Genomic DNA, 218392 nt, shown 5'->3' on the forward strand with positions numbered 1-218392 from the left:
GCCTGCGGGTGGTGGAGGACGGCGTCTGCAGTCTGGGCGAGGAGCCCGGGATCGGCGTCACGCCGGACCTGCGGGAGCTGGCGGAGGTCGCGGCGCGCGGCTGCTGAGGCTTTCCCCGCCATTCCCCGTCCCGGGCCAGGACACCCCGAAGCGCCGAAAATGCGGGGGTGCCCCAGCTCCCCTTCCACCCCGCCGTTGCCGCCTGGCTGCAGGGCCGCTTCGGCGGCCCCACCGAGGCGCAGGCGCAGGCGTGGGCCGTCACCTCGCAGCGCCGCCACGCGCTGATCGCCGCCCCCACCGGCTCCGGCAAGACCCTCGCCGCCTTCCTCGCCGCCATCGACGACCTGGTGCGTGAAGGATTGGCGCAAGGCCTGTCCGACGAAGTGCACGTCCTCTACGTGTCGCCCCTGAAGGCGCTGTCGAACGACATCCGCAAGAACCTGCAGGAACCGCTGGAAGGCATCGCGGCGGAACTGGCGGCGCGCGGCTTGCCCGACATCGGCATGCGCTCCGCCGTGCGCACCGGCGACACGCCGCAGGCCGAGCGCGAGCGCATGCGCCGCAAGCCGCCGCACATCCTGGTGACCACGCCGGAATCGCTCTACATCCTGCTCAGTTCCGAGTCGGGCCGCGCGATGCTGAAGTCGGTGAAGAGCGTGATCGTCGACGAGCTGCATGCGGTGGCGGGCGGCAAGCGCGGCGCGCACCTGATGCTGTCGCTGGAGCGGCTGGAGGCGCTGTGCGCGCAGCCGCCGGTGCGCATCGGCCTGTCCGCCACCGTCAAGCCGCTGGAGGAGATGGCCCGCTTCCTGGTCGGCCAGCGCCAGGACGAGGTGGCGATCATCGACGCCGGCCACATCCGCGAGCGCGACCTGGCGCTGGAGATGCCGCGCTCCCCGCTGGGCGCGGTGATGCCCACCGAAGTGTGGGCCGAGATGTACGACCGGCTCGCCGAGCTGATCTGCGAGCACCGCACCACGCTGATCTTCGTCAACCAGCGCCGCATCGCCGAGCGCGTGACGCGCCACCTGGCCGAACGCCTGGGCGAAGAGCACGTCACCGCGCACCATGGCAGCCTGGCGCGTGAGCATCGCTTGCAGGCCGAGCAGCGGCTGAAGCAAGGCGAACTGAAGGCCCTGGTGGCGACCAGTTCGCTGGAGCTGGGCATCGACATCGGCGACATCGACCTGGTCTGCCAGCTCGGCTCGCCGCGCGCGATCAACGCCTTCCTGCAGCGCGTGGGCCGCGCCGGCCACGCGATCGGCGCCATTCCCAAGGGCCGCCTGTTTCCGCTGACGCTCGACGACCTGCTCGAATGCACTGCCTTGCTGGACGCGGTGCAGCGCGGCGAGCTCGATCGCATCCGCGTCCCCGCCAAGCCGATCGACGCGCTCGCGCAGCACATCGTGGCCGAGACGGCTTGCCGCGAATGGCCGCTCGATGCCCTCTTCGACACCTTGCGGCGCGCGCAGCCCTATCGCGACCTGGAGTTGCGCGAGTTCGAGCAGGTCGTGCAGATGCTGGCCGACGGCTTCGCCACCCGCCGCGGCCGGCGCGGCGCCTTCCTGCACTACGACGCCGTCAACCGCGTGATCCGCGCCCGACGCGGCGCGCGGCTCGCCGCCGTGACGAATGCCGGCGTGATCCCCGACCAGTTCGATTACGAGGTGGTGCTGCAGCCCGAAGGCCATCGCGTCGGGACGCTCAACGAGGACTTCGCCTTCGAGAGCCTGCCCGGCGACATCTTCCAGTTGGGCAACGCGTCCTACCGGATCGCCAAGGTGGAGACCGGCAAGGTGCTGGTCGAGGACGCGAAGGGCCTGCCGCCCACCATGCCGTTCTGGCTCGGCGAGAGCCTGGGCCGGACCGACGAACTGTGCGATGCGGTGTCGCGCGTCGTCGCGACCGCGGACGCGCTGCTCGCGGACGGCGTGCCGGCCTGCGAGCGCTGGCTGCGCGACGAGCTGCACCTGCCCGCCGCGGCGGCACAGCAGCTCGCGCTGTACCTGGCTGCCTCGAAGGCGGCGCTGGGCGTGCTGCCCACGCAGCAGCAGATCGTCTTCGAGCGCTTCTTCGACCAGGTCGGCGACACGCACCTGGTGATCCACTCGCCCTACGGCTCGCGCATCAACCGCGCCTGGGGGCTGGCGCTGCGCAAGCGCATGTGCCGCAAGTTCAACTTCGAGCTGCAGGCGAGCGCGCTGGAAGACAGCATCGTGCTGTCGCTGGGGCCGACGCACAGCTTCCCGCTGGAGGAAGTGCAGCATTACCTCAAGCCCGCAGGCGCGCGCGACCTGCTGGTGCAGGCGCTGCTGGACGCGCCCATGTTCGGCACGCGCTGGCGCTGGATCGCCACCGCTTCGCTGGCGGTGCGGCGCATGAACGGCGGGCGCAAGGTGCCGCCGCAGTTCCAGCGCTCCGACGCCGAAGACCTGCTGACCGTGGTGTTCCCCGACCAGGTGGCCTGCGGCGAGAACCTGGTCGGCGAGCGCGAGATCCCGGACCACCCGCTGGTCAACCAGACCCTGCACGACTGCCTGCACGAGGTGATGGACGCCGACGGCTTCATCCGTTTGCTGGAACGCATCGCCTCGGGCGAAGTGGCCGTCACGGTGCGCGAGATGAGCTCGCCCTCGCCACTGGCCTACGCCATCCTGAATGCGCGGCCCTATGCCTTCCTCGACGACGGCGCCGCCGAAGAACGCCGCACCAAGGCCGTCAGCATGCGGCCCTGGACCGAGCTGCAGACCGCGCAGGACGTGGGCCGGCTCGACCCGCAGGTGATCGCGCAGGTCTGCGAGGACGCGAAGCCGGACATCCGCGATGCGGACGAACTTCACGACGCGTTGGTGGTGCATGGCTTTCTCACTTTGGATGAAGCGCCGCAGCACGAGTTCGCGCTGGCGCTCGCGCACGATCGGCGCCTGACGCGCTTCACGCCGGGCGCCACCGCACCCATGTACGTGGCTGCCGAACGCCTGCACGAATTCCTCGCGCTCTTCCCCGACGCGCTCCTCTCACCGCCAATCGCGCCGACCTCGACCGACCACCCCGAACCGGACCTCGCCCTCCGCGAAATCCTCCGCGGCCGCCTCGACCTGCTCGGCCCCGTCACGCCCGAAGCCCTCGGCGCGCCCCTGGGCATGGGCGCGGACGAGGTCCTCCCCGTTCTCTTCGCGCTGGAAGCCGAAGGCGCGGTGATGCGCGGCGCCTTCACTTCCCCCGGCGCGGCCGAATGGTGCGACCGCCGCCTGCTCGCGCGCATCCACCGCGGCACGCGCGACAAGCGCCGGGCCGAGTTCCAACCCGTGCCGCCGGCGCAGTTCATGCGCTTCCTGTTCCGCTGGCACCAGCTCGCGAGCGACGGCGACGATGCCCGCCGGCAAGGCGAACCGGGCCTGGCCGATGCGCTGCGCCAGCTGGAAGGCCACGCCGCCCCCGCCGGCGCGTGGGAAGAAGACCTGCTCACCGCGCGGGTGGGCGACTACTCGCCGGCGATGCTGGACAAGCTCTGCGCCGTCGGCCGCATCTCGTGGTGGCGGCCCACCGAGCCGGGCGACGCGGCGGGGCGCAAGTCGGGTCCGATCCGCGGCACGCCACTGCTGCTGTGCGAGCGCGAGTCGCTGGTGCATTGGCAGGAAGCCGCCGGCGCCGCCGTCGTCGATGAATCGGTTCTCTCCGGCACGGCGCAACGCGTGCTCGAAATCCTGCGCGCGCACGGTGCCAGCTTCTTCGCCGACCTCGAGCACGACGGGCGCATGCTGGGCACGCAGGTGGAACAGGGCCTGGCCGAACTGGTGGCGCATGGCCTGGTCACCTGCGACACCTTCGCCGGCCTGCGCACGCTCGTGATGCCCGCGGACAAGCGCAACAAGCTGCGGCGCAAGGGCCGCGGCCACGATCCGATCGAGGACGCGGGCCGCTGGGCGCTCACGCGGCGCGCGCGCCCGCCGGCCGAGGCACCGGGCGCACTGGCCGCGCCACACGTCGAACACATCGCCCGCGTGCTGCTGCGCCGCTACGGCGTGCTGTTCCGCAAGCTGCTGGAACGCGAAGACGGCCTGCCGCCCTGGCGCGAGCTCTACTACGTGCTGCGCCGGCTGGAGGCACGCGGCGAGGTGCGCGGCGGCCGCTTCGTCAGCGGCTTCTCGGGCGAGCAGTTCGCGCTGCCGGAAGCCGCGGCGGCGCTGCGCAGCACGGCGCGGGACGAAGGCCGCGAGCGCGTGGCGATCTCCGCGGTCGATCCGCTGAACCTGGCCGGCATCATCACGCCGGGCGACAAGGTCCCGCGCCTGCCGGGCAACCGGCTGCTGTACGAAGCCGGCGTGCCGATCGCGGTGCAAAGCGGCGGCGACATCCGCTACCTGGCGCCGCTGGAGGCGCCGGTGCAGTGGGAAGTGAAGAACCTGCTGATCCGCCGGCAGCAGCCGGCCAGCTACGTGCTGCCGCCGCCCGGGCTGTCCTGATCGGCGTCTTCGTCGTCGAGCAGGCCGGGGAAGTTCTGGTCGACGAACGCGCGCACGAAGTCGGAAGACTTGGCTTGGTTGCCCAGGCGCTCCTCGTCCTGCTGGAAGGCGGCCCAGAGCGTTTCCATGCCCAGCGCCACCGAAGGCAGCAGGCCCATCTGCTCCTCCACGATGGAGCGCCAGCCGCCCGTGCTGCCGAAGGCCTCCTGCAGCTGGGGCTCGATCTTCTCCAGGGTCTCGCGCTGCGCCGGCGGCAGCTCGCCGATGGTGTCGAGGATGTAGCAATCCAGCAGGCGCAGCAGCGGCCGGCCTTCGTAACGGTCTTGGCTCATGGTGTGGCGAGTTTGAGGCCGACGATGCCGGCCAGGATCAGGGCGAGGCTGGCGATGCGTCCCAGCGTGGCCGGCTCGTTGAACAGGACGATGCCGAGGATCGCCGTGCCCACCGCCCCCACGCCGACCCAGACGGCGTACGAGGTGCCCACGGGCAGGGACTTCATCGCGATGCCCAGCATCACGACGCTGGCGACCATCGCCGCGAGCGTCAACGCACTGGGCCAGAAGCGCGTGAAGCCTTCGGTGTACTTGAGGCCGATGGCCCAGCCGACTTCCATCAGGCCGGCCACCAGCAGGAGCAGCCACGCCATCGTCACTCTCCGCCCGGCCGGGTGAAGTCCACCGTTTCGGCGGGGGCGGTGCCGTTGCGGCGGCCGGGATAACTGAGCCAGGTCATGGCGACGTTCAGCTCGTCGACGATGGCGGATGCCGGGATGGTCTTGCCGCCCTCGAGCTCCATGGTGCCGGTGGTGTGCGCATCGCGCACCAGCGTGAGGTCGTAGCCGCGCTCCAGCGCGCCGTAGGCGGTGGCGCGGATGCACCAGTTGCTGGCCGCACCGGCGAGCGTGATGTGGGTCGCGCCCAGCCGCGCCAGCTCGTCATCCAGCGGCGTCTGCTCGAAGGCGGAGTTGTACTTCTTGCGGATCTGCGGCTCGCCCGCGGCCGGAACCAGTTGCGGCACCCAGGCCCACTGGGGACTGCCTTCGGGCAGGTCGTCGTCGCCATGCTGCACCCACAGCACCGGAATGCCTTGCGCGCGGGCGCGCTCCACGCTACGCGCCACATTCCCCACGACGCGCTGCGCGTCCCAGGCCTGCGCCACCACCCCGACCTGCACGTCCACCACCAGCAGCACGCCCTGGCTGCCATCCCGCACGGTTGCCATGTCTGGTTCTCCTTACTTCCCGATCACGCCGGCGTTCTTCAGTTCCTCGTCCGGGTTGCAGGGCGACACCGGCTCCATCCGGTCGACGACCAGCGTCCAGTCGGCGCTCATGGCATTTTCCCTGCGGCCCGCCAGGTTGTAGCGCATGCAGGGCAGCACCTTGAAGGCGAAGGTCTTCTGCGTCGAACCCCGCGCGCCCTGGCCGGGCGCGATGGCCAGCGCGATCGAGTGCACGCCGGGCGCCACGCTCACGCTGGCCCGCGGCGCATCGAAGTACAACTCGCCGTCGATGGAGACGACGCGCACCGGGTAGAGGTTGAAGTCGGCCTGCGTGAGCGGCACGCCTTCGATGTAGGACTTGGGGGCGGCGGCGCAGCCTGCCAGGATGGCGACGAGAGCTGCGAGTGCGAGCTTGGGGATGGTCATGGCTTCCTCCATGAAAGTATGCGTCAACGAGTCTCTTCCAGCAGCTTGCGCCAGATCAGCTGCACTTCCTCCGGCAGCTCCGGGTAAGCGCCCTGCCGAGCCTGCGCCAGGCTGCATCCCTGTCGACTATAAAACGCGCACGCCGCGGGGTTGGTATCCTGCGTTTCCACTTTCAGCTCGGTGCAGCGCTGCTCGCGGGCCCATGCCTCGGCGAGGCGGAACAGCTGACTGCCGACTCCCTGGCGCCGCTCGCCCGCCCGCACACGCAGATCCCACAGCGCCGCGAGGTCGCTGCGTCCCTCGAGCATGTCGACGCCCGGGGTCGCCCGCGCAACGATGACGCCGCCGACGCGCGTGTCGCCGCGCCAAGCCGAAATCAAGGCCCAGCGCGAGGTGTCGAACAAGCGCGGCCATTGCCGCGGATCTTCCAGGCGGTCGTAGTCCTTGGCGAAGGCATGCGGGAGGTCTTCCTCGGTCAAGGACAGGACGCCTCCCTGGGCCGCCACCTTGCACACGCGCCGGGTTTCGAAGGCGTTGCGGATCGCCGCATGTTCGCGCAGGTCATCGACCGGCCCGACTTCGAAGCGCAGATCCTGCAATGGCGGCAACACCATCACGCAGCGGCTGCAGCGCGGGCCCGCCAGGCCGTGAGCAAGGCGCGTACCTCGTCGCCGGGCCGCGCGGGCAGCTTCCAGTAGGCGGAGCAGTCGGGCTTGCGCGCCAGCAGCCGGTGTTTCACCAGTTCGCGGCGCAGCGTCACGTGGTCGCCGAAGGCGTTGGCCGCCTTGAGGATCGTGTTGACTTCGCTCTCGCTGTAGACGCGCTTGGCGTCGAAGCGCGTCCACAGCACCCACATCGCCATGCCTTGCACGCTGAACTTCGTGGGCCAGCGCACCAGCCGCCCCTGCGCATCGAAGTGGGCCAGCGCGCGCCGCGCACCGTCCGACAGCGGCACGGCCACATGCGATGGGACGGTCGCGGGCCGTGCCGCCTTCAGCGCCTGCAGGTTGCGGAACCCGGCCGCGCGGGCGACGAGATTCAGCAGTTCGACGTGGCCGGGCGGCTCGGGCCGCTCGTGCTGGCGCGTGGCCAGCGCCTTGCCGAGGTTGCGCGCAAATCGGGACAGGTCCGCCAGCAACAGCGGAGTGGTTTCTCGGGTCATGCCAAAGGCTCCTGCTCTGGACAGCCGCCTGGGACGCACCGCGCGCCGCGCGATGCCGGGGGTCGCCGACTTGCCGGGCCCAGGCTGCTGCCGCGAGGACATGGCAACCGGGAAACTCGGAACTGCATGGCAGGTTCAGCTCGCGGACAAGCCGCGCGGCGACGCCTGGGTGAACTGCCGACCGAGGAGGAGTTTAGCGCGAACCGCGGTCAGGGCCTGCGGCCGGCGCGCACATCAAGGCGCCGTCAACGTGACCTGCACGGAGGTCAGCTGGTTGGAACGAACCGACACTGGCGTGACGGCAGCCTGTCCGGGCGCCAGTCCGTAACCCGGCGGCAATTTCAGCGTCAGCGCATAGTCCGACGGCATCACCCCGCCGTCGGCAAGCCCGATCTCCACGCTTCCATCCGCGCCGGTCGTCCCGCTGCGCCAGACCAGGCTCTGGTCCGCCGTGCGCAACTCCGCGAGTACGCCAGCGACGGGGCGAGCGCTCGTGTCCCGCGCCTGGACCACCACGCGGCCGGGATCCGGAAACTTGTCGGGATCGCTCTGGCCACCGCAGGCCGCCAGCGCTGCGAGCAACAAGGCAGCTGCAGCGAAAGCGAACGAACGTCGAGCGGCGATGGAGAGTTTGTTCATCCGGGGAGTTTCACAGACCCTGGCGCCCCGCGGGTACTGCGCGGATGCGAGCAGGCCAGCCATCGGCCGGCTTGCTCGAAAAAGTCCCGGGGCTGTGGCTTTCAGAGCCTGCGCACGGTGCGCACGGGAATGGGCTGCGCCAGGAACTGCTTCTCCCCCGCCCGTGCGTGCAAGGCCCGCACGACGTCCATCCCTTCCACCACCTGGCCGAAGGCCGCGAAGCCCTGGCCGTCGGGATTGCGGCGGCCACCGAAGTCCAGCTCGGGCTGGTCGCCGATGCAGATGAAGAATTCGGCCGCGGCCGAGCCCGGCGTGCTGCGCGCCATCGACACCGTGCCGTCGCGGTGCCGCAGCCCCGTCTCCTGCGTGGTCTCGTGTCGGATCGGCGGGAAGGGATAAGGCTTGTCCTCCGGCTGGTTCATGCCCCACTGCACGACCTCGATCTTGTGCGGCGTGTCCGGCGCCTGGTTGCCCAGGTTGACCAGGCGGTAGACGCTGCTGCCATCGAGATGGCCGCCGTCGACGTAAGCCAGGTAGTTCGCCACCGTGACCGGGGCAACGTCGGGCCGCACTTCGATGACGAAAGAGCCCAGCTCGGTGGTGACGCGGGTGCGCACGGGCGCGGCGCCCTGGGGCAAGGCGCCGTCGGCGCCGGCGAGCGCGGCAAGCAGGGCAAGCAGGTGGCGGCGGTGCATGGCCGCGATGTTAGCTTCCGGCGTCGCGCGTGAAAACCAGGTCGCCGGGGTCGTAGGAATACAAGTTGGGCGCCGTCTCCGGCGGCACCGGCCGGTAGCCACAGCGCAGCATCAGGGCCTGGCTGCGAGTGTTGGCGGGAACGGTCGTGCCCCACAGCGGCAGGCCGGCCAACTGGCCGTGCATCCAGAGGAGGCCTTGCGTGGCCACGCCGCGGCCCCAATGTGCGGGCCCGATCAGGAAAGCCACTTCGGCCAGGCCGTCATGCACCGTCGCTTCCAGGCGACCCAGTAACTCGCCCGAAGCGGTATCGCGGACGGCGAAGTTGAGCCAACGATCATTGCCGCGGGCGGCGGGCGGGCCGGCCAGGGCTCGCGTCATGCGCAGGCGGAACAGCTCGGAGCTCGGGACGCCGCCGATGTGCTCGTACACGGCTTCGTTGCGCAGCAAGGCCTCGAGCGCATCGAGGTCGCGCAGGGTCAGGGCGTCGAAGAGCAGGGGAACCGCGCTCATACTTGCCTCCCAATCCGGGTAGTTGCCGCCTCAGAACCAGAGGTCGCGGATGCATCGTCCGTCGCGCGGGAGATCTTCCCACTGGTCGAGTCCGTCGAAGTGATCGATGGGAAGGTGGGCGATGGCTTGCGGGTCCGTCGCGAGGCGCAGGTTGACGGCGATCCGGCGCCGGCCGTCCGCGCCAGGCTCGAGCGAACGCCAGTAGGCCACGCAGCCGCACTGCGGGCAGAAATGGAATCCGAGCGACTGGCCGCGCACGTACGCCGTTGCAGGGCCGGACACTTGAATGCCTTCGCCTTCATGGTCGTAGGCCCAGAGCGCGCCGTAGCGGCGGCAGGCCGTGCAGTTGCATGCAGTGGCTGACTCCGGTATGCCCTGGAATTGCCAGCGCACGGACCCGCAATGACAGTTACCTTCGATCATGGCTCCTCCGGATGCGCCCCAGGAACAGGCGAGACGGCAAAGGGCCGCAACGGTCGGGCCGCGGTCCAGTCATAGCAGACCGGCGCGCACGAACCACTGCCGGGCCGCCTCCCGGTCGGCCGGGACGCCCCATCCCCGTTCATGCATTTCGCCCAGGGCCGCGCAGGCGTCGACGTAGGTCGCCGCCGAGGGGCCGGTGGCGACGGACTTCATGAGGCAGCCATGGGCCTGGCCATAACGCGCCAGGGCCAGCAGTACCTTGCCGCGGCGATAGAAAGTCTCCGCAGCATCGCGGGCTGGCGGCGTGTCGCAGTCGCCGCCGCCCAGCGCTTCGAGGTCGGACTCCAGGCGCGCCGTGAGCTGCTGCTGGCGCAGGGCGGGCAGCGCTTCGACGTAGCGCACGGCCTCGGCAGGCTGCAGCGGCGAAGCCTTGCAGAGGACGTAGCCTTCAACGTACTCCGTCGCTGTCGGCAACGACAGCACCGTGCCGCGCTGAACGTACGCCACGAATGGAGCATTGGCCTGCCGGCGGCCGCCCAACTCGATCGGCACGTGCTGCCCCTTGCCGCACAGCTGGTTCGCGCGGCGCTCCCAGGTGGTGTGCGCACTGATGAACGGAAGGTTGCCCACCGCTCGGATGGCATAAAGCCCCGGCTGGATCAATTCATCCGTGAAGCCGCCCATTCGGCCGGAACCTTCGCGCAGGTCCTGTCTCGACGCACAGGCAGCCAGCACAGCGACAGCTGTTGCGACCAGCGCGTACCTGCGTGCCGACAAGAAGGTCATGCGCACGATCCCCCCTTATTCGACACGCACGACCGCCAGCGGCTTGAACCCCAGGTCCGCCACCTTCCCCTTGCGCCCGCGACTGCCCTTCGCGTTGTTCAGCGACCGGATCTCCAGCACTTCCTCGCGCTCCTTGTCCCCACGCCCCAACCCGGTGATCCTCACGGATCGCGTGTACGCAGCAGCGCCGGCGAGTTCTTCCTTCGGCTCCAGGTCCATCAGCATCAGCCCGCGGCCACCATTGACCATCGGCTTCAATTCCTTGATTTCGAAGGTCAGGATCCGCTTGCCTGTGGACGCACAGCACACATGCGTAGCGAACGCCGCGCCGCCCTCGGCAGGAGCGCCGGCGACCGGCGGCACGCCGACCAGCGAAGGCCGGCACACCGTCTCGCCCTCGCCCAGGTTCAGGAAGGACTTGCCGCCCTTCTGCCGCGACACCATGTTCTCCACCTGCGCCACGAATCCATAGCCACCGGAGTTCGACATCAGCAGGAACACGTTGCCCGCGCCCGCGAAGTAGTGCACCAGCTGCGTCCCCGAATCCAGTTCGACGAAAGTGGTGAGCGGCTGGCCGTCGCCCCGCGCGCCGGGCAGCACCGCCACCGGCACGGAATAGACGCGGCCGTTGCTGCCGAAGGCCAGCAAGGTGTCGACCGTGCGGCATTCGAAAGTGCCGTACAGGCCGTCGCCGGCCTTGAAGGCGAAGGTCGAGGCGTCGTGGCCGTGGCCCTGGCGCGCGCGCACCCAGCCCTTCTGCGACACCACCACCGTCACCGGCTCGTCGACCACCTTCACTTCGGCCACGGCCTTCTTCTCGGCCTGGATCAGCGTGCGCCGCGCATCGCCGAAGGTCTTGGTGTCGGCCTCGATCTCCTTGATCATCAGCCGCTTCAGCGCCGCGGGCGAGCCGAGGATCTCTTCCAGCTTGGCCTGTTCGCCGCGCAGTTCCTTCAGCTCCTGCTCGATCTTGATCGCTTCCAGCCGCGCCAATTGGCGCAGCCGGATTTCCAGGATGTCCTCGGCCTGCCGCTCGCTGAGCTTGAAGCGCTCCATCAGCGCCGGCTTCGGCTCGTCGGCGTTGCGGATGATCCGGATCACCTCGTCGATGTTCAGCAGCACCAGCTGCCGGCCCTCGAGGATGTGGATGCGGTCCAGCACCTTGTCCAGGCGGTGCCGCGACCTGCGTTCGATGGTGCGCTGCCGGAACTCGATCCACTCCACCAGCATCTGGCGCAGCGACTTCTGCACCGGCTTGCCGTCCAGGCCCACCATGGTCAGGTTGATCGGCGCCGAGGTTTCCAGGCTGGTGTGCGCCAGCAGCGTGGTGGTCAGTTCCGCCTGGTCGATGCGGCTCGTCTTCGGCTCGAACACCAGCCGCACCGGCGCGTCCTTGCTCGACTCGTCGCGCACCGCGTCCAGCACCGCCAGCACGGTCTGCTTCATCAGCACCTGGTCCTGCGACAGCGCCTTCTTGCCGGTCTTCACCTTGGGGTTGGTGAGTTCCTCGATCTCCTCCAGCACCTTCTGCGTGCTCACGCCCGGCGGCAGCTCGTTCACCACCAGCTGCCACTGGCCGCGCGCCAGTTCCTCGATCTTCCAGCGCGCGCGCACCTTCAGCGAGCCGCGGCCGCTGCGGTAGGCGTCGGCGATGTCGCTCGCCGTGCTGATCAACTGGCCGCCGCCCGGATAGTCGGGACCGGGCACCAGGGTGAAGAGGTCCTCGTCGGAGAGCTTGGGGTTCTTCACCAGCGCGACGCAGGCCTCGGCCACTTCGCGCAGGTTGTGCGAGGGGATCTCGGTGGCCAGGCCCACGGCGATGCCGCTCGCGCCGTTCAACAACGTGAACGGCAGGCGCGCGGGCAGCACCAGCGGCTCCTGCGTGCTGCCGTCGTAGTTGAGGATGAATTCGACCGTGCCTTCGTCGATCTCGTCCATCAGCAGGTTGGCGATCTTGGCGAGGCGCGCTTCCGTGTAGCGCATGGCCGCGGCACCGTCGCCGTCGCGGCTGCCGAAGTTGCCCTGCCCGTCGATCAGCGGATAGCGCTGCGCGAAGTCCTGCGCCATGCGCACCAGCGCGTCGTAGGCCGCCTGGTCGCCGTGCGGGTGGAAGCGGCCCAGCACGTCGCCGACCACGCGCGCGCTCTTCACCGGCTTGGCGCCCGCGTTGCCCGCGCCGAAGCCCAGGCCCATGCGGTACATCGAGTACAGGATGCGGCGCTGCACCGGCTTCTGGCCGTCCGCCACGTCGGGCAGCGCCCGGCCCTTGACCACGCTCAGCGCGTACTCGAGGTACGCGCGCTGGGCGTAGCTGGCGAGGTCGAGGGCGCCGTCGTCGCCGCCGTTGCCGGCGAGGGTGATGAGGTCTTGCTCCATGGGGTCTACAGGGAATTGAAGTCGGTTCGGATCTGCAGTTCTTCGGCCGTCACGGTGGCAATGCGGCGCTCGGAGCCGCCCTGCACTTCCTGGTCGAGCCGGGCATTCAGTCTATGCAGCAATTGCTTGGGTGAAGTGTCGTCCACCGGCACGGCGGCCAGCACGATGCGAAAGCGCAGGTACTCGGCGGGCGCGGCCGGCAGCGGCTCCTTGAGGCCCGCAACCAGGATGCGGGTGGCGACGCTGGCCGCCGCCTCGCCGGGCGCCGCGCCTTCGGCCAGCACGCCGATGCGCGCGTGCGTCAGGCGCGCGGCCACGTCGCCTTCGCGCAGCAGCGCCTCGCGCACCCGGTTCGCGGCCACCAGCACCGCGGACTCGGCAGCCTCCGGACCGAACTCGGCGCCGATGGCGCCCAGGTTCTCGATGTGCACCACCATCAGCACGCTCGGATGCCCGTAGCGCTTGGTGAGGTGGCGGGCGGCCTGCACGCGCTGCGTCAGCACCAGGGGCGTCGCCAGGCCGGTGAGGGGATCGACCGTGTTCATGGCGTTCACGCGGGCGCGCGTCACGCCCTGGATGCGGCCGCGCCAGACGGTGCCCATGTAGATGCAGGCGCTCCACGCCGTGAGCAACGCGCTGAGCCGCACGGCATCGTCGAGGCTGGGCGCGCCATTGGCCCAGATCACGCTGGCCGCGGCCAGCAGCAATGCGATCAGCGCCGGCAGCAGCCAGATGATCCAGGGCTGGCTCTGGCGCCATGCGCGCGCCAGCACCATCACCACGATCAGCGCCCACAGCACCATGCCGGCGATCGAGAACCAGGCGCTCCACAAGGCGGCGCCGGCCAGCAGCGGCATCGCCACCGCGCTGATGCCCACCAGCCAGCGCCGCGCCTTGCGCAGCCCGCCGGCATGGCTCACCAGGTCCAGGAACTGCAGGCCGGCCAGCGCCGGTACCAGCAGGACGACCGCGCGCGGCTGCACGGCGTAGTTGCCGATCATCGTCTCCACCGTCAGCACCCCCATCAGGGTGGCGGCCGCGTGCAGGATCAAGGGGCGTTCCCGGTAGGCGTTCGCCTGGATCACGCAGATCAACACCAGGAGCAGTTGCGCGCCAACGCAGGCGCCCAGCCAGAGCTGGTCGGGGTCCAGGCGGTCCGTCATTGGGCGGCGATGGGATCGGCTGCGGCCGGCATCGTCGCGGCGGGCAGGTTGCCGCGGCCGCGCGCGCCACCCAGGGGCACGCCGGGAAACTGCTCCGGCGATCCGGGATCGCGGTGCCCGGGCATTTCCATGCGCACGCGATTCGGCACGCGGCTCGAGGGGCCCATCGCCGGCGGCTTGAGCAAGGTGTACAGCTGCATCACCGTCTTCACGTAGTTCTGGGTTTCGCGGTAATTGGGAATGCGGTTGCCGGCGCGCTGCACGGCGCCCTCGCCCGCGTTGTAGGCCGCCAGCGCCAGCTCGAGCTGGCCGGGGAACATCTTCAAGAGGTCGGCCAGGTAGCGCGCACCAACGCGCACGTTGGTGCGCGGGTCGGCCAGCTTCTTTTCCACCGGCTGCTTCAGGTCGCCGGTCACGCCGTAGCGTTGCGCCGTGGCGGGCATCACCTGCATCAGGCCGACCGCGCCCTTGGGCGAGACGGCGCCGGAATCGAAGCCGCTTTCGGTGGCGATCAACGCCTGCAGCAGTTCGATGTCGATGCCCTGTTCCACCGAGGCGGCGCGCAGGTGGTGCTTCACCACCTTGTAGCCGGGCGAGATGTCGAAGAAGGCGAGCAGCTTGGCCGGCGCGGTCGGCACCGCCACGGCGCGCGGCGTCTGCGTGTGCACGCCGCCGGCGGTGTCGAAGCTCTCGCCGCCGCGGAAGAAGAGCTCGTAGCGCTCGTCGACCTTCTCGGCGGCGAAGTGCGCCACGCCCTTCTCATCGACGTAGCCCCAGACCTCGGCGCGCGCAGCAGCGGCACCGAGCGCGAGCGCGGTGGCCAGGGACAGCGCGGCGAGCCGCTTCACGCGCGCAGCTCCAGGAAGTCGCCGCGGCGCTGCGCGAATTCGGATTGCAGCATCGACATCACGACCAGCGTCTCGAAGCCCCCGGCCACGCGCACGGCCTCGCGCAGCTCGCCTTCCACGACGAAGCCTTCGCCGGCGTACAAGGCCTGCGCGCGCGCGTTGCGCTTCTTCACGTCCAGCCAGAGCCGGTGCGCGCCCAGGTCGTCGAAGGCCACCTTCTTCACCACCCGCAGCGTCGCGCGGCCCGTGCCCTGGCCCTTGGCGCCCACCACCATGCGCTTCAGTTCCAGCGACTGGTTCTGGCTGCGGCAGCCGATCAGGATGACGAAGCCGGCCGACTCCAGCTCGGGACCGGCCTCCACGATGAAGTGGCGAAAGTCCGGGAAGCGGATTGCCGCCTCGTGCTGCGTGCGCTCCCAGGGTGTGATGAAAGGCAGGTTGTCCGGGTCCTGCTCCAGCGACAGGACGAAGTCCAGGTCGCTTTGCATGGTGGGGCGCAGGCGGACGCGCGTGCTCATGGCGCTCAGATGTCGATCTCGACGGCGTCGCCGTGCAGTTCCATCAGCTCGCGCCGCGCCGCGGCTTCGCCCTTGCCCATCAGCTTGGTGATCAGGCTCTCGGTGCCGCTGAAGCCGGGCACGCCCAGGTGCACGGGCAGCAGGCGGCGGGTGTCGGGGTTGAGCGTGGTTTCCCACAGCTGCTCGGCGCTCATCTCGCCCAGGCCCTTGAAGCGGCTGATCGTCCAGGAGCCTTCGCGCACGCCTTCCTTGCGCAGCTTGTCGAGGATGGCGGTGAGCTCGCCCTCGTCCAGCGCGTACATCTTGGAGGCGGGCTTCTTGCCGCGCGCCGGCGCATCCACGCGGAACAGCGGCGGCCGCGCCACGTAGACGTTGCCCGAGTCGATCAGCTTGGGGAAGTGGCGGAAGAACAGCGTGAGCAGCAGCACCTGGATGTGCGAGCCGTCGACGTCGGCGTCCGACAGGATGCAGATCTTGCCGTAGCGCAGCCCCGTGAGGTCCGGCGTGTCGTTGGGGCCGTGCGGGTCGACGCCGATGGCCACCGAGATGTCGTGGATTTCGGTGTTGGCGAACAGGCGGTCGCGCTCCACTTCCCAGGTGTTCAGCACCTTGCCGCGCAGCGGCAGGATGGCCTGCGACTCCTTGTCGCGGCCCATCTTGGCGCTGCCGCCGGCGGAGTCGCCTTCCACCAGGAAGATCTCGTTGTGGTTCAGGTCCTTGCTCTCGCAGTCGGTCAGCTTGCCGGGCAGCACGGCCACGCCGGAGCCCTTGCGCTTCTCGACCTTCTGGCCGGCCTTCTGGCGCGACTGCGCCGCCTTGATCGCGAGCTCGGCGAGCTTCTTGCCGTAGTCGACGTGCTGGTTCAGCCACAGCTCCAGCGCGGGCCGCACGAAGGAGGACACGAGCCGCACGGCGTCGCGCGAGTTCAGCCGCTCCTTGATCTGGCCCTGGAACTGCGGGTCCAGCACCTTGGCCGAGAGCACATAGGAAGCGCGGGCGAACACGTCTTCCGGCAGCAGCTTCACGCCCTTGGGCTGCAGGTTGTGCAGCTCGATGAAGCTCTTGACCGCGTTGAACAGGCCGTCGCGCAGGCCGCTGTCGTGCGTGCCGCCGGCGGTGGTGGGGATCAGGTTGACGTAGCTCTCGCGCACCGGCTGGCCGTCTTCGGTGAAGGCCACGCACCAGGCCGCGCCCTCGCCTTCGGCGAAGTTGTCGTTGCTGTCGGCAAAGCCCTCGCCTTCGAAGAGGGGGATCACCGGGTCGCCGGTGAGCGTCTGCATCAGGTAGTCGCGGAGACCCCCCTTGTACTGCCAGGTCTGGGTGTCCTTCTTCTTCTCGTCGGTCAGCGTGACCGTCACGCCCGGCATCAGCACCGCCTTGCTGCGCAGCAGGTGGGCCAGCTCGTTCAGCGGCAGGGCGATCGCCTCGAAGTACTTGGGATCGGGCCAGACGCGCACCGTGGTGCCCTGCTTGCGGTCGTCCGGGCCGGCCTTGCGCACCTTCAGGGGTTCGACGACATCACCGCCCGCAAAGGCGATGGTCGCCACCTGGCCATCGCGGTAGCTGGCCACTTCGAGCCGCTTGGCCAGGGCGTTGGTCACCGACACACCCACCCCGTGCAGGCCGCCGGAGAAGCTGTAGGCGCCGCCCTTGCCCTTGTCGAACTTGCCGCCGGCGTGCAGCCGGGTGTAGACCAGCTCGATCACCGGCGCCTTTTCCTCGGGATGCAGGCCGTGCGGGATGCCGCGGCCGTCGTCCTCGACGCTCGTCGATCCGTCGGCGTGCAGGATCACCCGCACGCGCTTGCCGTGGCCGGCCAGGGCCTCGTCGGCCGCGTTGTCCAGCACTTCCTGGATGACGTGCAGCGGGTTGTCGGTGCGCGTGTACATGCCGGGCCGCTGCTTGACGGGCTCGAGGCCCTTCAGCACCCGGATGGAACCTTCGGAATAGTCGGATGGTTTCGTCGCCATATGCGGGGGGCATTGTAGTCGTCGGGCTGCGGAACACTGGATGAACATCCAGTTACGCGGCGATTATTGCCTGGCCGTCATCAATCCCCCTCAAACATTTCAACAGGGTTGTCAGGTGCGCGGCAAGCGAAGCCACGAAGGCGCCGCTACATTGCTGCGATGCAAACCGCCGCCCCCAAGTTGTCGATGACGCAGGTGCTCGCCTGCGGCGCCATGATCGTCACCCTCTCCATGGGCATCCGGCACGGCTTCGGCCTGTGGCTGCAGCCCATCACCCAGGCCCAGGGCTGGACGCGCGAGACCTTCGCCTTCGCCATCGCCATCCAGAACCTCGCCTGGGGCCTGACCGGCATCTTCGCCGGCATGCTGGCCGACCGCTTCGGCGCCTTCCGTGTGCTGGTGATGGGCACCGTGCTTTACGCGCTCGGATTGGCGGGCATGGCGCTTTCCAGCAACACCTTCCTCTTCACCCTGACCACCGGGGTGCTGATCGGCGCGGCCCAGGCGGGCACGACCTACGCCGTGGTCTACGGCGTGATCGGACGGCAGATCGCCCCGGAAAAGCGATCCTGGGCGATGGGCGTGGCGGCCGCCGCGGGCTCCTTCGGCCAGTTCCTGATGGTGCCGGTGGAGGGCTTCCTGATCTCCGGCATCGGCTGGCAGCAGGCGCTGCTGGTGCTGGCGGTGGTGGTAATCGCCATCGTGCCGCTGGCCTTCGGCCTGCGCGAGCCGGGCTTCGGCGGCGGCGCCACCCCGCCCAAGCGCGACCAGACCATCCTGCAGGCGCTGGGCGAGGCCTTCAAGTACCCGAGCTTCCAGCTGCTGATGGCGGGCTACTTCGTCTGCGGCTTCCAGGTGGTCTTCATCGGCGTGCACATGCCGTCCTACCTGAAGGACAAGGGCCTGTCGCCGCAGGTGGCGAGCTACGCGCTGGCGCTGATCGGCCTGTTCAACGTGTTCGGCACCTACCTCGCCGGCACCCTGGGCCAGAAGCTGGCCCGCCGGAAGATCCTGGCCTCGATCTACCTGGGCCGCTCGATCGCCATCGCCCTCTTCCTGTGGGCGCCGCTGACGCCGATGTCCGTCTACATCTTCGCCGCGGTGATGGGCGTGCTGTGGCTGTCGACGGTGCCGCCCACCAACGCCACCATCGCGCAGATCTTCGGCGTGGCGCACCTGTCGATGCTGGGCGGCTTCGTCTTCTTCAGCCACCAGATCGGCTCCTTCCTGGGCGTCTGGCTGGGCGGCGTTCTGTACGACAAGACGGGCAGCTACGACATCGTCTGGTACATCTCGATCGCGCTCGGGCTCTTCGCGGCCATCGTCAACCTGCCGGTGCGCGAAGCGCCGATCAGCCGCGGCGCCGTGCCGCAGGCGGCGTGAGCATGACGAAGCTGCTGGCCTACGGCGCCGCCCTCGCGGTGCTGCTGGCAGTCTTCGCGCTCTACACGCGGCCGCAGATGATGGTTGCCCTGGGCGACATGATCTGGGCCTGTTTCCAATAGGCCCCATCCATGTCATTGCGGGCTCGAGCCCGGGATGACAAGGGCTGCGCAAGGATTACAGTCCGCCCCATGATCGTCACCCTCATCACCGGCGCCTCCGACGGCATAGGGGCTGAAATGGCCCGCCAGCTGGCCGCCAGGCAAGGCGCGAATGCGGCGCTCGTCCTGGCCGGGCGCAGCCAGGAAAAGCTCGCCGCCGTCGAAGCCCAATGCAAGGAACGCGGTGCCCAGACGCTGACCGTCGCGATGGACGTCGCGCAGGAAGCCCAATGCCGCGCCCTGGTCGCTTCCGCCATCGAGCACTTCGGCCGCCTCGACGGCCTGGTGAACAACGCCGGCATCTCGGCGCAAGCCCTGTTCGAGGACGTGAAGGCGGAAGACCTGCACTGGTACGAGGACCTGATGAAGGTCAACCTGTGGGGCGCGGTCTGGTGCACCCACGCCGCCCTGCCCTTTCTCAAGCAAAGCAAGGGCCGCATCGTCGCGGTCGGGTCGCTCGCCGGCCTCGTGGGCGTGCCCGGACGCACCGCCTACAGCGCCACCAAGTTCGCCATGACCGGCTTCTTCGAAGCGCTGCGCGCCGAGCTCAAGGCTTCGGGCGTCAGCGTCACCACCGCCTACCCCGGCGTCGTCGCCACGCAGATCCGCTACCGCGGCTACAACGCCCAAGGGCAGCCGGCCGGCTCCAGCGGCCTGAAGGAAGACGATGCGATGAGCGTGGAGGAATGCGCACGCCTGATCCTGGACGGCATGAACCGCCGCGACCGCGAGGTCGTGATGACCACCAAGGGCAAGCTCGGGCGCTTCATGAAGCTGCTGGCGCCCGGCGTGGTGGAAAACATGGCGCTGGCGGCCCTGAAGCAGGACGTGCGTCCGCATTGACCATGCACGGCAGCGAAGACCCCTCCGCCTGGATCCGCCGCTGGACCCACCTGGTCCCGGCCGGCGGCGCCGTGCTCGACGTGGCCAGCGGCCGCGGCCGGCATGCCCGCTGGTTCGCGCAACGCGGCCACCCGGTCGTCGCCGTCGACCGCGACGCCGAGGCGCTGGCCACCCTGCACGGCGTCGCCGACACCGTCGAAGCCGACATCGAGAACGGCCCTTGGCCTTTTCCCGAGCGGCAGTTCGCCGCCGTGGTCGTCACGAATTACCTCTGGCGCGCGCTGCTGCCGCAGATCGCCGCGGCGGTGGCGCCCGGCGGCGTGCTGCTCTACGAGACCTTCGCCCAGGGCAACGAAACGGTGGGCAAGCCCAGCCGCCCCGACTTCCTCCTGGCTCCCGGGGAACTGCTTGCCGCTTGCCAGGGTCTTCGCATCGTGGCCTACGAAGACGGCTTCCTCGACAACCCGCCCCGCTTCGTCCAGCGGATCGCCGCCGTCCGAGGTGCACCAAGCCCTGCGCCGGCGCGTTACCAGCTCTAGTTAGAATCGCCTATTCCCTGGACCAAACCCGAATGACACCGATTACTGGCAGCATCGTGGCCCTCGTCACGCCAATGCACGAGGATGGCAGCGTGGATTACCCCACCCTGCGCAAACTCGTGGACTGGCACATCGCCGAAGGCACCGACTGCATCGGCGTGGTCGGCACCACCGGCGAGTCGCCGACGGTCGACGTCGAGGAGCACCAGGAGATCATCCGCGTCTCGGTGGAGCAGGCCCGCGGGCGCGTGCCCATCATGGCCGGCTGCGGCGCCAATTCCACGCAGGAAGCGATCGCCCTGGCGAAGTACGCACAGAAGGTCGGCGCCGACTGCCAGCTGCAGGTCGTGCCTTACTACAACAAGCCGACGCAGGAAGGCCTGTACCGGCACTTCAAGGCGATCGCCGAAGCCACCGGCGACCTGCCCACCATCCTTTACAACGTGCCCGGCCGCACCGTCGGCGACATGCTGCACGACACCGTGCTGCGCCTGGCCGAAGTGCCCGGCATCGTCGGCATCAAGGAGGCCACCGGCAACATCGAGCGCGCGCAGTGGCTGATCCGCGAAGCGCCCAAGGGCTTCTCGATCTATTCGGGCGACGACCCGACCGCCGTGGCGCTCATGCTGTGCGGCGGCCATGGCAACGTGAGCGTGACGGCCAACGTGGCGCCGCGCCTGATGCACGAACTCTGCGTGGCCGCCGTTGCCGGCGACACCAAGAAGGCGATGGACATCCAGTTCAAGCTGATGCCGCTGCACAAGCACCTGTTCGTCGAAGCGAACCCGATTCCGGTCAAGTGGGCCATGGCGCGCATGGGCCTCATGGGCGGCGCGCTGCGCCTGCCGATGACGCCGCTGGGCGCCGCCAACGTGCCCGTGGTGGAAGGCGCGCTGCGCGCCTGCGGCCTGCTGGCCTGAACACATAGCGTTCCTAGAGGGGATCCCAAGTGAAGTTTTCCGTGAAGTTCGGCCTGCTGGCCCTGGTGGGCGCGCTGTCCGCCTGCACCATGCTGCAAGGCGACAAGGTCGATTACAAGAGCGCCAGCAAGGGCGTCTCGCTCGAGGTGCCGCCCGACCTGTCGCAGCTCTCGCGCGACTCGCGCTACGTGGTGCCCGGCGGCGCGGTTTCGGCCAGCAGCTATGCGGTCGGCCAGTCCGTGCCCACGCTGCCCACCGCGGCCACCGCCATCGGCGACGTGCGCGTCGAGCGCGCCGGCAACCAGCGCTGGCTGGTGGTCAACCGCCCGGCCGACCAGCTCTGGGGCCCGCTGCGCGACTTCTGGCAGGAAAGCGGCTTCCTGCTGACCATGGACCAGCCCAACCTGGGCATCATGGAAACCGACTGGGCCGAGAACCGCGCCAAGATCCCGCAGGATGTGGTGCGCGCCACGCTGGGCAAGCTGCTCGACTCCGTCTACTCCACCGCCGAGCGCGACAAGTTCCGCACGCGCCTGGAGCGTTCCGCCACCGGCTCCACCGAGATCTACATCAGCCACCGCGGCATGATCGAGGTGTACAGCAACGCGCAGAAGGACCAGACCGTGTGGCAGCCCCGCCCGGCCGATCCGGAGCTCGAAGCCGAATTCCTGCGCCGCCTGATGGTCAAGCTGGGCGTGCCGGCCGCGCAGAGCGCCGCGGCTGCCGCCGTGGGTGCCGACAAGCCGGGCTCGCGCATCACCAGCGTCAACAACCAGCCCGTGCTGGTGGTGGACGACACCTTCGACCGCGCCTGGCGCCGCGTCGGCCTGGCGCTCGATCGCACCGGCTTCACCGTGGAAGACCGCGACCGCAGCCAGGGCACCTACTTCGTGCGCTACGTGCCGCCCAATGCGGACAAGGAAGAAAAGGGCTTCTTCGCCCGCCTGTTCACCCGCGAGAAGACCGAGGCGCCGCTCAAGTACCGCATCGCGCTCAAGAGCGAAGGCCAGAGCACCACGGTGTCGGTGCTGAACGCCGCCGGCGCGCCGGAGACGTCGACCAACGCGCAGCGCATCGTCCAAGTGATCGCGGATGATTTGAAGTGAGGCCCGGCGAAGCCGCCCAAGTCCAAGGCAGGCGGCGCAGCCGACTGCCTTGTTTTAGTCCGTGACCATTCGGTTCAAGAGCCTCGGCAGCGGTAGCTCCGGAAACGCTACCGTCGTCCAGGCTCGTTGCGGCACCCAGCTGGTCCACCTGCTGGTCGACTGCGGGCTGGGCATCAAGGAGCTGGACAAGCGCCTGGGCGCGGCCGGCATGCTGGCCGAGCAGATCGATGCCATCTTCGTGACGCACGAGCACGGCGACCACATCGGCTGCGCCCACCGGCTGGCGGTGCGCGAACGCATTCCCGTCTACATGAGCGCCGGAACGTACGACGGCGTGGGCCAGCCCGATTTCGACGGGCTGCTGCGGCTCGCCAGCGACGGCGAAGACATCACCATCGGCAGCCTGCGGGTGCGCCCCTTCACGGTGCCGCACGACGCGCGCGAGCCGCTGCAGCTCACCTGCACCGACGGCGACACGCGCCTGGGCATCCTCACCGACCTGGGCCACGCCACGGCCCACGTGCAGCAGCACCTGGCCGGTTGCGCCACCGTGCTGCTGGAGTGCAACCACGACGAAGAGATGCTGGCCGCCGGCTCGTATCCGGCCTTCCTGAAGCGTCGCGTCGGCGGCGCCTATGGCCACCTGGCCAACAGCGCCGCGGCGGCCATCGCGCAGGCGCTGCTGGCCAGCGGCCTGAAGCAGGTGGTGGCGGCGCACCTGAGCGAACAAAACAACAAGCCGGAGCTGGTGCGCCAGGCGCTGGCCGATGCGCTCGCCTGCGCGGCGAACGACATCTACGTGGCCGACGGCGCCAAGGGCAGCGACTGGCTGACCGCCTGAGCGGGCACGCTCACTCCGTCCGGCAGTCGACGGCCGTGACGATCACCTTGCGCTTCTGGCGCGCTTCCTCGCTGGCCGAATCGGGCGCAGGCAATTTGGCCAGCGCCTGCAATGCGCTGCTCGTTTCGTCCGCGACCTGCTTCACGCCTTCCTTCGGAGTTTCGGCGGCAGGTGCCGGGGCGGAAGGGATGACCGAGCTGACGGGAGCGGGAGCGGGAGCGGGAGCGGGTGCAGGGGCCGGAGCCGGCGCAGGCGCAGGCGCGGGTGCCGGAGCTGGCGCGGGTGCAGGTGCCGGGGCGGGAGCCGGAGCCGGAGCCGGAGCCGGGGCCGGGGCCGGGGCCGGGGCCGGGGCCGGCGCAGGCGCAGGCGCCGGTGCAGGTGCGGGCGCAGGGGCCGGTGCCGGAGCGGGCGCAGGACTCGGTGCGGGCGCGGGCGCAGGGGCCGGTGCCGGCGCCGGTGCCGGTGCCGGTGCCGGTGCCGGTGCCGGTGCCGGTGCCGGTGCCGGTGCCGGTGCCGGTGCCGGAGCAGGCGCCGGCGTGGGCGCAGGCGCAGGCGCCGACGCCAGCGCAAACAGCACCTGCGTGCCCGAATACAGCGGCGCATAGCCCGCGAAGCCAGGTGCGTCCACGTTCTTGAAGCGCGCATTGACGTTCGCGGCCTGCAGCACGGCATAGCTGTCGCCGGCCTGCGGCGCACGCGCCAGCGGCGACACGGCCAGCCAGCCATCGAGCTTCGCATCGCCGCTCACGAGCAGGCGGTCGTGGCTGCGCGCCGATGCCGCATCGATCTCGAGCCGCGACTCGCCGCCCTTCTGCTCGTAGCCGCCCGTGACCTGCAGGTCGCCGACGATGCCGGCGCCGCCAGGCTGCACGGTGCCCTCGTTCACCAGCGTGCCGCCCGCCAGGTCCAGGTGGCCGCTGCCGCCGAGGACCGCATCCTTCTTGTTCGAGAAATCCGCGCCGCCCGACGCCAGCGTCCCGCCGGCCTCCAGCAGCAGGTTGCCCTTCTGCTCGATCTTGTCGGCATCGACACGAATGGTCGTGCCCTTGGCGACGACCTGCGTGCCGTCGAACTCGACCTTCTTGCCGCTCAGCGAAATCGCGCCGCCCGATGCGTCCAGCGCCGCATCGAGCTTCACGTCGGCATTGGCTGCCGCGAGCGTGATGCTGCCGCCGTTGGTGGTGATGCGATCGGTCTGGATGTGCTGGCCGTTGTCCGCGGTGCGCATTTCCACCGAGCCGCTGCCGCGGGTGCGGATCGGCATTCCGCGCACGTCGATGCCGCCGCCGCCCTCGCCCGTGACCTCCAGCTTCAGGTTGCGGTTGGCCCGCAGCAGCAATTCGTTGCCGCTGAAAGTGCCCTTGGCTTCGATGCTCTTGGCGGCCTGGATGGTCACGTCGGCATTCAAGGCCTCCAGGACGCTCTCGAAGACCGTCTCGTCGATGCCGTCGTCGACGTCCACGCCGACGCCGCCCTGGATGACGACCTTGTCCGGGTCGAGCAGCAGCTGGCCGGTCTTGCCGTTGGCGCCGCCACTCAGGTCCACCTTGCCGCGGAAGATCAATTGCCGCTTGCCCGAGACTTCGGCGCGTCCGCCCGCGCTGCCGGGGCCAGCGCCCATCGCGCTGAGCGTGCCGCCGAAACGCGTGCTGTCGTCGCTCCACACCACCACGGTTCCGCCCTTGCCGGAGAGGGTCGCATCGGCCTTCAGCACGACGCCCTGCTCCACCTCCACCGACAGCGCATTGACGATGCGCGCATCCTTGCCCTGCCAGCCGCCGCCCACCAGGATCTCGCCGCCGCCATTGGCGTGGCTCACGTCGATGGAGGTCGCGGCCTTGAGCACCAGGCGCTCCGCGCTCAGCTGCACGCTGCCGCCCTGCGTGGGCGCGCTCGCCTGGATGCTGCCGGCCACTTCGGCCTGCTGCGCGGCCTGCAGCACCACCTTGCCGCCACCGGCCTTGCTGCCTTCTGCGCGAATGCTGCCACTGTGCTGCAGCAGGCTCGCGAAGATGCCGACCGAGTCGCCCTGCAGGCGCCCGAGGTTCAAGGCGCGATCGTCCGGCGCGCGCACTTCGAAGCGGATGCCTTCGAGGCCGCGGCCGGTGAGATAGACCTTGCGGCCCGCGGCCAGGATCACGTCGCCGCCCTGCGAGCGCACCACCGCAGGCTGGCCGACTTCGACCTTGGGGCCGACCAGCACCACATCGCCATTCTTCGCCAGCACCTGGCCGTCGACCGTGAGCTTCGCCATGTTGGCCGCGGTGTCGCCGGTGCCGAACTGCATGTTGCCGGCGATCGCATCGGCACGGCTCATGGGCAACGTCGACGCGGTAAAGCCCGCGGTGTCGACCACCGCCCCGGCACCGACGGCGATGCCGGCCGGATTCACCAGCACCAGCGCGCCGTTGGAGCCGAGCCGGCCGAAGATGCTGCTCGGGTCGCCGCCCAGCACGCGGTTGATCGAGGTGCTGCCCGCATCGGGCTGCGAGAAGTAGACGCTGCGGTCCGCGGGCACGGAGAAGCTGCGCCAGTCGATCGCCGAGTGGCGCGTGCCCGCGCCGTTGGTGGTCGTGATGGTGGTGTTGGGGCCGGCCTGCTGCATGGTGGCCGTGCCGTGGATCGCCGTCATGCCGACGGTCTGCGCGGTGGCCACGCTACCGAAGCACGCGGCAATGGCGGCTGCAAGCACGCGCTGGGTGACGGGATGGGAGAGCCGGCTGCGATACATCTGTTTGCCCAACGACACGTTTTGCAAGATGACGCAGTGTTTGCCTCGGCCACGCGCGAGTGGCGGCAGGAAAGGCGCGTCCCCATGTCGGACGTGGGCTACACCCGGCGCGGCGCAGGAACTTTTGCGCGCGCCCAAAGAAAAAGCCGCCCGGAGGCGGCTTCTTCCCAAGCTTGGAAGCTTACTTGGTGGCGCTGGCGGCAGCCGAGGCGGAGCCCGCGGCAGCGGAAGCCGACATGGCAGCGGCGGAAGCCGAGCCGGCAGCCGCGGTGGCGGCAGCGTCGGCGGCCGGGGCGGGAGCCGGGGCCGGAGCCGGGGTCACGACGACGGGGGCCGGGGCGGGAGCGGGAGCCGGCTCTTCCTTCTTGCCGCAAGCGGCGAGGGCAGCGGCGGCGATCAGCGTGGCCAGAACGAGCGAATTCTTCATTTCAGGTTTCCTTCAGGGGATGGGAGACAAGTTTCCGGAAAGTGTCCCGGCGGCTTTTGTACCGCTAGTGACCGAGTGGAAAAAGCTCGTGCGCTTTCCAGCTCAGCCAACAATTATAGCCATTTACCGAGCGCTGCTCGGGGATTACCCGGTGCGATGGGAACTCTACAGGCCGAGCGTGGTCGCGGGGAACGCCGGCGTGGCCTTGCGCAGCCATTCGTCGAGCCCTTCGCGCAGCGCCACGCGGCGGTCCGGCTCGCTGCCGCAATAGCCATTGCTGCGCTCGAGGTCGCGCCGCTCGAGCACCCAGGAAGGGCTCCAGATCGCGCTGGGCAGCTCGAGTGCGTCGGCCGAGGGACAGGCCACCGCGGTGATGATGTGCGACCAGGTGCCGCGCCAGGTGACGAAGCGGGGATGCTTGCGCACCACCGCGTCGTAGCGCTTGGCCAGCAGCACGCAGTGCCGGCCGCTCTTCGCCCAGGACTGCAGCGAGTCGACCACGGCGCGCTCGCCGAGCGGCCAGTCGTCGAAGGTGGCATCGGCAAGCACCAGCTCGCGCCAGCCTTCGCGCGCCGCGGTGGCGAAGGCATCGCGCACCAGCTGCCTGAAGTCCTCTCGGCCCTCGAAGCGCCGTGACGGCAGCGCTGCCGGTTCGGCTTCGTTCACCTTGTCGCTGTCGCTCATCCTCGCCCTCCTTCGGCGTGGGCCCAGCCGGCCTCGCACCATGATTGCAGCAGTTCGCGCGCGCCCTCGCTGGCGCCTTCGAGGTCGGCCCGGACCAGGCGGCGCGTGTCGGCCAGCCGGCGCATCAGTGCCGCGTCGCGGCCGCCGGCGCGCCAGGACTCGCCGTTGACGAACACGTGCTTCGCATCGTGCAGCATGCGCGTGCGCGGATCGAGCACCACGCCCTGCAGGCGGCGTGGCACCGCCTGCGCCTCGAACCACACGTTGCCCTTGGGCTCGGTGAGGTATTCGCCGAGCGCCCGGTCCAGGGCCGTGGGGTCCTTCATCGCGGCGGCCAGCGCCTCCTGCGCGAAGCCGCGCAAGGCCTCGGGGATCGCGCCCGGCGTCGCCGTGGCGGGCTGCGACGGGTCGCGGTACAGGCGCTCGTCGAGGTCGCCGGCTTCGTCGGCGATGCGCTGCAGCAGTTCGCGCGCGAGCTCGGCGCGGGCCGGTGCGCGAAAGCCGATCGAGTAGGTCTGGCACTCGCCGACCGCCACGCCGTCGTGGGCGTAGAGCGGCGGCAGGTAGAGCATGTCGCCCGGCTCCAGGTCGTATTCGGCCTCCGGCTGGAAGTCGGCCAGGATCTTCAGCGGCACGCCTTCCTGCAGGTCCAGGTTCTTCTGGCGGCCGATGCGCCAGCGGCGCGTGCCTTGCGCCTGCAGCAGGAACACGTCGTAGCTGTCGAAGTGCGGGCCGACCCCGCCGCCGTCGCTGGCCCAGCTGATCATCAGGTCGTCCAGGCGCGCGGCCGGCACGAAGGCGAACTGCTGCAGCAGCGCGTGGATGCCGGCGTCGTGCAGGTCGACGCCTTGCACCAGCAGGGTCCAGTCCGGCTGCGACAAGGCCGGCAGCGCGCGGCGGCCGAAGGGCCCGCGCTGCAGGCGCCAGCCGTCGCGGCCCTGGCGCGCGACCAGGCGGGACTCGACATCGTCGCGCTGCGCCAGCGCGAACAGGTCCTTGCGCGCCACCAGCGGCCGGAAGCCGGGGATGGCGCCGCGCACCAGCAGCGGCTTCTTTTGCCAGTGGCGCTTCATGAACTGCTCCGGCGTGAGGCCGCCGAGCAGCGTGAGGGGTTCGTGGATATCCATCGGTTCCGTATTGGGTGTCCGGCTTTCAATTCGAGGATCGCGCGGAGCATCGCGCAGCGCGGTCCCCCTTGAGGAGAGGATCCGGCTTTGCCGGTCTTCTCCTCACTGATCAGCCACTGCGAAAAGTCGCATCGCGACTTTTCGCAGTGAAATGAGACAATTCTGCTATGGAAATTACACAGCAATGCGTGGTCGCGCTCACGTGGACCTTGAAGGACACGCTGGGCGAGGAGCTCGACCAGCTGGAGGAGCCGGTGGAGTTCCTCGTGGGCGGCAGCGACCTGCTGGCCAAGATCGAGGAGGCCCTGCAAGGCCACGAGCCCGGCGACCGGGTCGACCTGCACCTGGAGCCCGAAGATGCCTTCGGCGACTACGACGAGCAACTGGTCTTCCTGGAGCCGCGCGAGCTGTTCCCCGCGGAAGTCGAGGAAGGCATGACCTACGAAGGCCTGCCGGCGGGCGCCACCAGCCAGGATGCGCCGGCGGACGTGCTGTACACGGTGACCGAGGTGTACCCGGAACACGTGGTGCTCGATGGCAACCATCCGCTGGCCGGGATTGCGCTGCGGCTGCACCTGAAGGTGGAAGGCGTGCGCGAGGCGACCGATGATGAAATTGGCGCGGGAACGCTGGGCGCGGGATTCTTCAAGGTCGCCTAGATCCGTCATTCCCGCGGAGGCGGGAATCCAGAGCTCCCAAATGAAAAGCGGCCCGAGGGCCGCTTTTGCCTGGGTCCCCGCCTGCGCGGGGATGACGCTTAGGCGCGATAGATCGTGCCGTTGTCGACGCGCACGCGGTCGCCCACGTGCAGGTCGCCGGTGGCCGGCACTTCATAGGTGCGCATGCCGCCGTTGTCGGTGGTCATCGTGATGCGATAGCCGGGAGCGGTCGTCGCGCCGGCCTGGTTGCGGGCGATGTGGCTGCCGATCACGGCGCCACCCACGCCACCCAGCACCGTCGCCGCGGCACGGCCCGTGCCGCCGCCGATCAGGCTGCCGACACCCGCGCCCACCAGGCCGCCGACCACGGCGCCCACGACGCCGTTGGTGGGGCTGGTCGCGCCGACCGGCATGTATTCGATGTTGGTGATGCGGCCGTACTCGACGCCGGCGGTCTGGGTCGTGTAGACCGTGGGGCCGCTCGCCGGATAGCTGGAATAGCCAGGCATCGTGGGGTTGGCGCAGGCGGCCAGCATGGCCACGCTGACAGCACCGATGACCAGGGCGGGAACGCGGGTGAAATTACGCATGATCTTTTCCTTCGTTGGGTTCCGGCCGCTCGCCATGAGCTCGCCGTGTGAATCCCATTGAAGCTGGACCGCCCTACGCTCGTACCAAGGCATTGGCGCGGATTTTCGTAGGCCGACAGCCCGTTCGGCTTGTAGGCGCAGGCAGACTCAGCCCTTGCCCGTCGAGCCGTAGCCGCCGGCTCCCCGCTCGGTGGCGGGAAATTCCTGCACGACGTTGAAGCTGGCTTGCACGACCGGCACCACCACCAGCTGCGCGAGCCTTTCCATCGGCTGCAGCGTGAAGGCGACGTCGCTGCGGTTCCACGCGCTCACCATCAGCTGCCCCTGGTAGTCGCTGTCGATCAGCCCGACCAGGTTGCCCAGCACGATCCCGTGCTTGTGGCCCAGCCCCGAGCGCGGCAGGATGAGCGCGGCGTAGCCCGGGTCCTTCAGCCAGATGGCGATGCCGGTGGGCACCAGCTGCCAGGCGTTGGGTTCCAGCGTGAGCGGCGCTTCGATGCAGGCGCGCAGGTCGAGGCCGGCACTGCCGGGGGTGGCATACGCCGGCAGCTGGCCGGCCATGCGGGGGTCGAGGATCTTGACGTCGATCTGCATTTCTTCGTTCAGCGTTCAGCGCTTGGCGTTGGACCTGGGGAGCCGGCGCGCGATCTCGGCGGTGAGGCGGCGCGCCAGCTCCAGCTTGGGAGCGCGCGGCAGTTCCTGCTCGCCCTGGGCATCCACCAGCAGCAGCTGGTTGTCGTCCTGGCCGAAGGTGAGCGGGCCGATGTTGCCCACCAGCAGCGGAATGCCCTTGCGTTCGCGCTTGGCCTTGGCGTGGTTGGCGAGGTCGTGGCTCTCGGCCGCGAAGCCCACGCAGAACAGCTTGCCGCTCCGGGCGCGCTCGTCCTTCGCCACGGTCGCGAGGATGTCGGGGTTCTCCATGAAGGCGACGGTGGGCGCGGCGCCGGTGCCGTCCTTCTTGATCTTCTGGTCCGCCGAGGTTGCGGGTCGCCAGTCGGCGACAGCGGCGGTGGCGATGAAGACGTCGGCGGCCGGCACTTCGGCCAGCGTCGCGGCCAGCATGTCGCGGGCCGACTTCACGTCCACCCGCAGCACGCCGCGCGGCGTGGCCAGGGACACCGGCCCGGCGATCAGCGTGACTTCGGCGCCCGCTTCGTGGGCCGCGCGCGCGATCGCGAAGCCCATCTTGCCGGAGGAATGGTTGGTGATGCCGCGGATCGGATCCAGCGCCTCGAAGGTCGGCCCGGCCGTGACCACAACGCGCTTGCCGGCCAGCGACTTCGGCTGGAAGAAGCTGATCACGTCCTCGAGGATCTGCGCCGGCTCCAGCATGCGGCCGTCACCGGTCTCGCCGCAGGCCTGGAAGCCGCTGCCGACGCCGAGGATGGTCGCGCCGTCGGCCGCCAGCTGCACCATGTTGCGCTGCGTCGCCGGATGGGCCCACATCTCGCGGTTCATGGCCGGCGCGATCAGCAGCGGCACGCGGTCGATGGGCCGCGCCAGGCACAGCAGGCTCAGGAGTTCGTCGGAGCGCCCTTGCACCAGCCGCGCCATGAAGTCCGCGCTGCACGGCGCGATGAGAATGGCGTCGGCTTCCCGCGACAGGTTGATGTGCGGCATGTTGTTCGCCTCGCGGGCATCCCACTGCGAGGTGTAGACGCTGCGGTTCGACAACGCCTGCATGGTCACGGGCGTGATGAATTGCTCGGCGGCCTCGGTCATCACCACCTGCACGGTGGCGCCCTCCTTCACGAGCAGGCGCGTCAGTTCCGCCGACTTGTAGCAGGCGATGCCGCCGGTGAGCCCCAGGACGATGTGCTTGCCAGCCAGGTCGTTCATGGGCTGGGAGTGTAAGGGGGCTCACCCTCCCCCGTATAATCTCGCTTTACCACCTCCTCGGGAGCCACCCTCCCGACCTGACATGACCAAATTCGTCTTCGTCACCGGCGGTGTGGTGTCCTCCCTGGGCAAGGGAATCGCCTCAGCCTCCCTCGCAGCGATCCTCGAGTCGCGGGGCCTCAAAGTCACCCTCATCAAGCTCGATCCGTACCTGAACGTCGATCCGGGCACGATGTCGCCGTTCCAGCACGGCGAGGTGTACGTCACCGACGACGGCGCCGAGACCGACCTCGACCTGGGCCACTACGAGCGCTTCGTGACGACGCGCATGCGCAAGTCCAACAACTTCACCACCGGCCAGATCTACAAGTCGGTGCTGGAGAAGGAACGCCGCGGCGACTACCTGGGCAAGACCGTGCAGGTCATTCCCCACGTCACCAACGAGATCCAGGAATACATCCGGCGCGGCGCCGGCCTCGGCACGCCCAACGAGGTGGACGTGGCGATCGTCGAGATCGGCGGCACCGTGGGCGACATCGAGTCCCTGCCCTTCCTGGAAGCCGTGCGGCAGATGGCGCTGAAGCAGGGCCAGAACAATTCGGCCTTCGTGCACCTCACCTACGTGCCCTGGATCGCCGCCGCCGGCGAGCTGAAGACCAAGCCCACGCAGCACACCGTGCAGAAGATGCGCGAGATCGGCATCCAGCCCGACGCCCTGCTGTGCCGCGCCGACCGCAACATCCCCGAGGACGAGGCAGAGAAGATCAGCCTGTTCACCAACGTGCCGCGCTGGGGCGTGATCTCCATGCCGGACGTGGACACCATCTACAAGGTGCCGCGCGTGCTGCACGAGCAGGGCCTGGACGGCCTGATCTGCGACAAGCTGCGCCTGAACACGCCGCCGGCCAACCTGAAGCGCTGGGACGACCTGGTGCACGAGGTGGAGCATCCGCGCGGGGAAGTCACCATCGCCATGGTCGGCAAGTACGTCGACCTGTCGGACAGCTACAAGTCGCTCAACGAGGCGCTGCGCCACGCCGGCCTGAAGAACCACGTGCGGGTGAAGATCGACTACGTCGACTCCGAGACCATCACGCCGGCCACGGTCAATCAGCTGTCCAAGTACGACGCGATCCTGGTGCCCGGCGGCTTCGGCAAGCGCGGCATCGAAGGCAAGATCGCTGCGGCCCGTTTCGCCCGCGAGAACAAGCTGCCTTACCTGGGCATCTGCCTGGGCATGCAGGTCGCGACCATCGAGTACGCACGCGACGTCGCCGGCCTGAAGGACGCGAACAGCACCGAGTTCGAACCGCAGACGCCGCATCCCGTGATCGCGCTGATCACCGAGTGGAAGGACGCCGACGGCACCATCAAGACGCGCACCGAGCAGTCCGACCTGGGCGGCACCATGCGCCTGGGCGCGCAGAGCTCCGACGTCGCGCCCAACACGCTGGCCCACGAGATCTACGGCGACGTCGTCACCGAGCGGCACCGCCACCGCTACGAAGCCAACGTGCAGTACCTCGACCAGCTGCGCGCGGCCGGCCTGGTGATCTCGGCGCTGACGCAGCGCGAGCACCTCACCGAGATCGTCGAGCTGCCGCGCACCGTGCACCCCTGGTACATGGGCGTGCAGTTCCACCCCGAGTTCAAGTCGACGCCCTGGGACGGGCACCCCCTCTTCAACTCGTTCATCCACGCCGCCGTCACGCACCAGGCGGGCGGCTCGCAGAAGTCCGGCAAGTCCCTGAAAGCGGTGGCCTGACATGAAACTCTGTGGCTTCGACGTCGGTCTCGACCGGCCCTTCTTCCTGATCTCCGGCCCCTGCGTGGTCGAGTCCGAGCAGCTGCAGATGGACGTGGCCGGCCAGCTGAAGGAGATCACCTCGGCGCTGGGCATCCCCTTCATCTTCAAGAGCAGCTACGACAAGGCCAACCGCTCCTCCGGCAGCAGCTTCCGCGGTCCCGGCATGGAGAAGGGCCTGGAGATCCTGGCCAAGGTGAAGCGCGAACTGAAGGTGCCCATCCTCACCGACGTGCACACCGAAGCCGAGATCCCCCGCGTCGCCGAAGTGGTCGACGTGCTGCAGACGCCCGCCTTCCTGTGCCGCCAGACCGACTTCATCCGCGCCGTCGCCCAGAGCGGCAAGCCGGTGAACATCAAGAAGGGCCAGTTCCTCGCCCCCGGCGACATGAAGAACGTGATCCAGAAGGCCCGCGACGCCGCGCGCGAGAAGGGCCTGCCGGAAGACAGCTTCATGGCCTGCGAACGCGGCGCCAGCTTCGGCTACAACAACCTGGTGAGCGACATGCGCTCGCTGGCCATCATGCGCGAGACCGGCGCCCCGGTCGTCTTCGACGCCACTCATTCGGTGCAGCTGCCGGGCGGCCAGGGCACCAGCTCGGGCGGCCAGCGCGAACACGTGCCGGTGCTGTCGCGCGCGGCCATCGCGGTCGGCGTGGCCGGCGTCTTCATGGAAACGCACCCGGACCCGGCCAAGGCGCTGTCCGACGGGCCGAACGCGGTGCCGCTGAAGCACATGCGCGCGCTGCTGGAAACGCTGGTGGAGATCGACCGCATCACCAAGAAGAACGGCTTCCTGGAGAACGACTTTGCCTAGCGCCTACATCCTCGCCAACGTCGACGTGAAGGACCCGGCCGCGTATGAGGAGTACAAGCGGCTGTCCACCATCGCCATGAAGGCGCACGGCGCCGAGGTGTGCGTGCGCGGCGGCAAGACCGAGGTGCTGGAAGGCGACTGGACGCCGGATCGCGTCGTGCTGCTGAAATTCCCGTCGGTGGAGAAGGCGCGCGCCTTCTACGACTCCACCGAGTACAAGGCCGCCATCCGGGCCCGCCAGGACATCGCTGTGATGCGCATGGTCCTGATCGAAGGTGTCTGAAGAATTCCAAACTCTCCGAAAAGAAAGCAATGAGCGCTATCGTTGACATCGTCGGCCGCGAGATCCTGGACTCGCGCGGCAATCCCACCGTGGAGTGCGACGTCCTGCTGGAGTCCGGCACCATGGGCCGCGCCGCCGTGCCCTCGGGCGCGTCCACCGGTTCGCGCGAGGCCATCGAGCTGCGCGACGGCGATCCGAAGCGCTACCTGGGCAAGGGCGTGCTCAAGGCCGTGGAGCACATCAACACCGAGATCTCCGAGTCGGTGCTGGGCCTGGATGCCTCCGAGCAGAACTTCCTGGACAAGACGCTGATCGACCTGGACGGCACCGACAACAAGAGCCGCCTGGGCGCCAACGCCACGCTGGCCGTGTCGATGGCCGTGGCCCGCGCCGCGGCCGAAGAGTCCGGCCTGCCGCTGTACCGCTACTTCGGCGGCATGAACGGCTGCCAGCTGCCGGTGCCGATGATGAACGTCGTCAACGGCGGCGCGCACGCGAACAACAACCTGGACCTCCAGGAACTGATGATCATCCCGGTGGGCGCGCCCAGCTTCCGCGAAGCGCTGCGCTACGGCGCCGAGGTGTTCCACGCGCTCAAGAAGATCATCCACGACAAGGGCATGTCCATCGCCGTCGGCGACGAAGGCGGCTTCGCCCCGAACGTGGAGAACCACGAAGCGGCGATCCAGATGATCCTGCAGGCCATCGAGAAAGCCGGCTACATCCCCGGCGAGCAGATCGCCCTGGGCCTGGACTGCGCCTCCAGCGAGTTCTACAAGGACGGCATCTACGACCTGAGCGCCGAAGGCCAGCGCCTCTCCGCCGCCGACTGGACGTCGACGCTGGAAAGCTGGGTCTCCAAGTACCCGATCATCAGCATCGAGGACGGCATGGCCGAAGGCGACTGGGACGGCTGGCAGCACCTGACCGAACGCCTGGGCCGCAAGGTGCAGCTGGTGGGCGACGACCTGTTCGTCACCAACACGAAGATCCTGAAGGAAGGCATCGAGAAGGGCATCGCCAACTCGATCCTGATCAAGATCAACCAGATCGGCACGCTGACCGAGACCTTCGCCGCCATCGAGATGGCCAAGCGCGCCAACTACACCGCGGTGATCTCGCACCGCTCGGGCGAGACGGAAGACAGCACCATCTCCGACATCGCCGTCGGCACCAACGCCGGCCAGATCAAGACCGGCTCGCTGAGCCGCAGCGACCGGATGGCCAAGTACAACCAGCTGCTGCGCATCGAGGAAGACCTCGGCGACGTGGCGCAGTACCCGGGCCGCGCAGCCTTCTACAACCTGCGCAAGATCTAGGAGCGTGAGCAGCCGCACCGTCGCCGTCCTGCTTGTCGCGCTGCTGCTGGCCGTGCAAGGCCAGCTGTGGTTCGGCCGCGGCAGCGTCGTCGAGGTGCGGCACATGCAGCAGAAGCTGGACGAGCAGAAGGCGCGCAACACCGCCGCCCAGCAGGCCAACGAGCGCCTCGGCGCCGAAGTGCGCGACCTGCAGGAAGGCCTCGACATGGTCGAAGAAAAAGCCCGGTCCGAGTTGGGCATGGTCAAGCCCAACGAGATCTACGTCCAGATCGCCAAGTGAAGCCCCGCACCGTGTCGCTGGTCGGCGCGGAGAGCACCGGCAAGACGCAACTCGCTCGGGAACTCGCGGATCATTTCGGCGGCGCCTGCGTGGCCGAAGTGCTGCGCGAGTGGTGCGCGCGCGAAGGACGCACGCCCCGGCCCGAGGAGCTGCTGACTATCGCCCTGGAGCACGAGCGGCGGGTGGAAGCGGCGGCTGCCAGTAGCGCCTTCGTCGTTTCCGATGCCGGCCCCTTGATGGTGGCGATCTACGGCGGCCTGCTGTTCGCAGACCATCCCCTCTTCCGCTTCGCGCTCGAACGCCAGGCGGCCTACGGCGCGACGCTGGTCACCGGCCTCGACCTGCCCTGGGTGGCGGACGGCCTGCAGCGCGATGCAGCGCATCCGCGCGAAGAGGTCGACGCGCTGGTGCGCGACATCCTGCGGCAGGCAGCGATTCCGTTCCAGGTGGTGTACGGCCAGGGTGCCGACCGGCTGCAGGCTGCGCTGGCGGCGCTCGGTGCCGGCAAGCCGCTCTCGGCGCGCGAGAGCAGCCGGACGTGGTCGTGCGAGAAGTGCAGCGACCCGGAGTGCGAGCACCGATTGTTCAGGCGGCTGGGCTTGGGTTAGTCGCCCGCCAGGCCGCGACCGCTGCCGGCACCGCGCCGATCTCGCGGATCGCCTGCACCCCGGCGATCTTCCTGCGCCCGATCGCGGGACAGCTCCCTCCGGCCCAGAGCGCCACCCGCGTCGGCAGCTCCCCGCGCAATTGCTCCAAACCCCGCATCGCCAGTGACGGGCTGTGGCTCGCGCTGAAGCTCAGGCCCACGATGTCGGCGTCGAAGGCTGCAGCCGCGGCGAGCAGCTCCGCCACCGGCACTCGCACGCCCAGCGAGATGCAGCGGCAGCCCTGCAAGGCCAGCATCGCCTGCGCCATCAGCAGGCCCAGGCCGTGCGACTCCGTGGGAAGGGTCGCCAGCACCACGTTCGGCGGCGCCTGCATGCCGGCCCCCGGCAGCTGCAGCAGCGCGTGGTGCAGCAGCTGCTCCATCACCTCGGTGTAGAGGTGTTCCTCGTAGACCTGCAAGGCGCCGCGGGCCCAGGCTTCCCCCACCAGCTCGTTCAGGGCGGGCATCCGGCCGGTAATGAATCCAGCCAGGCCCAGGCTGCGTACTGACTCATCAAGATGCTTCGCCAACCCTTGCGCGTCATGCGCCCGCAGCAGATCCAGCACCGGATCGTCCCCGTCGACCGCCGGCCCGGGCGCATGCGTGCCGGCCGTCGCGTCCGCCAGGGCGACGAGCTGCTCGGTGGGCAGGGGCACCAGGCGGCCGGGCCGCAGGCCGCGCGCCACCAGGGCGGCGATCAGGCGCAGCTTCTCGACCTGTTCGGGGCCGTAGCTGCGCTCGTCGCGCAGGTCGCGCTCCGGGCGCGGAAAGCCGTAGCGCCGCTCCCAGATGCGCAAGGTCGCGCGCGCGATGCCGGTGGCCTGCTCCACCGAGGCGATCGGCATTCCGTTGACTTCCCCGCTTGTTTGCACCATGCCGCCATTTTGTTCCCGTTCCACTCCACCGAGGTTCCCATGCAGCGTTTTCCCTTCCCCTGGCTGGCAGCTTGCGCTGCGGCTGCCGCGCTCTCCTGCACCGCCCTGCCCGCGGCCGCCGTGGAACCCGAGGTCATCGGCCATCCGTGGGTGGTGCCGCCGCCCCAGCGCGCCCCCGAGGCCTACTTCACCAACGTGAAGGACGGCGACGTGCTGGACGCGCCCTTCGTGCTGCGCTTCGGCCTGGGCATGCGGGGCCTGGTCCCGGCGGGCCAGACGGCGGGCCGGGCCGGCCACCACCACCTGCTGGTCAACCAGCCGCTGCCGCTGGACTTCAAGCAGCCGCTGCCGTTCACGGAGAAGTACATCCACTTCGGCAAGGGGCAGATGGAGCACGTGGTCGACCTGCCGCCCGGCAGCTACACCTTCAACCTGCTGCTGGCCGACCAGGGCCACATCCCTTATTTCGTCTACGGCAAGCCGGTGCGGCTGACCATCCGGGCCCGGCGGCCGGTGCCGGCGGCGCAGGTCGCCGGCGCGCCGCGCGTGCAGATCCTGGCGCCGGCCGCCGACGCCGTCGTGAGCGGTCCCGTGCGGGTGCAGTTCCATGCGAGCGGCTACAACGTGGCGCATGCCGACGCCGCCGTGGCCGGCACGGGGCACTTCCGCCTGAGCCTGGCGCGCGCGGGCAAGCCGCCCGAGGTGATGGAATTCCGCGGCGGCCAGACCGAAGCCTGGCTGCTGCCGCCGAAGGGCGAGTACCAGATGACGCTCGAACTGGTGAGCAACACCGCGGCCGGCAAGGTGACGGCCGCGGCGCCGGCGCAGCGCCTGGTCGTGGGGGCGGCGGCTTCGCTCTGAAGCCTATTGCACCGTGGTCGGCCCGGGCGGCTTGTCGCCCGGCGGCATGAAGATCTGGGCCGAATCCACCGCGTCGAAGCGGTAGTGCTGCCCGCAGAAGTCGCAGGACACGTCGATCTCGCCGCGCTCTTCCAGGATGCTCTCGGCCTCGTCGCGCCCCAGGCCGCGGATCATGCCGGCCACGCGTTCGCGGCTGCAGGTGCAGGCGAAGCGCGGGGTCTGCACGTCGAGGCGCAGCATCTTCTCCTGCCAGAAGAGGCGGCGCAGGATGGTCTCCACGTCCAGCTGCAGCAGCTCCGCGGACGTGAGGCTCGCGGCCAGCGTGGAGATGCGGTTGAAGTGCTCGAGCTGCTCCTCCATCTCCATCTTCTGGCCGCCCAGGTTGCCCTCGCCCTCGGCGGGCAGGCGCTGGATCAGGAGGCCCGCGGCGACGTTCTCGTCGGCGGCCAGCACCAGCCTGGTATCGAGCTGCTCCGACTGCCGCATGTAGTGCTCGATCACGTCGGCCAGCCGCGGCTGCGCCGGGCCATGCGAGGCGTTGAGCGGCACCACGCCCTGGTAGGCCTGCTGGCCCGGCATCTTGTCCTTGGGATCCAGCGTGATCGCACAGCGGCCGCGGCCGTTGACGTTGACCAGCTGCTGCAGGTGCGCATCGGGCGCGACCTCGCCCACCACCTTGGCCGTGACGCGCAGGCTCAGGTCCTGCTGCACCTCGGCCACCGCCACCTTGACGGGCCCCTCGCCGAAGATCTGCAGGATCAGGGCGCCGTTGAACTTGATGTTGGCCTGCATCAGCGCGCCGGCCGCGGCCATCTCGCCGAGCATCTCGGCCACCGGCCAGGGCCACACCTCGCCGGCGTCGGCCGCGCGGCGCCGCTTGAGGATCTCGACCCAGGCGTCCGTCAGGCGCACGATCACCCCGCGCACCGGGAGGCCGTCGAACAGGAATTTGTGCAGTTCGGACATCGATCAGCCGATCTTCTTCAGCCGCGTGCCGTGCACCCTGGCGTTGTCCACGTAATGGGGCGCGAGCTGGGCGAAGCCGGCGATGGCCTGCTCGTCGAGCGTGCGGATGGCCCTGGCCGGCGCGCCGACGATCAGCGAGTTGTCCGGGAACTCCTTGCCTTCGGTGACCACCGCGCCGGCGCCGACCACGCAGTTGCGGCCGATCTTCGCGTTGTTCAGCACCACCGCCTGGATGCCGATCAGCGCGCCGTCGCCGATGGTGCAGCCGTGCAGCATCACCTGGTGGCCGATGGTGACGTTGTCGCCGATCACCAGCGGCACGCCGAAGTCGGCATGCAGCACCGAGAGGTCCTGCACGTTGCTGTTGCGGCCGATGCGGATCTTCTCGACGTCGCCGCGGATCACGGTGCCGTACCAGACGCTGGCGTTCTCGCCCAGCTCCACCTGCCCGATCACCTGGGCACTGTCGGCCACCCAGGCGCCTGCCGCCAGCTGGGGCGCGTTGCCGTCGAGTTCGTAGATCGCCATGGATAATTCGTCGTCAAAACTGGAATTGTAGGGATGGAGCTTCGCCAACGGGCGCTCGATGCCTTGTGTTGCGCCGACCCGGACGAGAAGGTGGCCCTGGCCACCGCGCTCGGGACCTCGGCCGCCCGGTCCACGCTGTCGCCGCACGCACCGCAGCCGAGCCAGCCGGTGCCGGGGCGGCCGCAGCGCCCCGAACTCATCCACCCGGCACGCGTGCCGCGCCGTTCACCGGCCAAGCCCGAGGGCCTGGCGGCGCTGCTGCATGCCATTGCGCACATCGAGTTCAACGCGATCAACCTCGCGCTCGATGCGGCCTGGCGCTTCGAAGGCATGCCGCGCGAATTCCACGACGACTGGATCCGCGTCGCGGCCGAGGAGGCGTATCACTTCACCCTGCTGCGCGACCACCTCGCCTCATTGGGGCATGCCTACGGCGACTTCCCCGCGCACGACGGCCTGTGGATGATGTGCGAGAAGACGGCGGGCGACGTCGTCGCGCGCATGGCTCTGGTGCCGCGCACGCTGGAGGCGCGCGGCCTCGACGCCACGCCGCAGATCCAGGCCAAGCTGCGCCAGGTGAAGACGCCTGCGGCACTGCGCGCGGTGGAGATCCTGGACATCATCCTGCGCGACGAAGTGGGCCACGTCGCCGTGGGCAATCACTGGTATCGCTGGCTGTGCGAGCGCGAGGCGCTCGATCCCGTGGCGCACTACGGCGTGCTGGTGGATCGATATGCCGCGCCGCGGCTGTATCCGCCCTTCAACGAAGAAGCCCGGCTGCGCGCCGGCTTCAGCGAAGAAGAACTGGCATGGCTCACGGCCCCGCGGCCGTGACCTGTCGCGACGCAGGCACCCCTGCCGCCGCGGCGTTCAGGCAGCGACCGGGCGCGCCAAGGCCGCCAGCACCTGTTCCGGCGTGAAAGGCACGGCCCGCAGGCGTGCACCAGTCGCGTCGAACACGGCGTTGCCGATCGCCCCGGGGATCGCGCAAGCGGTGGGCTCGCCGGCGCCCGTGCTCGGCTCGCCGGGGCGGTCGATCAGGTCGACCAACACCTTGGGCACCTGGTCGTGCCGCAGGATGGGGTAGCTGACCCAGTCGCGCGACAGCACCTTGCTGCGGTCCCAGCGCACCTGCTCCATGAGCGTGCGGCTGACGGTCTGGATCACGCCGCCTTCCACCTGGTTGACCGTGCCGTCCGGGTTGACCACCTGGCCGCAGTCGTGCGCCACGCTGACCCGTTCGACGCGGATCTCGCCGCTGCGGCGGTTCACCGCCACCTCGGCCACCGCCGCCACGTAAGTGCTGGAGTTGTTGTAGCGCAGGTAGGCCACGCCGCGTCCGCGGGCAATGTCGCCGGCGCCGGCGCCCGGGTTGAGCCCGACGCGCGACTGCCATCCGGCGCGTTCCAGCGCCTTGCGCAGCACCGCGACGCCGCGCGCATCCTTCAGGTGGCGCAGGCGGAACTCGGCGGGGTCGGCCTGGGCGGCGAACGCCAGTTCGTCGATGAAGCTCTCGTTGGCGAAGGAGTTTTCGATGCGGCCCGGGCTGCGCAGGTGCGCGCTGCGGAAGAAGGCCTGCTCCACGTGGCGCGTGTTGACCCGCACGTTGGGCAGGGCGTAGCCGATGCCGGAGTTCTGGAACAGGAAGCCGACCCAGTTGCCCGGCTTGGGCAAACCGGTTTCGGTGGCCGACAGCAGCGGGAAGTCCAGCGGCTTGAAGGCGACGATGTGGTTCAGCGCGATCCAGAAGTCGCCGTTCCAGGCCGTGATGTTGCCGGCGCCGTCCAGGGCCGCCTCGAAATCCATCGAGCGCGGCGGGCTCTTGGGCGCGCGCGCCGTCTCGTCGTCGCGCATCCATTGCACGCGCACCGGCTGGCCGGTCAGCGTGGCGATCAGCGCGGCGTCGGCGGCGGCGTCCTCGTGGCCGTTGCGGCCGTAGCAGCCCGAGCCTTCCAGGTACACGCAGCGGATCTTCTCGGGCGGCAGGCCGACGATGGGGGCGAGTTCGCTCACCAGCGAGTGGGTGGCCTGCGAGGCCGTCCACACCGTCAGTTCGCCGCCCTCCACCCGCGCCACCGCGCATGACGGGCCCGAGGAAGCATGCGTCTGCACCGCGAAGTCGTAGCGCGCCTTGAGCTTGCGCGGCGCGGCGGCCAGGGCCGCATCGACGTCGCCCACCTTCTGCGTGACGTCCTGCTTGGCCAGCGGCCGGCTGCGCCAGTGGTCGAAGACGGTGGCCGGGTCGGGCAGGCCCGTGCCAGGGCCCCATTGCGTCTTCATGGCGCGCATGGCCTTGATGGCGGCCCATTCGTCGCGCGCCACGACGGCCAGGAAGTCGCCCTTGCGCACCGTGCGCACGAAGCCCCGCACCTTGCGGGCGGCGCCATCGTCGAAGGCCAGCAGCGGCGCACCCAGGTCCTCCGGGCGCAGCACGCGGGCATGCAGCATGCCGGGCAGCCGGAAGTCGTGCACGTAGGTGAACTCCCCGGTGACCTTGCCGGGGATGTCGACCCGGCGGATCGACTGGCCGATCACCTTGCATTCGGCGGCTTTCTTGAGCACCGCCTTCTCGTCGACCTGCAGCGCGAGCGGCTGGCCGGCGACCAGCTGGGCGTAGGTCAGGCGGGCGTCGCCACTGCGGGCGCGGACGGCGCCGTCGGCGGTGAGCAGTTCCGTCGCCGGCACGCCCAGGCGCGCAGCGGCGCGCTCCAGCAGCATGGCGCGCGCCGTGGCGCAGGCGCGGCGCAACTCGGTGCCACCCTGCGCAATGGTGAGGTTGGCGCCGGTGATCCACTGGTCCGGCGTCGTGCCGGTGTCGCCCATCACGAGGGTGATGCGCTCGAACGGCAGGTCGAGTTCCTCGGCGGCGAGCTGCGCCAGGGCGGTGCGGGTGCCGGTTCCCAGGTCCACCTTGCCGACATGGATGGTCGCGTCGCCGTCGGGGCCGAGCGCGACGAAGCTTTCCACCAAATTCTTGGCGACGGCCTTGCGCGGTGCCAGCGCCGCGCTGCCGGCGGCTTGCGCGGGCGCGAACCGGAAGCCGACGACCAGGGCGCCGCTGAGGGCGGCGGTGCGGGCGAGGAACTGGCGGCGGGAAGCAGGAGCAACGATGTTCATGGCGTGCTCCTCAGGCGCTGACCGGCTGGCCCGAGGCGCGCTGCACGGCGCGCACGATCCGCTGGTGGGTTCCGCACCGGCACAGGTTCATCGCGAGGCCCTCGCGGATCTGCTGCTCGGTCGGCCGCGGCGTGCGCTTCAGCAGGTCCGCCGCCTGCATGATCATGCCGTTGATGCAGTAGCCGCACTGGGCCGCCTGCTCGTCGATGAAGGCCTGCTGCAGGGCTGAGGGACGAGCGCTCGAACCCAGGCCCTCCAGGGTCGTCACCCGGCGCGCGCCGACCGCGGAGACCGGCATCACGCAGGAGCGGAACGCCTGGCCGTCGAGGTGGACGGTGCAGGCGCCGCACTGCCCCAGGCCGCAGCCGAACTTGGGGCCGTGCAGTTCGAGCTGGTCGCGCAGCACGTACAGCAGCGGTGTATCGGGCTCGGCCTCCACCTTCTGGGTGCGGCCATTGAGCTGGAGCTGGTAGCGGGGCATGGGTCGTCTCCTCGGGGTTGGGGTTGCTTGCGCTGCCGGGCGGCCTCAGGCGCCGGCGGGATCGCGCGCCAGCGCGCGCTCGCGGATCGCTTCGAAGTCGGCCGGCCGCGGATGCAGGTCCAGCCTTGGGCCGGCCTTGACGATCTGGCTCGGGATGTCGTGGCCGATCAGCGCCGGCAGGCGCGCGGCGGCGGCCAGCAGGCGCGGCAGGTCGATGCCGGTGTCGTAGCCCATGAGGGCCAGCGCATGCGCGATTTCCTCGGTGCACACGTTGCCCGACGCGCCGGGCGCGTAAGGGCAGCCACCGATGCCGCCGAAGCTGGCGTCGAAGCGATCGGCGCCGGCATCGAGGGCCGCCAGCACGTTGGCCAGGCCCATGCCGCGCGTGTTGTGGAAATGCAGGGTCAGCTCGGTGCCGGGCCAGCGGGCGCGGAAGGCCTCGGTCAGCTGCGCCACCTGGGTCGGATAGGCCATGCCGGTGGTGTCGCAAAGCGTCACGCCGTGCGCGCCCAGCTGCTCGACGCAGCGGCCGCACCAGTCCAGCACGCCGGCGCTATCCACATCGCCCTCCATCGGGCAGCCGAAGGCGCAGGAGAGCGAGACGTTGACGGCGACGCCGGCGCCGCGCGCCACCGCGGCCACTTCCGCCAGTCCGGCGAAGGACTGCTCGCGCGTCATCCGCAGGTTGGACAGGTTGTGGCTTTCGGTGGCCGACATCACCAGGTTCAGTTCGTCGGCGCGCGACTCGATGGCGCGCTCGGCGCCGCGCACGTTGGGCACCAGCGCGCTGTAGACCACCTCGGGCGCGCGCCGGATCTCGCGCAGCACCTGCTCGGCGTCGCGCAGCGCGGGGATCGCCTTGGGCGAAACGAAGGCCGTGACCTCGATCTTCGCCAGGCCGGCTGCGGACAGCGCGTCGACCAGCGCCACCTTGTCGGGCGTCGGCACGAAGGCGGACTCGGCCTGCAGGCCGTCGCGCGTGCCCACCTCCTGCAGATAGACGCGGCGGCCGGCGCCGCGCCAGACGCTGGATGCGCTCATGCCACCACCTTCCTTTCGCGCAGGGCCGCGATGTCGCCGGCCGCAAAACCGAGCTCCTGCAGCACCGCATCGGTGTCATCGCCCAGCCTGGGCGCCGAGGAGCGCACGCTGCCCGGCGTGCCGAGCAGCTTGGGCACGATGCCGGGCACTTCCAGCTCGTGGCCGTCGCGCGTCTTCTGCTTCCGGATCATGTCGCGGGCCCGGTAGTGCGGGTCCTCCACGATGTCGCGGGCGGTGTAGACGCGGCCGGCCGGCACCTTGGCCGCGCCCAGCACCTGCAGCACCTCCGTGACGCCGCGCGACTGCGTCCAGGCCTCGATCGCGCGGTCCAGTTCTTCCACGCGTGCCACCCGGCCCGCGTTGTCGGCGAGCGCCGGATCGGCGCCGAGGTCTTCGCGTCCGATCGCCTGCATGAGCCGCTTGAAAATGCTGTCGCCGTTGCCGGCGATCAGCACCACGCCGTCGCTGCAGCGGTAGGCGTTCGAGGGCGCGATGCCCGGCAGCGCCGAGCCGGCCGGCTCGCGCACCGCGCCGAAGGCGCTGTACTCGGGCACCAGGCTCTCCATCACGTTGAACACGGCCTCGGTCAGGGCGACGTCGATCACCTGGCCGCGCCCGCCGTTGACCTTGCGGTGGTACAGCGCCGTCAGCACGCCGATGGTGCCGTGCAGCGCGGCCAGCGTGTCGCCGATCGAGATGCCGCAGCGCACCGGCACCCGGCCCGGCTCGCCGGTCAGGTGGCGCAGGCCGCCCATGGCCTCTCCGATCGCGCCGAAGCCCGGGAGGTCGCGGTAAGGGCCGGTCTGGCCGTAGCCCGAGATGCGCAGCATCACCAGGCCGGGGTTGTCGCGCGCGAGCTCCTCGTACGACATGCCCCAGCCCTCGAGCGTGCCGGGGCGGAAGTTCTCGATCAGCACGTCGGCGCCGGCGATCAGCTGGCGCGCGATCGCCTGGCCTTCCGGGCTGCGCAGGTCGAGCGCGAGCGAGCGCTTGTTGCGCGACTGGACCTGCCACCACACCGAGGTGCCGTCCTGGATCAGGCGCCAGTTGCGCAGCGGGTCGCCCGCGCCGGGCGGCTCGATCTTCACCACGTCGGCGCCGAAGTCGCCCAGGGTCTTGCCGGCGAAGGGACCGGCGATCAGCTGGCCCATCTCCACCACCTTCAGTCCGGCCAGTGCGCCGGGTGCGAGTTGCGGAAGGTCCATGGCGGCCTCAGTCGACGGTCGCGCCGGATTCCTTGACGATCCTGGCCCAGCGCGGCAGGTCGTCGTGCACCACGGTCGCCAGCTGCGCGGCACTTTCCTTCCAGGGTTCGGTGCCGACGCCGGCCAGCTTCTCCTGCACGTCCTTGCTGTCCAGCGCCTTGTTCACCGCCACCTGCAGCTGCTCGATGACGGCCTTGGGCGTGCCGGCCGGCGCGAACAGCGCGTACCAGGGCGTGGAGCCGAAGCCCTTGACCGTTTCGCCGATGGTGGGCGAATCCGGCAGAGCGCCGACCCGCTTCTCGTTCACCACGCCCAGCACCTTGAGCTTGCCGCTGCGGATGAACTGCAGCGAAGACGGCAGGCTCTGCACCGAGAGCTGCACCTGGCCGGCCACCACGTCGGTGACGGCGGCCGAGGCGCCCTTGTAGGGCACGTGGACCAGCTCGATGCCGGTGGCCTTGCCCAGCATCTCGCCGATCAGGTGGTTCAGCGTGCCGTTGCCGGCGGAGGCGATCATGTACTTGCCGGGGCTCTTCTTCGCCAGCGCCACCAGCTCGCTGACGTTCTTCGCCGGGAAGGACGGATTGGCCACCAGCACGTAGCCCGCGGTCGCGACGCCGGCCACCGGCTCGAAGTCCTTCACCGGGTCGAAGCCCACGTTCTTGTACAGCGAGGGATTGATCACCTGGGTGCTGTTGGTGGTGAGCATCAGCGTGTAGCCATCGGGCTTGGCCTTGGCGACGTAGGCGGTGCCCACGTTGCCGCCGGCGCCGGGCCGGTTGTCGACGATGAACTGCTGGCCCAGCTGCTCCGAGATCTTCTGGGCGACGACGCGCGCGATGGCGTCGTTGGCGCCGCCGGCGGCCTGCGGCACGACGACGGTGACGGGGCGGCTCGGATACTTGTCCTGGGCCTGGGCGAGGCCGCAGGCGGCGGCGCAGGCAGCCAGCACGAGGGCAGCACGGCGGGTGGCGAGCATGGTTTGTCTCCTTGGGAAGGTCAGGTGAACAGCCGGGGCCGCGGGTGTCTCGCGGCTTGCACGCAAGTCTAGGAAGCCCCGCCTCCCGGCGGAATGACGCAGCGTGGAAGCCAGCTTTCGCGGACCACGAAAGCTGGGGCGGGTTTACCCTCTTCGCGCCGCCTGGCGCCGGTCCTCGAAATGATCGAGCAGGCTGCGTACCGGGCGCGCCAGCGCGGCCAGGTCGCGCACCCCCAGCAGCAGTTCGCGGTCCACCCAGGGGTCGGTCAGCTCCAGCTTGTGCAGGCCGAGCGCCTGCACCAGCGGCTGCACCGCCGCATCCGGCAGCACGGCGATGCCGAGGCCGGCGGCCACCATCTGGCACATGGCGTCGAAGCTGCGCACCTGGATGCGGATGCGCAGCGGCTTGCCCAGGTGGCCGCCCTCCAGCGCCAGCCGCTGCGCCAAGGAAGTCCGCCCGGACAGGCTGACGAACTCGTAGTCCATCGCTTCCGCGAAGGCGACCCGCGGCCGCGAAGCGAGGGCGTGCCCGGGCGGCACCACCAGCACCAGGCGGTCGCTGCGAAAAGGAACGGTCTGTAGGCCCAGCGTCGGCGTGCGTTCCGCGAAGATGCCCAGGTCGGCTCGCCCTTCGAGCACCGCCAGCACTACTTCGTGGCTGTCGGCCTCGTTCAGCGCGATGCGGATGCCCGGCTGCACGGCGGCGAAAGCGGCCAGGTCCGCCGGAAGGAACTGGGTGATGGCCGACGTGTTCGCCCACAGGCGCACCACGCCCAGGACGCCCCGGGCATGGTCGGACAAGTCGGCCGCCAGCTGGTCGATGTCGCCCAGGATGCGCACGGCATGGCGGTGCAGGGCCTCGCCCGCGGCGGTCAGCTTGACCCCGCGCGAATGGCGCTCCAGCAAAGGGGCGCCGACCGCGGCCTCGAGGTCGGACATGCGCTTGCTGGCTGCACCCAAGGCCATGTGGGTGAGCTCGGCGCCCTTGCTGATGCTGCCCGTGCGCACGACCCGCGTGAACAGGGACAGCGAGACGAGGTCGAGGCGATGGAGGTTCATGGCGCGACCGGCCCATTGTGCCGGAGCGCCGGCGGCGGCCGGCACGGCGATGGCTATCGCCGCCATCGCCAATACCAAGTGGCGCGCCGGCGGACCTGCCCACAGAATTTCCCTTCCCCCCGCTCACGAACCCACCCCCAGGATCTGCCCATGGACGAAAAGACAAGCCCATCGAAATGCCCTTTCAGCGCCGCCGCCGGCGTGGGCACCACCAACCGTGACTGGTGGCCGCGCCAGCTGCGCCTGGACCTGCTGCACCAGCACTCCCCCAGGTCCGATCCGCTGGGCGGCGCGTTCGATTACGCCGAGGCCTTCGAGAGCCTCGACCTGGCGGCCCTCAAGAAGGACCTCGCCGCGCTGATGACGGATTCGCAGGACTGGTGGCCGGCCGACTTCGGCCACTACGGGCCGTTCTTCGTCCGCATGGCCTGGCACAGCGCCGGCACCTACCGCATCGGAGACGGACGCGGCGGCGCCGGCCGCGGCCAGCAGCGCTTCGCGCCCCTCAACAGCTGGCCCGACAACGTGAGCCTCGACAAGGCCCGCCGCCTGCTGTGGCCCATCAAGCAGAAGTACGGCCAGAAGATCTCCTGGGCCGACCTGATGGTTCTCACCGGCAACGTGGCCCTGGAGACCATGGGCTTCAAGACCTTCGGCTTCGCCGGTGGCCGTCCCGACGTGTGGGAGCCCGACCAGGACGTGTACTGGGGCCGCGAGACCAAGTGGCTCGGCGGCGACGAGCGCTACTCGCGCGGCTCGCCGGGCGCCGCCGAAGACCATGGCGTGCTGGTCAAGGACGACGACAGCGAGGTGCCGCACACCCGCGATCTCGAGAACCCGCTCGCGGCGGTGCAGATGGGCCTCATCTACGTCAACCCGGAAGGCCCGGACGGCAAGCCCGACCCGCTCGCAGCGGCCGCCGACATCCGCGACACCTTCGCCCGCATGGCCATGGACGACGAAGAGACCGTCGCCCTGATCGCCGGCGGCCACACCTTCGGCAAGACCCATGGCGCGGGCCCCGCCGACAACGTGGCGGAAGAGCCGGAGGCGGCCGGCCTCGCGGCCCAGGGCTTCGGCTGGCACAACCGCTTCGGCAGCGGCAAGGGCGCCGACACCATCACCAGCGGCCTGGAAGTGACCTGGACCACCACGCCCACGCGCTGGAGCAACAACTTCTTCGAGAACCTGTTCGGCTTCGAGTGGGAACTGACGAAGAGCCCAGCGGGCGCGCACCAGTGGGTGGCGAAGAACGGGGCCGGCGCCGGCACGATTCCGCACGCCCACGACCCGGCCCGGCGCCTGGCGCCGACCATGCTGACCACCGACCTCGCGCTGCGCGTGGATCCGGCCTACGAGCGCATCTCGCGCCGCTTCCTGGCCAACCCCAACGAGTTCGCCGGTGCCTTCGCGCGCGCCTGGTTCAAGCTCACGCACCGCGACATGGGCCCGCGCGCGCGCTACCTCGGCCCCGAGGTGCCGGCCGAAGAACTGGTCTGGCAGGACCCGGTGCCGGCAGTCGACCACCCGCTGGTCGATGCGCAGGATGTCGCGGAGCTGAAGCAGAAGGTCCTGGGCTCCGGCCTCACGGTGGGCCAGCTGGTGTCCGTTGCTTGGGCGTCGGCCTCCACCTTCCGGGGCTCCGACAAGCGCGGCGGCGCGAACGGCGCGCGCATCCGGCTCGCGCCGCAGAAGGATTGGGCCGTCAACCAGCCGCAGCAACTGCAAAAGGTGCTGCAGGTGCTGGAGGGCGTGCGCGAGGACTTCAATGGGCGACAGGCCGATGGCAGGAAGATCTCGCTGGCCGACCTGATCGTGCTGGCGGGCGGCGCCGCGGTGGAGCAGGCCGCCAAAGCCGCGGGACACGAGATCGCCGTGCCCTTCACCCCGGGCCGCACCGACGCCTCGCAGGCGCAGACCGACGTGCAGTCCTTCGCGCCGCTCGAACCGGTCGCCGACGGCTTCCGCAATTTCCAGAAGACCCGCTATGCCGTGCCGGCCGAAGCGCTGCTGGTCGACCGCGCCCAGCTGCTGACGCTGAGCGCGCCGGAGATGACGGTGCTGGTCGGCGGGTTGCGGGTGCTGGGTGCGAATGCGGACGGGAGCCGCAGCGGTGTCTTCACCGGCAAGCCCGGCACGCTCGGCAACGATTTCTTCGTCAACCTGCTGGACATGCGCACGGAATGGAAAGCGACCTCCGACGCGCAGGACCGCTTCGAGGGCCGCGACCGCCAGACCGGGGAGCTGCGCTGGACCGCCACGCGGGTGGACCTGGTGTTCGGCTCGAACGCGCAGCTGCGCGCCATCGCCGAGGTCTATGCGAGCGCCGATGGCCGGAAGAAGTTCGTCGAGGACTTCGTGGCCGCGTGGACCAAGGTGATGAACCTGGACCGCTTCGACCTGAAGCGGAGCTGAAACGAAAAAGCCCGCCGGGAGGCGGGCTTTCGGCAGCGCGCAATAGCGCTAGTGCGCCGTGGGCGAGGTCCTCACCCCGATCCACTGCAGGCCTTCCTGCAGTGCGTATTCGGCGGCCTGCAGCTGGGACTGGAACAGTTTCGTCAGGCGCACCACGCGGTCGGTGGTGGCGGAGCCGGAGCCCGAGCGGATGGAGACGGAGCTGGCGTACCAGCCGTTCTCCAGGGCCTTGACGAGGGGAGAGATGAGGTACTTGCCCACGGTGGTGGGCAGGGGATGCTTGTTCTGGATGACTTTCTTTCTGGGAGCGAGGCGTCAGCGGCGAGCCGGGCGATAAGCCGGGCGCGGCGCACCGCCGGTGCGGGGAGGCAGGTGCCGGAACATGATCCGGCCCTTGTTCAGGTCGTAGGGCGACAGTTCGAGGCTGACGTCGTCGCCGGCAATGATGCGGATGCGGTGCTTCTTCATCTTGCCGCCGGTATAGGCGATCAGCTCGTGGCCGTTTTCCAGGATCACGCGGCAGCGCGAGTCGGGCAGCACTTCCGCCACCTTGCCGCGCATTTCGATGAGTTCTTCCTTGGACATGGAATCCTTGCAATGGAAACCCGGCCAGGAAGCACGAAGGCTTGCCACGCGGAGTGCGCGACGCGGTCGGGTTTTGGGGGTTTGGCCGGCGTACGGGCCGGGGCGTGCAGTGCTGGCGTCAGGGACCTCGCGCGGAGGGCCAGGACTGCTTGGTGCGTGCAGCTGATGCAGCGGCACCCGTGTATTGTACCGCTTTACGCACGAGCGTGCAGGGCGCGCCCACGGCGCGCGCGAAGCGGCTAGAGTGGCGCGGCATGGAAGCCCACGACCTGCACCAGATTGCCGTAGCCGCCATGCGCGCGCGCGGCCTGCTGCCCACCTTCGCACCGCAAGCCCTGCAGGAAGCCGCCGCTGCTTCGCGCACCGGTCCCGCCACCGACGCGGCGATCCGCGACCTGCGGCACCTGCCCTGGTTCTCGATCGACAACGACGACACGCAGGACCTCGACCAGCTGAGCGTGGCCGAGGACCTGCCGGCCGGCGCCGCGCGCTTGATGGTCGCCGTGGCGGACGTCGATGCGATGGTGCGGCCGGGCGGCCCGGTCGATGACCATGCCGCGACCAACACGACCTCGGTCTACACGGCCGCGGGCGTGTTCCCGATGCTGCCGGAGATCCTGTCGACCGACCTCACCTCGCTGCACGAAGGGCGCGAGCGCCTCGCCGTCGTCGTCGACATGCAGGTCCAGGCGGACGGCACGGTCAGCGCCTCGGAGATCTACCGCGCGGCGGTGCTCAATCGGGCCAAGCTCACCTACGACGGCGTCTCGGCCTGGCTCGATGGCGCGGCGCCGCTGCCGCCGCAAGCCGCGTCGGTGCCGCAGCTGGAACAGCAGCTGCGGCTGCACGATGCGTTGGCGGGGCGGCTGCGGCAATGGCGCTTCCAGCGCGGCGCGCTGGACCTGAAGACGGTGTCGCCGCGGCCGGTGTTCGACGCGGCCGGCTTGCTCGTCGACCTGCGCGCCGACGAGAAGAACCGCGCCAAGGACCTGATCGCCGACCTGATGATCGCCACCAATGCGGCGGCCGCGCGCTTCCTCGCGCACCATGGCTTCCCCTCGCTGCGCCGCTTCCTGCAGGCGCCGCGGCGCTGGGAGCGCATCGTGGCGCTGGCGGCCACGCACGGCGCGCAATTGCCGGCGACGCCCGACGCGGTGGCGCTCGACGCCTTCCTGCGTGCGCGCCGCGCGGCCGATCCCGACGGCTATGCCGACCTGTCGCTGGCGGTGGTGAAGCTGCTGGGCGCGGGCGAATACGGCGCGGCGCCGCCGGAGGCGACCGCCCTGCCCGGTCACTTCGGCCTGGCGGTGAACGACTATGCGCATTCGACCGCGCCGAACCGGCGCTTTCCGGACCTGGTCACGCAGCGCCTGCTGAAGGCGGCGCTGGCCGGCGCTGCGCCGCCCTACGACGCCGCGGCGCTCGCCGAAATCGCGCGCCACTGCACGCTGCAGGAAGACAACGCCAACAAGGTGGAGCGGCAGGTGCTGAAGGCGGCCGCGGCCTTCCTGCTGCACGGGCGCATCGGCGAGCGCTGGCAGGCGATCGTCACCGGCGCGGCGGCGAAAGGGACCTTCGTGCGCATCCACGCGCCGCTGGTGGAAGGGCGGGTGGTGCGCGGGTTCGAAGGGCTCGACGTGGGCGATGCGGTGGGCGTGCGCCTCGTGGCGGTCGATCCGGAGCAGGGCTACATCGATTTCGAGCGGGCGTGACGAGGTAGCGGGCCAGTCAGGCTTGCAACCGCTGCCGCAGCACGCGGTGCAGGATCTTGCCCGTGGCCGTGCGCGGCATGTCGGCGTCGGCGAGGAACAGCACCGACTGCGGGCACTTGAAGCCGGCCAGGCGCTCGCGGCACCAGGCGCGCAGTTCGTCGGCGCCGGCCTGTTCGCCCTGGTGCAGCACCACCACCGCCTGCACCGCCTCGCCCCATTTCGCGTGCGGCACGCCGATCACGGCCACGTCCTTCACCTTGGGATGGGCGCCCAGCACGCCTTCGACCTCCGACGGATAGATGTTCTCGCCGCCGCTGATGATCATGTTGCTCTTGCGGTCCACCAGCCAGATGTAGCCGTCGGCGTCGCGCCGCGCCATGTCGCCCACCGAGCACCAGTCGCCGCGGAAGGCCTCGGCGGTCTTGTCGGTGTTCTTCCAGTAGCCGTCGAAGGCATAGGGGCTGCGCGAGAACAGTTCGCCCACCTCGCCGTCGGCCACCTCGCGGCCGTCCTCGTCCAGCAGCCGGATCGCGCCGCTGCCGGCCCATTCGCGCCCGACCGAGCCGAGCCGGTCGATCTGCTCGTGGGGACGCAGCAGCGTCACCCAGCCCGCTTCGGTGGAGCCGTACAGCTCGTACAGCTTGCCGTTGCGGAAGAACTCCAGGATGCCCAGCTTGGTGTCGCGGCGCGCGGGCGCCGAGGAGATCATCAGCTTGCCGACGCTGGCCACGTCGTACTTGCGCTTCACCTCCTCGGGCAGCGCCAGCAGCATGATGTAGTGCGTGGGCACCAGCGACGTGAAGGTCACCTTCTCGTGCGCCAGCGTGGCCAGCAGCGCCTCGGGGTCGAAGCTGCGCCTGTCGTCGACCACGATGGTGGCGCCGAGGTGGATGAAGGTCGTGCCGAAGTACAGCGAATTCGCATGGCACAGCGGCATCACGAGCAGGCCGGTGTCGTCGCGGCTGAAGCCCATCTCCAGCGCGGTGGCCAGCGCGATCAGGCTGCTGCCTTCGTGGCTGCGGACCACGCCCTTGGGCCGCCCGGTGGTGCCGGAGGTGTACATGAGTGCACAGGTGTCGGCGGGCGCGACCGGCGGAAACACGCGTCCGGCGTCAGCGCCGGCCAGCAGCTGCTCGTAGCCGGTCCAGCCGCCGGTGGGCGGCTCGCCCAGCACGATGTGGCAGGCCGTGGGCATGGCCAGCTCGCCGCGGATGGCGTCGACGGTGCCGCAGAACTCGCGGCCCGCGATCAGCGCGCCGACTTCCGCGTGGCCGGCGATGTAGGCGATCTCGGGCGCGGTCAGGCGGAAGTTGATCGGCACTGCCACCAGCCCGGCACGCGCCAGGCCGACGTAGATCTCCATCCATTCCAGGCAGTTGTAGGCGAGCACGGCCACCCGGTCGCCGGGGGCCAGGCCCAGGCCGAGCAGGCCCGCGGCCAGGCGCGTGGCCCGCGCGTCCCACTCCGCATAGGTGAGGGACCGCCGGGAATCGCGCGCGCCCAGCTTGCGCGGCGTGAGGCGGGCGTGGGCGGCGACGGCGTCGGCCAGGGTCAGCAGTCGGTTCATGGTCGGGCTTCCGGGTTGAAATAAATTCAGAACTCTGAATTCAGAATGCGCTATTATGCAAACCAGCCCGGCGCCGGCAAGCGCCGTTCATCGCCAGCCACCCCCGCCCCATGGAGCGCCCATGCCCCTGATGCCCCTTTCCGACCAGTCCGCGGCCGCCGTCATCGCCCGGTTCCTCAAGCAGCGCGGCGTGCAGCGCGTCTACGGCCTGTGCGGCGGCCATGTGATGCCGATCTGGATGCGGCTGGACGCCGAGGGCATCCGCATCGTCGACGTGCGCGACGAGCGCGCGGCGGTCTACATGGCACATGCCGAGGCCCAGCTCACCGGCGGCCTGGGCGTGGCGCTGGTCACCGCGGGACCGGGGGTCACCAACGCCATGACCGGGATCGCCAATGCGCACGTGGCGCGCGCGCCGGTGCTGGTGCTGTCGGGCGTGCCGCCGCGGCCGCAGGAGAACCGGGGCGCGCTGCAGGACATCGTGCATACCGACCTGGTCCGCTCCATCACGCGTTACGCGCGCACGGTGCGCGAGCCGGCGCTGGTGCTGCAGGAACTGGACGAAGCCGTGGCGCGCGCGCAGGGCCAGGGCGGCGAGCCTGGCCCGGTGTACCTCGACTTCCCGGTGGACACGCTGCGCGCCGAAGTGCCCGCCGCGGTGCAGCTGCCGGAACACTTCGCCGCCAAGCCAGCACGCCGCAGCGCGCCCGATCCGGTCGACGTGCAGGCGGCGGTCGATCTGCTCTTCTCCGCGCGCCGGCCGCTGGTGATCTCGGGCCGCGGGGCCGAGGGCGCGGGCGACGCGCTGGCGCGCCTGCTCACGCGCCTGCAGGCGCCTTACCTCGACACCGGCGAGAGCCGCGGCCTGGTGCCCGAAGACCATCCTTCGGTGGTCGCCGCGATGCGGGGCACGGTGATGGGCCAGGCGGACCTGGTCGTGACGGTGGGGCGCCGGCTCGACTTCCAGCTGGCCTACGGCTCGCCGGCGGTGTTCGGCGAGGCGAAGTTCCTGCGCATCGCCGACTGCGCCGCCGAACTGCGCGACAACCGCCGCGGCGCCGTCGAACTGCTGGCCACGCCCGCGCTGGCGCTCGAAGCGATCCTGGCCGCCGCGGGCAAGCGCGAGCCCGCCACCGACCTCGCCTGGGCGCGCGGCCTGCGCGACAAGCACTGCGAGCGTTCCGACAAGCTGGCATCGACCATGCGCAACGCGCCGGCGGGCAGCGACGGCCGCATGCATCCCAACCGCGTGCTGGCCGCGCTGCGCGACGCCTTGCCCGCTGACGCCGTGGTGGTCGCCGACGGCGGCGATTTCCTCAGCTTCGCCCGCGTCGGCCTGCCCGCCAGCACCTATCTCGACCCCGGCTCGCTGGGCTGCATCGGCGTGGGCACGCCCTTCGGCGTGGCAGCCAGCCTGGCCTGTCCCGGCAAGACGGTGGTGGTGGCCACCGGCGACGGCGCCTTCGGCTTCAACGCGATGGAGTTGGACACCGCGGTGCGGCACCAGGCGCCCGTGCTGGTCGTGGTGGCCAACAACGGCTCCTGGGCCATCGAGGTGCGCGACCAGCAGGAAACCCACGGCAAGGTGGTGGGCACGCGGCTGCAATATGCCGACCATGCGGCGATGGCGCGCGCCTTCGGCATGCACGGGGAGCGCGTCGAGAAGGCGGAAGACCTGCCCGGCGCGATCCGGCGCGCCCTGGCCAATCGCCCTGCCCTCCTCGACGTGGTGGTCACGCCCGAAGCGGCATCGTCCGATGCCAAGTCCGGCCTCGCCTGGGTGCCGGACCTGCAGCCGCTCGCGGCCTGGGACGAGGCCGAGCGCGCCTGGCGTTACGATCGACGTCCATGATGAAGACCCTGGAGACCGCGCCCAGCCTGGTGGAACAGGTGCGCGACGCGATCCTCGCCGAGATCGCGTCGGGCAAGCTGCTGCCCGGGGCGCGCATCATCCAGGAGCAGATCGCGCAGGAGCTGGGCGTGTCGCGCCAGCCGGTGCAGCAGGCGCTGGTGGTGCTGCGCAACCTGGGCGTGCTGCGCGATGCGCCCGGGCGCGGGCTGCAGGTGGCGCCGCTGGACCTGCAGCACGTGCGCGACATGTACGACGTGCGCGCGGTGCTGGAGGGCCTGGCCTTCCGCAAGGCCGCCGAGCGCAACGCGAAGGAAGCGGCTGCGCGCGGCCCGGCGCTGATCCGCGCCGGCCGCAAGGCGGTGGCCAAGGGCTCGGTGGCCGACATGATCGCGGCCGACATGGCCTTCCACGATTTCGTCTACGAACTGTCCGAGAACCCGCTGGTCGGCCCGGCGATGGACACGCACTGGACCAACACGCAGCGCGTGATGGGCGAAGTGCTGATGCGCGACGAGAAGCCGCGCGACATCTGGGACCAGCACGAGGAACTGCTGCAGGCGCTGGCCGCCGGCGACGGCGAGCGCGCGGAAGCGCTTGCGCGCCGTCACATCCAGCAGGCCGCCGATTTCATGATCGAGCGGCTGCGGAAAGAGACTACGGGCCCTTGATCCCCGGGGGAAGCCGCGGTTCGGCTGCGCGCTCACCAACGGCCTACGGGGGCCACGCCTGTTCGTAGGCCGTGGTGAGCGCGCAGCCGAACCGCGGCAGGCCCGATCAACGCGCCCCGGCCTTTTCGACGTCCAACGCGATCAACACCGGCATCTCCGCTCCCAGCTTGAACCGCGCCACCTGCGCGAGCAACGCCGCGGCCTGGTCGCGCATCGCTTCGGTGGCTGCCGACGCCTGTTCCACCAGCGTGGCGTTCTGCTGCACCACCTGGTCCATCTGCGTGATGGCGGTGTTCACCTGCAGGATGCCGGCGCTCTGCTCCTGGCCGGCGGCGGCGATGTCGGCGATCAAGGTGCTCACCTCGCGCACCGAAGCGACGATGTCGCGCATCGTCGCGCCGGCGGCATCGACCAGCCCCGTGCCGGCCTGCACGCGGCCGACCGAGTCGCCCACCAGCTGCTTGATCTCCTTGGCCGCCTGCGCGCTGCGCTGCGCCAGCGAACGCACTTCGGCCGCCACCACGGCGAAGCCGCGGCCCTGCTCGCCGGCGCGCGCGGCTTCCACCGCGGCGTTCAAGGCGAGGATGTTGGTCTGGAAAGCGATGCCGTCGATCACGCCGATGATGTCGCCGATGCGCCGGGAAGCATCGGCGATGCCTTCCATGGTGCGCACCACCTCACCCACCGCAGCGCCGCCGCGCAGCGCGACGTCGGACGCACCTTGCGCGAGCTCGCTGGCGCGGCGCGCATGCTCGGCGTTCTGCGCCACCATCGAGGTCAGTTCTTCCAGCGACACCGCGGTCTCTTCCAGCGTGCTGGCCTGTTCCTCGGTGCGCTGCGAGAGATCGAGGTTGCCCTGCGCGATCTGGCTGCTGGTGTCGGCCACCAGGCGCGCGCCCCCGGCCACCTCACCCACCAGCGTGCGCAACTCGCGCGTCATGCCGGCCAGCGCCTGCAGCAGGCGCGCGGTCTCGTCGCGGCCGGCCGTCTCCATCTCCTCGCTCAGGTCACCGCCGGCGATGCGCCCGGCCGCGGCGCTGGCGCGCGACAGCGGCCGCACGATGACGCGGCTCATGAACAGTGCCGCCGCGATCGACGCGACCACGGCCGCGGCCAGCAGCGCCAGCAGCACCAGCAAGGCGTGGCGGAACTCCGCCGCGGCGGCTTCGAGGCTGTCGTCGGTGAGCTTCTTTTCCAGCAGCACCAGGTCCTGCAAGGTCTTGAGGGACGCTTCGAAGCTGCCCTCCGCAGCCTGCATCAGTGCGGCGCCGGCGGCCGCGTCGGAACCGCCCATGATCGCTTCCTCGACGTGCTTGCGGTATTCCGCCAGCTGCGGCAGCACGGCGTCGATGCGCGCGCGCTCCTCGTCCACCAGGTAGGGCTGCGCGCGGAAGCCGGTCAGGTAGCCCGACACGCCGTCGATGCGATCGAGGATGGAGCCGGACACCTTCTGCAGGCGCTCCTCGTTGATGCCGGCCCGGCCGGCGAACAGGCGGTAGGCGGCCGCGTGCGCGATGCTCACGTTCTGCGACGCATCGGTGGCGGCTTCGACGGCGGAGCGGCGCTGCGTGGCGAGCTCCTCGATGGCCGTGTTCTGCCGGGTGACGACGTTGTAGCCGAGGGCGCCGAACGCGACCAGGAACAGGATGGCCACGAAAGGCGCCACCAGGATCTTCTGCCAGACCTTCATCGAATCGGACCCGTGCTTGGAGGGCCCCGATTTTCGCCCGGGGCCAAGGCTGCTTTCCCCCTCGTGGGCGGGGGGCGGCGTGACAAACTGCGCGCCGCCCCGAGGGGGAATCCCCTAAAGGCAGCGCGCGTCGTAGGACAGCGTCAATCGCCCTTGATGCCTGCGGATTTGATGAGACGCGAGTTTTCCGCGGACTCCGCGGCGATCTCGCGCGCGAACTCCTTGACGCTGCCGCCGGTGGGAACGTTGTCGCTGGCGATCATGCGGTTGCGCACGTCGGGGTGCTGCATGGCCGTGACGATCTCGCCGTGGATGCGATCGAGCAGGCGCTCGGGCAGCTTGGCCGGCGCGAACACGCCGAACTGCGAGGACAGGTTGGCCTTGGGGTAGCCGAGTTCGGCCAGCGTGGGCACCGTGGGCAGCGAGTCGAGCCGCTTGGGCGCGCCCACCGCCAGCGGACGCAGGCGGCCGCTCTTGATGTGTTCGGTGAGCGTGGGGCCGGCGTTGATCGACAGGACCTCGAACTGGCCGCTGAGCGCATCGGTCAGTTGCTGGCCGCCGCCCTTGTACGGCACGTGCACCATCTGCACCTTCGATTGCAGGGCGAGCTGCTCGAACATCAGGTGGCCCAGCGAGCCGTTGCCGGAGGTGGCCCAACGCACCGACTTGGGCCGGTCGCGGGCGCCGCCCATCAGGTCGCGGAAGTCGCGCGCACCGCTGGCGGGCGTGGCCAGCAGCAGCACCGGCGAGTACATCACGCTCACCACCGGGGTGAGGTCGTTGTCCGGGTCGTAAGGCACCTTGCCCAGGTAAGGGCTCAGCACCAGCGGGCTGATCGCGGAGAAGGCGAGCGTGTAGCCATCGGGCGCGGCCTTGGCAACGGCATCCATGCCGATGGTGCCGCTGGCGCCGGCCTTGTTGTCCACGATCACGGGCTGGCCGACCTGCTCCTTCAGGCGATCGGCCAGCGCGCGGGCGATGGCATCGGCGGTGCCGCCCGGCGGGTAAGGCACCACCAGCTTGATGGGACGGGTGGCATAGAGCGGCTGCGCCAGGGCAGGCAGCGCGGCGGCGGCGCCGGCCAGCAGCAGGGCGCGGCGGGAGAGTTCAGTGGTCATGGACGGTATTTTCGCTGGTCCCGGTCAGCCGCGCGGATGGTGCTGCGCATGCAGCTGCTTCAGCCTTTCGCGGGCGACGTGGGTGTAGATCGTTGTCGTGGAGATGTCCGCATGTCCTAGCAACATCTGGACCGCCCGCAAATCGGCGCCGTGGTTCAGGAGGTGCGTGGCGAAGGCGTGGCGCAAGGTGTGAGGCGACAGCGGCGCGGTGATGCCGGCCGTGGCCGCGTGCTTCTTGACGATCACCCAGAACATGGCGCGGGTCATGCCGGCGCCGCGCGCGGTGACGAACAGGTCCTCGGTCTGCTGGCCGGCGAGGATGGCCGGGCGCGACTCGGCCAGATAGCGCAGCAGCCAGTCGCGCGCCACCTGGCCGAATGGCACGAGGCGCTCCTTGCTGCCCTTGCCGGTGACGCGCAGCACGCCTTCGTTCATGCCGACCTCGAAGGTGCGCAGCGTGACGAGCTCGCTCACCCGCAGGCCGCTCGCGTACATCAGCTCCAGCATGGTGCGGTCGCGCAGGCCCAGCGGGGTGTCGACGTCGGGTGCGTCGAGCAGGCGCTCGACCTGGGCTTCCGAGAGAGTCTTGGGAACGCGCAGCGGCTGCTTGGCCGATTCGAGCCGCAGCGTGGGGTCGGCGGTGATCAGGCGTTCGCGCAGGGCCCAGCGGAAATAGCGCTTGAAGACGGTGAGCCGGCGGTTCGCGGAGGTGGCCTTGCTGCCGGCGTGGCGTGCCGCGAAGTAGCCGTGCAGGTCGGCCTCGCCGGTGGCCGGCAGCTGCAGCCCGCGCTCCTGCTGCAGCCACTTCGCGTAAAGCTCCAGGTCGCGCCGGTAGGCCGCCAGCGTGTTGCGCGCGAGGCCTTCCTCGAGCCAGAGGGCGTCGATGAAGGCGTCGATGGGGTCGGTCACGGTGGGCCGTCATCCCCGCGCAGGCGGGGATCCAGGGCGTTGAAGGGCGCGCGGCGCGCTCCCCCGGAAGCCCTGGGTTCCCGCCTGCGCGGGAATGACATCCTTAGTCCAGCTTCAGCTTCGCCTTGTCCACCACGCCCTTGTACACGTCGAACTCCGCCTTGATCTGCTGGGCGAACTGCTCGGGCGTGTTGCCGATGACGATGGAGCCGGTGTCCTCGATGCGCTTGCGCACGGCCGGGTCCTGCAGCGCCTTGACGACGGCCGCATGCACCTTCTCCACCACTTCCTTCGGCAGGCCCTTGGGGCCGACGATGCCGTAGTAGGCCAGGCGGTTCACCGGCTCGAGGCCGACTTCCTTGAAGGTCGGCACGTTCGGCAGTTCCTTCAGGCGCTGCGGCGCGGCCACCACGATGGGCACCAGCCGGTTTTCCTTGATGAAGGGCAGCGCGGACGGCAGGTTGTCGAAGATCATCGGCACTTGGCCGGCCACCGTGTCGTTCAGCGCCGGGCCCGCGCCGCGGTACGGGATGTGCGTGACGAAGGTGCCCGACATCGCCTTGAACAGCTCCATCTGCAGGTGGCCGATGCCGCCGGTGCCGGACGACGAGTACGAGTAGCGGCCCGGGTTCTTCTTCAGCACGTCGACGAAGGCCTTGTAGTCCTTGGCCGGGAACGCCGGGTTCACCGCGATCACGTTGGGCGTGGCGGCGATGTTGCTGATGGGCGTGAAGTCGGTGATCGGGTTGTACGGGATCTTCGGGTTGATCGCGGGGTTGGCGGCGGTGGTCGAGACCGTCGCGATGCCCAGCGTGTAGCCGTCCGGCGCTGCGCGGGCGGTGTCGGTGGCGCCCACCGAGCCGCCGCCGCCGGCCTTGTTCTCGACGATGACGCTGGTGCCCAGGGCCTTGCCCAGCGGGTCGGCCATGACGCGGGCGATGATGTCGGTGGTGCCGCCCGGGGCGAAGGGCACGGTCAGCTTCACGACTTTGTTGTTCGGATAGCCCTGCGCGAAGGCGGGGGCGGCCAGCACGGCCAGCACGCCCGACGTGGCGGCGATCCAGGAACGGCGGTTCATTCGTTGTCTCCTTGAAGGATGGAAGGCAAAAGACCGAGCATCCTAGTCCACCCAGGCTGACGCGCGGCTGTGGGTTTCCCATAAGGGTTGCCCCGGGGCCCGGGTATCCTCGCCAACGTGAATTTTGCCCAGCTGCTGCTCCCCGACTTCTCGCTGATCCTGTGCGGCTACCTGGTGTGCCGCTTCACGGCCCTCAATCGCGCCACCTGGGAGCAGGTCGAGGGGCTGGTGTACTTCTTCCTGTTCCCGGTGCTGCTGTTCCAGTCGATCGCGCGCACGCCGCTCGACGTGGGCGCGGTCTCGGGCCTGGCGGCCGCGGGACTGCTGCTGGGCGTGGTGGGCATCGGCCTGGCGTACAGCGTGCCCTGGTGGCCGGGCCTGCGCTCGCACATCGACGGCCGCGAGCATGCCGCCGCGGCGCAGGTGGCGTTCCGCTTCAACTCCTTCATCGCGCTGTCGGTGGCCGAGCGCATGCTGGGCGCGCAGGGGCTGCAGTTGATCGCGGTACTGATCGGCGTGTGCGTGCCGCTCTTCAACGTGGGCGCGGTGTGGCCGATGGCGCGCCATGCGAAGACCGGCTTCCTGGCGGCGCTGGTGCGCAATCCGCTGATCATCGCCACCTTCTGCGGGCTCGCCTTCAACCTGCTGGGCCTGAGGGTGCCGGGCTGGCTGGACCCGACGCTGAACCGCATCGGCGCTGCCTCCCTGGCGCTGGGCCTGATGGCGGCCGGCGCGGGGATGCAGTTCGGGCACCTGCTGCAGGCGAAGGCGCTGGGCGTGAGCGTGCTGGCGATCCGCCACCTGCTGCTGCCGCTGGCGGCGGCGGCCATCGCCTGGGCGCTGAAGCTCGATCCGGCGCAGCGCACGGTGCTGCTGGCTTTTTCAGCGTTGCCGACGGCGTCGAGCTGCTATGTGCTGGCGTCCCGCATGGGCTACAACGGCGCGCTGGTGGCGGGGTTGGTGACGCTCTCGACGGTGTTGGGGATCGCGAGTTTGCCGTTTGCGTTGGGGGTGCTTCGCTAGCGCTTCGCACATCGCCGCGGTTCGTGCCTCACCACGGCCTACGAATTCGGCGCGTCCCCCGTAGGCCGTGGTGACGAAGGAACCGCGGCTCCCCCGGACTGCCGCAAGGCCCACTCCACATGCTCGCGCACGACGGCACTCGGATGCCCCGCCCGCGCCTGCAACGCCGCCCGAATCCCCGCATCCTCTCCCTTGCGCAACGCATTCCCCATCGCCACCGCGATGTTCCGCAGCCACCGCTCGTGTCCGATGCGCCGGATCGGGCTGCCCTCCGTGTAGCGCAGGAACTCCTCCTCGCTCCACCCGAACAGCGCCACCAGCGACTGCCCGACCAGCCCCTCGCGCGCATCGAAATCCGGCAAGGCCGAACGCCCCGCGAACTTGTTCCACGGGCACACGAGCTGGCAGTCGTCGCAGCCGTAGATGCGGTTCCCCATCAGCGGCCGCAGCTCCTCGGGAATGCTGCCCGCATGCTCGATGGTGAGATACGAGATGCAACGCCGCGCATCCAGCCGGTACGGCGCCACGATCGCATTCGTGGGACACACGTCGATGCAGGCGGTGCAACGCCCGCAGTGGTCGCCCACCGGCTCGGTGGCCGGCAATGCAAAGTCCACGTAAATCTCGCCCAGGAAGAACATCGAGCCGCCCGCGCGATCCAGCACCAGCGTATGCCGCCCGCGCCAGCCCTGCCCGCTGCGCGCGCCCAGTTCCACTTCCAGCACCGGCGCCGAATCGGTGAAGACGCGGTGCCCGAAGGGCCCGATGGCCTCGGCGATGCGTTCACTGAGCTTCTGCAGCCGGTTGCGCAGCACCTTGTGGTAGTCCCGCCCCCGTGCGTAAAGCGAGACGATGGCCTCCTGCGGCCGCTCCAGCCGCTCGAACTCGATGGCCTGCCAGCCTTCCGGCGTGTTGCCCGGAAGGTAGTCCATTCGTGCGGTAATCACGCTTGTCGTGCCCGGCACCAGTTCCGCGGGGCGGGCGCGGCGAACGCCATGGGCCGCCATGTACTCCATCTCGCCGTGGAAACCGTTAGCCAACCATGCGAGCAATCCGGGTTCGGCCGTCGAAAGATCGACGCCGGCCACGCCGATTTGGGAAAATCCCAGCTCGCGGGCCCAGTCCCGCACCCGGGCCAGAAGCAAAGGACCGTCACCCTGACCGCTGTTGAACGTCGTCACCCGCCGATTGTAGGAACTGCTCCCCGCCAGCTGCTGTGGGCGAGCGAGGACGACACGCGCGCCTTCGCCGAACACCTGGCCACCCGCCCCGCGCTGGCCGATGCCTTCATCGCGCTGCACGGCGACCTGGGCGCGGGCAAGACCACGCTGGTGCGCCACCTGCTGCGCGCGCTGGGCGCGCAAGGCCGCATCAAGTCGCCGACCTATGCGGTGGTGGAACCCTACGAGCTGCCGGCCTATCCGGCCTGGCACTTCGACTTCTACCGCTTCGACGACCCGCGCGAATGGGAAGACGCGGGCTTTCGCGACATCTTCGCCGGCCCGGGCCTGAAGCTGGCCGAATGGCCGGACAAGGCCGCGGCGGTGCTGCCGCCGGCCGACCTGGATCTCTACATCACGCTGCGCGACGACGGCACGCGCGCAGTCACGCTCACGCCGCACGGCGCGCGCGGCGCGGAGCTGCTGGCATGAAGCGGCGCGAACTCCTCAACGCCGGCAGCCTGGTGCTACTGCTCGGCGCGCACCAGCTCGCGCGCGGCGCCGGCATCGTGGCGGTGCGCCTCTGGCCCGCACCCGACTACACGCGCCTCACCATCGAGTCCGACGGCCTGCTGGTGAGCAAGCAGATCGTCTCGACCAACCCGCCGCGGCTGGCGTTGGACCTGGAAGGCATCGCCCTCAACCCCACCCTGCGCGAGCTGGTCGCCAAGGTGAAGGCCAACGATCCCTACGTGAGCGACATCCGCGTCACGCAGGCGGGGCCGGACACGGTGCGGCTGAACATCGAGCTGAAGCAGGTCGCGATCCCGCAGGTGTTCCAGCTGCCGCCGGTGGCGGCCTACCAGCACCGGCTGGTGGTGGACTTCTATCCGCCCAAGGCCGCCGACCCGCTGGAGGCGCTGATCGCCGAGCGCATGAAGGAAAAGTCCGGCCCCGCCCTGCCCCCAGCGCCCGCCGCCATCGCGCCGGCCCCAGCTGCAGCGGTGGATCCGCTCGGCGAGCTGATCGCCGAACGCATCCAGCGGCCGCCGCGCACGACGTCCGTGCCTTCGCCGATCGGCGGCGACACGCTGCGCGTCACGCCCTCGCTGCCGGCGAGCAAGACCGACCGCCTGATCATCGTGGCGCTGGACCCCGGCCACGGCGGCGAAGACCCCGGCGCCGTCGGCCCGGCCGGCACGCGCGAGAAGGACGTGGTGCTGCAGATCGCCCACCTGCTGAAGGAGCGCATCAACGGCCTGACCATCAACGGCAACCCGATGCGCGCCTTCCTCACGCGCGACGCCGACTTCTTCGTGCCGCTGCACGTGCGCGTGGACAAGGCGCGGCGCGTGCAGGCCGACCTGTTCGTGAGCATCCATGCCGACGCCTTCATGACGCCCACCGCGCGTGGCGCCAGCGTGTTCGCGCTGTCGCAGTCCGGCGCCTCCAGCACCGCGGCGCGCTGGATCGCCGACAAGGAAAACAAGGCCGACCTGATCGGCGGCATCAACATCAAGACGCAGGACCAGCACGTGGCCCGCGCCCTGCTGGACATGAGCACCACCGCGCAGATCAACGACAGCATCAAGCTCGCGAGCGCGGTGCTGGGCGAGATCGGCAGCGTGGGCAAGCTGCACAAGGGCCAGGTCGAACAGGCCGGCTTCGCGGTGCTGAAGGCCCCGGACATTCCGAGCGTGCTGGTGGAGACCGCCTTCATCAGCAACCCCGACGAGGAGGCCAAGCTGCGCAGTGGCGAGTACCAGGAGCAGCTGGCCGACGCAGTGGTGCGGGGCATCCAGCGTTACTTCGCGCGCAACCCGCCCTTGGCCCGCAGCAGGCCCCTTTAAGGACTGCAGAGCCTGCATCGCCCTGCACCCATCACTGCACGATGCCGACAAGGCGCGTCTGGCAGGTCCTACAGTCCGGCAACGCCACCTTCCCTACAGTCATTTGCACAGGTTGGCCGCACCTCCAGCGGCTGCGAATGATTCGAATTGGAAGGTAAATCATGAAGACCAAGTTCATCTCCGCGGCCGTTCTGGCTGTTTCCCTCCTGGGCCTGGGTGGCTGCGCCACCATGGACCGCCAGACCGTCGGCACCGTCGGTGGCGCCGTGGCCGGTGGCCTCGTCGGCTCCGCCATCGGTGGCACGGGCGCGACCATCGCCGGCGCTGCCGTCGGTGGCGTGATCGGCAACCAGGTGTCGAAGCGCTAAGCGGCTGACGCTCGAAACAATGGTGGGGTCGCTTGCGCGAACCCACCCTACGGGTTCATTCCTTGTAGGGTGGGTTCGCGACAGCGACCCCACCATGCATTTCAGATCGGATAGATCAAGGAGTTGAGCACCATCTCGCTGTCGTACACGCAGCGGCGACTGGCGAACCTCAACCCCTCCGTCGTGCGCACGATCTCGTCGATGTAGCGCCCGACGTTGTAGACCTCGCTCGCATCCCCCGGCTTCGTGCGGAACACGGCGTAATGCGCCTGGGCCCGGACCCGCCCGCCCTCTTCCCCCAGCACCTGCGCCGGACTCAGCACATGCCGCGTGTAATACGGCGCATGGAAGATCGTCTGCGTGATGCCGTACACGCGGTCCTTCATCATCCCCTGGCTTTCCAGGTCGATCAGCGCCAGCGGCAGGCCGCGGTCGAAGTTCTCGCGGGCCTGCACCGTGTAGCGCGCATCCGGCAGGAAGAACGCGGGCCAGGCGTCGAAGCGCTTCTCGTCCAGCGCCGCCGCATAGGCGGCATTCAGCTGGTCCACTTCCAGCTGCAGCAATAAGCGCTCGTTCATTGCCCCACCACCTTGCGCCAGTAGGCGTACATGCTGCGGATCAGCGTCTCGGTCACCATGTGCTCGGTGCCGCCAGTGCCCGTGCCGCCCAGCTCGCACAGCGTGCTGCCGTCCTCGCCCCACTGGCGGAAGCCGTCCTGGCTGAACTCGATGACCTCGCCGTCGTCGGCGCTGACGAGCCGGCCGGGCCGAACAGGTTGGCCTGGCGCAGGCGGCGGCGCTGCATCTCCTCGCTGTCGTCGGCAAAGCCGAAGTGCGTCCAGACGAAGTCGAACTCGCCCTCGCCGCGCGGAACGATGTGCCGCGTGGAGAGCGAATTCACCTGCTGCTGGATGATGAGGCTGGGGAACAGCGTGATCATGGTGACGCTGGGCGTGATCTCCGTGCCCGGGTTCGCCGGATCCGCCACCTTCCACCACGCCTCGGGCACGACATCCAGCAGGCGATCGTCGTTCAGCACCATGTCGGACTTGAAGCTGGTGACGCCGCTGGTCACTGCCTTGTTCTCCCCGCCCTCGTTGCGGCGCGAGATCATCACGGCATGCCGGCCGTGTTCGTCCATCACCATGCGGCTCTTCTGGTCGGCGCGCCACAGGCCGAAGGTGACGAACCAGGTGTGCAGCAGGCCCGGGTGGTACGGGTCCTTGATGTTCTCCATCATCAGCTTCCAGTTGCCCGGAATGCGCTGGCGGTTGTAGCCCAGCAGCTTCAACGGGCGGCCGGCGAAGATGCGGTCCAGCCACGGCATGACATTCGGGCCGATGTAATCGGCAAAGGGCTCGGCCTCTTCGCTGAAAGTGGCGAACACCAGGCCGTGCAGCACCGCGACGCGCAGCTTGGTCAGGCCGTGCTGCTTGAGGTCGAAGTCCGCCGGCATGCCGCCGTTGACGCACTCGCCTTCCTTCACGCCGTCCTTGAACGGCAGGCCCGCGAGATCGCCATTGAGCTTGTACGTCCACTGGTGGTAGGGGCAGACGAAGCTGCGCGCGTTGCCTTGCGGCTGCTGGCAGAAGCGCACGCCGCGGTGCGCGCAGCGGTTCTCGACGACGCGGATGCCGGTGTCGGTGCCGCGGTCCTTGGGCGCCACGCGGTCACGCACCAGGATCACCTGCCGCTCGCCCACGAAGGTCAGCTTGAAGTCGCCGACGTTGGGCACTTCCACCTCGAGCCCCACGTAGCACCAGTGCGGGCCGTAGAAGATCTTGTCCAGCTCGCGGGCGTAGAGCTGGGCGTCGGTGTAGGCCCAGAAGGGCACGCGGCTGGAGCCGGGCGTCGTCCAGCGTGACAGGGTTTCTGGCGCGTTCATGCCGCCAGTATCGCGCGGCGCCGCGCCGATGGCACACTGGCCTTCCCTATCCCGACGCGCACCCATGACCTCTCTCTGGATCGACACCGACATGGGCTTCGACGACCTGGCCGCGGTGCTGGCCGTGGCCGGCACGCCCGGCTGGTCCGTGGCCGGCCTGTCGCTGGTGGCCGGCAACGCGCCGCTGCCCGTCGTCATCGACAACGCCCTGCGGTCCGCCGCGTACTTCGGCTGGCGCTTTCCCATCCATTCCGGCGCGGCCGGGCCGCTGGTGGGCGAACTGGCCACCGCGCAGTCCGTGCTGGGCGACGACGCGATGTGTTCGGCGGGGCGCAGCTTGCCGCGCGAGCGTTCGACGCTCACATCGGAGGACGCGGTTTCTGCCCTCGCCGACTGGCTGCGGGCCGCTGCCGCACCTGCGACGGTGCTCGCGCTGGGGCCGCTGACCAACATCGCCTTGCTGCTGCGGCGCTATCCCGAACTGGCGCCACGCATCGGCGAGCTGATGTGGATGGGCGGCAGCGCCGGTCCCGGCAACCACACGGCGGCGGCGGAGTTCAATGCCTTCGTCGATCCGGAGAGCATCAACGAAGTGCTGGCCGCGGGCCTGCCGCTCGCGATGGTGGGGCTGGATACCTGCCGGCAGGTGCGCGTGGACAAGGCGGATGCGGATGCGCTGCGCGCGATCGGCACCGAGCGCGGACTGCTGCTGGGCGACCTGCTGGAAGGCTATGTGCGCATTGCCGGAGCGGACGCCCGCAGTTCGATGGCGCTGTACGACCCGACCGCCGCGGCTGCGCTGCTGGCGCCGGAAAGCGTGCGCTTCACGCCGGCGCATGTGGTGGCCGAGTGCCGCGGCGAGCACACGCGCGGGATGACGGTGGTGGAGTGGCGGGTGCCGCGCAAGGCCGCTGCGAATGCGCGGGTTGCGACGGTTGCGGATGCGAACGCGGTGCGGTCGGCGGTTTTGGGCGCACTGTCCGTCACGGCGCGCAGCTGACGCCGCTCCATAATCCGCCTCCGAACCCCCAGGAGGCGCGATGCTGAAGCTCTACGGATTCTCGAAGGTCAACCAGGGCGCGCACGGCAAGACGCGCGACCTGCGCGTGCTGTGGGCACTGGAAGAGATGCAGCTGCCCTTCGAGATCGTGGGGCTCGACCATCCGGCGAAGGATCTGAACTCGGACGCCTACCGCCGCCTCAGCCCGTTCGAACAGATCCCCGCGATCGACGACGACGGCGTGGTGCTGACGGAGTCGGGGGCCATCCTGGTCTACCTCGCACGGAAGACTGGCAAGCTGATGCCGAAGGACCTGACCGGCGAAGCCCAGGTGACGCGCTGGTGCTTCGCCGCCTTGAACTCGCTCGAACTGCCGCTCATGAGCCTGAACATGATCGACTGGGTAGAGCAGGACGGTGGCTGCGCCAAGTACCGTGCTTTCGTGCGGCATTGGGCCGAGATGCGGCTGCCGCAGCTCGATCGCTGGCTGCAAGGGCGCGAATGGGTGGCCACGGAGAGCTTCACCGTCGCCGACATCCTGATGGCGCACGTGCTCTCGGGGATCCAGGACGACGCCCTGCTCGCGCCGCATGCGCAGGTCAAGGCGTATCGGGACAAGTGCTTTGCGCGGCCGGCGTGGAAGCGCGTGATGGCCGATTACCAGGCGCGGGTCGAGGCGGCTTGAGCATGGCGTAGCGCTGGCTACTGCATCCGGCGCGATAACTCGCTCCCGCGCTCGCGCAGGAACACCCGCAGGCGCACGTCGTAGTCCGCCACTGCCGCCGCGCGCACCGACGGGCGCTGCGCGAGCGCTGCCCGCCAGGCCCGCACGCGCGGCGTGCGCGTGAACACGCTCGCCTCGCCCAGCGCCTCGAAGGTGTCGAAGTAGCGGAACACCGGCGCGAACACCGCGTCGACGATGCAGACGCCCGCGCCGGCGAAGAACGGGCCCTCCGGGTGGAGCGCCTGTTCCAGCTGCGCGAACCGCGCCTCCAGAAGCTCGCGTTGCGCCTGCAGGGCCGGGGCATCCGGCGCCGTGTAGTAGGCCCAGATGGTGTTGAGCACCGAGGAGCCGAACTCCATCCATCCGCGGTGGCGGGCGCGCAGCAGCGCATCGTCCGGATGCAGCCGCGGCGCGAGAGTTTCGTCGAGGTACTCGCAGATGACCGCCGATTCGAACACCGGTTCGCCACCGGCCAGCAGCACCGGCGTCTTGCCCAGGGGCGAGATGGCGTTGAACCAGTCGGGCTTCGCGGCCAGGTCGACCCAGCGGCGCTCGAAGGGGACGCCCTTTTCGTGCAGCACGATGGCGGCGCGCTGCACGTAGGGGCAGAGCGCGTGGCTGACCAGGGTGAGGTCCATGGCCACGTCAAGCCTTCAGCAGGCCTTCGGCACGCAGCGCCGCCTGCACTTGGGGCCGGGCACGCACGCGCTCCATCCACCCCGTGAGGTTCGGGAACGCCGCCAGGCTCATGCCCACCATGGGCGCCCAGCTCAGGATGGTGAAGGCATAGGCGTCCGCCACGGTGAAGCCGTCGCCGGCCAGCCACTCGCGGCCGGCCAGCTGCGCCTCCACGTCCGCGAACCGCGCGGCCAGCTTCTCCTTGACGGCCTTGCGGGTGGAGTCGGCCGTCTCCTTGTGGAACAGCCACGGGCTGAACGACTTGTGCAGTTCGCTCGAGACGAAGGTGAGCCACTGCTGCACCAGGAAGCGGTCGCGGCTGCCCGCGGGCGGGAGCAGGCCGGACGCGGGCGCCAGGTCGGCGACGTACTGCAGCAGCGCGGCAACTTCGGTATGGCGGCTGTCGTCGTCCAACTCCAGCACCGGCACGTAGCCGCGCGGGTTGATGGCGCGAAAGTCCGCGCCGTGTTCGGTGCGCGCGGCGACGGTGTCGACCTTCACGTAGTCGGCGGCGATGCCGGCTTCGCGCAGCGCGATGTGCACGGCCAACGAGCAGTAGGCGGGGGAGTAATAGAGCTTCATGGGACCTCTCGTGAAATGGGGATGAACAGAAGGGAAGCGAACTGTAGGATTGCGAGGACGCAACGAAAATAGGCGCCAATGAAAACGTCCATTGCACGGCCGCAATACGACCTGACCGCCGCCGACCTGGCCGTGGTGCTGGCCCTGGTGCGGGGCCGCACCTTGTCCGAGGCGGCGCAGCGCAGCGGCAGCGACCCGTCGACGGTGTTCCGCGCGCTCCAGCGTCTGGAGAAGTCGCTCGGCCAGCGCCTCTTCGAGCGCACCCGCCAGGGCTACCTGCCGACCGAAGCCGCCGGCGAGGTGGCGCGTCATGCCGAACGCATCGAGGCCGAACTGGAGGCGGCGCGCGCCGCCGCCACGGGAACCACCGCGCAGGCGAGCGGCCGCGTGCGGCTGACTACGACCGACTCGGTGCTGCGCGGGCTGGTGCTGCCGGCCCTGCCTGCGCTGGCGCGCGCGCATCCGCTGTTGCAGCTGGAGCTGCACGCGGGCAACCAGCTGATGAGCCTTTCGCGCCGCGACGCCGACCTGGCGCTGCGTGCCACGCCGCGCCCGCCGAACCACCTGGTGGGGCGCGAGCTGGGCCGGATTCGTTTCGCGGTGATGGGACTGCGGGGCCAGCGCGCCAAGCCTCTCGATGCGCTGGACTGGATCGCGCCCGACGAAGCCATGCCCGATCACCCGTCGGTACGCTGGCGCCGCAAGCACTTGCCGAAGCTCGCGCCGCGCCATTTGGTGGACGGCATCGGCGGCGTGGTCGACGCGATCCACGCCGGACTCGGCGTGGGCGTGCTGCCGCTGTTCATGCTGCAGGCGGAACCGCGGCTGAAAGCGTTGTCAGCGCCGCTAGAAGATTGCGAATCGACGCTGTGGCTGCTGGCGCATCCGGAGTCGCGGCATTTGCGGCGCATCGCCACGGTCTACCAGCACTTGGCGGATGGGATTCGGCTGCCTGCGGGATGAGGCCTGGCATGCGCGTCGGGTCCGCGCGGGCCGACTGACCTTTGCCTCGGATCAGGCCACCCCGCCGCCTTTTCGCACCCCAACCCTCCAGGCCTTGCAGCGTCGGTAAATGACCGCTTCAGACCGATCTCGGTCACTCATCATCGAGCTTGAGCGGCAGTTCCCGGGCACAAGCGGCCCTGGCGGCTGTCCCGATTGAGGATGCGCCTCCACAAGGCCTTCACCTAAGATCCTTCGCAAGAAGATGGAGGAGGTTCATGACAGGATCGAATCAGGCATTCTTTGCGCGATTGAGGGTGGAAGATCCTCGCCGCATTCGAGAGTTTCGGCAAAGACTTGTTTCACTGAAGTGGGACCCGGCGAACGCGCTCGCCTCACTGAAGGAATTGTTTGACGCTGTTGATCAGTTGGCAGACGCCGAGGTTCACTACTACTACCGGAGGCGGGGTACGCGTGCATGGATCTCAGGATTTGCGCGTGTCGCTGCATGGCTGCTGGGGTCCATTGGCCTCTTGCTTCCGCTCCTGGCAGGAACGGCGGCGCCTCAGTTCAAGGAGCTCGGTCAATACGGGTACGTGTTTCTGGCAGGGGCGGCTAGCTGTTTAGCCGCGAATGCGCTCTTCGGAGGTACGTCTGGACATGTGCGATTTGTCTCTACGCAACTGGAATTGGAGCGACTGGTCACAAAGGCGCGGATAGACTGGTGCGCGTTTCTGGCCGAGGCGGAGATAGGGGCAGTCGACACCAAGACCGGATTCGCGCAAGTTCAGTTGTATGCCACTGCGCTCCACACCGCGACGATTGCTGAAACTGGTCGCTGGAGCGAGAGCTCCCTGGCAGAACTTGCGAAGTACGAAAGTTCGGTGCAGGCCGGACGCAGTTCCAAGTCCGCCTGAGTTGTTTGTCTCATCACCACTGCCATTTCTCGAATTGCTTACGCGGGCTCCGATTCCGGTTTGTCGCGCTCGGGCAACGTACCTCTGATTGGCCGATGAAACGATCGAACGCTCGTGCTACACATCGATATCGGACACGAGCCGCAGTGGCTGGTCTTGGAACTACGACATGCCACGTTCTTTTCTATCTTTTCTTTTTTGCGTGTGTGCGTTGGCTTGGAGTCACGCCAGGGCGGATTCGATTGCTTCCGCAATCTACAAGGTGGTACCGCAATCGCGCGACACCTTCATCCTTGGCAACGGTGAACAATTCACCCCCTTCCTGGCTTTCGACTTGACGCACGAACCCGTCACTTTGCAGTGCGAGAGCACGCGTCAGTACAACATTTACGCCTACAGCACCGAACAAGGGGCGATCGGAGTCGCCATTTGCACCAAGGGCGCTCCACGTCTGCGCCGCTTGATCGAGGAAGCACGCTCGCACAACAAGGCCCATCCGCAACCAAGTGGAAGACAGGCAACCAGCTTCGAGGACGTGCGGTTCGAGATCGAAACCGAGCGCACCGACGCGAATTCCACCTATTACTACATTCCGGCGTTCCTGGCAGGGCACGGCTTGGTGCCGGTGCCCACGGGCATTCTCGTTCGCCCAACGGGAGCCGTGATCGTGCAGCTATCCTCCCACCCACTTTGCACCGGTTCAGCCCGCCCACCTCACGTGCTGTGCGCGGACAAGAAGCGCAGGCTACAGGAAATCGCGATGAATGTGGTTGAGAGCGGCCTTCGGTGAAATCAAGCCGAGAGAAGATCGCCCGGGCAGCGCGCGGCACACTGGCCGTCGTTCTCGTGACAATTTGGCTCGAAGGCTGCGAGCGGCTGCAATCTACCGAGGCGCGAAAATTTGAGCGTACCTCCAGCGCGCCGGCGCTAAAGCGGCCAGTGAAGCGGATCGCTCTCGAAAAGTTGGTATTGGGCAAGAACCAGCAGGAGGTGGTTCAACTGATTGGGCGTCCCGATCGGACTTCAGAAAACCAATGGTTCTACTACGAGATGTCTATCGATGATGTGACTCGGAAGCCTTACGTGGTGACCCTGGTGGTTTTCAACAACGGCAAGGTAAGTCGGATCCTCTTTTCCTAGCCGCCATAAGCACACGAAAATGCCCTCGAACAATGAGAAGGCAAGTGAGGTACAGCATGGCCGTTGAAGATGCGGGTGAAGATTTCGAGCAATCCAAACTCCACAGCGACAAGGCTCGATTTGTGCGGCCTGCCAAACCGCTCGAAGGGCCCCGATGTTGATGCACGGCTTGATGTACGTTTCCATCGAAGCATCCGATCGCCTGAGGTGGAAAGACATGCTGCGCGTGATGCGCTACTACTGGGTAGGAGTGGCTGTCCTCGTCCTGGCCGTCCCCGACGGCGGCTCGTCGCTGCGCGGCGCGGTCACATGTGTGGTGCGCCATCTGCCAACAGTAAATCGCGCCGCAGCAGCCTCATTCGACCCCGGGTTCATCGAAGTGTTTGTGGTTGCTTGCCTCATCTGGAGCTGTGTGCTCATGGCTTCAAGTATCGTCGCAGTTCGAGGCGGCAGCCATATGCGGTTTGATTCGATCGGCGCCAAGGCAGTCATGGTCGCACTCACAATGCTGATGTGGGTTGTGACATGGCTAACTTTGCGCTTCGGGCCTACGGAAATCTCATTGTCGGGAGGGCGGGCTGGAGCGTTCTTATATTTCGGCACGACTTCACGATTTGGCGCAGCTTCAATCCTCGCCGGCTTGTGGGGCTTCGCACAACTCTTCTTCTTCTTTGCGATGCGTCTGGTCATCGCTTCACCTTCGTCACTGCAGTCCAGCCCAGGACCGCGGACTTCGTGTCAGGAAGATTAATGCCGCTGTTCAGTCTCTGGCGATTACTTCCTCGTTTCGATCTCAGAGCTTAGGGAGCCAATCCATGCTGAATGATGCAAGGGGGCCGGAGCGCACCTGCAAGTTGGATCTCCTGCAGGTACCCGCGTTCCTTAAATGCGCAAGGCGGGCGCTCATAGGCGTCAGCGCAGCCGCCTTTGCACTGGTTTCGCCAGCTGTTTCCGATGTCGTCGCTTGCGACTTGTTTGACGAAGCCACGCTTTCGGCGCTGGCCGGTGGGGAGCTAAAAGCCAACGGCAGCCGCGCGAGACAGCCGTATAACGGGGCGACAATCAGCAGTTGCCAATTTTCGGCGCCAAGGAAGTTGGTGCGAGTCACGCTGATGGAATACCCGTCGGCGGCAGAAGCACGCAAGGAGTACGAAGTCAGCCGCCGGGACGCCGCACTGGTAAAGCGCGTGGACAACGTGGCGTTTCGTTTTTTAGTCCAGGACGAGCCGGGGATGGGGGACAGGGCCTACGCGTACCGCTTGGAGAGCGAGCAGTCGGGCGTTTTCGTACTGAAGGGAAACCGGCTCTTCGACCTCAATTTCCACTTCTCCGACGCCGCCGCTGGCCAGCAAGCCTTTCCGCTTCTGCTGGAACGCGCACGGCCCGCAGTTCGGGCTGCGGTCCGCCGAATCTGAGCGAGGGCGGATGGCCTAGAACCACACAGCCGCAAGAAAGAGAATGAGCCTTGGCGATTCGTCGAGGTGAATACCAAGAACGTCATAGTCAGCTACAACGAAGCATGGGCCACCGGGGGCTGGCTGACACGGACCGTTGGGTTCTCAGAATCAAGCGTCCCGCTCCTGTTCCGCGGTTATTGTGCCCCCATAAGCGGCCTGCGACAGCGCAAGCCTTCGCACGGATCGGCATCGACTACTTAGAGCGTCCAAGTACCCCGAAATAGACCGGCAGTGATCGAGATCATTTTGAGCCGCACCCCTATGCTGAAGTGCTTGCGTCATGTGGCTGCAATGACGCTGTTCGTGCTGGCGGGCTGCTCGGACAAACCGTCCAATCTGCCGGTAAGTCATTGGAGACAGGACCCGGATGCATGCATCAGCAGGACGGCTGCGGCGATTGAAGCCTCCGGCCGACCTTGGCCCAACGAGGTAGTCGATTCTTCGCACCGCGTGCGCCAGTTTGACTTTTGGATCGGCGAACAACTTTACGTTTTGCCCGGTGAAACGCCGTTACGCGCGGATCACTTCGCGCCGTTGCACCATCCTTTGCGCTATTGGGTGGTTACCGGAAGTGCTTCCGCACTCTTGGGCGTAGCGCCACCTGCAGGGCCAGTGGGGCCGACCTTGTTTGGGCAGGTGAACTGCGACCTGAGCAAGCCAACCGCGGAATGGAAGGAACGGCGCGAGCCAGCCTTCGCGTCGCGCGATGAGGCGGTCGATTACTACCGGGAGCAGATGCTGGCCCGCCCCGACGCCCTATCTGACGTAGAGGTAAGGCGACGCGAGGACCTGAAAATGATTGAGCTGCGGGCTCGGGACGTGCGAAATCCGGGCGAATCCGTGGGCCTGTACTTCCCCTTCGATCGGGAGCTAAAGCAAACCATCGGCGCGAAGACGTTCTACAAGCCGATCCGCTGCCGGGCGGCTCACGAAGCGCAAGCACCAATGAAGCTTTATGCCACTTGTGTTCTGTGGATTTCCCTCGCCCCGGGCTTCTGGATTGAGTTTGAGATGTATCAACAGATGCTGCCATACATGGCTCCAGTTCACGACAAGCTACTAGCGACCTTGGTTCGCGCAAGGACCAACTGAGCATGCCCACATTCCAGGGCGCCATGTTCGCGTGCGGCCAGAACCAGTCGCCCCCTTCAAGTTCGCAGCACCCATCCGTCGTCGCCCAACTGCAACAGCGGGCTATCAAACACCCCCACCACCCTCCCCTTCCTCTCCTCCCCCAACGCATCCTCCCACCTCCGCCCCTGCTTCATCGCCACCCCCGCCCCGACCACATCCGTCCCCAGCTCCTCCAGCAGATCCCACGCAGCCCTTAACGTCGTCCCGGTACTCACCGCATCATCCACCAGCACCACCCGCCGCCCCTTCAACAGCGGCAGCAGGTTCGGATCGAGGTAGATCCGCTTGCCCGCCACCGGCGACGTGATGGACTGCACCGGCGCCGAAAGCGCCTCGTCGTACCAGAACTTGCGCGAGTACCCCATGGGCAGGTAGCGCGCATGCCCCAGCGCCTTCGCCACCGGCGCGGCCAGCGACAGGCCCAGCGTCGGCAAGCCCACCAGCACGTCCGGCTTCAGCCTGTCGGCGAGCGCGCGCGCCAACATGCCGGCCAGCGCGTCGGCCACGTCCAGCGCAGCCTGGTTCAGGATCAGCGATGCCACCGCATGCGTGGGCTCGCTCGCCAGCGCGCGAATCGGCAGCACCAGCACGCGCCCATCGGGCAGCTGCGCCGGGTAGCCGTATTGCCACGGCGGCTCCGGGGATGGCGCGCGGTCGGCGGGCAGCAGTTCCTGCCAGTACGCCGTGGTGGCTTCGGTGAAAGGGGCATTGGGCATCGAAAGATCTCTCAGGCAACTTGCCGGCGCGGATCGGGAATGGGCGTCGCCGCCAGCAGCTGACGCGTGTACGCGTGCTGCGGATCGTCGAACAGCGCATCCGCCGTCGCCGACTCCACCACGCGTCCGCCGGTCATCACGATCACGCGGTCGGCCAGCGCGCGCACCACGCCCAGGTCGTGCGTGATGAACACCAGCGCCAGCCCGCGCTCGCGCTGCAGGCCGGCCAGCAGGCGCAGGATCTGCGCGCGGATCGAGACATCCAGGGCCGACACCGGTTCGTCCGCCACGATCACGCGCGGCTGCGAGGCCAGCGCCCGCGCGATGCCCACGCGCTGCCGCTGCCCGCCCGAGAGTTCGTGCGGCAGGCGATGGCGGAACTGCGCCGCGGGCAGGCCCACCTGCTCCAGCAGCGCGTCTGCCTCCGGTGCGGCCGCAGGGCCCGAGAGGTCGCGGTTGTAGCGCAGCGGGACGGCCACGCTGTCGGCGATCGTGTAGCGCGGGTTCAGCGAGCCGCCGGTGTCCTGGAACACCACCTGCACTTCGCGCCGGTAACGCCGCCAGTCCTCGCCCTGCAGCGAGCGGAGGTCGCGGCCTTCGTAACAAACCTCGCCGGTGGTGGGCGGCGTGAGGCCGAGGAGCATGCGGCCCAGCGTTGTCTTGCCGCTGCCGCTTTCGCCGACCACGGCGAGCACCTCGCCGGGGTTCAGCTGCACGCTCACGCCGTCGACTGCGGCTTGCAGGGTGCGGCGGCGCAGGAGGCCGCCGCTGCCGCGGACGGGGAAGAGGCGGGAGACGTTCACGGCTTCGAGCAGCGGGGCGGTGCTCATGGCGACGGCTCCGAGGGGGCGGCGGGGGATGGATCCCGGGTCGAGCCCGGGATGACAAGGCTGGGAGGCTCGGCCGACTCCCAGGCCCGCAAGGCAAACGGCTCGCCGCCGAAGTGGCAGCGATCCTCCCCACCCAGGCGGTGCACCAGCGGCGGCTCCACCGTGTCGCACAGACCGGGCCGCGCGATCGGGCAGCGCGGATGGAAGCGGCAGCCGGTGGGCCAGCGGCCAGCGGCCGGCACGCCGCCGGGGATCGAGAACAGCGCATGGGCGCGCGACGCCGGGCTCAGCATGCTGCCCAGGAGGCCTTGCGTGTAAGGATGCACCGGCTGCTCGAACAAGGGCAGCACCGGCCGGTGTTCGACGATCTCGCCGCCGTACATCACGTTCACCTGCTGGCAGGTTTCGGCCACCACGCCCAGGTCGTGCGTGATCAGCAGGATGCCCAGCTGCAACTCGCGCCGCAGCCGCACCAACAGCTTGAGGATGCCGGACTGCACCGTGACGTCGAGCGCGGTCGTCGGCTCGTCGGCGATCAGCAGTGCCGGCTGCAGCGCCAATGCCGCGGCGATCAGCACGCGCTGGCGCATGCCGCCGCTCAACTCGTGCGGATACTGCTTCGCCACCTGCGCGGCGCGCGGCAGCTCCATGAGGTCCAGCAGTTCGAGCACGCGCGCCTGCAGGCCCTCGGTGCGGCCGTGGGCGCGCAGCGGCTCGGCGATCTGCCGGCCGATGGGCACCAGCGGGTCGAGGTAGCTGGTCGGGTCCTGGAACACCATGCCGACGCGCGCACCGCGCACCCGGCGCAGCGCCTCGCCGTCCAGCGCCGTCAGGTCCTCGCCTTCCAGCAGCACCTGGCCGCCGGCCACGCGCGCCTGCGGCGTGGGGAAGAGGCGCATCACGGCAAAGGCCGTCATCGACTTGCCCGAGCCGGACTCGCCCACCAGCGCCACGGCCTCGCCGCGCTGCACGGTGAGCGAAACGTCACGCACCACGCGCACGGCGGACGCGCCCTCGCCGATGTCGACCGACAGCTTGCGCAGTTCCAGCAGCGTTTGTACGGATGCGTTCATCGCTCGCGCCTCTTCGGGTTCAAGGCATCGTTCAGCGCGTCGCCCAGCAGGTTGAACGACAGCACCGTGAGCGCGATCGCCAGCCCCGGAAAGGCCGACATCCACCAGGCATCGCGCAGGTACTGCTGCGCGTCGTTGAGCATCGCGCCCCAGGACACGCGGTTGGGGTCGCCGAGGCCGAAGAACGAGAGGCTCGCTTCCATCAGGATCGCCATGGCGACGTCGAGCGAAGCCAGCACGATGATGGGCGCCGCCGCGTTGGGCAGGATCTGCCGCGCCAGCAGCGCCGCGTGGCCCATGCCGCCGACCCGCGCCGCGTCGACGAACTGCGCCGAGCGCAGCGTCGCCACGCTGGCCCGCACCACGCGCGCGAGCTGCGGCCAGGCCAGCAGCGCGATCACCAGGATCATCTTCGGCAGGCTCGCGCCGAACAGCGCCACCACGATCAGCGCCACCACGAAGCGCGGCAGGGTCTGGAAGAACTCGGCCACGCGCATCAGCAGCGTGTCGACCCAGCCGCCGCAGTAGCCGGCCAGCGCGCCGATGGCGACGCCCACGCACACGGCGACGAAGGCACTCGCGAGGCCCACCAGCAGCGAGACGCGGCTGCCATCGAGCGTGCGCGAGAGGATGTCGCGCCCCAGTTCGTCGGTGCCCAGCAGGTAGCCGGTGGTGAGCGGCGGCCGCAGCGCGTCCTGTCCACCCGACAAGGGATCGTGCGGGCTGATCCACGGCGCCAGCAATGCGCACAGCACCAGCAGCACGAGATAGGCGAGCGCGAGCCGCGCGCTCCAATGGCGCAAGAGCCGGCTCATGCGCGCTCCACCCGCGGGTCCAGCCAGCGATGCAGCACGTCGGTGAGCAGGTTGGCCACCACCACCGTGGCCGACACCATCAGCAGGATCGCCAGCATCACCGGGTAGTCGCGCTTGGAGATCGACTCGAACAGCAGCCGGCCGATGCCCGGCCAGGCGAACACCGTCTCGATGAGCGCCGAGCCGGCCAGAACGAAGCCCACGTTGTAGCCGATCACCGTGAGCACCGGCGCCGCCGCATTGCGCAGCGCGTGGCCGACGATCACCGTCCACTCGCCGGCGCCGCGGGCGCGCGAGGCCAGCACGTAGTCGGCGTGCAGCACTTCCAGCATCGATGCGCGGGTGATGCGCGTGATCAGCGTCAGGTAGCGCAGCGACAGCGCGAAGGCCGGCAGCACCAGGTAGCGCAGGTGGGTGACGAAACCGTCCCAGCCGGGGGCCGCGCCGCGGATCGGGTTGTTGCCCTGCGATGGCAGCCAGCCCAGGCCGATGGCGAAGCCGAGGATCAGCAGCTGCCCCAGCCAGAAGTCGGGCACCGAGTAGCCGATGGAGCTCGCGGCCTGGATGCCGCCATCCAGCGGCTTGCCGGCGCGCATCGCGGCGAGCACGCCGAGCGCGATGCCCACCACGCTCGCGAACAGCAGCGCGGTGAGCGTGAGCTCCAGCGTCGCGCCCAGGCGCGACACGATCAGTTCGGCCACCGGCTGCTGCGCGGCAAACGAGTAGCCGAAGTCGCCGTGCAGCACCTTCAGCAGGTAGTGCCCTAGCTGTACCCACACCGGTTGGTCCAGGCCGTACTCGCGCCGCATCTGCGCCAGGTATTCCGGCGGCGCCGGGAAGTCGCCCACCAGCAAGGTGATGGGGTCGCCGGGCGTGAAGGCGATCAGCAGGAAGTTGAGCACCACCACCGCCAGCAGCAGCGGCAGCGCGTGCAGCACGCGGCGCAGGACGAAGGCGAGCATGAAGGCCCGCTCAGCCCATCTTCACGCCGGCCCACTGGTCGCGCGCGTCCAGGGCCGGGAACACGTTCTGCAGTTTCAGGCTGGCGGTGTCCACCGTCTCCTCGTCGAACAGCACCAGGCTGGGCAGGTCCTCGTTCAGGATCGCCTGCAGCTCGCGGTAGGCCTTGGCGCGCGCGCCGCGGTCGGCCAGCGTGGCGGCCTGCGCCAGCAGCTCGTCGACCTTGGCGTTGGAGTAGCCGCTGGCGTTGGTGTTCGGCGCGGTGCCGGTGTAGGTGTTGTACAGGCGCGTGTAGCCGATGGCGGGGTCGCCGGCGGAGAAGTAAGAGCCCAGCGTGATGTCGAACTCGCGCTTGGCGAACACGCGGTCGTAATAAACCGAGCGCTCCAGCGGCTGCAGGCTCACCTCCAGCCCGATGGCGCGCAGGTTCTCCTGGATGATCTGCGCCTGGCCGCGCATCTGCGCCCGCGCCACGTCGAAGGGCATGCGCAGCGTCACCGTGTTGGGCTTGATGCCGGCCTTGGCCAGCAGCGCCTTGGCCTTCGCGGGGTCGAAGGGATACTTCTTCGCGTAGCTGGCTTCCTCGTTCAGCAGCCACTTGAAGCCGTCGCCGAAGGCGCCGTAGCCCGGGCGGGCGATGCCGTTCATCACCTGCTTCACCAGGCGCGGCCGGTCGATGGCGAGCGCCAGCGCATGCCGCACGTCCTTGTTCGCGAACAGCGGCGCGCGCGTGTTGAACATCATGAAGTAGATGGCCGGGATGTTCACGCCGCGGCGCGCGTACAGCTTCTTGTCGGCCAGGATGCGCGGCACCTCGGGCTTGGGGGTGTAGAAGTCCAGCAGCTCGTCGACTTCGCCGGCCTGCAGCGCCGGCACGCGGTTGGCCGCCTGCGGGATCACCTGGAAGATGATCGATTCGAGATAAGGCTTGCCCGCGTCCCAGTACTGTTCGTTGCGCACCAGCGTGATGCTGGTGCCGCGCTTCCATTCGCCGAAGCGGAAGGGGCCGGTGCCCACCGGGCGCTGGTTGGCGGGGTTGCTCACCACGGCCGTGCCTTCGTAGATGTGGCGCGGCAGGATGGGCGCGTCGAACACCGTCATCTGCGAGAGGAAAGGCGCATACGGCTTCTGCAGCCGCACCACCACCGTGCCGGCGTCGGGCGTGTCGACTTCCACGCCCTGGCTCTTGAAGACCGGCGCCGCACGCGGGTGCAGCTTGCCGACGATCTCCATCAGGCTGTAGCGCACGTCGGCACTGGTGAACTCCTTGCCGTCGTGCCACTTGACGCCGCGGCGCAGGGTGAAGCGATAGGTCTTGCCGTCGGGCGACACCGTCCAGGCGGTGGCCAGCGCGGGTTGCGGGTTGTAGTCCTTGTCGAGCCAGACCAGGCCTTCGAGGATCTTGGCGGAGACGTCGCCGGCCGCGAAGTCGCTGGTGGTGCCGAGGTTGAGCGTGGGCGGGTCGGCGTCGATCGCCAGCACCGCCGTGCCTTTGCCGCCCGCCGCCCACAGGGAAGGAGCGCCCAGGCCGCCCGCCACGGCAAGTGCCAGGCTGGCGGCCTGGCGGCGATTGAGGGTGGGGATGGCGGCTGGGGTCGGGGTGCGGATCGGCATAGTGGAAAATGTAAAGCACATGCCGTACCTACCCATCCACCCGGGCATCGCCGCCACGCGCGACGAGATGGTCGCCCTGCGCCGCCAGATCCACGCCGAGCCCGAACTGGGCTACGAGGAACACGCCACCTCCGAGCGGGTGGCCGAGCGCCTGGCGCGCTGGGGCTACACGGTGCACCGCGGCCTCGGGGGCACCGGCGTGGTCGGGCAACTGCGGGTGGGCGACGGCGGCAAGCGCCTGGGCCTGCGCGCCGACATGGACGCGCTGCCCATGACCGAGACCACCGGCCTGCCGTGGGCGAGCCGCACGCCGGGCCGCATGCATGCCTGCGGCCACGACGGCCACACGGCCACGCTGCTGGCCGCGGCGCAGCTGCTGGCCGTGACGCGCGGCTTCAGCGGCACGCTGAACCTGATCTTCCAGCCGGCCGAGGAAGGCCTGCTGGGCGCCAAGAAGATGGTGGACGAGGGCTTGTTCGAGCGCTTCCCCTGCGACAACGTCTACGCCTTCCACAACGAACCCGGCTTCGCGGCGCAGCGCTTCGGCTTCCTGGCCGGGCCGATCTACAGCTCCTCCGACACCGCGGTGATCACCATCGAGGGCAAAGGCGGCCACGGCGCCATGCCGCACACCACGGTGGACCCGATCGTGGTGTCCGCGCACCTGATCCTGGCGCTGCAGACGCTGGTGTCGCGCGAGGTCGATCCGAACGAGATGGCGGTCGTGACCGTGGGCGCAATGACCGCGGGCCGCGCGCCCAACGTGATTCCCTCCAGCGCCGAACTGAAGCTCACGGTGCGCGCGCGCCGGCCCGAAGTGCGCGCCTTCCTGCGCGACCGCATCACCGCGATGGCGCAGGCCCAGGCCGCCGTGCATGGCGCGACGGCCAAGGTGGATTACCAGTGGAAGTCGCCGCCCTGCATCAACGATGCCGCAGCCACGGAGTTCGCACGCAAGGTGGCGGTGGAGACGATGGGCGAGGATGCGCTGATCCCCGACATGGCGCCGCTGCAGGCCAGCGACGACTTCGCCTTCATGCTGAATGCGGTGCCGGGCTGCTACCTCGTGGTCGGCAACGGCAACGGCAAGCCGGGCGAAGGGCCGGGCTGCATGGTGCACAACACCGGCTACGACTTCAACGACGACCTGCTGCCCACCACGGCGAGCTACTGGGTGTCGCTGGTGCAGGCTTACTTGCGCTGAGCGCGCTTGAACATCGCCCGCAGCTGGTCGTAGAAGCGCTGGGCGACGGGCGTCAGCCGCCGGCCTTCGAGCGTCAGCAGCCCTACCTCGCGCGTCGCATCGACGTCCGAGAGCTTGACCGCCACCAACGTCGGATGGTCCTTCGCCACTGCCAGCGCAGGCACGATCCCTACGCCCAGCCCCGCCTCGACCATCGCCAGCAGCGTGGCCACGTGCGCAACCTCCAGCCACGGCTGCGGCGGATGGCCGCGCACCGAGAAGTACTCGTCGAGAACCTGCCGGTTGCGGCTGGTGCGCGCGACGGCCAGCCATGATTCGTCGCTCACGTCGGCCACCTTGACCGCACGCCTGCGCGCCAGCGGATGGTCGCGCCGCAGCACCAGCACGTAAGGGTCGCGCCAGAGCGGCTCGAAGGCCAGCGGTGCGTCCGCCGTGCCGTGGAAGCCGAAGGCGAAATCGGCTTCGCCCGTCACGACTGCGGCCGCGACATCGGCCATGCCCTCGTCGATGACCCGGATGCGCACGTTGGGCATCTTTTCGCAGAAGGCCTGGATGGCGCGCGGCATGAAGGAAGTCGCGACGCTGGGCACGCAGGCGACGCTGACCCGCCCCGCATGGCGCGCCGAGATCTCGTTGATGCCCAGCACGGCCGACTCCAGGTCGTCCAGCGCCGCGCGGGCCCGTTCGAGGAACGCTTCGCCGACGCGGGTCAGGCGCACGTCGCGCGTGCTGCGCGTGAAGAGGCGCACGGCGAGGATCTCTTCCAGCTTGGCAACCCGCCGTCCCAGCGCGGGCGACGAAAGATGCAGGTCCTTGGCCGCGGCACGGAAGCTTCCCTTGTCGGCCACGGCGACAAAGGCCTGCAGCTGCTGCAGATCGAAATTGATGCGTTTCACGCAACCAGTGTATTGAAATTTGCGCTTGATGCAGCAGTGCGCCGGGCCGAAGATCCGCTTCCCGATCCCGCCCATCCCTCCCGCCATGTCCCGTTCCAAGCTCAAGCATTTCGTCGCTGCCGCCGCCCTCCTGGCTTCCGGCCTCGCGCTCGCCGACCCGCTGGTCGTCGCCTCTTCCGGCGGCTTCGCTGCCGCCTACAAGGAACTCGTGAAGCAGTGGCAGCGCGAGCCCGGCCGCGAGGTGAACTCGGTGTGGGGCCCGTCGATGGGCCAGACGGCCAACGCCATTCCGCAACGGCTCGCGCGCAGCGAGCCGCTCGACGTGGTGATCATGGTGGGCGACGCGCTGGACAAGCTGATGGCGTCCGGCCAGCTCGTGCCGGGCAGCAAGGTCGTGCTCGCCGACTCGACCATCGCCTGCGCGGTTCCGCAAGGCAACCCGCGCCCCGCCATCGACACCGTGGCCGGGCTGAAGGCCGCGCTGCTGGCCGCGCGTTCGGTCGCCTGGTCCGACAGCGCCAGCGGTGAATACATCGAGCGCGAGATGCTCGACAAGCTCGGCGTCGCCGAGCAGGTGCGCCCCAAGGGCCGCAAGATTCCGGCCACGCCGGTGGGCGAGATCATCGCCCAGCGCGAGGCCGACTTCGGCTGCCAGCAGCGCAGCGAGTTGCTGCCGGTCAAGGGCATCGACATCGTCGGCGACCTGCCGCCTGAGGTGCAGTACGTCACCCAGTTCTCCGCCGCCGTCGTTGCCAAGAGCGCCCACAAGGAGGAAGCGCAGCGCTTCCTGCAGTTCCTCTCCGCGCCGCAGAACGCCGGCGTGATCCGCGACACCGGCCTGGTGCCGAAGTCGTCCTCCCGCTAATGCGCTTTCCCGAAAGAATCCCGATGAAATTCCTGCTTCGCGCCACGCTGGCCGCGTCGATGCTTGCCCTGGCCGCGACCGGCCACGCCGACACCTGGCCCTCCAAGCCGATCCACTTCGTCGTGCCCTTCGGCCCGGGCGGCGCCAACGACCTGGTGGCGCGCTACGTGGCCGAGGCCGCCTCGCGCGAACTGGGCCAGCCGATCATCGTCGACAACAAGCCAGGCGCGGGCTCCGTGCTCGGCGCGGAGATCGTCGCGCGCTCGGCGCCCGACGGCTACACCTTCCTCGCGCCCGCCGCCGGGGTGATCACCAACGCGATGATCAAGAAGTCCATGCCGTACAAGGAGGACGACCTGGTGCCCGTGGTCTTCATGGCCGTGAGCCCTTCGGTGATCGTGGTGCCGCCCGACTCGCCCATCAAGGACCTGAAGGACCTGGTGGCGCAGTCGAAGAAGGGCAAGGGCCTGACCTTCTCGACCGCCGGCACCGGCAGCACGCCGCACTTCGTCGCCGCGATGCTGCAGCACAAGGGCGGCGCCAAGCTGGACGTCATTCCCTACAAGAGCGGCTCCGAAGGCGTGATGGCGGTGATCGGCAAGCAGGTGGAAGCGACCTCCGAAGGCAGCCCGGTCGTGCTGCCGCAGGTCAAGGGCGGCAAGCTGCGCGCGATCGCCAGCACCTGGAACCGCCGCGTGGCCGCGCTGCAGGACGTGCCCACGGCGCAGGAGCAGGGCTTCCCTGACCTGGTCATCGGTCACTGGTCGGGCTTGTTCGCCCCCAAGGGAACGCCCGACGAGATCCTGGAGAAGATGAACGCCGCCGTGAACAAGGCGCTCAAGTCGGCGGAACTGCGCGCGAAGCTGATTCCGCAAGGCATCGATCCGCAGGGCGGCAGCCGCGAGGACTTCCGCAAGTTCCTGGCGAGCGAGAAGGCCAGGCTGGGCCCCGTGGCCAAGGCCGCGCAGATGCAGGCGGACTGATCGACAGGCCTAGCCGGCCTGAGGCGGCCGGCGCGCGAGCCAGTCGGGGGCCGGCGTCTCGTTGCTGTCCCGGAAAGCGCTCGCCTGCTCCGCCTCGATCGGGCGGATCTCGAAGGCCAGGCCGCATGCCAGACAAGGGTTGTCCGCGGCGATGCGGGCCGCCTCGTCGAGGCTGCCGGCCCGCACGAACCAATAGCCGCCGATCACTTCCTTGGCTTCGGTGAAAGGCCCGTCGGTGATGCCGGAGCGCGTGACGAGCTTCGCTGCCTTCGCCAGCCGCTGCCCCGACCTGAACTTGCCTTCCGTGACGAGCCGCGCGTGCCACGCATAGAACGCGTCGATGACCGCCTGGATTTCCGCAGGAGACCGGGCGGCGTCCCACTGTCCGCGCGAGAGCAGCAGGTATTCGTTCATGGAGGCAGTCGCCTTCAGCCCTTGCGGGCCGCCTCGATCTTCGCGATGTCGATCTTTCCCATCTCCATCATGGCTTCGAAGGCGCGCTTCGCCGCGGCCGGGTCCGGATCGGTGATGGCCGCCGTGAGCGCCCGCGGCGTGATCTGCCACGACAGGCCCCACTTGTCCTTGCACCAGCCGCACGCGCTCTCCTGCCCGCCGTTGCCCACGATCGCTTTCCAGAGGCGATCGGTTTCCGCCTGGTCGTCCGTCGCCACCTGGAACGAGAAGGCCTCGTGTGCTGGAAGGCCGGCCCGCCGTTCAGCCCGAGGCAGGGAATGCCCATGACGGTGAACTCGACGGTGAGCACGTCGCCTTGCTTGCCGGAGGGAAAGTCACCGGGCGCGCGATGCACGGCGCCCACGGAGCTGTCGGGAAAGGTCTTCGCGTAGAACTGCGCGGCTTCGAGTGCGTCGCGGTTGTACCAGAGGCAGATCGTGTTCTTGCTCGTCATTGGCTTGCTCCAGGGTTGTGGGCGGCCGCCCGCCCCTCATGACGACGAAGCAGGTCCGGCCGAATCGACACGGACCGCCAGGTATTTTCTTGCCCGTCAGGGCATCACGCCGCCGGGGCCGCCTTGCGCCTGGCCTTCCACGCACCGAACAGCACCAGCACCCCGGGCACCAGGATCATCGCCCAGATGATCTTCTCCAGGTTCGCCTTCACCCAGGGGATGCTGCCGAAGAAGTAACCCGCGGTGACGATGCCGCCGACCCAGAGGATGCCGCCCGTCACGTCGTACAGCGTGAACTTGCTGCGCGTCATGCGCGCCACGCCGGCCACGAAGGGCGCGAAGGTGCGCAGGAAGGGCATGAAGCGCGCCAGCACGATGGTGATGCCGCCGTACTTCTCGTAGAAGGCATGGGCCTGCTCGAAGGCGCGCTTGTTGAAGAAGCGCGAGTTCTCCCACTGGAACACCCGCGGCCCGAAGTAGTGGCCGATGGTGTAGTTGCTCTGGTTGCCCAGGATGGCCGCGGCGATCAGGAGGCCCACGGCCACGGGATAGCTCATGAGGCCGACGCCGCACATCGCGCCCACCACGAACAGCAGCGAGTCGCCCGGCAGGAAGGGCATCACCACGACGCCCGTCTCGACGAAGATGATCAGGAACAGCAGCGCGTAGACCCAGTTGCCGTAGTTGGCGACGAAAGTCTCGAGGTAGCGGTCGACATGCAGGATGAAGTCGCCGAGCAGCATCAGGTGTTCCATGGGCGGCGATTATCCCTGCCCGCCGGCGTACAGACGTTGCGCGTGCACGCCCAGGCCTGCCGCCACGCTGGCATGGCGGTCGCCGTGGATCGCCTTGGCGCCGGGGGCTGCCGCGGCAATGCGCTCCACCAGCGGCTCGAAGCCGGTGGAGCCGCCGGTGAAATAGAGCACGTCCACCTGCTGCGGCCGCACGCCGGCCGCGCGCAGCGTCTCGCCGGCCGCATCGACGATGCGCTGCAGCTCGGTGTCCAGCGCCTGCACCGCCTGCGCTTCGTCGAGGCTCGAGGCAAGGCCGGACTCGAGCCGGCCCAGGTCGATGCGGGTCGCGCCGCCGGAAGCCACCGCGATCTTGGCCGCCTCGGCCTGCCCCAGCAGCGCATGCCCGAGGTGATCCTCCACCACCGTCATCAGCCGCTGGTGCTGCCACGGGTCGCCGTAGAAGGACTTCATCTGCCGCAGTTCGTGCACGCGCGGCGCGCTGTACACCGTGTTGATCAGGTGCCAGGTGGCGAGGTCGAAGTAGACCTTGCTCGGCACCTCGCGCGGCGGCGCGCCGCCCGGGCGCTGCGGGCCCAGGCCCTTGTAGCCGCAGGCCGGCAGGATGGCGGCCAGTTCGACCTGGCGGTCGAAGTCGGTGCCGGCCACGTGCACGCCGTGGTTGGCCAGGATGTCGGCCTTGCGGTCCAGGCGCTTGCGCCGCTCGGGGCCCACGCGCACCAGCGAGAAGTCGGAGGTGCCGCCGCCGATGTCGGCCACCAGCACCAGCTCCTCTTTCGTCGCCGTGTTCTCGTAGTCGAGGGCGGCCGCGATCGGCTCGTACTGGAAGCTGATCTCGCTGAAGCCCACGCGCCGCGCCGCTTCCTCCAGCGCCTGCTGCGCCTGCGCGTCGCGCTCGGGCTCGTCATCGACGAAGAACACCGGGCGGCCCAGCACCGCGCGCTGCAGGGGCGCGCCCGCCGACGCCTCGGCCAGCTTCTTCAGGTGACCGAGGTAGCCGGCCACCACGTCGAGGTAGGCCACCATGTGGCCGCTGCCGACTTCGGTCTGCTGCCCTGCCAAGGTCGAGCCGAGCACGCTCTTCATCGAGCGCATCAGCCGGCCTTCGTGGCCTTCGACGTAGGCGGCCAGCGCCTCGCGCCCGTACAGGCGCAAGGGCTCCTGGTGCGCAGCGCGCCCTTCCACCTGGTAGAAGACCGCGGTGGGCATGGTGCGCTGGCCCATTTCGACGTCGACGAGCTCCATGTGGGCGCCGCCGGGCGAGACGGCAATGGCGGAGTTGGAGGTGCCGAAATCGATGGCGCAGAAGGGGGTGGCGGGCTTGCGTGGGGTCATGGGCGGGGGCGGGATTGTAACGGCCCCGGATCTCTAGAATGGGCGCCAGATGAACGCCGTGCTCTCCTCGCCCCAACGCCGCCCGATCCGCGAACTGCCCGACGAGCTGGTGAGCCAGATCGCCGCCGGCGAAGTGGTCGAGCGCCCGGCCTCGGTGGTGCGCGAGCTGGTCGACAACGCGCTGGACGCCGGCGCCTCCCAGGTCACGGTGCGGCTGCTGGCCGGCGGCGTGCGCCTGATCTGCGTGGAAGACGACGGCGGCGGCATCGCCCGCGAGGAACTGCCGCTGGCGCTGAAGCGCCACGCCACCAGCAAGATCGGCTCGCTGGCCGACCTGGAGTCGGTGGCGACCATGGGTTTCCGCGGTGAGGCGCTGGCTGCGATCGCGTCCGTGTCGGAGCTCAGCCTGCTGTCGCGCCGGCCGGAACAGGCCACCGCCTTCCTGCTCGATGCCGGCAGCGGCGAGCTGCGACCGGCCGCGCGCAACACCGGCACCACGGTGGAAGTGAAGGAGCTGTTCTTCAGCACGCCGGCGCGCCGCAAGTTCCTGAAGACGGACGCCACCGAACTCGCGCATTGCCTGGAGGCCGTGCGCCGCCATGCGCTGGCGCGGCCGGACGTCGGCTTCACCGTCTGGCACGAAGGCAAGTTGGTGGAGCAGTGGCGCGCGGGTTCGCGCGAGCAGCGCCTGGCCGACGTGCTGGGCGACGAGTTCATCGAACAGAGCGTCGCGGTCGACGTGGTGGCCGGGCCGCTGCGCATCACCGGCCGCGCCGGCATTCCCGATGCGGCGCGGTCACGCGCCGACTGGCAGTTCGCCTATGTCAACGGGCGCTACGTGCGCGACAAGGTCATCACGCACGGCGCCCGCAGCGCCTACGAAGATCTTCTGCACGGCAACCGGCAGCCGGTCTATGCGCTGTACGTCGAGATCGCGCCGGAGCGGGTCGACGTGAACGTGCATCCGACCAAGATCGAAGTGCGCTTCCGGGATAGCCGCGAGGTGCACCAGGCGGTGCGGCGGGCGGTGGAGTCGGCGCTGTCGGCGCCGCGCGCGGCGCTGGTGCCGACGGCGCCCGTGCAGCAGGAGATTGCGCCTGCGGCGCCGGCGTTCCAGGGCTGGCGGCAGTCGGGGATGGGCTTGGGGAACGTGGTGTCCGATGTGGGGCTGCTCTGGGATGGTGGGGTCGCTGCGCGAACCCACCCTACGGAACCCGCGTTCGTAGGCCGTGGTGAGCGCGAAGCCGCACCGCGGCTCCCCGAAGGCGACTGGCCCCTGGGCCGCGCCATCGCCCAACTGCAGGGCATCTACATCCTCGCCGAAAACGCCCAGGGCCTGGTCGTGGTCGACATGCACGCGGCACACGAACGCATCGTCTACGAGCGCCTGAAGACGCAGATGGACGCGCAGGCCATCCGCAGCCAGCCGCTGCTGATCCCCGCCACCTTCGCCGCCACGCCGGCCGAAGTGGCAACGGCCGAAGCCTGCGAAGCCACGCTGGAAGCGCTGGGCCTCTCGATCACGCCCTTCTCGCCCAAGACCCTGGCCGTGCGCGCCGTGCCCGCGGCCCTGGCCAATGGCGACGCGGTGGAACTCGCCCGCAGCGTGCTGGCGGAACTGGCCCAGCACGACGCCAGCAGCGTCGTCGAGCGCGCCCGCAACGAACTGCTCGGCACCATGGCTTGCCACGGCGCCGTGCGCGCCAACCGCAAGCTCACGCTGGAGGAGATGAACGCCCTGCTGCGCCAGATGGAGGAGACCGAGCGCTCCGACCAGTGCAACCACGGCCGCCCCACCTGGCGCCAGCTCACGGTGCGCGAGCTGGACGCCCTCTTCCTGCGCGGCCGTTGAACTTGTAGCCGGCCCGCCGACTCAACCTCAGCCATGAAGCGCCGTTACCTGCTTGCCGCCGCCGCCGTGCTGGCTGCCGCCCTTAGCGTGGGCTGTTCCACCCTCGACGAACGCCAGCGTGCCTGGATCTTCCAGCCCAGCGACCGCGCCTGGGGCGGCAGCGCCGACCTGGCGCGCGACATGCTGGACGTCTGGATTCCCTTCCAGTCGAAGGTGACGAACGAGCCGGCCAAGCTGCACGGCCTGTGGCTGCCGGCCGAACGCGGGGTGGCGAAGGCGCCGGTCTTGCTGTACCTGCACGGCGCGCGCTGGAACGTCGAAGGCTCGGCGCCGCGCATCAAGCGCATGCAGCAGCTCGGCTTCTCGGTGCTGGCCATCGACTACCGCGGCTTCGGCAAGAGCAGCCCCGGCCTGCCTTCGGAAGACATGGCCTACGAAGATGCCCGCGTCGCCTGGGACTGGCTGGCCGCGCAGCATCGGGACCGCCCGCGCTACGTCTTCGGGCACTCCCTGGGCGGGGCGATCGCGATCGACCTCGCCTCGAAGGTCGAGGACGAGCAAGGCGTGATCGTCGAAGGCACGTTCACCTCGATCGCCGACGTGGCCAGTTCGATGAAATGGGGTTGGTTGCCGGTCGGCCCGCTGATCACGCAGCGTTTCGAATCGGTGCGCAAGGTCGGGCAGCTGCATTCGCCGCTGCTGGTGGTGCATGGTGCGGAGGACAGCCTGATCCGCAGCGACCTCGGCCGGCGGCTGTACGAAGCCGCAAGCGGCCGCAAGCAGTTCCTGCTGGTCGAAGGCGGCTCGCACCACAGCACGATGGCGGTCGGGCAGGCGCAGTACCGCGCCGCGCTGGCGCAGTTCTTCCGCCTGGCCGAGTCGAATTAGCGCGCAGGGTCGGGCCCTGCACGACCCTTCACCCGCCGTGCTGGTTGGGGTCGTCCGCCTGGGGGTGGGAGGATTGGCCCTCCTGCTGCCCGCTGTCCGAGGAGGACATGGGCCTTCCGGTCGCCGCCTTGCGGAAACCAAGCTTGTTCAATTCGCGTTCCAGCAACTGCTTTCGGACCTCCATCGGAAGCGTTTCCGATGACCAGGTTCCCGATAGTCCGTCGTCTGGTTCGCTGCCAGATCTGATTGCACTCATATGCACATAGTGGGCGCTGGCCCGGCTTTTTACTGTCAGGGCTGGCTTGAGACGCCTGTAAGAACGGTCCGACAGCCCCCTCACGGGCCGGAGTTCTCGCGCGCGGAGAGGTCGCCGCACCAGGCGATGAAACGTTCGGTTTCGCTCTTGTCGAAGACTTCGTCGGCGCCCAGGTCGATGCAGTGCTGGCGCACGCCGGGCGTGGCATAGCTGCTGAACACAGCAATGGCGCCGCCGTTGGGGTCTCCCTTGCAGCGACGGATGACGTTCATGCCCGCGCCCTGGTCGAGGACCAGGTCGACGATGGCCAGGTCCCAGCCACCCTTGTGTTCTTCCAGCCAGAGGTTGGCCTCGGCCTCCGTGCTGGCCGCGGCCACCACGCGAAAGCCGCCCATCGATGCGAAGAGGTCCGTCAACAGCCCGCGCATCCGCTGGATGTCTTCCACGAGGAACACCCGCATTTCCACAACTGTCTCCAAAATAATGCACTCCTGACAAGCGATTCTCGTTCTTGCGCGGATCCACCGGGGGTCGCTGAAACCAAATGCGTACTGCCTGTGCGGCAGCCAGCGCGGCAGTGGCTCTGCTAACCTCGACCGATGCCTGCCGCCCTGCCCGCGACCATCGCGCTTGCCGGCCCGACCGCCTCGGGCAAGACGGCGGCCGCGCTGCGCCTGGCGCAGGCGCTAGCCGCGGAAATCATCAGCGTCGATTCGGCGCTGGTCTACCGCGGCATGGACATCGGCACCGCCAAGCCGAGCGCACAGGAGCAGGCCCTGGTGCCGCACCACCTGCTGGACATCCGCGATCCGGCGCAAGCCTATAGCGCCGCGGAGTTTGCCACCGATGCGCAGCGGCTGGTCGCGCAGATCCGCGCGCGCGGCCGGCGCGTGCTGCTGGTGGGCGGCACCATGCTGTACTTCAAGGCCTTGTTCGAAGGGCTCTCCGCGCTGCCCGCGGCCGATGCCGAAGTGCGCGAAGCGATTTCGAACGAGGCCACCACCGCGGGTTGGCCGGCCATGCACGCGCAACTGGCGCAGGTCGACGCAGCCACGGCGGCGCGGCTCGCGCCCAACGACGCCCAGCGCATCCAGCGCGCGCTGGAAGTGTTCCGGGTGAGCGGCATGCCAATGTCGCAATGGCATGCGCAGGCCGAAGCCGCCACGCCGGAGTTCAAGCCCGACCTGTTCCTGTCGCTCGAGCCGGCCGACCGCGGCTGGCTGCACGAACGCATCGCGCAGCGCTTCGATGCGATGCTGGCGGCCGGCTTTCTCGACGAGGTGCGGGCCTTGCGCGCACGCGGCGACCTGCATCCGGGCCTGCCCAGCATCCGCTGCGTGGGTTACCGGCAGGCGTGGGAGGCGCTGGACAGCGGCGAGCCGCTGGCCTCTTTGCGCGAGCGCGGCATCGCCGCCACGCGCCAGCTGGCCAAGCGCCAGCTCACCTGGCTGCGCGGCATGGAGCAGCGCCGCGTGATCGCCTGCGACGCGCCGGACGCCCTGCAGCAGGTGCTGGCCGCCGCCGGAGTCCCCGCATGATGCTGGTGGTCAACGGCCTGGCCAAGCGCTATGGCGAAAGCACCGTGTTCCGCAACGTCTCGCTGGCCGTGGCGGCCGGCGAGTTCGTCGCCATCGTCGGCGAGTCGGGCGTGGGCAAGTCGACCCTGCTCAATTGCATGGCGGGCCTGGACACCTGGCAGGAAGGCACGATCCGCGTGGGCGGCACCGACCTGGGCACGCTGGACGACGAGCGCCGCGCGCTGCTGCGGCGCGCGCAGTTGGGCTTCGTGTTCCAGGCCTTCCACGTGCTGCCGCACCTGGACGTCGCGCAGAACGTCGGCCTGCCGCTGCTGTTGCTGCAGCGGCCCGATGCGGCGCGGGTCGAGGCGATGCTGGACGCGGTCGGGCTGGCCGGGCTGGGTGCGCGGCTGCCGCAGGAGTTGAGCGGTGGGCAGTTGCAGCGCGTAGCGATCGCGCGCGCCCTGGTGCATCAACCCCAGCTGCTGCTGGCCGACGAACCGACCGGCAACCTGGATCCGACGACCGCTGCGCGGGTGATGCAGGTGCTGCGCGACCAGGCGCGCGCGACCGGGGCGGCGCTGGTGCTGGTCACGCATTCGGAAGCCGCTGCGGGGCTGGCGGACCGGGTGCTGCATCTGCGCAGCGACGGGATCGGTTGATCCCCGTCCGGGATCAGCCCGGCGCCTGCAGCCCCAGCTTCGCCGCCAGCGCCGCCGTCGGCAGCGACCCTTCGATGCTCACCAGCTCGCCCGTCTGCGCGTTCTTGCCGACGATGGTCGGGATGCTGCCGAAGCCGAACTTGGTCATCAGCTGCGTGTTGCGCGCGATGGCCTGCTTCTGGGCGTCGCCCCCGGCGGGCGGGATGCCGCCCTTCTTGTCGCGCATAGCCGCTTCGTGCGCCTCCATCGCCGCCACCGGATCGGCGGCCGCCAGGATGGCCGCGCCTTGCAGCGTGCTGTTGGCGTTGAGGATGCCGACCGGGATCCAGACGAAGCGCGCCTGCGACTTCAGCGGCTTGGCCGATTCCCACAGCGCCGCGCAATGCGGGCACTGGGCGTCGAAGAACACGTAGACGGTGCGCGCGCTCATCGTCGAGCCGACGTTGAAGCCCTGCGCTTCGGCCGTGATGGCCTCGATGGACACCGGCGTCGATGCAGCGGCGGCGGGAGCGGCACTGCCGGCGGCGGATTGCGAGGCGTCCTTGCAGCCGGCAAGCACCAGCGCACCGGCTACGGACGAGAGGAGGAAGAGGCGTTTGGTGTTCACGCCTCGATTCTAGGGTCAGCCACGACGCAGCGAAGCTAGCGCGGTTTTCCTACAGGGTGTGGGCGGCCGGCTCGCCACCATGGCCACCCACACAGGAGAAAACGATGGCAACTTCCCGCGGCGAAAAAGACGCCTGCGACCTGCTCGACGCAGACCACCGCAACGTCAAGAAGATGTTCAAGCAGTACGAGGAACTGATGGGATCGCGCAGCCGCACGGCCTCCCAGAAGAAGCTGGACCTGGCGCAGCAGATCTGCCAGGAGCTGACCGTCCACGCCCAGGTCGAGGAAGAGATCTTCTACCCGGCGCTGCGCGCCGCGCTGAAGGACACCGACATGCTGGCCGAGGCCGAAGTTGAGCACCAGACTGCCAAGGACCTGATCGCGCAGATCGAAGGCATGGGCGAAGCCGACGAGATGTTCGACGCCAAGGTGACGGTGCTGGGCGAGTACATCGACCACCACGTCAAGGAAGAACGCAACGAGATCTTCCCGAAGGCCCGCGCCTCGCGCAAGCTGGACCTGGTCGCCATGCGCGACGAGATCGCGGCGCGCAAGGAAGAACTGATGGGCGAGATGGCCTGATGGCCCCGTAGGCCGGGATGGCAACCCCGGCTTACGCCTGCTTCCAATAGCGATACGCCCAGGCGGTGGCGAAGCCGAGCCGCGCATAGAGCGACCGCGCCACCGCATTGCCTTCCTCCACCTGCAGGAAGGCCTGCTGCAGCCCCCGTGCGCGCGCTTCCTGCGCGAACGCCGCGAGGATGCGCCCTGCACTCCCCTGCTTGCGCTGCACCGGCAGCGTGCGCATGCCGTGGATGCCGCACCAGCCCTGGCTGAAACACGCCGATCCCACCGCCACCGTCGCCCCGTCACGCTCGATGCTGGCGAAGGCCGAATCGCGCGCCCGGCCCAGGATCGCAAGCCGGCTGGCGCCATCGACCGGGTCGAAGCCTTCGCCGAGGAACACATTGCCGAAACTGGCCGCCGGCGTGGCCGAGAGCCGCACGACCGCATCGGTGGGCAGCGGCATGTCCTGCACCCGCGCCACCTGCACCAGCGTCGTCTTGCTGGGGCGATAGCCGCGCGCTTCGAGGTCGGCACGCAAGGCGTCGAAGGCCGCCACTTCCGGTAAGCGGAACACCGCCGGCGTGCCGAAGCGCGCATAGCGCTGCTCCACCAGGGCGACGGCGCGCGCCTCGGGCGCCGCGTGCGCCAGCGGCGCGGCGCTGTGCGCGCGGCCCACGGTGCCGTGGTCCAGGGCCACCAGCCAGCCGGCCAGCTCCTCCGAATCCTCCGGCGGCATGGCCGCCAGCGTGGCGCGTTCGATTCCCGCGATGTCGTGCATGCCGCCATTCTGCACAATGGCGCATGCCGGCTTTGCTTGCGACCTACTCCTGGCCCGAACTGCGGCACCACGCCTGGCGCACCGCCACCGCGGTGTTGGCGGTGACGCTGGGCGTGGCGCTGGCGTTCTCGGTGCAGTTGATCAATGCCTCGGCGCTGGCCGAATTCGCGAGCGCCGCACGCTCCGTCGGCGGCCGCCCGGACCTGGAACTGCGCGCGGCCCGCGGCGCGCTCGACGAAGCCCTGTATGGGCGCATCGCCACGCAGCCGCAGGTGGCCGCGGCAAGTCCCATCCTGGAATTGCAGACCCTGGCGCAGGCGAGTGACGGCACGCGGCGCACGGTGCGCATCCTCGGCGTCGACGCCCTGCTGGTCGCGCAGGTCGCGCCCGGCCTGCAGCCCGTGCCGACCGAAGGCGCGGACCGGCTGGCCGTGCTGGCGCCGGACACCGTCTTCCTGAACGCCGCCGCCCGCGCCGCGCTGCCGGCGCAAACCGTGCGCGTGCAGGCCGGACTGCAGTGGCGCGAGTTGCGCGTGGCTGGTACGGCCGCGGCCGGCGGCGGCCCGCTGCTGGTGATGGACATCGCGGCGGCGCAGGACCTCTTCGGCCGCGGCGGCGAACTCACGCGCATCGACGTGCGCCTGCGCCCCGGCGTGACCGCCGCCGCTTGGCTGCGCGAGCTCCAGCTGCCGCCGGAAGTACAGGCCGCGGAACCGGCCGATGCGGGCCAGCGGGTCGATGCCCTGTCGCGCGCCTACCGCGTCAACCTCACGGTGCTGGCACTGGTGGCCTTGTTCACGGGCGCCTTCCTCGTCTTCTCGGTGCTGGCATTGAGCGTCGCGCGCCGCGCGCAACAGTTCGCGCTGCTGGGCGTGCTGGGCCTCACGGCGCGCCAGCGGCTGCGGCTGGTGCTGGCCGAATCGGCCTTGCTCGGCGTGGTCGGCAGCGCCATCGGCATCGCACTGGGCACGGCGCTGGCGGCCGCGGCCTTGTCGCTGCTGGGCGGCGACCTGGGCGGCGGCTACTTCCCCGGCGTGCGGCCGCAACTGCAATGGAGCACGCCGGCGGCCATCGCCTACGGCGCACTGGGTGTGGTGGCCGCGATGGCCGGCGGCTGGCTGCCGGCGCGCCAGGCCGCGCGCCTGCCGCTCGCGCAGACGCTCAAGGGCCTGGGCTCGTCGCGCATCGGGGCGCGGCGCCATTGGCCCGGCTGGGCGGCGCTGCTGGCCGCGCTCGTGCTGGCCTTGCTGCCGCCGGTCGCCGGCGTGCCGCTCGCGGCCTACTTCTCGGTGGGGCTGCTCTTGATCGGCGGCATCAGCGTGCTGCCGGCGGCGGTCGGCGCGCTCTACGACCGCCTTGCGCCGCTGGTGGCGCAGCGCCTGCTCCCGCTGCTGGCGGTGGAACGCGCGCGGCGCGTGCGCGAAAGCGCCGCCGTCGCGGTGAGTGGCGTGGTCGCGGCGCTGAGCCTGTCGATCGCGCTCACGGTGATGGTCGCGAGCTTCCGCCACTCGGTCACGGCCTGGCTCGACGTGCTGCTGCCCGCCGATCTCTACCTGCGCACCGCCATCACCACCGCCGCCGGCGACACGGCCTATCTCACGCCCGCCGTGGTCGAAGGACTCGCGCGCGTGCCCGGCGTGGCGCGCGTGGCGACGCAGCGCACGCGCAACCTCCCGCTGGCGCCGGACCTGCCGCCGGTGGCGCTGCTGGCGCGTCCGGTGGAGGCGCTCGGCAAGAACCTGCCGCTCGTAGGCACGGCGCTGCCCGCGCCGCCGGGGCACATCGCCGTCTATGTGAGCGAGGCGATGGTCGATCTCTACGGCGCCCGGCGCGGCGGCACGCTGCCCGTCCTGCAAACCGCGCTCGGCGGCGGACCCTACTTCGTGGCCGGCGTGTGGCGCGACTACGTGCGGCAGACCGGCTCGGTCGTCATGGACCTGGCCGACTACCAGCGCCTCAGCGGCGACACCCGCATCAACGAAGTGCAGCTGTGGCTGGAGCCGGGCGCTTCGCCGCAGGACGTGCAGGCGCGCCTGCGCACCCTCGCCGGCGACCTGGTGGAGATGGCGTCGGCCGGCGAGCTGCGCGCGGTCTCGCTGCGCATCTTCGACCGCAGCTTTGCCGTCACCTACTGGCTGCAGGCGGTGGCCATCGCGATCGGCCTGTTCGGCGTGGCGGCGAGCTTCAGCGCGCAGGTGCTGGCGCGGCGCAAGGAATTCGGGCTGCTCGCGCACCTGGGGCTGACGCGCCGGCAGATCCTGGCCGTGGTCGCCGGCGAAGGCGCGGCCTGGACGCTGGTCGGTGCACTCGCCGGTTTGGCGCTGGGCCTGGCCGTGGCCGTCGTGCTGGTGCACGTCGTGAATCCGCAGAGCTTCCACTGGACGATGGACCTGCTGCTGCCCTGGGGTCGCCTGGGCCTGCTGTGCCTCGCGGTCATCGCCGCCGGCACGATCACGGCCTGGCTGGCGGGACGCGCCGCTGCCGGGCGCGACGCCGTGCTGGCGGTGAAGGAGGACTGGTGATGCGCCGCCGCCCGCTCCTGCTGGCCCTGCCCTGGCTTGCCGCGGCCGCTCGGGCCGATGACGCCCTGCCGCCGCGCAAGCTGGTGTTCCCGCGCGACCACGGCGCACATCCCGAGCTGCGCACCGAGTGGTGGTACATCACCGGCCAGGTGGCGGCGGGCGGCCGCGTGTTCGGCTTCCAGGTCACCTTCTTCCGCTCGCGTGTCGACGCGACGCAGCAGATGCGGTCGCGCTTTGCCGCCAAGCAGCTGCTGTTCGCGCATGCCGCCGTCACCGACGTGCAGGGCCGCAAGCTCTGGCACGACCAGCGCATCGCGCGCGCCGGCTTCGGCGTGGCCGAGGCATCGGAGCAAGACGCTGCGCTCGTCCTGCAGGACTGGTCGCTGCGGCGCGAAGGCGAGGTCTGGGTGGCGCGGCTGCCGGCTACGGACTTCGCGCTGGAGCTGCGCTGCACGCCGACGCAGCCTGTGCTGCTGCAAGGCGCGCAAGGCCTGTCACGCAAGGGGCCGGAGGCAGCGCAGGCGAGCTACTACTACAGCCTGCCGCAGCTGGCCACGGCGGGCCGGCTCACGCTGCGTGGCGCGAACTTCGACGTCGCGGGCAAAGCCTGGCTGGACCACGAATGGAGCGAGGCGCTGCTGCATCCCGAGGCCGTGGGCTGGGACTGGATCGGCATGAACCTCGACGACGGCAGCGCGCTCACCGCCTTTCGCCTGCGGCGCAAGGACGGCAGCACGCTGTGGGACGGCGGGTCTTATCGCAGCGCCAAGGGCGACCTCTACATCGCCAGCCCGGGCGAGACGCAGTTCAGTCCGCAGCGCAAGTGGACGAGTCCGGCGTCTAATGCGACTTACCCGGTGGAGTGGATTCTCAGGACGCCGGCGGATTTCTACCGGGTGCGCGCGGTGGTCGACAACCAGGAGCTCGATAGCCGTGGCTCGACCGGCGCGATCTATTGGGAGGGGCTGGCGGAGCTGATCGACAGCAATGCGCGGGTGGTGGGGCGGGGGTACCTGGAGATGACGGGGTATGCGAGCCGCCTCCGGCTGTAGCCGCGGTTCGTTTCCTCACCACGGCCTACACTCTGTGCGCATGAAAACGGGCACTCTCCACTTCCTGTGCGGCAAGGCCGGCGCCGGCAAGAGCACGCTCGCGCGCCGGCTGGCCGAAGAAGAAGCCGCCCTGCTGATCGTCGAGGACGTATGGCTGGCGCGCCTGTACGGCGACGAGATGCAGACCTTCGACGACTACCGGGTGCGGGCGCTGCGCCTGCGCAGCGTCGTCGGGCCGCTGGTGATCGAGCTGCTGCGCGCGGGCCGGCCGGTGGTGCTGGACCTCCCCGCCAACACACGCGCAGCGCGGGCCTGGTTCCGCTCGCTCTTCGAAGCGGCCGGCGCGCCGCACCTGCTGCACTTTGCCGACGTCCCCGACCGCACCTGCCTGGCGCGCATCGCCGTGCGCAACCGCGAGCGGCCCGAGGGTTCGCACGAACTCAGCGAAGCGGACTTCGCGCACATCACTTCCTTCTTCGAGCCGCCGCAGGCGGACGAAGGCTTTCGCATCCGCGTCCTGGAGCCTTGACGATGAGACTGTCCCTCCTTTGCCTCGCCCTGCTGGCCGCCGTGCCCGCCTTGCGCGCCAACGAACTCACCGATGCGCAGCGCGCCGCGTTGCAGCCGCTTGCCATCTTCGACGGCACCTGGCGCGGCCCGGCCCAGGTGCTGCGGCCCGAAGGCTGGACCACGATCACCCAGACCGAGCGCGTCGGACCCATGCTCGATGGCGCGCTGCGCGTGATCGAGGGCCGCGGCTACGGCCCGGACGGCAAGATGCATTTCAACGCCTTTGCCGTGCTCTCCTACGACCCGACGGCCAAGCGGTATCACTTCAAGTCCAACGCCGAAGGGCGCGAGGGTGACTTCCCGCTGGAAGTCTCGCCCGACGGCTTCGCCTGGTCCATCCAGGCCGGCCCGGCGCGCATCCGCTACGTGGCCACGGTCAAGGACGGCATGTGGCACGAGGTCGGCGAGCGCCTCGTGGAAGGCCAGCCGCCCCTGCGCATCTTCGAGATGCACCTGAAGCGGCTGGGCAGCACCGGCTGGCCGGCCGACGGCGCGGTGCCGCGGGAGTGATGACGTGGTGATCATCCACCCAGCGAGCCGCCGGCTCCCGCTGCTGGCCGTGCTGCTCCTGGCGGCATGCACCAGCGTGCCGTCCGCGCCTTCCACGCCCATCCCCACGACCGACGAAGCGCTGATCGCGCGCTTCCGGTCCTGCGTCACGCCGACAGGTCCGGCCACCACACTTCCGCAATTGCCCGCCGCCGAGGAACCCCGGTTCACCGGCAGCGTGTTGCCGCTTTCCAAGACCGGTACCGTCATGGACGGCTACAACCACGAACTGCGGCTCGATGCGGAGCGCCGCCGCGGCATCATCGTGCAGACCGGCGGCATCGCCGGACACAAGACGGTGTTCGGCCCGTTCGCCCTGGAGCGGGGATGCGGCGCGTGATCCGCCGGTTGCGGTCGACGTTGCACGCGATTCATGCGCTCGCGCTGGCCGCGGCGCTTGCGGGCTGCGGCGAACGGCCCGCCGAACCGCCCCGGACACCGGTCGCCTCGCCGAGCCCTCCCCCCGCCTCCGCATCCACGGGCTCCTGGCTGGGCCGATGGACAGGGCCCGAAGGCACCTTCCTCGAACTGGCCGGAGGCCAGGGCAGTTACGAAGTCACCATCCGCAACCTGGACGGACCGCGCAAGTTCGCCGGCAAGGCCGATGGCGCCGCCGTCACCTTCGAACGCGATGGCACGCGCGAGACGCTGCGCGCCACCGACGGCGCCGGCACCGGCATGAAATGGCTGGCCGGCAAGAAGGATTGCCTGGCGTTGCGCAGCGGCGAAGGCTGGTGCCGTGACTGAGGCCGAGGCGCTCGCCTTCGTCGAGCAGCACGGCGTCGTGCTGGTGTCGGCGCAGGGCGCGGCGCCCAAGCTGGTCGACGCGATTGCCGGCGAGCCCGTGCGCGGCAGCTGGTGGGGCCATCCGCGCGGCAAGGAGATCTTTCGCGTGCTGTCGGCCGTGCAGGCGTCGCCGGACATCCTGGTGTGCCGCCTGCTCGCGGGCAAGTTGACGCTGGTGCATCGCCGCCTTTGGCCGGCGCTGGTGCGCCTGGCCGACCGCTTCGCGCCGGAGCGGATAGAACGGGTGCGCGAGGAGCACACGGCAAGCGGCAAGCACGTGAGCCACGAGGAGCCTTTTCCCGCGTGGGTGCCGGCGCAGGTGCTCGCGGAAGCGGAGCGCATGGCGCACGACGAGGCGGAGCGCCTGCTGGGCGCGTGGGCGCCACGCTGAAACCCCCATGGCCCCTGCCGCCGCCCATTGGCAGAATGCGCGCATAGCCGACCACGAGCTGCCCTGAATGATCGACCCGCTGCTGATCGACCTGCCCGACACCATCGAGACCGAGCGCCTCACCCTGCGCACGCCGCGCACCGGCGACGGCGCGCAACTGCTGCCGGCGCTGGAGGAAGCCCTGCCGCAGCTGCGGCGCTTCCTGGCCTCCCTGCCCTGGGTCGCGGGCGAGCAGACGCCCGACTCGGCCGAGCGCTGGTGCCGCAACGCGCAGGCCAACTTCCACGGCCGCAAGGACCTGCCCTTCCTGATCTTCGAGCGCGCCTCCGGCCAGTTGCTGGGCGCCTGCGGCCTGCACCGCACCGTGTGGGAAACGCCGCGCACCGAAGTCGGCTACTGGATCCGCAGCAGCCGCGCCGGCCAGGGATTCGTCACCGAGGCCGTCAAGGGACTGTGCAACTACGCCTTTATGCAGATCGGCGCGGTGCGCGTGGAGCTGATCGTCGACGAGGACAACCTCGCCTCGCGTCGCGTCGCCGACCTGGCCGGCTTCCGGCTCGAAGGCACGCTGCGCAACGAGCGGCGCGCGCCCGACGGCACGCTGCGCAACACCTGCGCCTACGCCCGCTTTCCCACGCCGCAGTACTGACCGGAGCCGACCATGGCCGACACCCCGCCCGCCGACGACATCGCCACCTGGCAGCGCAAGACCGCCATGCGCTGCAACAACCGCGCGTGGGAACTCTCGGTGAAACCGCGCACGCACGCCGAGGACCGCGAGATGCTCGACGCGGCCCATGCCGCGGCCTTCCACTGGGGCGAGATCGGCACCGAGCTGAACCGCATGCGCGCCAGCATGCTGCTGGCCGAAGTGCACGCCTTGCTGGGCAACGGCGCGCTGGCGCTGCGAATCGCCGAGCCGATGCGCCTCTACTTCCTGGCCAAGAACGACACGCCCGACTGGGAGAAAGCTTTCACGCATGCGGTGCACGCGCATGCGGCCCATGCGGCGGGCGATGCCTCCGCGCACCGCGCCTCGTACGGGCGGGCACAGGAGGCGATGGCGGCCATTGCCGACGCCGAGGACCGCAAGGTGGTGGCCGAAACCTTCGCCAACGTCCCGGCGCCATGACGACGCCGCAGCTGCGCATCGCGCGGCCCGTGCGTGACCTGGCGCGGGCCGAGACCATGTACGTCGCCGGCCTGGGCCTGCAAAGGCTGGGCGGTTTCACGGACCACCAGGGCTTCGACGGCGTGATGCTGGGCCTGCCCGGCGCGGGCTACCACTTCGAGTTCACGCTGTGCCGCGCTCATCCCGTCGCGCCGGCGCCGACCGCGGAGGACCTCGCCGTGTTCTACCTGCCGGACGCCGCGCAATGGGAAGCGCGCTGCGCGGCGATGCTGGCCGCCGGCTTTCGCGTGCTGCCCTCCTTCAATCCGTACTGGGACCGGCAGGGCCGCACCTTCGAGGACGCCGACGGCTACCGCGTCGTGCTGCAGAACGCGGAGTGGCCGGCATGACGATCGTGCCGGTGGAGCCCGGTGAGGCCCTGGCCGTGGCGCGTTTCATGGAGCGCGTGATCCGCATTTCCGTCGACGCCAGCGACGGCGAGAAGGAAGGCTTCGTCGCCCACACCCGGCGCAACGTCGAGCAGTGGGCCGAAGGCGCCATCGAGGCGCTGCACCTCAAGTGCGTCGACGATGCCGGCGAACTGCAGGGCGTGGTGATGGCCAAGCAGCACTGGAACCTGTGCCACCTGTTCGTCGCCCCGGCGGCGCAAGGCCAGGGCCTGGGGCGCGCGCTGATGGAGCGGGCCGTCGCCGAGTGCCGCGCACGCCGCACGCGGCCGTACATCAGACTCAATTCGGCGCGCAACGCCGTCGGCTTCTACGAGCGCATGGGCTTCGTCCGCGTGCCGGATGCGCCGGCGCTCGTGGCCGAGCTGCAGTTCGAGCTGCCCCTGTAAGCGCGACAACGCCGGCCGTCCTACACCGGCCAGGGGCTGCGCGCGCGAAGATGGCGGAAACACAACGAGGTGATCCATGGCCCTGCCCCACGCCCGACTGCTGGACGTCATCAGCGTAGCGCCCCTCGGCGACCAGCTGACCGACAACGTCAGCACCAGCCTGATCAAGACCGGCCGCGTGCAGCTGCTGCACCTGGTGCTGCCCGCGCACCGCGACATGCCCGAGCATCACGTCGACGACGAATGCATCGTCCATTGCCTGGAAGGCCAGGTCGAGATCACCATGGCCGGCGGCGTGCGCCGCCTGGACGCCGGCGAGCTGGTGGTGCTGCCCGGCCGGCAGCGGCACGGCGTGCGGGCGCGCAAGGACAGTGCCGTGCTGCTGACGCTGTTGCTGCGCGACGGCGATGCGGGAGACCAGGGTGGAGCAGGCAACACGCGGCTCTGATCCTTTCGGGCTCGAGCGCTTCGTGCGCGCGCAGGAGCCGGTGTACGCGGCCGTGCGGGCGGAACTGGCCGCGGGCCGCAAGCGCAGCCACTGGATGTGGTTCGTGTTTCCGCAACTGCGCGGGCTGGGCGTCAGCAGCACGGCGCAGCACTACGGGATCACGTCGCTCGAGGAGGCGCGGGCGTACCTGGCGCATCCGGTGCTGGGCCCTCGGCTGCGCGAGTGCGTCGCGCTGATGCTGGCCGTGGAGAAACGCAGTGCGCACGACATCCTGGGCTCGCCGGACGACCTGAAGTTCCGCTCCTGCCTCACGCTGTTCGCGCAGGCCGCGCCGGAGGAACACGCCTTCGCAGAGGCGCTGGAGAAGTACTACGAGGGCGTGCCCGACGAGCGCACCCTCGCAGCCCTCACATAGGCTCCGGGAAGGGCTTCGGGCCGCTCGGCGGTTCCGGCTGCGGCGTGAGGGGCGGGAGGGGTTCGGGCGGGGGATTGCCTTGCATGGTGGGTTCCTTTCTCTCGCCACTCTCGCAAACGCAGCGCTTGCGTCGTGTAGGCGCCCGACGCTTCATTCGTGCTTGTCCTACGCAGCACGGGCCCGGCCTCGTCGCACCATCAGGCATCGCTTTTTTCACAGGAGAGCACCATGCCTCGTGGAGACAAGTCGTCCTATACGGACAAGCAGAAACGCCAGGCCGAACACATCGAGGAAGGCTACGAAAAGCGCGGCGTCGGCAAGCAGGAAGCCGAGAGCCGCGCCTGGGCCACCGTGAACAAGGAAACCGGCGGCGGCAAGAAGAGCGGCTCGGGCCGCGGCAAGGCCATGGACACCAGCCCATCGAAGAAGGGCGGCAAGCTCGGCGGCCGTGCATCGGCTGCGCGTTCGGCCGAAGAGCGCTCCGCCTCGGCCAGGAAGGCCGCGGCCACCCGCAAGCGCAACGCGGCGAAGAAGTCGAGCTAGTGGTGCGCGCCCGGCTTCCCGGCCTGTGAAGCCGGGATGGGCACCAGCGGCCGGCCGACCACGAGTTCTTCCAGGCGCTGCAGGTCGGTGACCAGCAGCGCGCCGCCGCGCTTTTGCAGCAGGCCGTCGCGCGTGAGCGCCGAGAGCTCGCGCGTCACCTGCTCGCGCGTCGTACCCAGCTGCGCGGCGAGGTCCGCGTGCCGCGGTGCCGGCAGCAGGCGCGCGGAGGCCGCGTCTTCGTCCGCCGCGGCGCGCGCCAGACGCAGCATCTCCGCGCGGATGCGGTTCTGCACGCCCAGCGTGCTCAGCTCGATCACGCGGTCGGTCAGCGAGCGCACCAGCCCGAGCAGGTGGCGCACGTAGCGCTCCTCCACCCGCGGCTCGTCACGCAGCAGCTGCCGGAAATCGGTGGCGGTGAGCGAAGCGCTCAGCACGCGCCCGCTCGCATGCGCATCGGTCGTGCGCCGCCCGCCGTCCACCGCGGCGACGTCGCCGACGATGCCGCCTTCCTGGATGTGCGTGAACAGCACCTCGCGGCCGTCGGCCGAATAGACGTGGATGCGCACCTTGCCGTCGACGATCAGGTGCACGTCGCCGCTGGCGGCGTGGCGCGAGACGATCGCCTGGCCCGGCTCGAAGCGGCGCCACGTGCAGCGGTCCGCGAGGGCATGCAGGCGTTCCTGGGACAGGTCCGCCAGCAGCGGAGCCCGGGCCAGGCCGAGGGTGGACATCTGGGGAACAGCAACCATGGAACGAATCCTCCAGGGGCAGGATAGGAACGCGGTGCGACTTTCGCCACGCACCGATAGGGCAAACGCTGGCGGCCGGTGCGATAGCGCACATCGCACTGGGGCCGCTGCTCCCAACATCACTGCACCCGGCTCCATTCGCGCCGGGATCCCGCCAAGGAGTGCGCCATGCTTCGCTCGACCCTGCCTTCCACGCTGTTCGCCATCGCCGCCGCCATGCTCGTGGCCGGCTGCAACCTGGACCGCCCCGAGATGGACGACGCCATCGTGCCCACCGCCATGACCACGGCGTCTGCGACGCCGCAAGGCCAGGAGCTGTTCCGGATGTTCGACGCGGAAAAACAGAACGCGGCGACGGCCGAGCTGCCGGCGCTGTTCTAGGGCCGATGTTAGGCCTCTCCCCTAAGGATCGCAATGATCCGAAGGGGGATGTTTCCGATCAGACGTTGGCGATCGCCACGGCGCGCGCGTTCAGGTACGCGTCGACCGCTTCCGGCCCGCCTTCGGAGCCGTAGCCCGAATCCTTGATGCCGCCGAAAGGCATCTCGGCGCTCGGCAGCGCGGGCATGTTCATCCACAGCATGCCCACCTCGACGCGGCGCGCCAGCAGGTCGGCGTTCTTCAGCGACTTGGTGAATGCGTAGCCGGCCAGGCCGAAGCTCAGCCGGTTGGCTTCCTTGATGGCCTCGTTCAGGTCGGTGAAGCCGCGGATGCCGGCCACCGGCCCGAAGGGCTCGTCGTTGAACAGCTTGGATTCCATCGGCACGTCCAGCAGCACGGTGGGCTGCCAGAAGTTGCCCGTCTCGCCGATGCGCTTGCCGCCGGTGAGCACCTGCGCACCGTGCTTCTCGGCGTCGGCCTGGAACTCGGCCATCGCCGTGACGCGGCGCGGATTGGCCAGCGGGCCCATCTGCGTGCCGTCGGCCAGGCCGTCGCCGACCTTCAGGCCTTCGGCGTACTTGGCCATGGCCTGCGCGAATTCGGCCTTGACGCTCTCATGCACCAGGAAGCGCGTGGGCGAGATGCAGACTTGGCCGGCGTTGCGGAACTTGGCGGCGCCGGCGGACTTGACGGCCAACGCGATGTCGGCGTCCTCGCAGACGATGACCGGGGCGTGGCCGCCCAGCTCCATCGTCACGCGCTTCATGTGCTGGCCGGCCATCGCGGCCAGCTGCTTGCCCACCGGCGTGGAGCCGGTGAAGGTGATCTTGCGGATCACCGGGTGCGGGATCAGGTAGCTGGAGATCTCGGCGGGGTTGCCGTACACCAGGCCCAGCACGCCGGGCGGAATGCCGGCATCGGCAAAGGCCTTGATCAGCGCGGCAGGGCCGGCCGGGGTTTCCTCGGGCGCCTTCACCAGCATCGAGCAGCCGGCGGCCAGCGCGGCGCCGACCTTGCGCACCACCTGGTTGATCGGGAAGTTCCAGGGCGTGAAGGCGGCGACCGGGCCGACCGGGTCCTTCAGCACCATCTGGCGCACGTTCAGGTTGAAGCGCGAGGGCACGATGCGGCCGTAGACGCGGAAGCCTTCCTCCGCGAACCACTCGATGATGTCGGCGGCGGCCATCGCCTCGCCCTTGGCTTCCACCAGCGGCTTGCCTTGCTCCTGCGTCAGCAGCGGCGCGATCTCGCCGGCGCGCTCGCGCATCAGCGCAGCGGCCTTGCGCATGATCTTGCTGCGGTCGGCCGCCGTCATGTCGCGCCAAGTCTCGAAGCCCTTCTGGGCGGCTTCCAGGGCCTTGTCCAGGTCGGCCTTGCCGGCGTGGGCGACGCGGCCGATTTCCTTGCCGGTGGCCGGATTGAACACGGCGAGCGAACGGCCGTCGGCGGCGTCCTGCCACTGGCCATTGATGAAGAGCTGGGTGTTGGGGTAGGTCATGGCGGTCTCTTGCAGTGATGCGGGGGGGCGATCGGGGATTATGCGTTGCCGCCATGACCCTCGCTCAGGGCGGGCTGCAGCGGAAACTGGCGGCGCTCTCGCTGTCGCCGCTGCCGCCGTAGCGCGCCACCGACGGCCACGGGCACAGCAGGCGGGTGCGGCGCGGCGACCAGTCGGCCGGCACCTCGTTGTTCGGCACATTGGAGCCGGCGCCGCGGGCGGTGGCCACGATGGAAGCCGGCGCCACGCCCTGCTCCACCCACGCCACCAGCGCATCGACCATGTCGAACTGGTCGGCCGCGGGACCGCCGGACGAGTGATTCATGCCCGGCACGATGAACAGGCGGGCGCTATCGGCAGTCGCGTTGCCGTGCACGGCGCGGAAGCCTTCGTACCAGCGGATGGAGTCCAGCGCAGAGAACACGGGGTCGGCGCTGCCGTGCGCCACCAACAGCTTGCCGCCGCGCGCGACGAACTTGTTCATGGCCGTGGCGGCGGGCGGCGTCATGAAGTCCACCGCGCTCTCGGTGTAGGTCGCGTCCTTGGCGTAGACCTTCGCGCCATCCTTCTCGACGCTGAAGTTCAACGCATAGTCCGGCACCGTCGTGCCGCGGCCGCTGACGACCTCGGGCGACATCGGCGGCGTGGTCATCACGAAAGCCAGCGCGATCGAGTCGCGCGGACCGATGCTGTTGACGAACTTCCACTCGCGCCAGTTGCGTCCGCGCACGCCGGCGTCCCAGGGCATGCCGGTGTAGATCGGCAGGCCGGCGAAAGCCTTGGCCAGCACGATCTTGCGCGCCTCGGACAGGCAGCCGCCGCCCGCATCGCCCTGGCAGGTGGTGATGTCGCGCTGCGGATCGAAGCTGCGCTGGCAGGCGGCCAGGTCGCCGACCAGGCCGTCGCGCAGGCCGTCGAGCGCATCGCAGCGCGCCAGGATGGCGCTGGAGACGATGTCCATCTCGGCCGGCGTGAAGCTGGTCTCCAGGTCCGGCACGCCATCGGGCTTGCGGGCGCGCGCCACGGTGGCGAACTGCTGCGCGTGCCAGACCTGCGTGATCGCCGCGAACGGCAGGTTGTAGCCCGGCGTGACGGCGAGGATGCCGTCGTAGCGGCCGGTGTCGCGCGCGGCGGCGACGAAGCCGTGCCGGCCACCGTTCGACGTCCCGACCAGGTAGGCCTTGTCGGCGGGGCGGCCGTAGTAGCCGGCGATCAGCGCGCGCGCCATCGGCGTGAGCTGCGCCACCGCGTTGTAGCCGTAGTCCAGCCGCGCCTGCGGGTCGCGGCCGAAGGTGGCGGCGCCGATCACCGGGTTGTCGCGCTCGAAAGCATGGCCCGCATCGGAGCTGAGGACGGCAAAGCCCTTGAGCAAGCCGTTGGTGGTGGGCCCGCCGCCGAGGATGTTGCCGTAGGCCGGCGTGACGAAGCCATCGAGCCCGCCGTTGGCCTGGTAGAAGAAGCGGCCGTTCCACTGCGTGGGCAGCCGCATCTCGAAGCCCATCGCGTAGTCCTTGCCGTCGACGGGACTCTTGCGCTCGTTCAGCTTGCCGGTGACGACGCAGTGCTCCGGCATGGCCGCATCGATGCCGGGCAGCTTGAGTGTGCCCGCCGCGACGCGCTGGGTGGCGGTGATGCGCAGGCCGAGGTGGGTGAACTGGCTGGCGAGGGTTTCGCAGCTGGCAACGGCGACGCCTGGCTTGGCCGGCGTGGGCGTGCTGGGGGCGGAGGCACAGGCAGTCAACAAGGCTGCGGCGGCCAAGGTTGCCAGGCGGGGAATCGGGGTCAAGGGGAGCTCCTCATGCGTCGATATGGTTACGATACATAACCAAATCGGGCCGTTGGGGAGGGGTTTCCCTGATCGCGGCTTAGCGCTCCTGCGGCGCGATCTGCCCCACGCGGGCCGCCAACTCCTTCTGGGCCGCGGCATCCACCGGCTTGTGCTTCACCTTGTCGCTCGCCGGGTAGCCTTCCAGGGAATTCCCCCGCACCCAGTTCCGCGCCGGCCGCACGGGCCGCGGCACGAATCCGCCACCGCAGTTCGGGCAGACGTTGTGCAGCACCGTGTCGACGCAAGTTGCGCAGAAGGTGCATTCGAAGCTGCAGATGCGGGCGTCGGGGGATGCGGGCGGGAGGGGGACGTTGCAGTGTTCGCCGGTGGGGCGGAGTTCGAGCATGGGGGACTCTTTGGACGCAAGGAGATTGTGTGTGGGTGGCTGAGGCCTTTCATGCGGCCTTATCCTGCAAGCGGGGCCGTCTCATGAAGGAATGGTCAATCATGAGGGGCAGCCAACTTGTCCGTACGGGTTGGAAGCCACGGGTTGATCCAGCAGTGATATCCCGCAAGTGTTGCAGCGTCACCAGATTGCGGTGTTTGGACCACAGTCGGACTGCTCGATATTCTGGATGATTGCGCGGAATGTAGCTCGGATGAGAGGATCGGCGGATCAGGACATTGATAGATCCGGCGAGCGCGGTTTGTTGCGAGCGCAAGTGCGGTCTACATTACTTTAGCCTTCGTCATGACGTCCAGACGCTCACTCAGCCTTCTCTTTTTCGTGGCCGTTATGTATGGCGCCATCATTGGGTATTACAGCGCGTATGACCGAGACCCTCCGAAGCTCGTTGACCTCGCGGCCACTCTCGTACCTCTCGTGCTTACATACATCTGGTACTACCTGGACGCTTCGGAGATTCGGTACCAACGCACAGGCGCCCTCGGCGCGGCAATCATTCTCATATCCGTCTTGGCTGTTCCCTACTATCTCTGGCGTAGTCGTGATCCGGGCCAGAAAATCGGCGCGTTGTTCCGGTTTGCCGGCTTCTGTATCGTGACCTTCTTGGCTGGTGCCTGCGCAGCCGTACTCGGAACGATGCTCGCATGAAGCCTCACAGGTCGGTTGACTCGGACACGCTTCGGCAAGGCGCCGCGAGCCGCGCAGGTGAGCATACGTCTCGCGGCGCCTTGCTCCAGCGTGCCGTTCACCTCCAACGTTAGCCATCACTGGGCGTCGGTGCTAGCATCAAGCCCATGATCGACTGGTCGACCTGTCCTGCCGTGGAGTCGGACCCAAGCCGGGTGAGCGGCGCCTGGGTATTCCGCAGCACGCGTGTACCTGTCGCGGCCCTCTTCGAGAACCTGGAGGACGGCGCATCCATCCAGGACTTTGTGCAGTGGTTCCCCGGCGTCTCATTGGAGCAGGTTCGCACTGTTCTCGAGCACGCAGCGCGGAGCTCTGCGGCCGTCGTCTAGTGCGCGTCCTGTTCGACCAGGGTACACGGGCGCCTTTGCGCCATGTCCTGGGTCTTCACTCCGTGGAAACTGCGTTCGAGCTCGGCTGGGGCACCCGTTAAAGCGGGTGAAGTTGACACTCCGCCCTAACATCTCGCCATCAAGTTGTCCCATCGTCCTCCCGATGCTCCGCTCCCCACTCGCCCTCCTCCTCGCCTCCCTCCTCACGGCCACCCTCGCCCAAGCCGCCCCCGACCCCGCCCTTCTCGGCTGCTGGCGCTCCACCAGCATCGTCCTGCACCTGCAGGACGGCTCGAAGACCGAAGACCGCTCCGGCCGCTGCACCCTGAACTTCAAGGACGACCAGTTCGAGTCGCAGTGCGGCGCCGCGAAGTCGCTGGCGTCGACGTACAAGTACGAGATCGTGCGGCCCAACGTCTACAAGGCGACCATGACGGGCAGCACCTTCAGCACCCAGCTGCTCGGCTCGACGCGCGAATATGAATACCAGGTCGACGGCGAGCGGCTGCTGCTCGTCACGCGGCCGCCCACGGCAACGCCTCCACCGCCCGGCGCCACGGTGAAAGTGGAATCCGAATCGACGCGCATCCCCTGCCCATGACTCACGACGGACTCGCCGCCCTCGACGCGCGCCTGGCCGGCCAGGAGAGCAAGCGCTGGGACGATTTCTATGCCAACCGCGCGCGGCCGGTCCCGTTCTTCCCGGGCCTTCCCGACGAGAACCTGGCCGAGTGGCTGGCGAACGGCACGATCGGCGCCGGCGGGCGCGCCCTCGACCTCGGTTGCGGCAACGGGCGCAACGCCATCTGCCTCGCCCGCCATGGCTTCCGCGTCGACGGGGTCGACTACTCGGAGACCGCCCTGGCCTGGGCCCGGGAACGCGCGCGCGAGGCCGGTGCCGAGGTCGACTTCCGCTGCGCCTCGGTGTTCGACGCCGCGCTCGAACCCGGCGCCTACGGCTTCGTCTACGACTCCGGCTGCTTCCACCACATCGCGCCGCACCGCCGCCAGCAATACATCGCACTGGCCGCACGGACGCTCAAGCCGGGCGGCTGGTTCGGCATGACCTGCTTCCGGCCCGAAGGCGGCAGCGGCTACACCGACGACGAGGTCTACGAACGCAACTCGCTGGGCGGCGGGCTCGGCTACACGGAGCAGCATTTGCGCGACCATTGGGCATCCGCATGCGACGTTCGGCTCGTGCGGCAGATGAAGGAGCAGCCGGCGGACAGCGCCTTCTTCGGCAAGGATTTCCTCTGGGTGCTGCTGGCACGCAAGCCGGCCGAAGGCGCATCCGCGTGAGCTTCGCCGGCTGGGCCCTCGCCGCCCTGGCCGCCTTCGTGGCCAACACGGCCTGGTTCGCCCTCGCGCGGGCGCGGCCGGTCGGCCGCTTCAAGGTGACGCGCGACGATGGCGTGCTGTTCGACTTCGCCACCAGCACCGGCACTTTCAGCATCAACCCGCGCGCCCAGGTGCTCACGTACACGCGGGGCGGGCAACGCGGCTCGCTCAAGTTCTCCGACATCAAGGGCCTGGCCTATCGCTTCGATGCCGACTACGCCCTGCTGGAGGAGATGTTCTTCGGCTTCAACCTCGCCGACATGCTGCCCCGCTACCACGACACGATCGATTGGTTCGCCATCGCCGCCGTCACGCACGACGGCCGGCGCATCCCGCTGTTCCTGAGCGGACGCTACCAGCAGCGGGAGTTCTTGCTGGGGTGGTACATCGAACTGCAGGAGTGGCTGCTCGAGCGGCTCGGCCTCCTCAAGGACGTCGAGGCGCAGAGCCGGACCGCGCTCGACGCGATCGGCGCGCACACCGGCAGTCCCCCATTGTTGTGATCCCAGCCTTCCCACCACGATGAACAAGCTTTCCGTCCTCCTCGTCCTCCTGGCAGCGAACACCCAGGCATCCTGGGCAGCCGACGAGATTCCGCTCGGGTTCGCCTGGCCCGACGGCTTGCGGGCCACCGTCCACCAGGTGAAGTCCAAGACGAAGGACCCCGGCACGCCAGGAGCACAGACCACGCAGGTGGCCATGACCTATCCGATGACCGCGGCGCGCAACGACAAGGGCTTCGTCGTCACCTTCGGCAAGCTGGCCTTCGAAGACAGCTTGCTCGCCTCGATGGCGCCTGCGGAACGCGTGCAGTTCGAGACGATGACGCAGGCCGGCCTGCCTGCGATGCAGGTTTCCCCCGCCGGCGAATTCCTGGCCATCCACGACCTGCCGCTGTTCCGGGCCACGCTGCGCGCCGCCATGCTGCCCCTGGCGCCCAAGGGCGACGCCACGCTCGACCGGTTCATGGAGCAGTTCGTGTCCGAGCCGCTCCTCACCGGGCTGGCGGCCAACGACTGGGGGCTGATCGTCGGCAACTGGGCCGGCAACCAGCTCGAACCCGGCGCGACCTACCGCGCCAGCTACAGCGCCGCGCTGCCGCTCGTCTCCGGTCCCGCCATCAAGATGGTGGCCCGGTTCACCCTCGTGCGCAGCCTGCCTTGCACGCGGGGCGGGGTCGCGCGCGACTGCGTGGAGCTGGAAATGAACACGGTGCCAGATGCCGCGGACATGGCGCGCGCCATCCAGGACTGGATGAAAGCTCTCGCGTCCGACGCCACCGCCCAGGTCCGGCAACCGGAGGTGAAGGACCTGGACCTGCGCACGTCGCTGCGCCTGGTGACCGAGCGAGCCACGCTCATTCCCCACAACTACACCTACTCCAAGTTCACCCGCATGACCGTGAACGCGGACGGCAAGGAACAGGTCTCCGCGCAGGAGGAGAAGGCCACCGTCCGCTACAGCTACGATGGGACCTAGGTCCAACGCGGGCGGGGCTGCCTGCCGGCCACCTCTGCGTCTATGATGCCCCGGGCGCTGAACGCCCAGGAGTGACCGCCATGGACTTCACCTCGCTGCAAGCCTTCGTCTCCGCCACGCTGCTCACGCTGGCCATCAAGGTCCTTGCGGCCATCGCGTTCTGGGTGGTGGGGCGCTGGATCATCCGCCGCGTGGTCGCGCTGACGCGCGCGGGCATGGAGCGCGGCAAGCTCGATGCGACCCTGGTGCGCTACCTGGGCGCGATCCTCGGCGTGCTGCTGAACATCGCCCTGGTGCTGGGCATCCTCGGCTACTTCGGGGTGCAGACGACCTCCTTCGCGGCGCTGCTGGCCGGCGCGGGCGTGGCGATCGGCGCGGCCTGGAGCGGGCTGCTGGGCAACTTCGCGGCCGGCGCCTTCATGCTGGTGCTGCGGCCCTTCCAGGTGGGCGACGTGGTCACCGCCGGCGGGGTCACGGGCACCGTGCACGAGCTCGGCCTGTTCGGCACGACGCTGATCACGCTCGACAACGTGATGACCATCGTCGGCAACGGCAAGATCTTCGGCGACACCATCCAGAACTATTCGGCGCTGCCGGTGCGGCGCGTCGACCGCACGGCGCAGCTGGCCGGCGGGGTCGACATCGCGGAGGCTTCGCAACGTCTGCGGGCGGCGCTGGCGGCGATCCCCAACGTCGTGTCCAGCCCCGCGCCGGAGGTGGCCGTGCTGGACATGAACGGACTGGGCCCGGTGCTGGCGGTGCGGCCGTACACGGCCCAGCAGCACTATCCCCAGGTCTGGTCGGACACGAACGAGGCGATCCTGCGCGTCGCGCGCGAAGCCGGCTGGCCGGCGCCCACGCCGACCACCATCACGCGTGTGGTGAACGGCTGACGCCGGCCGCGCGAAATGCGCAGGAAAGCACCAGAATGGGGGCATGGAACTGGTCTGGCCCTCGCTTGCCCACCTGCCCGCGTACGTGGCGGCGCTGGAGCGCGGCTGGACGCCCGACAACGAGCGCGGGCGCGCGGCGGCCGAAGACGAACTGGTCCGCATCGAGGCCAGCCCGAGCAACTTCATCGCCAGCCTGGTCGACCTCCAGGGCAGCGGCGGCCCGGTGCAGCTGCCCGACGGCACGCTGGTACCGCGTCTGCCCGGCTACCGCAAGTGGATCTGGGACGGCACCTTCTGCGGCAGCATCAACCTGCGCTGGTCTCCCGAGGGCAGCACCCTCCCCTGGTACTGCCTGGGCCACGTCGGCTACTCGGTGGTGCCGTGGAAGCAGCGCCGGGGCTATGCGACCGAAGCCCTGAGCCTGCTGCTCGACGAAGCGCGCGAGCGCGGGCTGCCGCACGTGGAGCTCACCACCGATGACGGCAACCTGGCGTCGCAGCGCGTGATCCATGCCAATGGCGGCGCGCTGCTCGGCGCGGAGGAGAAGCCGCAGGCGTTTCGCGGCGGCAAGTTGCTGCGGTTCCGGATCACGCTGGCCTGAGGGCCGTCAATCCGCGGTGATGCCGGCCGCCTTGATCGTCTTGGCCCAGAACTCCGTCTCGCGCTTCACCACGGCCTCCAGCGCCGCCGGCGGCAGGTAGCGCAGTTCGATCCCGGCTGCGTCGGCGCGGGTCTTCGTCTCGGGCTGCTCCAGCGCGGTCTTGATCGCGGCACTGAGCTTGTTGACCACGTCCGGCGGCGTGCCGGCCGGCGCGAAGATCGCGACCCAGGCTTCCAGCTCGAAACCCTTCAGGCCGGCCTCCGTGGTAGTCGGCACGTTGGGCAAGCCCGGATGCCGCGTCTTGCCCGTCACCGCGAACCCTTTCAGCTTGCCCGCCTGCACGTGCTGCATCACCGAGGGCGGCGTCGTCATGAAGACCTGCACCTGCCCCGACAGCACGTCCTGGATCGCCGGACCGGAGCCGCGATAAGGGATGTGGACCATGCTGGTGCCGGTCTGCGACTTGAACATCTCGGTGCCGATGTGCGACAGCGATCCGTTGCCCTGCGAGGCATAGCTCACCTTGCCCGGGTTCTTCTTCAGGTAGGCGATGAATTCCGCCAGCGTGTTCGCGGGCACCGAAGGATGCGCTGCGATCACGTTGGTGGCCACCGTCACCATCGCCACCGGCGCCAGGTCCTTCTGCGCCCAGGGCAGCTTGGGCGTGAGCGACGGGTTGCCCACGTGGTACGCCGAATAGGACGTGAGCAGCGTGTAGCCGTCGGCCGGCGCGCGCGCGACCATGCCGTAGGCCACGTTGCCGCTGCCGCCGCCGCGGTTGTCGACCACCACGGTCTGGTTCAGCACCTTCTGCAGCGGGTCGGCCACGAGGCGGGCCGAGGTGTCGACCAGGCCGCCCGGCGGGTTCGGCACCACCAGCGTGATCGGCTTGCTCGGGTAGGCGCCTTGCGCCAAGGCGAGGCCGGCCGAGAGGAGCGCCGCGGTGCAGGCGGCGCGGCGAAGGCTGCGAATATTCATGTCCGTTCCCCCTTGATCACGCCGCGGCTCCTGAGCCCGGCAATCTGTTCCTCGCTCAGGCCCAACTCGCGCATCACGGCGTCGGTGTCCTGGCCGAGGTCGGGCGCGTTGCGGCGGTGGCCGCCCGGCGTGCGCGAGAGCTTGGGCACGATGCCGGGCACCGTCAACACGTCGCCGCTGGCCAGCTTCAATTGCTGCAGCATGCCGCGCGCGGCGTAGTGCGGATCGGCCGCGATGTCGGCGATGGTGTAGATGCGGCCGGCCGGCACGCTGGCCGCGTCCAGCGCCTTCAGCACTTCGTCGACGCTGCGGCTCGCGGTCCAGGCGCCGATGGCGGCGTCGATCTCGTCGACGCGCTGCACGCGGCCGGCGTTGTCGGCCAGCGCGGGATCATTGCCCAGGTCGTCGCGGCCTATGGTGGCCATCAGGCGCTTGTAGATGCTGTCGCCGTTACCCGCCACCAGCGCATAGCCGTCGCGGCACAGGTAGGCGTTGCTGGGCGCGATGCCGGGCAGCGCGCTGCCGCCCGGGCCGCGCACCGCACCGAAGGCGCTGTATTCGGGCAGCAGGCTTTCCATGCAGTTGAAGACGGCCTCGTACAGCGCCACGTCCACCACCTGGCCGCGGCCGGAGCGCTCGCGCTCGTGCAGGGCCAGCAGGATGCCGATCACGCCGTGCAGCGCCGCCAGCGTGTCGCCGATGCTCACGCCCACGCGCACCGGCACGCGCCCCGGCTCCGCCGTCAGGTGCCGGAGGCCGCCCATGGCCTCGCCGACCACGCCGAAGCCGGGGCGGTCGCGGTAGGGACCGGTCTGGCCGTAGCCGCTGATGCGCAGGACGATGAGGCGCGGGTTCGCTTCCAGCAGCTGCGCGGGGTCGAGGTTCCAGCCTTCGAGCGCGCCGGGGCGGAAGTTCTCGACGATCACGTCGGCCTCGGCGGCGAGCTTGCGGAGGAAGTCCTGCGCTTCGGCGTTGCGCAGGTCCAGCGCCACCGAGCGCTTGTTGCGCGACTGGACCTGCCACCAGACCGAGGTGCCGTTCTTCAGCAGCCGCCAGTTGCGCAGCGGGTCGCCCACGCCGGGCGGCTCGATCTTGATGACTTCGGCGCCGAAGTCGCCGAGCGTCTTGGCGGCAAACGGCCCGGCAATGAGCTGGCCCATTTCCAGGACCTTGAGGCCGGCCAGGGGGCCGGCGGGGGTTGGCGTCTCCATGGTGCGAGAGTTTGCGCCAGGGGATGGGTTTGTGTCATCCCCGCGCCTCCCATGTCATCCTCGCGCCCCCACGTCATCCCCGCGCAGGCGGGGACCCAGGGCATCCGGGCCGCGCGCCGCAGCGCGCAGTCCATGCGGGCGCTCTGGGTTCCCGCCTTCGCGGGAATGACGGGGCCGCTTCAGTTCTGCGCCACCAGCGCCGCCAACACCACGAGATGCTCCGCCACCGGTGCCAGCTTGCCCGCGCGCGACGCCCCCGGCTGCGCCAGCAGCACATCGAGCTGGTCCTCGATGCCGCGCGCGGTGTCGCCGATCTCGCGCAGCCCGAAGGTGCCGCAGGAGCCGGCGAGCTTGTGCACCACGCGGTGCAGCTCGCACAGCGGGATCTCGTCGTCGGGGTTGGCCAGCGCGGCCTGCAGGTGGGCCTGCGCCTCGCGCACGCGCTCGGGCAACTGGCGCGCGAAGTCCGCGCGGAACTGCTCCATCGCCAGCTGGAAGTCGGCGCCGCCGCTCATTGGCAGGGCCCGCAGGACCTCAGTCCTCGCCCATGTGCAGCCAGTCCGTCTCCGGCATGGTCTGCATGAAGGCCATCACGTTCTCCAGCACGCCCTGGGCCTCGGCCCATTCGATGTGCTCGCGGAACAGCAGGCGCTTGGTCAGCGGCGCGGTCTTGCTCCAGGCCGCGCCCAGCGGCGGCACCGGCGGCTTCTGCTCGCCGCGCGGCGTCTTGCGCGCAGGCAGCAGGCCGTGCAGTTCCTGCCAGCGCTCGGCGCGCGGGCAGACGCGGTTGTTGCGGCGCGCGACCAGCATGGCGCCGTCGAGGGTGAACAGCTGCGGCTCGGCGACGCGCTTGCGCGGCGGCGCCTTCAGCGCCGAGGCCGGCTGCGTCTTGGCCCAGGCCTGGTCTTCCGACGGCGGGCGCTGGTCACGGGTGGCGGGCGCCGTGTCGGCAAAGCGGTTCTCGTGCTGCTGGTTCACCTCGGACCACAGCGCCCAGACCGACTCGCCGCTGCGCTCGATGGCCTCCGCAGCGGGAATCTTGTCGCCCAGCGCATAGGGCAGGTCGAACTCGGAGTCCGGTTTGCGCGTTGGCGGCGGCGTCTTGGAATTCTTGGGATCGGGGTTCGCCATTTGTTCTGACTGTAATAGCTCCGCGCGGCCGGACACCGCAAGGCGTCAGCAACCGTAAGCCGCACTGGGAAACTCCCTAAGCCTAGGGCCTGCGCGGGCTGTGCTTACACACAGGCCGCACGCTTTCGTGAAATAAGTCGGGATTCGGGGCCTGACTACACTCGCCCGATGGTTACACCCGCCAGCGCCCCCCTCCCCGCGAAGTCGCCGCAATCGCTTTCCGGGCTGCTGCCTTTCCTGCGGCCCTACTGGGGGCGCATCGCGCTGGCCGTGTTGTTCCTGCTGCTGGCGGCCGTGGCGATGCTGGTGTTTCCGATCGCGCTGCGCGGAATGATCGACGGCGGCCTGTCCGCCAACCCCGGCGAGCGGCTGGTGGCCCTGCGCACCCACTTCCTGGAACTGTTCGGCGTCGCGGTGCTGCTGGGCCTGGCGTCGGCTGCGCGCTTCTACCAAGTGAGCTGGCTGGGCGAGCGCGTCACCGCCGACCTGCGCAACGCCGTCTATGCCCACGTGCTGCAGCAAAGCCCGGAGTTCTTCGAAAGCACGCAGACCGGCGAAGTGCTCTCCCGCCTGACCACCGACACCACCTTGGTGCAGACGGTGATCGGCTCCTCCTTCTCGCTGGGCCTGCGCAACCTGGTGATGGGCGTCGGCGCGCTGGGCATGCTGGTGGTGACGCACCCTTATGTGATGACGCAGGTGCTGCTGGTCGTGCTGCTGGTGGTGCTGCCGGCGATGTGGTTCGGCCGGCGCGTGCGCAAGCTCTCGCGCGCCAGCCAGGACCGGGTGGCGGATTCCAGCGCCATCGCCGCCGAGGTGCTGAACGCCATCCCGGTGGTGCAAAGCTACGCGGCGGAAACGCGCGAGGCGCAACGCTTCGACGACGCCACCGAGAACGCCTTCCGCACCGGCATCCGCCGCACCAAGGCGCGCGCGGCGCTGGTGGCCTTCGTCATCATCGCCAACGCGGCGCTGATGCTGTGGGGCCTGTTCCAGGGCACGCAGGCGGTGCTGCGCGGCGACCTGAGCGCCGGGCAGCTCGGGCAGGCCGCGCTCTACGTCGGCATCTTCGCGGGCGCGATCGCGATCCTGGGCGAGGTCTACGGCGACCTGCTGCGCGCGGCCGGCGCCACCGAACGCCTGATGGAGTTGCTGGCGAGCCGTTCGCCCGTGGCCTCGCCCGCGGCGCCGGTGCCGGCGCCGCCGTCCTGTGTCGGCAGCACGGTGGACTTCCGCGGCGTGCGCTTCCACTACCCGTCGCGCCCGGCCACGCCGGCGCTCGCGGACTTCGACCTGCAGGTGCGGCCCGGCGAGACCGTGGCGCTGGTCGGCCCGAGCGGCGCCGGCAAGACCACCGTGTTCCAGCTGCTGCTGCGTTTCTACGATCCGCAGCAGGGCGACGTGATGGTCGACGGCGTCGCGATCCGCGACCTGAAGCTGCAGGACCTGCGCGCGCGCATCGGCCTGGTGCCGCAGGAGCCGGTGATCTTCTCGGCCTCGGCGCTGGAGAACATCCGCTACGGGCGGCCGGAGGCGAGCGACGAGGAGGTGATGGCGGCGGCGCGCGGCGCGTTCGCGCACGACTTCCTCACCGCGCTGCCCGAGGGCTACGGCACCTTCCTGGGTGAGCGCGGCGTGCGCCTGTCGGGGGGGCAGCGGCAGCGCGTGGCGATCGCGCGGGCGATGCTGAAGAATCCGCCGCTGCTGCTGCTGGACGAAGCGACGAGCGCGCTGGATGCCGAGAGCGAGCGGATGGTGCAGGCGGCGCTGGAGTCGGCGATGCAAGGGCGCACGACGCTGGTGATCGCGCACCGGCTGGCGACGGTGCAGAAGGCCGACCGCATCGTGGTGCTGGTCCACGGGCGCATCGTCGAATCGGGGAAGCACGAGGAACTGGTGGAGGCCGGCGGGGTTTATGCGCGGCTGGCGGCGCTGCAGTTCATGGACTAGGGGCTAGAGGCTGGAGGCTAGGGTCTAGGGGAACAACCAAATTTGCATTCCCTAGCCTCTAGCCTCCAGCCTCTAGCCCCTCTTTACTGCAACGGCCCCTTCAACCCCTTCGGCACCGGCAAGGGCATCACCGCAATGCCCTCCTCCAGCAGCGACTCCGTCTCCTCCCGCGAAGCCTGCCCGCGGATGTTCCGGTCTTCCGTTTCGCCGTAGTGGATCTTGCGCGATTCTTCCGCGAACTTCTCGCCGACGTCCTCGGTGTTGGCCATCACGTGCTGCACGAGTTGCAGCCACGCGGCCTGCATCTTCGCGTCGGGCGCGTTCATCACTTGCTGCTTGGCAGGCGCGGGTTCGGCGGCGCCGAGGTTCAGCCGCGGCGCGCTGGGCATCTTCGCCACCTGCACGTCGCCGCAGAGCGGGCACTCCACGAGGCCGCGGCCCAGCTGGTCCTGGAACTCGTCTTCCGAGCCGAACCAGCCCTCGAAGCCGTGCCCATGGGCGCACTGGAGATTCAGGACCTTCATGGCTGGGAAGGTGGGGCCTTCCAGTCGAGTTTCCAAGCCCCGGACAGGACGTTCTGCAGCCACAGGGCGGCCGCCAGCGTCTTCGAATCCTCCACCTTGCCTTCGCCGCACCAGCGCAGGAATTCTTCCGGCGTGGCGGTGAAGACTTCCAGGAACTCGCCCTGGTCCAGGTTGGCCTTGCGTTGCTCCAGCCCGCGGGCGAACCAGATCTCGATCTTCTCGTCCGAGTACGCCACGGTCGGCGCCATCGTGAAGGCATAGGCCCACTCGCGCGCGATGTAGCCGGTCTCCTCGAGCAGCTCGCGCTGCCCGCAGGCCAGGCCACCCTCGCCCGCATCCAGCTTGCCGGCCGGGATCTCGATCATCACGCCGCCCGCGGCATGGCGGAACTGGCGCTCCAGCACGATGCGGCCGTCGTCCAGCAGCGGCACCACGGCCACGGCGCCGGGATGCAGCACGAATTCACGGGTGGTGAGCGACGCGTCGGGCAGGCGCACGGTGTCGCGCACGATGTGCAGGAAGCCGCCCTGGAGGATCTCCTCGCGCGAAACCCGTTCTTCGATGAGATGCTTGTCCTGGGCCATCAGTGCCTCCCGTGCCGGAACAGGTAACGCCACACGAAGCCCGGAAAGGCGAACGTGAGGAACAGCGCGCCGGTGACGGCGTAGAACTCCCAGCCCTGCGGCGCGATCTGGCCGGCGTGCTTTTCCAGCGCGAGGCCGATGCCGCCGACGATGAAGTACAGCGCCACCAGTTCGGCCAGCCGCACGGCCAGGTTCTTGCCGTCCGCCAGCGCCACCACGCCCAGCACGCGCTGGCTCAGGAAAGGCAGGTTGGCGGCGGCAAAGGCCAGCACGAGCACCAGCCAGACGGAAGCGGCCTGCGACACCGTGAAATTACGTGCCGAGCGTCTTGATGATCGCCTGTGCGCACAGCGTCATCAAGCCGCCGGGCAGGATGCCCAGGATCAGCACCAGGGCGCCGTTGATGGTCAGCACCACGCGCACGTCGGCGGGCGCGGCCACGGTGGTGGCCGTGATCGGCGCGTCGAAGTACATGACCTTGACGACGCGGATGTAATAGAAGGCGGCCACCAGCGACATCATCACGGCGAACACCGCCAGCGCGATGAACAGCGCGCTGCCGGACACCAGCAGCGCCTGCAGCACGGCCAGCTTGGCGTAGAAGCCCACCAGCGGCGGCACGCCGGCCAGCGAGAACAGGCAGATCGCCATCACGCCGGCATACAGCGGGCTGCGCTGGTTGAGGCCGGCCAGGTCGGCGATCTCGTCGCTTTCGAAGCCCTCGCGCGCCAGCAGCAGGATCACGCCGAAGCTGGCCAGCGTGGTCAGCACGTAGGTGATGATGTAGAACATCGCCGAGCTGTAGGCGTTGGCGGCGGCGGCGGAGTTGCCGTTGACCACGCCCGACAGCAGGCCCAGGAGCACGAAGCCCATCTGGCCGATCGTGGAATAAGCCAGCATGCGCTTGAGGTTGGTCTGCGCGATGGCCGCCAGGTTGCCGATGAAGAGCGAGGCCACGGCCAGCACCACCAGCATCTGCTGCCAGTCGATGGCGAGCGGCAGCAGGCCTTCCACCAGCAGGCGGATGCAGATCGCGAAGGCGGCCAGTTCCGGGGCGGAGCCGATCATCAGCGTGATTGCGGTCGGCGCGCCCTGGTAGACGTCCGGGATCCACATGTGGAAGGGCGCGGCACCCAGCTTGAAGGCCAGGCCGGCGACGATGAACACCAGGCCGAAAACCAGCACGGTGTGCTTGACCTGGCCGGTGCCGATCACCTTGAACACGGTGCCGATGTCCAGCGAACCGGTGGCGCCGTACATCATCGACAGGCCGTACAGCAGGAAGCCCGAAGCCAGCGCGCCGAGAATGAAGTACTTCATGGCCGCTTCCGTCGCGACGGTGTGGTCGCGGCGCAGGGCCACCAGCGCGTAGCTGGAGAGCGTGAGCAGTTCCAGGCCCAGGTAGATCACCAGGAAGTTGCTGCCCGAGATCATCACGAAGATGCCCAGCAGCGAGAACATCGCCAGCGTGAACATCTCGCCGCCGCGCAGCATGTCGCGGTCGGCCGCGTACGGCCGGCCGTAGACCAGGCAGACCATCATGGCGATGGCGGCGAAGCACTTCAGCCAGTTGGCCATGGGGTCGACGACCACCATCTTGTTGAAGGCGTACACGGTGGCGCCTTCGATGCCCCACTGCGCGGTGATGAAGGCGGTGGCGGCCAGCGCCAGCATCGTCAGCGCATAGGTCACGGTGCGCAGGCGCGTCTTCACGCCCAGGTCCACCAGCGCGATCACGCAGGCCGCCAGCAGCAGCAGGATTTCGGGCAGGACCGCGAACAGGCTCGTCTTGTCGATCATTTCGTTCTCTTCCCGCTTACTGCAGCTTCGAAGCCGCGACGTGCTTCAGGAAGTCGGCCACCGACACGTTCATGACGTCGGTGAAGGGTTTGGGGTACACGCCCATGTACAGGACGGCCGCGGCCAGCAGGCCCAGCATCAGGAACTCGCGGGCGTTGATGTCCGTGAGCGTCTTCACGTGCTCGTTGGCGATGGGGCCGAAGTACACGCGCTTGACCATCCACAGCGTGTAGGCGGCGCCGAAGATCAGCGCGGTGGCTGCCAGCAGGCCGAGCGTGAAGTGGTACTTCACCGCGCCCAGGATCACCATCCACTCGCCGACGAAGCCGGCGGTGGCGGGCAGGCCGCAGTTGGCCATGGCGAACAGCACGGCGAAGGCGGTGAATGTAGGCATGGTGTTGGCCACGCCGCCGTAGTCGGCGATCTCGCGCGAATGCACGCGGTCGTAGAGCACGCCGATGCACAGGAACATGGCGCCCGAGACGAAGCCGTGGGCGATCATCTGCACGATGCCGCCGGCAACGCCGAGGTCGTTGAAGATGAAGAAGCCGAGCGTGACGAAGCCCATGTGGGCCACCGACGAATAGGCCACCAGCTTCTTCATGTCCTGCTGCACCATCGCGACCAGGCCGACGTAGATCACGGCGATGAGCGACAGCGCGATGATCAGCCAGGCCCACTCGCGCGCGGCGTCGGGGGCGATCGGCATGGAGAAGCGCAGGAAGCCGTAGGCGCCCAGCTTCAGCATGATGGCGGCCAGCACGGCGGAGCCGCCGGTGGGCGCTTCCACGTGCACGTCGGGCAGCCAGGTGTGCACCGGCCACATCGGCACCTTCACCGCGAAGGCCGCGAAGAAGCCGAAGAACAGCAGCGTCTGCGCCAGCGAGGACAGCGGCAGCTTGTGCCAGGTGAGGATGTCGAAGCTGCCGCCGGACTTGGTGTACAGGAACACCAGTGCGACCAGCATCAGCAGCGAGCCGAGCAGCGTGTAGAGGAAGAACTTGAAGGCCGCGTAGATCTTGTTCGGGCCGCCCCAGATGCCGATGATCAGGTACATCGGGATCAGCGTGGCTTCGAAGAAGGTGTAGAACAGCACGGCGTCGAGCGCGCAGAACACGCCGATCATCAGGCCCGACAGGATCAGGAAGGCGCCGTAGTACTGGTTGACGCGCTCGGTGATCACTTCCCAGCCAGCGATCACCACCACCAACGTGATGAAGGCGGTGAGCAGCACGAACCAGAAGGAGATGCCGTCCACGCCCAGGTGGTAGTGGATGTTGAAGCGCGAGATCCAGTCGGTCTTCTCGACGAACTGCATCGCGGAGGTGGCGGTGTCGAACTGGCCGTAGAGCGGCAGCGTCACCAGCAGGCTGGCGATGGCGCCGATCAGCGCGATCCAGCGCACGGTGCGCGCCTGGTCGTCGCGCCCCAGGGCCAGCAGGATGGCGCCGAAGACGATCGGCGTCCAGATGGCCAGGCTCAAGAGTCCCATCTTCATTGTTCTTGTTCCCTTACTTCCTGAGCCATTCCTGGACCATCGGCCAGCTGACGAAGTACGTCATCAGCACGATCACGCCCAGCAGCATCGCGAAAGCGTAGTGGTAGATGTAACCCGATTGCACCCAGCGCACGACGCCGGCGAAGCGGGCCACCAGGTGCGCGCTGCCGTTGACGAAGATGCGCTCGATCACGCCCTGGTCGCCGCCCTTCCACAGGCCGCGGCCGAGGCCGCGCGCCGCCGGCGCGAAGACGTTCTCGTTGATCCAGTCCATGTAGTACTTGTTCTCGAGCAACGTGTAGATCGGCTGGACGCGCTTCTGGATGGCGCCCGGGATGTCCGTCCGCTTCAGGTACATGAACCAGGCCAGCACCACGCCGGCCAGCGCCAGCCAGAACACCGGCGAAGTCAGGCCGTGCAGCGCCATGGCGAGCGGGCCGTGGTATTCCTTGGCCATCTCCTCCAGCGCCGGATGCTTCTCCAGGTTGACGAAGATCGCGTCCTTGAAGAAGTCACCGTACAGCATCGGGCCGATGGTCAGGAAGCCGATCACCACCGAGGGGATCGCCAGCAGGATCAGCGGCGCGGTCACCACCCAGGGCGACTCGTGCGGCACGTGGTGCTCGTCGGCGTGGTGGTGCGGGTCCGGCTCGTCGTGCGCATCGTGCTCGTGCGCCGGCGCCTCGTCGAAGCGCTCCTTGCCGTGGAACACCAGGAAGTACATGCGGAACGAGTAGAAGGCGGTGACGAACACGCCGGCCATCACCGCGAAGTAGGCGAAGCCCGCGCCCGGCAGCTTCGACAGGTGCACCGCCTCGATGATCGAGTCCTTGGAATAGAAGCCCGCGAACAGCGGCGTTCCGATCAGCGCCAGCGAGCCGAGCAGCGAGGTGATCCAGGTGATCGGCATGTACTTGCGCAGGCCGCCCATCCAGCGGATGTCCTGGTTGTGGTGGCAGCCGATGATCACGGAGCCGGCCGCGAGGAACAGCAGCGCCTTGAAGAAGGCGTGCGTCATCAGGTGGAACACGGCCACCGAGTAGGCGGAGGCGCCCAGCGCCACGGTCATGTACCCCAGCTGCGACAGCGTGGAGTACGCCACCACGCGCTTGATGTCGTTCTGGATGATGCCCAGGAAGCCCATGAACAGGGCCGTGATGGCGCCGATCACCAGGATGAAGGACAGCGCGGTGTCGGACAGCTCGAACAAAGGCGACATGCGCGCCACCATGAAGATGCCGGCCGTCACCATGGTGGCGGCGTGGATCAGCGCGGAGATGGGCGTCGGGCCTTCCATCGAATCGGGCAGCCAGACGTGCAGCGGGAACTGGGCGCTCTTGCCCATGGCGCCGATGAACAGGCAGATGCAGATCACGGTGATCAGCATCCAGTCGGTGCCGTAGCTGAAGGCGATCTTGGCCAGCTCGGGCGCCTTGGCGAAGGTCTCGCCGTAGTTCAGCGTGTTGGCATACGAGGCGATCAGGCCGATGCCCAGGATGAAGCCGAAGTCGCCGACGCGGTTGACCAGGAAGGCCTTGAGGTTGGCGAAGATGGCGGTCGGCTTGGTGAACCAGAAGCCGATCAGCAGGTAGGACACCAGGCCCACCGCTTCCCAGCCGAAGAACAGCTGCAGGAAGTTGTTGCTCATGACCAGCATGAGCATCGAGAACGTGAACAGCGAGATGTAGCCGAAGAAGCGGTTGTAGCCCTCGTCTTCCTCCATGTAGCCGATGGTGTAGATGTGCACCATCAGCGAGACGAAGGTCACCACGCACATCATCATGGCGGTGAGCCCGTCGACCAGGAAGCCGACCTCCATCTTCAGCCCGCCGATCACCATCCATTCGTAGATGGTCTGGTTGAAGCGCGCGCCGTCGGCGGCCACGCTCTTGAGCGTGAGCGCGGACAGCACGAAGGCGATGAACACGCCCAGGATGGTGAAGGTGTGCGACAGGCGCCGGCCCAGGACGTTGCCGCCCAGGGTGGTGCCGAACACGCCGGCCAGCACGGCCCCGGCCAGCGGGGCCAAGGGAACGGCAAGCAGCGTCGCTGCGTTGAGGGTTGTAGCCATGTTTCTTGCGCGCCTCTAAGGGGTCAGCCTTTGAGCGCGTTCAATTCTTCGACGTTGATGTTCGACTTGTTCCGGAACAGGAGCACCAGGATCGCCAGCCCGATGGCCGACTCGGCGGCCGCCACCGTGAGGATGAAGAACACGAACACCTGGCCGTGCATGTCGCCCAGGTAGTAGGAGAACGCCACGAAGTTCGTGTTGACCGCCAGCAGCATCAGCTCGATGCACATCAGCAGCACGATGAGGTTGCGGCGGTTCAGGAAGATGCCGATCACCGACAGCGCGAACAGGATCGCGCCCAGCGTCAGGAAGTGGCCGAGCGAGATGATCATGCCTTGGTCTCCGTGACAACGCCTGCGGGCGCGGTGGGCGCCGGCGGAACCGGCAGCGTGGGCGGCAGCTTGACGACCTGCAGCCGGTCGCTGGCCTTCACGCGCACCTGCAGCGACGGATCGATGTGCTTGCTGTCCTTGCGCTGGCGCAGCGTCAGCGCGATGGCGGCGACGATGGCCACCAGCAGCAGCACCGCGGCGATTTCCAGCGGGAACAGGTACTCGGTGTACAGCAGGCGGCCCAGCTCCTTGGTGTTGGAGTACTGCACGCCGGCCTGCGCGGCCTGCGCCACGCCGGGCAGCGCGCGCGGCTCCTCGGCCGGGCGGAAGCCGCCCATCAGCACGGCGGCCATCTCCAGCGCGATCAGCGCGCCGATGGTGGCGGCCAGCGGGAAGTGCTTCCAGAAGCCCTGGCGCAGTTTCTCGACGTCGATGTCGAGCATCATCACCACGAACAGGAACAGGACCATCACCGCGCCGACGTAGACCAGCACGAGCGAGATGGCCAGGAACTCCGCCTTCAGCAGCATCCAGATGCCGGCGGCCTGGAAGAAGGTGAGCACCAGGTAGAGCGCCGCATACACGGGGTTGCGGGCGGTGATGACGCGGAAGGCCGCAAACAGCAGCACCACCGAGAAAAGATAGAAGAGACCGGTTCGAACGTCCATGTCGTTGTTCTTTCGCGCCCGTCTTAGCGGTACTTGGCGTCGGCGGCGCGGTTGGCCGCGATCTCCGCCTCGTAGCGGTCGCCCACGGCCAGCAGCATGTCCTTGGTGAAGTACAGGTCGCCGCGCTTCTCGCCGTGGTATTCCAGGACGTGCGTCTCGACGATCGAGTCCACCGGGCAGCTCTCCTCGCAGAAGCCGCAGAAGATGCACTTGGTGAGGTCGATGTCGTAGCGCGTGGTGCGGCGGGTGCCGTCGTCGCGCTGTTCGCTCTCGATGGTGATGGCCAGCGCAGGGCACACGGCCTCGCACAGCTTGCAGGCGATGCAGCGCTCTTCGCCGTTCTCGTAGCGGCGCAGCGCATGCAGGCCGCGGAAGCGCGGCGACAGCGGCGTCTTCTCCTCGGGGAACTGCACGGTGATCTTGCGGGCGAAGAAGTACTTGCCCGTGATGCGCAGGCCCTTGAACAGCTCCAGCAGCATGAAGCTGGAGAGGAAGTCCTTGAGCGAGAAGGCGGTGGACCGCGTCGCCAGAGTGTTGGAATTCAACATGACTTTGGCTTTACTTGAAGATGTTGAACGGGGTCTGCATCCACGCGCCGATCACCACCAGCCACACCAGGGTGACCGGGATGAAGATCTTCCAGCCCAGGCGCATGATCTGGTCATAGCGGTAGCGCGGGAAGGTGGAGCGGATCCACAGGAACATGGTGACCATGAAGAAGGTCTTGAGGCCCAGCCAGATCCACCCCGGGATGAACGCGAGGAAGTCGAACGGGGGCAGCCAGCCGCCGAGGAACATGATGACGGCCAGGATGGAGACCAGCCACATGTTGGCGTACTCCGCCAGGAAGAACATGGCGAAGGACATGCCCGAGTACTCGATCATGTGGCCGGCGACGATCTCCGACTCGCCCTCCACCACGTCGAAGGGGTGGCGGTTGGTTTCGGCCAGGCCCGAGACGAAGTAGACGACGAAGATCGGCAGCAGCGGCAGCCAGTTCCACGACAGCAGGCTCACGCCGCGGTCGGCGAAGATGCCGCGGCCCTGCTGCAGCACGATGTCGGTCATGTTCAGCGAGCCGGCCACCATCAGCACCACCACCAGGCAGAAACCCATGGCGATTTCGTAGCTGACCATCTGGGCCGAAGCGCGCAGCGCGCCGAGGAAGGCGTACTTCGAGTTGGAGGCCCAGCCGGCGATGATCACGCCGTAGACCTCCAGCGAGGTGATCGCCATCAGGAACAGCAGGCCGGCGTTGACGTTGGCCAGCGCGGTCTCGGGACCGAAGGGAATCACGGCCCAGGCGGCCAGCGCCGGCATGATCGTCATGATCGGGCCGAGCAGGAACAGGCCCTTGTTGGCCACCGTCGGAATGATGATTTCCTTGGTGAGCAGCTTGAGCGCGTCGGCAATCGGCGTCAGCAGGCCGAAGGGGCCCACGCGGTTGGGACCGGGACGGATCTGCGTGAAGCCGATCGCCTTGCGCTCCCACAGCGTCAGGTAGGCCACCGCGCCCATCAGGGGCAGCACCACGCAGATGATCTTGATCAGCGTCCAGACCACCGGCCAGCCGGCCTGCGTCCACCAAGGCGCGGCGATCAGGCCGTTGCCGAAGCCGTAAATCGTGTCGATCATGCCGTGGCTCCCGTCGCCGCCAGCGCCGCGCGGGCGTCGGCCGTGAGTTGCAGCGAAGGCGCGCGGCGCACGATGCCATCGAGCTGGTAGATCGACGCGGTCACCGGGCTGGCGGAGGTGTCGCCTATCCAGGCGGCGGCCGTGCTCTTGTTGCCCAGCAGGTTGCCCTGCACCATCTCGTTCTTCGCGTCGTCGGCGCCGCGGGCGGCCACCAGGACTTCCTGCGCGGACTCGAATTCGAAGCCCGGCAGGCCCAGCAGGTTGCCCAGCACGCGCAGGACCTTCCAGCCCGGGCGGGTTTCGGCCAGCGGCTTGACCACGGCGTGGAAGCCCTGCACGCGGCCTTCGGCGTTGACGAAGGTGCCCGGCGTCTCGGTCCAGGGCGCGATGGGCAGCAGCACGTCGCTGATGTCCATGTTGGCCTTGAAGGGGCTCAGCGTGATGACCATGTCGGCCTGGCCCAGGGCCGCGGCGGCCCGGGCGCCGCCGGCGCAATCGAATTCGGGCTCGACGTTCAGCAGCAGCGCGGCCTTCAGGCCGCCGGCCGCCAGCATCTGGCCGGCGTTCAGGCCGCCCTGCCCCGGCAGCGCCTTCACCAGCTGCGCGCCGACGGTGTTGGCCGCTTCGGTCAGGTAGCCGACGGAGGCGCCGGTCTGTTCGGCGATCCAGTTGGCCAGCGACAGCAGCGACGATGCGTTCGGGTGGTGCGCGGCGGCGTTGCCCAGCAGGATCGCCTTGCGCTCGCCCGATTGCAGCGAGGCGGCGATCGCCTTGGCGCTCTCGGTGGCGTTGCCGTTCAGCGGCGCCTTGGTACCCTTGTCGTTGCCGATGGCGGTGGCCACGTCGGCCAGCGCCTGCATCCAGTGGCCGGCCGGCACGGTGACGCGCGAGGCGATGTTCATCGCCCAGTCGTCGTCGCGGTCGTGGATGACGGAGACCTTGGCGCCGGATCGGACAGCGCCCCGCAGGCGCAGGGCGAACAGCGGATGGTCCTTGCGGATGTTGGAGCCGACCACCAGCGCGCGCTGCAGCGTCGACAGCGAAGCGATGGAGGTGCCCAGCCAGCGGACGCCCTCACCGGTGGCGAACTCGGCGTTGCGCAGGCGGTAGTCGATGTTTTCGCTGCCCAGGCCGCGCACCAGCTGGCCGGCCAGGAACAGTTCTTCCACCGTGCTGTGCGGCGACACCAGCGCGCCGATGGCCTTGGCGCCGTGCTGGTCCTTCACCTGCTTCAGACCGTTGGCCACGTATTCGAGCGCGGTCTGCCAGTCGACCGTCTTCCACTCGCCGCCCTGCTTGAGCATGGGCGCGGTCAGGCGTTCCGACGTGTTGAGCGCTTCGTAGGAGAAGCGGTCGCGGTCGGCCAGCCAGCATTCATTGGTGGCGTCGTTCTCCAGCGGGAGCACGCGCATCACCTTGTTGTTCTTGACCTGGACGATCAGGTTGGCGCCGGTGGAGTCGTGCGGCGACACCGACTTGCGGCGCGACAGCTCCCAGGGCCGCGCGCTGTAGCGGAACGGCTTGCTGGTGAGCGCGCCGACCGGGCACAGGTCGATCATGTTGCCGGAGACTTCGGAGTCGACCGTGTCGCCCAGCACCGTGGTGATCTCGCTGTGCTCGCCGCGGTGGATCATGCCCAGCTCCATCACGCCGGCCACTTCCTGGCCGAAGCGCACGCAGCGGGTGCAGTGGATGCAGCGGCTCATCTCCTCCATGGAGATCAGCGGGCCGACGTCCTTGTGCAGGACGACGCGCTTTTCTTCCGCGTAGCGCGAGTTGGAGGCGCCGTAGCCGACGGCCAGGTCCTGCAGCTGGCATTCGCCGCCCTGGTCGCAGATCGGGCAGTCCAGCGGGTGGTTGATCAGCAGGAACTCCATCACCGACTGCTGCGCCTTGATGGCCTTCTCGCTGCGGGTGCGCACGATCATGCCGTTTGTGACGGGCGTGGCGCAGGCCGGCATCGGCTTGGGCGCCTTCTCCACGTCCACCAGGCACATGCGGCAGTTGGCCGCGATGGAAAGCTTCTTGTGGTAGCAGAAGTGCGGGATGTACGAGCCCGCCTTGTCGGCCGCATGCATGATCATGCTGCCTTCGGTCACCGAGACCTTCTGTCCGTCGAGATCGATCTCAATCATTGTGTGACGCGCTCCGCGCTCTGGATCTTCGCCTCGAATTCGTGGCGGAAATGCTTGATCATGGCCCGCACGGGCATCGCGGCGGCATCGCCCAGCGCGCAGATGGTGCGGCCCTGGATGTTGTCGGCCACCGAGTTCAGCAGGTCGATGTCGGCCGGGCGGCCGTGGCCGTTCTGGATGCGGTCGACCACGCGCCACAGCCAGCCCGTGCCTTCGCGGCAGGGCGTGCACTGGCCGCAGGACTCGTGCATGTAGAAGTACGAGAGGCGCAGCAGCGACTCCACCATGTCGCGCGTCTCGTCCATCACGATCACGGCGCCCGAGCCCAGCATGGAGCCGGCCTTGGCGATGGAGTCGTAGTCCATCGTGCAGTTCATCATGATGTCGGCCGGCAGCACCGGGGCCGAGGAGCCGCCGGGGATCACGGCCTTGAGCTTCTTGCCGCCACGCACGCCGCCGCACAGTTCCAGCAGCTTGCTGAAGGGCGTGCCCATCGGCACTTCGTAGTTGCCGGGCCGCTCGACGTCGCCGGACACCGAGAAGATCTTGGTGCCGCCGTTGTTCGGCTTGCCGCACTCGAGGTAGGCCTGGCCGCCGTTGCGGATGATCCAGGGCACCGCCGCGAAGGTCTCGGTGTTGTTGATGGTGGTCGGCTTGCCGTACACGCCGAAGCTGGCAGGGAACGGCGGCTTGAAGCGCGGCTGGCCCTTCTTGCCTTCGAGCGACTCCAGCAGCGCCGTCTCTTCGCCGCAGATATAGGCGCCGAAGCCGTGGAAGGCGTGCAGCTGGAAGTTGAAGCTCGAACCCAGGATCTTGTCGCCCAGGTAGCCCGCGGCGCGCGCCTCTTCCAGCGCTTCCTCGAAGCGTTCGTAGGTCTGGAAGATCTCGCCGTGGATGTAGTTGTAGCCGACGGTGATGCCCATCGCGTAGGCCGCGATGATCATGCCCTCGATGACGATGTGCGGGTTGAACTGCAGGATGTCGCGGTCCTTGCAGGTGCCCGGCTCGCCCTCGTCCGAATTGCACACCAGGTACTTCTGGCCCGGGAACTGGCGGGGCATGAAGCTCCACTTCAGGCCGGTCGGGAAGCCGGCGCCGCCGCGACCGCGCAGGGCGCTTTCCTTGACGGTGGCGATCACCTGGTCCTGGGTCAGGCCTTCGGACAGGATCTTGCGCAGCGCCTTGTAGCCGTCGCGCGCCTCGTAATCCTTCAGGCGCCAGTTGGTGCCGTCGAGGTCCTTGTAGATCTGCGGCTCGATGTGGCGGTCGTGGAAGCAGGTCTGGACGCCCGTGGCCTGGAACTGCGCCAGCACTTGTTGGGCGTTCATTGCGCGCCTTTCAGGCCGTCGACCAGCTGGTCCAGCTTGTCGTTGCTCATGAAGCTGCACATGGTGCGGTCGTTCACCAGCATCACCGGCGAATCGGCGCAGGCGCCCAGGCATTCGCTTTGCTGCAGCGTGAACAGGCCGTCCGGCGTGGTCTCGCCCATCGCGATGCCCAGCTTCTTCTCCAGGTGCTGCAGCGCCTTCTGGCCGTCGCGCAGCTGGCACGGCAGGTTGGTGCAGACGTTCAGCTTGTACTTGCCAACGGGACGCTGGTTGTACATGTTGTAGAAGGTCGTGACTTCGTGGACGGCGATGGGCGCCATGCCGAGGTAGTCGGCGATCTCCTGCTCGCTTTCGCGGCTCACGTAGCCCTGCTCCTGCTGGACGATCGCCAGGCAGGCCATCACGGCCGACTGCCGCATCTCGTAGGGGTACTTGGCGACTTCCTTGGCGAAGCGCGCCCGGGTCGAATCAGTGATCATCGATCGATCTCTCCAAACACGATGTCCATCGTGCCGATGATGGCGACGGCGTCCGCGATCATGTGGCCGCGGCCCATCTCGTCGAGGGCGGCCAGGTGCGGGAAGCCGGGGGCGCGGATCTTCAGGCGGTACGGCTTGTTGGCGCCGTCGCTCACGATGTAGATGCCGAACTCGCCCTTGGGGTGTTCCACCGCGGCGTAGCTCTCGCCTTCGGGAACGCGCATGCCTTCGGAGAAGAGCTTGAAGTGGTGGATCAGCTCCTCCATGTTGCTCTTCATGCTCTCGCGGCTGGGCGGGGCGACCTTATGGTTGTCGGTGATCACCGGGCCCGGGTTCACGCGCAGCCAGTCGACGCACTGCTTGATGATGCGGTTGGACTGGCGCAGTTCTTCCACGCGCACGAGGTAGCGGTCGTAGCAGTCGCCGGTCTTGCCGATCGGGATGTCGAAGTCCATCTTGTCGTAGACCTCGTAGGGCTGCGTCTTGCGCAGGTCCCACAGCACGCCGGAGCCGCGCAGCATGGCGCCGGTGAAGCCCATGTTGAGGGCGCGTTCGGGGGTGACCACGCCGATGCCGACGGTGCGCTGCTTCCAGATCCGGTTGTCGGTGAGCAGCGTCTCGTACTCGTCGACGTAGTGCGGGAAGCGCTTGGTGAAGTCGTCGATGAAGTCCAGCAGCGAGCCCTGGCGGTTCTCGTTCAGCTGGTCGATCGAGCGCTGGTTGCGCACCTTGCTGGCCTTGTACTGCGGCATCGCGTCCGGCAGGTCGCGGTAGACGCCGCCCGGGCGGAAGTAGGCCGCGTGCATGCGCGCGCCCGACACCGCTTCGTACATGTCGAACAGGTCTTCCCGCTCGCGGAAGCAGTAGATCAGCATGTTCATCGCGCCGCAGTCGAGGCCGTGCGCGCCCAGCCACAGCAGGTGGTTCAGCAGGCGGGTGATCTCGGAGAACATCACGCGGATGTACTGCGCGCGGATCGGCACCTCGATGCCCAGCAGCTTCTCGATGGCCAGGCAGTAGGCGTGCTCGTTGGACATCATCGACACGTAGTCGAGGCGGTCCATGTAGGGCAGCGACTGGATGTAGGTGCGCGTCTCGGCCAGCTTCTCGGTGGCGCGGTGCAGCAGGCCGATGTGCGGGTCGGCGCGCTGGATCACTTCGCCGTCGAGCTCCAGCACCAGCCGCAGCACACCGTGCGCGGCCGGGTGCTGCGGGCCGAAGTTGAGGGTGTAGTTCTTGATCTCTGCCATTTATTGCAGCCCGCCGTACTTGTCTTCGCGGATGATCCGCGGCGTGATCTCGCGCGGCTCGATCGAGACCGGCTGGTAGATCACGCGGCCGCGCTCGGGGTCGTAGCGCATCTCGACGTGGCCGGACACCGGGAAGTCCTTGCGGAAAGGGTGGCCGATGAAGCCGTAGTCGGTGAGGATGCGGCGCAGGTCGGCGTGGCCTTCGAAGACGATGCCGTACAGGTCGAAGGCTTCGCGCTCGAACCAGTTGGCCGAGCCCCACAGGCCCGTGAGCGAGTCCACCACCGGCAGGTCGTCGTCGGGCGCGAACACGCGCAGGCGCACCCGCTGGTTCAGCGAGACCGACAGCAGGTGCGAGGTGACGGCGTAGCGCAGGCCGTCGTAGTCGCCCATCTTGTATTCGGAATAGTCGACGCCGCAGACGTCCATCAGCTGCTCGAACTGGCAGCCCGGCGCGTCCTTCAGGATGCGCGCGGCTTCCAGGTAGTTGGCGGCGGTGACGATGACGGTGACTTCGCCCAGGGCCAGCGAGATGTTCTTCGCCTTGTCGCCCAGCGCCGCGGCGACGGCGGCCAGCGTGGTTTCGGGCGCGGTGGAAACGACGGTGTTGGTCATGCGCGGGCGATGGTCTGGGTGCGGCGGATCTTCTGCTGCAGCTGGATGATTCCGTACAGCAGCGCCTCGGCCGTCGGCGGGCAGCCCGGCACGTACACGTCGACCGGCACGATGCGGTCGCAGCCGCGCACCACCGAGTAGCTGTAGTGGTAGTAGCCGCCGCCGTTGGCGCAGGTGCCCATGGAGAGCACCCAGCGCGGCTCGGCCATCTGGTCGTACACCTTGCGCAGCGCCGGCGCCATCTTGTTGCACAGCGTGCCGGCCACGATCATCAGGTCGGACTGGCGCGGGCTCGGGCGGAACAGCATGCCGAAGCGGTCGATGTCGTAGCGGGCCGCGCCCGCATGCATCATCTCCACCGCGCAGCAGGCCAGGCCGAAGGTCATGGGCCACAGCGAGCCGGTCTTGGCCCAGTTGATGACCGAGTCCACGGTCGTCGTGACGACACCTTTTTCAAGCATGCCTTGGTTTGCCATCAGGTACTTTCCAGAGAAGCGAAGGTGCAGGCGCCGCGGGTCACTCCCAGTCCAGCGCGCCCTTCTTCCATTCGTAGACGAAGCCCACCACCAGGATGGCCAGGAAGATCATCATGGCCCAGAAGCCGATCGCGCCGATTTCCTTGAGCGCGACGGCCCACGGGAAGAGGAAGGCGATCTCGAGGTCGAACAGGATGAAGAGGATGGCCACGAGGTAGTAGCGCACGTCGAACTTCATCCGCGCGTCCTCGAAGGCCTCGAAGCCGCATTCGTAGGGGGAGTTCTTGGCGGCATCGGGCTTGTGCACGCCGATGCCCATGGAGATCAGGCGGCCCAGGACCTGGGGGGCGACGCCGACGCCGACGCCGACGAGGATGAACAGGAGGACAGGGAGGTACTGGTCGAGGTTCATCAGGGCGCCGTTGGACTTTGTGTGCCTGCCGGTGCAGTGCCCCGCAGGCTATTTGTGTCTGGTGCCGTCGGCGAGACTCGAACTCGCACAGCTTTCGCCACTACCCCCTCAAGATAGCGTGTCTACCAATTTCACCACGACGGCAATCGTGCACGCGCCCGGAAACGCTTGAGGACCTGCACTCCCGCAAGAGGGGAATGCGCGCCTTTCCGGACAACCGTGGATTCTACTCCGAAGCCGAGCCCTTACTGCCGCGCAGCAAAGGCCGTCAGGTTTTTAACTCTAAAAATTGCCTACGGCAATTTTTAGAGTTGCCCGATCAGTGTGAAGAGGACCGGCAAAGCCGGATCCTCTTCACAAGTGGGACCGCGCTGCATGATATTCCGCGCGGTCCTCGAAACGTCCCAGGTGTTCATTCTGCGCAGCGGCACGCAGACCGGACGGAGCATCGCGCAGGCCGGTCTCCCTTGTGGAGGAGATCCGGCTTTGCCGGTCTCCTCCACACTGATCAGGACACTGAAAAATCCGCCTTGGCGGATTTTTCAGTGAATGACTTATTTGGTCGGAATCTGCGCTGCGCCGGAAGCGGCGGGCGCGGCCGGCACCGCCGCGGCGGGCGCCGCGGGAGCCGACGTGGACGGCACGCCGGTGGGGCCGGCCGGGATCTGGCCGGCGCCGCTGGCGGCAGCCGATGCGGGCACGGCCGGCGCGGGCGCGGTGCGCTCGAGCACGGAGCCGCCGGTGGCGGCGGCCGGGGCCACGCTGTGGCTGAAGTAGGCGAGCAGCAGTGTGCAGGCGAAGAACACCGCGGCCAGGATGGCGGTGGTGCGCGACAGGAAGTTGGCGCTGCCGGTGGCGCCGAACAGGCTGCCGGACGCGCCGCTGCCGAAGGCCGCGCCCATGTCCGCGCCCTTGCCGTGCTGCAGCAGGATGAGGCCGATCATGCCGATGGCCGTCAGCATCTGGACGGCGAGCACGATGGTCGTGATGGCTTGCATTGAGAGAACTCCTAGTTTTGTTCTGGCCGCTCAGGCGCGCTGGGCGCAGGCGGCGGTGATGATCTGCAGGAAATCGGCGATCTTGAGCGAAGCGCCGCCCACGAGCCCGCCGTCGATGTCGGGTTGCGCCAGCAGGCTGGCCGCGTTGGCGGCGCTCATGCTGCCGCCGTAGAGGATGTGCACGCGCTCGGCGTGGCCGGTGGCCGCGGACAGCTGCTTGCGCAGCAGCGCATGCACGGCCTGCGCCTGCTCCGGCGTCGCGGTCTTGCCGGTGCCTATCGCCCAGACGGGCTCGTAGGCAACGACGATCTCGCTGATGCAGTGGCCGTTGACGTGGATCACGGCGGCCATCTGGCGCTTGACCACTTCCTCGGTCTGCCCGGCTTCGCGCTCGGCCAGCGTCTCGCCGACGCAGACGATCGGCGTGATGCCGTGCGCCAGCGCCGCCTTGGCCTTCTCGGCCACCAGCGCATCGGTTTCCCCGTGGTACTGGCGGCGCTCCGAGTGGCCGACGATGGCGTAGCGCACGCCGAACTCGCGCAGCATGTCGGCCGAGACTTCGCCGGTGTAGGCGCCGCTGGCGTGGCAGGACACGTCCTGCGCGCCGAGCTCGAGCTTCGAACCGGATTTGAGCATCTGGACCTGGGCCAGGTAAGGCGAAGGCACGCAGACCGCCACCTCGCAGTCCACGTCCTTCACGCCGGCGACCAGCGAACGCACCAGGGCGTCGTTGGACTCCAGGCTGCCGTTCATCTTCCAGTTGCCGGCAATCAGCTTCTTCTTGGGAGAGGTCATGTTCACCAGGTCAGCACGATCTTGCCGACGTGCTGGTTCGATTCCATCAACGTGTGCGCCTTGCTCGCTTCAGCGGCGGCAAAGGTGCTGTGGATGACGGGATTGATCTTCTTCGCTTCGATCAGCGGCCAGACGTTCTTCTTCAGCGCGGCGGCGATGGCGGCCTTGAAGGCCACCGGCCGCGGCCGCAGCGTCGAGCCGGTCACGGTGATGCGACGGCGCAGCACCAGGCCCGCGTTGAACTCGCTCTTGGTGCCGCCCTGCACCGCGATGATCACGATGCGGCCGTCCTCGGCGACGCACTTGACCTCGCGGTCGACGTAGCTGCCGGCGACCATGTCGAGGATCACGTCCACGCCCTTGCCGCCGGTGTGCTGCTTGACCTCTTCGGCGAAGTCCTGCGTCTTGTAGTTGAACGCCTGGTCGGCGCCCAGCTCGATGCAGGCCATGCACTTGGCATCGCTGCCGGCCGTGGCCATCACCATCCCGGCACCCATGGCCTTGGCCAGCTGGATGGCAGTGACGCCGATGCCGCTGGTGCCGCCCTGGACCAGGAAGCTCTCGCCCGGCTGCAGGCGGCCGCGGTCGAAGACGTTGCTCCAGACCGTGAAGAAGGTTTCCGGCAGCGAAGCCGCCTCGGTGTCGCTCAGGCCTTGCGGCACCGGCAGGCACTGGCCCACGGGCGCCACGCACAGCTCGGCATAACCGCCGCCGGCCACCAGCGCGCAGACCCGGTCGCCCGCCTTGAAGCCGGCGGCCGCCATCGCCTGGGCGTCGCCGCCCACGATGGTGCCCGCCACTTCCAGGCCGGGGATGTCGGACGCGCCCGGCGGCACCGGGTAGTTGCCGGTGCGCTGCAGCACGTCGGGCCGGTTCACGCCGCTGGCCGCGACGCGGATCAGCACCTCGCCGGCGCCCGCGACGGGGTCGGGGCGTTCGGCCAGGCGCAGGACTTCCGGCGCGCCGTATTGGGCGATCTCGATGGCTTTCATGCCGGCGGCCCCAGGCTTACTGTTGCGGCTCGTTGTTGTTGCCGCCGTTGCCGCCGTCCTGCACGGGAGCGGACTCACGCGGCTCGCGCTGCTCGCGCGAATCGCGGTACTCGCGCTGCTCGCGCGGGGGACGGTCGCCACGGTCACCACGGTCGCCGCGATCGCCACGGTCGCCGCGGTATTCGCCGCGCGGGGGACGGTCGCCGCGGGGTTCGCGCGGCTCGCGCTCGGGCATGCCTTCCGGACGCTCGGTCAGCGCCTTCATGGACAGCTTGACGCGGCCCTTCTCGTCGGTCTCCAGCACCTTGACCTTGACGACCTGGCCTTCGGACAGGTAGTCGGTGACCTTCTCCACGCGCTCGTGGGCGATCTGGCTGATGTGCAGCAGGCCGTCCTTGCCGGGCAGCAGGTTGACCAGCGCGCCGAAGTCCAGGATCTTGGTGATCGGGCCTTCGTAGACCTTGCCGATTTCGACCTCGGCGGTGATCTGCTCGATGCGCTTCTTGGCCTCGTCGGCCTTGGCGGCGTCGGTGGCGGCGATGGTGATGGTGCCGTCTTCCTCGATGTTGATCTGGCAGCCGGTCTCCTCGGTCAGCGCGCGGATGACGGCGCCGCCCTTGCCGATCACGTCCCGGATCTTTTCCGGGTTGATCTTCATCGTGTACAGCTTGGGCGCGAAGGTGGAGATCTCCGTGTTCGCCTCGCTCATGTTCTCCTGCATCTTGCCCAGGATGTGCATGCGCGCTTCCTTGGCCTGCGCCAGGGCGACCTGCATGATCTCCTTGGTGATGCCCTGGATCTTGATGTCCATCTGCAGCGCGGTGATGCCGTTGGTGGTGCCGGCCACCTTGAAGTCCATGTCGCCGAGGTGGTCCTCGTCGCCCAGGATGTCGGTCAGCACCGCGAAGCGGTTGCCTTCCTTGATCAGGCCCATGGCGATGCCGGCCACGTGGGCCTTCAGCGGCACGCCGGCGTCCATCATCGACAGGCAGCCGCCGCAGACGGAGGCCATCGAGGAGGAGCCGTTGGACTCGGTGATTTCCGAGACCACGCGGATTGCGTAAGGGAAGTCTTCCTTGGTCGGCAGCACGGCGATGAGCGCGCGCTTGGCCAGGCGGCCGTGGCCCACTTCGCGGCGCTTGGTGGAGCCCATGCGGCCCACTTCGCCGGTGGCGAAGGGGGGCATGTTGTAGTGGAACATGAAGCGGTCTTCGTACTCGCCCATCAGCGCGTCGATGCGCTGCGCGTCCCGGTCGGTGCCCAGCGTGGTGATCACCAGCGCCTGGGTCTCGCCACGCGTGAACAGCGCGGAGCCGTGGGTGCGCGGCAGCACACCGTGGCGGATCTCGATGGGGCGCACGGTGCGGGTGTCGCGGCCGTCGATGCGGGGCTCGCCCTGCAGGATCTGGTCGCGCACGATCTTCGCTTCGATGGCGAACAGCAGGTCGCCCAGCTTGCCGGCGTCGAACTCGGTGCCTTCGGCCTTCAACGCCTCGACGATGGAAGCGTTGGCTTCGCGCAGGGCCTGCGTGCGGGCCTGCTTGCTGCGAATCTGGTAGGCGGCGCGCAGCTTGGCTTCGGCGACGGCGTTGACGCGGGCGATGAACGCCTCGTCCTTGGCCGGCGGCTGCCAGTCCCACACCGGCTTGCCGGCTTCGCGCACCAGTTCGTGGATGACGTTGATGGCGATCTTGGCCTGGTCATGGCCGAACACCACGGCGCCCAGCATCACTTCTTCCGACAGCTGCTTGGCTTCGGATTCCACCATCAGCACGGCGGCTTCGGTGCCGGCGACCACCAGGTCCAGCTGCGAGTCCTTGCGCTGGGTCTGGCCCGGGTTCAGGACGTATTCGCCGTTGATGTAGCCCACGCGCGCGGCGCCGATCGGGCCGGCGAAGGGAATGCCGGAGATCGCCAGGGCGGCGCTGCAGCCGATCATGGCGGCGATGTCGGGATCGACTTCGGGGTTGAGAGACACGGTGTGCACGACGACGTGCACTTCGTTCAGGAAGCCTTCGGGGAACAGCGGGCGGATCGGGCGGTCGATCAGGCGGCTGGTGAGGGTCTCCAGCTCGGAGGGCTTGGCTTCACGCTTGAAGAACGAGCCGGGGATCTTGCCGGCGGCGTAGGTCTTCTCGATGTAGTCGACGGTCAGCGGGAAGAAGTCCTGGCCCGGCTTGGCGCTCTTGGAGGCGGCGACGGTGCAGAGCACCACGGTGCCCTCGATGTCGACGACCACGGCGCCGGAGGCCTGGCGGGCGATCTCGCCGGTTTCCAGCGTGACGGAGTGCTGGCCCCACTGGAACGTCTTGGTGACCTTGTTGAAAATGCTCATGGCGTGTCCTTTTCTTCTCTGTGTTGTCGGGGCTTCTGGGGCCGAACACGATGCCATTCCTGAGGGGCTAGCCCTAACCCCTGAGGAATGACACAGCGTCTGTCCGGTCTCGGTCGCTCCGAAGTAAAAAACGCCTGAGGCAGTGCGAGACCGTCTCAGGCGTTCATGCGGCGTGGGCTGCTTACTTGCGCAGGCCCAGCTTGCCGATCAGGGCCGTGTAGCGCTCGGCGTCCTTGTTCTTCAGGTACGCGAGCAGGCTCTTGCGGCGGTTCACCATGCGCAGCAGGCCGCGGCGGCCGTGGTGGTCCTTGGCGTGCGTCTTGAAGTGCGGGGTGAGCTCGTTGATTCGGGCGGTCAGCAGTGCGACTTGCACTTCGGGGCTGCCGGTGTCGTTGGCGCCGCGCGCGTTAGCGGCGACGACCTCTGCCTTGTTGATGGCGGTCATGGTGTGTCCTTGAAGATTTTTGACTTGCGGTGGGCTGCCGGATCTGCGGCCCACCGTGCGCTCTGCGGAATGCAGAACCCGAGGATTATAGCCGAGAGCGGGAAACCGCCCGTAGTCCCCGCGAAGGCGGGGATCCAGGGGGTTATTTCGCCGCGAGCCAGGTCCCCAGCCGATCAACGCCTTGGCGCAACCGGGCAAGGTCTTTGGAGGCAAAGCACCACCGCAGCCATCCCTGCGCCTCCGGCGCAAAAGCATTCCCCGGCGCCAGCCCGATCCCCGCTTCAGCCACCAGCCGCTTGGCCAGCGCCAGCGAATCGCCGTAGCCGTCCAGCTTGAAGAAGGCGTACATCCCGCCGTCGGCCGGCGCGACCTGCACGCCCGGCAGCTTCTGCAGCAGAGGCACCAGCGTGTCACGGCACAGCTTGAGGTGCTGCACCACCCGCGGCGTCACTTCGTCGGTGCGGGTGATCGCCGCGATGGCGGCGCGCTGGGTGAAGACGCTGGCGCAGGAGGTGTTGAACTCGATCAGCTTGCCCATGGCGTGCGTCAGCGAGGGCGGCATCACCAGCCAACCCAGGCGCCAGCCGGTCATCAGGAAGCTCTTGGAGAAGCTGTGCACGACGATGAGGCGGTCTTCCGGCTGCGCCACGTCGAGGAAGCTGGGCGCGCAGCCGTTGGAACTGGGGGCGTAGTAGAGGCGCTCGTAGACCTCGTCGGCAAGGATCCAGGTGCCGGTGGCACGGCAATGCGCCACGATCGCCTGCTGCTCGGCGCGGGAGAGTGTCCAACCGGTGGGATTGTTGGGTGCGTTGACGATCAGCAGGCGCGTGGCCGGCGTGATGGCCGCCAGCAGCGCCTGCAGGTCGAGCTTCCAGGCACCGTCCCGCGGCTGCAGTGACACCCGCTTGAGCTTCGCGCCCATGATCTGCGCCTGCGCGGTCAGGTTGGGCCAGACCGGCGTGACGGCCACGACTTCGTCGCCGGCGTCCACCACGGCCTGCACCGCCAGCATCAGCGCGTTGACGCCGCCCGAGGTGACCGCGATCCGTTCGGCGCCGACCGGGCCGTGCAGCTTCGTTGTGTAGGCCGCGATGGCTTCGCGCAGTTCCGGCAGCCCGAGGTTGTGCGCGTAGAAGGTCTCGCCGGCCTGCAGCGATTCGATCGCCGCCTGGCGGATGAAGTCGGGCGTGACCTCGTCGCTCTCGCCGAACCAGAAGGCCAGCACGTCGCTGCGCCCCATGCCGGCGTTGGCCACTTCACGGATCTTGGATTCTTCGAGGTCGAGGACGGTCTGGCGCATAGGACGGTGAGTATCAGGCGGGACGGATCATCTTGCAGGCGTGGGGCATTTCCGCCTGCGGCGGCGTGATCTGCCGCACCACGCGGAAGCCGTAGCCCGAGCCTTCGACGTCGAACTTCACGCCGGGCGTGCCCTGGCGGTCCATCACGCCCACCACCAGCGGCTGCTGGAACTGGTGGTCGGCCGCGCGCATGCGGCCCGCCCAGCCGGAGAAGCTCACCGCGGCCTGCTCCAGCGCATTCGCCAGCGGCACCGCCTCGACGCCGCCCGCCTTCTCGATAGCCTGGGCCAGCGCCTCCACCATCAACTGCAGCCGCATGTGCACGTAGTCGTCGGCGGGATTGGGATAGCGCTTGCGGAACGACTGGTAGAAGGCCTCGCTCGGGCCCGCCGGCACGTTGGGCAGCCAGTCGGCCACCGCCACCACCTTGCCGACACCGGCCTCGCCGATCGCCGCCGGCGCGCCGAGCGCGTTGCCGTAGAAGGTGTAGAAGCGCCCGTCGAAGCCCGCCTCGCGCGCCGCCTTCACCAGCAAGGTCAGGTCGTTGCTGAAATTGCCGGTGATGACGGCGTCGGCCCCGCTCGCCTTGATCTTGGCCGCGTAAGGCGCGAAGTCCTTAACGCGCAGCAGCGGATGCAGTTCGTCGCCGACGATCTGCACGTCGGGCCGCTGCAGCCCGAGCTGGCGCCGCGCCTCGCGCAGCACGCCCTGGCCGAAGCTGTAGTCCTGCCCGATCAGGTAGGCCGACTTCACGGCCTTGTCCTCGCGCAGCACCGACATCAGCGCGCCCATGCGCATGTCGGCATGGGCGTCGAAGCGGAAATGCCAGAAGCTGCACTTCTCGTTGGTGAGCGAAGGGTCGACCGCGGAGTAGTTCAGGAACACCACGCGGCGCTGCGGCTCGCGTTCGTTGTGCTTGGCCACCGCTTCCGAGAGCGCCGCCGCCACCGCGGACGAGTTGCCCTGCAGCACGATGCGCGCGCCGTCGTCGATGGCGGAGCGCAGCGAAGCGATGGCTTCCTCGATCTGGCCCTTGCTGTCGTAGCGATCGAGCTGCAGCAGCCGCTGGCCGTCGCGCGTCTTCACGCCGCCGCGCTGGTTGACGCGTTCCACCGCCCACACCAGGTTGCGGAACACCGCCTCGCCGCCGTTGGCATTGCCGCCGGACAGGCCTTCGATCATGGCCAGCTTGATGGGCGCGGCAGCCGGCTGCGTGAACGCGGAGGCGGGAAGAAATGCAGCCGCGGCCAGCGATTTCAAGATGCGGCGGCGAAGAATTTTCATGCGTGGGTCAGCCCTTGAAAACCACCGCCGGGTTCGCAGATTGTGTGCATGCGGCGATCGCGTTTGAGAGCCGCGCAGTTTAAGGGACGCGAAGGCACCGATCGCGCCGCGTCCACCGTTTTCAACGCCAGGAGTTTTGCCATGTATTTCGCCCCCGCCCTGCGCACCCGCAGCTACGCCCCGGCCCGCGGCTTCGACCGCAGCTTCGAGCGCTTTCTCTCCGAAGCCTTCTTCGCCCCGGCCCAGGGCGCGCTGAAGGTGGAACAGTCCGATGACGCCTGGACCCTGTCGCTCGACGTCCCCGGCGTCGCCCGCGAGCAGCTGACCATCGAGGTCGACGGCGCCGTGGTCCGCCTGGCCACCGTAGCCGATGCGCCGCGCCCCTTCAAGGCCGCCTACGAGCTGCCCGCCGAGATCGACGCGGATGCGACTTCCGCCAAGCTGGAAAACGGCGTGCTGACGCTGACGCTGGGCAAGAAGAAGCCGGTCGTCACGTCCCGGACCATCGCGGTGCAGTAAGCCTTCGGGTGGAAGAACAAAAGCGGCCTGCGGGCCGCTTTTTTCGTGCCAACCCATGTCATTGCGGGCTTGACCCGCAGTCCATCTCCCGTCGTCCGGTCAGGCATGCGGTGATGGATCCCGGGTCAAGCCCGGGATGACAAGTGTCAAACGCCCAGGAGGTCCACTTCGTCGATCTGCTCCGGCGTCAGGAACTGCCGCGCGTAGTCCAGGTACACGCCCGAGTCGATGAACAGCCGGAACAGGTCGCCGTCGATGTGCCTGTCCTTGACCATCATGCGCATGATGCGGATCGATTCGGACAGGGTCTTGGGCCGCTTGTAGGGCCGGTCGGCGGCGGTCAGCGCCTCGAAGATGTCGGCGATCGCCATCACCCGCGCCGGCACCGACATCTGCTCGCCCTTCAGCCCGCGCGGATAGCCGGTGCCGTCCATCTTCTCGTGGTGGCCGCCCGCGTACTCCGGCACGCGGCGCAGGTGGCGCGGCCAGGGCAGCGACTCCAGCATCACGATGGTCTGCGCCATGTGCTCGTTGATCTTGTAGCGGTCTTCCTCGGTCAGCGTGCCGCGCCCGATCGACAGGTTGTAGACCTCCCCCAGGTTGAACTCGCGCTCGGGCGCTTTCATCGTGAAGCCCCAGGGATTGCCGGGCGCCGACAGCCGCAGGCCTTCGCGCGAACTGACGTGGTCGTAGCGGTCCTCCAGCAGCTTCTCCTCCACCGGCAGCGGCCGCTCCGGAATCGCCTCGCGGCGCTTGCTCTCGGCGTACGAGATGCCGATGCGATTGGACAATGTGCGCGTCCAGGTGCGCTCCGCGATCTTGTGCAGGCGGGCGACCTTGTCCGGCGCCATGAATTCGCCGCCCACGTTGCAGGCGCCGACGAAGGCGAATTCCTCATCGAGTTCGGCAACCTGCGTTTCGTAGGCCTGCTTCAAGGCCTGCGCATCGCCGCCGGCCAGCAGGCCCTTGAGCATCGCGATCTCCGCGTCGCGCTTGAGCACCTCGAACCGCATCCTGACTTCGTGGATGCGGTCGTAGATCGCCTCCAGCTTGGTCGCCTTGTCGACGATGTGTTCCGGCGTCACCACCTTGCCGCAGTCGTGCAGCCAGCTGGCGACGCGCAGCTCGTACCACTCGGCCTCGGTCAGGTCGAAGCCGGCAAACGGCCCCTCTTCCGCCTGGCAGGCGGCGCGCACCAGCATCTCGGTGAGCACCGGCACGCGCTGGCAGTGGCCGCCGGTGTAGGGCGACTTGGTGTCGATGGCCTGCGCGATCAGCGCGACGAAGGCATCGAGCAGCACCTGCAACTCCTCGATCAGGTTGCGGTTGTCGATGGACACCGCGGCCTGCGAAGCCAGCGCGCTCACCACCGGCAGCAAGGCGTCGTCGAAAGCCACCACGCGGCCGGCGTCGTCGCGGGCGTTGATCAACTGCAGCACGCCGATGACGAAACCCGCGTGGTTCTTCAGCGGCACGTTCAGGAAGGATTGCGAGCGGTAGCCCAGGCGCCGGTCGAAGGCCTCGGTGCCGGAGAAATCGAGGTCGTCGGTGTGCGTGTAGGCGTCGGGGATGTTGACGATCTCGCCGGTGTTCGCGCAGTAGGAGGCGACGTTGTTCAGGTTGGGGCGGCCGTCGGGATGGCTCAATGGCACCGGCGGCAAGTCGATCGCCGCGCCGCTGGTCCCGCCCAGCGCCAGGCCCAGCGTGTCGTTGCGCACGATCTGGAAGGTGAGTTCGCGGCCCTTGTTCTTCAGGTACAGCGTGCCGGCGTCGGCGCGCGTGATCTTCTTGGCCTCCAGCAGGATGCGCTCGCGCAACCGCGCCGGGTCGCGCTCGGCGGACAAGGCGATGCCGATCTCGATCAGCTCGCGGTAGGTTTCGCTGGCGGCCTGCGCCGCCGCGCCCTCGCTGGAATCCATGGGATGCCTCCCTGTGTACGGGAGGTTACATCTACCGGGACTTTTGCGTAGCTCTGCGGTGGGTTCGCCGGCGCGAACCCACCCTACAAGGGGGAAGTCGCGTGGCGTCGCGCGGCCTGGGTCTTGCCGCCGTAGCCCCAGTCCCCCGCCGGCAACTCGCGCACGACCACGTAGCTGGCCTCCTCCAGGCCGCCAAGGTGCTGGCGCAGGAGGCGATGCGCCTCCCCGATGAACTCCTGCTTCGCTTCGGCCGTGTTGGTCCCCGCGGTGATGCTGACCTCGAGGCGCGCGGTCGGCCCGGCCGGCGTCTTGCCGCCGATGAACCAGCGCGAGCCCACGACCTCCTCCACCAGCACCGCCGTCACTTCCTCGCGCTTGCCCAGGACGCGGTTGGTCAGGGCCGTCAGCTCGCGCGCCAGGCCGGCCAGGCGGGGCGCGGGAACGGGCGGCGTCAATTGCAGTTGCAGCGTGGGCATGGCTCAGGCCTCCAGGTGCGCCAGGTGGCGGAAGCGGCGCAGCACCGCATCCCAGAAGGCATGCAGCGCCTGCTGCCGCAGCACGTGGGCGCGCCGGGTCGCGGCGTCACGCAGGCGGGTGTATTCGTTGGTGCTCATGGCGCTTCCTTTCGTCGGTGCAGTGACTCTAGGAAAGACCCGCCGCGCCGGAAACGGCACCGGCGGCAAATCGGTTTTGCGCGCCCTGCAAGGCTAGGATGCGGGCCATGCACAAGCTCCAGTTCGACGAGTTGGCCCTGTTCGCGCGGGTGGCGGACCTGGGCTCGTTGTCCGCGGTGGCGCGCGAGCGCGACGTGCCGGTCAGCCAGGTGTCACGCGCCCTCGATCGGCTGGAGCAAGCCTGCGGCGCCAAGCTGCTGCGCCGCTCCACGCACGGCCTGTCGCTCACCGAGGAGGGCCGGACCTTCCTGGCCTACAGCCGGCGCGCGGTCGACGCGCTGGAGGAACTGCAAGGCCAGTTCGCCGAACACGCCGGCGAGCCGAGCGGCGTGGTGCGCGTGGCCGCCAGCACCATCGTCGCGCAGTACCAGCTGGTGCCCAGCCTGCCGGGCCTGGCGCAACGCCATCCGCGCATCGCGATCGACCTCGAAGTGGGCGACCGCCTGCTGGACCTGGCGCGCGACGGCATCGACATCGCCATCCGCACGTCGAACAGCCTGCCGGACACGGTGGTTGCGCGGCAGATCGGCACGCTGGGGCGCGCCCTGTACGCGGCGCCGGCGTATGCCAAGGCGCATGGTTTGCCCGCGGCGATCGGCGAGTTATCGGAGCATCGGCTGGTGAGCAACAACACGGTGCCTTCGCTGAACGACTGGCCCTTCGTGGTCGACGGCAGCCCGCAGCGCTTTGCAGCGCAAGGGCATTGGCGCGCCAACGACACGGGGATGGCGGCAGCCATGGTGCTCGAAGGCCTGGGCATCGGCCGGCTGGCGACGCTGGTGGGCGATGGGCTGGTGAAGCAGGGGCTGCTGGTGACTGTGCTGGCGGATTGCGTGGACCTGCAGCCCGTGCCGGTTTATGCGGTGACGGCCGGGACGCGTCAGCGGCTGCCCAAGATCAAGGCTTGCCTGGATTACTGGACCGAGTGGTTCGCGAAGTGAGTGGCGTCAGCGCTTGCGCGCCACGAGCCCGATCAAAGCCGAATGTCCCTTGTGGCCGGTCCCCTCGGCCAGCTCACCCTCGTACTCCCGCAGCTCGACGATCTCCAGCCCCTTGAACGCCTTGCGCAACAGCTGCGGCGTGTACAGGTGCGACGCGACCGGCGGCCCGCCGGTGCGGTACTCCAGCTGCCTGGGCGTGTACCCCTGCAGCACCAGCGTGCCGCCCGGCTTCAGGCAGCGCACCATGCCCTCGAAGATCCGCGCGCGCAGCGGCGGCGGCGCGAACTGGAGAAGATCGCCGCGACGCCGTCGTACAGCGCCTCCGGCCAGGCCAGTTCCGCGACATCGGCCACCGCGAAGTCCACCTCGGCGCCCTGCTCCGCCGCCAGTTTGCGCGCCTTGGCGACGCCGACCTCCGAAATGTCGAAGGCATCGACCCGCAGGCCTTGCCGGGCCAGCCAGACGCTGTTGCGGCCCTCGCCGTCCGCCACGGCCAGCACGCGGTCGCCACGCTGCCAGAAATGCGCGTGTTCCTGCAGCCACTTGTTCGGCGCCAGGCCGAACAGGTAGCCGTCCGCCGAGAAGCGCTTGTTCCAGGTGCCGCGTGGATCGTCGAAGTTCTTCACGCGACGATCTCCTGCAGCGGCCAGCGCGGCTTGACGTCGAAGGCATAGGTCGGCGTCGCCTCCTGCACGCCGGCCTGCAGGCGCATGGCCGCGGCCAGCGCGATCATGGCGCCGTTGTCGGTGCACAGCGCCAGCTCCGGGTAGTGCACCCGCACGCCGCGCTTGGCGCAGGCCGCATCCAGCTGTTCGCGCAGGCGCCGGTTGGCGCCGACCCCGCCCGCCACCACGATGCGCTGCAGCCCGCTGCGCTCCAGCGCCATCAGCGATTTCTTCACCAGCACGTCGACGATCGCCGCCTCGGTGGACGCCGCCAGGTCGGCCTTGCGCGCCTCCAGTTCGGCGCCGAGCTTGTGGGTCTGCGTCAGCACCGCCGTCTTCAATCCGGCAAAGGAGAAATCGAGGTCGCCGCTGTGCAGCAGCGGCCGCGGCAGCTTGAAGGCCGCGGGGTCGCCCTGCTGCGCCATCCTGGAAAGCGCCGGGCCGCCCGGATAGCCGAGCCCCAGCAGCTTGGCCGACTTGTCGAAGGCCTCGCCCGCCGCGTCGTCGATGGTCTCGCCCAGCAGCTGGTAGGAGCCGACGCGGTCGACCTGCATCAACTGCGTGTGCCCGCCCGACACCAGCAGTGCGATGAAGGGAAACTCCGGCGGATCGGCGCTCAGGAAAGGCGACAGCAGGTGGCCCTCGAGGTGGTGCACGCCCAGCACCGGCTTGCCCAGCGCCGCGCCCAGCGCACAGGCCACGCCCGCGCCGACCAGCAGCGCGCCGGCCAGGCCGGGGCCGCGGGTGTAGGCCACGACGTCGACGTCCGCGAGCGCATGGCCCGCTTCGGCCAGCACCTGGCGCGCCAGCGGCAGCACGCGGCGGATGTGGTCGCGGCTGGCGAGCTCGGGCACCACGCCCCCATAGGCCTGGTGCATTTCGATCTGGCTATGCAGCGCGTGCGCCAGCAGCGCCGGCACGCGCGCCTGGCTGGTTTCGACGAGCGCCACGCCGGTTTCGTCGCATGACGATTCGATGCCCAACACGATCATGAGAGGAGTTTAGTCCTCGGCATGGTTGTTGCTGTGTGGAGGGGACATGAAGTCCGGATCCAGCTTCCTCCTTGCCGCCCGCCAGTGCGAGATCGCCGAGCTCGAGCAGCTCGCCCGCACCTGCGAGCTGGTGGGCGTGATCGGCCGGCTGGTGCACGCGCTGCAGCGCGAGCGCGGCCTGGCCAGCGTCTTCCTCAGCTCGCAGGGCGCCATCTACGCCGCCCAGCGCGAGCAGCAGGCCGCGGCCTGCCGCGTGGTGGAGCAGGAGGTGCGGGTGCACTTCGAGCAGCTGGACACCGATGCCAGCCGCGTGCGCAACGGCTCGCGCCTCTTCAGCCGGGTGGCGGTGGCGCTGCACGGCTTGGAGGGCCTGCCCGTCCTGCGGGAGCGCATTGCCGCCCAGGCCTGCGAGGCGCCCGAAGCCACGGCGGCCTACATCAAGCTCGTGGCCGCCCTGCTGGCCGTGGTGTTCGAGGCGGCCGACGCCGCCACCGACCCCGAAGTCTCGCGCGCGCTGGTGGCGATGTTCAACTTCATGCAGGGCAAGGAGTTCGCCGGCCAGGAACGCGCATTCGGCGCCCGCGCGTTTGCCGCCGGCGCGATCGCGCCCGAAGGCGTCCAGCAGTGGCGCCACCTGATCGACGCGCAGCAGGGCTGCTTCCAGGCCTTCGCCGACTTTTCCGATCCGGAAGTGCTGCGCGCCGACCAGGCCAGCCGCGACCCCGCGGTGCTGGCTGAACTGGAGCGCCTGCGCCGCATCGGCTGCACCTCCCGCGGCCCGCTGGAGCAGGAGGCCAGCCACGCCTGGTACGCCTGCTGCACGCGCCGCATCGACGCGATGAAGGAGGTCGAGGACCTGCTGGCCCTCAACCTGCGGCGCCTGTGCGAGACCCGCATCGCGCAGACGCGCGCCGAGCTGCGCGACCAGCGCGCCCTGCTGGAGGAGATCGCCAGCCGGCCGGTGGGGACGGCGCCGTATGGCCCGCAGCTGGAACGCTCGATCCTCGACATGGTGCAGGAGCAGTCGCGCCGCCTGCAGGCCATGAGCGACGAGCTCGATGCGGTGCGCTCCACCTTGAACGAGCGCAAGGTGGTCGAGCGCGCCAAGGGCCTGCTGATGGCGCACCGCGCGATGAGCGAGGACGAGGCGTACAAGGCGCTGCGCCAGATGGCGATGAACCAGAACCGCAGGCTGGTGGACGTGGCCGGGGCGGTGCTGTCGCTGGCGGATGTGCTGCCGGGGGGAAGGTGATGCACTGTTGCGGTGCACAAATGCGGTGCGCGCGAGCGCGCCAAGCCGCGGTTCGCGCGGCTCACCACGGCCTACGGGGCCAACGGCTTCACCCGTAGGCCGTGGTGAGCGCGAGGCCGAACCGCGGCTTTCACGCCCGCTGGCACGGTCCCTGCTAACTCTCCCGCAACCGGGCGCCAATGGCGGCGCGCGATCGAGTTTCCCGAATCCGGACAACGGCGTCCATCCCCGTGCGCGAAAGCGCGCGGTGCGATGGACGCCGTTTTCTTTTTTTTCCTCGCAACCTGGAGCACACGATGCACGACTCGCACAACACGGTTTCCCGCCGCACCATCCTCAAGGGCGCCGCCCTCGCCGCTGGCTTCCCCGGCATCGTGATGGCGCAAGGCACCGCACTCGAAACCAAGGCCGCGAAGCTGGGCTTCATCGCACTGACCGACGCCGCGCCGCTGTTCGTGGCCGACGAGAAGGGCTTCTTCAAGAAGCACGGCATGACCGAGGTCGAGGTCGCCAAGCAATCGTCCTGGGGCGCCACGCGCGACAACCTGGTGCTGGGCTCGAAGAACGCCGGCATCGACGGCGCGCACATCCTCACGCCCATGCCTTACCTGATCACGACCGGCGCCACCACCGCCAACAACGTGCAGGTGCCGATGGTGATCCTGGCCCGCCTCAACCTGGGCGGCCAGTGCATCTCGGTGGCCAACGAGTACAAGGACCTGAAGGTCGGCCTCGACAACAGCAACTTCGGCAAGGCGCTGCTGGCCAAGCGCCTGAAGACCGGCAAGCCCGTCAACGCCGCCATGACCTTCCCCGGCGGCACCCACGACATGTGGATGCGCTACTGGATGGCCGCCGGCGGCGTGGACCCCAACCGCGACATCAACACCATCACCGTGCCGCCCCCGCAGATGGTGGCCAACATGAAGGTGGGCAGCATGGACACCTTCTGCGTCTGCGAGCCCTGGAACCTGCAGCTGATCCACCAGAAGATCGGCTACACCGCGCTCACCACCAGCGAACTCTGGATGAACCATCCGGAGAAGGCCTTCGCCATGCGCGCCGACTACGTGCAGGCCAATCCCAATGCCACCAAGGCGCTGCTGAAGGCCGTGATGGAAGCGCAGATGTACTGCGAGGACCCGAAGAACCGCGCCGAGGTGGCCGAGATCTGCGCCCGCCGCCGCTGGATCAACGCCCCGGTGGAGGACATCGTCGACCGCATGAAGGGCGACTTCGACTACGGCACCGGCCGCGTCGAGGGCAACAGCAAGTTCCAGATGCGCTACTGGAAGGACCAGGCGTCCTATCCCTTCCAGAGCCACGACCTGTGGTTCCTCACCGAGAACCAGCGCTGGGGCTACCTGCCGGCCAACCTGGACACCAAGTCGCTGATCGCCAAGGTGAACCGCGAGGACATCTGGCGCGCCGCCGCCAAGGAACTCGGCGTGGCCGCCAAGGACATCCCGACGTCCACCTCGCGCGGCGTCGAGAAGTTCTTCGACGGCAAGGTGTTCGACCCCGCCAACCCGAAGAAGTACCTCGACAGCCTGACGATCAAGGCCATGAAGGGCGCCTCGGCATGAGCACGCTCGAAACCCTACCCATCCCGGCCGCCGCGCCGGGCCGGCTGCGCGCGCTTGCCGACGGCGCGGCCCGCGGCTTCATGACCTACGTGCTGCCGCCACTGGTGATCATCGGCCTGCTGGTGCTGGTGTGGCAGGTGCTGGGCTCGCGCCCCGGCGCTTCCTTGCCCGCGCCGAGCAAGGTGGTGCAGGACACCTGGCAGCTGATCGCGCATCCCTGGTACGACCATGGCGGCAACGACGTCGGCATCGCCTGGCAGCTGCTGGCCAGCCTGAAGCGCGTGGCCTACGGCTATTCGCTCGCGGTGCTGGTGGGCGTGAGCCTGGGCGTGCTGGTCGGCCAGTCGACCTGGGCGCTGCGCGGCCTGGACCCGCTGTTCCAGGTGCTGCGCACGGTGCCGCCGCTTGCCTGGCTGCCGATCTCGCTGGCCGGCTTCCGCGACGGCAGCCCCTCGGCGATCTTCGTCATCTTCATCACCTCGATCTGGCCGATCATCATCAACACCTCGATCGGCATCCGCAACATCCCCGAGGACTACCGCAACGTCGCCAAGGTGGTGCGCCTGAACGGCATCGAGTACTTCGCCAAGATCATGCTGCCGGCGGCGGCGCCATTCATCTTCTCGGGGCTGCGCATCGGCGTGGGCCTGTCCTGGCTGGCGATCATCGCCGCCGAGATGCTGATCGGCGGCGTGGGCATCGGCTTCTTCATCTGGGACGCCTGGAACAGCTCGCGCATCAGCGACATCATCCTGGCCCTCTTCTACGTGGGCATGGTCGGCTTCGCGCTCGACCGCATCGTCGCCTTCATCGGCCACAAGGTCACCCGGGGAACCGCAGCATCATGAGCAACGCCTACCTGACCGTCTCCCGCGTCGACATGGCCTTCGGCGCCAACCAGGTGCTCAAGGGCATCGACCTCTCGGTGCAGCGCGGCGAGTACATCTCGCTGATCGGGCACTCCGGCTGCGGCAAGTCCACCGTGCTGAACATCGTGGCCGGCCTGCTGAAGGCCACGTCCGGCGGCGTGATCGTCGACGGGCGCGAAGTCAACGCCCCGGGACCGGACCGCGCCGTGGTGTTCCAGAACCACTCGCTGCTGCCCTGGCTCACGGTCTACCAGAACGTGGAACTGGCGGTCGACAAGATCTTCCGCGAGACGCGCACCAAGGCCGAACGGCGCGAGTGGATCCTGCACAACCTGGCGATGGTCAACATGTCGCATGCAATGCATTTGCTGCCCGCGCAGATCTCCGGCGGCATGAAGCAGCGCGTGGGGATCGCCCGCGCGCTGGCGATGGAGCCCAAGGTGCTGCTGCTGGACGAGCCCTTCGGCGCGCTCGACGCCCTCACCCGCGCCCACCTGCAGGACGAGGTGATCCGCATCCAGGGCGAGCTGGGCAACACGGTGATGATGATCACGCACGACGTCGACGAGGCGGTGCTGATGTCCGACCGCGTGGTGATGATGACCAACGGCCCGGCTGCCACCATCGGCCAGGTCATGGACGTGCCGCTGGCGCGTCCGCGCAATCGCATCGCGCTGGCGGAGGACAAGGTCTACAACCACTGCCGGCAGGAGATCCTGAGCTTCCTGTACGAGAAGCAGCGCAAGGTGGAGCCCATCGCGCTTTCGGCCGCCTTCGGCCGCCAGGAAAAGGCGGTTGCCTGATGGCTGCAGTGCTGCCCCTGGAAGCCGCCGCCGGCGCGCCTGCGCGGACGCGCACGCGCCGCGGCTTCGCCTTCGGCAAGTACCGCGAGATCATCATCGCGGTCGCCTTCTTCCTGCTGTTCGACCTGGGCGTCCTGGTCCTGAACTTCTACACCTCGTTCAAGATCGACCAGGACACCGTCGCCATCAACCTCGCCGGGCGCCAGCGCTACGTCTCGCAGCGCATCGCCCGCACTTTGCTGGAGCTCGATGCGGCGCGCGCCGCCGGCCGCTCCTACCGCAACGAGACCCTGGCCGAACTGCGGGCCGGCGCGAAGATCTTCGACATCTCGCAGTCCGCCTTCAAGTCGGGCGCCACCATTCCCGGCGGCGACGGCAAGCCCGTGTTCCTGGACGCAGTCACTTCCGATGCGGGCCGGGCGCTGGAAGCGAAGGTCGATGCGCTCTGGCAGCCCTACTACGAGAAGCTGCAGCCGCTGCTGCGCGACGGCTTCTCGCCGGAGGACCTGGCGGCGGCGCTGGCCTACAGCCAGGCGAACAACAGCGCGCTGCTCACCATCGCCAACGACTTCGTGACGGAGACGCAGGCGATCGGCGCCTCGCGGGCGAGCACGCTGCGCCAGGTGCAGACCGGCGGCATCGTGCTGGCGCTCCTGAACTTCGCCTTCATCCTGTTCAAGTTCCTGCGCCGGCTGCAGACCTCGGACGCGGCGATCGAAGCGGCGACCGAGGAGAACCGCGAAATCCTGCTGTCGGTGCGCGAAGGCCTGTTCCTGATCACGCCCGACTTCAAGCTCGGCTCGCAGCTGTCGAAGTCGGCGCACGCCCTCTTCGGCCGCACGCTGGCGCCGGGCCAGGACTTCCTGACGCTGCTGCAGCCGCTGCTGAGCGAGAAGTCGCTGTCGGACGCCCGCGACTACGTGCAGCTGCTGTTCGCGCCGCACGTGAAGGAAGCGCTGGTGCAAGGCATCAACCCGCTGTCGGAGGTGGAAGCGCTGGTGAAGAACCGGCTGGGCCAGGAAGTGACGCGCCACCTGTCCTTCCACTTCAACCGGGTGCAGGACGGCAGCGGGGTGCGCCACCTGCTGGTGACGGTGCAGGACATCTCGGCCCGCATCGAGCTGCAGCAGAAGCTGGCCGCCGAGCGGCAGCGCTCGCAGAAGGAATTCGAGATGCTGCTGAAGGCGATCGACGCCGACCCGCGGCTGCTGCGCCAGTTCGTCAGCCGCTCCGAGCAGCACCTGCTGGAAGTGAACGACCTGCTGCGCGCCACCTCCGGCGCGCAAGGCGAGGCCGCCGTCCTGCAACGCATCGACGAAGCGCGCCGCCGCATCCACGCGATCAAGGGCGATGCCGCCACGCTGGGGCTCGAGACCCTGGCCGCGCAGGCGCACGCCTTCGAGGACGCGCTGGACCGCATCCGCCAGGGCGGAAGCGGCGACCTGGGCAACGCCCTGCTCGCACTGCCCATGCCGCTGGAAGACCTGCTGAACAAGGTCGGTTCGCTCAAGAGCCTGACCGGGCTGCGGCGTCCCGAGGCGGCCGCGGCCGCGGGCTCCCTCGACATCCAGCTCGCGGAACTGGCCCAGGCCGTGGCGCGCGACGGCGGCAAGAAGGTGCAGGCCAGCGTGGCGCTGGCGGCGCTGGACGAATTGCCGGACGCCCAGTCCGACCTGGCGCGCGAGATCGCGGTGCAGCTGCTGCGCAATGCGGTGGCGCACGGCATCGAGGCGCCGCTCACGCGCACCGATGCGGGCAAGCCCGAGGCCGGCCAGGTCTCCGCGCGGCTGGAGCGCGCCGGCGCCGAGTGGACGCTCTCGGTGCGCGACGACGGCGCCGGCCTGTCCGCCCCGCGCATCCGCCGCAAGCTGCTGGAGCTGGGCTGGTACACGCAGGAGCAGGTCGCCGCCTTCGACGACCGGCAGGTGGTGTCGCACATCTTCAAGCCCGGCTTCTCCACCGCCGCGGCCGTGGGACAGCACGCCGGCCGCGGCGTCGGCATGGACGTGGTGCAGGAGAACGTGCGCAAGCTCGGCGCGCGCCTGCTGCTCGGTTCGACGCCCGGTGAATACACCGAATTCCAGATCAAGTTCCCCGCCTAGGAGACCAGCATGCGATTGATGATCGTCGACGACTCCAACATGATCCGCTCCCGGATCTCCCGCGTGGTGCAGGCCGGGGGGCTCGCCAACGTCTCCCTGGTGGGCCTGGCGCGCAACGGTGCGGAGGCGCTGCGCATCGCGCGCGCCACCCAGCCCGACGTGGTGACCATGGACCTGACGATGCCCGAGATGGACGGCATCGAGTGCATCACGCGGCTGCTGCAGATGCTGCCCAAGACCAGCATCCTGGTGGTGAGCGCCCTCTCCGACAAATCGACGGCCATCCAGGCGCTGCGGCTGGGCGCGCGCGGCTTCGTGGCCAAGCCCTTCAGCGACGACGAGCTCAAGCTCGCGTTGCTGGACGTCATGGAAGGGAAATAGGAATGGCGATGGATACGCTCAATGCCGAGGAACTCAAGCTGTTCGTCGAATCGGTGCGCGGCTACTTCAAGGTGCTCACGCGCCAGGAGCCGCAGATCACCTCGGCCTACCTCTCCACCGGCGACCTGCAGGGCCACGAGTACAACGGCATCGTCACCTTCTCGGGCGCCTACAACGGCCACGTGATCGTCTCGATGCCGGGGCAGCTGCTCAAGGAATTGCTGCTGCTGCAGGGCGAAACCGACGTGTCGCAGGGCAACCTGCTGGACGCGGTGGGCGAGATCGCCAACACGCTGGGCGGCAATGCCCGCAAGTCGCTGGGCTCGGCGCTGCAGATCTCGGTGCCGGTGCGGCTGCATGGGAATTCGGGCATCCAGGCGCGGGTGCGCAAGCATCCGTATGCGATCACCTTGCGCTGGAACCACCAGCCGGCGGTGGTCTACATCGACATGGAGCGGCGGGGGTGAAACCGATGTCATTGCGGGCTTGACCCGCAATCCAGCCCCGGTGCTTGTCCTGGCGCCAGGGCTGGATCCCGGCTCGAGGCCGGGATGACAACTAGGCCCCCATCAACACCTGCATGCTGTTCTCGTAAGCCTCGGTCAGCTTGTCGAACAGCTCCAGCAGCTCCTCGCTCGCTGCCGCCAGCTTGATGCGCCCGGGGGCCGTCGAGGCTTTGGGGATGGCGGCGCGCAGCGTCTGCCAGGCGGCATCTCCGCGCTCCAGCAGCACCCGGATCTCCGGGGTCGACAGCGGCGCGGCGCCCAGTCGGGCCATGCCTTCCTCGAACGCCGCCGCGGTCTCGACCAGCCCGCGGTCGGCCGCTTCCTTGTCCGTCGCCGTCGCCTGCAGCAGCGCCAGCTTCGCCATGCGCTGCGACAGCATGCGCTGGCGCCCGGCGGTGTTCACCACGCCGGCCTGCGTGGCCAGGCCCGACGACTCCAGCGCCAGCACCAGCGCGTTTGCCTGCGCCAGCATGGCCTCGGCCAGCGTGTCCAGTCGGGGCAGTTCGCCGGCCTTGGCTTCCGCCTCCAGCACGCGGCGCACCGACTGCCAGCCGGCCTGGGCCGCGTTGATGAGGTCGCCATAGGTCGCGGACGACAGGCCGTTCTCCAGCACCTTGAGGTTGTCCTCGACCCGCGCCACCGATTCGCGCATCAGCACCGAGACGGCCGCGGTCTCCGTGCGGCTGCAGCCCAGCGCGTAGAGCTTCACCAGGCGCTGCGACAGCATGCGCTGCTGGCCGGCGCGGTTCATGGCCTCGGCCACGCGCGCGGCGTCCACCACCTGGCGCGACACCTGTCCCACGCGCTGGTTGCCCTGCATCGAAGCGGTGCGCAGGATCTGGAAGGCTTCGTCCTCGCTGACCTGGCGCGCGCGCATCAGGATGCCCTTGGCCTTGTCCACCCACTTGCGCTCTTCCAGCCGCTCGCCCAGTTCGGCCAGCTTGGCACGCAGCTGGTGCTCGTGCGCCGCGCGGCCCTGCGCCAGGTGCACCAGCGGCCGCAGCCGTTCACGCCCGTAGCCCTGCACCACCCAGGCGTGCACGCCCGCATCCAGTGCACGCTGCAGCGGCTCCACGCCCGCGTCCTGGGTGAAGAACAGCACCGGCACCGGCTGCTGGGCCTGCAGGGTCGCGATCGCTTGCAGCAGCTCCGCGCCGGGACGCGCCGCCCAGCACACCAGCACGTCGGGCGCGGCGCGCAGCGTCTCGCGCACCAGGTGGGCGCAGTCGCCCTGGCCGCACACGGTGAAGCCGGCGGCCTGGAAATCGGCACCGAGGTCGGGCACGCCGGGCTCGCTGGTCTGGAGGAGGAGGACGGTGGTCACGGCAGGAGCGGGAAGTGGCCGCAAGCATAGTGCAAGCGAGGGCCGCGCCGGCTGGCACGGATCGTGCGTCCAGGCCTGCAACGGGTGTGACGCTGCACCCGGGCCGTGCACCGTACCGCCGGCCGTCGCACGACGTGGTGTGTTTCCTGTACTCACTTTCGGGGTGGGCCGTCCCGGCCGCGCCCCGGCTCCAGACAACACCATGCGCGCATTCCAAAACTTCCTGAAGTCCGGCCACTCGCCCACGCTGTTCGCGGCCTTCCTCTACTTCGCGTGCTCGTGCGCGATCTGGGTGCTCAACGGCGCGATGGCCCCCTTCATCCGCGAGGCCTACCAGCTCACGGCCGCGCAGCAGGGCCTGATGCTCTCCATCCCCATCGTCGCCGGCGCGCTGATGCGCTTCCCGCTCGGCGTGCTGGCCCAGTACATCGGCCGCAAGAACGCCACACTGGTCGAGATGGGCCTGATCGCGGTCGCGATGGTGTTCGGCCTCTTCTTCGTGCACAGCTTCCACGACCTGCTGGCCATGGGCGTGCTGCTGGGCATCGCCGGCGCCAGCTTCGGCGTCGCGCTGTCCCTGGGTTCGGGCTCCTTCCCCGCGCGGCACAAGGGCCTCGCCATGGGCATCGTCGGCGCCGGCAACGTCGGCACCGCCGTCGCCGTGCTGGTGGCGCCACCGATCGCCCAGTGGCTGGGCTGGCAGGCCGTGTACGGCGCCGCCGCCATCTTCATCGCCCTGCCCGCGCTGGTGATGATCTTCTTCGCGCGTGAACCGCAGGACGTCAATCCGCACGCCACGCTGCGCGACCACGTTGCCTGCCTGTTCGAGAAGGACGGCTGGGTGTTCAGCGTGATCTACGCCATCACCTTCGGCGGCTTCATCGGTCTCACCAGCTTCCTGCCTTCCTACTACTTCGAGCAGTTCGGCGTGAGCAAGGTGCAGGCGGGCCAGCTGACCATGCTGGCGGCTTTCATGGGCGCGGCGCTGCGCGTGGTCGGCGGCTGGATCGCCGACCGCTGGGGCGGCATCAACACGCTGACCGTGGTGCTCGGCGTGGTCTGCGGCTCGCTGGTCCTGGTGGGCTTCAGCACCGGATCGCTGCTGGCCACCACCCTGCTGATGATGCTGTGCTTCGCCGCGCTCGGCGCCGGCAACGGCGCCCTGTTCCAGCTGGTGCCCCTGCGCTGGCCCGCGGCCACCGCGGTGGCGGGTTCGATGATCGGCGAGATCGGCGCCCTGGGCGGCGGCCTGGTGCCCAGCTCCATGGGCCTGGCGCGCCAATACCTGGGCAGCTACGCCTTCGGTTTCCTGTTCTTCGCGGCGCTCGCCCTGCTGGTGCTGGCGCTGCTGCGGGTGATGCAAGCCAGCTGGACGCGCAGCTGGGTCGGCCGCGGCGGCCGCGCCCACGCCCATGCGCATGCAGCGCCCTCGTCGTCCGTTCCTCATTTCCCGGGAGTCAAGGCATGAAGAAGATGAAACTCGTGATGATCGGCAACGGCATGGCCGGTGTCCGCACGCTCGAAGAGCTGCTGAAGATCGCCCCCGAGCTGTACGACGTGGCCGTGTTCGGCGCCGAGCCGCACCCCAACTACAACCGCATCCTGCTGTCGCCGGTGCTGGCCGGCGAACAGACGCTGGACGAGATCGTGCTGAACTCCTGGGAGTGGTACGAACAGAACGGCATCCGCCTGCACGCGGGCAAGAAGGTCGTGGAGATCGACCGCATCAAGCGCGTGGTGCGCGCCGAGGACGGCACCGAAGAGGAATACGACCGCCTGCTGCTGTGCACCGGCTCGAACCCCTTCATCCTGCCGGTGCCGGGCAAGGACCTGCAGGGCGTGATCGCCTACCGCGACATCGCCGACACCAACACCATGATCGAGGCGGCGAAGAAGTACAAGAAGGCGGTCGTCATCGGCGGCGGCCTGCTGGGCCTCGAGGCCGCCAACGGCCTGATGAAGCGCGGCATGGACGTCAGCGTGGTGCACGTGATGCCCTGGCTGATGGAGCGCCAGCTCGACGACGTGGCGGGCAAGCTGCTGCAGAAGTCGCTGGAAGAGCGCGGCCTGAAGTTCCTGATCGGCGCGCAGACGCAGGAGCTGGTCGGCGGCGACGACGGTCGCGTGAAAGCCATCAAGTTCAAGGACGGCACCGAAGTGGACGCCGACCTTGTCGTGATGGCCGTCGGCATCCGCCCCAACACCGAGCTGGCCGAGAAGGCCCGCCTGCACTGCAATCGCGGCATCGTGGTCAACGACACCATGCAGACCGTGACCGATGCGCGCATCTACTCGGTGGGTGAATGCGCGGCGCACCGCGGCATCGCCTACGGCCTGGTGGCACCCTTGTTCGAGCAGGCCAAGGTGGCGGCCAACCACCTGGCGCAGTTCGGCATCGGCCGCTACACCGGCTCGCTCACCTCCACCAAGCTGAAGGTGACCGGCATCGACCTGTTCTCCTGTGGCGACTTCATGGGCGAGTCATCGGACCGCCCAGGGGGCGGGGGCACGGAGGTGATCGTTCTGAGCGATCCCTTCGGCGGCGTCTACAAGAAGCTGGTGATCAAGGACGACAAGCTGGTCGGCGCCTGCCTGTACGGCGACACGGTCGACGGCAGCTACTACTTCAAGCTGCTGCGCGAGGGCCGCAAGATCGGCGACATCCGCGACAAGCTGATGTTCGGCGAGTCCAACCTGGGCGACGCCGGCCACCAGGGCCAGAACAAGGCCGCGGCCCTGGCCGACGGCGACGAGGTCTGCGGCTGCAACGGCGTGAACAAGGGCACCATCTGCAAGGCCATCAAGGAAAAGGGCCTGTTCACGCTGGACGACGTGCGCAAGCACACCAAGGCCAGCGCCTCCTGCGGCTCCTGCACCGGCCTGGTGGAACAGATCATCATGTTCACCGCCGGCGGCGACTACTCCTCGGCGCCGAAGAAGAAGGCGATGTGCGGCTGCACCGACCACAGCCATCAGGAAGTGCGCGACGCGATCAAGGCCAACAAGCTGGTCACCATCGCCGACACGATGAAGTTCATGGAATGGCGCACGCCCAACGGCTGCTCCTCCTGCCGCCCCGCGCTGAACTACTACCTGATCTCCACCTGGCCCAAGCAGGCCAGGGACGATCCGCAATCGCGCTACATCAACGAGCGCAGCCACGCCAACATCCAGAAGGACGGCACGTATTCCGTCATTCCGCGGATGTGGGGCGGCGAGACGACGGCGGCCGAACTGCGCCGCATCGCCGACGTGGTGGACAAGTACAAGATCCCGACGGTGAAGGTCACCGGCGGCCAGCGCATCGACCTGCTGGGCGTGAAGAAGGAAGACCTGCAGGACGTCTGGAAGGACATCGGCATGCCCTCGGGCCACGCCTATGCCAAGGCGCTGCGCACGGTGAAGACCTGCGTGGGCAGCGAGTGGTGCCGCTTCGGTACCCAGGACTCCACCCAGATGGGCAAGGACCTGGAGCGGGCGCTCTGGCGCATGTACGCGCCGCACAAAGTGAAGCTGGCGGTGAGCGGCTGCCCGCGCAACTGCGCCGAGTCCGGCATCAAGGACGTGGGCGTGATCGGCGTCGACTCCGGCTGGGAGCTCTACGTGGGCGGCAACGGCGGCATCAAGACCGAAGCCGGCCAGTTCTTCTGCAAGGTGAAGACCTCGGACGAGGTGCTGGAGTACAGCGGCGCCTTCCTGCAGCTCTATCGCGAGGAAGGCTGGTACCTGGAGCGCACCGTGCATTACATCAACCGCGTGGGCCTGGACTACGTGAAGAAGAAGGTGCTGGACGACCACGAAGGCCGCAAGGCGCTGTGGGAGCGGCTGCAGTTCGCCCTGGACGGCGAGCCCGATCCCTGGTTCGAGCAGCGCGAGGCGCTGGTCGACACGCGCCAGTTCACCAAGCTCGAAACCGCGGGGCAGGCAGCATGAAGATGAACGACTGGACGGTGATCTGCCGGGTGGAAGACATTCCCGTGCTCGGCGCGCGCCGGGTGGCGCGGCCGCGCGGCGTGGACGTGGCGGTGTTCCGCAACGGCGAGGACCAGGTCTTCGCCCTGCTCGATCGCTGCCCGCACAAGGGCGGGCCGCTGTCGCAAGGCATCGTGTTCGACACCAGCGTGGCCTGCCCGCTGCACAACCAGACCATCGGCCTGGACGACGGCTGCGCCAAGGCGCCCGACGAAGGCTGCACGCCCACCTTCGCCTGCCGCGTCGAAGCCGGCAACGTGCTGCTGGACCCGGTGGAACTGGCCACCAAGGCGCTGGAGCTGGAGGCGCCGAAAGCGGGGCCCTGCCGGTGAAGGAAACCCGCTCCACCTGTCCCTACTGCGGCGTCGGCTGCGGCGTGATCGTGCAATCGCAGGGCGAGCAGATCGTCGGCGTGCGCGGCGACCCGGAGCATCCGGCCAACTTCGGCCGGCTGTGCACCAAGGGCTCGACGCTGCACCTGACCGCGAGCGCGGACGTGACGCGCCAGGCCCGGCTGCTGCATCCGATGCGGCGCGTGCACCGCGGCCAGGCGCCAGGCCGCGTCTCCTGGGACGACGCCCTGGAGTTCGCCGCCGACGGCTTCGCCCAGATCATCGGCGAGCACGGGCCGGACGCGGTCGGCTTTTACATCTCCGGCCAGCTGCTCACCGAGGACTACTACGTCTTCAACAAGCTGGCCAAGGGGCTGGTGGGCACCAACAACGTCGACACCAACTCACGGCTTTGCATGAGCAGCGCGGTGGCCGGCTACAAGAAGACGCTGGGGGCCGACGCGCCGCCGGCCTGCTACGACGACGTGAACCATGCCGACTGCATCTTCATCGTCGGCAGCAACACGGCCTTCGCGCACCCCATCCTGTTCCGCCGCATCGAGGACGCCAAGGCGAAGCGCCCGGGCATGAAGGTGATCTTCTGCGACCCGCGCCGCACCGACACGGCCGAACTGGCGGACCTGGTCCTGCCGATCCAGCCCGGCACCGACGTGATGCTGTTCCACGGCCTGCTGCACATCATGCTGTGGGAAGGCTGGACCGACGCCGCCTACATCGCCGCGCACACAAGCGGCTTCGACGCGCTGAAGGCCGTGGTGCGCGAATACACGCCGGAGCTGGTGGCGCAGACCTGCGGAATCGCGAAGGAAGACCTGTTCACCGCGGCGAAGTGGTTCGCCACCTCGCCGGCGACGCTGAGCCTGTACTGCCAGGGCCTCAACCAGTCCTCGAGCGGTACCGCGAAGAACGCGGCGCTGATCAACCTGCACCTGGCCACGGGGCAGATCGGCAAGCCCGGCGCGGGGCCCTTCTCGCTGACGGGGCAGCCCAATGCCATGGGCGGACGCGAAGTGGGCGGCCTGGCCAACCTGCTGTCGGCGCATCGTGACCTGGCCAACCCGGAGCATCGCGCGGAAGTGGCGGCGTTCTGGGGCGTGCCTTCCGTCCCGGAGAAGCCGGGCCTGACCGCGGTGGAACTGTTCCAGGCCGCCGCAGATGGCCAGGTGAAGGCGCTGTGGATCGCCTGCACCAATCCCGCGCAGTCGATGCCGGACCAGAAGACGGTGCGGCGTGCCCTGGAGCGGGCCGAGCTGGTGGTCGTGCAGGAAGCCTTCGCCGGCACCGCCACCTGCGACTACGCCGACATCCTGCTGCCCGCAACGACCTGGGGCGAAAAGGAAGGCACGGTCACCAACAGCGAACGCCGCATCAGCCGCGTGCGCGCGGCGGTGGCGGCGCCAGGGAGCACGAAGCACGATTGGGAGATCGCGGTCGACTTCGCGCGGCGCCTGGAGTCCCGTCTCTCCCGCGGTTCCAGCCTGTTCCCCTACACGACCCCAGAGCAGATCTGGCTGGAGCACCGCGCCACCACCCGCGGCCGCGACCTCGACATCACCGGCCTGAGCTACGCGCTGGTCGAACAGGCGCCGCAGCAGTGGCCCTTCCCCGAAGGCGCCGCCGCCGGCAAGACACGCCTCTACGAAGACGGCGTCTTCCCCACCGCCGACGGCAAGGCGCGCTTTGCCGACGTGCGCTATGTGCCGCTGGCGGAGCCGCGCGAGTCGCGCTACCCCTTCTCGTTGACCACCGGCCGCCTGCGCGACCAGTGGCACGGCATGTCGCGCACCGGCACGCTGGGCCGCCTGTTCGGCCACGTGCCGGAGCCCGCGGTGCAGATGCACGCGCAGGACCTGGAGCGGCGCGGCCTGCAGGAGGGCGACCTGGTCCACGTCACATCGAAGCGCGGCTCCATCGTGCTGCCGGTGCAGGCGAGCGCCGAAGTCGGCCTGAGCCAGGCCTTCATCGCGATGCACTGGGGCTCCGAGTACCTGAGCGGCCTGTCCAGCACCGGCGAGCCGCTGGCCGGCGTGAATGCGCTGACGACCTCGGCTTACTGCCCCGGCTCCAAGCAGCCGGAGCTGAAGCACGCGGCGGTGAAGATCCTCAAGGCGGAGATGCCGTGGACCCTGCTGGGCGTCGCCTGGCTGCCGGGCCACGATGCGCTGGACGTCCGGCGCCAGCTGCAGGCCTTGATGACGCGCTTTCCTTTCGCCTCGTGCGTCCCCTTCTCGAACAACGCGCCGCTCGACCAGGCCGCGACGCGCGAACGCAGCGGCGTCCTGTTCCGCGCTGCCGCCTACGAGGCGCCGCCGGAGGAACTGGTGCAGCAGCTCGAGCGCCTGCTGGGCCTGGAAGGCGCCGAGACGCTGCGCTACGCCGACAAGCGCAAGGGCCAGCGGCGCAGCATCCGCGTGAGCCGCAGCGGCGCCGACATCCGGCTGGAGTCGCTGCTGCTCGCGGGCGACACCAGCGCCGAGGCCTGGATCAAGGCGCTGCTGCTGCAGGAACTGCCGGCCCAGGCCTACGGACGGCTCCTGCTCGCGCCGGGGGCCAAGGCGCCGGTGGCCGTGCAGAAGAAGGGCAAGCAGGTGTGCAGCTGCTTCGGCGTGGAAACGCCCGCCATCGAGGCGCAGCTGGCCGGCTCGGGCGGGTCGGCGGACTCGCGGCTGGCGTCGCTGCAGAAGGCCTTGCGTTGCGGCACCAACTGCGGGTCCTGCGTGCCGGAGTTGAAGCGGATGGTGCGCGCGGTGATGCCGGTGGTGCAGGTGGCGTGATCGGTCGCGGTGGCGTCGCGCCGGCGCCCCCCGTCATTCGCCATATAGCCATCCGTCATCAAGCCTCTGGGACAATCCCCTCATGGCCATCAGCCAGTACCTCAAGGAAATCGGCCGCGGCAAGCAGGGCGCGCGGGCGCTCGACCGCGCGCGCGCCGCCGATCTCTTCGGCCAGGTGCTCGATGGCGCGGTCACCGACCTCGAGATCGGCGCCTTCTGCCTGGCCATGCGCATCAAGGGCGAGACGCCCGAGGAGATGGCGGGCTTCCTCGACGCCACCTACCAGCGCCTGCAGCGCATCCCTACGGCGAGCGGCAAGCCGCTCGTCGTCCTGCCCAGCTACAACGGCGCGCGCCGCCTGCCGGTGCTGACGCCCTTGCTGGCGGCGCTGGTTGCACGCCGCGGCCTGCCGGTGGTGATCCACGGCGCCGCCACCGAATCCAGCCGCATCTTCGTGCGCGACGTGCTGCATGCCCTCGACGTGCAGGCGCACGACAGCGTGCCGGCCGTGCGCGACGGCCAAGTGGTGTTCCTGCCCACCGAGGTGCTGTCGCCCGGCCTCAAGCGCCTGCTCGACGTGCGCAAGGTCGTCGGCCTGCGCAACAGCGCGCACAGCCTGGTGAAGCTGATGAATCCTGCCGTGGGCAAGGCAGTGATCGTGAGCAGCTACACCCATCCCGAATACGCCGTCGCGATGGCACAGGTCTTCGAACTGGTCGGCGCCACCGCGCTGCTGCTGCGCGGCACCGAGGGCGAGGTGGTTGCCGACGCGCGCCGCCTGCCGCAGATGGACGGCTTCATCCGCGGCGTGCGCGTGCCGCTGGAAGAAGGCCGCAAAGGCACGCTCACCGACCTGCCCGACCTGCCCCGCGAAGTGGACGTGGACACCACGGCCGCGTACATCCGCGACGTGCTCGCGGGCAGGAAGCCCATTCCCGATTCGCTGGCGCTGCAGGTGGAACACATCTTGCATCTGGCTGACGCATCATGAACACCGCACACATTGGCAAGGTCACCCTGGTCGGCGCCGGCCCCGGCGATCCGGACCTGCTGACGCTGAAGGCGCTGAAGGCGATCCAGGCAGCCACCGTGCTGCTGGTGGACGACCTGGTGAATCCGGAGGTGGTGAAGCACGCGCCGGCGACGGCACGCGTGGTCTACGTGGGCAAGCGCGGCGGCTGCAAGAGCACGCCGCAGGCCTTCATCGAGAAGCTGATGCTGATGGCCGCCCGCGAGGGCGAGAACGTGGTGCGCCTGAAGGGCGGCGACCCCTTCATCTTCGGCCGCGGCGGCGAGGAGGTGGAGCACCTGCGCGCCGCCGGCGTCGAGGTGGAAGTGATCAACGGCATCACCGCCGGCCTGGCCGCTGCGACCTCGCTGGGCGTGCCGCTCACGCACCGGGACCATGCGCAAGGCGTGATCTTCCTCACGGGCCACGCCCAGAAGGGTGCGGACGCGCCCGACTGGCGCGCGCTCGCGGCCACGGCGCGCCAGGCGCGGCTGACGCTGGTGATCTACATGGGCGTGAGCAGCGCTGTACGCATCGAGGAAGACCTCCTCACCGGCCTGCCCGGCGACACGCCGGTCGCGATCATCCAGCGTGCCTCGCTGCCGGAGCAGCGCCATGCCGTCACGCGGCTGGACCAGCTTGCCGCGACGATCGCCCGGGAAGAACTCGGGAGCCCCTCGGTCATCGTGGTGGGCGACGTGGTGCAAGGCGTAGCCGCCGCCAGCGAGACCCCGGCGCGTTTCCGCGCCGCCTGATTCACCAGGGCCCGAAGGCCCACAGGTCCACCGCGAAGTGCGCCAGCACCGGCGGCCACAGGCTGCGCAGCCGCAGGTAGTACGCCGCCGCCACGAACCCGAACCAGCCCGAGCTGATCATGCCGGCCGGCCCTTGCTCCGCATGGATCAATGCGAACAGGAAGGTGCTGCCCACCAGGTAGACCGGCGCGCGCCAGCGCTCGGCCAGCACCTCGCGCACGTACAGCCAGGGCAGCGCGCGGAAGGCCACTTCCTCGACCAGCGCCGCCGTCACGGCCATGTAGACGGCCACCAGCAGCCGCGCGCCCCAGGCCGTGGGCAGGATGTCCGGCAGGACGTCCGCGTACTCCCAACCGAACCGCCGGGCCATGAACACGATCGGCCAGGTGATGGCGAAGATGACCACCGCCACGAACAGCAGCGAGGCCCAGTCTTCCTGCCGGCCATGGCGGCCGCGCCGCAGCCCCAGGCCCAGCCCCAGCGCCTGCGCATCGACCCCCGCCGGCCGCAACAGCCACCAGACGCAGATCACGGGCACCAGCACGAATTGCAGCGCGTCGGCCGCCCAGTACCACGCCGGGCCCACGCGGTGCAGCGGCAGCTTGTAGAAGCCGTTCAGCAAGGCCAGCGCGGCGAACGGGAAGATCGCCGCCAGCAGCGCCTGCCGGCGCGCGAGGGTCGGTGCCATGGCTGGGCAGTCTACTGGCGGTCCGCATAATCCGCATCCATGCCTGCACCCGAGTCCTCCCTCTTCGACGCCATCGTGGTGGGCGCCGGCGCCGCCGGCCTGTTCTGCGCGGGGCAGGCCGGCCAGCGCGGACTGAAGGTGCTGCTGGTCGACCACGCGGAGAAGGTGGCCGAAAAGGTGCGCATCTCGGGCGGCGGCCGCTGCAACTTCACCAACCGCGACCTGGACCCGCGCGCGCCGCAGAAGCACTTCCTGGGCGACAACCCCAATTTCTGCCGCTCCGCCCTGGCGCGCTACACGCCCACCGACTTCATCGCGCTGGTCGCCAGGCACGGCATCGCGCACCACGAAAAGCACAAGGGCCAGCTGTTCGGCGACCATTCCTCGGACGACTTCATCCGGATGCTGCTGGCGGAATGCGCGGCAGGCGGCGTGACGCATTGGCAGCCGTGCCAGGTCGCTCGTGTGGACCACCGCGACGGCCAGTACGTGCTGCAGACCAGCCGCGGCGAGGCCCGGGCCGCCTCGCTGGTGATCGCCACCGGCGGCCTGTCGATTCCCAAGATCGGCGCGACCGACTTCGGCTACCGCATCGCGCGCCAGTTCGACCTGCCCGTCGTCGCCACCCGGCCTGCGCTCGTGCCCCTGACCTTCGACGGCGACGCCTGGGCGCCCTTTGCCGGCCTGGCCGGACTGGCGCTGCCCGTGCGCATCGAGACCGGCGAGAAGAAGGCGCGCATGGCCTTCGACGAGGACCTGCTCTTCACCCATCGCGGCCTGAGCGGGCCGGCGGTGCTCCAGATTTCCAGCTACTGGAAGGAAGGCACGCCCATCCGGGTCGACCTGGCGCCTGGCGTCGACATCGCGCAGCAGCTGCTGCAGGCGAAATCCCGCTCCCGCAAGCTGATCGCCAACGAGCTCGCGGCCTGGGTGCCGTCCCGGCTGGCGGATGCCTGGGTGCAGCAGGACCCGGCCTGGCAGCGGCCGGTGAACGAGGCCGCCGACAAGGCGCTGCTGCAGCTCGCGCAGAAGCTGTCGAAGTGGGAACTCGTGCCGACCGGCAGCGAGGGCTACCGCAAGGCCGAAGTGACCGCAGGCGGGGTCGATACCAAGGCGCTGTCGTCGCAGACCCTGGAAGCGAAGACGCAACCGGGGCTCTACTTCATCGGCGAAGTGGTCGACGTGACCGGCTGGCTGGGGGGCTACAACTTCCAGTGGGCCTGGGCGAGCGCGCATGCCTGCGCGCAGGCGCTCAGCCGATCATCTTCTGGACCAGGTTGAGCAGGTCGTCCGCGCCCACCGGCTTGATCAGGTGGTCGTCGAACTGGGCGCCGGTGGCTTGGGAGCGCTCCCGGTCGCGGCCATAGCCGCTCAGGGCGACCAGCTTGGTGCCGGCGGCCCGGGGATCGGCGCGCATGCGGCCGGCCAGGGCATAGCCATCCTCGCCCGGCAGGCCGATGTCCAGCAGGGCCAGCTGGGGCTGGTATTCGGCCAGCAGCGCCATGGCGGCGGCGCCGTCGCCCGCCTCGCGGACTTCGTAGTCCATCATGCGCAGCAGGTCGGCCAGCGTCTCGCGGGCGTCGGAATTGTCGTCAACGATCAGGATGCGTCCGGGCAATGGGGTACCTCTGGCGCGAATTTTCACGCATTTCCGGCCCCCGCCCCAAGCCGGGTTGTAAAGGCCTTGGTTGCCGCTTCCCGCCAAGAGGCTATAATCTCGGGCTTTGCTGGCAAACCCCCACCGGCCTGATCGAACATTAGGTGGGGAAACTCCGCCGGGCGTCCTCGATCTACGCCTGGCACCGAAATCGGAAACTGTAATTCAGTCATGACGACCATCCGTGTCAAGGAAAACGAGCCGTTCGACGTGGCCCTGCGCCGCTTCAAGCGCACCATTGAAAAACTCGGCCTGCTGACCGAACTGCGCGCGCGCGAGTTCTACGAGAAGCCCACCGCCGAGCGCAAGCGCAAGAAGGCTGCCGCCGTGAAGCGCCACTTCAAGCGCGTGCGCAGCATGCAGCTGCCGAAGAAGCTCTACTGAGCTCGGGCGCAAGCCTTTCGAAAAGCCCGCCCGGGGACGCTCGGCCGGGCTTTTTTCATTCCCGAACCCCGCACAGAAAGAAGCCCATGAGCCTGAAGGAACGCATCACCGACGACATGAAGGCCGCCATGCGCGCCAAGGACAGCGAGCGCCTGGGCGCGATCCGCCTGCTGACGGCCGCCATCAAGCAGAAGGAAGTGGACGAGCGCGTGGAGCTGGACGACGCCGGCGTGGTCGCCATCGTCGACAAGATGCTCAAGCAGCGCAAGGACAGCATCGAGGCCTTCCAGAAGGCTGGCCGGCAGGACCTGGTGGACAAGGAACAGGCCGAGACGGCGGTGCTGCAGGTCTACCTGCCGGCGCGCCTGTCGGCCGACGAAGTCGCCGCCGAAGTGAAGTCCATCGTCGCGGAGCTGGGCGCCAAGGGCCCGGGCGACATGGGCAAGGTGATGGGCGCCGTGAAGGCCAGGCTGGCCGGCAAGGCGGACATGGGGCAGGTCAGTGCGGCGGTGAAGGCGGCTTTGGCGGGTTGAGCGTCTGGATCCCCGCCTGCGCGGGGATGGCCGGTTCCGCCACGCTTCGCGTGACTACGAACCGGCCACTTTCATCCGGTTCACCAGGATCGACCCCACCGTCTTCGCCCCGTAGTTGTAGGTATCGGCGCCCACGGCCTCGATGCCCATCAACATGTCCTTGAGGTTGCCGGCAATGGTGATCTCCTGCACCGGGAAGGCGATCTCGCCGTTCTCCACCCAGAAGCCGCTGGCGCCGCGCGAATAGTCGCCGGTCACGTAGTTGACGCCCTGCCCCATCAGCTCGATGACGAACAGGCCGGTGCCCAGCTTGCGCAGCATCTCGGCCAGGTCGTCACCCTCGTGCGTCAGGCGCGAGTGCAGCGTCAGGTTGTGCGAGCCGCCGGCGTTGCCGGTGGTCTTCATGCCCAGCTTGCGGGCCGAGTAGCTGCTCAAGAAGTAGCCTTCCACGCGGCCCGAATCCACCACCTTGCGCGCGCGCGTCTGCACGCCCTCTTCGTCGAAGCTGGCGCTGCCCTTGCCGCGCTTGACGAAGGGATCCTCGGTGATGTCGATGTGCTCGGGAAAGACCTGCTTGCCCAGCGAATCCAGCAGGAAGGTGCTCTTGCGGTACAGCGCGCCGCCGCTGGTGGCCTGCACGTAGCCGCCCAGCAGGCCGGCGGCCAGCGGCGACTCGAACAGCACCGGGCATTGCGTGGTGGCGATCTTGCGCGCCTTCAGCCGCGACAGCGCGCGCTCGGCGGCATAGCGGCCCACCGCCTCCGGCGAAGCCAGTTCCTTGGCGGAGCGCATCGAGCTGTACCAGGCGTCGCGCTGCATGTCGTCGCCCTTGCCGGCGATCGGCGCGACCGAGATCGAATGGCGCGAGCTGGCATAGCCGCCGCGGAAGCCATGGGTGTGGGCGCTGAAGAAATGGCTTTGCTGGGCCGAGACGCCCGCGCCTTCGCTGTTGGTGATGCGCTTGTCGGTGGTCACGGCGGCGCGTTCGCAGCGAATGGCGAGTTCCGCCGCCTGCTCCGCGGTCACGTCCCAGGGGTGGAACAGGTCCAGGTCGGGCTGGGCGTCGGGCCGCGCCACGTCGTCGGCGTCGGGCAGGCCGGCCACCGGGTCCTGCGCCGTGAAGCGCGCGATGTCGTAAGCCGCCTGCACCGTGCGCTCGATCGCCGCCTGCGAGAAGTCGGAGGTACTGGCATTGCCGCGCTGCTGGCCGACGTAGACCGTGATGCCCAGCGACTTGTCGCGGTTGCGCTCCACCGTCTCGAGCTCGCCCTTGCGCACGGAAACGCTCAGGCCGCAGCCTTCCGAGGCCTCGGCCCCGGCGTTGCTCGCGCCCAGCTTGCGGGCGTGGGCCAGCGCGGAATCGACCAGTTCCTCGAACTCGGAGCGGCTGTAACTGAAGCCGCGGTCGGCTTGCGCAGGGGACTTGTTCATGGCGGGCTATGATACTTGCGCGCCGTGGCTCCCACGGCCGCGCTGGCTCGCTCTCCCCACCCTCCATGTCCCGCAAACCCAAAAAAGGCTACTACGTCAAAGGCCAGTTCGTTGCCGAAGGCAGCGAGCTCGACCTCGAACTGAAGGCCGAAATGACCGGCGGCGAGCCCAGCCGCACCGAACTGAAGAAGGCCAGCGACGAGCTGCAGAAACTCGGCGAGGCCCTGCTGACGCTGCGCACCGACCTGCGCGAGCGCCTGGACCTGCCCGAGAAACTCGTGATCGCGCTGGCCGACCTGAAGAAGATCACCAACTTCGAGGGCCGCCGCCGGCAGATGCAATTCGTCGGCAAGCTGATGCGCAACCTCGAACCGGAGACGCAGCAGGCCATCCGCGACGCGCTCGAAGAACAGCGGGGCGGCTCGGCGCAGCAGACGCTGGCGCTGCACATGGCGGAGAAGTGGCGCGACGACCTGATCGCCTCCGACGACAAGGTGCAGGAATGGATCACCGCGCATCCCGGCACCGATTCGCAGCAGCTGCGCGCGCTGGTGCGCCAGGCCCGCAAGGACGGCACGCTGACGCAGGACCAGATCTCGAAGGGCGAGGCGCCGCGCAAGGGCCGCGCCTACCGCGAGATCTTCCAGCTGGTGCGCGAACAGATGGAAGCTTCCGAAGATGAGTGATCCGGCCCGCATCGGCATCGTCTCCATCAGCGACCGCGCCTCCAGCGGCGTCTACGAGGACAAGGGGCTGCCCGCGCTGAAGGAGTGGCTCACCAAGGCGCTGAAGAACGGCATCACCTTCGAGGAGCGGCTGATTCCCGACGAGAAGGAGCGGATCAGTGCGACGCTGATCGAGCTGGCCTCGGCGGGCTGCGCGCTGGTGCTGACCACCGGCGGCACCGGGCCGGCGGTGCGCGACGTCACGCCCGAGGCGACGCTGGCGGTGGCCGACCGCGAGATGCCCGGCTTCGGCGAGCAGATGCGCCAGATCTCGCTGCGCTTCGTGCCCACCGCGATCCTCTCGCGCCAGGTGGCGGTGATCCGCGGCCAGACGCTGATCGTCAACCTGCCGGGGCAGCCGAAGGCGATCCAGGAGACGCTGGAGGGGCTGAAGGAAGACGGCAAGCAGGTGGTGGCCGGCATCTTCGCCGCCGTGCCGTATTGCATCGATTTGATCGGCGGGCCGTACCTCGAGACGAACGACGAGGTGTGCAAGGCGTTCCGGCCGAAGACGGCGATCCGCCAATGAACGTCATCCCCGCGTAGGCGGGGACCCAGGGCGTTGAAAACTCGTCGCGCAGCGACGAGCCCCATGCGAAAGCCCTGGATTCCCGCCTCCGCGGGAATGACGGGGCTATTTATTTCCCGACCAGCTGCGTCAGCTTGTCGGAATCGAACGACTCCTTCACCGCCGCATCCTTGGGCACGCATTCCTCGCCGCGCCGCATCGTCTGCAGCTTCTCGATCGCCTGCCACAACAGCGCGATCTGGTGCTCCTGCGAGGACGCGTTGTCGATCAGCCCGCGCATCGCTTGCGACAGCGGGTCGTCGTTGGCCGTGACGCCGTAGGCCGAGAAGCCCATCTTGGCCGCGGCTTCCTCGCGCCGCGCGTGGTCCTCGGCCTGGATGATGCGCGCCGGGATGCCGATGGCCGTGGCGCCTGCGGGCACCGGCTTGGTGACCACCGCGTTGGAGCCGACGGCGGCGTTGTCGCCCACCGTGAAGCCGCCCAGCACCTTGGCACCCGCCCCCACCACCACGTTCTTGCCCAGCGTCGGGTGCCGCTTGGCGCCCTTGGTGAGGGAGGTGCCGCCCAGGGTGACGCCCTGGTAGATCGTGCAGCCGTCACCGATCTCCGCCGTCTCGCCGATCACGATGCCCATGCCGTGGTCGATGAAGACGCCGTCGCCGATGGTCGCGCCCGGATGGATCTCGATGCCGGTGAGCCAGCGCGAGAACTGCGAGATGAAGCGGCCCAGCCAGCGGAATCCGCGCTTCCACACCGCATGCGCCACGCGATGGAACAGCAACGCATGCAGGCCCGGATAACACGTGAGCACCTCCCACTTGCTGCGCGCGGCAGGGTCGCGGTCGAGGATGCATTGGATGTCGGATCGCAGGCGGCTGAACATGGGCGTATTTGCTTATGCCGCGCCAGTCTATCGTCTTGGCCTTTTTGCTGCATCGGCCATGGCCTTGGCGACACCACGCAGGATGTGGACTTCTTCCGGCGTCGGTTGCGCGCGGTTGAAAAGCTGGTTCAGCCGCGGCATCAGCTTCTTGGGGGCGGCCGGGTCCAGGAAGCCGATCTCCACCAGCGACTGCTCCCAGTGCTGCAGCAGTCCGGCCACGGCCTGGGCATCGGCGGCAGGCGCCGGCTCGACCCGCGGGGCGCCGAAGCCGCCCAGCGCCTGGCGCCACTCGTAGGCAATCACCTGGATGGCCGCGGCCAGGTTCAGGGAGCCGTAGTCGGGGTCGGTCGGGATCTGCAGCGCCGCGTGGCAGCGGTACACGTCCTCGTTGCGCATGCCGTAACGCTCGGAGCCGAACAGGAAGCCGACGCTCTCACCCGTCCTGCCCAGGGGCTCCAAATGCTCGCGCGGCGTGCGCGTCGGCGGGCCGAAGTCGCGCGCCGTCATCACGGTGGCGCACAGGTGCGTCACGCCGTCCAGCGCTTCGTCCAGGGTATCGACGGCGCGGGCCTTGCGCAGCACGTCGACGGCGCCGCTCGCGCGCTCGATGGTTTCGTCGCGTTCCAGCACGTCGTCCCAGCGCGGTTGCACGAGGACCAGGTCGTCGAAGCCCATCACCTTCATGGCGCGGGCGGCCGCGCCGACGTTGCCGGCGTGGCTGGGCTGGATCAGGATGAAGCGGGTAGACACGGGGTGATTCTCCCCGAACCCACTGCTACACTTTTTGCATGGCTCGCACCCCGGCGCTGGCGGACGCGGCAACGCAGGTGTCCTCCGGACTGATCCTGGGGCTCAGTGCGGTCATCTACGCCATCTCCTATGCGGCGCTGATGTTCCCCGGCGACCTGGCGCCGCTGGTGCCGCATGCCATCACTGTCACGCTGATCACGGCCGCCCTCGGCGCGCTGTACGGCCTGTTCTCGGAAGACGCGACGCTGGTCAGCGGCCCGGAAGCCAACACCTCGTCGGTGCTGGCCGGCATGCTGGCCGCCGCCACCGCCACGGCGCTTCCCGGCGACGACATGTTGAACCGGGCGCTGGTGCTGCTGTTGGCCGCGTCGATAGCCGCCGCCCTCGCCTATTTGCTGATCGAGCGCTTCGGCCTGGCACGCCTGGTGCGCTTCATCCCCTTCCAGGTGATGGCGGGCTTCCTCGCTTCCACCGGCTGGCTGATGTCCAGCGGCGCGCTCAACATCATGGCGGGCGTCTCGCTCACGCGCGCGGGGCTCGAAGCCTGGATCGCGCGGCCCTTGCGGCCCGAGCTGCTGGTGGGGCTGGCGCTGGCTGCCCTGCTCGATGGACTGAACCGGCGCTACCGGCCCGCCGTGGTGGTGCCGGTGTTCGTCGTGGTGGTGACGCTGGTGGTGAACGGCGTCACGCGCGGCCTCTGTCCCGCCACACCGGAGTGCGCGTCGACGATCTGGTTCTTCCAGCCCTTTGCCCACCTGCCTTGGACCGCGCCGTGGGAACTGCACGTGGACGCGCCGCTGGCCTGGGAGTTCGCCGCGCTGCTGCCGTCCTTCCTGGCCGTGGCCTTCGTGGGGACGCTCACGCTGCTGCTGTCCCTCAGCAGCCTGGAGCACACCTACCACCGCGACTTCCACCTCGAGCCGGCGCTGCGCACGCACGGCCTGCTGACGCTGGCGGCGGCATCGGTGGGCGGCTACATGAGCATCATCTCGGTGGGCCGCAGCATGATGGCGAAGCAGACCGGCGGCGGCCGCGTCAGCGGCGTGGTGAGCGCCGCGATCTGCCTCGGCGTGCTGCTCGGCCTGGCCTGGGTGGTGGCCTGGATCCCCAAGGTGGCGCTGGCCGCGATCGTGCTGTGGCTGGGCGTGGGCATGCTGCGCCAGTGGTTCTGGGACCTGCGCCGCAGCGTGTCGCGCGCGGATTGGCTGCAGATCGCCGCCATCCTGGTCTGCGTGGTGCTGTTCGGCTACGTGGTCGGCTTCTTCGTGGGCCTGCTGGCCGCCTGCATCTTCTTCGTGGTGACCTACAGCCGCATGCCTTCCATCCGGCTGGCGACCACGCTCGCCACGGTGCGCAGTTCCGTGATCCGCGAAGTGGGCGACCAGCAGTACCTGGGTACCGCCGGCCCGGCCTGCCGCGTCGGCCGCTTCGAGGGCTACGTGTTCTTCGGCGTGGCGAACTCGATCTACGAGTGGTACCGCGCGGCCGACCCGGCACAGTTCAAGGTGCTGGTGCTGGACTTCACGCACGCACGCGGCATGGACCATTCGGCGGCCACGGTGATCGGCAAGATCATCCGCGCCGAGGCCGCGCGCGGCGAGCGGCTGATCCTGGCGCTGGGCGACGAGACGCGGCAGGCGCTGCTGGCCAACCTGCCCAAGCTGGGCGTGCCGCTGCCGGATTTCACCGGCAGCTTCGACACCGCGCTGGAACTGGCCGAGGAACACCTGCTGGCCCTGCGGCCGCCGGAGCCCGGCGATGCAGGCGGTGCGCGTAGCAGCCCGGCTCTGCGCTGGATCGAGAAGCCCGAGGATCGCGAAGACTTCATGCGCTTCGTCAGCCGCGTCGAGCTGGCCGAGGGCGCCACGCTGTGCGAAGAAGGCCAGGCGAGCGACGAGATGTACTTCATCGAGCAGGGCCGGCTGGAGGTGGTGAAGGCGTCGAACAACCACCACGCCTTCCGGCTCGCCAAGGTGGTGGCTGGCTCGATGATCGGCGAGATGGCGCTCTATTCCGGCCAGCCGCGCACGGCCAGCGTGGTGGCCGTGGACGCGGCGGTGCTGCTGATGCTGACGCTGGCGGACTGGAAGCGCATGCAGCAGGAGCGGCCGGACCTGGCGCGGCAGCTGGATCATTACGTGATCCGCGGCCTGGCCAGCCGCGTCAGCCGGGCCAGCGCGGCCTTGAGCCAGCAGGAGACCTGAGCGGTACGCAGTTCAACGTAAGGCAGCGGCCAAGTCCCTATGGGCACGCTCCGACAGCCCCCACGGTAAAATCGACCTATCTTGTGCCTTCCGCATCGCCGGAATGCTTCCCGCCTTCAGTCACGGGCGAAGCTCTTACTACAACTCATGTCGTCCAACCAGCACCCCATGCTCAACGTGGCCGTCAAGGCCGCCCGCGCCGCCGGCGCCATCATCAACCGGGCCGCGCTCGACGTCGAGTCGGTGCGCATCTCGCAGAAGCAGGTGAACGATTTCGTCACCGAGATCGACCACGCCAGCGAGCAGGCCATCATCGAGACGCTGCTCACCGCCTACCCCGACCACGGCATCTGGGCCGAGGAATCGGGCCGCGAGCATGGCAAGGCGAGCGCCGATCACGTGTGGGTGATCGACCCCCTGGACGGCACCACCAACTTCATCCACGGCTTCCCGGTCTACTGCGTCAGCATCGCCCTGCTGGTGCGCGGCCGCGTCGAACAGGCCGTGGTGTACGACCCCACCCGCAACGACCTCTTCACCGCCACCCGCGGCCGCGGCGCCTACCTGAACGACCGCCGCCTGCGCGTGAGCAAGCGCACGCAGCTGAAGGACTCGCTGGTCTCCACCGGCTTCCCCTTCCGCCCGGGCGACAACTTCAACGTGTACCTGCGCATGATGGCCGACGTCATGCAGCGCACCGCCGGCCTGCGCCGCCCGGGCGCCGCGGCGCTCGACCTCGCCTATGTGGCGGCGGGCTTCACCGAAGGCTTCTTCGAAACCGGCCTGTCGCCCTGGGACGTGGCCGCGGGCTCGCTGCTTGTCACCGAGGCCGGCGGCCTGGTGGGCAACTTCACCGGCGAATCGGAATTCCTGGAACAGAAGGAATGCGTTGCCGGCACGCCCAAGATCTACGGGCAGCTGGTGAACATCCTCAAGAAGTACAGCAAGTTCGCGAGCGCCGGCGAGAAGGCCGAACTGCGCCAGAACACGCCCACCTTGGTCGACCCTGCGCTGCGTCCGGGCACCAAGGTGGAAGACGACGCCCCTGCGGCGCCGGAAGCCTGACAGCGCTGGGTTGCACCCCAGCCTGGGTGGAGGCCAAATGCATCACGGGCCCTCGTAGGCCGTGGTGACCGCAGGGAACCGCGGCTCCCCCGCCGGGGATAATCGCCCCAGCATGACGACGAACCCCGCCGCCGACCTCAGCAAGCACACGCCCATGATGGCCCAATATCTGGGTCTGAAAGCGGAGTACCCCACGACTCTGCTTTTCTACCGCATGGGCGACTTCTACGAGCTGTTCTACGACGACGCCGAGAAGGCCGCGCGGCTGCTGGACATCACGCTCACCCGCCGCGGCATGTCCGCGGGCGAACCGGTCGTCATGGCGGGCGTGCCCTTCCACTCGATGGAGGGCTACCTCGCGCGCCTGATCCGCGGCGGCGAATCGGTCGCGATCTGCGAACAGGTGGGCGAAGTCGGCGCGACCAAGGGCCCCGTCGAACGCAAGGTGGTGCGCGTGGTCACGCCCGGCACGCTGACCGATACCGAACTCCTGGCCGACAAGTCCGAGGCCGTGCTGCTGGCCGTGCACCAGGCGCCGCGCAACCAGGTGGGCCTCGCCTGGCTGTCGGTGACGCAAGGCGCGCTGCAGCTGGCCGAATGCGCGGCCGACGACCTGGGCGACTGGGTCGCCCGCATCGCTCCCAGCGAGATGCTGCACAGCGCCGACGTCACGCCGGCCTTCACGCAACGCCTGCAGGCCTTCAAGCTGGCCGGCCTGCCGCTGGCGCAACGCCCCGAGTGGCAATTCGAATCCGGCCTGGGCCAGCGCAAGCTGCTGGAGCAGCTCAAGGCCGCGAGCCTCTCCTCCTGGGGCGCCGAAGAACTTGCGCACGCCCACGCGGCCGCCGCCGCCCTGCTTGCTTACGCCGAACACACGCAGGGCCGCGCGCTCTCGCACGTGCAGCAGCTGCTGGTGGTGCGTGACGGCGAGCGCATCGAGCTGCCGCCGGCCACGCGCCGCAACCTGGAACTGGTGCAGACGCTGCGCGGCGAAGACGCGCCCACCCTCTTCTCGCTGCTGGACACCTGCATGACCGGCATGGGCAGCCGCGCGCTCAAGTCCTGGCTGCTGGAGCCGCTGCGCGACCGCGGCCTGGCCACGCAGCGGCTGGATGCGATCCACGGGCTGCGCGAAGGCTTGTGGAAGACCCTGCGCAACGAACTCAAGGGCGTGAGCGACGTCGAGCGCATCACCGCACGCATCGCGCTGCGCCAGGTGCGCCCGCGCGAACTCGTCGGCCTGCGCTGGGCGCTCTCGAAAGCGGAGCAGCTCGGCCGCAACCTGCAAGGCTTGCCGGGGCTGTTGTCGAACGCTTCAGCCGACCTGCAACCGCCCGCCGGCTGCGCCGAGCGGCTCGCGGGCACGATCAAGGACGAACCCGCGGCGCTGGTGCGCGACGGCGGCGTCATCGCCACCGGCCACGACGGCGAGCTCGACGAGCTGCGCGCCATCCAGGACAACTGCGACGGCTTCCTGCTGGAGCTGGAAGGCCGCGAGCGCGCGCGCAGCGGCATCGCCAACCTGCGCGTGCAGTTCAACAAGGTCCACGGTTTCTACATCGAGGTCACGCAGGGCCAGCTCGAGAAGGTGCCGGCCGACTACCGCCGCCGCCAGACGCTGAAGAACGCCGAGCGCTTCATCACGCCGGAGCTGAAAGCCTTCGAGGACAAGGCGCTGTCGGCGCAGGACCGCGCGTTGGCACGTGAGAAGTGGCTCTACGAACAGTTGCTCGACGACTTGCAGCAGCACGTGCCGGCGCTCACGCGCCTGGCCCGCGCGATCGCGAGCGTGGATGCGCTGTGCGCGCTGGCCGAGCGCTCGCTCACGCTCGACTGGTGCCGCCCGCAGTTCATGCGCGAGCCCGGCATCGAGATCACGCAGGGCCGGCACCCGGTGGTGGAAGCGCGGCTCGCGGAAACGACCGGCGGCCAGTTCATCCCGAACGACACGCGCCTGGGTCCCAAGCAGCGCATGCAGGTGATCACCGGCCCCAACATGGGCGGCAAGTCGACCTACATGCGCCAGGTGGCGCTGATCTGCCTGCTGGCCGCCATGGGTTCCTATGTGCCCGCGCAGGCCTGCCGGGTCGGCCCGATGGACGCGATCCACACCCGCATCGGCGCGGCCGACGACCTGGCCAATGCGCAATCGACCTTCATGGTGGAGATGACCGAGGCCGCGCAGATCCTGCACGGCGCGACGGCGCAGAGCCTGGTGCTGATGGACGAGATCGGCCGCGGCACCTCGACCTTCGACGGCCTGGCGCTCGCGTCGGGCATCGCGGCGCACCTGCACGACAAGACGCAGGCCTTCACGCTCTTCGCCACCCACTACTTCGAGCTGACCGAGTTCCCGGCCAGGCACCACTGCGCGATCAACGTGCACGTGGGCGCCACCGAGAGCGGCTCCGACATCGTATTCCTGCACGAGATCCAGCCCGGCCCGGCCAGCCGCAGCTACGGCATCCAGGTGGCTCGGCTGGCAGGCATGCCCCCGGGCGTGGTCAACCATGCGCGTCACGCATTGGCCGCGCTGGAGAAGCACCAGGAAGAGAGCCGGGAGCAGGTAGACTTGTTCGCACCCCCTCCGGCCGCGCAGGCAACGGCGCCCAGCCCGCTGGAGGCGGCGCTGGCCGCGCTGGACCCCGACGCGCTGAGCCCGCGCGAAGCCCTGGACGCCATCTACTCCCTCAAGAAAAAGCTCCAACCATGACCTACTGCGTCGGCATCAAACTCAACGCGGGCCTGGTGTTCCTGTCGGACTCGCGCACCAACGCGGGCGTGGACAACATCAGCACCTTCCGCAAGATGATCATCTACGAGCGTCCCGGCGACCGCTTCATGGTGCTGCTGTCGGCGGGCAACCTCAGCATCTCGCAATCGGTGCGCGAGATCCTGCAGGTGGAGCAGCTGCGCGAGACGCCCGAGAGCGAACCGCTGACCATCTGGAACTGCACCAGCATGTTCGACGCCTGCCGCATCCTGGGCCAGGCGGTGCGCCACGTGTACGACCGCGATGCCGATTCGCTCAAGCGGGCCGGCGTGGAGTTCAACGTCAACCTGGTCTTCGGCGGGCAGATCCGCGGCGAAGGCATGCGCCTGTTCCAGGTCTATTCGGCCGGCAACTTCATCGAGGCCACATCCGAGACCCCGTACTTCCAGATCGGCGAGTACAAGTACGGCAAGCCGGTGCTGGACCGCGTGCTGACGCCCGACACCGAGCTGGACGAAGCGGCCAAGTGCGCGCTGGTCTCCATGGACTCCACGATGAAGTCCAACCTGTCGGTCGGCCCGCCGCTGGACCTGGTGGTGTACGAAGCCAACCGCTTCGAGACCGACAAGGTGGTGTGCGTGGAAGCGCAGAACCCTTACTACCGCATGCTGCATTCGAGCTGGGGCCAGAAGCTGCGCGAGGTGTTCGACAGCCTGGACGACCCGGTCTGGGACGACGCGCACACCGACACGCCGCTGCGCGCCGAGGCGACCGGGCGCAGCAAGCCGCTGAAGAAGATTTCGCGGCCGGAAGAGAAGCTGATCTGAACGTCATCCCCGCGCAGGCGGGGACCCAGGGCGCCCGCATTCACTCGCCGTGCACGGCGAGCCCTGGGTTCCCGCCTGCGCGGGAATGACGAAGTCCTTATGTCCCTCATCATCTTCTCCCACGGCAACAGCTTCCCCGGCGCCACCTACAGCGTCCTCTTCAAGAGCCTGCGTTCGCGCGGCTTCCTGGTGAAGGCCATCGACAAGTTCGGCCACGACCCGCAGTACGCGCCCAGCAACAACTGGCCCGGCCTCGTGCAGCAGTTGCACGACTTCGCGGCGCGCGAGGTCGACAAGGCCGGCGAGCCGGCCTTCCTGGTGGGCCATTCGCTGGGCGGCTTCCTCAGCCTGATGTGCGCCGCGCGCCATCCGCAGCTTGCGAAAGGCGTGCTGCTGCTCGACTCCCCCATCCTCGGCGGCTGGAAGTCGCATGCGGTGCGCGCCGCCAAGCGCACGCAGCTGGTGGGCTCGATCTCGCCGGGCGCGGTGAGCCGCAAGCGCAAGAGCCGCTGGCCCACGCGCGAGGCGGCGCTGGAGCACTTCCGCCACAAGAAGGCCTTCGCCCGCTGGGACCCGCAGGTGCTGGCCGACTACATCACGCACGGCACCCACGACGAGGACGGCGAACGCGTGCTGGCCTTCGACCGCGACATCGAGACGGCGATCTACAACACCTTGCCGGACAACCTCGACCGGCTGCTGAAGCAGCATCCGCTGCGCTGCCCGGCCGCGTTCATCGGCGGGCTGCAGTCGGAGGAGATGAAGCAGGTGGGCATGGGCATGACGCAGAAGATCACCGAAGGCCGCGTGATGCTGATCGAAGGCAGCCACCTGTTTCCGATGGAGAAGCCGGTGGCGACGGCCGCAGCGATCGAGGCGGCGCTGCTGGCTTTGTGATGCGTCAGGCGGCAGGCGTGCCCTGCCCCAGCCCCAGCGTCGAATCCATCCCCCAGTTCCCCACCTTCGCCGTCGTCGCCATCAGCCGCTGCACCAGCAGCCGGATGAACACCTTGTCGAAGCGCTTCTGCAGGTCGTCCGACGCCTGCCGCAGCGCCGCGTTCGCCACTTCCAGCACCACGACATCCGTCTCCGCCACCGCGGTGGCCGTGCGCATGGGGTTGTCCGGCTGCAGGTAGGCCATCTCGCCCAGCGTCACGCCCGGCTCCAGCGTCACCAGCTTCCAGCCGTTGCGGCTCACGGTGATCCGGCCTTCCAGGATCACCAGGAAGGTGTCGCCCGGCGTGTTCTCGCGCATCAGGGTCGTGCCGCGCGGGTGCGGGTGCACGTGGCCCAGGCGCAGGATCTCCCACAGCGCGGCGTCGTGGAAGCCCTCGAAGAAGGGCAGCTTGCGCATCTGCACGAAGCGCTCGGCGTCGTTGTCCTGCGGCCGGCGCAGCGGCAGCGTGCGGTGCACCTGCACCAGCGCCTCGGCGAAGTCTGCCCACTCGGCATAGCGGTGCCGCGGCTTCTTGGCCATGGCGCGCAGCACCACCTGGTCCAGTTCGCGCGGCAGTTCGGGCCTCAGCACGCTGGGCGGCGTCGGGTCCTCGGTGCCGATCTTGTAGAGGATGGCGTATTCCCCCTCCGCCTCGAAAGGCCGGTGCCCCGTGAGCAGCTCGTACATCACCACGCCCAGCGAGAACATGTCGCTCTGGTGGGTGAGCGACTCTTCGCGCACCTGCTCGGGCGACATGTAGTAGGGCGAGCCGATGAGCCCCAGCATCTGCGTGGTCTCGCCCCGCACCGACAGCGCCGTGCCGAAGTCGGTGACCTTCACGTTGCCGTCGGCCTGCAGCATGATGTTGGCCGGCTTCAGGTCGCGGTGCACCAGGCCGTAGCTTTGCGCCTGGTGCAGCGCGCTGCAGCACTTGTAGGCGATGTCCAGCACCTGCGGCGGCGGCAGCAGCTTGTCGCGCGCGGTGAAGGCGGCAAGCGTCTTGCCCTCGACGTACTCCAGCACCAGGTAAGGCGGACTGGCGTCGTCGTCGGCGTCGAGCAGGCGCACGATGTGCGGGTGGCGCAGGTGGCCGGCCAGCAGCGCCTCGTTGCGCAGCGTGCGGCGGTAGTGCGCGGCCTGCTTCTCGTCGGCCAGCAGGTAACCATGGATCTGCTTCACCGCCACGTTGCGGCCATGGAAAGGGTCGTACGCGAGGTAGACCACGCTGCTGGCCCCGCGCCCGATCTCGCCTTCGATGCGGTACTTGCCGATCAGCTTGGGGACGGGCGCTGCTTGCATGACGCGCGCATGTTCGCGCATGGGCGAGCGGGCGGCAACGCCTTTCGTTGCAGTTGTTGCACTGTTGCGGTGCAGCATAGATCGTTCCGTCCTACGGCCGTGTCGCCGCGCGGACGACAGAGACCGCGCAAGGTCGGCCGCAGATTGTTGGCATGCCTTCCACGACCACCGCCTTCCCGGCCCCTTCGCTCGCGCTGCTTGCCGCCGAGCCGATCCGCGCCCTGTTCGACTACTGTTCCGCCCGCATGGGCCACCCGGCGCCGGTTACAGGCGACGGCCACCCGGTGATCGTGTATCCCGGCCTCGGCGCAAGTGCCTTCACCACCGCGCAGCTGCGCAGCCACCTCGTCGAATGCAAGCTGAGCGCGCTCGACTGGGAGCTCGGCGTCAACACCGGCCCTGAAGGCGACTTCGACGCCTGGCTGGACCCGCTGGCGGCACGGGTCGAGACCCTGCACAAGCAGCACGGCCGGCGCGTGAGCCTGGTCGGCTGGAGCCTGGGCGGCATCTACGCCCGGGAAATCGCCAAGCGGGCGCCGCGCGCGGTGCGTCAGGTCGTGACGCTCGCCACGCCCTTCGCCGCCATGGCCGGCGGCAACCACGCCGGCGCGATCTTCAAGATGCTGGGCGGCGACACGTCCGGCCTCACGCCGAAACTGCTGGATCGCCTGCGCCAGCGCCCGCCGGTGCCCACCACCTCGATCTACAGCGAAAGCGATGGGCTGGTGAGCTGGCGCGGCTGCCTCGAAACGCCGGCGGCCGACGTGGAGAACATCGCCGTGGGCGCGAGCCACCTGGGCATGACCTCGCACCCGGAAGTGCTGCGCCTCGTCGCGGATCGCCTCGCGCAGCGCGAGGGCCGCTGGCGCCCCTACGCGGCCAGGCGAATCAAGCCTGCCACTGCACCCAGCCGGTAAGGCCGGTCAGCAGCACGACGATCCCGAAGGCGATGCGGTACCAGGCGAACGGCGTGAAGCTGTGGCTGGAGATGTAGCGCAGCAGCCAGCGCACGCACAGCCAGGCCGCCACGAACGAGAAGAACAGGCCCACCAGGAACATCGGCGCATCGGCGGCCGACAGCAGGTGGCGTTCCTTGTACAGGCTGTACGCCCCGGCGCCGATCAGCGTCGGGATCGCCAGGTAGAACGAGAACTCGGTGGCCGCCTTGCGCGAGAGGCCCAGCAGCATGCCGCCGATGATGGTGGCGCCGCTGCGGCTGGTGCCCGGCACCAGCGCCAGGCATTGCACCAGGCCGAGCTTCAAGGCGTCGAGCCAGGTCATGTCTTCGACCTCCTGCACCCGCACCACGGCCTGCTGGCGGCGCTCAGCCCACAGGATGATGAAGCCGCCGACGATGAAGGTCGTGGCCACCACCACCGGCGTGAACAGGTGTTCCTTGATCGCCTTGCCCAGCAGCAGGCCCAGGACCACGGCCGGAATGAAGGCCACGATCACGTTGAGCGTGAAGCGCTGGGCCTGCTTCTCGCTTGGCAGCGCGACGATGGTGCTGCGGATCTTCTGCCAGTAGACCAGGATCACCGCCAGGATGGCGCCCGTCTGGATGGCGATGTCGAACACCTTGGCCTTCTCGTCGTCGAAGTGCAGCAAGGCGCCGGCCAAGATGAGGTGGCCGGTGCTGGAGATCGGCAGGAACTCGGTGAGGCCCTCGACGATGCCCATGATCGCGGCCTTGGCCAGCATGACGAGATCCACGTGCGCTCCTGCAAAAGAGGCGGATTATCGCTGGCGCGCCTGACCGGGGCCTGCCTCAGCAGCAGAATTTGTCCGACAGGCCGTGTCGGCATCCCCCGAGCCCTGGCGCGCGGGGTGCCTACAGGCCGCGGGCCCGCCGGCCACCACCATGCACCCATGAAAATCATTCACCTCCTCCATGTGGTCGTAGCCCAAGCTTTCTACCGCTGGGCGATGTCTGAAATCAGCCCGATGCACCCGGACGTTCCGAAGATCGTCCGCCGGCAGCAGGAGCTGCAGGAGAAATACCGCCGCATCTGGGGCCGCCAGATGACGCCGTCGCTCTAAGACCAGGCTTTCCGCCGCAGCCACGGGCTGCATTTCGCGCCGCCAGGCCGCCGTTTCACGGCTCCGGGCGGCCGCTTCGTCTCAGCAGGCTCGCTCCTTCGCTTGCGTCCCGCCACAGTGCGGGCACGCCAAGCCAACCAAGGAGCCCTGCCATGCTGATCCAGCTGATCACCAGCCACCCCGAAGCCCTCGCCACCATCGTCGCCCGGACGCCTGCCTATGTCTGGGGCCTGCTCGCCGCCCTGATGGCGCTGGGCATCAGCCAGCTGCGTGACCGCCAGGCCAGCATGCTGCGGGTGTCGCTGATGCCGCTCGGCATGACGGTGTTCTCCGTCTGGGGCACCCTCGCTGCGTTCGGCAATTCGCCGGTCCTGGGCCAGGCCCTGGCCGTGTGGTCCGCCGTCGCAGCCGCGCTCTTCGCGCTGATGTTCCGCCGGCCGGTGCAGGCCCGCTACGACGCCGCCACCCGCACCTACTCGCTTCCGGGCAGCGTGATCCCGCTCGCGCTGATCGCCGGCATCTTCCTCGTGAAGTACTTCGTCGGCGTCGAACTCGCCATGGCACCGCAGCTGATTCGCGACCCGCAATACGCGCTGACGGTCGCCGGCCTCTACGGCGCCTTCACCGGCATCTTCATCGGCCGCGCCGCCCGCCTGTGGCGCCTGGCCTTCCGCACCCCGGCCGCGCTGGCCGCCGCCTGAACGCCAACCCCTACGGAGCACCCACCATGAAGCACCGCGACATCGCCGACCCCGTCGAACGCCTCGCCCGCCGCCGCGCCGGCGCCAAGCTGGGCTGGTACATCCACGCCAGCGTCTACATCGCCGTCAACGCCCTGCTGGCCCTGCTGTCCGCCATGGGCGACCGCTCCTGGGCCGTGTTCCCCGCGCTGGGCTGGGGCCTCGGCCTCGCCATCCACGGCGTGGTGGTGTTCCTGGTGACCGGCGGCGGCGGCCTGCACGAGCGGCTGGTCGAACGCGAGCGCCAGGTCCTCGCCGCCCGCAAGGACGCGTGGTGAAGCCCGCCCGCTTGTTGGCCGGCGCCCTGCTGGCCGTATGCCTCGGCGCCGCGCAAGCCGCGGTCGGCCTGCTGGAACTGGCGCCGCGGGGCGACGATGGCCCGGTCACCCTCTTCTATCCGACCGCGGCCGCAGCCGCGCCGGTGCAGCGGGGCCCCTTCCGCCTGCAGCTGGCCTGGCAAGGCGCACCCGCCCGCGGCAACGGCCGGCTCGTGGTGCTTTCGCACGGTTCCGGCGGCGCGCCCTGGACCTATGGCGAGCTCGCCAGCCGGCTGGTGGAAGCCGGCTTCGTGGTCGCCGTGCCCGAGCATCGCGGCGACAACTGGCACGACCACGCCGACGTCGGGCCCGCCAGCTGGAAACGCCGTCCCGCCGAAGTCTCGCGGGCCATCGACGCGGTCGCGGCCGATGCGCGGTTCGCGCCGCTGCTCCAGCTCGATCGCGTCGGCATGTACGGCATGTCGGCCGGCGGGCACACGGCGCTCACGCTCGCCGGCGGCCGCTGGTCGCCCGCGGTCCTGCGTGAGCATTGCGAAGCGCACCTGGCCGACGACTTCCACTCCTGCGTCGGCCTGTCATCGGAGCTCCAGGGCAACTGGCTCGATGCCGCCCGGATGGCGATTGCGCGGCCCATCATTCGCCACCGCATGGACGACGCCGGCTGGTACACCCACACCGACCCGCGGCTCGCCGCCGTCATCGCCGACGTGCCTTTCGCGGCGGACTTCGACCCGGCCTCGCTGGCGCAGCCGAAAGTGGCGCTCGGATTCGTCCGCTCCGGCCGCGACATCTGGCTCACGCCGCGCTTCCACATCGACCGCATCGTGCAGGCCTGCCAGCGCTGCGAGATGGTGGTGGACCTGCCCGAAGCCAGCCACGGCTCGCTGATGGCCCCGCCGCCGCCGGACCCCGGCGGCACGCTGGGCCGCCTGCTGCGCGACCCGCCCACGTTCGACCGCACGCTCGTTGCGCCGGCGCACGCGCGCATCGTCGCCTTCTTCGCCCGCCAACTGCTCCCCTAGAATCCCCGCGATGCCCCAAGCAATGAGCCCCGAGGAGATCGAGACCCTCGCCCGCAAGCGCGCCGGCGCCAAGATGGGGTGGTACGTGCACGCGTGCCTGTACGTCCTGGTCAACGTCTTCATGTTTGCCCTGTCGTATTTCGGCATGCGCGGCCGCCCGTGGTCGATCTATCCGGTGCTGGGATGGGGCCTGGGCCTCGCCCTGCACGGCATCGCGGTGTTCGTGCTGGGCAGCGGCAGCGGCTTGCGCGAGCGGCTGGTGGAACGCGAACGCGAGCGCCTGCAGCGCGAGCAGGATCGGATGAAGTGACCATCGACCCGGTCGCCAAGCTGCGGCACATGCTGCAGGCCATGGCCTTCTGCCTGGCCATCGCGACCCTGCAGACCGCGTTCCAGCCGGACCGGCCCTACGGGCCCGCGGTGACCTATTCGCTGGTGATCGGCCTGATCATCTGGGCCATCATCGACCTGGCCCGCCACCTCGTTCCCTCCTCCGCCGAGACGGGCTGGCCGCGCGGCTGGCAAGGCCTCGCCCTGGTCGCCGCCGCCATCGCCATCGGCTACTACGCGGGCAACCTGATCGGCGACCTGCTGTGCCGGACGCTGCATCTCTACGAAGGCATGCCGGTGGTGAACCTGGAACAGGAGCGCCGCAACGGCATGCTGACCACGCTGCTCGCCGGCATCGTCGCCAGCTACTACTTCTACAGCGTCGGCCGCAGCAGCTACCTCGAACGCAAGATGGGCGAGGCGCAGCGCCACGCCAACGAGGCGCGCCTGAAGCTGCTGGAGACGCAGCTGGAGCCGCACATGCTGTTCAACACGCTGGCCAACCTGCGCGTGCTGATCGCCGTGGACCCCGGGCGCGCGCAGCAGATGCTGGACCACATGATCGCGTACCTGCGCGCGACCCTGGATGCCTCGCGCGCCACCACGCATCCGCTGCAATCGGAGTTCGAGCGGCTGCGCGACTACCTGGAGCTGATGTCCATCCGCATGGGCAAGCGGCTGGCGTACGAACTCGACCTGCCGGCCGACGCCGTCGGCGTGCCGGTGCCGACCCTGCTGCTGCAGCCGCTGGTGGAGAACAGCATCCAGCACGGGCTGGAACCCAAGGTGGAAGGCGGCCGCATCGCGGTGGCGGCGCGCATCGTCGACGGGCGCCTGCTGCTGGAGGTGCACGACACCGGCGTGGGCCAGGCCCAGGCGTCCACCGGCAAGGGCTTCGGCCTGGCGCAGGTGCGCGAACGGCTGGCCGCGCTGTACGGCGACCGCGCCCGGCTCGATTTCGAGAGCGCGCCCGGCGAAGGCGCGCACACCCGCATCCAGATTCCCCTGGCCGCATGAACGCCACCGCCCTCATTGCCGAAGACGAGCCGTTGCTGGCGCAGGCGCTGCAGCTGGAACTGGCGCGCGCCTGGCCCGAACTGCAGGTGCTGGAAGCCGTCGGCGACGGCGCGGCGGCCGTGAAGGCGGCGCTGCAGCACCGGCCCGACGTGCTGTTCTTCGACATCCGCATGCCGGGCCAGGGCGGCCTGGAAGCGGCGGCGGAACTGGCGGAGGAATGGCCGGCCGACCAGCCCTTCCCGGCGCTGGTCTTCGTCACCGCCTACGACCAGTACGCGCTGCAGGCCTTCGAGACGCAGGCCGTCGATTACGTGCTGAAGCCTGTGCAGCCGGCGCGCCTGCGCAAGACGGTGGACAAGCTGCGCGAGCTGCTGGCACGGCGCCAGGGCGGCGACGGCTCGCTGGACGCGACCCTGGCGCAGCTGCGCGGCCTGCTCGGTGGCACGGCAGCGCCCCGGCAGCCGCCGCTCAAGGTGATCCAGGCGAGCGTGGGGACCAGCATCCGCATGGTGCCGGTGGACGATGTGCTGTACTTCGAGGCGGCCGACAAGTACGTGCGCGTGGTCGATGCGCAGCACGAATCGCTGATCCGCACGCCTTTGCGCGAGCTGCTGCCACAGCTGGATGCGCAGGTGTTCTGGCAGGTGCACCGCGGCACCGTGGTGCGGGCCACCGCCATCGAGAGCGTGCTGCGGGACGAAGCCGGCAAGCTGCACCTGCAGTTGCGCGGCCGGAAAGAGAAAGTGCCCGTGAGCCGGCTCTACGCGCACCTGTTCAAGGCGATGTGAGCGGGCCTCAGAGCCCCGCCACCGCCGCGATCGCGAACCCCGCCTCCACGTGCGGCGTGACCCGCCAGGCCATGTTCACGTGGGTGCCGTCGGCCGCGCGCAGGGGGAAATCGCCGCGCCAGGGCTTGCGCCAGGCCGCCACGGTCTGCTCCACCTGCAGCGTCCAGCGCGCCGGCGCCAGGGTGCTGACGCGGCGGCCCTCGACCTGCTCGCGCGGCTGGCCCAGCAAGGCGCAGAACGCCGCGTTGACTTCGCGGAAAGCGCCGTCGTTGTCGACCAGGGCGATTGCGCAGTCGACGTTTTCGAAGATGCCGCGGAAGCGCTTCTCGCTGTGGCGCACGTCGCCTTCGAACAGGCGCGAGCGGATCAGGGCATCCAGCGTCGCCACCAGCACTTGCGGCTCCACGGGGCTCAGCAGGTAGGCGTCGGCCCCGGTGCGCAGGCCCATGGCCTGGTCGTCGGGCTTGACGTGCACCGCGGAGACATGGATCACCGGCAGCGTCGCCGTGAGCGGCTGGCTGCGCAGCAGGCGGCACACCTCGAAGCCATGCAGGTCGGGCAGGTGGACGTCGAGCACCACCGCGGCGACGCCCTCGGCGGCCATCTCCAGCGCCTCGGCGCCGCCCGCGGTTTCCAGCGTGGCGAACCCGGCGGCGCGCAGCACGCGGGCCGTGGAGTAGCGCGCGGTGGGGTTGTCGTCCACCACCAGCACGGTGTGGGGACGAGCCGGGCTTTCCGTCATCGAGTGGGGTCCATGGAAGCTCAGCATAGCGGAAGGCAGGCCGTTGCGCGCGCTGGCGCGTCCGCCGGGGAGGTGGGGCAAATGTCTGGCAGAGCCTGTGGGCGGCGTCCTACAGGGCGCAGCGCGCGCGACGCGGTTTACTACCGCCATCGAATTGCACGAAAGGTGCTTGCTCTCCCACAAACCGATCAAGCACCTTCGTCTCCCGGTCACCCCGACTCCTCTGAGTCCCCTCCTCCTCCGGGGTGAGCTGGTCCGGCCCTCCGTCCCGCGACTGGCATTGTTACCCCCAGGTCTGACCTGGGGGTTCTTTTTTTGGGCACTGCTAGGTCGCTCGCGTCCGACGCGTATGGTCGGGCACAACCGGCATGTAAAGCGTTTCGCCGTAGTTACTCTGTAAACATCAGAGGAACAACAGCACATGCAAGACGGACGACCCAACAACGAGCGCGACACGCCCCGGCGGCGCGCTTCCGACCGCAAGGGCGGCGGGCCGCGCAAGCAGCGCGACTTCGTGTCGCGGGCCACCGCCACGGGCCACAGCGGCCGCGGCAGCGAAAGCGTGCTGCCCCACCTGCGGGACCAGCTGCGGCTGAAGGCCCTGCTGCCCACGCCCTTCCCCGTGCCGGAGCAGGACATCCACCCGGCCAAGGAATAGCAAAAAGAAGGCCCCAGCCTTCCGGCCTGGGGCCAATTCGCTTGGAGATCCGGGTTTCCTTCAGGTGACAGCGGTCACTCGGGCAGCTTGCGCCTGCCCTGCGCCCATTAGACGTCGCCTCGCTTCCCCGCTGCAAGGATGGGGGCGTGAAAGCCATTGCGAGACGTAACCCGGCACCATTCCGGAGCGTCGTGACGAGCCATGACAAAATCCCCGGGATATGGCTTCCCCGATTGACAGCAAAGAAACCCCCGCCAAGCCCAGCAACTTCCTGCGGCAGGTGATCGAACGCGACCTGGAGCACGGCACCTATGCACAGCGGCACTGGGCCGGCGCACCCGGCGACGCCGCCAGCCAGCAGGCGGGAGCGCTGGACCCGGCGCGCATCCGCACGCGCTTTCCGCCCGAGCCCAACGGCTACCTGCACGTGGGCCATGCCAAGAGCATCTGCCTGAACTTCGGCCTGGCGCGCGACTACGGCGGCGTCTGCCACATGCGCTTCGACGACACCAATCCCGAGAAGGAGGAGCAGGAGTACGTCGACGGCATCCTGGATGCGGTGCGCTGGTTGGGCTTCAGCTGGGACGCCAACGGCACCAGCCACCTGTACGAGGCCAGCAGCTACTTCGACTTCATGTACCGCGCCGCCGAGTACCTGATCGAGGCCGGCCACGCCTACGTCGACGAACAGACGCCCGAGGAAATGCGCGCCAACCGCGGCGACTTCAGCAAGCCCGGCGTGGACAGCCCCTTCCGCAGCCGCAGCATCGACGAGAACCTGCAGCGCTTTCGCGACATGCGCGACGGCAAGATGGCCGACGGTTCCGCCGTGCTGCGCGCCAAGATCGACATGGCGAGCCCCAACATCAACATGCGGGACCCGACCATCTACCGCATCAAGCATGCGGAGCACCATGCGACCGGCGACAAGTGGTGCATCTACCCGATGTACACCTTCGCGCACCCGATCGAGGACGCGCTGGAGAACATCACCCACAGCCTGTGCACGCTGGAGTTCGAGGACCAGCGGCCTTTCTACGACTGGCTGCTGGACCGCCTGGCCGAAGGCGGTCTCATCAACACGCCGCATCCGCGCCAGTACGAATTCGCGCGGCTGAACCTCACCTACGTGATCACCAGCAAGCGCAAGCTGAAGCAGCTGGTGGACCAGGGCCACGTGTCCGGCTGGGACGACCCGCGCATGCCCACCATCGTCGGCCTGCGCCGGCGCGGCTACACGCCCGAAGCCATCCAGCTCTTCGCCGAACGCATCGGCGTGAGCAAGGCCGATTCCTGGATCGACTATTCGACGCTCGAGATCGCGCTGCGCGACGACCTCGACCCGAAGGCGGCGCGCGCGATGGCGGTGCTGGATCCGGTGAAGCTGGTGATCACGAACTGGGGCGAGGTGATGGGTGGCGACGACAAGCTCGACCCCTGCTCCGCGCCAGTGCATCCGCATGCGCCCGAGCGCGGCCTGCGCAAGTTCATGTGCGGCCGCGAGCTGTGGATCGAGAAGACCGACTACGAGGACACGCCGCCCAAGGGCTTCTTCCGCCTGTTCCCGGGCAACAAGGTGCGCCTGAAGTACGGGCACGTCATCGAGTGCACCGGCGCCACCCGCGATGCGTCCGGCGCGCTGGTGGAAGTGCAGGCCAAGGTCGTCCCCGACACCAAGAGCGGCACGCCGGGCGCCGATGCGATCAAGGTGAAGGGCAACATCACTTGGGTGGGCGTGGCCGACGGCGTGAAGGCCGAAGTGCGGCTGTACGACCGCCTGTTCTCGGTGCCGCAGCCGGATACCAGCGAGAAGGACTACCTCGAGGAACTGAACCCGGACAACCTGAAGATGGTCACGGCGTATGTCGAGCCTTCACTCGGCGCGGCGAAGGGCGACGAGAAGTTCCAGTTCGAAAGGCATGGGTACTTCGTGGCGGATCGGAAGGATCATCGCGAGGGGCATCCGGTGTTCAATCGCGTGACGGGGTTGAAGGACAGTTGGGCGAAGTGACGATTTGCCCCTATCCGCGGCGCTGAGCGCCCGAGTCCCTGCCCTATGGCCTTCACCGTCACGTCTTCCCGCCGCCGCCTGGCCATGGCGGCCCTGCTCCTGCTCGCCGCCTCCGGCGGCGTCATCCGCAAATTCGCGCCCGACCCTTCCGTGCTGCGCGACATCGGCACGTTGCTGCTCGTGCTGTGGCTGCCTGCGATCGGCAACCTCATCGCCTTCTTCGTCGCCAGGATCCCGCGCAAGCCGCCCCCGCGCACGGAGTTCGAAGCGGGCGCCGCGTTCGCGCCGCAGCTGGAAGCCGAAGTCGAAGCAGCGAGCGTCGCGGCGGATGTCTGGGCCGCGCTTGCGCCCGACCTGCGCCAATGCACGATCCTGGTCGGCCGCCACGGCTTCACCGCGCGCCTGGCCGAGCCACTGCGGCAGGCGTTCAGCAGACCCGGCCAACAGACGCTGGCCTTCGAGTTATTGCACCCGGCCGTCGCGTTGCCCAAGCTGCCGGTGGGCACGGCGTTCCACCTGCTGGCCGGGACCTCGGGCATCGCCACCGGGCGCGTGGTCCGACAGGATCATCGCTAGCTTCCTACGCCCCGCAGGCCGCGCAGTCCGTAGATTGCAGCCATGCCCCATCGCAGAAACCTCTACAAGCTCACCGGTGACACCCACCTGCCGGACGTGGGCGACGATTTCTACTGGAACGACATCGATGTCGACGCCGCCGAAGACGAAGCACCGGCCTCGCCGACGCAGGCCATCGCGCAGCAGGCGAAGCGCGAAGTCGGCATGCATCCGCTGCTGGCCGCGGGCCTGGCCCTGGCGGCCGGCTACCTGCTGATGAAGATGGTGCGGCGCTAGGTCAGTCGAGCACGCGGCACTTGACGGGCGCCGAGCGCCCCGTCGTCCACGTCGCCTCGTCGCCCTTGCCGCGCAGCTGGTGCTGCGCCGTGGCGTAGGCGGTGCCCGATCCGGTGGGCTGCAAGGGCAGCACCAGTTCTTCCTTGCTGGGCAGGGTGACCTTGGCCGTGCGTTCGCTGTAGTGCACGCGCAGGACCAGCCCGTCCTCGCAACGGTAGACGACCTTCGCCTCGCCGGGCTTGAGGGTCGTCTCGCAGCCGGCGAGCAGCAGGGCCGGCAGCAGCAGGGAAATGAAGCGCATCGCAAATCCTCCTGGCCGAACCATAGCGCAAGCCGGCCGCGATTCAGGCCTTGTACGCCGCGCAGCCGATGACCACGTCGCCTTCGCGCCGCACGTAGGCCGTCTTCAGGAACACCTGCTTGCTCACCGGATGTTCCCACTTGTAGTCGACCCAGCCCTCGCCACGGTCGCGGGCCACCCTGGCCATCTCGACCGGGAACGCCTTGCCGTCGACGTCGCGCACGTCCGGTCCCTTGCCCAGCCGGCCGGGGTTGTTGCCGTGGCCGGTGAACACCGCGTCGTGCACGCCCAGCACCAGCAGGTAGAGGTCGCGGTGGATGAAGCGGCCCTGTTCGAGCTTGTTGACGTCCGCGTTCAGCGCCTGCAGGCCGTGGCTGCGCAGGAACTGGCAGGCATCGTGCACCAGGGCCACCGCTTCCTCCTTGCTGCCGTGTTCGTCGCTTCCCAGCTGGAAGCCGGCCACGGCGTTCATCAGCGAGGCCGCGCGTTCCTGCAGCGCCGCTGCCGTGCGGGCCGCGCCTTTCACCAAGCCGGCGTTGTCCTGCGTGGTGGTGTCGATGCGGTTGACCGCGGCGTTGATCGTCTCCAGGCCGCTGCTCTGCTCGCGGCTGGCGGTGTCGATCTGCGCGATCAGCTCCGCGACCTCCTTCACGGCGGCGACGATCTCCGCCATGGCGCGTCCGGCCTCGTCCACGCGCGTTCCGCCCGTGTCGACCTCCTGCACGGAGGCGCTGATCAGTTCCTTGACGTCCCGCGCCGCGCCCGCGCTGCGCTGCGCCAGCGAGCGCACTTCCGCCGCCACCACCGCGAAGCCACGGCCCTGTTCGCCCGCGCGTGCCGCTTCGACCGCCGCGTTGAGCGCCAGGATGTTGGTCTGGAAGGCAATGCCGTCGATCACGCCGATGATCTCGCGGATGTCCTGCGAGCTGGCCCGGATGGAGTCCATGGTCTCCACCACCTGCCGCATCACTTCGCCGCCCTGCTGCGCGCGGTCGCTGGCGGACTGGACGAGGATGCGCGCCCGCTGCGCGGTGCCGGCGGTATGGCGCACCGCCGCGGTCAGCTGCTCCATGGAGGAGGCGGTCTCCTGCAGCGAATCGGCCTGGGTGTCGGTGCGCACGGACAGGGCATCGTTCTCGCGGCTGATCTGGGCGGCGTTCAGCGCCACGTTGGCGGTGCCAGTGCGCACATCACCGACCACGGCGGCGAGGCGTTCGCGCACCAGTTGCAGCGCCAGCATCAGCTTGCGCAGTTCGCCGCTGCCCTCCGCGTCGATGGCCGAACCCAGGTCGCCGGCGCTCAGGCGCATCGCCGCGCCCGTTGCGGGGCCCAGCGGTTTCACCAGCCGGCGGATCAACCAGACTTCCGTGGCCGCGGTGAGCACCAGGCTGGCGAGTCCCAATGCGATGGCCACCGTACCGGCCACGCCGGCGATGCGGCTCGCGGCGAGCCAGGTGGCGGCCGCCTGCAGCAGCAGCAGCGCGCCGAACGCAAGCCGCACGCGCACGCTCAGGTAGGTGCGCTCGCGTGGCGCCGAGGCCGGCTGCGCTGCCGGCAAGGCGAGGCTGCGCGCCGTCATGGCGACCCCTGGAACATCGAGCACCCCTGGGAACAATCTCTCAGGAGATTGTCGAGGCGGGAAGATGGCAAGTCCACCGGCCGCTTGGAGGGTCCCCACCCGCCCGTGCAAAGGGTTCGGGAGGCGCGTCGCCAATTCACGACAGCGTCCCCTGGGTGCCGGGCGCGCGCTTTGCTACATTTCCGTCCAACAACGGAAGGAGCGCACCATGCCCAAAGGCGAACAGAAAAGCAACAAGTTGGCGAAGAAGCCCAAGAAGGACACTTCGCTGCCCAAGGAAGGCAGCGGCACATCCGACCGGCCGATGCCGCCGGTCACGACCGTCATGCCCAAGGGCAAGATGAAGAAGCTCGGGTAACGAGCAAGCCGGGGTTGCCACCCCGGCCTACGGGGTCAGGCGGGCTGGGGCTGGGGCGCGGTGACGCCCACCCGGTCCAGCGCCGCCGCCAGCTGGCCCACGGTGCGGTCGACGTGGTGCCACTTCTCCAGGCCGAACAGGCCGACGCGGAAGGTCTTGAAGTCGCTGCCCTCGTCGCATTGCAGCGGCACGCCGGCCGCCGTCTGCAGGCCCTCGGCCAGGAATTTCTTGCCCGACTGGATGTCCGGGTCGCTGGTGTAGCTCACCACGACGCCCGGCGCCTTGAAGCCCTCGGCCGCCACGCTGGCGAGGCCGCGGCCCTCGAACAGCGCGCGCACCTTGCGTCCCAGCTCCTCCTGCTCCGCCTTCACCTTGGCGAAGCCGTAGGCCCGCGTTTCCTTCATGGTGTCGCGCAGGCGCGTGAGCGCGTCGGTGGGCATGGTGGCGTGGTACATGTGGGCGCCGCCTTCGTAGGCTTCCATGATCTGCAGCCACTTCTTCAGGTCCATCGCGAAGCTGGAACTGGTGGTGCCGTCGATGGCCTTGCGGGCGCGCTCGGACAGCATCACCATCGCGCAGCAGGGCGAGCTGCTCCAGCCCTTCTGCGGCGCGGAGATCAGCACGTCGACGCCGGTGGCCTTCATGTCGACCCACATCGCGCCGGAGGCGATGCAATCCAGCACGAACAGGCCGCCTTCGGCATGCACGGCGTCGGCCACGGCCTTCAGGTAGTCGTCCGGCAGGATCATGCCGCTGGCGGTTTCCACGTGCGGCGCGAACACCGCGGCAGGCTTGTTCTCGCGGATGGCCTTCGTCACTTCGGGCAGCGGCGCCGGGATCCAGGGCGCGGTCGCGCCGGTGGTGGTCTTGCGCGCCTTCAGCACCGTGGACCTGGCGGGGATGTTCCCCATCTCGAAGATCTGGGTCCAGCGGTAGCTGAACCAGCCGTTGCGCAGCACCAGCACGTCGCGGCCGCTCGCGAACTGGCGTGCCACCGACTCCATGCCGAAGGTGCCGCTGCCGGGAACGAGCGCCACCGAGTGCGCGCCGTACACCTCCTTCAGGATCGCGGAGATGTCCTTCATCACGCCCTGGAAGCTGCGCGACATGTGGTTGAGCGCGCGGTCCGTGTAGACCACGGAGAATTCGAGCAGGCCTTCGGGGTCGACGTTGGGCAGCAGTCCGGGCACGGTGTCTCCTGGGATGTCAGCTTGGGGAAGTGGGGCCAGCTTAACACCGGCCCCAAAGCCCCTCCACCCGGTACATTTCCTCCCCCATGAACATCCCCTTGCTGCTGCTGCCGCTGGCCCTGGCCGCCGGTGCGGCCTGGTACTTCGGTCGCGCCAAAGGCCTGCTTGCCTTCCTGGCGCTGCTGCTGGCGGGCACCGGGGCGGCCTACGTGGCCTCGACGAACGCCGCGCTGGCGATCGGCTTCGCGCTGGCCTTCGCCCTGCCCTACGTGATCGGCGCCATCGCCCTGGGCGTGCTGGCCGGCTGGCTGGCGCGGCGCCGCCCGCGCTGGCTGGCGGTGCTGCCCTTCCTGCCGTTCCTCTATTTCGCGTGGTCGGTGCAGAACGCGGTGCGCGTCGCGCCGAACGAAGGCGAACTGGCGCTGGACTACGTCATGCAGCTGCCCCAGCTGCGCGTGCTTGCGGGGCGGCCGATCGACGTGACCTCGGTGGACCGGCAGAACGACTGGTACGTGTTCTCGCTGGCCGGTACGCGTCCCCTCTTCGTGCTGCTGGACGTGCGCCGCACCTCCGGCCGGCCGCTGTTCAAGCTGGCTTGCGTGACCAGCGTGGCGCCGGCGTCACGCGCGGACTGCGAAGGGCCTGGCGTCGTGCCGCTGCCGCAGTAGCATTCCGGAAACGAGGAGGTTTCCATGGTGCTGCTCGAATTCGCGATGTCCCCGGTCGGCCACGGCGAGAGCATGAGCCGGCACGTGGCCCGCATCATCGACCTGATCGACCGCAGCGGCGTGCCCTACCAGCTCACGCCCATGGGGACCATCCTCGAAGGTGACTGGGAACAGGTGATGGGCGTGGTCACGGACTGCTTCCGCGCGTTGCAGGCCGACTGCCCGCGCATCTCGATGAACCTGAAGCTGGACTACCGCGAAGGCAGCGACTCGCGCCTGCGCAGCAAGATCGACGCCGTCGAAGGCCACGTGGGCCGCAAACTCAGGACTTGAGCCGCAAGCCGTAGCTCGCCGCCACGGTGGCGATGCGCGCCGTCACGGCGCGGCGCAAGGCCGCGGGTCTCAGCACTTCCACCTCGGGCGCCAGGCGAAGCAGCATTCCGGCGGCCTGGGCCTCGGATTCGATCGGGATGTTCACGCGGACCCGGTCGCCTTCGGCCGGCGCGGCCACGTCGCGCAGCGCGCGCGCCACCGCAGCTCCGACGCGACGCAGGTCGGCCAGGCCGCGCGCGCTGGCCGCCACCTCGGCTTCGCCCGCGTACAGCTCCCGCTCGAAGCGCTGGACCGACTCCGCCCAGTACCTGGCCAGGTCGAAGCCGCGGGGCCGGACGCAACGGCCTTCCAGCACGCGCGCCGCGCCGATGTTGGAGACGCGGAAGGTGCGCAGCTTCTGCTCGCGTGCCGCCACCAGGTACCAGGCGCCGGCCTTCAGCACCAGCCCGAGCGGATGCACCACCTGCTTCGCAGCGCGGGTCCAGCTCTCGTAGGCGATCTCCAGCTGCCGCTCGTCCCAGACGGCGGCGGCGACCGTGGCCAGGTGCGCCGTCGTGTCGGGCTCGCGGTACCACTCGATGGGGTCGAGGTGCAGGCGCGTGCTCACGCGCCCCGCGGCGCCGCGCATCGCGGCCGGCAAGGCGGCCTGCAGCTTCAGCTGCGCGCTTTGCACCTGCGCGCCGAGCCCCAGGTCGGCCGCGGGCCCCGGCAGCCCCGAGAGGAACACCGCCTCGGCTTCGGCCGGCGTGAAGCCGGTGAGCGTCGTCTTCCATCCCGGCAGCAGCTGGAAGCCGCCGGCGCGTCCGCGCTCGGCGTAGACCGGCACGCCGGCGGCGGTAAGTTCGTCGATGTCGCGGTACAGCGTGCGCACCGAGACCTCCAGCGCGGCGGCCAGCTGCGGCGCCGCCATGCGGCCGCGCGTCTCCAGCAGCATCTGGATGGTCAGGAGTCGGCTGGCACGCATGGCCGGCAGTCTACGGCCAAATCCTGCCGCGCCTTGTCAGGTATTCCGCCGCACACTGCCGCCATGGATGCACTCTGGCTCTTCGCCCTCCTCGTTTTCGGAATCGTCGCCCTGCCCGGCATGGACATGGCATTCGTGCTTTCGAGCACGCTGGCCGACGGCCGCCGAGGCGGCTTCGCGGCGCTGGCAGGCATCGTCGCGGGCGGCATCGTCCACGTCGCCATGGGAACGCTCGGCATCGGCCTGCTGCTGCAGGCGTGGCCGGCGGCTTTCAACGCGCTGCTGGTCACGGGTGCCCTGTACGTAGGGTGGATCGGCTGGAACCTGTGGCGGCAGCCCGGGGCGCTGGGCGAGGTCGATGCGGGCGCGTCGCGCCCGGCGAGCCGGACCTTCCTGCGCGCGCTGGCGACCTGCCTGCTCAATCCCAAGGCCTACGTGTTCACGGTGGCGGTGTTCCCGCAGTTCATGCGGCCGGAAAACGGTCCGCTGCTCGCGCAGGCGATCGCCATGAGCGCGATCTGCGCCTTTGCGCAAGTCACGGTCTACGGCGGGGTGGCGCTCGGCGCGGCGGGATTGCGGCAGCGGCTCGTGCACTCCGCCAGTGGGCAGCTGGCGATGGGCCGTGGAGTGGCGTTGCTGCTGGTGGCCACCGCGGCATGGGCGCTGTGGCACAGCTGGCAGCGCGTGTGAGCTGCCGCCTCAGGTCTTCAGCCGGTACCCCGTCTTGAAGATCCAGGTCACGCCCGCCAGGCAGGCCGCCATGAAGAGCAGCGTCATTGCCAGGCTCACGCCCACGCCGACATCCGACAGGCCGTAGAAGCTCCAGCGGAACCCGCTCACCAGGTACACCACCGGGTTGAACAAGGTCACCTTCTGCCAGAACGGCGGCAGCATGTCGATCGAATAGAAGCTGCCGCCCAGGAAGGTGAGCGGCGTGATGATCAGCGTCGGGATGAACTGCAGCTTCTCGAACCCGTCGGCCCAGATGCCGATGATGAACCCGAGCAGGCTGAAGGTCACCGCGGTGAGCACGAGGAACAGCAGCATGAAGGCCGGATGCTCGATGCGCATCGGCACGAACAGCGCCGCGGTGCCCATGATGATCGCGCCCAGCAGGATCGACTTGGTCGCGGCCGCGCCGACGTAGCTGATGACGGCCTCCAGCGGCGACACCGGCGCCGACAGCAGCTCGTAGATGGTGCCGGTGAACTTCGGGAAGTAGATGCCGAAGGACGCGTTGGAGATGCTCTGCGTCAGCAGCGACAGCATCACCAGCCCCGGCACGATGAAGGCGCCGTAGCTCACCCCGCCCACTTCGGGAATGCGCGAGCCGATCGCCGAGCCGAACACGATGAAGTACAGCGCGGTGGACACCACCGGCGAGACGATGCTTTGCAGCAGCGTGCGGAAGGTGCGCGCCATCTCGAAGCGGTAGATGGCGCGGATCGCTTGCAGGTTCATGCGGCGGGCTCCCGGTGGACCAGGCTGATGAAGATGTCCTCCAGCGAGCTCTGCGCCGTCTGCAGGTCCTTGAAGGCGATGCCCTGCGCTTCCAGCGCCTGCATCAGCTCGGAGATGCCGGAGTGTTCGCTCTTGGCGTCGTAGGTGTAGGTGAGCGCGTTGCCGCCCTGGGCGAGCTCCAGCCCTTCGGTGGCCAGCGCAGACGGAATCGCCGCCAGCGGCTGCGCGAGTTGCAGCGTGAGCTGTTTCTTGCCCAGCTTGCGCATCAGTTCGGCCTTGTCCTCCACCAGGATGATCTCGCCCTGGCGGATCACGCCGATGCGGTCGGCCATCTCCTCGGCCTCGTCGATGTAGTGCGTGGTGAGCACGATGGTCACGCCCAGGTCGCGCAGCTGGCGCACCAGCTTCCACATCTCGCGCCGCAGTTCCACGTCGACGCCCGCGGTGGGCTCGTCCAGGAACAGCAGCTGCGGCTCGTGCGACAGCGCCTTGGCGATCAGCAGGCGCCGCTTCATGCCGCCCGACAGCGTGCGGATCATGTTGTCCTTCTTGTCCCAGAGCGAGAGCGACTTCAGGACCTTCTCGATGTGCGCCGGGTCGGCCTTGCGCCCGAACAGGCCGCGGCTGAACGAGGTGGCGTTCCACACCGTCTCGAACGCGTCGGTGGTCAGCTCCTGCGGCACCAGCCCGATGAGCGAGCGGGCGGCGCGGTAGTCGGCCACGATGTCGTGGCCGTCCACGGTGACCTTGCCGCTGCTGGCATTGACGATGCCGCAGATGATGCTGATCAGGGTGGTCTTGCCGGCCCCGTTGGGGCCCAGCAGGGCGAAGATCTCGCCGCGGCGGATCTCCAGGTCGACGTTCTTCAGCGCACTGAAGCCGGAGGCGTACCGCTTGGACAGCCCCGAGATGGAAAGGATCGCGTCGCGCATGGGGCGCGACGATACCGCATCGTCAGCAATGCAGCTTGCCGTAGCGGATCTTGGCGTTCAGGAAGTTCTTTTCCTGGGCCGCGGTCGGCGGCTGCGGCAGCTTGTCCAGCGCGGCCTTCTCGTCCGCCAGGGTCTGGTCCAGCGCATTGCACTCCTCGCGCTTCTCCGGCGGCAGCGACTGGCGCTGCACGCGCCGCGCCCGGTCCTGCGAGGGCACGGCGTTGCGGTCGCTGGTCTTCGCGTGCGGGGCGCCCACTTCGCGCGCGCCCGGGCAAGGCACCTGGCTGTAGGTGACGCCGTTGCGCGTGGTGCACTTGTAGGCGGTCTGGGCACCGGCCTGGCTCGCGCCCAGCGCGAGCACGCAGGCGGCGGCGACGCCCCAAAGTCCCTGGTTCATGACGACTGCTCCCAACATTGGAGGCATCGTACCGGCCGCCGCCTTGCCTTCCCCGGCACAGGCGATGCATGGCGCCCGCCGGCGGACAACCGGGCCGCGCCGTTGCCTGCGGTTACGCCTGGACGCCCGCGACGTCGTCGGCGGGCGACACCGGCGCCGGCGGACGCGCTTCGGCGGGCAGGCCCCCGCTCGGCGCGGACGGCCGCTTGCGCCGCGCGTACAGCTCCAGCACGCCCGCGCCCAGGCCGGCCAGCGCCACCAGGACCATCAGCACCGGCCCCGCGAAAGGAATGCGGGCCACCACCATCAAGAGCAGCAGCGCCGCGGTGAACCACCCCAGGGTGGGCCCGAAAGCTTGCGGCGCCGGCAGGCGGAAGGCCGGCGGCAGCATGCGCGCGACGAAGAGCACGCTCACCACGAAGCCCAGGAGCAGCGCCACCGGATACAGCGCCAGGATCGCGAAGGCGACCGGGATGCCCAGCACGGTGACGAACAGCAGCACCGCCAGCATCGGCAGCGCCAGCAGCGTGGCCAGGCCCAGGCCGAACGCCGTCCACGGCGTGGAGCGCACGCGCTGGGCCGCGGCTGCGCCGAATGCGGGCGCGGCCAGCAGGAACAGCGCGGCGACCGCCAGCACGCCGAGGAAAGCAAGGATGCCGCCGACCCAGCCACCGCTGCCGCTGCGATGGCTGATGCGCACCGTGTGGCGCTCCCGCGCGGGCGGCGCGGCGCGCTCGTCGCGCGTCACGTTGCCGTTCACCTGCGCCCCGTCGGCCCGCACCGGCTCGTGGCCGGACACGTAGCGCAGGTTGCCGTCGATGCGCGCCTGCGGTCCGAGCTCGATGGTGTCCGCCGTCAGGACTGCATCGCCCTTGACCTCGCCGTTGATCACGATCCGCTCGGCCTTCACGTCGAGTTCGTCCTCGATGCGCCCGGCAATCGTCACCTTGCTGCCGAACAGCCGGGCCCCACGGCCGACCACCGTGCCCGGCTCCAGGCTGATGTTGCCGCCCATCACCAGCAGCTCGCCGCCGACCGTCGCATCGATGCGGACCTTGCCGCCCGCGATGCGCAGGTCGTCGCCGATGGGTGCGCGCACCTCCACCGCGCCGCCGGCCAGGTTGGCGTCGCCGGAAATCGGATGGGTGATGAAGACGTCGCCGCCCGCCGCCGTGTAGTCGCCTTGCACCGGCGCGCTGGTGCGCACCTCGCCGGCGGCGGTGTAGACGTTGCGTTCGGCCAGCGCCGGCCCGGCGCAGGCAAGCGTTGCAGCCACCAGCAGCAGGCGAAGGCGTGACGAGGCAGGCATGGCGGACTCCCGGACGGACACGTCCGGCCACGGTGCCCGCAGCCCCATGCGCTGTCAAGAAGGCGCGGCCGTGGCGGCAAGCGGCCTGCCTCCCCACGCGCGCCTCGAGTCACATGCCGGACCGTTACAACTTGCCTGCGGAGAACTATCGTTCGCCTCGAGGCTTCTTCTCGCCGTACTGCCGAGGCAAGGCCGGCGAATAGGGTGTCGTTTTGAGAACAAATTGGCGGGAAACCGCAAGAGGAGCCCTTGCGGTTTGCAACGGATTGATACACATTGGGAACAAATCCCTATGTCCCTGTCCCGCGTTACCTGCATCGACCTCCACACCATGCTCCCCGATGAGCGGGAGGCGCTCGCGCGCCAGCTCTATGGCGTGCATGCCCAGATCTTTTCGGGACTCGATTTCGAGGGCTTCCGGAAATACGTGGTGGAGCGGCCCAGCTGGCATACCTGGATCTACATCCGCCACAACCAGCAGAACCAGCTGGTGGGCTACACGGCGCTGCACGAGTTCCGCCTGAAGATGAAGGGCAAGCCGGCCACGGTGATCCGCCTCGAAGCCGGCACCCTGCCCAGCGCCCGCGGCCGCGACCTGACCATGGTCTACGGCCTTTTCCGCCTGCTGCGCATCTGGATGGCGCACCCCTTGCAGCGCCTGTGCATCTTCGCGGCGCTCACGCATCCGAGCAGCTACACCTTCCTGGCCCGCTACGCGCCGGTGATCTTCCCGCACACCAGCGTGGAAGAAGTGCCGCCGTCGGTGATGGGCGCCATGGAGGAACTGGCCGAGGGCTTCGGCCTGGAGAAGGTCGACGACGCGAATCCCCTGCTGCGCCGCGTGGACTGGGTGACGCTGGAAACCGAAAGCGACCGCCAGCGCTGGCAGACCAGCGCCCGCGAGGACACCCGCTTCTACATCGCCAACAACCCGGGCTATCCGCAAGGCACCGGCCTCGTGACGCTGATCCCGGTGACCGGCCCGATCCTGATCCGCTCGATGCTGCGCTTCATCCGCGCCCGCGCCGGCCGCATCACCAAGGTGGCGATGGGCCGCTGAGGCCCTCACGCGGGCGGCAAGGTAAACCAGAAAGTCGCGCCGGCGCCCGGCGCTCCCTCCGCCCACACCCGTCCGCCCATGCGCGTGACCGCGCGCGCCACGGTCGCGAGACCGATGCCCTTGCCGGGGAATTCGTCGTGGTCGTGCAGCCGCTGGAAGGTCCCGAACAGCCGGTCGGCATAGGCCATGTCGAAGCCGGCGCCGTTGTCGCGCACGAAGAACTCGCCGCGCTGCGACACGCCGCCGACCTCGATCTGCGCGCCTGACGTGCCCGCCGTGAACTTCCACGCATTGCCCACCAGGTTCTCCAGCACCGAACGCAGCAGGCGCAGGTCGCCCGAGGCCGCCATGTGCGGCTGCACCCGCCAGGCCACGCGCCGCTGCGGGTGATCGGCCTGCAGCCGCTGCAGGATGTGCGTGGCCATTTCGCTCAGGTTCACGGCCGAGCGGATCATCTCGACCTCGGACACCTGCGCCAGGTCCAGCAGGCCCTCGATCAGGTCGGTCATGGTGTCGGCATTGGCGCGGATGCGCGCGAGGTAGTGGCGCCCCCGCTCGTTGCCGGCACCGACGGCCTCCTCCAGCAGCCTGGCGAACGACTGGATGCGCTGCAGCGGGGACTGCAGGTCGTGCGAGACGGAATAGGCAAAGGCCTGCAGCTGCTCGTTGGCCAGCCGCAGCGCCGCGGCGTTGGCGGTCATCTCGGTGATGTCGGCGTCGATGCCCACCCAGAACAGGATCTCGCCGCGCTCGTCGCGCACCGGCACCGCGCGGTAACTGGTGGTGTGCCAGGCGCCGTCGCGCCCGCGCAGCCTGCGGGTGCCGGCATAGACGCCGCCGGTGGCGCGCGCCTGCGCCCAGTTGCCGCGCACTTCGGCCACGTCGTCCGGGTGCACCAGCTGCAGCCAGTCGTAGCCGTGCCACTGCGGCGGGGCGCCGCCGGCCAGCTCGTACCAGGCGCGGCTGAAGAACGTGACGCCGCCCTGGGGGTCGACCGTCCAGAACGGCAGGGGCGCCTGTTCGGCCAGCGTGCGGAACAAGGCCTCCTGCCGCTCCAGTTCGCCGGTGCGCAGCGCGATCTTGCCTTCCAGGCCGGCATTGAGCTCGCGGATCTCCTCCAGCATGCGCACGCGCTGGGTGATGTCCTGCTGCGCGCCCTGGATCGCCACCACCTGGCCGTCTGCGCCCCGCAGCGGCTGGCCGATGGAGCGCAGCCACACGTGGCGGCCTGTGGCCGTGACCATCTCCACTTCGACGTCGAAGGGCTTGCCTTCGTCCATGCAGGCCTGCAGCGCCTGCAGGCTGGACTCCAGCGAGCGCGGCGCGAACATGGCGATCACTTCCTGCATGGTGGGCTCGGCATCGGCCGGCAGGTCGAGGATGGCGGCCGCTTCCTCGGACCAGCGCACGCGGCCGCTCGCGAGTTCGACCGACCAGCCGCCCATGCGCGCGAGCCGGCTGGCGATCTTCAGCAGGCTCGCCTGCGCCTGCATGCTGGCCTGCGCGCGCTTGAGGTCGTCGATGTCGGTCGCGGTGCCGTACCAGGCATAGCGGCGGTCGTCGTCGCTGTCGGGGACCGGCACCGCGCGCAACAGGTGCCAGCGCCAGGCCCCGTCGCGGGAGCGCAGGCGCATCTCGAGCTCCATCTGCTCGCGCATGTCCAGGGCCGCGCCCAGGCGTTCGACGACTTCCTCCGCGTCGTCCGGGTGCAGCACCTGGCGCCAGCGGACGCCCATCGCTTCTTCCGGCGGCAGGCCGGTCACTTCCTGCCAGCGGCGGCTGATGAAGGTGACGCCCCCCTGCGCGGCGGCGGTGAAGACGATCTGCGGCATCGCCTGCGCGAGTTCGGCAAAGCGCTTTTCGGTCTGCTCGCGCCGGCGCGCCTGCCGCAGCAGCTGGCGCGTGAGCGTCGCCGCCAGCAGCGCCCCCGCGGCCCAGCCGATGCCGGCCAGCAGCGCGAAGCGCCGCCACGGCGCCAGCAGTTCGTCGTAGCCCGAACCCACCGCCACCAGCAACTGCGGATACGGCCCCAGCACGCGGTAGGCCACCACGCGCTTCACGCCATCGACCGGGCTGGCGCGCACGAAGACGCCGCGCGGCGCGGCCGGCAGGTACTGCCGGAACAAGGGCGTCTGCGCGAAGTTGCGGCCCATCGCGGCTTCGTCCGGCGGGCTGCGCACCATCATCTGGCCGTTGCGGTGGTACAGCACCACCGCGCCGCTGGCGCCGAGGTCGATGCCGCGCCAGGGCTGCTCGAAGTAGCCCGGCTCCACGGCGGCCGTGATGACGCCGCGGACGCTGCCGTCGGCACGGCGCAGCGGGCGCGAGGCGCTCAGGAGCCAGGAGCCGGTGGTGCGGCTGCGCACCAGCGGGCCGATGAAGTACTCGGTGGCGGGGCTGCGCTGGTAGACCTGGAAGTACTCGCGATCGGAGAGGTCGAGGCCGAGGGTGGCCTCGTCCGAATCGAACATGACGCGGCCGCCCGGCCCCAGCACCCAGATCGCCCGCACGTACGGAAGGTCCTGGAGTTGCGCGCGCAGCATGGCACGGGCCGAATCGGCGTCGAGCGTGCCGGCCTGGTCCAGCAAGTCGAGCCGGGTGGACGCGAGCTGCAGCCGCGCGTCCACCGACTGCAGCGTGCGCGTGGTCTGCTCGGCGATCACCTGCGACAGCGATGCGGTCTGGTCCTCGCCCATGCGCACCGCTTCGTTGTGCTGGAACACCAGCACCGACGCCAGCAAGGCGCCCGTCATCAGGGCGAAGCCCAGCACCAGCCGGGCGGCCCGCGGCACGCGCGCGGCAGACATCATCGTGACATTTTCCCTGCAAACGGCTGGCAGGCAGTCGAGCCGTAGTCCGACAGCCGGGTTGCGCACGCCGCTGCTGAAATGGGCACCCCTCATCCATGCAGGAGCCACAGCCATGTCGCAGCAAGCCATCATCCGGGGAGAAGTCTGCTTCCGTGCCGGCGACGGCGTGATGATGCCCATTCCTGACGGCCCGGTCTCCATCGAGGTCGCCGACGACAGCGTCACGCTGGGCTGGGAAGAAGGCGCCGGCAACGCCGTGTCGGCCGCGATCACGCGCGACGAATACGAGCGCTATCTCGAAGAAGGCAAGATCAAGGTCAGCCAGGACTGATGGCACCCATGCCGCAAGCCGCTGCCGTCGTCATCCTGCTGCTGGCCGTGGCCGCATCGCTCGCGGTGCGTCCGTGGCGGCTGCTGCGCGGCGGCGCACTGGCCACGCCCTTGCTGGCCGCGCTGGCCCTGCTGCCTTGGCTGTGGGCCTGGCCCGCGCTGGCCGGCATGCCGATGGCCTTGCAATGGTCGGCAGCGCCGCTGCTGGTGCTGCTGCTTGGCTGGCCGCTCGCGGTGCTGGCCCTGGTGGCGGCCGGCCTGGGCACGATGCTGGTGGCCGGCGCGAGCTTCGCGCAGGCCGTGGCGATGACGCTCTGGTCCGGCGTGTTGCCGGCGACCGCGATGCTCATTCTCGGCTACGCCATCCGCGCCATTTTCGGCACCAACCCGGCCAGCTACCTGGCCGGGCGTGCATTCGCAGCCCCGCTCGTGGCCCTGCTGTTCTGCGACGGGCTCGCGGCGGCTTTCGGCCATGGGCCGCTGGCCCAGGGCGGCGGCCTGCAATATGTCGCCGCCTTGCTGCTTTCGATGGGCGAGGCGGGATGGACGTGCGCCGTGGCGAGCGCGCTGGTGGCCTGCCGCCCCGAGTGGCTCGCGACCTGGTCCGACCGCCTGTACCTCAGCAGCGGCGCGACTCCCTCTCCCCTCAAAACAACCCGACCGCGGCGGCGGAATGGGACTGCATGGTAAGGTTCAGCGGATGTTTGCAGCCTTCTCCAGACTGATCGCCTTTTCGACGCTTTCCTGCCTGCTGCTGGCCCCCGTGCTGGCGCGGGCCGACACGGCCGCCGGCGCGAAGATGGTCCCCACCCGCGGCACGCCGGCGCAGGTCGAGGGCACCTGGTGCGGCATCGGCCTGCTGCACGAGTTCACCCTGCAGATCAACCAGCAGTACCAGGCCTTCGAGGCGCGCCTGTCGCGCAAGAACAAGGTGCGCGAGATCACCGGGCAGATCAAGGGCGACACGCTCATCACCGACCCGCAGCGCAACGTGGTCCTGGTGCTCAAGGCCATGAACGACGAGCTGCGCATCACGCAAGGCACCGGCCAGTTCGCCCTGGCGCAGGGCCAGGGTTTCGCGCGCGCGCGCAGCGGCGGTTGTAGCGGTACCTGAGCCGGCATGAGCTGGCTCTGGGTGCCCATCGTCCTGTTCGGGGCGCTGGCCCAGACGGCACGCAACGCGGCGCAACGCTCGCTGGTCGCCCAGGCCGGCACCCTCGGCGCCACGCTGGTCCGCTTCCTCTACGGCATTCCCTTCGCCGCACTCGCGGTCGCGGTGCTGCACGCGCTGCCCGCCACGGCGGCCCCGGTGCCGCACTTCCACGCGGGCTATTTCTTCTGGTTGGCCCTGGGCGCGCTGGGACAGATCGCCGCCACCGCCTTCATGCTGGTGGCGATGAAGGAGCGCAACTTCGTCATCGGCGTCGCCTATTCCAAGACCGACGCATTGCAGGTCGCGCTGTTCGGCACGCTGTTCCTGCGCGAGCTGCCCGGCTGGGTGACCCTGCTGGCGATGGCCCTGGCGACCGCGGGCGTGATCCTGCTTTCGCTGCCGCCCGGACGCGGCGGCGAGACGCGCGCCTGGACCGGCCGGGCGGCCTGGTTCGGGCTGGCCTCGGGCGCGGGCTTCGCGATTTCAGCGGTCGGCTATCGCGGGGCCGCGCTGCAGTTGCCCGGCGTGTCGGCGTGGTTGATCGGCGCCTGGGGCGTGCTGTTCGCGCAGGCCTTCCAGAGCGCGCTGCTGGGCGGCTGGCTGCTGCTGAAGGCGCCGCAGGCGCTGCGCGCGCTGGTGACCGCGTGGAAGGTGTCGATCGTGGCCGGCGGCGCGGGGGCGCTGGCATCGCTCTGCTGGTTCACCGCGTTCGCGCTGACCACGGCAGCCAACGTGCGCACGCTCGGCATGGTCGAAGTGGTGTTCAGCTATCTCGTCTCGCGCCGCCTGATGCAGGAGAAGCTCTCGCGCGCCGAACAAGGCGGGCTGGCGCTGGTGGGCGTGGGCCTCCTTTGCCTCGGCTTGGCGGTGTGACGGGCACCAATGAGAAAATGCGGGATGACCGATCCCGCCGCGGCTGACCGCGCCTTCTCCTCCCTTCCCCTCGCCGCGCCCGTGCTCGCCAACCTCGAGCGCCTGGGCTACGCCACCATGACGCCCATCCAGGCCGCGGCCCTGCCGCTGGCGCTGGCCGGGCGCGACCTCATTGCGCAGGCGCGCACCGGCAGCGGCAAGACCGCCGCCTTCGCGCTCGCCTTGCTGCAGCGCCTGGACACGCGCCGCTTCGACGTGCAGGCGCTGGTGCTGTGCCCGACCCGCGAACTCGCCGACCAGGTGACCACCGAGATGCGGCGCCTGGCCCGCGCCGAGGACAACATCAAGGTGGTGACGCTCGCCGGCGGCGTGCCGCTGCGCAACCAGGTCAACTCGCTGGCCCACGGCGCGCACGTCGTCGTCGGCACGCCGGGCCGCGTGCTCGATCACCTGGGCCGCGAAACCCTCCAGCTCGATGCGCTGAACACGCTGGTGCTCGACGAAGCCGACCGCATGCTCGACATGGGCTTCCACGACGACATGGTGGAGGTCACCAAGCGCTGCCCGAAGGACCGCCAGACGCTGCTGTTCTCCGCGACCTATCCCGAGGGCATCGCGGAACTGGCGGCGCGCTTCCTGCGCCAGCCCGCCACCGTGAAGGTGGAATCGCAGCACAGCGCCGCGCAGATCGAGCAGCGCTGGTACGAGGTGCGCGAGGACGAGCGCCTGCCGGCCGTCTCGCGCCTGCTGGACCACTTCCGCCCCGCCAGCAGCCTGGCCTTCTGCAACACCAAGGCGCAATGCAAGCAACTGGTGGAGCTGCTGCAGGCGCAGGGCTACAGCGCCCTCGCCCTCTACGGCGACCTGGAGCAGCGCGAGCGCGACCAGGTGCTGGTGCAGTTCGCCAACCGCAGCGCATCGGTGCTGGTGGCGACCGACGTTGCCGCGCGTGGCCTGGACATCGCGAGCCTGGCCGCTGTGATCAACGTCGACGTGACTCCCGACGCCGAAGTGCACGTGCACCGCATCGGCCGCACCGGCCGCGCGGGCGAAAGCGGGCTGGCGCTGAATCTCGCGAGCCTGGACGAAATGGGCGCGGTGGGCCGCATCGAACAGCTGCAGGGCGCGCCGTCGCAGTGGTATCCGCTGGCGGAACTGAAACCCGCGAGTTCCGAGCGGCTGCTGCCGGCGATGGCCACGATCCACATCCAGGGCGGTCGCAAGGAGAAGATCCGGCCGGGCGACGTGCTGGGCGCGCTCACGGCCGACCTCGGCTACAGCCGCGAGCAGGTCGGCAAGATCGACGTCAACCAGTTCTCGACCTATGTCGCGGTCGAGCGCGGCATTGCCCGCGAAGCGGCCAAGCGGCTGGACGGCGGCCGGATCAAGGGAAAAGGTGTGAAGGCCCGGCTACTTTGAGTAAAGCTTGCACGGCTCATAGGTTCCTACACGGAATGAGCATGGACACGCACGGGCGTTGAAGGTACAAGGAAGCAGCATTGCAGGCATTCGCGAGCACGCACATGACCTTCGGCACCCTGCTGTACCGCTACTTCTTCTTCGGCTGGCTGTTCAAGGACGTCAACCGGGGAAACGTGTTCGAGCGTTCGGCGGCCTGGCGCCACAACCGCCAGCAGGCCCGCTGGCTGCCCACCTACATGCGGCGCTGGCTGTGGTGCGGCATCGTGCTCTACGGCCTCGGCGGCATCGTCGAATGGCTGTTGCATGCCCCGGGCTTCTCCGTCCTCTTCTACGTGCCCAGCGCATTGAGCGTGCCGGTCAACGCCGTCATCGGCGCGGCGTGGGTGGGCCTGCGGGTGCTGCCGGCGCAGGTCTGAGCCCGCCTTCCTTCCCCTCTTCTTCCACGCCCAGTCCCGCCACGTTGCGGCGCGCGTGCTCCGCCAGGTAATCGACGAAGGCGCGCGTGCGCGCCGGCAGGAACTTGCGGCTCGGCAGCGCGGCCATCAGGCTGATGCGGTTGGTGATCCAGGGCGCCAGCACGCGCCGCAACTGGCCGCTGCGCAGCATCGGCGCCACCAGGTCGACGGCCTGGCTGCTGATGCCGGCGCCGTCGACCGTGGCGCGCAGCAGCGTGTCGGTGTGGTTGGCCATCAGCACCGACGGAACGTCGACTTCGATCCGGCGGTCGCCATCGGTGGGGTCGATCATCGCCATGGGGCGCAGCCGCATGCCGGGCATGCGCAGGCGCAGGCAGCGGTGCCGCATCAGGTCCTCGGGCTGCAGCGGTTCGCCGTGCGCGAGCAGGTAGCCCGGCGCCGCGCAGAAGATCGTCTCGGCATGGTGGATGGTCCGCACGACGGCCGTCGAATGCATCGGGAGCAGGTCGTTGACGACGGCCACGTCGTAGTCCTCCACGTTCGGGTCCGCCAGGTCCTCCACGTGCACGTCCAGCACGATCTCCGGATAGCGCCGCTGGAATTCCGCCACGGCCGGGCCCACCAGGTGCGTGGCCAGCACCGGTGATGCCAGCACGCGGACCGTGCCCGTCATCTCGCGCGAATGCGCGTGCACCATGGCGTCGGCCTCGTCGATCTCGCCCAGGATCGCGCGCAGCCGCCCCAGGTACACCTCGCCCGCGGGCGTCAGCGCCAGCCGCCGCGTCGTGCGCTGCAGCAGCCGCACGCCCAGGTGCTTTTCGAGGTCGCCCACCAGCCGCGTGACCACGGCAGGCGCCAGGTCGAGCTTGCGGGCCGCCGCCGCGAAGCCGCCCTCGTCCACCACCTGCTGGAACACCCGCATCGATTGAAGCCTGTCCATACACCTCTTCCTTACGCCTGATTATTGCGTAATCAGCAATACAAGCTTGAGTCTGACACTGTTTTTTGATCGGACTGCAAGGAATACAGTTCATCCATCGCCACCGACGCAGTCAACCAGAAAGCGCCCGGCGAGCGGACCCGACATGTCGCCGAGCCCGGACTCCTCAAGGAAAGCATCATGAAGACCTCTCGTATCGCCCTCGCCACCGCCGTCCTCGCCACCGCCGCTTTCGGCGCCATGGCCGATGAAGCCGACGGTTCCCAGTACGCCGTGCAGTTCAACGGCGCCAAGACCCGCGCCGAAGTGCAAGCCGAACTCGCGCAGTTCAAGCAAGGCGGCGTGAACCCCTGGTCCATCCAGTACAACCCGCTGAACAGCTTCCGTGGCGCCAAGACCCGGGCGCAAGTCCAGGGCGAGTACATCGCCAGCCGCGACGCCGTCGCCGCCTTCACCTCGGAAGACAGCGGCTCCGCTTACCTGGCGGCCCGCAAGCCGGTGGCGACGACGCAGTTCGCCGGCCAGCCCGCCGGCAACGCCGCCGAGTAATTCACGTCCAGGCCCCTCGCAACGCGGGGCCGCCTGCCTCGGCAGGCCGGGAAGCTGTATGCTTGTACAGTGATTCTCAAAGACAAGCTCGCGATCCTCGCCGACGCCGCCAAGTACGACGCCTCCTGTGCGTCGAGTGGCGGCGTCAAGCGCAATTCCCTCGACGGCCGAGGCCTGGGCTCCAACGAGGGCATGGGCATCTGCCACAGCTATGCACCCGACGGCCGCTGCATCTCGCTGCTGAAGATCCTGCTGACCAACTTCTGCCAGTACGACTGCCTGTACTGCGTCAACCGAGCCAGCAGCAACGTGCCGCGCGCCCGTTTCACCATCGACGAAGTGGTGCAGCTCACGCTCGACTTCTACCGCCGCAACTGCATCGAGGGCCTGTTCCTTTCCAGCGGCATCATCCGCAGCCCCGACTACACGATGGAACAGGTGGTGGAGGTGGCGCGGCGCCTGCGCGAAGAGCATGACTTCCGCGGCTACATCCACCTGAAGACCATTCCCGACGCCGCGCCGGAACTGCTGCAGCGCGCCGGCCGCTACGCCGACCGGCTGTCGATCAACATCGAGCTGCCCACCGAGCAAGGCCTGGGCGCGCTGGCGCCGGAGAAGGACGGCGCGGCGATCCGGCGCTCGATGGCGCGTCTCCGCGTGCACATCGACGACGCGAAGGGCGAAGCGCGCGATGCAGCGCGCATTCCCATCGCGTCCGTGCCCGGCGCGAAGCCGGCGCGCGCGAAGGCGCAGGCTTTCGCCGCCGCCGGCCAGAGCACGCAGATGATCGTGGGCGCGGACGGCGCCGACGACGCGACCATCCTCTCCACCAGCGCGCAGCTCTATGGCGCCTATCGCCTCAAGCGCGTCTACTACTCCGCCTTCAGCCCCATTCCCGACGCCGCATCCGCGCTGCCTCTGCAGGCGCCGCCGCTGGTGCGCGAACACCGCCTCTACCAGGCCGACTGGCTGATGCGCTTCTACGGCTTCGAGGCGGGCGAGATCGCGTCGGAGCGCTCGGGTGGCATGCTGCGGCTGGAGGTCGATCCGAAGCTGGCCTGGGCGCTGGCGCATCCCGAGAAGTTTCCGGTGGACGTCAATCGCGCGCCGCGCGAACTGCTGCTGCGCGTGCCCGGGCTCGGCGTGAAGGCGGTCGATCGCCTGCTGCTGGCCCGCCGCGTGCGGCGCGTGCGCTCCGAGGACCTCAAGCGCCTGCACGTGCCGGTGGCCAAGGTGCTGCCCTTCGTGCTGTTGCCGGACCACCGGCCCGCCCCGCAGGCCGCCGTGACCGCCGCAGCGGCGCGCCCCGCGCCCGCGTTGCAGGGCGCGCTGTTCTGAAGCCATGCTGGTCCGCCTCGCCAGCGAAACCGACCTGGCCGGCTTCCGGCAGGAAGCGCGCGCCTTGCTGGCCCGCGGCGTGCCGCCGTCGGAGGTGGTCTGGGCGGCGGAATCCGGGCAGGACGACCTCTTTGCCGAGGACGTGCCCGCACCCGCCGGCGAGCCGCGCGCCGCTGCCGTCACCGTGTCGGTGCCGGCCGCTTTCCTCGAGTTGTGCAACACCGTGGTGCTGCACATCGACCCGCAGCGCTTCGCCCTGCTCTATCGCCTGCTCTGGCGGCTGGCGCGCGAGCCCGGTTTGCGCCACGATCCGCTCGACGCCGACATGCTGCAGGCGCGGCAGCTCGCGCAATCGGTGCGGCGCGACATCCACAAGATGCACGCCTTCGTCCGCTTCCGCACGGTGGCCGACGACGACCCGTCGGGCGAGCCGCTGCACGTGGCGTGGTTCGAGCCCGAGCACCACATCGTCGAAGCGAATGCTCCGTGGTTCAAGCGCCGCTTCGCCAACATGCGCTGGGCGATCCTCACGCCCCGGCGCTGCGTCGCGTGGGACCGGCGCGAGCTGCACTTCCTTCCCGGCGCCGGCCGCGATGCGGCGCCGCCGCCCGATGCCGGCGAGCAGCTCTGGCTCACGTACTACCAGAGCATCTTCAATCCGGCGCGCCTGAAGCTGCGGATGATGCAGCAGGAGATGCCGCGCAAGTACTGGCGCAACCTGCCGGAGGCGCAGCTGATCGCGCCGCTGGCGGCGCAGGCGCAGGAGCGCAGCGGCCGCATGCTGGAAGCGCCGGCCACCATTCCCTTGAAGCGGATTCCCCTGTTCGCGGCCGTTCCGCAAGCGCCGGCCGGGCCTGGCCTGCCCGCGCTGAACGAGGCGATGCAAGCCTGCCGCGCCTGCCCGCTCGGCGCGACCGCCACGCAAGCGGTGCCCGGCGAAGGTCCGCTGCAGCCCGGGCTGATGTTCGTCGGCGAGCAGCCCGGCGACCAGGAGGACCTGCGCGGGCGCCCCTTCGTCGGCCCGGCCGGCCAGTTGCTCGATCGTGCATTCACGCAGGCCGGCATCGCGCGGCAGGAAATCTTCGTCACCAACGCCGTGCGGCACTTCAGCTTCGAACTGCGCGGCAAGCGGCGCATCCACAAGACGCCGCAGCAGCAGGAGGCCGATGCCTGCCGCCACTGGCTGGAGCACGAGATCGCGCAGGTCCAGCCGCGGGCGCTGGTCGCACTGGGAGCGACCGCGGCGCGCGCGCTGCTCGGGCGTGCCGTGCCGGTGCTGAAGGAACGCGGGACCTGGCACGCCCGCGGCGACGGCCTGCAGGTTCTGGTGACGCTGCACCCTTCCGCCCTGCTACGAATGCCTTCGGAGCAATTGCCGGCCGCTTTTGATGCTTTCGTTGGCGATTTGCGGCGCGCGGCAGCCGGTCCCGCGCCGGTAGCTGGCTGAGCCGCGTGCATCTGGTGACGCAGCTTTGCACAAGCGAACGCTGCGCGACGCAGGCTGGACATTTCCGGGGCGCACCATGCATGCATCGGAATAGGAGCAGTACCCCATGAAGAAATCAGCCCTCGTTTGCGCCGTGCTCGCAGGCACCCTCGGATTCGGCACCCTGGCCTCGGCCCAGGACTGGCGCGGCCGCCGTGACGGCGACCAGCGCACGGAACAGCGCCATGACCGCCAGGACCGCCAGGATCGCCAGGAGCGCCACACGCGGCGTGACGGCGACCGCAACTGGAACGGCGGCACGGCGTACCGCCAGCCGGCCCAGGTGTACAACCAGCCGCGCGCTGTCTACAACCAGCCGCGCTACGAGTACAACCAGCCGCGCTACGTCTACAACCAGCCCAGCTACGGCTACTCCCAGCCGCAGTACTACGGCCATACGCAGCGCTACTACCGCGGCGGTTACCTGCCGCGCCAGTACCTGGCCAGCAACTACTACGTGAACAACTGGCAGGCCTATCCGGGGCTGTACGCCCCGCCCTACGGCTACCAGTGGGTGGACACGGGCGGCGACTTCGTGCTGGCGGCCATCGCTACCGGCCTGATAGCCAACCTGCTGGCGCACTGACCGTCAGGAACCGCCCCGCGCCAGCCGCATCTCGTTGGCGCCCTGGGCGGCGCCGCTGCCGGGGACCTGCTCCCCGGCGCGGTCGCGCACGGCGTCCAGGCGCTCCAGCAGCCGCTCGGGGGCATCCGCTCCCAGGCCGATGTAGGCGCCCTGCGTCAGCGTGATGTTCGCGGCTTCGAAGCCGCCGGCGCCCGCGCACAAGGTCGTGCGCGTCGGCGCGCCTTCGCCGGCCAGCACCAGCATCGCCGGCACCACCGCCTCGGGCCCGAAGGCATCCAGCATGTCGGGCGGAAACAGCTCCTCGGTCATGCGCGTGACGGCCGTCGGCGCCAGGCAGTTCACGCGGATGCCGTGCTTCTCGCCCTCGATGGCCAAGGTCTGCATCAGCCCCACCAGCGCCAGCTTGGCCGCCCCGTAGTTCGCCTGGCCGAAGTTGCCGTACAGGCCCGACGAGGACGTCGTCAGCACGATCCGCCCGTACTTCTGCTGCTGCATCAGCGGCCACAGCGCCTTGCAGCAATGCACCGCACCCATCAGGTGCACGTCGAGCACCAGGCGGAAGTCCGCCAGGTCCATCTTGGCGAAGCTCTTGTCCCGCAGGATGCCGGCGTTGCTCACGAGCACGTCGACCCGGCCCCAGGCGTCGATCGCCTGCTTCACCATGGCCTGCACCGCCGCGAAGTCGGTCACCGACGCGCCATTGGCGAGCGCCTCGCCGCCGGCCGCCCGGATCTCGTCCACCACCGCCTGCGCCGCCTTCACCGAACCGCCTGAGCCATCCACCGTCCCGCCCAGGTCGTTGACCAGGACCCGCGCACCGCGCCGGGCCAGCGCCAGCGCGTGCTGGCGGCCCAGCCCGCCGCCGGCACCGGTCACAATCGCCACCCGGCCTTGGAAATCCAAATGCATCGTCGTTCCACAGAAATTGA

At 69.1% G+C, this 218392-nt stretch carries 231 protein-coding genes, 1 tRNA gene and 2 pseudogenes (1 of these 234 running past the window's edge); 117 read left to right on the forward strand and 117 right to left on the reverse strand.

From position 1 onward, the window contains the following. Together LZ009_RS13805 and LZ009_RS13810 are read left to right on the forward strand one after the other, a co-directional pair. A protein-coding gene (locus LZ009_RS13805; RefSeq protein ID WP_275698528.1) for a mandelate racemase/muconate lactonizing enzyme family protein crosses the window boundary here: on the forward strand, positions 1-107 show its end. 1045 nt of this gene lie to the left of the window's left edge; only the last 107 of its 1152 coding nucleotides appear in the window; its start codon lies off the left edge, out of view; its stop codon occupies positions 105-107. Positions 108-167: 60 nt separating this feature from the next. Continuing rightward, positions 168-4466 carry an Lhr family helicase gene (locus tag LZ009_RS13810; protein WP_275698529.1) on the forward strand — a complete coding sequence of 1433 codons (4299 nt, stop codon included), beginning with the start codon at positions 168-170 and terminating at the stop codon, positions 4464-4466. On the opposite strand, the gene LZ009_RS13815 is transcribed toward LZ009_RS13810, so the two are convergent. The 16 genes from LZ009_RS13815 to LZ009_RS13890 form a co-directional block, all read right to left on the reverse strand. Beyond that, positions 4436-4798: a hypothetical protein gene (locus LZ009_RS13815; RefSeq protein WP_275698530.1), complete on the reverse strand. Its 363-nt coding sequence runs from the start codon at positions 4796-4798 to the stop codon at positions 4436-4438. The genes LZ009_RS13810 and LZ009_RS13815 overlap by 31 nt on opposite strands. Beyond that, positions 4795-5112, reverse strand: a complete 318-nt coding sequence (gene sugE, locus LZ009_RS13820; RefSeq protein ID WP_275698531.1) for a quaternary ammonium compound efflux SMR transporter SugE — start codon at positions 5110-5112, stop codon at positions 4795-4797. The genes LZ009_RS13815 and sugE overlap by 4 nt, the downstream gene beginning before the upstream one ends. Before the next feature lie 2 nt (positions 5113-5114). Further along, the gene (locus LZ009_RS13825; protein ID WP_275698532.1) at positions 5115-5687 is read right to left on the reverse strand and encodes a cysteine hydrolase family protein; all 573 of its coding nucleotides are present in this window, start codon (positions 5685-5687) and stop codon (positions 5115-5117) included. 12 nt (positions 5688-5699) lie between these two features. Further along, a complete protein-coding gene (locus LZ009_RS13830) occupies positions 5700-6113 on the reverse strand; it encodes a hypothetical protein (protein ID WP_275698533.1) in 414 nt (137 codons plus the stop codon). 23 nt (positions 6114-6136) lie between these two features. Continuing rightward, on the reverse strand, positions 6137-6727 hold the full coding sequence (locus LZ009_RS13835; protein WP_275699139.1) for a GNAT family N-acetyltransferase: 591 nt from the start codon (positions 6725-6727) through the stop codon (positions 6137-6139). Then, positions 6727-7275, reverse strand: a complete 549-nt coding sequence (locus LZ009_RS13840) for a DUF2087 domain-containing protein (RefSeq protein WP_275698534.1) — start codon at positions 7273-7275, stop codon at positions 6727-6729. Before LZ009_RS13840 ends, LZ009_RS13835 begins: the two co-directional genes overlap by 1 nt. A gap of 234 nt (positions 7276-7509) precedes the next feature. Continuing rightward, a complete protein-coding gene (locus LZ009_RS13845; RefSeq protein ID WP_275698535.1) occupies positions 7510-7914 on the reverse strand; it encodes a hypothetical protein in 405 nt (134 codons plus the stop codon). 101 nt (positions 7915-8015) lie between these two features. Beyond that, positions 8016-8609, reverse strand: a complete 594-nt coding sequence (locus LZ009_RS13850) for a peptidylprolyl isomerase (protein ID WP_275698536.1) — start codon at positions 8607-8609, stop codon at positions 8016-8018. Between the two features lie 10 nt (positions 8610-8619). Further along, on the reverse strand, positions 8620-9120 hold the full coding sequence (locus LZ009_RS13855; RefSeq protein WP_275698537.1) for a GNAT family N-acetyltransferase: 501 nt from the start codon (positions 9118-9120) through the stop codon (positions 8620-8622). 30 nt (positions 9121-9150) lie between these two features. Next, positions 9151-9543: a GFA family protein gene (locus LZ009_RS13860; protein ID WP_275698538.1), complete on the reverse strand. Its 393-nt coding sequence runs from the start codon at positions 9541-9543 to the stop codon at positions 9151-9153. A 69-nt stretch (positions 9544-9612) separates the two neighbouring features. Then, on the reverse strand, positions 9613-10335 hold the full coding sequence (locus LZ009_RS13865; RefSeq protein WP_275698539.1) for an SEL1-like repeat protein: 723 nt from the start codon (positions 10333-10335) through the stop codon (positions 9613-9615). Positions 10336-10344: 9 nt separating this feature from the next. Next, complete coding sequence (gene parC / locus LZ009_RS13870) at positions 10345-12705, reverse strand: DNA topoisomerase IV subunit A (RefSeq protein ID WP_275698540.1); 2361 nt, start codon at positions 12703-12705, stop codon at positions 10345-10347. A 5-nt stretch (positions 12706-12710) separates the two neighbouring features. Continuing rightward, positions 12711-13868 (reverse strand): GGDEF domain-containing protein, encoded by a 1158-nt coding sequence (locus LZ009_RS13875; RefSeq protein WP_275698541.1) that lies wholly within the window; start codon positions 13866-13868, stop codon positions 12711-12713. Further along, positions 13865-14716: a lytic transglycosylase domain-containing protein gene (locus LZ009_RS13880; RefSeq protein WP_275698542.1), complete on the reverse strand. Its 852-nt coding sequence runs from the start codon at positions 14714-14716 to the stop codon at positions 13865-13867. The genes LZ009_RS13875 and LZ009_RS13880 overlap by 4 nt, the downstream gene beginning before the upstream one ends. After that, on the reverse strand, positions 14713-15234 hold the full coding sequence (locus tag LZ009_RS13885) for a GNAT family N-acetyltransferase (protein ID WP_275698543.1): 522 nt from the start codon (positions 15232-15234) through the stop codon (positions 14713-14715). Before LZ009_RS13885 ends, LZ009_RS13880 begins: the two co-directional genes overlap by 4 nt. A gap of 5 nt (positions 15235-15239) precedes the next feature. Then, on the reverse strand, positions 15240-17204 hold the full coding sequence (locus LZ009_RS13890; RefSeq protein ID WP_275698544.1) for a DNA topoisomerase IV subunit B: 1965 nt from the start codon (positions 17202-17204) through the stop codon (positions 15240-15242). 159 nt (positions 17205-17363) lie between these two features. On the opposite strand from LZ009_RS13890, the gene LZ009_RS13895 reads away from it, so the two are divergent. From LZ009_RS13895 to LZ009_RS13920, 6 genes are all read left to right on the forward strand, one after another. Next, positions 17364-18587: an MFS transporter gene (locus tag LZ009_RS13895; protein ID WP_275698545.1), complete on the forward strand. Its 1224-nt coding sequence runs from the start codon at positions 17364-17366 to the stop codon at positions 18585-18587. Positions 18588-18778: 191 nt separating this feature from the next. Continuing rightward, positions 18779-19591 (forward strand): SDR family oxidoreductase, encoded by an 813-nt coding sequence (locus tag LZ009_RS13900; RefSeq protein ID WP_275698546.1) that lies wholly within the window; start codon positions 18779-18781, stop codon positions 19589-19591. Between the two features lie 2 nt (positions 19592-19593). Continuing rightward, a complete protein-coding gene (locus LZ009_RS13905) occupies positions 19594-20130 on the forward strand; it encodes a class I SAM-dependent methyltransferase (RefSeq protein WP_275698547.1) in 537 nt (178 codons plus the stop codon). A gap of 32 nt (positions 20131-20162) precedes the next feature. Next, the gene (dapA, locus tag LZ009_RS13910) at positions 20163-21050 is read left to right on the forward strand and encodes a 4-hydroxy-tetrahydrodipicolinate synthase (RefSeq protein WP_275698548.1); all 888 of its coding nucleotides are present in this window, start codon (positions 20163-20165) and stop codon (positions 21048-21050) included. A 29-nt stretch (positions 21051-21079) separates the two neighbouring features. Further along, entirely contained in the window at positions 21080-22156 is a 1077-nt protein-coding gene (gene bamC, locus LZ009_RS13915; RefSeq protein ID WP_430300352.1) for an NlpB/DapX family lipoprotein, read from the forward strand. Between the two features lie 61 nt (positions 22157-22217). Continuing rightward, positions 22218-22997, forward strand: a complete 780-nt coding sequence (locus tag LZ009_RS13920; protein WP_275698549.1) for an MBL fold metallo-hydrolase — start codon at positions 22218-22220, stop codon at positions 22995-22997. A 10-nt stretch (positions 22998-23007) separates the two neighbouring features. On the opposite strand, the gene LZ009_RS13925 is transcribed toward LZ009_RS13920, so the two are convergent. From LZ009_RS13925 to LZ009_RS13940, 4 genes are all read right to left on the reverse strand, one after another. Further along, positions 23008-25746 carry a filamentous hemagglutinin N-terminal domain-containing protein gene (locus LZ009_RS13925; RefSeq protein ID WP_275698550.1) on the reverse strand — a complete coding sequence of 913 codons (2739 nt, stop codon included), beginning with the start codon at positions 25744-25746 and terminating at the stop codon, positions 23008-23010. A 163-nt stretch (positions 25747-25909) separates the two neighbouring features. After that, entirely contained in the window at positions 25910-26155 is a 246-nt protein-coding gene (locus LZ009_RS13930) for a hypothetical protein (protein ID WP_275698551.1), read from the reverse strand. A gap of 165 nt (positions 26156-26320) precedes the next feature. Beyond that, complete coding sequence (locus tag LZ009_RS13935; RefSeq protein ID WP_275698552.1) at positions 26321-26839, reverse strand: hypothetical protein; 519 nt, start codon at positions 26837-26839, stop codon at positions 26321-26323. After that, positions 26836-27966: a JmjC domain-containing protein gene (locus LZ009_RS13940; protein ID WP_275698553.1), complete on the reverse strand. Its 1131-nt coding sequence runs from the start codon at positions 27964-27966 to the stop codon at positions 26836-26838. Before LZ009_RS13940 ends, LZ009_RS13935 begins: the two co-directional genes overlap by 4 nt. Before the next feature lie 167 nt (positions 27967-28133). Here LZ009_RS13940 and LZ009_RS13945 point away from each other — a divergent pair, with 167 nt between their 5' ends. Continuing rightward, positions 28134-28625: an FKBP-type peptidyl-prolyl cis-trans isomerase gene (locus LZ009_RS13945; RefSeq protein ID WP_275698554.1), complete on the forward strand. Its 492-nt coding sequence runs from the start codon at positions 28134-28136 to the stop codon at positions 28623-28625. A gap of 98 nt (positions 28626-28723) precedes the next feature. Here the strand turns inward: LZ009_RS13945 and LZ009_RS13950 are convergent, their stop codons facing one another. From LZ009_RS13950 to coaBC, 3 genes are all read right to left on the reverse strand, one after another. Further along, a complete protein-coding gene (locus tag LZ009_RS13950; RefSeq protein WP_275698555.1) occupies positions 28724-29215 on the reverse strand; it encodes an outer membrane lipoprotein in 492 nt (163 codons plus the stop codon). A gap of 147 nt (positions 29216-29362) precedes the next feature. Then, the gene (gene dut, locus LZ009_RS13955; protein WP_275698556.1) at positions 29363-29809 is read right to left on the reverse strand and encodes a dUTP diphosphatase; all 447 of its coding nucleotides are present in this window, start codon (positions 29807-29809) and stop codon (positions 29363-29365) included. Positions 29810-29824: 15 nt separating this feature from the next. Then, entirely contained in the window at positions 29825-31054 is a 1230-nt protein-coding gene (gene coaBC, locus LZ009_RS13960) for a bifunctional phosphopantothenoylcysteine decarboxylase/phosphopantothenate--cysteine ligase CoaBC (protein WP_275698557.1), read from the reverse strand. Positions 31055-31136: 82 nt separating this feature from the next. On the opposite strand from coaBC, the gene pyrG reads away from it, so the two are divergent. The 6 genes from pyrG to LZ009_RS13990 are packed head-to-tail and all read left to right on the forward strand — an operon-like array spanning position 31137 to position 36165. Then, entirely contained in the window at positions 31137-32819 is a 1683-nt protein-coding gene (pyrG, locus tag LZ009_RS13965; protein ID WP_275698558.1) for a CTP synthase, read from the forward strand. A 1-nt stretch (position 32820) separates the two neighbouring features. Beyond that, positions 32821-33675, forward strand: coding sequence for a 3-deoxy-8-phosphooctulonate synthase (gene kdsA, locus LZ009_RS13970; protein WP_275698559.1), 855 nt, complete (start codon positions 32821-32823; stop codon positions 33673-33675). Continuing rightward, complete coding sequence (locus LZ009_RS13975) at positions 33668-33958, forward strand: DUF1330 domain-containing protein (RefSeq protein ID WP_275698560.1); 291 nt, start codon at positions 33668-33670, stop codon at positions 33956-33958. Before kdsA ends, LZ009_RS13975 begins: the two co-directional genes overlap by 8 nt. Positions 33959-33987: 29 nt before the next feature. After that, positions 33988-35277 (forward strand): phosphopyruvate hydratase, encoded by a 1290-nt coding sequence (eno, locus tag LZ009_RS13980; protein WP_275698561.1) that lies wholly within the window; start codon positions 33988-33990, stop codon positions 35275-35277. Positions 35278-35281: 4 nt separating this feature from the next. After that, the gene (locus tag LZ009_RS13985) at positions 35282-35557 is read left to right on the forward strand and encodes a septum formation initiator family protein (protein ID WP_275698562.1); all 276 of its coding nucleotides are present in this window, start codon (positions 35282-35284) and stop codon (positions 35555-35557) included. Then, the gene (locus LZ009_RS13990) at positions 35554-36165 is read left to right on the forward strand and encodes an ATP-binding protein (RefSeq protein ID WP_275698563.1); all 612 of its coding nucleotides are present in this window, start codon (positions 35554-35556) and stop codon (positions 36163-36165) included. The genes LZ009_RS13985 and LZ009_RS13990 overlap by 4 nt, the downstream gene beginning before the upstream one ends. Here LZ009_RS13990 and LZ009_RS13995 read toward each other — a convergent pair. Further along, complete coding sequence (locus LZ009_RS13995; protein WP_275698564.1) at positions 36143-37078, reverse strand: cobalamin-dependent protein; 936 nt, start codon at positions 37076-37078, stop codon at positions 36143-36145. The genes LZ009_RS13990 and LZ009_RS13995 overlap by 23 nt on opposite strands. Positions 37079-37117: 39 nt before the next feature. Here LZ009_RS13995 and LZ009_RS14000 point away from each other — a divergent pair, with 39 nt between their 5' ends. Further along, positions 37118-37939 carry a DUF4399 domain-containing protein gene (locus tag LZ009_RS14000; protein WP_275698565.1) on the forward strand — a complete coding sequence of 274 codons (822 nt, stop codon included), beginning with the start codon at positions 37118-37120 and terminating at the stop codon, positions 37937-37939. Between the two features lie 3 nt (positions 37940-37942). Here the strand turns inward: LZ009_RS14000 and hslO are convergent, their stop codons facing one another. Both hslO and LZ009_RS14010 read right to left on the reverse strand, forming a co-directional pair. Continuing rightward, positions 37943-38905, reverse strand: a complete 963-nt coding sequence (gene hslO, locus LZ009_RS14005; protein ID WP_275698566.1) for an Hsp33 family molecular chaperone HslO — start codon at positions 38903-38905, stop codon at positions 37943-37945. Positions 38906-38908: 3 nt separating this feature from the next. After that, positions 38909-39433, reverse strand: a complete 525-nt coding sequence (locus LZ009_RS14010; RefSeq protein ID WP_275698567.1) for a gamma carbonic anhydrase family protein — start codon at positions 39431-39433, stop codon at positions 38909-38911. 33 nt (positions 39434-39466) lie between these two features. On the opposite strand from LZ009_RS14010, the gene LZ009_RS14015 reads away from it, so the two are divergent. Further along, positions 39467-40267, forward strand: coding sequence for a ferritin-like domain-containing protein (locus tag LZ009_RS14015; RefSeq protein ID WP_275698568.1), 801 nt, complete (start codon positions 39467-39469; stop codon positions 40265-40267). A 36-nt stretch (positions 40268-40303) separates the two neighbouring features. Here the strand turns inward: LZ009_RS14015 and LZ009_RS14020 are convergent, their stop codons facing one another. From LZ009_RS14020 to LZ009_RS14045, 6 genes are all read right to left on the reverse strand, one after another. Next, a complete protein-coding gene (locus LZ009_RS14020) occupies positions 40304-42550 on the reverse strand; it encodes a xanthine dehydrogenase family protein molybdopterin-binding subunit (protein WP_275698569.1) in 2247 nt (748 codons plus the stop codon). 10 nt (positions 42551-42560) lie between these two features. After that, the gene (locus LZ009_RS14025; protein WP_275698570.1) at positions 42561-43031 is read right to left on the reverse strand and encodes a (2Fe-2S)-binding protein; all 471 of its coding nucleotides are present in this window, start codon (positions 43029-43031) and stop codon (positions 42561-42563) included. Between the two features lie 45 nt (positions 43032-43076). Next, positions 43077-44072: a hydroxymethylglutaryl-CoA lyase gene (locus LZ009_RS14030; RefSeq protein ID WP_275698571.1), complete on the reverse strand. Its 996-nt coding sequence runs from the start codon at positions 44070-44072 to the stop codon at positions 43077-43079. Then, positions 44069-45277, reverse strand: a complete 1209-nt coding sequence (locus tag LZ009_RS14035; protein ID WP_275698572.1) for a CaiB/BaiF CoA transferase family protein — start codon at positions 45275-45277, stop codon at positions 44069-44071. The genes LZ009_RS14030 and LZ009_RS14035 overlap by 4 nt, the downstream gene beginning before the upstream one ends. 7 nt (positions 45278-45284) lie before the next feature. Continuing rightward, positions 45285-46256 carry a Bug family tripartite tricarboxylate transporter substrate binding protein gene (locus tag LZ009_RS14040; protein ID WP_275698573.1) on the reverse strand — a complete coding sequence of 324 codons (972 nt, stop codon included), beginning with the start codon at positions 46254-46256 and terminating at the stop codon, positions 45285-45287. A gap of 144 nt (positions 46257-46400) precedes the next feature. After that, positions 46401-47315, reverse strand: coding sequence for a LysR family transcriptional regulator (locus LZ009_RS14045; protein WP_275698574.1), 915 nt, complete (start codon positions 47313-47315; stop codon positions 46401-46403). A 150-nt stretch (positions 47316-47465) separates the two neighbouring features. Between LZ009_RS14045 and katG the strand changes: the two genes are divergently transcribed. Next, a complete protein-coding gene (gene katG / locus LZ009_RS14050) occupies positions 47466-49730 on the forward strand; it encodes a catalase/peroxidase HPI (protein ID WP_275698575.1) in 2265 nt (754 codons plus the stop codon). Positions 49731-49778: 48 nt separating this feature from the next. Here katG and LZ009_RS14055 read toward each other — a convergent pair whose 3' ends face one another. Beyond that, on the reverse strand, positions 49779-49991 hold the full coding sequence (locus LZ009_RS14055; RefSeq protein WP_275698576.1) for a hypothetical protein: 213 nt from the start codon (positions 49989-49991) through the stop codon (positions 49779-49781). 54 nt (positions 49992-50045) lie between these two features. Next, positions 50046-50315 (reverse strand): translation initiation factor IF-1, encoded by a 270-nt coding sequence (infA, locus tag LZ009_RS14060; protein ID WP_275698577.1) that lies wholly within the window; start codon positions 50313-50315, stop codon positions 50046-50048. Positions 50316-50569: 254 nt separating this feature from the next. Between infA and LZ009_RS14065 the strand changes: the two genes are divergently transcribed. Then, positions 50570-52027: an RNB domain-containing ribonuclease gene (locus LZ009_RS14065; RefSeq protein ID WP_275698578.1), complete on the forward strand. Its 1458-nt coding sequence runs from the start codon at positions 50570-50572 to the stop codon at positions 52025-52027. A 16-nt stretch (positions 52028-52043) separates the two neighbouring features. On the opposite strand, the gene LZ009_RS14070 is transcribed toward LZ009_RS14065, so the two are convergent. Further along, a complete protein-coding gene (locus LZ009_RS14070) occupies positions 52044-53594 on the reverse strand; it encodes a class I adenylate-forming enzyme family protein (protein ID WP_275698579.1) in 1551 nt (516 codons plus the stop codon). Positions 53595-53715: 121 nt separating this feature from the next. On the opposite strand from LZ009_RS14070, the gene LZ009_RS14075 reads away from it, so the two are divergent. Beyond that, positions 53716-55446, forward strand: coding sequence for a thiamine pyrophosphate-binding protein (locus LZ009_RS14075; protein ID WP_275698580.1), 1731 nt, complete (start codon positions 53716-53718; stop codon positions 55444-55446). Beyond that, entirely contained in the window at positions 55443-56114 is a 672-nt protein-coding gene (locus LZ009_RS14080; RefSeq protein WP_275698581.1) for a GntR family transcriptional regulator, read from the forward strand. The genes LZ009_RS14075 and LZ009_RS14080 overlap by 4 nt, the downstream gene beginning before the upstream one ends. Before the next feature lie 106 nt (positions 56115-56220). Here the strand turns inward: LZ009_RS14080 and LZ009_RS14085 are convergent, their stop codons facing one another. The 4 genes from LZ009_RS14085 to LZ009_RS14100 all read right to left on the reverse strand — a co-directional run bounded on the left by LZ009_RS14085 (position 56221) and on the right by LZ009_RS14100 (position 60909). Beyond that, complete coding sequence (locus LZ009_RS14085; protein ID WP_275698582.1) at positions 56221-57804, reverse strand: methyl-accepting chemotaxis protein; 1584 nt, start codon at positions 57802-57804, stop codon at positions 56221-56223. A gap of 143 nt (positions 57805-57947) precedes the next feature. Next, positions 57948-58922 carry a Bug family tripartite tricarboxylate transporter substrate binding protein gene (locus LZ009_RS14090; RefSeq protein ID WP_275698583.1) on the reverse strand — a complete coding sequence of 325 codons (975 nt, stop codon included), beginning with the start codon at positions 58920-58922 and terminating at the stop codon, positions 57948-57950. A 24-nt stretch (positions 58923-58946) separates the two neighbouring features. Then, a complete protein-coding gene (xerD, locus tag LZ009_RS14095) occupies positions 58947-59831 on the reverse strand; it encodes a site-specific tyrosine recombinase XerD (RefSeq protein ID WP_275698584.1) in 885 nt (294 codons plus the stop codon). 103 nt (positions 59832-59934) lie between these two features. Next, positions 59935-60909: a tripartite tricarboxylate transporter substrate binding protein BugE gene (locus LZ009_RS14100; RefSeq protein ID WP_275698585.1), complete on the reverse strand. Its 975-nt coding sequence runs from the start codon at positions 60907-60909 to the stop codon at positions 59935-59937. A gap of 117 nt (positions 60910-61026) precedes the next feature. Between LZ009_RS14100 and LZ009_RS14105 the strand changes: the two genes are divergently transcribed. Next, complete coding sequence (locus tag LZ009_RS14105; RefSeq protein ID WP_275698586.1) at positions 61027-61932, forward strand: AEC family transporter; 906 nt, start codon at positions 61027-61029, stop codon at positions 61930-61932. Between the two features lie 38 nt (positions 61933-61970). On the opposite strand, the gene queG is transcribed toward LZ009_RS14105, so the two are convergent. Beyond that, positions 61971-63062 carry a tRNA epoxyqueuosine(34) reductase QueG gene (gene queG, locus LZ009_RS14110; RefSeq protein WP_275698587.1) on the reverse strand — a complete coding sequence of 364 codons (1092 nt, stop codon included), beginning with the start codon at positions 63060-63062 and terminating at the stop codon, positions 61971-61973. Between the two features lie 27 nt (positions 63063-63089). Between queG and tsaE the strand changes: the two genes are divergently transcribed. The 3 genes from tsaE to LZ009_RS14125 all read left to right on the forward strand — a co-directional run bounded on the left by tsaE (position 63090) and on the right by LZ009_RS14125 (position 65310). Next, positions 63090-63584 (forward strand): tRNA (adenosine(37)-N6)-threonylcarbamoyltransferase complex ATPase subunit type 1 TsaE, encoded by a 495-nt coding sequence (gene tsaE, locus LZ009_RS14115; protein ID WP_275699141.1) that lies wholly within the window; start codon positions 63090-63092, stop codon positions 63582-63584. Beyond that, complete coding sequence (locus tag LZ009_RS14120; protein WP_275698588.1) at positions 63581-64942, forward strand: N-acetylmuramoyl-L-alanine amidase; 1362 nt, start codon at positions 63581-63583, stop codon at positions 64940-64942. Before tsaE ends, LZ009_RS14120 begins: the two co-directional genes overlap by 4 nt. A gap of 161 nt (positions 64943-65103) precedes the next feature. Then, positions 65104-65310, forward strand: coding sequence for a YMGG-like glycine zipper-containing protein (locus LZ009_RS14125; RefSeq protein ID WP_275698589.1), 207 nt, complete (start codon positions 65104-65106; stop codon positions 65308-65310). A 101-nt stretch (positions 65311-65411) separates the two neighbouring features. Here LZ009_RS14125 and LZ009_RS14130 read toward each other — a convergent pair whose 3' ends face one another. Together LZ009_RS14130 and LZ009_RS14135 are read right to left on the reverse strand one after the other, a co-directional pair. Next, a complete protein-coding gene (locus LZ009_RS14130) occupies positions 65412-65888 on the reverse strand; it encodes an aromatic-ring-hydroxylating dioxygenase subunit beta (RefSeq protein WP_275698590.1) in 477 nt (158 codons plus the stop codon). Next, positions 65885-67194: pseudogene (locus tag LZ009_RS14135) on the reverse strand (SRPBCC family protein). Before LZ009_RS14135 ends, LZ009_RS14130 begins: the two are co-directional and overlap by 4 nt. Before the next feature lie 64 nt (positions 67195-67258). On the opposite strand from LZ009_RS14135, the gene LZ009_RS14140 reads away from it, so the two are divergent. Beyond that, a complete protein-coding gene (locus tag LZ009_RS14140; RefSeq protein WP_275698591.1) occupies positions 67259-68194 on the forward strand; it encodes a nucleoside hydrolase in 936 nt (311 codons plus the stop codon). A 40-nt stretch (positions 68195-68234) separates the two neighbouring features. After that, entirely contained in the window at positions 68235-68879 is a 645-nt protein-coding gene (locus LZ009_RS14145) for a glutathione S-transferase family protein (protein ID WP_275698592.1), read from the forward strand. Positions 68880-68896: 17 nt separating this feature from the next. Here the strand turns inward: LZ009_RS14145 and LZ009_RS14150 are convergent, their stop codons facing one another. Both LZ009_RS14150 and gstA read right to left on the reverse strand, forming a co-directional pair. Further along, positions 68897-69556 carry a glutathione S-transferase family protein gene (locus LZ009_RS14150; protein ID WP_275698593.1) on the reverse strand — a complete coding sequence of 220 codons (660 nt, stop codon included), beginning with the start codon at positions 69554-69556 and terminating at the stop codon, positions 68897-68899. Positions 69557-69563: 7 nt separating this feature from the next. Further along, entirely contained in the window at positions 69564-70178 is a 615-nt protein-coding gene (gene gstA, locus LZ009_RS14155; RefSeq protein ID WP_275698594.1) for a glutathione transferase GstA, read from the reverse strand. Between the two features lie 78 nt (positions 70179-70256). Between gstA and LZ009_RS14160 the strand changes: the two genes are divergently transcribed. The 7 genes from LZ009_RS14160 to LZ009_RS14190 all read left to right on the forward strand — a co-directional run bounded on the left by LZ009_RS14160 (position 70257) and on the right by LZ009_RS14190 (position 75726). Continuing rightward, complete coding sequence (locus tag LZ009_RS14160; protein WP_275698595.1) at positions 70257-71141, forward strand: LysR family transcriptional regulator; 885 nt, start codon at positions 70257-70259, stop codon at positions 71139-71141. 257 nt (positions 71142-71398) lie between these two features. Further along, a complete protein-coding gene (locus LZ009_RS14165; RefSeq protein ID WP_275698596.1) occupies positions 71399-72037 on the forward strand; it encodes an SLATT domain-containing protein in 639 nt (212 codons plus the stop codon). 88 nt (positions 72038-72125) lie between these two features. Further along, positions 72126-72827, forward strand: a complete 702-nt coding sequence (locus LZ009_RS14170; RefSeq protein WP_275698597.1) for a hypothetical protein — start codon at positions 72126-72128, stop codon at positions 72825-72827. Next, a complete protein-coding gene (locus tag LZ009_RS14175; protein WP_275698598.1) occupies positions 72824-73177 on the forward strand; it encodes a hypothetical protein in 354 nt (117 codons plus the stop codon). Before LZ009_RS14170 ends, LZ009_RS14175 begins: the two co-directional genes overlap by 4 nt. A 154-nt stretch (positions 73178-73331) precedes the next feature. Beyond that, positions 73332-73928, forward strand: coding sequence for a hypothetical protein (locus LZ009_RS14180; protein WP_275698599.1), 597 nt, complete (start codon positions 73332-73334; stop codon positions 73926-73928). Between the two features lie 64 nt (positions 73929-73992). After that, positions 73993-74592, forward strand: coding sequence for a hypothetical protein (locus tag LZ009_RS14185; protein ID WP_275698600.1), 600 nt, complete (start codon positions 73993-73995; stop codon positions 74590-74592). Between the two features lie 273 nt (positions 74593-74865). Continuing rightward, complete coding sequence (locus tag LZ009_RS14190; protein ID WP_275698601.1) at positions 74866-75726, forward strand: hypothetical protein; 861 nt, start codon at positions 74866-74868, stop codon at positions 75724-75726. 56 nt (positions 75727-75782) lie between these two features. On the opposite strand, the gene LZ009_RS14195 is transcribed toward LZ009_RS14190, so the two are convergent. From LZ009_RS14195 to LZ009_RS14220, 6 genes are read right to left on the reverse strand one after another with little or no spacing between them, the layout of a single operon-like run. Beyond that, the gene (locus tag LZ009_RS14195) at positions 75783-76484 is read right to left on the reverse strand and encodes a phosphoribosyltransferase (RefSeq protein WP_275698602.1); all 702 of its coding nucleotides are present in this window, start codon (positions 76482-76484) and stop codon (positions 75783-75785) included. 11 nt (positions 76485-76495) lie between these two features. Further along, the gene (locus LZ009_RS14200; RefSeq protein ID WP_275698603.1) at positions 76496-77314 is read right to left on the reverse strand and encodes an ATP-binding cassette domain-containing protein; all 819 of its coding nucleotides are present in this window, start codon (positions 77312-77314) and stop codon (positions 76496-76498) included. After that, positions 77311-78387: an ABC transporter ATP-binding protein gene (locus LZ009_RS14205; protein ID WP_275698604.1), complete on the reverse strand. Its 1077-nt coding sequence runs from the start codon at positions 78385-78387 to the stop codon at positions 77311-77313. The genes LZ009_RS14200 and LZ009_RS14205 overlap by 4 nt, the downstream gene beginning before the upstream one ends. Further along, on the reverse strand, positions 78384-79202 hold the full coding sequence (locus LZ009_RS14210) for an ABC transporter permease (RefSeq protein ID WP_275698605.1): 819 nt from the start codon (positions 79200-79202) through the stop codon (positions 78384-78386). Before LZ009_RS14210 ends, LZ009_RS14205 begins: the two co-directional genes overlap by 4 nt. Continuing rightward, complete coding sequence (locus LZ009_RS14215; RefSeq protein ID WP_275698606.1) at positions 79199-80164, reverse strand: ABC transporter permease; 966 nt, start codon at positions 80162-80164, stop codon at positions 79199-79201. Before LZ009_RS14215 ends, LZ009_RS14210 begins: the two co-directional genes overlap by 4 nt. A 10-nt stretch (positions 80165-80174) precedes the next feature. Next, positions 80175-81776 (reverse strand): ABC transporter substrate-binding protein, encoded by a 1602-nt coding sequence (locus LZ009_RS14220; protein ID WP_275698607.1) that lies wholly within the window; start codon positions 81774-81776, stop codon positions 80175-80177. Between the two features lie 19 nt (positions 81777-81795). Here LZ009_RS14220 and LZ009_RS14225 point away from each other — a divergent pair, with 19 nt between their 5' ends. Next, positions 81796-82980 carry a M20 aminoacylase family protein gene (locus tag LZ009_RS14225; protein ID WP_275698608.1) on the forward strand — a complete coding sequence of 395 codons (1185 nt, stop codon included), beginning with the start codon at positions 81796-81798 and terminating at the stop codon, positions 82978-82980. Here LZ009_RS14225 and LZ009_RS14230 read toward each other — a convergent pair. Continuing rightward, positions 82968-83876 carry a LysR family transcriptional regulator gene (locus LZ009_RS14230; RefSeq protein WP_275698609.1) on the reverse strand — a complete coding sequence of 303 codons (909 nt, stop codon included), beginning with the start codon at positions 83874-83876 and terminating at the stop codon, positions 82968-82970. The two genes, LZ009_RS14225 and LZ009_RS14230, sit on opposite strands and share 13 nt — an antisense overlap. Before the next feature lie 85 nt (positions 83877-83961). Here LZ009_RS14230 and LZ009_RS14235 point away from each other — a divergent pair, with 85 nt between their 5' ends. Both LZ009_RS14235 and LZ009_RS14240 read left to right on the forward strand, forming a co-directional pair. Further along, positions 83962-84741 (forward strand): substrate-binding domain-containing protein, encoded by a 780-nt coding sequence (locus LZ009_RS14235; protein ID WP_275698610.1) that lies wholly within the window; start codon positions 83962-83964, stop codon positions 84739-84741. A 23-nt stretch (positions 84742-84764) separates the two neighbouring features. Next, positions 84765-85724, forward strand: coding sequence for a tripartite tricarboxylate transporter substrate binding protein (locus LZ009_RS14240; RefSeq protein WP_430300364.1), 960 nt, complete (start codon positions 84765-84767; stop codon positions 85722-85724). Positions 85725-85733: 9 nt separating this feature from the next. Here the strand turns inward: LZ009_RS14240 and LZ009_RS14245 are convergent, their stop codons facing one another. The 4 genes and pseudogenes from LZ009_RS14245 to LZ009_RS14260 form a co-directional block, all read right to left on the reverse strand. Then, positions 85734-86138, reverse strand: a complete 405-nt coding sequence (locus LZ009_RS14245; protein WP_275698611.1) for a YciI family protein — start codon at positions 86136-86138, stop codon at positions 85734-85736. A 14-nt stretch (positions 86139-86152) separates the two neighbouring features. After that, a pseudogene (locus LZ009_RS14250) lies at positions 86153-86631 on the reverse strand (VOC family protein). A 104-nt stretch (positions 86632-86735) separates the two neighbouring features. Then, entirely contained in the window at positions 86736-87386 is a 651-nt protein-coding gene (locus tag LZ009_RS14255) for a VTT domain-containing protein (protein WP_275698612.1), read from the reverse strand. Positions 87387-87395: 9 nt separating this feature from the next. Continuing rightward, on the reverse strand, positions 87396-88718 hold the full coding sequence (locus LZ009_RS14260; RefSeq protein ID WP_275698613.1) for an Hsp70 family protein: 1323 nt from the start codon (positions 88716-88718) through the stop codon (positions 87396-87398). 49 nt (positions 88719-88767) lie between these two features. On the opposite strand from LZ009_RS14260, the gene mutL reads away from it, so the two are divergent. Continuing rightward, positions 88768-90570: a DNA mismatch repair endonuclease MutL gene (gene mutL, locus LZ009_RS14265; RefSeq protein ID WP_275698614.1), complete on the forward strand. Its 1803-nt coding sequence runs from the start codon at positions 88768-88770 to the stop codon at positions 90568-90570. A gap of 33 nt (positions 90571-90603) precedes the next feature. Next, positions 90604-91458 carry an alpha/beta hydrolase gene (locus LZ009_RS14270; RefSeq protein WP_275698615.1) on the forward strand — a complete coding sequence of 285 codons (855 nt, stop codon included), beginning with the start codon at positions 90604-90606 and terminating at the stop codon, positions 91456-91458. A gap of 336 nt (positions 91459-91794) precedes the next feature. Here LZ009_RS14270 and LZ009_RS14275 read toward each other — a convergent pair whose 3' ends face one another. After that, positions 91795-92175, reverse strand: a complete 381-nt coding sequence (locus tag LZ009_RS14275; protein WP_275698616.1) for a response regulator — start codon at positions 92173-92175, stop codon at positions 91795-91797. Between the two features lie 138 nt (positions 92176-92313). Here LZ009_RS14275 and miaA point away from each other — a divergent pair, with 138 nt between their 5' ends. Beyond that, on the forward strand, positions 92314-93252 hold the full coding sequence (miaA, locus tag LZ009_RS14280) for a tRNA (adenosine(37)-N6)-dimethylallyltransferase MiaA (RefSeq protein ID WP_275698617.1): 939 nt from the start codon (positions 92314-92316) through the stop codon (positions 93250-93252). After that, positions 93252-93893 (forward strand): ABC transporter ATP-binding protein, encoded by a 642-nt coding sequence (locus LZ009_RS14285; protein ID WP_430300386.1) that lies wholly within the window; start codon positions 93252-93254, stop codon positions 93891-93893. The genes miaA and LZ009_RS14285 overlap by 1 nt, the downstream gene beginning before the upstream one ends. A 13-nt stretch (positions 93894-93906) precedes the next feature. Here LZ009_RS14285 and LZ009_RS14290 read toward each other — a convergent pair whose 3' ends face one another. Then, positions 93907-94500 carry a thioredoxin fold domain-containing protein gene (locus LZ009_RS14290; RefSeq protein ID WP_275698619.1) on the reverse strand — a complete coding sequence of 198 codons (594 nt, stop codon included), beginning with the start codon at positions 94498-94500 and terminating at the stop codon, positions 93907-93909. 104 nt (positions 94501-94604) lie between these two features. Here LZ009_RS14290 and LZ009_RS14295 point away from each other — a divergent pair, with 104 nt between their 5' ends. After that, entirely contained in the window at positions 94605-95084 is a 480-nt protein-coding gene (locus LZ009_RS14295) for a hemerythrin domain-containing protein (RefSeq protein WP_275698620.1), read from the forward strand. A gap of 31 nt (positions 95085-95115) precedes the next feature. Here LZ009_RS14295 and LZ009_RS14300 read toward each other — a convergent pair whose 3' ends face one another. Continuing rightward, positions 95116-95847, reverse strand: a complete 732-nt coding sequence (locus LZ009_RS14300; protein ID WP_275698621.1) for a GNAT family N-acetyltransferase — start codon at positions 95845-95847, stop codon at positions 95116-95118. Between the two features lie 23 nt (positions 95848-95870). Here LZ009_RS14300 and LZ009_RS14305 point away from each other — a divergent pair, with 23 nt between their 5' ends. From LZ009_RS14305 to LZ009_RS14370, 14 genes are all read left to right on the forward strand, one after another. Beyond that, positions 95871-98369: an ABC transporter permease gene (locus LZ009_RS14305; RefSeq protein WP_275698622.1), complete on the forward strand. Its 2499-nt coding sequence runs from the start codon at positions 95871-95873 to the stop codon at positions 98367-98369. After that, complete coding sequence (locus tag LZ009_RS14310; RefSeq protein WP_275698623.1) at positions 98369-99421, forward strand: lipocalin-like domain-containing protein; 1053 nt, start codon at positions 98369-98371, stop codon at positions 99419-99421. The genes LZ009_RS14305 and LZ009_RS14310 overlap by 1 nt, the downstream gene beginning before the upstream one ends. Before the next feature lie 40 nt (positions 99422-99461). Next, the gene (locus LZ009_RS14315; protein ID WP_275698624.1) at positions 99462-99950 is read left to right on the forward strand and encodes a P-loop nucleotide/nucleoside kinase family protein; all 489 of its coding nucleotides are present in this window, start codon (positions 99462-99464) and stop codon (positions 99948-99950) included. A 2-nt stretch (positions 99951-99952) separates the two neighbouring features. After that, on the forward strand, positions 99953-100501 hold the full coding sequence (locus tag LZ009_RS14320; protein WP_275698625.1) for a DUF1579 domain-containing protein: 549 nt from the start codon (positions 99953-99955) through the stop codon (positions 100499-100501). Between the two features lie 4 nt (positions 100502-100505). Next, a complete protein-coding gene (locus LZ009_RS14325) occupies positions 100506-100880 on the forward strand; it encodes a hypothetical protein (RefSeq protein ID WP_275698626.1) in 375 nt (124 codons plus the stop codon). Continuing rightward, the gene (locus tag LZ009_RS14330; RefSeq protein ID WP_275698627.1) at positions 100868-101287 is read left to right on the forward strand and encodes a hypothetical protein; all 420 of its coding nucleotides are present in this window, start codon (positions 100868-100870) and stop codon (positions 101285-101287) included. Before LZ009_RS14325 ends, LZ009_RS14330 begins: the two co-directional genes overlap by 13 nt. Continuing rightward, positions 101280-101717: a hypothetical protein gene (locus LZ009_RS14335; protein WP_275698628.1), complete on the forward strand. Its 438-nt coding sequence runs from the start codon at positions 101280-101282 to the stop codon at positions 101715-101717. The genes LZ009_RS14330 and LZ009_RS14335 overlap by 8 nt, the downstream gene beginning before the upstream one ends. Before the next feature lie 67 nt (positions 101718-101784). After that, positions 101785-102366 (forward strand): GNAT family N-acetyltransferase, encoded by a 582-nt coding sequence (locus LZ009_RS14340; RefSeq protein WP_275698629.1) that lies wholly within the window; start codon positions 101785-101787, stop codon positions 102364-102366. A 12-nt stretch (positions 102367-102378) separates the two neighbouring features. Next, on the forward strand, positions 102379-102849 hold the full coding sequence (locus tag LZ009_RS14345; protein WP_275698630.1) for a hypothetical protein: 471 nt from the start codon (positions 102379-102381) through the stop codon (positions 102847-102849). Beyond that, positions 102846-103238 (forward strand): VOC family protein, encoded by a 393-nt coding sequence (locus LZ009_RS14350; RefSeq protein ID WP_275698631.1) that lies wholly within the window; start codon positions 102846-102848, stop codon positions 103236-103238. Before LZ009_RS14345 ends, LZ009_RS14350 begins: the two co-directional genes overlap by 4 nt. Beyond that, on the forward strand, positions 103235-103684 hold the full coding sequence (locus tag LZ009_RS14355) for a GNAT family N-acetyltransferase (RefSeq protein ID WP_275698632.1): 450 nt from the start codon (positions 103235-103237) through the stop codon (positions 103682-103684). The genes LZ009_RS14350 and LZ009_RS14355 overlap by 4 nt, the downstream gene beginning before the upstream one ends. A gap of 76 nt (positions 103685-103760) precedes the next feature. Then, entirely contained in the window at positions 103761-104132 is a 372-nt protein-coding gene (locus LZ009_RS14360) for a cupin domain-containing protein (protein ID WP_275698633.1), read from the forward strand. Next, a complete protein-coding gene (locus tag LZ009_RS14365) occupies positions 104092-104547 on the forward strand; it encodes a DUF1810 domain-containing protein (protein WP_430300369.1) in 456 nt (151 codons plus the stop codon). The genes LZ009_RS14360 and LZ009_RS14365 overlap by 41 nt, the downstream gene beginning before the upstream one ends. Before the next feature lie 228 nt (positions 104548-104775). Next, positions 104776-105090: a plasmid stabilization protein gene (locus LZ009_RS14370; protein WP_275698635.1), complete on the forward strand. Its 315-nt coding sequence runs from the start codon at positions 104776-104778 to the stop codon at positions 105088-105090. Here LZ009_RS14370 and LZ009_RS14375 read toward each other — a convergent pair. Further along, a complete protein-coding gene (locus LZ009_RS14375) occupies positions 105087-105839 on the reverse strand; it encodes a Crp/Fnr family transcriptional regulator (protein ID WP_275698636.1) in 753 nt (250 codons plus the stop codon). The genes LZ009_RS14370 and LZ009_RS14375 overlap by 4 nt on opposite strands. A gap of 168 nt (positions 105840-106007) precedes the next feature. On the opposite strand from LZ009_RS14375, the gene LZ009_RS14380 reads away from it, so the two are divergent. Then, positions 106008-106220 carry a hypothetical protein gene (locus tag LZ009_RS14380; RefSeq protein WP_275698637.1) on the forward strand — a complete coding sequence of 71 codons (213 nt, stop codon included), beginning with the start codon at positions 106008-106010 and terminating at the stop codon, positions 106218-106220. Positions 106221-106278: 58 nt separating this feature from the next. On the opposite strand, the gene LZ009_RS14385 is transcribed toward LZ009_RS14380, so the two are convergent. From LZ009_RS14385 to LZ009_RS14395, 3 genes are all read right to left on the reverse strand, one after another. Then, a complete protein-coding gene (locus LZ009_RS14385) occupies positions 106279-107718 on the reverse strand; it encodes an NAD-dependent succinate-semialdehyde dehydrogenase (protein ID WP_275698638.1) in 1440 nt (479 codons plus the stop codon). Between the two features lie 64 nt (positions 107719-107782). Further along, a complete protein-coding gene (locus LZ009_RS14390) occupies positions 107783-109504 on the reverse strand; it encodes a tannase/feruloyl esterase family alpha/beta hydrolase (RefSeq protein WP_275698639.1) in 1722 nt (573 codons plus the stop codon). A gap of 79 nt (positions 109505-109583) precedes the next feature. Further along, positions 109584-109892: a DUF1272 domain-containing protein gene (locus LZ009_RS14395; protein WP_275698640.1), complete on the reverse strand. Its 309-nt coding sequence runs from the start codon at positions 109890-109892 to the stop codon at positions 109584-109586. A gap of 854 nt (positions 109893-110746) precedes the next feature. Here LZ009_RS14395 and LZ009_RS14400 point away from each other — a divergent pair. The 7 genes from LZ009_RS14400 to LZ009_RS14430 all read left to right on the forward strand — a co-directional run bounded on the left by LZ009_RS14400 (position 110747) and on the right by LZ009_RS14430 (position 115282). Beyond that, positions 110747-110968: a DUF433 domain-containing protein gene (locus LZ009_RS14400; RefSeq protein ID WP_275698641.1), complete on the forward strand. Its 222-nt coding sequence runs from the start codon at positions 110747-110749 to the stop codon at positions 110966-110968. A gap of 163 nt (positions 110969-111131) precedes the next feature. Continuing rightward, positions 111132-111569: a hypothetical protein gene (locus LZ009_RS14405; RefSeq protein WP_275698642.1), complete on the forward strand. Its 438-nt coding sequence runs from the start codon at positions 111132-111134 to the stop codon at positions 111567-111569. Beyond that, positions 111566-112270 (forward strand): class I SAM-dependent methyltransferase, encoded by a 705-nt coding sequence (locus LZ009_RS14410; protein ID WP_275698643.1) that lies wholly within the window; start codon positions 111566-111568, stop codon positions 112268-112270. The genes LZ009_RS14405 and LZ009_RS14410 overlap by 4 nt, the downstream gene beginning before the upstream one ends. Next, a complete protein-coding gene (locus tag LZ009_RS14415; RefSeq protein ID WP_275698644.1) occupies positions 112267-112812 on the forward strand; it encodes a hypothetical protein in 546 nt (181 codons plus the stop codon). The genes LZ009_RS14410 and LZ009_RS14415 overlap by 4 nt, the downstream gene beginning before the upstream one ends. Positions 112813-112831: 19 nt before the next feature. Continuing rightward, entirely contained in the window at positions 112832-113788 is a 957-nt protein-coding gene (locus LZ009_RS14420) for a hypothetical protein (protein WP_275698645.1), read from the forward strand. Positions 113789-113868: 80 nt separating this feature from the next. Beyond that, entirely contained in the window at positions 113869-114681 is an 813-nt protein-coding gene (locus LZ009_RS14425; RefSeq protein WP_275698646.1) for a mechanosensitive ion channel family protein, read from the forward strand. A 43-nt stretch (positions 114682-114724) separates the two neighbouring features. Continuing rightward, a complete protein-coding gene (locus LZ009_RS14430) occupies positions 114725-115282 on the forward strand; it encodes a GNAT family N-acetyltransferase (protein ID WP_275698647.1) in 558 nt (185 codons plus the stop codon). A gap of 6 nt (positions 115283-115288) precedes the next feature. On the opposite strand, the gene LZ009_RS14435 is transcribed toward LZ009_RS14430, so the two are convergent. The 4 genes from LZ009_RS14435 to LZ009_RS14450 all read right to left on the reverse strand — a co-directional run bounded on the left by LZ009_RS14435 (position 115289) and on the right by LZ009_RS14450 (position 118602). Next, the gene (locus LZ009_RS14435) at positions 115289-116260 is read right to left on the reverse strand and encodes a Bug family tripartite tricarboxylate transporter substrate binding protein (RefSeq protein ID WP_275698648.1); all 972 of its coding nucleotides are present in this window, start codon (positions 116258-116260) and stop codon (positions 115289-115291) included. After that, positions 116257-117471 (reverse strand): CaiB/BaiF CoA transferase family protein, encoded by a 1215-nt coding sequence (locus tag LZ009_RS14440; RefSeq protein WP_275698649.1) that lies wholly within the window; start codon positions 117469-117471, stop codon positions 116257-116259. Before LZ009_RS14440 ends, LZ009_RS14435 begins: the two co-directional genes overlap by 4 nt. 179 nt (positions 117472-117650) lie before the next feature. Next, positions 117651-117986 carry an Hpt domain-containing protein gene (locus LZ009_RS14445; protein WP_275698650.1) on the reverse strand — a complete coding sequence of 112 codons (336 nt, stop codon included), beginning with the start codon at positions 117984-117986 and terminating at the stop codon, positions 117651-117653. Positions 117987-118005: 19 nt separating this feature from the next. Beyond that, a complete protein-coding gene (locus LZ009_RS14450; RefSeq protein WP_275698651.1) occupies positions 118006-118602 on the reverse strand; it encodes a hypothetical protein in 597 nt (198 codons plus the stop codon). A gap of 168 nt (positions 118603-118770) precedes the next feature. Between LZ009_RS14450 and LZ009_RS14455 the strand changes: the two genes are divergently transcribed. Beyond that, positions 118771-120552, forward strand: a complete 1782-nt coding sequence (locus tag LZ009_RS14455) for an ABC transporter transmembrane domain-containing protein (protein ID WP_275698652.1) — start codon at positions 118771-118773, stop codon at positions 120550-120552. A gap of 83 nt (positions 120553-120635) precedes the next feature. On the opposite strand, the gene LZ009_RS14460 is transcribed toward LZ009_RS14455, so the two are convergent. The 25 genes from LZ009_RS14460 to LZ009_RS14580 form a co-directional block, all read right to left on the reverse strand. Then, the gene (locus LZ009_RS14460) at positions 120636-121076 is read right to left on the reverse strand and encodes a DUF1178 family protein (RefSeq protein ID WP_275698653.1); all 441 of its coding nucleotides are present in this window, start codon (positions 121074-121076) and stop codon (positions 120636-120638) included. After that, positions 121073-121660, reverse strand: coding sequence for an NUDIX domain-containing protein (locus LZ009_RS14465; protein WP_275698654.1), 588 nt, complete (start codon positions 121658-121660; stop codon positions 121073-121075). Before LZ009_RS14465 ends, LZ009_RS14460 begins: the two co-directional genes overlap by 4 nt. After that, positions 121660-121965, reverse strand: coding sequence for a DUF2818 family protein (locus tag LZ009_RS14470; protein ID WP_275698655.1), 306 nt, complete (start codon positions 121963-121965; stop codon positions 121660-121662). The genes LZ009_RS14465 and LZ009_RS14470 overlap by 1 nt, the downstream gene beginning before the upstream one ends. Positions 121966-121972: 7 nt before the next feature. Then, on the reverse strand, positions 121973-123460 hold the full coding sequence (gene nuoN, locus LZ009_RS14475; RefSeq protein ID WP_275698656.1) for an NADH-quinone oxidoreductase subunit NuoN: 1488 nt from the start codon (positions 123458-123460) through the stop codon (positions 121973-121975). 16 nt (positions 123461-123476) lie between these two features. After that, positions 123477-124952 carry an NADH-quinone oxidoreductase subunit M gene (locus LZ009_RS14480; protein ID WP_275699143.1) on the reverse strand — a complete coding sequence of 492 codons (1476 nt, stop codon included), beginning with the start codon at positions 124950-124952 and terminating at the stop codon, positions 123477-123479. A 19-nt stretch (positions 124953-124971) separates the two neighbouring features. Continuing rightward, positions 124972-127029, reverse strand: a complete 2058-nt coding sequence (gene nuoL / locus LZ009_RS14485) for an NADH-quinone oxidoreductase subunit L (protein WP_275698657.1) — start codon at positions 127027-127029, stop codon at positions 124972-124974. Positions 127030-127052: 23 nt separating this feature from the next. Beyond that, positions 127053-127361, reverse strand: a complete 309-nt coding sequence (gene nuoK / locus LZ009_RS14490) for an NADH-quinone oxidoreductase subunit NuoK (RefSeq protein ID WP_275698658.1) — start codon at positions 127359-127361, stop codon at positions 127053-127055. Continuing rightward, complete coding sequence (locus tag LZ009_RS14495) at positions 127358-128029, reverse strand: NADH-quinone oxidoreductase subunit J (RefSeq protein WP_275698659.1); 672 nt, start codon at positions 128027-128029, stop codon at positions 127358-127360. The genes nuoK and LZ009_RS14495 overlap by 4 nt, the downstream gene beginning before the upstream one ends. A 23-nt stretch (positions 128030-128052) precedes the next feature. Next, entirely contained in the window at positions 128053-128577 is a 525-nt protein-coding gene (gene nuoI / locus LZ009_RS14500; RefSeq protein ID WP_275698660.1) for an NADH-quinone oxidoreductase subunit NuoI, read from the reverse strand. 10 nt (positions 128578-128587) lie between these two features. After that, a complete protein-coding gene (gene nuoH, locus LZ009_RS14505; protein WP_275698661.1) occupies positions 128588-129664 on the reverse strand; it encodes an NADH-quinone oxidoreductase subunit NuoH in 1077 nt (358 codons plus the stop codon). Next, on the reverse strand, positions 129661-131799 hold the full coding sequence (gene nuoG / locus LZ009_RS14510; protein ID WP_275698662.1) for an NADH-quinone oxidoreductase subunit NuoG: 2139 nt from the start codon (positions 131797-131799) through the stop codon (positions 129661-129663). Before nuoG ends, nuoH begins: the two co-directional genes overlap by 4 nt. Continuing rightward, positions 131796-133127: an NADH-quinone oxidoreductase subunit NuoF gene (nuoF, locus tag LZ009_RS14515; protein ID WP_275698663.1), complete on the reverse strand. Its 1332-nt coding sequence runs from the start codon at positions 133125-133127 to the stop codon at positions 131796-131798. Before nuoF ends, nuoG begins: the two co-directional genes overlap by 4 nt. Beyond that, positions 133124-133606: an NADH-quinone oxidoreductase subunit NuoE gene (nuoE, locus tag LZ009_RS14520; RefSeq protein ID WP_275698664.1), complete on the reverse strand. Its 483-nt coding sequence runs from the start codon at positions 133604-133606 to the stop codon at positions 133124-133126. The genes nuoF and nuoE overlap by 4 nt, the downstream gene beginning before the upstream one ends. After that, complete coding sequence (locus LZ009_RS14525; protein ID WP_275698665.1) at positions 133603-134856, reverse strand: NADH-quinone oxidoreductase subunit D; 1254 nt, start codon at positions 134854-134856, stop codon at positions 133603-133605. The genes nuoE and LZ009_RS14525 overlap by 4 nt, the downstream gene beginning before the upstream one ends. Beyond that, positions 134857-135471, reverse strand: coding sequence for an NADH-quinone oxidoreductase subunit C (locus tag LZ009_RS14530; RefSeq protein WP_275698666.1), 615 nt, complete (start codon positions 135469-135471; stop codon positions 134857-134859). After that, a complete protein-coding gene (locus LZ009_RS14535) occupies positions 135468-135947 on the reverse strand; it encodes a NuoB/complex I 20 kDa subunit family protein (RefSeq protein WP_275698667.1) in 480 nt (159 codons plus the stop codon). Before LZ009_RS14535 ends, LZ009_RS14530 begins: the two co-directional genes overlap by 4 nt. A 40-nt stretch (positions 135948-135987) precedes the next feature. After that, positions 135988-136359 carry an NADH-quinone oxidoreductase subunit A gene (locus tag LZ009_RS14540; protein WP_275698668.1) on the reverse strand — a complete coding sequence of 124 codons (372 nt, stop codon included), beginning with the start codon at positions 136357-136359 and terminating at the stop codon, positions 135988-135990. A gap of 59 nt (positions 136360-136418) precedes the next feature. Continuing rightward, a tRNA-Leu gene (locus LZ009_RS14545) sits at positions 136419-136503 on the reverse strand. A 410-nt stretch (positions 136504-136913) separates the two neighbouring features. After that, the gene (secG, locus tag LZ009_RS14550; protein WP_275698669.1) at positions 136914-137357 is read right to left on the reverse strand and encodes a preprotein translocase subunit SecG; all 444 of its coding nucleotides are present in this window, start codon (positions 137355-137357) and stop codon (positions 136914-136916) included. A 30-nt stretch (positions 137358-137387) separates the two neighbouring features. Continuing rightward, positions 137388-138152: a triose-phosphate isomerase gene (tpiA, locus tag LZ009_RS14555; protein WP_275698670.1), complete on the reverse strand. Its 765-nt coding sequence runs from the start codon at positions 138150-138152 to the stop codon at positions 137388-137390. 2 nt (positions 138153-138154) lie between these two features. Further along, positions 138155-139144, reverse strand: a complete 990-nt coding sequence (locus tag LZ009_RS14560) for an NAD(P)H-quinone oxidoreductase (protein WP_275698671.1) — start codon at positions 139142-139144, stop codon at positions 138155-138157. 16 nt (positions 139145-139160) lie between these two features. Beyond that, positions 139161-141479: a polyribonucleotide nucleotidyltransferase gene (gene pnp / locus LZ009_RS14565; RefSeq protein WP_275698672.1), complete on the reverse strand. Its 2319-nt coding sequence runs from the start codon at positions 141477-141479 to the stop codon at positions 139161-139163. A gap of 181 nt (positions 141480-141660) precedes the next feature. Then, on the reverse strand, positions 141661-141924 hold the full coding sequence (gene rpsO / locus LZ009_RS14570) for a 30S ribosomal protein S15 (protein WP_275698673.1): 264 nt from the start codon (positions 141922-141924) through the stop codon (positions 141661-141663). 142 nt (positions 141925-142066) lie between these two features. Further along, entirely contained in the window at positions 142067-143224 is a 1158-nt protein-coding gene (locus LZ009_RS14575) for a pyridoxal phosphate-dependent aminotransferase (protein ID WP_275698674.1), read from the reverse strand. Between the two features lie 13 nt (positions 143225-143237). Continuing rightward, complete coding sequence (locus tag LZ009_RS14580) at positions 143238-144509, reverse strand: branched-chain amino acid ABC transporter substrate-binding protein (protein ID WP_275698675.1); 1272 nt, start codon at positions 144507-144509, stop codon at positions 143238-143240. 141 nt (positions 144510-144650) lie between these two features. Between LZ009_RS14580 and LZ009_RS14585 the strand changes: the two genes are divergently transcribed. Continuing rightward, positions 144651-145028, forward strand: a complete 378-nt coding sequence (locus LZ009_RS14585) for an Hsp20/alpha crystallin family protein (RefSeq protein WP_275698676.1) — start codon at positions 144651-144653, stop codon at positions 145026-145028. Between the two features lie 146 nt (positions 145029-145174). On the opposite strand, the gene LZ009_RS14590 is transcribed toward LZ009_RS14585, so the two are convergent. The 3 genes from LZ009_RS14590 to LZ009_RS14600 form a co-directional block, all read right to left on the reverse strand. Further along, positions 145175-146947, reverse strand: coding sequence for an HD-GYP domain-containing protein (locus LZ009_RS14590; protein WP_275698677.1), 1773 nt, complete (start codon positions 146945-146947; stop codon positions 145175-145177). Positions 146948-147030: 83 nt separating this feature from the next. Next, positions 147031-147423, reverse strand: coding sequence for a tautomerase family protein (locus tag LZ009_RS14595; protein ID WP_275698678.1), 393 nt, complete (start codon positions 147421-147423; stop codon positions 147031-147033). Positions 147424-147426: 3 nt separating this feature from the next. Further along, positions 147427-147561 (reverse strand): hypothetical protein, encoded by a 135-nt coding sequence (locus tag LZ009_RS14600; protein ID WP_275698679.1) that lies wholly within the window; start codon positions 147559-147561, stop codon positions 147427-147429. Between the two features lie 107 nt (positions 147562-147668). Here LZ009_RS14600 and LZ009_RS14605 point away from each other — a divergent pair, with 107 nt between their 5' ends. Beyond that, the gene (locus LZ009_RS14605; RefSeq protein WP_275698680.1) at positions 147669-148562 is read left to right on the forward strand and encodes a LysR family transcriptional regulator; all 894 of its coding nucleotides are present in this window, start codon (positions 147669-147671) and stop codon (positions 148560-148562) included. 6 nt (positions 148563-148568) lie between these two features. Here the strand turns inward: LZ009_RS14605 and LZ009_RS24305 are convergent, their stop codons facing one another. The 3 genes from LZ009_RS24305 to tsaD are packed head-to-tail and all read right to left on the reverse strand — an operon-like array spanning position 148569 to position 150219. Next, positions 148569-148808, reverse strand: a complete 240-nt coding sequence (locus LZ009_RS24305) for a hypothetical protein (RefSeq protein WP_346730743.1) — start codon at positions 148806-148808, stop codon at positions 148569-148571. Beyond that, the gene (locus LZ009_RS24310) at positions 148793-149188 is read right to left on the reverse strand and encodes a class I SAM-dependent methyltransferase (RefSeq protein ID WP_346730744.1); all 396 of its coding nucleotides are present in this window, start codon (positions 149186-149188) and stop codon (positions 148793-148795) included. The genes LZ009_RS24305 and LZ009_RS24310 overlap by 16 nt, the downstream gene beginning before the upstream one ends. Then, a complete protein-coding gene (tsaD, locus tag LZ009_RS14615; protein WP_275698681.1) occupies positions 149185-150219 on the reverse strand; it encodes a tRNA (adenosine(37)-N6)-threonylcarbamoyltransferase complex transferase subunit TsaD in 1035 nt (344 codons plus the stop codon). Before tsaD ends, LZ009_RS24310 begins: the two co-directional genes overlap by 4 nt. Positions 150220-150265: 46 nt before the next feature. On the opposite strand from tsaD, the gene LZ009_RS14620 reads away from it, so the two are divergent. From LZ009_RS14620 to LZ009_RS14650, 7 genes are all read left to right on the forward strand, one after another. After that, positions 150266-151471, forward strand: a complete 1206-nt coding sequence (locus LZ009_RS14620; RefSeq protein WP_275698682.1) for a nitrate regulatory protein — start codon at positions 150266-150268, stop codon at positions 151469-151471. Between the two features lie 296 nt (positions 151472-151767). Next, positions 151768-153057 (forward strand): CmpA/NrtA family ABC transporter substrate-binding protein, encoded by a 1290-nt coding sequence (locus LZ009_RS14625; RefSeq protein ID WP_275698683.1) that lies wholly within the window; start codon positions 151768-151770, stop codon positions 153055-153057. Beyond that, positions 153054-153905, forward strand: coding sequence for a nitrate ABC transporter permease (ntrB, locus tag LZ009_RS14630; RefSeq protein ID WP_275698684.1), 852 nt, complete (start codon positions 153054-153056; stop codon positions 153903-153905). Before LZ009_RS14625 ends, ntrB begins: the two co-directional genes overlap by 4 nt. Continuing rightward, positions 153902-154729: an ABC transporter ATP-binding protein gene (locus LZ009_RS14635; protein ID WP_275698685.1), complete on the forward strand. Its 828-nt coding sequence runs from the start codon at positions 153902-153904 to the stop codon at positions 154727-154729. Before ntrB ends, LZ009_RS14635 begins: the two co-directional genes overlap by 4 nt. Next, the gene (locus tag LZ009_RS14640) at positions 154729-156831 is read left to right on the forward strand and encodes an ATP-binding protein (RefSeq protein WP_275698686.1); all 2103 of its coding nucleotides are present in this window, start codon (positions 154729-154731) and stop codon (positions 156829-156831) included. Before LZ009_RS14635 ends, LZ009_RS14640 begins: the two co-directional genes overlap by 1 nt. Before the next feature lie 9 nt (positions 156832-156840). Then, complete coding sequence (locus tag LZ009_RS14645) at positions 156841-157212, forward strand: response regulator transcription factor (protein WP_275698687.1); 372 nt, start codon at positions 156841-156843, stop codon at positions 157210-157212. 8 nt (positions 157213-157220) lie between these two features. Continuing rightward, positions 157221-157679 carry a chemotaxis protein CheX gene (locus tag LZ009_RS14650; RefSeq protein WP_275698688.1) on the forward strand — a complete coding sequence of 153 codons (459 nt, stop codon included), beginning with the start codon at positions 157221-157223 and terminating at the stop codon, positions 157677-157679. 91 nt (positions 157680-157770) lie between these two features. Here LZ009_RS14650 and LZ009_RS14655 read toward each other — a convergent pair whose 3' ends face one another. Next, the gene (locus LZ009_RS14655) at positions 157771-159042 is read right to left on the reverse strand and encodes a type IV pili methyl-accepting chemotaxis transducer N-terminal domain-containing protein (RefSeq protein WP_275698689.1); all 1272 of its coding nucleotides are present in this window, start codon (positions 159040-159042) and stop codon (positions 157771-157773) included. A gap of 202 nt (positions 159043-159244) precedes the next feature. Here LZ009_RS14655 and LZ009_RS14660 point away from each other — a divergent pair, with 202 nt between their 5' ends. From LZ009_RS14660 to cobA, 6 genes are all read left to right on the forward strand, one after another. Next, complete coding sequence (locus tag LZ009_RS14660) at positions 159245-160510, forward strand: MFS transporter (RefSeq protein ID WP_275698690.1); 1266 nt, start codon at positions 159245-159247, stop codon at positions 160508-160510. Continuing rightward, positions 160507-162975 carry a nitrite reductase large subunit NirB gene (gene nirB / locus LZ009_RS14665; protein ID WP_275698691.1) on the forward strand — a complete coding sequence of 823 codons (2469 nt, stop codon included), beginning with the start codon at positions 160507-160509 and terminating at the stop codon, positions 162973-162975. The genes LZ009_RS14660 and nirB overlap by 4 nt, the downstream gene beginning before the upstream one ends. A 2-nt stretch (positions 162976-162977) precedes the next feature. Beyond that, positions 162978-163346 carry a nitrite reductase small subunit NirD gene (gene nirD, locus LZ009_RS14670; RefSeq protein WP_275699144.1) on the forward strand — a complete coding sequence of 123 codons (369 nt, stop codon included), beginning with the start codon at positions 162978-162980 and terminating at the stop codon, positions 163344-163346. Continuing rightward, positions 163343-166141, forward strand: a complete 2799-nt coding sequence (locus LZ009_RS14675; protein WP_275698692.1) for a nitrate reductase — start codon at positions 163343-163345, stop codon at positions 166139-166141. The genes nirD and LZ009_RS14675 overlap by 4 nt, the downstream gene beginning before the upstream one ends. Positions 166142-166223: 82 nt before the next feature. Next, on the forward strand, positions 166224-167132 hold the full coding sequence (gene ybiB / locus LZ009_RS14680) for a DNA-binding protein YbiB (RefSeq protein WP_275698693.1): 909 nt from the start codon (positions 166224-166226) through the stop codon (positions 167130-167132). Next, positions 167129-167905 carry a uroporphyrinogen-III C-methyltransferase gene (gene cobA / locus LZ009_RS14685; protein ID WP_275698694.1) on the forward strand — a complete coding sequence of 259 codons (777 nt, stop codon included), beginning with the start codon at positions 167129-167131 and terminating at the stop codon, positions 167903-167905. Before ybiB ends, cobA begins: the two co-directional genes overlap by 4 nt. 1 nt (position 167906) lies before the next feature. On the opposite strand, the gene LZ009_RS14690 is transcribed toward cobA, so the two are convergent. Then, the gene (locus tag LZ009_RS14690; RefSeq protein WP_275698695.1) at positions 167907-168593 is read right to left on the reverse strand and encodes a CPBP family intramembrane glutamic endopeptidase; all 687 of its coding nucleotides are present in this window, start codon (positions 168591-168593) and stop codon (positions 167907-167909) included. 39 nt (positions 168594-168632) lie between these two features. On the opposite strand from LZ009_RS14690, the gene LZ009_RS14695 reads away from it, so the two are divergent. Next, complete coding sequence (locus LZ009_RS14695) at positions 168633-169874, forward strand: BaiN/RdsA family NAD(P)/FAD-dependent oxidoreductase (RefSeq protein ID WP_275698696.1); 1242 nt, start codon at positions 168633-168635, stop codon at positions 169872-169874. Here LZ009_RS14695 and LZ009_RS14700 read toward each other — a convergent pair. Continuing rightward, on the reverse strand, positions 169846-170211 hold the full coding sequence (locus LZ009_RS14700) for a response regulator (RefSeq protein WP_275698697.1): 366 nt from the start codon (positions 170209-170211) through the stop codon (positions 169846-169848). The two genes, LZ009_RS14695 and LZ009_RS14700, sit on opposite strands and share 29 nt — an antisense overlap. 210 nt (positions 170212-170421) lie before the next feature. Here LZ009_RS14700 and rpsU point away from each other — a divergent pair, with 210 nt between their 5' ends. Together rpsU and LZ009_RS14710 are read left to right on the forward strand one after the other, a co-directional pair. Continuing rightward, positions 170422-170634 (forward strand): 30S ribosomal protein S21, encoded by a 213-nt coding sequence (gene rpsU / locus LZ009_RS14705; RefSeq protein WP_104301834.1) that lies wholly within the window; start codon positions 170422-170424, stop codon positions 170632-170634. An 86-nt stretch (positions 170635-170720) separates the two neighbouring features. Beyond that, complete coding sequence (locus LZ009_RS14710) at positions 170721-171167, forward strand: GatB/YqeY domain-containing protein (RefSeq protein WP_275698698.1); 447 nt, start codon at positions 170721-170723, stop codon at positions 171165-171167. A 54-nt stretch (positions 171168-171221) separates the two neighbouring features. On the opposite strand, the gene pmbA is transcribed toward LZ009_RS14710, so the two are convergent. Further along, positions 171222-172598, reverse strand: coding sequence for a metalloprotease PmbA (pmbA, locus tag LZ009_RS14715; protein ID WP_275698699.1), 1377 nt, complete (start codon positions 172596-172598; stop codon positions 171222-171224). A gap of 65 nt (positions 172599-172663) precedes the next feature. Between pmbA and yjgA the strand changes: the two genes are divergently transcribed. Beyond that, entirely contained in the window at positions 172664-173284 is a 621-nt protein-coding gene (gene yjgA / locus LZ009_RS14720) for a ribosome biogenesis factor YjgA (protein ID WP_275698700.1), read from the forward strand. Then, entirely contained in the window at positions 173277-173852 is a 576-nt protein-coding gene (gene mog / locus LZ009_RS14725; protein WP_275698701.1) for a molybdopterin adenylyltransferase, read from the forward strand. The genes yjgA and mog overlap by 8 nt, the downstream gene beginning before the upstream one ends. A 109-nt stretch (positions 173853-173961) precedes the next feature. Here mog and cysE read toward each other — a convergent pair whose 3' ends face one another. Together cysE and LZ009_RS14735 are read right to left on the reverse strand one after the other, a co-directional pair. Next, on the reverse strand, positions 173962-174735 hold the full coding sequence (gene cysE / locus LZ009_RS14730) for a serine O-acetyltransferase (RefSeq protein ID WP_275698702.1): 774 nt from the start codon (positions 174733-174735) through the stop codon (positions 173962-173964). Between the two features lie 27 nt (positions 174736-174762). Next, positions 174763-175485: an RNA methyltransferase gene (locus tag LZ009_RS14735; RefSeq protein WP_275698703.1), complete on the reverse strand. Its 723-nt coding sequence runs from the start codon at positions 175483-175485 to the stop codon at positions 174763-174765. A gap of 38 nt (positions 175486-175523) precedes the next feature. Between LZ009_RS14735 and LZ009_RS14740 the strand changes: the two genes are divergently transcribed. The 5 genes from LZ009_RS14740 to LZ009_RS14760 all read left to right on the forward strand — a co-directional run bounded on the left by LZ009_RS14740 (position 175524) and on the right by LZ009_RS14760 (position 183191). Next, on the forward strand, positions 175524-177689 hold the full coding sequence (locus LZ009_RS14740) for a SulP family inorganic anion transporter (RefSeq protein ID WP_275698704.1): 2166 nt from the start codon (positions 175524-175526) through the stop codon (positions 177687-177689). A 147-nt stretch (positions 177690-177836) separates the two neighbouring features. Beyond that, positions 177837-178754 (forward strand): inositol monophosphatase family protein, encoded by a 918-nt coding sequence (locus tag LZ009_RS14745; RefSeq protein ID WP_275698705.1) that lies wholly within the window; start codon positions 177837-177839, stop codon positions 178752-178754. A gap of 112 nt (positions 178755-178866) precedes the next feature. Further along, complete coding sequence (gene mutS, locus LZ009_RS14750) at positions 178867-181467, forward strand: DNA mismatch repair protein MutS (protein ID WP_275698706.1); 2601 nt, start codon at positions 178867-178869, stop codon at positions 181465-181467. Continuing rightward, a complete protein-coding gene (locus tag LZ009_RS14755) occupies positions 181464-182294 on the forward strand; it encodes a proteasome-type protease (protein ID WP_275698707.1) in 831 nt (276 codons plus the stop codon). Before mutS ends, LZ009_RS14755 begins: the two co-directional genes overlap by 4 nt. 99 nt (positions 182295-182393) lie before the next feature. Continuing rightward, the gene (locus LZ009_RS14760; RefSeq protein WP_275698708.1) at positions 182394-183191 is read left to right on the forward strand and encodes an alpha/beta hydrolase; all 798 of its coding nucleotides are present in this window, start codon (positions 182394-182396) and stop codon (positions 183189-183191) included. 4 nt (positions 183192-183195) lie between these two features. On the opposite strand, the gene LZ009_RS14765 is transcribed toward LZ009_RS14760, so the two are convergent. After that, positions 183196-184530: a serine/threonine-protein kinase gene (locus tag LZ009_RS14765; protein ID WP_275698709.1), complete on the reverse strand. Its 1335-nt coding sequence runs from the start codon at positions 184528-184530 to the stop codon at positions 183196-183198. Between the two features lie 152 nt (positions 184531-184682). Between LZ009_RS14765 and LZ009_RS14770 the strand changes: the two genes are divergently transcribed. Continuing rightward, on the forward strand, positions 184683-185447 hold the full coding sequence (locus LZ009_RS14770; protein ID WP_275698710.1) for an esterase/lipase family protein: 765 nt from the start codon (positions 184683-184685) through the stop codon (positions 185445-185447). Here LZ009_RS14770 and LZ009_RS14775 read toward each other — a convergent pair. After that, the gene (locus LZ009_RS14775) at positions 185419-186231 is read right to left on the reverse strand and encodes an undecaprenyl-diphosphate phosphatase (RefSeq protein ID WP_283254316.1); all 813 of its coding nucleotides are present in this window, start codon (positions 186229-186231) and stop codon (positions 185419-185421) included. The genes LZ009_RS14770 and LZ009_RS14775 overlap by 29 nt on opposite strands. Positions 186232-186399: 168 nt before the next feature. On the opposite strand from LZ009_RS14775, the gene LZ009_RS14780 reads away from it, so the two are divergent. The 7 genes from LZ009_RS14780 to LZ009_RS14810 all read left to right on the forward strand — a co-directional run bounded on the left by LZ009_RS14780 (position 186400) and on the right by LZ009_RS14810 (position 190745). Then, a complete protein-coding gene (locus LZ009_RS14780; RefSeq protein WP_275698712.1) occupies positions 186400-186570 on the forward strand; it encodes a hypothetical protein in 171 nt (56 codons plus the stop codon). A gap of 152 nt (positions 186571-186722) precedes the next feature. Then, on the forward strand, positions 186723-187271 hold the full coding sequence (locus LZ009_RS14785) for a DUF6622 family protein (RefSeq protein ID WP_275698713.1): 549 nt from the start codon (positions 186723-186725) through the stop codon (positions 187269-187271). Between the two features lie 26 nt (positions 187272-187297). After that, positions 187298-187588, forward strand: coding sequence for a 2TM domain-containing protein (locus tag LZ009_RS14790; protein WP_275698714.1), 291 nt, complete (start codon positions 187298-187300; stop codon positions 187586-187588). After that, the gene (locus LZ009_RS14795) at positions 187585-188610 is read left to right on the forward strand and encodes an alpha/beta hydrolase family protein (protein ID WP_275698715.1); all 1026 of its coding nucleotides are present in this window, start codon (positions 187585-187587) and stop codon (positions 188608-188610) included. Before LZ009_RS14790 ends, LZ009_RS14795 begins: the two co-directional genes overlap by 4 nt. Positions 188611-188620: 10 nt before the next feature. Then, positions 188621-188920 (forward strand): 2TM domain-containing protein, encoded by a 300-nt coding sequence (locus LZ009_RS14800; protein ID WP_275698716.1) that lies wholly within the window; start codon positions 188621-188623, stop codon positions 188918-188920. Then, positions 188917-189957: a sensor histidine kinase gene (locus tag LZ009_RS14805; protein ID WP_275698717.1), complete on the forward strand. Its 1041-nt coding sequence runs from the start codon at positions 188917-188919 to the stop codon at positions 189955-189957. The genes LZ009_RS14800 and LZ009_RS14805 overlap by 4 nt, the downstream gene beginning before the upstream one ends. Next, a complete protein-coding gene (locus LZ009_RS14810) occupies positions 189954-190745 on the forward strand; it encodes a LytR/AlgR family response regulator transcription factor (protein ID WP_275698718.1) in 792 nt (263 codons plus the stop codon). Before LZ009_RS14805 ends, LZ009_RS14810 begins: the two co-directional genes overlap by 4 nt. A 7-nt stretch (positions 190746-190752) precedes the next feature. Here the strand turns inward: LZ009_RS14810 and LZ009_RS14815 are convergent, their stop codons facing one another. Further along, positions 190753-191487, reverse strand: coding sequence for an ATP-binding response regulator (locus tag LZ009_RS14815; protein ID WP_275698719.1), 735 nt, complete (start codon positions 191485-191487; stop codon positions 190753-190755). A 421-nt stretch (positions 191488-191908) separates the two neighbouring features. Here LZ009_RS14815 and LZ009_RS14820 point away from each other — a divergent pair, with 421 nt between their 5' ends. From LZ009_RS14820 to LZ009_RS14835, 4 genes are all read left to right on the forward strand, one after another. After that, positions 191909-192145, forward strand: a complete 237-nt coding sequence (locus LZ009_RS14820; RefSeq protein ID WP_275698720.1) for a hypothetical protein — start codon at positions 191909-191911, stop codon at positions 192143-192145. Between the two features lie 220 nt (positions 192146-192365). Continuing rightward, entirely contained in the window at positions 192366-194156 is a 1791-nt protein-coding gene (locus LZ009_RS14825) for a glutamine--tRNA ligase/YqeY domain fusion protein (RefSeq protein ID WP_275698721.1), read from the forward strand. Between the two features lie 45 nt (positions 194157-194201). Further along, the gene (locus LZ009_RS14830) at positions 194202-194732 is read left to right on the forward strand and encodes a hypothetical protein (protein ID WP_275698722.1); all 531 of its coding nucleotides are present in this window, start codon (positions 194202-194204) and stop codon (positions 194730-194732) included. 42 nt (positions 194733-194774) lie between these two features. After that, the gene (locus tag LZ009_RS14835; protein WP_275698723.1) at positions 194775-195008 is read left to right on the forward strand and encodes a hypothetical protein; all 234 of its coding nucleotides are present in this window, start codon (positions 194775-194777) and stop codon (positions 195006-195008) included. A 1-nt stretch (position 195009) separates the two neighbouring features. Here the strand turns inward: LZ009_RS14835 and LZ009_RS14840 are convergent, their stop codons facing one another. Both LZ009_RS14840 and LZ009_RS14845 read right to left on the reverse strand, forming a co-directional pair. Beyond that, positions 195010-195309 carry an MliC family protein gene (locus LZ009_RS14840; protein ID WP_275698724.1) on the reverse strand — a complete coding sequence of 100 codons (300 nt, stop codon included), beginning with the start codon at positions 195307-195309 and terminating at the stop codon, positions 195010-195012. A gap of 43 nt (positions 195310-195352) precedes the next feature. Then, the gene (locus LZ009_RS14845) at positions 195353-196888 is read right to left on the reverse strand and encodes a methyl-accepting chemotaxis protein (protein ID WP_275698725.1); all 1536 of its coding nucleotides are present in this window, start codon (positions 196886-196888) and stop codon (positions 195353-195355) included. 208 nt (positions 196889-197096) lie between these two features. On the opposite strand from LZ009_RS14845, the gene LZ009_RS14850 reads away from it, so the two are divergent. Beyond that, positions 197097-197246: a hypothetical protein gene (locus tag LZ009_RS14850; RefSeq protein WP_275698726.1), complete on the forward strand. Its 150-nt coding sequence runs from the start codon at positions 197097-197099 to the stop codon at positions 197244-197246. A gap of 35 nt (positions 197247-197281) precedes the next feature. On the opposite strand, the gene LZ009_RS14855 is transcribed toward LZ009_RS14850, so the two are convergent. Then, a complete protein-coding gene (locus LZ009_RS14855; protein WP_275698727.1) occupies positions 197282-198436 on the reverse strand; it encodes an aminotransferase class V-fold PLP-dependent enzyme in 1155 nt (384 codons plus the stop codon). 86 nt (positions 198437-198522) lie between these two features. Here LZ009_RS14855 and LZ009_RS14860 point away from each other — a divergent pair, with 86 nt between their 5' ends. Further along, positions 198523-199104 carry a hypothetical protein gene (locus LZ009_RS14860; RefSeq protein ID WP_275698728.1) on the forward strand — a complete coding sequence of 194 codons (582 nt, stop codon included), beginning with the start codon at positions 198523-198525 and terminating at the stop codon, positions 199102-199104. Positions 199105-199128: 24 nt separating this feature from the next. After that, a complete protein-coding gene (locus LZ009_RS14865) occupies positions 199129-199437 on the forward strand; it encodes an MTH1187 family thiamine-binding protein (RefSeq protein WP_275698729.1) in 309 nt (102 codons plus the stop codon). On the opposite strand, the gene LZ009_RS14870 is transcribed toward LZ009_RS14865, so the two are convergent. Continuing rightward, positions 199427-200401 carry a helix-turn-helix transcriptional regulator gene (locus LZ009_RS14870; protein WP_275698730.1) on the reverse strand — a complete coding sequence of 325 codons (975 nt, stop codon included), beginning with the start codon at positions 200399-200401 and terminating at the stop codon, positions 199427-199429. The two genes, LZ009_RS14865 and LZ009_RS14870, sit on opposite strands and share 11 nt — an antisense overlap. Before the next feature lie 63 nt (positions 200402-200464). On the opposite strand from LZ009_RS14870, the gene LZ009_RS14875 reads away from it, so the two are divergent. Then, the gene (locus tag LZ009_RS14875; RefSeq protein ID WP_275698731.1) at positions 200465-201091 is read left to right on the forward strand and encodes a LysE family translocator; all 627 of its coding nucleotides are present in this window, start codon (positions 200465-200467) and stop codon (positions 201089-201091) included. A gap of 9 nt (positions 201092-201100) precedes the next feature. On the opposite strand, the gene LZ009_RS14880 is transcribed toward LZ009_RS14875, so the two are convergent. From LZ009_RS14880 to LZ009_RS14895, 4 genes are all read right to left on the reverse strand, one after another. After that, a complete protein-coding gene (locus LZ009_RS14880) occupies positions 201101-201862 on the reverse strand; it encodes an ABC transporter permease (RefSeq protein WP_275698732.1) in 762 nt (253 codons plus the stop codon). Continuing rightward, positions 201859-202794, reverse strand: coding sequence for an ABC transporter ATP-binding protein (locus LZ009_RS14885; RefSeq protein ID WP_275698733.1), 936 nt, complete (start codon positions 202792-202794; stop codon positions 201859-201861). The genes LZ009_RS14880 and LZ009_RS14885 overlap by 4 nt, the downstream gene beginning before the upstream one ends. Before the next feature lie 22 nt (positions 202795-202816). After that, positions 202817-203191, reverse strand: a complete 375-nt coding sequence (locus LZ009_RS14890) for a DUF4124 domain-containing protein (protein ID WP_275698734.1) — start codon at positions 203189-203191, stop codon at positions 202817-202819. Positions 203192-203303: 112 nt separating this feature from the next. Continuing rightward, positions 203304-204500, reverse strand: coding sequence for a bactofilin family protein (locus LZ009_RS14895; protein ID WP_275698735.1), 1197 nt, complete (start codon positions 204498-204500; stop codon positions 203304-203306). Between the two features lie 292 nt (positions 204501-204792). On the opposite strand from LZ009_RS14895, the gene LZ009_RS14900 reads away from it, so the two are divergent. Next, on the forward strand, positions 204793-205560 hold the full coding sequence (locus LZ009_RS14900) for a hypothetical protein (RefSeq protein WP_275698736.1): 768 nt from the start codon (positions 204793-204795) through the stop codon (positions 205558-205560). Between the two features lie 5 nt (positions 205561-205565). Here LZ009_RS14900 and LZ009_RS14905 read toward each other — a convergent pair whose 3' ends face one another. Continuing rightward, positions 205566-208370 carry a PAS domain-containing protein gene (locus LZ009_RS14905; protein ID WP_275698737.1) on the reverse strand — a complete coding sequence of 935 codons (2805 nt, stop codon included), beginning with the start codon at positions 208368-208370 and terminating at the stop codon, positions 205566-205568. Between the two features lie 112 nt (positions 208371-208482). Here LZ009_RS14905 and LZ009_RS14910 point away from each other — a divergent pair, with 112 nt between their 5' ends. The 6 genes from LZ009_RS14910 to LZ009_RS14935 all read left to right on the forward strand — a co-directional run bounded on the left by LZ009_RS14910 (position 208483) and on the right by LZ009_RS14935 (position 212564). Continuing rightward, the gene (locus LZ009_RS14910; protein WP_275698738.1) at positions 208483-208701 is read left to right on the forward strand and encodes a hypothetical protein; all 219 of its coding nucleotides are present in this window, start codon (positions 208483-208485) and stop codon (positions 208699-208701) included. Positions 208702-208709: 8 nt separating this feature from the next. Next, on the forward strand, positions 208710-209390 hold the full coding sequence (locus tag LZ009_RS14915; protein WP_275698739.1) for a hypothetical protein: 681 nt from the start codon (positions 208710-208712) through the stop codon (positions 209388-209390). 10 nt (positions 209391-209400) lie between these two features. Beyond that, complete coding sequence (locus tag LZ009_RS14920; RefSeq protein ID WP_275698740.1) at positions 209401-209814, forward strand: hypothetical protein; 414 nt, start codon at positions 209401-209403, stop codon at positions 209812-209814. Between the two features lie 6 nt (positions 209815-209820). Further along, positions 209821-210726, forward strand: a complete 906-nt coding sequence (locus tag LZ009_RS14925; protein ID WP_275698741.1) for a DMT family transporter — start codon at positions 209821-209823, stop codon at positions 210724-210726. A gap of 24 nt (positions 210727-210750) precedes the next feature. Continuing rightward, complete coding sequence (gene dbpA, locus LZ009_RS14930; RefSeq protein WP_275698742.1) at positions 210751-212145, forward strand: ATP-dependent RNA helicase DbpA; 1395 nt, start codon at positions 210751-210753, stop codon at positions 212143-212145. Between the two features lie 104 nt (positions 212146-212249). Then, complete coding sequence (locus LZ009_RS14935; protein ID WP_275699145.1) at positions 212250-212564, forward strand: hypothetical protein; 315 nt, start codon at positions 212250-212252, stop codon at positions 212562-212564. Here the strand turns inward: LZ009_RS14935 and LZ009_RS14940 are convergent. Further along, a complete protein-coding gene (locus LZ009_RS14940) occupies positions 212515-213504 on the reverse strand; it encodes a LysR family transcriptional regulator (RefSeq protein WP_275698743.1) in 990 nt (329 codons plus the stop codon). The genes LZ009_RS14935 and LZ009_RS14940 overlap by 50 nt on opposite strands. A gap of 180 nt (positions 213505-213684) precedes the next feature. Here LZ009_RS14940 and LZ009_RS14945 point away from each other — a divergent pair, with 180 nt between their 5' ends. The 4 genes from LZ009_RS14945 (at position 213685) to LZ009_RS14960 (ending at position 217463) form a co-directional block, all read left to right on the forward strand. Continuing rightward, positions 213685-214053, forward strand: coding sequence for a DUF4148 domain-containing protein (locus LZ009_RS14945; protein ID WP_275698744.1), 369 nt, complete (start codon positions 213685-213687; stop codon positions 214051-214053). Positions 214054-214122: 69 nt separating this feature from the next. Beyond that, on the forward strand, positions 214123-215391 hold the full coding sequence (locus tag LZ009_RS14950; protein WP_275698745.1) for a putative DNA modification/repair radical SAM protein: 1269 nt from the start codon (positions 214123-214125) through the stop codon (positions 215389-215391). A gap of 4 nt (positions 215392-215395) precedes the next feature. Next, positions 215396-216838, forward strand: coding sequence for a UdgX family uracil-DNA binding protein (locus LZ009_RS14955; protein ID WP_275698746.1), 1443 nt, complete (start codon positions 215396-215398; stop codon positions 216836-216838). 106 nt (positions 216839-216944) lie between these two features. Continuing rightward, positions 216945-217463 (forward strand): RcnB family protein, encoded by a 519-nt coding sequence (locus LZ009_RS14960; RefSeq protein ID WP_275698747.1) that lies wholly within the window; start codon positions 216945-216947, stop codon positions 217461-217463. 3 nt (positions 217464-217466) lie between these two features. On the opposite strand, the gene LZ009_RS14965 is transcribed toward LZ009_RS14960, so the two are convergent. After that, positions 217467-218372: an SDR family NAD(P)-dependent oxidoreductase gene (locus LZ009_RS14965; protein WP_275698748.1), complete on the reverse strand. Its 906-nt coding sequence runs from the start codon at positions 218370-218372 to the stop codon at positions 217467-217469. Positions 218373-218392 lie beyond the last annotated feature (20 nt).

This window comes from Ramlibacter paludis, assembly GCF_022012305.1.
In the GTDB taxonomy this organism is placed as follows: domain Bacteria; phylum Pseudomonadota; class Gammaproteobacteria; order Burkholderiales; family Burkholderiaceae_C; genus Ramlibacter; species Ramlibacter paludis.

Bases quoted from the DNA above. Each gene is read 5' to 3' on its own strand.
- LZ009_RS13815 (WP_275698530.1), bottom strand. From the start codon at position 4,798: ATGAGCCAAGACCGTTACGAAGGCCGGCCGCTGCTGCGCCTGCTGGAT.
- sugE (WP_275698531.1), bottom strand. From the start codon at position 5,112: ATGGCGTGGCTGCTCCTGCTGGTGGCCGGCCTGATGGAAGTCGGCTGG.
- LZ009_RS13825 (WP_275698532.1), bottom strand. From the start codon at position 5,687: ATGGCAACCGTGCGGGATGGCAGCCAGGGCGTGCTGCTGGTGGTGGAC.
- LZ009_RS13830 (WP_275698533.1), bottom strand. From the start codon at position 6,113: ATGACCATCCCCAAGCTCGCACTCGCAGCTCTCGTCGCCATCCTGGCA.
- LZ009_RS13835 (WP_275699139.1), bottom strand. From the start codon at position 6,727: ATGGTGTTGCCGCCATTGCAGGATCTGCGCTTCGAAGTCGGGCCGGTC.
- LZ009_RS13840 (WP_275698534.1), bottom strand. From the start codon at position 7,275: ATGACCCGAGAAACCACTCCGCTGTTGCTGGCGGACCTGTCCCGATTT.
- LZ009_RS13845 (WP_275698535.1), bottom strand. From the start codon at position 7,914: ATGAACAAACTCTCCATCGCCGCTCGACGTTCGTTCGCTTTCGCTGCA.
- LZ009_RS13850 (WP_275698536.1), bottom strand. From the start codon at position 8,609: ATGCACCGCCGCCACCTGCTTGCCCTGCTTGCCGCGCTCGCCGGCGCC.
- LZ009_RS13855 (WP_275698537.1), bottom strand. From the start codon at position 9,120: ATGAGCGCGGTTCCCCTGCTCTTCGACGCCCTGACCCTGCGCGACCTC.
- LZ009_RS13860 (WP_275698538.1), bottom strand. From the start codon at position 9,543: ATGATCGAAGGTAACTGTCATTGCGGGTCCGTGCGCTGGCAATTCCAG.
- parC (WP_275698540.1), bottom strand. From the start codon at position 12,705: ATGGAGCAAGACCTCATCACCCTCGCCGGCAACGGCGGCGACGACGGC.
- LZ009_RS13875 (WP_275698541.1), bottom strand. From the start codon at position 13,868: ATGACGGACCGCCTGGACCCCGACCAGCTCTGGCTGGGCGCCTGCGTT.
- LZ009_RS13885 (WP_275698543.1), bottom strand. From the start codon at position 15,234: ATGAGCACGCGCGTCCGCCTGCGCCCCACCATGCAAAGCGACCTGGAC.
- LZ009_RS13890 (WP_275698544.1), bottom strand. From the start codon at position 17,204: ATGGCGACGAAACCATCCGACTATTCCGAAGGTTCCATCCGGGTGCTG.
- LZ009_RS13895 (WP_275698545.1), top strand. From the start codon at position 17,364: ATGCAAACCGCCGCCCCCAAGTTGTCGATGACGCAGGTGCTCGCCTGC.
- LZ009_RS13900 (WP_275698546.1), top strand. From the start codon at position 18,779: ATGATCGTCACCCTCATCACCGGCGCCTCCGACGGCATAGGGGCTGAA.
- LZ009_RS13905 (WP_275698547.1), top strand. From the start codon at position 19,594: ATGCACGGCAGCGAAGACCCCTCCGCCTGGATCCGCCGCTGGACCCAC.
- dapA (WP_275698548.1), top strand. From the start codon at position 20,163: ATGACACCGATTACTGGCAGCATCGTGGCCCTCGTCACGCCAATGCAC.
- LZ009_RS13930 (WP_275698551.1), bottom strand. From the start codon at position 26,155: ATGAAGAATTCGCTCGTTCTGGCCACGCTGATCGCCGCCGCTGCCCTC.
- LZ009_RS13935 (WP_275698552.1), bottom strand. From the start codon at position 26,839: ATGAGCGACAGCGACAAGGTGAACGAAGCCGAACCGGCAGCGCTGCCG.
- LZ009_RS13940 (WP_275698553.1), bottom strand. From the start codon at position 27,966: ATGGATATCCACGAACCCCTCACGCTGCTCGGCGGCCTCACGCCGGAG.
- LZ009_RS13945 (WP_275698554.1), top strand. From the start codon at position 28,134: ATGGAAATTACACAGCAATGCGTGGTCGCGCTCACGTGGACCTTGAAG.
- LZ009_RS13950 (WP_275698555.1), bottom strand. From the start codon at position 29,215: ATGCGTAATTTCACCCGCGTTCCCGCCCTGGTCATCGGTGCTGTCAGC.
- dut (WP_275698556.1), bottom strand. From the start codon at position 29,809: ATGCAGATCGACGTCAAGATCCTCGACCCCCGCATGGCCGGCCAGCTG.
- coaBC (WP_275698557.1), bottom strand. From the start codon at position 31,054: ATGAACGACCTGGCTGGCAAGCACATCGTCCTGGGGCTCACCGGCGGC.
- pyrG (WP_275698558.1), top strand. From the start codon at position 31,137: ATGACCAAATTCGTCTTCGTCACCGGCGGTGTGGTGTCCTCCCTGGGC.
- kdsA (WP_275698559.1), top strand. From the start codon at position 32,821: ATGAAACTCTGTGGCTTCGACGTCGGTCTCGACCGGCCCTTCTTCCTG.
- eno (WP_275698561.1), top strand. From the start codon at position 33,988: ATGAGCGCTATCGTTGACATCGTCGGCCGCGAGATCCTGGACTCGCGC.
- LZ009_RS13995 (WP_275698564.1), bottom strand. From the start codon at position 37,078: ATGGTGCAAACAAGCGGGGAAGTCAACGGAATGCCGATCGCCTCGGTG.
- LZ009_RS14000 (WP_275698565.1), top strand. From the start codon at position 37,118: ATGCAGCGTTTTCCCTTCCCCTGGCTGGCAGCTTGCGCTGCGGCTGCC.
- hslO (WP_275698566.1), bottom strand. From the start codon at position 38,905: ATGTCCGAACTGCACAAATTCCTGTTCGACGGCCTCCCGGTGCGCGGG.
- LZ009_RS14010 (WP_275698567.1), bottom strand. From the start codon at position 39,433: ATGGCGATCTACGAACTCGACGGCAACGCGCCCCAGCTGGCGGCAGGC.
- LZ009_RS14015 (WP_275698568.1), top strand. From the start codon at position 39,467: ATGGAGCTTCGCCAACGGGCGCTCGATGCCTTGTGTTGCGCCGACCCG.
- LZ009_RS14020 (WP_275698569.1), bottom strand. From the start codon at position 42,550: ATGAACATCGTTGCTCCTGCTTCCCGCCGCCAGTTCCTCGCCCGCACC.
- LZ009_RS14025 (WP_275698570.1), bottom strand. From the start codon at position 43,031: ATGCCCCGCTACCAGCTCCAGCTCAATGGCCGCACCCAGAAGGTGGAG.
- LZ009_RS14030 (WP_275698571.1), bottom strand. From the start codon at position 44,072: ATGAGCGCATCCAGCGTCTGGCGCGGCGCCGGCCGCCGCGTCTATCTG.
- LZ009_RS14035 (WP_275698572.1), bottom strand. From the start codon at position 45,277: ATGGACCTTCCGCAACTCGCACCCGGCGCACTGGCCGGACTGAAGGTG.
- LZ009_RS14040 (WP_275698573.1), bottom strand. From the start codon at position 46,256: ATGCTCGCCACCCGCCGTGCTGCCCTCGTGCTGGCTGCCTGCGCCGCC.
- LZ009_RS14045 (WP_275698574.1), bottom strand. From the start codon at position 47,315: ATGAACCTCCATCGCCTCGACCTCGTCTCGCTGTCCCTGTTCACGCGG.
- katG (WP_275698575.1), top strand. From the start codon at position 47,466: ATGGACGAAAAGACAAGCCCATCGAAATGCCCTTTCAGCGCCGCCGCC.
- infA (WP_275698577.1), bottom strand. From the start codon at position 50,315: ATGTCCAAGGAAGAACTCATCGAAATGCGCGGCAAGGTGGCGGAAGTG.
- LZ009_RS14065 (WP_275698578.1), top strand. From the start codon at position 50,570: ATGGAAGCCCACGACCTGCACCAGATTGCCGTAGCCGCCATGCGCGCG.
- LZ009_RS14070 (WP_275698579.1), bottom strand. From the start codon at position 53,594: ATGAACCGACTGCTGACCCTGGCCGACGCCGTCGCCGCCCACGCCCGC.
- LZ009_RS14075 (WP_275698580.1), top strand. From the start codon at position 53,716: ATGCCCCTGATGCCCCTTTCCGACCAGTCCGCGGCCGCCGTCATCGCC.
- LZ009_RS14080 (WP_275698581.1), top strand. From the start codon at position 55,443: ATGATGAAGACCCTGGAGACCGCGCCCAGCCTGGTGGAACAGGTGCGC.
- LZ009_RS14085 (WP_275698582.1), bottom strand. From the start codon at position 57,804: ATGAAGGTCTGGCAGAAGATCCTGGTGGCGCCTTTCGTGGCCATCCTG.
- LZ009_RS14090 (WP_275698583.1), bottom strand. From the start codon at position 58,922: ATGACCACTGAACTCTCCCGCCGCGCCCTGCTGCTGGCCGGCGCCGCC.
- LZ009_RS14100 (WP_275698585.1), bottom strand. From the start codon at position 60,909: ATGAACCGCCGTTCCTGGATCGCCGCCACGTCGGGCGTGCTGGCCGTG.
- LZ009_RS14120 (WP_275698588.1), top strand. From the start codon at position 63,581: ATGAAGCGGCGCGAACTCCTCAACGCCGGCAGCCTGGTGCTACTGCTC.
- LZ009_RS14125 (WP_275698589.1), top strand. From the start codon at position 65,104: ATGAAGACCAAGTTCATCTCCGCGGCCGTTCTGGCTGTTTCCCTCCTG.
- LZ009_RS14130 (WP_275698590.1), bottom strand. From the start codon at position 65,888: ATGAACGAGCGCTTATTGCTGCAGCTGGAAGTGGACCAGCTGAATGCC.
- LZ009_RS14140 (WP_275698591.1), top strand. From the start codon at position 67,259: ATGACCTCTCTCTGGATCGACACCGACATGGGCTTCGACGACCTGGCC.
- LZ009_RS14145 (WP_275698592.1), top strand. From the start codon at position 68,235: ATGCTGAAGCTCTACGGATTCTCGAAGGTCAACCAGGGCGCGCACGGC.
- LZ009_RS14150 (WP_275698593.1), bottom strand. From the start codon at position 69,556: ATGGACCTCACCCTGGTCAGCCACGCGCTCTGCCCCTACGTGCAGCGC.
- gstA (WP_275698594.1), bottom strand. From the start codon at position 70,178: ATGAAGCTCTATTACTCCCCCGCCTACTGCTCGTTGGCCGTGCACATC.
- LZ009_RS14160 (WP_275698595.1), top strand. From the start codon at position 70,257: ATGAAAACGTCCATTGCACGGCCGCAATACGACCTGACCGCCGCCGAC.
- LZ009_RS14165 (WP_275698596.1), top strand. From the start codon at position 71,399: ATGACAGGATCGAATCAGGCATTCTTTGCGCGATTGAGGGTGGAAGAT.
- LZ009_RS14180 (WP_275698599.1), top strand. From the start codon at position 73,332: ATGTTGATGCACGGCTTGATGTACGTTTCCATCGAAGCATCCGATCGC.
- LZ009_RS14185 (WP_275698600.1), top strand. From the start codon at position 73,993: ATGCTGAATGATGCAAGGGGGCCGGAGCGCACCTGCAAGTTGGATCTC.
- LZ009_RS14195 (WP_275698602.1), bottom strand. From the start codon at position 76,484: ATGCCCAATGCCCCTTTCACCGAAGCCACCACGGCGTACTGGCAGGAA.
- LZ009_RS14200 (WP_275698603.1), bottom strand. From the start codon at position 77,314: ATGAGCACCGCCCCGCTGCTCGAAGCCGTGAACGTCTCCCGCCTCTTC.
- LZ009_RS14205 (WP_275698604.1), bottom strand. From the start codon at position 78,387: ATGAACGCATCCGTACAAACGCTGCTGGAACTGCGCAAGCTGTCGGTC.
- LZ009_RS14210 (WP_275698605.1), bottom strand. From the start codon at position 79,202: ATGAGCCGGCTCTTGCGCCATTGGAGCGCGCGGCTCGCGCTCGCCTAT.
- LZ009_RS14215 (WP_275698606.1), bottom strand. From the start codon at position 80,164: ATGCTCGCCTTCGTCCTGCGCCGCGTGCTGCACGCGCTGCCGCTGCTG.
- LZ009_RS14220 (WP_275698607.1), bottom strand. From the start codon at position 81,776: ATGCCGATCCGCACCCCGACCCCAGCCGCCATCCCCACCCTCAATCGC.
- LZ009_RS14225 (WP_275698608.1), top strand. From the start codon at position 81,796: ATGCCGTACCTACCCATCCACCCGGGCATCGCCGCCACGCGCGACGAG.
- LZ009_RS14235 (WP_275698610.1), top strand. From the start codon at position 83,962: ATGTCCCGTTCCAAGCTCAAGCATTTCGTCGCTGCCGCCGCCCTCCTG.
- LZ009_RS14240 (WP_430300364.1), top strand. From the start codon at position 84,765: ATGAAATTCCTGCTTCGCGCCACGCTGGCCGCGTCGATGCTTGCCCTG.
- LZ009_RS14245 (WP_275698611.1), bottom strand. From the start codon at position 86,138: ATGAACGAATACCTGCTGCTCTCGCGCGGACAGTGGGACGCCGCCCGG.
- LZ009_RS14255 (WP_275698612.1), bottom strand. From the start codon at position 87,386: ATGGAACACCTGATGCTGCTCGGCGACTTCATCCTGCATGTCGACCGC.
- LZ009_RS14260 (WP_275698613.1), bottom strand. From the start codon at position 88,718: ATGACCCCACGCAAGCCCGCCACCCCCTTCTGCGCCATCGATTTCGGC.
- mutL (WP_275698614.1), top strand. From the start codon at position 88,768: ATGAACGCCGTGCTCTCCTCGCCCCAACGCCGCCCGATCCGCGAACTG.
- LZ009_RS14270 (WP_275698615.1), top strand. From the start codon at position 90,604: ATGAAGCGCCGTTACCTGCTTGCCGCCGCCGCCGTGCTGGCTGCCGCC.
- LZ009_RS14275 (WP_275698616.1), bottom strand. From the start codon at position 92,175: ATGCGGGTGTTCCTCGTGGAAGACATCCAGCGGATGCGCGGGCTGTTG.
- miaA (WP_275698617.1), top strand. From the start codon at position 92,314: ATGCCTGCCGCCCTGCCCGCGACCATCGCGCTTGCCGGCCCGACCGCC.
- LZ009_RS14285 (WP_430300386.1), top strand. From the start codon at position 93,252: ATGCTGGTGGTCAACGGCCTGGCCAAGCGCTATGGCGAAAGCACCGTG.
- LZ009_RS14295 (WP_275698620.1), top strand. From the start codon at position 94,605: ATGGCAACTTCCCGCGGCGAAAAAGACGCCTGCGACCTGCTCGACGCA.
- LZ009_RS14300 (WP_275698621.1), bottom strand. From the start codon at position 95,847: ATGCACGACATCGCGGGAATCGAACGCGCCACGCTGGCGGCCATGCCG.
- LZ009_RS14305 (WP_275698622.1), top strand. From the start codon at position 95,871: ATGCCGGCTTTGCTTGCGACCTACTCCTGGCCCGAACTGCGGCACCAC.
- LZ009_RS14310 (WP_275698623.1), top strand. From the start codon at position 98,369: ATGCGCCGCCGCCCGCTCCTGCTGGCCCTGCCCTGGCTTGCCGCGGCC.
- LZ009_RS14315 (WP_275698624.1), top strand. From the start codon at position 99,462: ATGAAAACGGGCACTCTCCACTTCCTGTGCGGCAAGGCCGGCGCCGGC.
- LZ009_RS14320 (WP_275698625.1), top strand. From the start codon at position 99,953: ATGAGACTGTCCCTCCTTTGCCTCGCCCTGCTGGCCGCCGTGCCCGCC.
- LZ009_RS14330 (WP_275698627.1), top strand. From the start codon at position 100,868: ATGCGGCGCGTGATCCGCCGGTTGCGGTCGACGTTGCACGCGATTCAT.
- LZ009_RS14340 (WP_275698629.1), top strand. From the start codon at position 101,785: ATGATCGACCCGCTGCTGATCGACCTGCCCGACACCATCGAGACCGAG.
- LZ009_RS14345 (WP_275698630.1), top strand. From the start codon at position 102,379: ATGGCCGACACCCCGCCCGCCGACGACATCGCCACCTGGCAGCGCAAG.
- LZ009_RS14350 (WP_275698631.1), top strand. From the start codon at position 102,846: ATGACGACGCCGCAGCTGCGCATCGCGCGGCCCGTGCGTGACCTGGCG.
- LZ009_RS14355 (WP_275698632.1), top strand. From the start codon at position 103,235: ATGACGATCGTGCCGGTGGAGCCCGGTGAGGCCCTGGCCGTGGCGCGT.
- LZ009_RS14360 (WP_275698633.1), top strand. From the start codon at position 103,761: ATGGCCCTGCCCCACGCCCGACTGCTGGACGTCATCAGCGTAGCGCCC.
- LZ009_RS14365 (WP_430300369.1), top strand. From the start codon at position 104,092: ATGCGGGAGACCAGGGTGGAGCAGGCAACACGCGGCTCTGATCCTTTC.
- LZ009_RS14370 (WP_275698635.1), top strand. From the start codon at position 104,776: ATGCCTCGTGGAGACAAGTCGTCCTATACGGACAAGCAGAAACGCCAG.
- LZ009_RS14375 (WP_275698636.1), bottom strand. From the start codon at position 105,839: ATGGTTGCTGTTCCCCAGATGTCCACCCTCGGCCTGGCCCGGGCTCCG.
- LZ009_RS14380 (WP_275698637.1), top strand. From the start codon at position 106,008: ATGCTTCGCTCGACCCTGCCTTCCACGCTGTTCGCCATCGCCGCCGCC.
- LZ009_RS14385 (WP_275698638.1), bottom strand. From the start codon at position 107,718: ATGACCTACCCCAACACCCAGCTCTTCATCAATGGCCAGTGGCAGGAC.
- LZ009_RS14395 (WP_275698640.1), bottom strand. From the start codon at position 109,892: ATGCTCGAACTCCGCCCCACCGGCGAACACTGCAACGTCCCCCTCCCG.
- LZ009_RS14400 (WP_275698641.1), top strand. From the start codon at position 110,747: ATGATCGACTGGTCGACCTGTCCTGCCGTGGAGTCGGACCCAAGCCGG.
- LZ009_RS14405 (WP_275698642.1), top strand. From the start codon at position 111,132: ATGCTCCGCTCCCCACTCGCCCTCCTCCTCGCCTCCCTCCTCACGGCC.
- LZ009_RS14410 (WP_275698643.1), top strand. From the start codon at position 111,566: ATGACTCACGACGGACTCGCCGCCCTCGACGCGCGCCTGGCCGGCCAG.
- LZ009_RS14420 (WP_275698645.1), top strand. From the start codon at position 112,832: ATGAACAAGCTTTCCGTCCTCCTCGTCCTCCTGGCAGCGAACACCCAG.
- LZ009_RS14425 (WP_275698646.1), top strand. From the start codon at position 113,869: ATGGACTTCACCTCGCTGCAAGCCTTCGTCTCCGCCACGCTGCTCACG.
- LZ009_RS14430 (WP_275698647.1), top strand. From the start codon at position 114,725: ATGGAACTGGTCTGGCCCTCGCTTGCCCACCTGCCCGCGTACGTGGCG.
- LZ009_RS14435 (WP_275698648.1), bottom strand. From the start codon at position 116,260: ATGAATATTCGCAGCCTTCGCCGCGCCGCCTGCACCGCGGCGCTCCTC.
- LZ009_RS14440 (WP_275698649.1), bottom strand. From the start codon at position 117,471: ATGGAGACGCCAACCCCCGCCGGCCCCCTGGCCGGCCTCAAGGTCCTG.
- LZ009_RS14445 (WP_275698650.1), bottom strand. From the start codon at position 117,986: ATGAGCGGCGGCGCCGACTTCCAGCTGGCGATGGAGCAGTTCCGCGCG.
- LZ009_RS14450 (WP_275698651.1), bottom strand. From the start codon at position 118,602: ATGGCGAACCCCGATCCCAAGAATTCCAAGACGCCGCCGCCAACGCGC.
- LZ009_RS14455 (WP_275698652.1), top strand. From the start codon at position 118,771: ATGGTTACACCCGCCAGCGCCCCCCTCCCCGCGAAGTCGCCGCAATCG.
- LZ009_RS14460 (WP_275698653.1), bottom strand. From the start codon at position 121,076: ATGAAGGTCCTGAATCTCCAGTGCGCCCATGGGCACGGCTTCGAGGGC.
- LZ009_RS14465 (WP_275698654.1), bottom strand. From the start codon at position 121,660: ATGGCCCAGGACAAGCATCTCATCGAAGAACGGGTTTCGCGCGAGGAG.
- nuoN (WP_275698656.1), bottom strand. From the start codon at position 123,460: ATGATCGACAAGACGAGCCTGTTCGCGGTCCTGCCCGAAATCCTGCTG.
- LZ009_RS14480 (WP_275699143.1), bottom strand. From the start codon at position 124,952: ATGGGACTCTTGAGCCTGGCCATCTGGACGCCGATCGTCTTCGGCGCC.
- nuoL (WP_275698657.1), bottom strand. From the start codon at position 127,029: ATGGCTACAACCCTCAACGCAGCGACGCTGCTTGCCGTTCCCTTGGCC.
- nuoK (WP_275698658.1), bottom strand. From the start codon at position 127,361: ATGATCATCTCGCTCGGCCACTTCCTGACGCTGGGCGCGATCCTGTTC.
- LZ009_RS14495 (WP_275698659.1), bottom strand. From the start codon at position 128,029: ATGGACGTTCGAACCGGTCTCTTCTATCTTTTCTCGGTGGTGCTGCTG.
- nuoI (WP_275698660.1), bottom strand. From the start codon at position 128,577: ATGTTGAATTCCAACACTCTGGCGACGCGGTCCACCGCCTTCTCGCTC.
- nuoH (WP_275698661.1), bottom strand. From the start codon at position 129,664: ATGATCGACACGATTTACGGCTTCGGCAACGGCCTGATCGCCGCGCCT.
- nuoG (WP_275698662.1), bottom strand. From the start codon at position 131,799: ATGATTGAGATCGATCTCGACGGACAGAAGGTCTCGGTGACCGAAGGC.
- nuoF (WP_275698663.1), bottom strand. From the start codon at position 133,127: ATGAACGCCCAACAAGTGCTGGCGCAGTTCCAGGCCACGGGCGTCCAG.
- nuoE (WP_275698664.1), bottom strand. From the start codon at position 133,606: ATGATCACTGATTCGACCCGGGCGCGCTTCGCCAAGGAAGTCGCCAAG.
- LZ009_RS14525 (WP_275698665.1), bottom strand. From the start codon at position 134,856: ATGGCAGAGATCAAGAACTACACCCTCAACTTCGGCCCGCAGCACCCG.
- LZ009_RS14530 (WP_275698666.1), bottom strand. From the start codon at position 135,471: ATGACCAACACCGTCGTTTCCACCGCGCCCGAAACCACGCTGGCCGCC.
- LZ009_RS14535 (WP_275698667.1), bottom strand. From the start codon at position 135,947: ATGGCAAACCAAGGCATGCTTGAAAAAGGTGTCGTCACGACGACCGTG.
- LZ009_RS14540 (WP_275698668.1), bottom strand. From the start codon at position 136,359: ATGAACCTCGACCAGTACCTCCCTGTCCTCCTGTTCATCCTCGTCGGC.
- secG (WP_275698669.1), bottom strand. From the start codon at position 137,357: ATGCAAGCCATCACGACCATCGTGCTCGCCGTCCAGATGCTGACGGCC.
- tpiA (WP_275698670.1), bottom strand. From the start codon at position 138,152: ATGACCTCTCCCAAGAAGAAGCTGATTGCCGGCAACTGGAAGATGAAC.
- LZ009_RS14560 (WP_275698671.1), bottom strand. From the start codon at position 139,144: ATGAAAGCCATCGAGATCGCCCAATACGGCGCGCCGGAAGTCCTGCGC.
- pnp (WP_275698672.1), bottom strand. From the start codon at position 141,479: ATGAGCATTTTCAACAAGGTCACCAAGACGTTCCAGTGGGGCCAGCAC.
- rpsO (WP_275698673.1), bottom strand. From the start codon at position 141,924: ATGACCGCCATCAACAAGGCAGAGGTCGTCGCCGCTAACGCGCGCGGC.
- LZ009_RS14575 (WP_275698674.1), bottom strand. From the start codon at position 143,224: ATGCGCCAGACCGTCCTCGACCTCGAAGAATCCAAGATCCGTGAAGTG.
- LZ009_RS14580 (WP_275698675.1), bottom strand. From the start codon at position 144,509: ATGAAAATTCTTCGCCGCCGCATCTTGAAATCGCTGGCCGCGGCTGCA.
- LZ009_RS14585 (WP_275698676.1), top strand. From the start codon at position 144,651: ATGTATTTCGCCCCCGCCCTGCGCACCCGCAGCTACGCCCCGGCCCGC.
- LZ009_RS14590 (WP_275698677.1), bottom strand. From the start codon at position 146,947: ATGGATTCCAGCGAGGGCGCGGCGGCGCAGGCCGCCAGCGAAACCTAC.
- LZ009_RS14595 (WP_275698678.1), bottom strand. From the start codon at position 147,423: ATGCCCACGCTGCAACTGCAATTGACGCCGCCCGTTCCCGCGCCCCGC.
- LZ009_RS14600 (WP_275698679.1), bottom strand. From the start codon at position 147,561: ATGAGCACCAACGAATACACCCGCCTGCGTGACGCCGCGACCCGGCGC.
- LZ009_RS14605 (WP_275698680.1), top strand. From the start codon at position 147,669: ATGCACAAGCTCCAGTTCGACGAGTTGGCCCTGTTCGCGCGGGTGGCG.
- LZ009_RS24305 (WP_346730743.1), bottom strand. From the start codon at position 148,808: ATGGTGCGCTGCCTGAAGCCGGGCGGCACGCTGGTGCTGCAGGGGTAC.
- tsaD (WP_275698681.1), bottom strand. From the start codon at position 150,219: ATGATCGTGTTGGGCATCGAATCGTCATGCGACGAAACCGGCGTGGCG.
- LZ009_RS14620 (WP_275698682.1), top strand. From the start codon at position 150,266: ATGAAGTCCGGATCCAGCTTCCTCCTTGCCGCCCGCCAGTGCGAGATC.
- LZ009_RS14625 (WP_275698683.1), top strand. From the start codon at position 151,768: ATGCACGACTCGCACAACACGGTTTCCCGCCGCACCATCCTCAAGGGC.
- ntrB (WP_275698684.1), top strand. From the start codon at position 153,054: ATGAGCACGCTCGAAACCCTACCCATCCCGGCCGCCGCGCCGGGCCGG.
- LZ009_RS14635 (WP_275698685.1), top strand. From the start codon at position 153,902: ATGAGCAACGCCTACCTGACCGTCTCCCGCGTCGACATGGCCTTCGGC.
- LZ009_RS14640 (WP_275698686.1), top strand. From the start codon at position 154,729: ATGGCTGCAGTGCTGCCCCTGGAAGCCGCCGCCGGCGCGCCTGCGCGG.
- LZ009_RS14645 (WP_275698687.1), top strand. From the start codon at position 156,841: ATGCGATTGATGATCGTCGACGACTCCAACATGATCCGCTCCCGGATC.
- LZ009_RS14650 (WP_275698688.1), top strand. From the start codon at position 157,221: ATGGATACGCTCAATGCCGAGGAACTCAAGCTGTTCGTCGAATCGGTG.
- LZ009_RS14660 (WP_275698690.1), top strand. From the start codon at position 159,245: ATGCGCGCATTCCAAAACTTCCTGAAGTCCGGCCACTCGCCCACGCTG.
- nirB (WP_275698691.1), top strand. From the start codon at position 160,507: ATGAAGAAGATGAAACTCGTGATGATCGGCAACGGCATGGCCGGTGTC.
- nirD (WP_275699144.1), top strand. From the start codon at position 162,978: ATGAACGACTGGACGGTGATCTGCCGGGTGGAAGACATTCCCGTGCTC.
- ybiB (WP_275698693.1), top strand. From the start codon at position 166,224: ATGGCCATCAGCCAGTACCTCAAGGAAATCGGCCGCGGCAAGCAGGGC.
- cobA (WP_275698694.1), top strand. From the start codon at position 167,129: ATGAACACCGCACACATTGGCAAGGTCACCCTGGTCGGCGCCGGCCCC.
- LZ009_RS14690 (WP_275698695.1), bottom strand. From the start codon at position 168,593: ATGGCACCGACCCTCGCGCGCCGGCAGGCGCTGCTGGCGGCGATCTTC.
- LZ009_RS14695 (WP_275698696.1), top strand. From the start codon at position 168,633: ATGCCTGCACCCGAGTCCTCCCTCTTCGACGCCATCGTGGTGGGCGCC.
- rpsU (WP_104301834.1), top strand. From the start codon at position 170,422: ATGACGACCATCCGTGTCAAGGAAAACGAGCCGTTCGACGTGGCCCTG.
- LZ009_RS14710 (WP_275698698.1), top strand. From the start codon at position 170,721: ATGAGCCTGAAGGAACGCATCACCGACGACATGAAGGCCGCCATGCGC.
- pmbA (WP_275698699.1), bottom strand. From the start codon at position 172,598: ATGAACAAGTCCCCTGCGCAAGCCGACCGCGGCTTCAGTTACAGCCGC.
- yjgA (WP_275698700.1), top strand. From the start codon at position 172,664: ATGTCCCGCAAACCCAAAAAAGGCTACTACGTCAAAGGCCAGTTCGTT.
- mog (WP_275698701.1), top strand. From the start codon at position 173,277: ATGAGTGATCCGGCCCGCATCGGCATCGTCTCCATCAGCGACCGCGCC.
- cysE (WP_275698702.1), bottom strand. From the start codon at position 174,735: ATGTTCAGCCGCCTGCGATCCGACATCCAATGCATCCTCGACCGCGAC.
- LZ009_RS14740 (WP_275698704.1), top strand. From the start codon at position 175,524: ATGGCTCGCACCCCGGCGCTGGCGGACGCGGCAACGCAGGTGTCCTCC.
- LZ009_RS14745 (WP_275698705.1), top strand. From the start codon at position 177,837: ATGTCGTCCAACCAGCACCCCATGCTCAACGTGGCCGTCAAGGCCGCC.
- mutS (WP_275698706.1), top strand. From the start codon at position 178,867: ATGACGACGAACCCCGCCGCCGACCTCAGCAAGCACACGCCCATGATG.
- LZ009_RS14755 (WP_275698707.1), top strand. From the start codon at position 181,464: ATGACCTACTGCGTCGGCATCAAACTCAACGCGGGCCTGGTGTTCCTG.
- LZ009_RS14760 (WP_275698708.1), top strand. From the start codon at position 182,394: ATGTCCCTCATCATCTTCTCCCACGGCAACAGCTTCCCCGGCGCCACC.
- LZ009_RS14765 (WP_275698709.1), bottom strand. From the start codon at position 184,530: ATGCAAGCAGCGCCCGTCCCCAAGCTGATCGGCAAGTACCGCATCGAA.
- LZ009_RS14770 (WP_275698710.1), top strand. From the start codon at position 184,683: ATGCCTTCCACGACCACCGCCTTCCCGGCCCCTTCGCTCGCGCTGCTT.
- LZ009_RS14775 (WP_283254316.1), bottom strand. From the start codon at position 186,231: ATGCTGGCCAAGGCCGCGATCATGGGCATCGTCGAGGGCCTCACCGAG.
- LZ009_RS14780 (WP_275698712.1), top strand. From the start codon at position 186,400: ATGAAAATCATTCACCTCCTCCATGTGGTCGTAGCCCAAGCTTTCTAC.
- LZ009_RS14785 (WP_275698713.1), top strand. From the start codon at position 186,723: ATGCTGATCCAGCTGATCACCAGCCACCCCGAAGCCCTCGCCACCATC.
- LZ009_RS14790 (WP_275698714.1), top strand. From the start codon at position 187,298: ATGAAGCACCGCGACATCGCCGACCCCGTCGAACGCCTCGCCCGCCGC.
- LZ009_RS14800 (WP_275698716.1), top strand. From the start codon at position 188,621: ATGCCCCAAGCAATGAGCCCCGAGGAGATCGAGACCCTCGCCCGCAAG.
- LZ009_RS14810 (WP_275698718.1), top strand. From the start codon at position 189,954: ATGAACGCCACCGCCCTCATTGCCGAAGACGAGCCGTTGCTGGCGCAG.
- LZ009_RS14815 (WP_275698719.1), bottom strand. From the start codon at position 191,487: ATGACGGAAAGCCCGGCTCGTCCCCACACCGTGCTGGTGGTGGACGAC.
- LZ009_RS14820 (WP_275698720.1), top strand. From the start codon at position 191,909: ATGCAAGACGGACGACCCAACAACGAGCGCGACACGCCCCGGCGGCGC.
- LZ009_RS14825 (WP_275698721.1), top strand. From the start codon at position 192,366: ATGGCTTCCCCGATTGACAGCAAAGAAACCCCCGCCAAGCCCAGCAAC.
- LZ009_RS14830 (WP_275698722.1), top strand. From the start codon at position 194,202: ATGGCCTTCACCGTCACGTCTTCCCGCCGCCGCCTGGCCATGGCGGCC.
- LZ009_RS14835 (WP_275698723.1), top strand. From the start codon at position 194,775: ATGCCCCATCGCAGAAACCTCTACAAGCTCACCGGTGACACCCACCTG.
- LZ009_RS14840 (WP_275698724.1), bottom strand. From the start codon at position 195,309: ATGCGCTTCATTTCCCTGCTGCTGCCGGCCCTGCTGCTCGCCGGCTGC.
- LZ009_RS14845 (WP_275698725.1), bottom strand. From the start codon at position 196,888: ATGACGGCGCGCAGCCTCGCCTTGCCGGCAGCGCAGCCGGCCTCGGCG.
- LZ009_RS14850 (WP_275698726.1), top strand. From the start codon at position 197,097: ATGCCCAAAGGCGAACAGAAAAGCAACAAGTTGGCGAAGAAGCCCAAG.
- LZ009_RS14860 (WP_275698728.1), top strand. From the start codon at position 198,523: ATGAACATCCCCTTGCTGCTGCTGCCGCTGGCCCTGGCCGCCGGTGCG.
- LZ009_RS14865 (WP_275698729.1), top strand. From the start codon at position 199,129: ATGGTGCTGCTCGAATTCGCGATGTCCCCGGTCGGCCACGGCGAGAGC.
- LZ009_RS14870 (WP_275698730.1), bottom strand. From the start codon at position 200,401: ATGCGTGCCAGCCGACTCCTGACCATCCAGATGCTGCTGGAGACGCGC.
- LZ009_RS14875 (WP_275698731.1), top strand. From the start codon at position 200,465: ATGGATGCACTCTGGCTCTTCGCCCTCCTCGTTTTCGGAATCGTCGCC.
- LZ009_RS14880 (WP_275698732.1), bottom strand. From the start codon at position 201,862: ATGAACCTGCAAGCGATCCGCGCCATCTACCGCTTCGAGATGGCGCGC.
- LZ009_RS14885 (WP_275698733.1), bottom strand. From the start codon at position 202,794: ATGCGCGACGCGATCCTTTCCATCTCGGGGCTGTCCAAGCGGTACGCC.
- LZ009_RS14890 (WP_275698734.1), bottom strand. From the start codon at position 203,191: ATGAACCAGGGACTTTGGGGCGTCGCCGCCGCCTGCGTGCTCGCGCTG.
- LZ009_RS14895 (WP_275698735.1), bottom strand. From the start codon at position 204,500: ATGCCTGCCTCGTCACGCCTTCGCCTGCTGCTGGTGGCTGCAACGCTT.
- LZ009_RS14900 (WP_275698736.1), top strand. From the start codon at position 204,793: ATGTCCCTGTCCCGCGTTACCTGCATCGACCTCCACACCATGCTCCCC.
- LZ009_RS14905 (WP_275698737.1), bottom strand. From the start codon at position 208,370: ATGATGTCTGCCGCGCGCGTGCCGCGGGCCGCCCGGCTGGTGCTGGGC.
- LZ009_RS14910 (WP_275698738.1), top strand. From the start codon at position 208,483: ATGTCGCAGCAAGCCATCATCCGGGGAGAAGTCTGCTTCCGTGCCGGC.
- LZ009_RS14915 (WP_275698739.1), top strand. From the start codon at position 208,710: ATGCCGCAAGCCGCTGCCGTCGTCATCCTGCTGCTGGCCGTGGCCGCA.
- LZ009_RS14920 (WP_275698740.1), top strand. From the start codon at position 209,401: ATGTTTGCAGCCTTCTCCAGACTGATCGCCTTTTCGACGCTTTCCTGC.
- LZ009_RS14925 (WP_275698741.1), top strand. From the start codon at position 209,821: ATGAGCTGGCTCTGGGTGCCCATCGTCCTGTTCGGGGCGCTGGCCCAG.
- dbpA (WP_275698742.1), top strand. From the start codon at position 210,751: ATGACCGATCCCGCCGCGGCTGACCGCGCCTTCTCCTCCCTTCCCCTC.
- LZ009_RS14935 (WP_275699145.1), top strand. From the start codon at position 212,250: ATGACCTTCGGCACCCTGCTGTACCGCTACTTCTTCTTCGGCTGGCTG.
- LZ009_RS14940 (WP_275698743.1), bottom strand. From the start codon at position 213,504: ATGGACAGGCTTCAATCGATGCGGGTGTTCCAGCAGGTGGTGGACGAG.
- LZ009_RS14945 (WP_275698744.1), top strand. From the start codon at position 213,685: ATGAAGACCTCTCGTATCGCCCTCGCCACCGCCGTCCTCGCCACCGCC.
- LZ009_RS14955 (WP_275698746.1), top strand. From the start codon at position 215,396: ATGCTGGTCCGCCTCGCCAGCGAAACCGACCTGGCCGGCTTCCGGCAG.
- LZ009_RS14960 (WP_275698747.1), top strand. From the start codon at position 216,945: ATGAAGAAATCAGCCCTCGTTTGCGCCGTGCTCGCAGGCACCCTCGGA.
- LZ009_RS14965 (WP_275698748.1), bottom strand. From the start codon at position 218,372: ATGCATTTGGATTTCCAAGGCCGGGTGGCGATTGTGACCGGTGCCGGC.